Annotated in this window: 208 protein-coding genes, 5 pseudogenes and 1 riboswitch (2 of these 214 running past the window's edge); of the genes and pseudogenes, 94 read left to right on the forward strand and 119 right to left on the reverse strand. The window is 67.8% G+C overall.

Annotated features, from left to right (window positions below; all coding sequences use genetic code 11):
* The 4 genes from GO592_RS05390 to GO592_RS05405 form a co-directional block, all read left to right on the forward strand.
* Positions 1-952, forward strand: partial view of an MFS transporter gene (locus tag GO592_RS05390; protein WP_007300390.1) — the 3' portion only. Its footprint begins 383 nt before the window's first position; the window shows 952 of its 1,335 coding nt (coding positions 384-1,335); its start codon lies beyond the left edge, outside the window; the stop codon is at positions 950-952.
* Between the two features lie 64 nt (positions 953-1,016).
* Entirely contained in the window at positions 1,017-2,237 is a 1,221-nt protein-coding gene (locus GO592_RS05395) for a M24 family metallopeptidase (protein ID WP_007300391.1), read from the forward strand.
* Positions 2,238-2,311: 74 nt separating this feature from the next.
* Positions 2,312-3,139, forward strand: coding sequence for an IclR family transcriptional regulator (locus GO592_RS05400; RefSeq protein ID WP_007300392.1), 828 nt, complete (start codon positions 2,312-2,314; stop codon positions 3,137-3,139).
* Positions 3,140-3,214: 75 nt separating this feature from the next.
* Positions 3,215-6,643 carry a serine/threonine-protein kinase gene (locus GO592_RS05405; RefSeq protein ID WP_007300393.1) on the forward strand — a complete coding sequence of 1,143 codons (3,429 nt, stop codon included), beginning with the start codon at positions 3,215-3,217 and terminating at the stop codon, positions 6,641-6,643.
* Here the strand turns inward: GO592_RS05405 and GO592_RS05410 are convergent.
* From GO592_RS05410 to glyA, 10 genes are all read right to left on the reverse strand, one after another.
* On the reverse strand, positions 6,589-7,317 hold the full coding sequence (locus GO592_RS05410) for a hypothetical protein (protein WP_007300394.1): 729 nt from the start codon (positions 7,315-7,317) through the stop codon (positions 6,589-6,591). The two genes, GO592_RS05405 and GO592_RS05410, sit on opposite strands and share 55 nt — an antisense overlap.
* A 1-nt stretch (position 7,318) precedes the next feature.
* The gene (locus GO592_RS05415; protein WP_007300395.1) at positions 7,319-8,701 is read right to left on the reverse strand and encodes an L-serine ammonia-lyase; all 1,383 of its coding nucleotides are present in this window, start codon (positions 8,699-8,701) and stop codon (positions 7,319-7,321) included.
* A 4-nt stretch (positions 8,702-8,705) separates the two neighbouring features.
* Positions 8,706-9,119, reverse strand: coding sequence for a glycine cleavage system protein H (locus GO592_RS05420; protein WP_007300396.1), 414 nt, complete (start codon positions 9,117-9,119; stop codon positions 8,706-8,708).
* 153 nt (positions 9,120-9,272) lie between these two features.
* A complete protein-coding gene (locus tag GO592_RS05425) occupies positions 9,273-9,974 on the reverse strand; it encodes an aminotransferase class IV (protein WP_007300397.1) in 702 nt (233 codons plus the stop codon).
* Positions 9,971-10,870, reverse strand: coding sequence for a dihydropteroate synthase (gene folP / locus GO592_RS05430; RefSeq protein WP_007300398.1), 900 nt, complete (start codon positions 10,868-10,870; stop codon positions 9,971-9,973). Before folP ends, GO592_RS05425 begins: the two co-directional genes overlap by 4 nt.
* A gap of 77 nt (positions 10,871-10,947) precedes the next feature.
* On the reverse strand, positions 10,948-11,541 hold the full coding sequence (locus GO592_RS05435) for a sarcosine oxidase subunit gamma (protein WP_007300399.1): 594 nt from the start codon (positions 11,539-11,541) through the stop codon (positions 10,948-10,950).
* A complete protein-coding gene (locus GO592_RS45755; RefSeq protein WP_007300400.1) occupies positions 11,534-14,398 on the reverse strand; it encodes a 2Fe-2S iron-sulfur cluster-binding protein in 2,865 nt (954 codons plus the stop codon). Before GO592_RS45755 ends, GO592_RS05435 begins: the two co-directional genes overlap by 8 nt.
* Complete coding sequence (locus GO592_RS05445; protein ID WP_005253973.1) at positions 14,395-14,673, reverse strand: sarcosine oxidase subunit delta; 279 nt, start codon at positions 14,671-14,673, stop codon at positions 14,395-14,397. Before GO592_RS05445 ends, GO592_RS45755 begins: the two co-directional genes overlap by 4 nt.
* Before the next feature lie 33 nt (positions 14,674-14,706).
* Entirely contained in the window at positions 14,707-15,942 is a 1,236-nt protein-coding gene (locus tag GO592_RS05450) for a sarcosine oxidase subunit beta family protein (RefSeq protein WP_007300401.1), read from the reverse strand.
* Positions 15,942-17,267 (reverse strand): serine hydroxymethyltransferase, encoded by a 1,326-nt coding sequence (glyA, locus tag GO592_RS05455; RefSeq protein ID WP_007300402.1) that lies wholly within the window; start codon positions 17,265-17,267, stop codon positions 15,942-15,944. The genes GO592_RS05450 and glyA overlap by 1 nt, the downstream gene beginning before the upstream one ends.
* A 113-nt stretch (positions 17,268-17,380) precedes the next feature.
* On the opposite strand from glyA, the gene GO592_RS05460 reads away from it, so the two are divergent.
* Positions 17,381-18,052 (forward strand): GntR family transcriptional regulator, encoded by a 672-nt coding sequence (locus GO592_RS05460; protein WP_005253976.1) that lies wholly within the window; start codon positions 17,381-17,383, stop codon positions 18,050-18,052.
* Between the two features lie 64 nt (positions 18,053-18,116).
* Here GO592_RS05460 and purU read toward each other — a convergent pair whose 3' ends face one another.
* The 4 genes from purU to GO592_RS05480 form a co-directional block, all read right to left on the reverse strand.
* Positions 18,117-18,965 carry a formyltetrahydrofolate deformylase gene (purU, locus tag GO592_RS05465; RefSeq protein ID WP_005572856.1) on the reverse strand — a complete coding sequence of 283 codons (849 nt, stop codon included), beginning with the start codon at positions 18,963-18,965 and terminating at the stop codon, positions 18,117-18,119.
* Between the two features lie 128 nt (positions 18,966-19,093).
* Positions 19,094-19,987: a bifunctional 5,10-methylenetetrahydrofolate dehydrogenase/5,10-methenyltetrahydrofolate cyclohydrolase gene (locus tag GO592_RS05470; RefSeq protein ID WP_007300403.1), complete on the reverse strand. Its 894-nt coding sequence runs from the start codon at positions 19,985-19,987 to the stop codon at positions 19,094-19,096.
* A complete protein-coding gene (locus GO592_RS05475) occupies positions 19,984-20,610 on the reverse strand; it encodes a cyclodeaminase/cyclohydrolase family protein (RefSeq protein ID WP_007300404.1) in 627 nt (208 codons plus the stop codon). Before GO592_RS05475 ends, GO592_RS05470 begins: the two co-directional genes overlap by 4 nt.
* On the reverse strand, positions 20,607-23,069 hold the full coding sequence (locus GO592_RS05480; RefSeq protein ID WP_007300405.1) for a GcvT family protein: 2,463 nt from the start codon (positions 23,067-23,069) through the stop codon (positions 20,607-20,609). The genes GO592_RS05475 and GO592_RS05480 overlap by 4 nt, the downstream gene beginning before the upstream one ends.
* A 339-nt stretch (positions 23,070-23,408) precedes the next feature.
* Here GO592_RS05480 and GO592_RS05485 point away from each other — a divergent pair, with 339 nt between their 5' ends.
* Positions 23,409-24,209 (forward strand): IclR family transcriptional regulator, encoded by an 801-nt coding sequence (locus GO592_RS05485; RefSeq protein ID WP_037203089.1) that lies wholly within the window; start codon positions 23,409-23,411, stop codon positions 24,207-24,209.
* 8 nt (positions 24,210-24,217) lie between these two features.
* Here the strand turns inward: GO592_RS05485 and GO592_RS05490 are convergent, their stop codons facing one another.
* Together GO592_RS05490 and GO592_RS05495 are read right to left on the reverse strand one after the other, a co-directional pair.
* Positions 24,218-25,396, reverse strand: a complete 1,179-nt coding sequence (locus tag GO592_RS05490) for an NAD(P)/FAD-dependent oxidoreductase (RefSeq protein WP_007300407.1) — start codon at positions 25,394-25,396, stop codon at positions 24,218-24,220.
* The gene (locus GO592_RS05495; protein WP_007300408.1) at positions 25,393-25,737 is read right to left on the reverse strand and encodes a bifunctional 3-phenylpropionate/cinnamic acid dioxygenase ferredoxin subunit; all 345 of its coding nucleotides are present in this window, start codon (positions 25,735-25,737) and stop codon (positions 25,393-25,395) included. The genes GO592_RS05490 and GO592_RS05495 overlap by 4 nt, the downstream gene beginning before the upstream one ends.
* A 198-nt stretch (positions 25,738-25,935) precedes the next feature.
* On the opposite strand from GO592_RS05495, the gene GO592_RS05500 reads away from it, so the two are divergent.
* The 6 genes from GO592_RS05500 to GO592_RS05525 all read left to right on the forward strand — a co-directional run bounded on the left by GO592_RS05500 (position 25,936) and on the right by GO592_RS05525 (position 34,706).
* On the forward strand, positions 25,936-26,748 hold the full coding sequence (locus GO592_RS05500) for an IclR family transcriptional regulator (protein WP_007300409.1): 813 nt from the start codon (positions 25,936-25,938) through the stop codon (positions 26,746-26,748).
* 382 nt (positions 26,749-27,130) lie between these two features.
* A complete protein-coding gene (locus tag GO592_RS05505; protein ID WP_007300410.1) occupies positions 27,131-28,303 on the forward strand; it encodes an aromatic ring-hydroxylating oxygenase subunit alpha in 1,173 nt (390 codons plus the stop codon).
* Positions 28,300-29,946: a BCCT family transporter gene (locus GO592_RS05510; RefSeq protein ID WP_007300411.1), complete on the forward strand. Its 1,647-nt coding sequence runs from the start codon at positions 28,300-28,302 to the stop codon at positions 29,944-29,946. The genes GO592_RS05505 and GO592_RS05510 overlap by 4 nt, the downstream gene beginning before the upstream one ends.
* Complete coding sequence (locus tag GO592_RS05515; protein WP_007300412.1) at positions 29,943-31,463, forward strand: aldehyde dehydrogenase family protein; 1,521 nt, start codon at positions 29,943-29,945, stop codon at positions 31,461-31,463. Before GO592_RS05510 ends, GO592_RS05515 begins: the two co-directional genes overlap by 4 nt.
* Positions 31,464-31,518: 55 nt before the next feature.
* Positions 31,519-33,087, forward strand: a complete 1,569-nt coding sequence (locus GO592_RS05520; protein ID WP_007300413.1) for an APC family permease — start codon at positions 31,519-31,521, stop codon at positions 33,085-33,087.
* Entirely contained in the window at positions 33,084-34,706 is a 1,623-nt protein-coding gene (locus GO592_RS05525; protein ID WP_007300414.1) for a GMC family oxidoreductase, read from the forward strand. Before GO592_RS05520 ends, GO592_RS05525 begins: the two co-directional genes overlap by 4 nt.
* A 177-nt stretch (positions 34,707-34,883) precedes the next feature.
* Here the strand turns inward: GO592_RS05525 and GO592_RS05530 are convergent, their stop codons facing one another.
* Complete coding sequence (locus GO592_RS05530; RefSeq protein WP_007300415.1) at positions 34,884-35,789, reverse strand: alpha/beta fold hydrolase; 906 nt, start codon at positions 35,787-35,789, stop codon at positions 34,884-34,886.
* A 105-nt stretch (positions 35,790-35,894) separates the two neighbouring features.
* On the opposite strand from GO592_RS05530, the gene GO592_RS05535 reads away from it, so the two are divergent.
* The 3 genes from GO592_RS05535 to GO592_RS05545 are packed head-to-tail and all read left to right on the forward strand — an operon-like array spanning position 35,895 to position 38,828.
* Positions 35,895-36,749 (forward strand): tryptophan 2,3-dioxygenase, encoded by an 855-nt coding sequence (locus tag GO592_RS05535; protein WP_005252409.1) that lies wholly within the window; start codon positions 35,895-35,897, stop codon positions 36,747-36,749.
* Positions 36,746-37,981 carry a kynureninase gene (gene kynU, locus GO592_RS05540; protein WP_039952794.1) on the forward strand — a complete coding sequence of 412 codons (1,236 nt, stop codon included), beginning with the start codon at positions 36,746-36,748 and terminating at the stop codon, positions 37,979-37,981. Before GO592_RS05535 ends, kynU begins: the two co-directional genes overlap by 4 nt.
* Positions 37,965-38,828 carry a PaaX family transcriptional regulator gene (locus GO592_RS05545; RefSeq protein ID WP_007300417.1) on the forward strand — a complete coding sequence of 288 codons (864 nt, stop codon included), beginning with the start codon at positions 37,965-37,967 and terminating at the stop codon, positions 38,826-38,828. Before kynU ends, GO592_RS05545 begins: the two co-directional genes overlap by 17 nt.
* Before the next feature lie 4 nt (positions 38,829-38,832).
* Here the strand turns inward: GO592_RS05545 and GO592_RS05550 are convergent, their stop codons facing one another.
* The 10 genes and pseudogenes from GO592_RS05550 to GO592_RS05595 all read right to left on the reverse strand — a co-directional run bounded on the left by GO592_RS05550 (position 38,833) and on the right by GO592_RS05595 (position 54,533).
* Entirely contained in the window at positions 38,833-39,282 is a 450-nt protein-coding gene (locus GO592_RS05550; protein WP_005253993.1) for a flavodoxin domain-containing protein, read from the reverse strand.
* A 34-nt stretch (positions 39,283-39,316) separates the two neighbouring features.
* Positions 39,317-41,085: pseudogene (locus tag GO592_RS05555) on the reverse strand (sulfite reductase subunit alpha).
* The gene (locus GO592_RS05560) at positions 41,082-46,574 is read right to left on the reverse strand and encodes a glutamate synthase-related protein (protein ID WP_007300418.1); all 5,493 of its coding nucleotides are present in this window, start codon (positions 46,572-46,574) and stop codon (positions 41,082-41,084) included. Before GO592_RS05560 ends, GO592_RS05555 begins: the two are co-directional and overlap by 4 nt.
* A gap of 379 nt (positions 46,575-46,953) precedes the next feature.
* Entirely contained in the window at positions 46,954-47,349 is a 396-nt protein-coding gene (locus tag GO592_RS05565) for a nitroreductase/quinone reductase family protein (protein ID WP_007300419.1), read from the reverse strand.
* 44 nt (positions 47,350-47,393) lie between these two features.
* The gene (locus GO592_RS05570) at positions 47,394-48,773 is read right to left on the reverse strand and encodes a dicarboxylate/amino acid:cation symporter (RefSeq protein WP_007300420.1); all 1,380 of its coding nucleotides are present in this window, start codon (positions 48,771-48,773) and stop codon (positions 47,394-47,396) included.
* A 193-nt stretch (positions 48,774-48,966) separates the two neighbouring features.
* Positions 48,967-49,953 carry an isopenicillin N synthase family dioxygenase gene (locus GO592_RS05575; protein ID WP_007300421.1) on the reverse strand — a complete coding sequence of 329 codons (987 nt, stop codon included), beginning with the start codon at positions 49,951-49,953 and terminating at the stop codon, positions 48,967-48,969.
* A gap of 31 nt (positions 49,954-49,984) precedes the next feature.
* Positions 49,985-50,113 (reverse strand): hypothetical protein, encoded by a 129-nt coding sequence (locus tag GO592_RS45760; RefSeq protein ID WP_257225936.1) that lies wholly within the window; start codon positions 50,111-50,113, stop codon positions 49,985-49,987.
* Positions 50,114-50,509: 396 nt separating this feature from the next.
* Positions 50,510-52,006 carry an aldehyde dehydrogenase gene (locus GO592_RS05585; protein ID WP_172651347.1) on the reverse strand — a complete coding sequence of 499 codons (1,497 nt, stop codon included), beginning with the start codon at positions 52,004-52,006 and terminating at the stop codon, positions 50,510-50,512.
* 35 nt (positions 52,007-52,041) lie between these two features.
* Entirely contained in the window at positions 52,042-52,407 is a 366-nt protein-coding gene (locus tag GO592_RS05590; protein ID WP_007300424.1) for a cupin domain-containing protein, read from the reverse strand.
* An 8-nt stretch (positions 52,408-52,415) separates the two neighbouring features.
* Positions 52,416-54,533 carry an oxidoreductase gene (locus tag GO592_RS05595; protein ID WP_039952812.1) on the reverse strand — a complete coding sequence of 706 codons (2,118 nt, stop codon included), beginning with the start codon at positions 54,531-54,533 and terminating at the stop codon, positions 52,416-52,418.
* A gap of 387 nt (positions 54,534-54,920) precedes the next feature.
* Between GO592_RS05595 and GO592_RS05600 the strand changes: the two genes are divergently transcribed.
* Complete coding sequence (locus GO592_RS05600; RefSeq protein ID WP_007300426.1) at positions 54,921-56,462, forward strand: APC family permease; 1,542 nt, start codon at positions 54,921-54,923, stop codon at positions 56,460-56,462.
* An 86-nt stretch (positions 56,463-56,548) separates the two neighbouring features.
* Positions 56,549-57,475, forward strand: coding sequence for a LysR family transcriptional regulator (locus tag GO592_RS05605; RefSeq protein ID WP_007300427.1), 927 nt, complete (start codon positions 56,549-56,551; stop codon positions 57,473-57,475).
* Here GO592_RS05605 and GO592_RS05610 read toward each other — a convergent pair.
* The gene (locus GO592_RS05610) at positions 57,472-58,680 is read right to left on the reverse strand and encodes an enhanced intracellular survival protein Eis (protein ID WP_007300428.1); all 1,209 of its coding nucleotides are present in this window, start codon (positions 58,678-58,680) and stop codon (positions 57,472-57,474) included. The two genes, GO592_RS05605 and GO592_RS05610, sit on opposite strands and share 4 nt — an antisense overlap.
* A gap of 120 nt (positions 58,681-58,800) precedes the next feature.
* On the opposite strand from GO592_RS05610, the gene GO592_RS05615 reads away from it, so the two are divergent.
* Positions 58,801-59,478 (forward strand): hypothetical protein, encoded by a 678-nt coding sequence (locus GO592_RS05615; protein ID WP_039952795.1) that lies wholly within the window; start codon positions 58,801-58,803, stop codon positions 59,476-59,478.
* Here GO592_RS05615 and GO592_RS05620 read toward each other — a convergent pair.
* A complete protein-coding gene (locus GO592_RS05620) occupies positions 59,436-60,341 on the reverse strand; it encodes a dienelactone hydrolase family protein (protein WP_007300430.1) in 906 nt (301 codons plus the stop codon). The genes GO592_RS05615 and GO592_RS05620 overlap by 43 nt on opposite strands.
* Before the next feature lie 193 nt (positions 60,342-60,534).
* On the opposite strand from GO592_RS05620, the gene GO592_RS05625 reads away from it, so the two are divergent.
* From GO592_RS05625 to GO592_RS05645, 5 genes are read left to right on the forward strand one after another with little or no spacing between them, the layout of a single operon-like run.
* Positions 60,535-61,155 carry a flavin reductase family protein gene (locus GO592_RS05625; RefSeq protein WP_007300431.1) on the forward strand — a complete coding sequence of 207 codons (621 nt, stop codon included), beginning with the start codon at positions 60,535-60,537 and terminating at the stop codon, positions 61,153-61,155.
* Entirely contained in the window at positions 61,152-62,612 is a 1,461-nt protein-coding gene (locus GO592_RS05630; protein WP_007300432.1) for a 4-hydroxyphenylacetate 3-hydroxylase family protein, read from the forward strand. Before GO592_RS05625 ends, GO592_RS05630 begins: the two co-directional genes overlap by 4 nt.
* Entirely contained in the window at positions 62,609-63,022 is a 414-nt protein-coding gene (locus tag GO592_RS05635) for a RidA family protein (RefSeq protein WP_005254012.1), read from the forward strand. The genes GO592_RS05630 and GO592_RS05635 overlap by 4 nt, the downstream gene beginning before the upstream one ends.
* Positions 63,019-63,690, forward strand: coding sequence for a DUF1028 domain-containing protein (locus GO592_RS05640; protein ID WP_007300433.1), 672 nt, complete (start codon positions 63,019-63,021; stop codon positions 63,688-63,690). Before GO592_RS05635 ends, GO592_RS05640 begins: the two co-directional genes overlap by 4 nt.
* Positions 63,687-64,841 (forward strand): M20 family metallopeptidase, encoded by a 1,155-nt coding sequence (locus GO592_RS05645; protein ID WP_007300434.1) that lies wholly within the window; start codon positions 63,687-63,689, stop codon positions 64,839-64,841. Before GO592_RS05640 ends, GO592_RS05645 begins: the two co-directional genes overlap by 4 nt.
* On the opposite strand, the gene GO592_RS05650 is transcribed toward GO592_RS05645, so the two are convergent.
* Positions 64,838-65,245 (reverse strand): VOC family protein, encoded by a 408-nt coding sequence (locus GO592_RS05650; protein WP_039952813.1) that lies wholly within the window; start codon positions 65,243-65,245, stop codon positions 64,838-64,840. The two genes, GO592_RS05645 and GO592_RS05650, sit on opposite strands and share 4 nt — an antisense overlap.
* Positions 65,246-65,408: 163 nt before the next feature.
* On the reverse strand, positions 65,409-66,821 hold the full coding sequence (locus tag GO592_RS05655) for a purine-cytosine permease family protein (protein ID WP_007300436.1): 1,413 nt from the start codon (positions 66,819-66,821) through the stop codon (positions 65,409-65,411).
* A 144-nt stretch (positions 66,822-66,965) separates the two neighbouring features.
* Here GO592_RS05655 and GO592_RS05660 point away from each other — a divergent pair, with 144 nt between their 5' ends.
* Both GO592_RS05660 and GO592_RS05665 read left to right on the forward strand, forming a co-directional pair.
* Positions 66,966-67,709 carry a DUF429 domain-containing protein gene (locus GO592_RS05660; protein ID WP_007300437.1) on the forward strand — a complete coding sequence of 248 codons (744 nt, stop codon included), beginning with the start codon at positions 66,966-66,968 and terminating at the stop codon, positions 67,707-67,709.
* Positions 67,710-67,821: 112 nt separating this feature from the next.
* Positions 67,822-68,277 carry a tellurite resistance TerB family protein gene (locus tag GO592_RS05665; protein WP_005254018.1) on the forward strand — a complete coding sequence of 152 codons (456 nt, stop codon included), beginning with the start codon at positions 67,822-67,824 and terminating at the stop codon, positions 68,275-68,277.
* 43 nt (positions 68,278-68,320) lie between these two features.
* Here the strand turns inward: GO592_RS05665 and GO592_RS05670 are convergent, their stop codons facing one another.
* The 3 genes from GO592_RS05670 to GO592_RS05675 form a co-directional block, all read right to left on the reverse strand.
* Positions 68,321-71,593 (reverse strand): arabinosyltransferase domain-containing protein, encoded by a 3,273-nt coding sequence (locus GO592_RS05670; RefSeq protein WP_007300438.1) that lies wholly within the window; start codon positions 71,591-71,593, stop codon positions 68,321-68,323.
* A gap of 111 nt (positions 71,594-71,704) precedes the next feature.
* Entirely contained in the window at positions 71,705-71,827 is a 123-nt protein-coding gene (locus tag GO592_RS45765) for a hypothetical protein (protein WP_257014924.1), read from the reverse strand.
* A gap of 87 nt (positions 71,828-71,914) precedes the next feature.
* Complete coding sequence (locus tag GO592_RS05675; RefSeq protein WP_007300439.1) at positions 71,915-72,493, reverse strand: DUF4232 domain-containing protein; 579 nt, start codon at positions 72,491-72,493, stop codon at positions 71,915-71,917.
* A 38-nt stretch (positions 72,494-72,531) separates the two neighbouring features.
* Here GO592_RS05675 and GO592_RS05680 point away from each other — a divergent pair.
* Both GO592_RS05680 and GO592_RS05685 read left to right on the forward strand, forming a co-directional pair.
* Positions 72,532-73,919: pseudogene (locus GO592_RS05680) on the forward strand (aldehyde dehydrogenase family protein).
* Positions 73,920-73,995: 76 nt separating this feature from the next.
* The gene (locus GO592_RS05685) at positions 73,996-74,793 is read left to right on the forward strand and encodes an SDR family NAD(P)-dependent oxidoreductase (RefSeq protein ID WP_007300440.1); all 798 of its coding nucleotides are present in this window, start codon (positions 73,996-73,998) and stop codon (positions 74,791-74,793) included.
* Here GO592_RS05685 and GO592_RS05690 read toward each other — a convergent pair.
* The 4 genes from GO592_RS05690 to GO592_RS05705 form a co-directional block, all read right to left on the reverse strand.
* Positions 74,787-76,169: a flavin monoamine oxidase family protein gene (locus GO592_RS05690; protein ID WP_007300441.1), complete on the reverse strand. Its 1,383-nt coding sequence runs from the start codon at positions 76,167-76,169 to the stop codon at positions 74,787-74,789. The genes GO592_RS05685 and GO592_RS05690 overlap by 7 nt on opposite strands.
* Before the next feature lie 211 nt (positions 76,170-76,380).
* Positions 76,381-77,043, reverse strand: coding sequence for a methionine ABC transporter permease (locus GO592_RS05695; RefSeq protein WP_005252476.1), 663 nt, complete (start codon positions 77,041-77,043; stop codon positions 76,381-76,383).
* Positions 77,040-78,062, reverse strand: a complete 1,023-nt coding sequence (locus tag GO592_RS05700) for a methionine ABC transporter ATP-binding protein (protein WP_007300442.1) — start codon at positions 78,060-78,062, stop codon at positions 77,040-77,042. Before GO592_RS05700 ends, GO592_RS05695 begins: the two co-directional genes overlap by 4 nt.
* On the reverse strand, positions 78,063-78,935 hold the full coding sequence (locus GO592_RS05705) for a MetQ/NlpA family ABC transporter substrate-binding protein (RefSeq protein ID WP_007300443.1): 873 nt from the start codon (positions 78,933-78,935) through the stop codon (positions 78,063-78,065).
* Positions 78,936-79,134: 199 nt separating this feature from the next.
* Between GO592_RS05705 and GO592_RS05710 the strand changes: the two genes are divergently transcribed.
* Both GO592_RS05710 and GO592_RS05715 read left to right on the forward strand, forming a co-directional pair.
* Positions 79,135-79,644 carry an NADPH-dependent FMN reductase gene (locus GO592_RS05710; protein ID WP_039952796.1) on the forward strand — a complete coding sequence of 170 codons (510 nt, stop codon included), beginning with the start codon at positions 79,135-79,137 and terminating at the stop codon, positions 79,642-79,644.
* Entirely contained in the window at positions 79,641-80,141 is a 501-nt protein-coding gene (locus GO592_RS05715) for a flavin reductase family protein (protein ID WP_007300445.1), read from the forward strand. The genes GO592_RS05710 and GO592_RS05715 overlap by 4 nt, the downstream gene beginning before the upstream one ends.
* A 10-nt stretch (positions 80,142-80,151) precedes the next feature.
* Here GO592_RS05715 and GO592_RS05720 read toward each other — a convergent pair whose 3' ends face one another.
* Positions 80,152-80,712: an AAA family ATPase gene (locus GO592_RS05720; RefSeq protein WP_082325030.1), complete on the reverse strand. Its 561-nt coding sequence runs from the start codon at positions 80,710-80,712 to the stop codon at positions 80,152-80,154.
* Positions 80,713-80,872: 160 nt separating this feature from the next.
* Complete coding sequence (locus GO592_RS05725; RefSeq protein ID WP_172651332.1) at positions 80,873-81,700, reverse strand: alpha/beta fold hydrolase; 828 nt, start codon at positions 81,698-81,700, stop codon at positions 80,873-80,875.
* Positions 81,701-81,944: 244 nt separating this feature from the next.
* Here GO592_RS05725 and GO592_RS05730 point away from each other — a divergent pair, with 244 nt between their 5' ends.
* Positions 81,945-82,535 carry a C40 family peptidase gene (locus GO592_RS05730; protein ID WP_039952797.1) on the forward strand — a complete coding sequence of 197 codons (591 nt, stop codon included), beginning with the start codon at positions 81,945-81,947 and terminating at the stop codon, positions 82,533-82,535.
* 69 nt (positions 82,536-82,604) lie between these two features.
* On the opposite strand, the gene GO592_RS05735 is transcribed toward GO592_RS05730, so the two are convergent.
* Together GO592_RS05735 and GO592_RS05740 are read right to left on the reverse strand one after the other, a co-directional pair.
* A complete protein-coding gene (locus GO592_RS05735; RefSeq protein ID WP_007300449.1) occupies positions 82,605-84,194 on the reverse strand; it encodes a GMC family oxidoreductase in 1,590 nt (529 codons plus the stop codon).
* Between the two features lie 48 nt (positions 84,195-84,242).
* Complete coding sequence (locus GO592_RS05740) at positions 84,243-85,988, reverse strand: aldehyde dehydrogenase family protein (RefSeq protein ID WP_007300450.1); 1,746 nt, start codon at positions 85,986-85,988, stop codon at positions 84,243-84,245.
* Positions 85,989-86,185: 197 nt separating this feature from the next.
* Between GO592_RS05740 and GO592_RS05745 the strand changes: the two genes are divergently transcribed.
* The 3 genes from GO592_RS05745 (at position 86,186) to GO592_RS05755 (ending at position 90,727) form a co-directional block, all read left to right on the forward strand.
* Positions 86,186-87,367: a PucR family transcriptional regulator gene (locus GO592_RS05745; protein ID WP_007300451.1), complete on the forward strand. Its 1,182-nt coding sequence runs from the start codon at positions 86,186-86,188 to the stop codon at positions 87,365-87,367.
* 115 nt (positions 87,368-87,482) lie between these two features.
* Entirely contained in the window at positions 87,483-89,426 is a 1,944-nt protein-coding gene (locus GO592_RS05750) for an acyl-CoA thioesterase/bile acid-CoA:amino acid N-acyltransferase family protein (protein WP_007300452.1), read from the forward strand.
* The gene (locus GO592_RS05755) at positions 89,426-90,727 is read left to right on the forward strand and encodes a glutamine synthetase family protein (RefSeq protein ID WP_007300453.1); all 1,302 of its coding nucleotides are present in this window, start codon (positions 89,426-89,428) and stop codon (positions 90,725-90,727) included. Before GO592_RS05750 ends, GO592_RS05755 begins: the two co-directional genes overlap by 1 nt.
* On the opposite strand, the gene GO592_RS05760 is transcribed toward GO592_RS05755, so the two are convergent.
* Entirely contained in the window at positions 90,728-91,948 is a 1,221-nt protein-coding gene (locus tag GO592_RS05760) for a fatty acid desaturase family protein (RefSeq protein ID WP_007300454.1), read from the reverse strand.
* 173 nt (positions 91,949-92,121) lie between these two features.
* Between GO592_RS05760 and GO592_RS05765 the strand changes: the two genes are divergently transcribed.
* The 7 genes from GO592_RS05765 (at position 92,122) to GO592_RS05795 (ending at position 97,922) form a co-directional block, all read left to right on the forward strand.
* The gene (locus GO592_RS05765) at positions 92,122-92,547 is read left to right on the forward strand and encodes a hypothetical protein (protein ID WP_306670126.1); all 426 of its coding nucleotides are present in this window, start codon (positions 92,122-92,124) and stop codon (positions 92,545-92,547) included.
* The gene (locus GO592_RS05770; RefSeq protein WP_007300456.1) at positions 92,544-94,889 is read left to right on the forward strand and encodes a WXG100 family type VII secretion target; all 2,346 of its coding nucleotides are present in this window, start codon (positions 92,544-92,546) and stop codon (positions 94,887-94,889) included. The genes GO592_RS05765 and GO592_RS05770 overlap by 4 nt, the downstream gene beginning before the upstream one ends.
* 17 nt (positions 94,890-94,906) lie before the next feature.
* Positions 94,907-95,641, forward strand: a complete 735-nt coding sequence (locus tag GO592_RS05775) for a hypothetical protein (RefSeq protein WP_007300457.1) — start codon at positions 94,907-94,909, stop codon at positions 95,639-95,641.
* 284 nt (positions 95,642-95,925) lie between these two features.
* The gene (locus tag GO592_RS05780) at positions 95,926-96,477 is read left to right on the forward strand and encodes a hypothetical protein (RefSeq protein ID WP_237720605.1); all 552 of its coding nucleotides are present in this window, start codon (positions 95,926-95,928) and stop codon (positions 96,475-96,477) included.
* Between the two features lie 99 nt (positions 96,478-96,576).
* Complete coding sequence (locus GO592_RS05785) at positions 96,577-97,056, forward strand: MaoC/PaaZ C-terminal domain-containing protein (protein ID WP_007300458.1); 480 nt, start codon at positions 96,577-96,579, stop codon at positions 97,054-97,056.
* Between the two features lie 96 nt (positions 97,057-97,152).
* Entirely contained in the window at positions 97,153-97,476 is a 324-nt protein-coding gene (locus tag GO592_RS05790; RefSeq protein ID WP_037203105.1) for a hypothetical protein, read from the forward strand.
* A 167-nt stretch (positions 97,477-97,643) separates the two neighbouring features.
* The gene (locus GO592_RS05795; protein WP_007300459.1) at positions 97,644-97,922 is read left to right on the forward strand and encodes a hypothetical protein; all 279 of its coding nucleotides are present in this window, start codon (positions 97,644-97,646) and stop codon (positions 97,920-97,922) included.
* Positions 97,923-98,031: 109 nt separating this feature from the next.
* Here GO592_RS05795 and GO592_RS05800 read toward each other — a convergent pair whose 3' ends face one another.
* Entirely contained in the window at positions 98,032-98,394 is a 363-nt protein-coding gene (locus GO592_RS05800; RefSeq protein ID WP_007300460.1) for a VOC family protein, read from the reverse strand.
* Positions 98,395-98,620: 226 nt separating this feature from the next.
* Here GO592_RS05800 and GO592_RS05805 point away from each other — a divergent pair, with 226 nt between their 5' ends.
* The 4 genes from GO592_RS05805 to nhaA all read left to right on the forward strand — a co-directional run bounded on the left by GO592_RS05805 (position 98,621) and on the right by nhaA (position 103,071).
* Positions 98,621-99,589, forward strand: coding sequence for an arabinofuranosidase (locus GO592_RS05805; protein ID WP_237720613.1), 969 nt, complete (start codon positions 98,621-98,623; stop codon positions 99,587-99,589).
* Between the two features lie 427 nt (positions 99,590-100,016).
* Positions 100,017-100,718 carry an alpha/beta fold hydrolase gene (locus GO592_RS05810; protein WP_007300462.1) on the forward strand — a complete coding sequence of 234 codons (702 nt, stop codon included), beginning with the start codon at positions 100,017-100,019 and terminating at the stop codon, positions 100,716-100,718.
* A 33-nt stretch (positions 100,719-100,751) separates the two neighbouring features.
* On the forward strand, positions 100,752-101,192 hold the full coding sequence (locus GO592_RS05815; protein ID WP_005254055.1) for an SRPBCC family protein: 441 nt from the start codon (positions 100,752-100,754) through the stop codon (positions 101,190-101,192).
* A 10-nt stretch (positions 101,193-101,202) separates the two neighbouring features.
* Positions 101,203-103,071 carry a Na+/H+ antiporter NhaA gene (nhaA, locus tag GO592_RS05820; protein ID WP_007300463.1) on the forward strand — a complete coding sequence of 623 codons (1,869 nt, stop codon included), beginning with the start codon at positions 101,203-101,205 and terminating at the stop codon, positions 103,069-103,071.
* Here the strand turns inward: nhaA and GO592_RS05825 are convergent, their stop codons facing one another.
* Positions 103,072-103,419, reverse strand: a complete 348-nt coding sequence (locus tag GO592_RS05825; RefSeq protein ID WP_007300464.1) for a GNAT family N-acetyltransferase — start codon at positions 103,417-103,419, stop codon at positions 103,072-103,074.
* Positions 103,420-103,529: 110 nt separating this feature from the next.
* Here GO592_RS05825 and GO592_RS05830 point away from each other — a divergent pair, with 110 nt between their 5' ends.
* On the forward strand, positions 103,530-104,438 hold the full coding sequence (locus tag GO592_RS05830) for an LLM class flavin-dependent oxidoreductase (RefSeq protein ID WP_007300465.1): 909 nt from the start codon (positions 103,530-103,532) through the stop codon (positions 104,436-104,438).
* A gap of 16 nt (positions 104,439-104,454) precedes the next feature.
* Here the strand turns inward: GO592_RS05830 and GO592_RS05835 are convergent, their stop codons facing one another.
* The gene (locus GO592_RS05835; RefSeq protein WP_007300466.1) at positions 104,455-105,639 is read right to left on the reverse strand and encodes a serine/threonine-protein kinase; all 1,185 of its coding nucleotides are present in this window, start codon (positions 105,637-105,639) and stop codon (positions 104,455-104,457) included.
* Between the two features lie 61 nt (positions 105,640-105,700).
* Here GO592_RS05835 and GO592_RS05840 point away from each other — a divergent pair, with 61 nt between their 5' ends.
* Positions 105,701-107,098: a plasmid pRiA4b ORF-3 family protein gene (locus tag GO592_RS05840; protein WP_050998698.1), complete on the forward strand. Its 1,398-nt coding sequence runs from the start codon at positions 105,701-105,703 to the stop codon at positions 107,096-107,098.
* 37 nt (positions 107,099-107,135) lie between these two features.
* Here the strand turns inward: GO592_RS05840 and GO592_RS05845 are convergent, their stop codons facing one another.
* The 3 genes from GO592_RS05845 to GO592_RS05855 all read right to left on the reverse strand — a co-directional run bounded on the left by GO592_RS05845 (position 107,136) and on the right by GO592_RS05855 (position 109,581).
* Complete coding sequence (locus GO592_RS05845) at positions 107,136-108,245, reverse strand: DUF6884 domain-containing protein (RefSeq protein WP_237720606.1); 1,110 nt, start codon at positions 108,243-108,245, stop codon at positions 107,136-107,138.
* 88 nt (positions 108,246-108,333) lie between these two features.
* On the reverse strand, positions 108,334-108,657 hold the full coding sequence (locus GO592_RS05850; RefSeq protein WP_157234341.1) for a hypothetical protein: 324 nt from the start codon (positions 108,655-108,657) through the stop codon (positions 108,334-108,336).
* A 306-nt stretch (positions 108,658-108,963) separates the two neighbouring features.
* Entirely contained in the window at positions 108,964-109,581 is a 618-nt protein-coding gene (locus tag GO592_RS05855) for a DUF4352 domain-containing protein (protein WP_007300470.1), read from the reverse strand.
* 30 nt (positions 109,582-109,611) lie between these two features.
* On the opposite strand from GO592_RS05855, the gene GO592_RS05860 reads away from it, so the two are divergent.
* The 4 genes from GO592_RS05860 to GO592_RS05875 all read left to right on the forward strand — a co-directional run bounded on the left by GO592_RS05860 (position 109,612) and on the right by GO592_RS05875 (position 113,559).
* Complete coding sequence (locus GO592_RS05860) at positions 109,612-111,006, forward strand: sensor histidine kinase (protein ID WP_007300471.1); 1,395 nt, start codon at positions 109,612-109,614, stop codon at positions 111,004-111,006.
* Positions 111,007-111,065: 59 nt separating this feature from the next.
* On the forward strand, positions 111,066-111,722 hold the full coding sequence (locus GO592_RS05865; RefSeq protein ID WP_025433045.1) for a response regulator: 657 nt from the start codon (positions 111,066-111,068) through the stop codon (positions 111,720-111,722).
* A gap of 275 nt (positions 111,723-111,997) precedes the next feature.
* Positions 111,998-112,450 carry a hypothetical protein gene (locus GO592_RS05870; protein ID WP_039952816.1) on the forward strand — a complete coding sequence of 151 codons (453 nt, stop codon included), beginning with the start codon at positions 111,998-112,000 and terminating at the stop codon, positions 112,448-112,450.
* A 65-nt stretch (positions 112,451-112,515) separates the two neighbouring features.
* Complete coding sequence (locus GO592_RS05875; protein ID WP_039952798.1) at positions 112,516-113,559, forward strand: DNA polymerase IV; 1,044 nt, start codon at positions 112,516-112,518, stop codon at positions 113,557-113,559.
* Between the two features lie 39 nt (positions 113,560-113,598).
* Here GO592_RS05875 and GO592_RS05880 read toward each other — a convergent pair whose 3' ends face one another.
* On the reverse strand, positions 113,599-114,597 hold the full coding sequence (locus GO592_RS05880; protein ID WP_007300474.1) for an MBL fold metallo-hydrolase: 999 nt from the start codon (positions 114,595-114,597) through the stop codon (positions 113,599-113,601).
* A 231-nt stretch (positions 114,598-114,828) separates the two neighbouring features.
* On the opposite strand from GO592_RS05880, the gene GO592_RS05885 reads away from it, so the two are divergent.
* The gene (locus tag GO592_RS05885; protein WP_237720607.1) at positions 114,829-115,704 is read left to right on the forward strand and encodes a glycine-rich protein; all 876 of its coding nucleotides are present in this window, start codon (positions 114,829-114,831) and stop codon (positions 115,702-115,704) included.
* A 98-nt stretch (positions 115,705-115,802) separates the two neighbouring features.
* On the opposite strand, the gene GO592_RS05890 is transcribed toward GO592_RS05885, so the two are convergent.
* Positions 115,803-116,270, reverse strand: a complete 468-nt coding sequence (locus tag GO592_RS05890) for a CarD family transcriptional regulator (protein WP_237720608.1) — start codon at positions 116,268-116,270, stop codon at positions 115,803-115,805.
* Positions 116,271-116,427: 157 nt separating this feature from the next.
* On the opposite strand from GO592_RS05890, the gene GO592_RS05895 reads away from it, so the two are divergent.
* Positions 116,428-117,063, forward strand: a complete 636-nt coding sequence (locus tag GO592_RS05895) for a TetR family transcriptional regulator (RefSeq protein ID WP_007300477.1) — start codon at positions 116,428-116,430, stop codon at positions 117,061-117,063.
* Positions 117,064-117,088: 25 nt separating this feature from the next.
* Here the strand turns inward: GO592_RS05895 and GO592_RS05900 are convergent, their stop codons facing one another.
* From GO592_RS05900 to GO592_RS05910, 3 genes are all read right to left on the reverse strand, one after another.
* Positions 117,089-117,499, reverse strand: a complete 411-nt coding sequence (locus GO592_RS05900) for a secondary thiamine-phosphate synthase enzyme YjbQ (protein ID WP_007300478.1) — start codon at positions 117,497-117,499, stop codon at positions 117,089-117,091.
* A 391-nt stretch (positions 117,500-117,890) separates the two neighbouring features.
* Positions 117,891-118,580: a TerD family protein gene (locus GO592_RS05905; protein WP_007300479.1), complete on the reverse strand. Its 690-nt coding sequence runs from the start codon at positions 118,578-118,580 to the stop codon at positions 117,891-117,893.
* A 108-nt stretch (positions 118,581-118,688) separates the two neighbouring features.
* A complete protein-coding gene (locus GO592_RS05910) occupies positions 118,689-119,108 on the reverse strand; it encodes a CoA-binding protein (RefSeq protein ID WP_007300480.1) in 420 nt (139 codons plus the stop codon).
* 188 nt (positions 119,109-119,296) lie between these two features.
* Between GO592_RS05910 and GO592_RS44095 the strand changes: the two genes are divergently transcribed.
* Positions 119,297-119,503 carry a hypothetical protein gene (locus GO592_RS44095; RefSeq protein WP_237720609.1) on the forward strand — a complete coding sequence of 69 codons (207 nt, stop codon included), beginning with the start codon at positions 119,297-119,299 and terminating at the stop codon, positions 119,501-119,503.
* 445 nt (positions 119,504-119,948) lie between these two features.
* On the opposite strand, the gene GO592_RS05920 is transcribed toward GO592_RS44095, so the two are convergent.
* Both GO592_RS05920 and GO592_RS05925 read right to left on the reverse strand, forming a co-directional pair.
* Entirely contained in the window at positions 119,949-121,004 is a 1,056-nt protein-coding gene (locus tag GO592_RS05920) for an IS110 family transposase (RefSeq protein WP_007300481.1), read from the reverse strand.
* A gap of 289 nt (positions 121,005-121,293) precedes the next feature.
* Positions 121,294-122,310: a serine/threonine-protein kinase gene (locus GO592_RS05925; RefSeq protein ID WP_007300482.1), complete on the reverse strand. Its 1,017-nt coding sequence runs from the start codon at positions 122,308-122,310 to the stop codon at positions 121,294-121,296.
* Between the two features lie 250 nt (positions 122,311-122,560).
* On the opposite strand from GO592_RS05925, the gene GO592_RS05930 reads away from it, so the two are divergent.
* Positions 122,561-123,694 carry a BTAD domain-containing putative transcriptional regulator gene (locus GO592_RS05930; RefSeq protein ID WP_007300483.1) on the forward strand — a complete coding sequence of 378 codons (1,134 nt, stop codon included), beginning with the start codon at positions 122,561-122,563 and terminating at the stop codon, positions 123,692-123,694.
* Positions 123,695-123,835: 141 nt separating this feature from the next.
* On the opposite strand, the gene GO592_RS05935 is transcribed toward GO592_RS05930, so the two are convergent.
* The 3 genes from GO592_RS05935 to GO592_RS05945 all read right to left on the reverse strand — a co-directional run bounded on the left by GO592_RS05935 (position 123,836) and on the right by GO592_RS05945 (position 125,238).
* Complete coding sequence (locus GO592_RS05935; protein ID WP_007300484.1) at positions 123,836-124,189, reverse strand: DUF732 domain-containing protein; 354 nt, start codon at positions 124,187-124,189, stop codon at positions 123,836-123,838.
* 266 nt (positions 124,190-124,455) lie between these two features.
* A complete protein-coding gene (locus GO592_RS05940) occupies positions 124,456-124,908 on the reverse strand; it encodes a hypothetical protein (RefSeq protein WP_007300485.1) in 453 nt (150 codons plus the stop codon).
* A gap of 126 nt (positions 124,909-125,034) precedes the next feature.
* Positions 125,035-125,238 (reverse strand): hypothetical protein, encoded by a 204-nt coding sequence (locus tag GO592_RS05945; RefSeq protein WP_007300486.1) that lies wholly within the window; start codon positions 125,236-125,238, stop codon positions 125,035-125,037.
* A gap of 148 nt (positions 125,239-125,386) precedes the next feature.
* Between GO592_RS05945 and GO592_RS05950 the strand changes: the two genes are divergently transcribed.
* Positions 125,387-127,249: a serine/threonine-protein kinase PknD gene (locus GO592_RS05950; RefSeq protein ID WP_007300487.1), complete on the forward strand. Its 1,863-nt coding sequence runs from the start codon at positions 125,387-125,389 to the stop codon at positions 127,247-127,249.
* Between the two features lie 24 nt (positions 127,250-127,273).
* Here the strand turns inward: GO592_RS05950 and GO592_RS05955 are convergent, their stop codons facing one another.
* The 3 genes from GO592_RS05955 to GO592_RS05965 form a co-directional block, all read right to left on the reverse strand.
* Entirely contained in the window at positions 127,274-128,494 is a 1,221-nt protein-coding gene (locus GO592_RS05955; RefSeq protein ID WP_007300488.1) for an LCCL domain-containing protein, read from the reverse strand.
* A 552-nt stretch (positions 128,495-129,046) separates the two neighbouring features.
* Positions 129,047-129,724 carry a hypothetical protein gene (locus GO592_RS05960; protein ID WP_007300489.1) on the reverse strand — a complete coding sequence of 226 codons (678 nt, stop codon included), beginning with the start codon at positions 129,722-129,724 and terminating at the stop codon, positions 129,047-129,049.
* A 1,122-nt stretch (positions 129,725-130,846) separates the two neighbouring features.
* A complete protein-coding gene (locus GO592_RS05965; RefSeq protein WP_039952799.1) occupies positions 130,847-131,656 on the reverse strand; it encodes a HugZ family pyridoxamine 5'-phosphate oxidase in 810 nt (269 codons plus the stop codon).
* Positions 131,657-131,795: 139 nt separating this feature from the next.
* Between GO592_RS05965 and GO592_RS05970 the strand changes: the two genes are divergently transcribed.
* The 3 genes from GO592_RS05970 (at position 131,796) to GO592_RS05980 (ending at position 134,199) form a co-directional block, all read left to right on the forward strand.
* On the forward strand, positions 131,796-132,263 hold the full coding sequence (locus GO592_RS05970) for an NfeD family protein (protein ID WP_007300492.1): 468 nt from the start codon (positions 131,796-131,798) through the stop codon (positions 132,261-132,263).
* Positions 132,260-133,132, forward strand: a complete 873-nt coding sequence (locus GO592_RS05975; RefSeq protein WP_007300493.1) for a slipin family protein — start codon at positions 132,260-132,262, stop codon at positions 133,130-133,132. Before GO592_RS05970 ends, GO592_RS05975 begins: the two co-directional genes overlap by 4 nt.
* Before the next feature lie 137 nt (positions 133,133-133,269).
* Positions 133,270-134,199: a phosphodiesterase gene (locus GO592_RS05980; RefSeq protein ID WP_007300494.1), complete on the forward strand. Its 930-nt coding sequence runs from the start codon at positions 133,270-133,272 to the stop codon at positions 134,197-134,199.
* On the opposite strand, the gene GO592_RS05985 is transcribed toward GO592_RS05980, so the two are convergent.
* Positions 134,200-134,553, reverse strand: coding sequence for a helix-turn-helix domain-containing protein (locus GO592_RS05985; RefSeq protein ID WP_005254082.1), 354 nt, complete (start codon positions 134,551-134,553; stop codon positions 134,200-134,202).
* Between the two features lie 56 nt (positions 134,554-134,609).
* On the opposite strand from GO592_RS05985, the gene ppk2 reads away from it, so the two are divergent.
* Positions 134,610-135,554 carry a polyphosphate kinase 2 gene (ppk2, locus tag GO592_RS05990; protein ID WP_007300495.1) on the forward strand — a complete coding sequence of 315 codons (945 nt, stop codon included), beginning with the start codon at positions 134,610-134,612 and terminating at the stop codon, positions 135,552-135,554.
* Here ppk2 and GO592_RS05995 read toward each other — a convergent pair whose 3' ends face one another.
* Entirely contained in the window at positions 135,555-137,249 is a 1,695-nt protein-coding gene (locus GO592_RS05995; RefSeq protein WP_193385507.1) for a stealth family protein, read from the reverse strand.
* 39 nt (positions 137,250-137,288) lie between these two features.
* Between GO592_RS05995 and GO592_RS06000 the strand changes: the two genes are divergently transcribed.
* Both GO592_RS06000 and GO592_RS06005 read left to right on the forward strand, forming a co-directional pair.
* Positions 137,289-137,816 carry a flavin reductase family protein gene (locus GO592_RS06000; protein WP_007300497.1) on the forward strand — a complete coding sequence of 176 codons (528 nt, stop codon included), beginning with the start codon at positions 137,289-137,291 and terminating at the stop codon, positions 137,814-137,816.
* Positions 137,816-138,553 carry a pyrimidine reductase family protein gene (locus GO592_RS06005; RefSeq protein ID WP_007300498.1) on the forward strand — a complete coding sequence of 246 codons (738 nt, stop codon included), beginning with the start codon at positions 137,816-137,818 and terminating at the stop codon, positions 138,551-138,553. Before GO592_RS06000 ends, GO592_RS06005 begins: the two co-directional genes overlap by 1 nt.
* Before the next feature lie 10 nt (positions 138,554-138,563).
* On the opposite strand, the gene GO592_RS06010 is transcribed toward GO592_RS06005, so the two are convergent.
* The 8 genes from GO592_RS06010 to GO592_RS06045 all read right to left on the reverse strand — a co-directional run bounded on the left by GO592_RS06010 (position 138,564) and on the right by GO592_RS06045 (position 150,693).
* The gene (locus tag GO592_RS06010) at positions 138,564-138,995 is read right to left on the reverse strand and encodes a hypothetical protein (protein WP_081315412.1); all 432 of its coding nucleotides are present in this window, start codon (positions 138,993-138,995) and stop codon (positions 138,564-138,566) included.
* A gap of 44 nt (positions 138,996-139,039) precedes the next feature.
* Complete coding sequence (locus GO592_RS06015) at positions 139,040-139,456, reverse strand: hypothetical protein (RefSeq protein WP_007300500.1); 417 nt, start codon at positions 139,454-139,456, stop codon at positions 139,040-139,042.
* Between the two features lie 45 nt (positions 139,457-139,501).
* Positions 139,502-140,653 (reverse strand): DUF3322 domain-containing protein, encoded by a 1,152-nt coding sequence (locus GO592_RS06020; RefSeq protein ID WP_007300501.1) that lies wholly within the window; start codon positions 140,651-140,653, stop codon positions 139,502-139,504.
* On the reverse strand, positions 140,650-143,937 hold the full coding sequence (locus GO592_RS06025) for an ATP-binding protein (RefSeq protein ID WP_007300502.1): 3,288 nt from the start codon (positions 143,935-143,937) through the stop codon (positions 140,650-140,652). Before GO592_RS06025 ends, GO592_RS06020 begins: the two co-directional genes overlap by 4 nt.
* Entirely contained in the window at positions 143,934-144,539 is a 606-nt protein-coding gene (locus GO592_RS06030; protein WP_007300503.1) for a DUF4194 domain-containing protein, read from the reverse strand. Before GO592_RS06030 ends, GO592_RS06025 begins: the two co-directional genes overlap by 4 nt.
* Positions 144,536-146,032, reverse strand: coding sequence for a DUF3375 domain-containing protein (locus GO592_RS06035; protein WP_007300504.1), 1,497 nt, complete (start codon positions 146,030-146,032; stop codon positions 144,536-144,538). The genes GO592_RS06030 and GO592_RS06035 overlap by 4 nt, the downstream gene beginning before the upstream one ends.
* Positions 146,033-146,071: 39 nt before the next feature.
* A complete protein-coding gene (locus GO592_RS06040) occupies positions 146,072-147,418 on the reverse strand; it encodes a DUF2786 domain-containing protein (RefSeq protein ID WP_007300505.1) in 1,347 nt (448 codons plus the stop codon).
* A gap of 62 nt (positions 147,419-147,480) precedes the next feature.
* On the reverse strand, positions 147,481-150,693 hold the full coding sequence (locus GO592_RS06045) for a DEAD/DEAH box helicase (protein ID WP_039952819.1): 3,213 nt from the start codon (positions 150,691-150,693) through the stop codon (positions 147,481-147,483).
* A gap of 135 nt (positions 150,694-150,828) precedes the next feature.
* Here GO592_RS06045 and mddA point away from each other — a divergent pair, with 135 nt between their 5' ends.
* Positions 150,829-151,611, forward strand: a complete 783-nt coding sequence (gene mddA, locus GO592_RS06050) for a methanethiol S-methyltransferase (RefSeq protein ID WP_007300507.1) — start codon at positions 150,829-150,831, stop codon at positions 151,609-151,611.
* 2 nt (positions 151,612-151,613) lie between these two features.
* Here mddA and GO592_RS06055 read toward each other — a convergent pair whose 3' ends face one another.
* A complete protein-coding gene (locus tag GO592_RS06055; RefSeq protein ID WP_007300508.1) occupies positions 151,614-152,342 on the reverse strand; it encodes an SDR family NAD(P)-dependent oxidoreductase in 729 nt (242 codons plus the stop codon).
* 97 nt (positions 152,343-152,439) lie between these two features.
* Here GO592_RS06055 and GO592_RS06060 point away from each other — a divergent pair, with 97 nt between their 5' ends.
* Complete coding sequence (locus GO592_RS06060; protein ID WP_039952820.1) at positions 152,440-152,922, forward strand: VOC family protein; 483 nt, start codon at positions 152,440-152,442, stop codon at positions 152,920-152,922.
* A 6-nt stretch (positions 152,923-152,928) separates the two neighbouring features.
* Here the strand turns inward: GO592_RS06060 and GO592_RS06065 are convergent, their stop codons facing one another.
* Positions 152,929-153,405 (reverse strand): hypothetical protein, encoded by a 477-nt coding sequence (locus GO592_RS06065; RefSeq protein ID WP_007300510.1) that lies wholly within the window; start codon positions 153,403-153,405, stop codon positions 152,929-152,931.
* An 87-nt stretch (positions 153,406-153,492) separates the two neighbouring features.
* Positions 153,493-155,004, reverse strand: coding sequence for an ATP-dependent DNA ligase (locus tag GO592_RS06070; protein WP_007300511.1), 1,512 nt, complete (start codon positions 155,002-155,004; stop codon positions 153,493-153,495).
* A gap of 92 nt (positions 155,005-155,096) precedes the next feature.
* Between GO592_RS06070 and GO592_RS06075 the strand changes: the two are divergent.
* Positions 155,097-156,144, forward strand: a pseudogene (locus GO592_RS06075) (LLM class flavin-dependent oxidoreductase).
* A 2-nt stretch (positions 156,145-156,146) separates the two neighbouring features.
* Here GO592_RS06075 and GO592_RS06080 read toward each other — a convergent pair.
* Positions 156,147-156,929 carry a DUF427 domain-containing protein gene (locus GO592_RS06080; protein ID WP_039952800.1) on the reverse strand — a complete coding sequence of 261 codons (783 nt, stop codon included), beginning with the start codon at positions 156,927-156,929 and terminating at the stop codon, positions 156,147-156,149.
* A gap of 35 nt (positions 156,930-156,964) precedes the next feature.
* A complete protein-coding gene (locus tag GO592_RS06085; RefSeq protein WP_039952801.1) occupies positions 156,965-157,714 on the reverse strand; it encodes a DUF998 domain-containing protein in 750 nt (249 codons plus the stop codon).
* Positions 157,715-157,771: 57 nt separating this feature from the next.
* Between GO592_RS06085 and GO592_RS06090 the strand changes: the two genes are divergently transcribed.
* The 5 genes from GO592_RS06090 (at position 157,772) to GO592_RS06110 (ending at position 164,642) form a co-directional block, all read left to right on the forward strand.
* Positions 157,772-160,681: an FAD-binding and (Fe-S)-binding domain-containing protein gene (locus tag GO592_RS06090; RefSeq protein WP_007300514.1), complete on the forward strand. Its 2,910-nt coding sequence runs from the start codon at positions 157,772-157,774 to the stop codon at positions 160,679-160,681.
* A gap of 1 nt (position 160,682) precedes the next feature.
* Entirely contained in the window at positions 160,683-161,111 is a 429-nt protein-coding gene (locus GO592_RS06095; protein WP_005254105.1) for a pyridoxamine 5'-phosphate oxidase family protein, read from the forward strand.
* 141 nt (positions 161,112-161,252) lie between these two features.
* On the forward strand, positions 161,253-162,848 hold the full coding sequence (locus GO592_RS06100) for an FAD-dependent oxidoreductase (RefSeq protein ID WP_007300515.1): 1,596 nt from the start codon (positions 161,253-161,255) through the stop codon (positions 162,846-162,848).
* Positions 162,845-163,183: a 4Fe-4S dicluster domain-containing protein gene (locus GO592_RS06105; RefSeq protein ID WP_007300516.1), complete on the forward strand. Its 339-nt coding sequence runs from the start codon at positions 162,845-162,847 to the stop codon at positions 163,181-163,183. Before GO592_RS06100 ends, GO592_RS06105 begins: the two co-directional genes overlap by 4 nt.
* Before the next feature lie 97 nt (positions 163,184-163,280).
* The gene (locus GO592_RS06110; protein ID WP_007300517.1) at positions 163,281-164,642 is read left to right on the forward strand and encodes a bifunctional lysylphosphatidylglycerol flippase/synthetase MprF; all 1,362 of its coding nucleotides are present in this window, start codon (positions 163,281-163,283) and stop codon (positions 164,640-164,642) included.
* A gap of 9 nt (positions 164,643-164,651) precedes the next feature.
* Here GO592_RS06110 and GO592_RS06115 read toward each other — a convergent pair whose 3' ends face one another.
* From GO592_RS06115 to GO592_RS06125, 3 genes are all read right to left on the reverse strand, one after another.
* Positions 164,652-164,804, reverse strand: coding sequence for a hypothetical protein (locus tag GO592_RS06115; RefSeq protein WP_007300518.1), 153 nt, complete (start codon positions 164,802-164,804; stop codon positions 164,652-164,654).
* Positions 164,805-164,944: 140 nt separating this feature from the next.
* Positions 164,945-165,343, reverse strand: coding sequence for a YybH family protein (locus GO592_RS06120; RefSeq protein WP_007300519.1), 399 nt, complete (start codon positions 165,341-165,343; stop codon positions 164,945-164,947).
* Positions 165,336-166,787: a purine-cytosine permease family protein gene (locus GO592_RS06125; RefSeq protein WP_005254111.1), complete on the reverse strand. Its 1,452-nt coding sequence runs from the start codon at positions 166,785-166,787 to the stop codon at positions 165,336-165,338. The genes GO592_RS06120 and GO592_RS06125 overlap by 8 nt, the downstream gene beginning before the upstream one ends.
* A 121-nt stretch (positions 166,788-166,908) precedes the next feature.
* Here GO592_RS06125 and GO592_RS06130 point away from each other — a divergent pair, with 121 nt between their 5' ends.
* Positions 166,909-168,420: a PucR family transcriptional regulator gene (locus GO592_RS06130; protein WP_007300520.1), complete on the forward strand. Its 1,512-nt coding sequence runs from the start codon at positions 166,909-166,911 to the stop codon at positions 168,418-168,420.
* 3 nt (positions 168,421-168,423) lie between these two features.
* On the opposite strand, the gene GO592_RS06135 is transcribed toward GO592_RS06130, so the two are convergent.
* A complete protein-coding gene (locus GO592_RS06135) occupies positions 168,424-169,479 on the reverse strand; it encodes a 2,3-butanediol dehydrogenase (protein WP_007300521.1) in 1,056 nt (351 codons plus the stop codon).
* A gap of 191 nt (positions 169,480-169,670) precedes the next feature.
* Between GO592_RS06135 and GO592_RS06140 the strand changes: the two genes are divergently transcribed.
* Positions 169,671-170,312, forward strand: coding sequence for a restriction endonuclease (locus GO592_RS06140; protein WP_005252719.1), 642 nt, complete (start codon positions 169,671-169,673; stop codon positions 170,310-170,312).
* Positions 170,313-170,392: 80 nt separating this feature from the next.
* Positions 170,393-170,770: a PH domain-containing protein gene (locus GO592_RS06145; RefSeq protein WP_007300522.1), complete on the forward strand. Its 378-nt coding sequence runs from the start codon at positions 170,393-170,395 to the stop codon at positions 170,768-170,770.
* A gap of 83 nt (positions 170,771-170,853) precedes the next feature.
* Here GO592_RS06145 and GO592_RS06150 read toward each other — a convergent pair whose 3' ends face one another.
* Together GO592_RS06150 and GO592_RS06155 are read right to left on the reverse strand one after the other, a co-directional pair.
* A complete protein-coding gene (locus GO592_RS06150; RefSeq protein ID WP_005252720.1) occupies positions 170,854-171,315 on the reverse strand; it encodes a 6,7-dimethyl-8-ribityllumazine synthase in 462 nt (153 codons plus the stop codon).
* A gap of 23 nt (positions 171,316-171,338) precedes the next feature.
* On the reverse strand, positions 171,339-171,851 hold the full coding sequence (locus GO592_RS06155) for an Lrp/AsnC family transcriptional regulator (protein WP_005252722.1): 513 nt from the start codon (positions 171,849-171,851) through the stop codon (positions 171,339-171,341).
* Positions 171,852-171,989: 138 nt separating this feature from the next.
* On the opposite strand from GO592_RS06155, the gene GO592_RS06160 reads away from it, so the two are divergent.
* A complete protein-coding gene (locus GO592_RS06160; protein ID WP_337460064.1) occupies positions 171,990-175,502 on the forward strand; it encodes an indolepyruvate ferredoxin oxidoreductase family protein in 3,513 nt (1,170 codons plus the stop codon).
* 6 nt (positions 175,503-175,508) lie between these two features.
* A complete protein-coding gene (locus GO592_RS06165; RefSeq protein ID WP_007300524.1) occupies positions 175,509-176,603 on the forward strand; it encodes a Glu/Leu/Phe/Val family dehydrogenase in 1,095 nt (364 codons plus the stop codon).
* A gap of 66 nt (positions 176,604-176,669) precedes the next feature.
* On the opposite strand, the gene GO592_RS06175 is transcribed toward GO592_RS06165, so the two are convergent.
* From GO592_RS06175 to GO592_RS06200, 6 genes are all read right to left on the reverse strand, one after another.
* Positions 176,670-177,188 (reverse strand): winged helix-turn-helix transcriptional regulator, encoded by a 519-nt coding sequence (locus tag GO592_RS06175; RefSeq protein ID WP_007300525.1) that lies wholly within the window; start codon positions 177,186-177,188, stop codon positions 176,670-176,672.
* Between the two features lie 85 nt (positions 177,189-177,273).
* Positions 177,274-177,849, reverse strand: coding sequence for a TetR/AcrR family transcriptional regulator (locus tag GO592_RS06180; RefSeq protein ID WP_005252730.1), 576 nt, complete (start codon positions 177,847-177,849; stop codon positions 177,274-177,276).
* A 54-nt stretch (positions 177,850-177,903) separates the two neighbouring features.
* Complete coding sequence (locus GO592_RS06185; RefSeq protein ID WP_007300526.1) at positions 177,904-178,488, reverse strand: TetR/AcrR family transcriptional regulator; 585 nt, start codon at positions 178,486-178,488, stop codon at positions 177,904-177,906.
* 4 nt (positions 178,489-178,492) lie between these two features.
* Positions 178,493-179,686, reverse strand: a complete 1,194-nt coding sequence (locus tag GO592_RS06190; RefSeq protein ID WP_007300527.1) for an acetyl-CoA C-acetyltransferase — start codon at positions 179,684-179,686, stop codon at positions 178,493-178,495.
* A 72-nt stretch (positions 179,687-179,758) separates the two neighbouring features.
* Positions 179,759-180,946 (reverse strand): acyl-CoA dehydrogenase family protein, encoded by a 1,188-nt coding sequence (locus GO592_RS06195; protein ID WP_007300528.1) that lies wholly within the window; start codon positions 180,944-180,946, stop codon positions 179,759-179,761.
* Positions 180,947-180,989: 43 nt separating this feature from the next.
* Positions 180,990-181,733, reverse strand: a complete 744-nt coding sequence (locus GO592_RS06200; RefSeq protein WP_005570547.1) for an SDR family NAD(P)-dependent oxidoreductase — start codon at positions 181,731-181,733, stop codon at positions 180,990-180,992.
* A 300-nt stretch (positions 181,734-182,033) separates the two neighbouring features.
* Between GO592_RS06200 and GO592_RS06205 the strand changes: the two genes are divergently transcribed.
* The 6 genes from GO592_RS06205 to GO592_RS06230 all read left to right on the forward strand — a co-directional run bounded on the left by GO592_RS06205 (position 182,034) and on the right by GO592_RS06230 (position 189,722).
* Positions 182,034-183,323: an MFS transporter gene (locus tag GO592_RS06205; protein WP_007300529.1), complete on the forward strand. Its 1,290-nt coding sequence runs from the start codon at positions 182,034-182,036 to the stop codon at positions 183,321-183,323.
* Positions 183,323-184,990: an AMP-binding protein gene (locus tag GO592_RS06210; RefSeq protein ID WP_202715100.1), complete on the forward strand. Its 1,668-nt coding sequence runs from the start codon at positions 183,323-183,325 to the stop codon at positions 184,988-184,990. The genes GO592_RS06205 and GO592_RS06210 overlap by 1 nt, the downstream gene beginning before the upstream one ends.
* On the forward strand, positions 184,978-185,952 hold the full coding sequence (locus GO592_RS06215; RefSeq protein ID WP_007300534.1) for an NADPH:quinone oxidoreductase family protein: 975 nt from the start codon (positions 184,978-184,980) through the stop codon (positions 185,950-185,952). Before GO592_RS06210 ends, GO592_RS06215 begins: the two co-directional genes overlap by 13 nt.
* Before the next feature lie 83 nt (positions 185,953-186,035).
* Positions 186,036-187,169 carry a methyltransferase gene (locus GO592_RS06220; RefSeq protein ID WP_007300535.1) on the forward strand — a complete coding sequence of 378 codons (1,134 nt, stop codon included), beginning with the start codon at positions 186,036-186,038 and terminating at the stop codon, positions 187,167-187,169.
* Between the two features lie 79 nt (positions 187,170-187,248).
* Positions 187,249-188,835 (forward strand): glycosyltransferase family 39 protein, encoded by a 1,587-nt coding sequence (locus GO592_RS06225; protein ID WP_007300536.1) that lies wholly within the window; start codon positions 187,249-187,251, stop codon positions 188,833-188,835.
* 332 nt (positions 188,836-189,167) lie between these two features.
* Positions 189,168-189,722, forward strand: a complete 555-nt coding sequence (locus tag GO592_RS06230; RefSeq protein ID WP_007300537.1) for a TIGR03086 family metal-binding protein — start codon at positions 189,168-189,170, stop codon at positions 189,720-189,722.
* A 130-nt stretch (positions 189,723-189,852) separates the two neighbouring features.
* Here GO592_RS06230 and GO592_RS06235 read toward each other — a convergent pair.
* A pseudogene (locus GO592_RS06235) lies at positions 189,853-190,408 on the reverse strand (helix-turn-helix domain-containing protein); the annotation flags it as partial.
* Here GO592_RS06235 and GO592_RS06240 point away from each other — a divergent pair.
* Positions 190,398-190,883, forward strand: a pseudogene (locus tag GO592_RS06240) (citrate/2-methylcitrate synthase); the annotation flags it as partial. The pseudogenes GO592_RS06235 and GO592_RS06240 overlap by 11 nt on opposite strands.
* Before the next feature lie 51 nt (positions 190,884-190,934).
* Here the strand turns inward: GO592_RS06240 and GO592_RS45770 are convergent.
* The 5 genes from GO592_RS45770 to GO592_RS06260 all read right to left on the reverse strand — a co-directional run bounded on the left by GO592_RS45770 (position 190,935) and on the right by GO592_RS06260 (position 194,857).
* Positions 190,935-191,069 (reverse strand): hypothetical protein, encoded by a 135-nt coding sequence (locus GO592_RS45770; protein ID WP_005254130.1) that lies wholly within the window; start codon positions 191,067-191,069, stop codon positions 190,935-190,937.
* Between the two features lie 95 nt (positions 191,070-191,164).
* Entirely contained in the window at positions 191,165-192,517 is a 1,353-nt protein-coding gene (locus tag GO592_RS06245; protein WP_007300540.1) for a T3SS (YopN, CesT) and YbjN peptide-binding chaperone 1, read from the reverse strand.
* Positions 192,518-192,587: 70 nt separating this feature from the next.
* Positions 192,588-193,250 carry an ESX secretion-associated protein EspG gene (locus GO592_RS06250; protein ID WP_039952826.1) on the reverse strand — a complete coding sequence of 221 codons (663 nt, stop codon included), beginning with the start codon at positions 193,248-193,250 and terminating at the stop codon, positions 192,588-192,590.
* Positions 193,251-193,264: 14 nt separating this feature from the next.
* A complete protein-coding gene (locus GO592_RS06255; protein ID WP_007300542.1) occupies positions 193,265-194,182 on the reverse strand; it encodes a PPE domain-containing protein in 918 nt (305 codons plus the stop codon).
* Positions 194,183-194,308: 126 nt separating this feature from the next.
* Entirely contained in the window at positions 194,309-194,857 is a 549-nt protein-coding gene (locus tag GO592_RS06260) for a hypothetical protein (protein ID WP_202715101.1), read from the reverse strand.
* A gap of 289 nt (positions 194,858-195,146) precedes the next feature.
* On the opposite strand from GO592_RS06260, the gene GO592_RS06265 reads away from it, so the two are divergent.
* Both GO592_RS06265 and GO592_RS06270 read left to right on the forward strand, forming a co-directional pair.
* Positions 195,147-196,724, forward strand: coding sequence for an FAD-dependent oxidoreductase (locus GO592_RS06265; RefSeq protein WP_007300544.1), 1,578 nt, complete (start codon positions 195,147-195,149; stop codon positions 196,722-196,724).
* Positions 196,721-197,053 (forward strand): 4Fe-4S dicluster domain-containing protein, encoded by a 333-nt coding sequence (locus GO592_RS06270; RefSeq protein ID WP_039952827.1) that lies wholly within the window; start codon positions 196,721-196,723, stop codon positions 197,051-197,053. Before GO592_RS06265 ends, GO592_RS06270 begins: the two co-directional genes overlap by 4 nt.
* Before the next feature lie 25 nt (positions 197,054-197,078).
* Here GO592_RS06270 and GO592_RS06275 read toward each other — a convergent pair whose 3' ends face one another.
* Complete coding sequence (locus GO592_RS06275; protein WP_007300546.1) at positions 197,079-198,068, reverse strand: alpha/beta hydrolase; 990 nt, start codon at positions 198,066-198,068, stop codon at positions 197,079-197,081.
* Positions 198,069-198,246: 178 nt separating this feature from the next.
* Between GO592_RS06275 and GO592_RS06280 the strand changes: the two genes are divergently transcribed.
* The gene (locus GO592_RS06280; protein ID WP_039952828.1) at positions 198,247-199,602 is read left to right on the forward strand and encodes a WS/DGAT/MGAT family O-acyltransferase; all 1,356 of its coding nucleotides are present in this window, start codon (positions 198,247-198,249) and stop codon (positions 199,600-199,602) included.
* Positions 199,603-199,615: 13 nt separating this feature from the next.
* On the opposite strand, the gene GO592_RS06285 is transcribed toward GO592_RS06280, so the two are convergent.
* The 5 genes from GO592_RS06285 to GO592_RS06305 all read right to left on the reverse strand — a co-directional run bounded on the left by GO592_RS06285 (position 199,616) and on the right by GO592_RS06305 (position 203,791).
* Positions 199,616-200,428 (reverse strand): ABC transporter ATP-binding protein, encoded by an 813-nt coding sequence (locus tag GO592_RS06285; protein WP_007300548.1) that lies wholly within the window; start codon positions 200,426-200,428, stop codon positions 199,616-199,618.
* A complete protein-coding gene (locus GO592_RS06290) occupies positions 200,421-201,242 on the reverse strand; it encodes an ABC transporter permease (RefSeq protein WP_007300549.1) in 822 nt (273 codons plus the stop codon). Before GO592_RS06290 ends, GO592_RS06285 begins: the two co-directional genes overlap by 8 nt.
* On the reverse strand, positions 201,220-202,260 hold the full coding sequence (locus GO592_RS06295; protein ID WP_005254141.1) for an ABC transporter substrate-binding protein: 1,041 nt from the start codon (positions 202,258-202,260) through the stop codon (positions 201,220-201,222). Before GO592_RS06295 ends, GO592_RS06290 begins: the two co-directional genes overlap by 23 nt.
* The gene (locus tag GO592_RS06300) at positions 202,245-202,967 is read right to left on the reverse strand and encodes a TenA family protein (RefSeq protein ID WP_007300550.1); all 723 of its coding nucleotides are present in this window, start codon (positions 202,965-202,967) and stop codon (positions 202,245-202,247) included. The genes GO592_RS06295 and GO592_RS06300 overlap by 16 nt, the downstream gene beginning before the upstream one ends.
* Positions 202,961-203,056, reverse strand: a riboswitch (TPP riboswitch). It overlaps the preceding gene by 7 nt.
* A gap of 57 nt (positions 203,057-203,113) precedes the next feature.
* Positions 203,114-203,791, reverse strand: a complete 678-nt coding sequence (locus GO592_RS06305; RefSeq protein ID WP_007300551.1) for an NUDIX hydrolase — start codon at positions 203,789-203,791, stop codon at positions 203,114-203,116.
* Positions 203,792-203,903: 112 nt separating this feature from the next.
* On the opposite strand from GO592_RS06305, the gene GO592_RS06310 reads away from it, so the two are divergent.
* Positions 203,904-205,457 (forward strand): carboxylesterase/lipase family protein, encoded by a 1,554-nt coding sequence (locus GO592_RS06310; RefSeq protein WP_007300552.1) that lies wholly within the window; start codon positions 203,904-203,906, stop codon positions 205,455-205,457.
* On the opposite strand, the gene GO592_RS06315 is transcribed toward GO592_RS06310, so the two are convergent.
* The 6 genes from GO592_RS06315 to GO592_RS06340 form a co-directional block, all read right to left on the reverse strand.
* Positions 205,450-206,691 (reverse strand): MFS transporter, encoded by a 1,242-nt coding sequence (locus tag GO592_RS06315; RefSeq protein WP_005254145.1) that lies wholly within the window; start codon positions 206,689-206,691, stop codon positions 205,450-205,452. The two genes, GO592_RS06310 and GO592_RS06315, sit on opposite strands and share 8 nt — an antisense overlap.
* A gap of 83 nt (positions 206,692-206,774) precedes the next feature.
* Positions 206,775-207,302, reverse strand: a complete 528-nt coding sequence (locus GO592_RS06320) for a DUF3558 domain-containing protein (protein WP_005566685.1) — start codon at positions 207,300-207,302, stop codon at positions 206,775-206,777.
* Complete coding sequence (locus tag GO592_RS06325; protein WP_007300553.1) at positions 207,299-207,841, reverse strand: DUF3558 domain-containing protein; 543 nt, start codon at positions 207,839-207,841, stop codon at positions 207,299-207,301. The genes GO592_RS06320 and GO592_RS06325 overlap by 4 nt, the downstream gene beginning before the upstream one ends.
* Positions 207,825-208,100: a GNAT family N-acetyltransferase gene (locus GO592_RS06330; protein ID WP_005252788.1), complete on the reverse strand. Its 276-nt coding sequence runs from the start codon at positions 208,098-208,100 to the stop codon at positions 207,825-207,827. The genes GO592_RS06325 and GO592_RS06330 overlap by 17 nt, the downstream gene beginning before the upstream one ends.
* A gap of 65 nt (positions 208,101-208,165) precedes the next feature.
* Positions 208,166-209,281: a DUF4185 domain-containing protein gene (locus GO592_RS06335; RefSeq protein ID WP_007300554.1), complete on the reverse strand. Its 1,116-nt coding sequence runs from the start codon at positions 209,279-209,281 to the stop codon at positions 208,166-208,168.
* Between the two features lie 182 nt (positions 209,282-209,463).
* Positions 209,464-210,837, reverse strand: coding sequence for an FAD-binding oxidoreductase (locus tag GO592_RS06340; protein ID WP_007300555.1), 1,374 nt, complete (start codon positions 210,835-210,837; stop codon positions 209,464-209,466).
* A gap of 513 nt (positions 210,838-211,350) precedes the next feature.
* Here GO592_RS06340 and GO592_RS06345 point away from each other — a divergent pair.
* Positions 211,351-211,680, forward strand: coding sequence for a hypothetical protein (locus tag GO592_RS06345; RefSeq protein ID WP_005254150.1), 330 nt, complete (start codon positions 211,351-211,353; stop codon positions 211,678-211,680).
* A gap of 29 nt (positions 211,681-211,709) precedes the next feature.
* On the opposite strand, the gene GO592_RS06350 is transcribed toward GO592_RS06345, so the two are convergent.
* The gene (locus GO592_RS06350) at positions 211,710-212,393 is read right to left on the reverse strand and encodes a Type 1 glutamine amidotransferase-like domain-containing protein (RefSeq protein ID WP_007300556.1); all 684 of its coding nucleotides are present in this window, start codon (positions 212,391-212,393) and stop codon (positions 211,710-211,712) included.
* Positions 212,394-212,398: 5 nt separating this feature from the next.
* Entirely contained in the window at positions 212,399-213,217 is an 819-nt protein-coding gene (locus GO592_RS06355; RefSeq protein WP_007300557.1) for a maleylpyruvate isomerase family mycothiol-dependent enzyme, read from the reverse strand.
* 167 nt (positions 213,218-213,384) lie between these two features.
* Between GO592_RS06355 and GO592_RS06360 the strand changes: the two genes are divergently transcribed.
* Positions 213,385-214,926, forward strand: a complete 1,542-nt coding sequence (locus GO592_RS06360; RefSeq protein ID WP_007300558.1) for an AMP-binding protein — start codon at positions 213,385-213,387, stop codon at positions 214,924-214,926.
* A 27-nt stretch (positions 214,927-214,953) separates the two neighbouring features.
* Here the strand turns inward: GO592_RS06360 and GO592_RS06365 are convergent, their stop codons facing one another.
* The gene (locus GO592_RS06365) at positions 214,954-215,118 is read right to left on the reverse strand and encodes a hypothetical protein (protein WP_007300559.1); all 165 of its coding nucleotides are present in this window, start codon (positions 215,116-215,118) and stop codon (positions 214,954-214,956) included.
* A complete protein-coding gene (locus GO592_RS06370) occupies positions 215,115-215,516 on the reverse strand; it encodes a DUF488 domain-containing protein (RefSeq protein ID WP_005254155.1) in 402 nt (133 codons plus the stop codon). Before GO592_RS06370 ends, GO592_RS06365 begins: the two co-directional genes overlap by 4 nt.
* 269 nt (positions 215,517-215,785) lie before the next feature.
* Between GO592_RS06370 and GO592_RS06375 the strand changes: the two genes are divergently transcribed.
* From GO592_RS06375 to GO592_RS06385, 3 genes are read left to right on the forward strand one after another with little or no spacing between them, the layout of a single operon-like run.
* A complete protein-coding gene (locus GO592_RS06375; protein ID WP_007300560.1) occupies positions 215,786-216,898 on the forward strand; it encodes a Re/Si-specific NAD(P)(+) transhydrogenase subunit alpha in 1,113 nt (370 codons plus the stop codon).
* Entirely contained in the window at positions 216,899-217,225 is a 327-nt protein-coding gene (locus tag GO592_RS06380) for an NAD(P) transhydrogenase subunit alpha (protein WP_005262615.1), read from the forward strand. It abuts the gene before it with no gap.
* A complete protein-coding gene (locus GO592_RS06385) occupies positions 217,225-218,649 on the forward strand; it encodes an NAD(P)(+) transhydrogenase (Re/Si-specific) subunit beta (protein WP_007300561.1) in 1,425 nt (474 codons plus the stop codon). Before GO592_RS06380 ends, GO592_RS06385 begins: the two co-directional genes overlap by 1 nt.
* Positions 218,650-218,716: 67 nt before the next feature.
* Here GO592_RS06385 and GO592_RS06390 read toward each other — a convergent pair whose 3' ends face one another.
* The 6 genes from GO592_RS06390 to GO592_RS06415 form a co-directional block, all read right to left on the reverse strand.
* Positions 218,717-219,349 (reverse strand): hypothetical protein, encoded by a 633-nt coding sequence (locus GO592_RS06390; protein ID WP_007300562.1) that lies wholly within the window; start codon positions 219,347-219,349, stop codon positions 218,717-218,719.
* Positions 219,350-219,435: 86 nt separating this feature from the next.
* Entirely contained in the window at positions 219,436-220,584 is a 1,149-nt protein-coding gene (locus GO592_RS06395; protein WP_007300563.1) for an MFS transporter, read from the reverse strand.
* A 61-nt stretch (positions 220,585-220,645) separates the two neighbouring features.
* On the reverse strand, positions 220,646-221,890 hold the full coding sequence (locus GO592_RS06400) for a dihydrolipoamide acetyltransferase family protein (protein WP_007300564.1): 1,245 nt from the start codon (positions 221,888-221,890) through the stop codon (positions 220,646-220,648).
* A 30-nt stretch (positions 221,891-221,920) separates the two neighbouring features.
* On the reverse strand, positions 221,921-222,904 hold the full coding sequence (locus GO592_RS06405; protein WP_007300565.1) for an alpha-ketoacid dehydrogenase subunit beta: 984 nt from the start codon (positions 222,902-222,904) through the stop codon (positions 221,921-221,923).
* Positions 222,901-223,998 carry a pyruvate dehydrogenase (acetyl-transferring) E1 component subunit alpha gene (gene pdhA / locus GO592_RS06410; RefSeq protein ID WP_007300566.1) on the reverse strand — a complete coding sequence of 366 codons (1,098 nt, stop codon included), beginning with the start codon at positions 223,996-223,998 and terminating at the stop codon, positions 222,901-222,903. Before pdhA ends, GO592_RS06405 begins: the two co-directional genes overlap by 4 nt.
* A 242-nt stretch (positions 223,999-224,240) precedes the next feature.
* Positions 224,241-224,609, reverse strand: a complete 369-nt coding sequence (locus GO592_RS06415; RefSeq protein ID WP_007300567.1) for a DoxX family protein — start codon at positions 224,607-224,609, stop codon at positions 224,241-224,243.
* Between the two features lie 115 nt (positions 224,610-224,724).
* Between GO592_RS06415 and GO592_RS06420 the strand changes: the two genes are divergently transcribed.
* A complete protein-coding gene (locus tag GO592_RS06420; RefSeq protein WP_039952804.1) occupies positions 224,725-225,753 on the forward strand; it encodes a phosphotransferase family protein in 1,029 nt (342 codons plus the stop codon).
* 22 nt (positions 225,754-225,775) lie between these two features.
* Here the strand turns inward: GO592_RS06420 and GO592_RS06425 are convergent, their stop codons facing one another.
* The gene (locus GO592_RS06425; RefSeq protein WP_039952829.1) at positions 225,776-226,237 is read right to left on the reverse strand and encodes an acyl-CoA thioesterase; all 462 of its coding nucleotides are present in this window, start codon (positions 226,235-226,237) and stop codon (positions 225,776-225,778) included.
* A 58-nt stretch (positions 226,238-226,295) separates the two neighbouring features.
* Between GO592_RS06425 and GO592_RS06430 the strand changes: the two genes are divergently transcribed.
* The 3 genes from GO592_RS06430 to GO592_RS06440 are packed head-to-tail and all read left to right on the forward strand — an operon-like array spanning position 226,296 to position 229,277.
* Complete coding sequence (locus GO592_RS06430; protein ID WP_085990400.1) at positions 226,296-227,486, forward strand: benzoate/H(+) symporter BenE family transporter; 1,191 nt, start codon at positions 226,296-226,298, stop codon at positions 227,484-227,486.
* Positions 227,487-227,493: 7 nt separating this feature from the next.
* A complete protein-coding gene (locus GO592_RS06435; RefSeq protein WP_007300571.1) occupies positions 227,494-228,003 on the forward strand; it encodes an O-acetyl-ADP-ribose deacetylase in 510 nt (169 codons plus the stop codon).
* Positions 228,000-229,277 carry a cation:proton antiporter gene (locus GO592_RS06440; RefSeq protein WP_007300572.1) on the forward strand — a complete coding sequence of 426 codons (1,278 nt, stop codon included), beginning with the start codon at positions 228,000-228,002 and terminating at the stop codon, positions 229,275-229,277. Before GO592_RS06435 ends, GO592_RS06440 begins: the two co-directional genes overlap by 4 nt.
* A 45-nt stretch (positions 229,278-229,322) precedes the next feature.
* On the opposite strand, the gene GO592_RS06445 is transcribed toward GO592_RS06440, so the two are convergent.
* Positions 229,323-230,686, reverse strand: partial view of a nucleobase:cation symporter-2 family protein gene (locus GO592_RS06445; RefSeq protein ID WP_007300573.1) — the 3' portion only. Its footprint extends 70 nt past the window's final position; the window shows 1,364 of its 1,434 coding nt (coding positions 71-1,434); its start codon lies beyond the right edge, outside the window — the gene reads right to left on this strand; it ends in the stop codon at positions 229,323-229,325.

The raw sequence follows: 230,686 nt of genomic DNA on the forward strand, positions 1-230,686 counted from the left end.
CCTCGCACCGGTCCTGCTACTGCTCGTCCGCATGGTGCAGGGATTCTCCGCCGCCGGCGAGTACGCGGGCGCCTCGGCGTTCCTCGCCGAGTACGCCCCGGACCGCAAGCGCGGGCTGTTCACGAGCGTCGTGCCCGCGTCCACGGCCGCCGGGCTGCTGTTCGGATCGTTGATCGCGGCACTGCTGACCGCGGTGCTGTCGACGGAACAGCTCGAGGGCTGGGGCTGGCGGCTGCCGTTCCTGCTCGCGGCACCGATGGGCCTGATCGGTCGCTACATTCGGTTGAAGCTCGAGGACACCCCGAAGTTCCAGGAAATGGAACAGAAGGTGGAGTCCAACGCGCCGTTGTCGATCCTGTTCACCCACCATCGGCGCGCGATCGCCATCGCGTTCGGTGTCACCTGCCTCAATGCGGTCGGCTTCTACCTGATCCTCAGCTACATGCCGACGTATCTGTCGGAGGTGTTGGACGTCGGCCACACGGCCTCGTTCGTCGCCGCGTCGATCGCTCTCGCCTGCTACATCGTCTTCATCTTCGGGATGGGGGCGCTCTCGGACCGCTTCGGCCGCAAGCGAGTTCTCATTGCCGCGTCGGTCTGCTTCGCGGTGTTCACCGTCCCGCTGTTCAGTGCACTCGGCGCCGTCGGAATCGTCGGTATCGTCCTCATTCAGATCGTGCTGTGCGCGTTCCTCACCATGAACGACGGCACGCTTCCCACCTTCCTGGCCGAGATCTTCCCGACCCAGGTCCGCTACAGCGGTTTCGCGTTCAGCTTCAACACAGCCAATGCACTGTTCGGCGGCACCGCGCCGTTCGTCGCCACGTTGTTGATCGAGCTCACCGGCAGCACACTCGCGCCCGCCTGGTATCTCGTCGCCGCGGCCCTCGTCGCCATGGGGGCGATGCTCATGGCCCGCGAAACCTCCCAGCGCCCCCTGGCCGACACCTGACTACCCGTACATCCCACAGAAGTGCGGCATCACGCGATGCCGCCGGCAACTCGAAAGGAACATCATGAACTTGGAGCGCATCAAGAGCATCCCCAACGGCGAGAAGGTCGTTCCCACGTTCTCCCCGGTGGAAATGGACCGCAGGCTAGTCGCTCTGCGTAAGCACATGGCGGACAACGGGTTCGATGCCGTGCTCTTCACCAGCTACCACAACATCAACTATTATTCCGACTTCCTCTACACGGCGTTCGGACGGCCGTACGCCCTGGTCGTCACCCAGGACGGCTCGACCACCGTGTCCGCCAACATCGATGCCGGGATGCCGTGGCGGCGGTCGTTCGGCGAGAACGTCGTCTACACGGACTGGCGCCGCGACAACTTCGAGTACGCTGTGCAGCAGGTCGTGGCGAAGCAGGGCATCTCACGCGGCAGCCTCGGTGTCGAGGACGACCACCTGACCCCCGACGTGCGGGCCCGGATCGCGGCGGTTCTGCCCGGGATGACGTTCACCGACGTCGCAAAGGCCACGATGCGCCAGCGCATGATCAAGTCGCCCGAGGAGATCGAACTGATCAAGCACGGGGCGCGGATCGGTGACCTCGGCGGCGAGGCCATCCGTGCGGCGATCACCGAGGGTGTCCCCGAATTCGAGGTGGCGATCGCCGGCTCGAACGCGATGATCCGGGAGATCGCGGCCACCTTCCCGCACGCCGAATTGCGCGACACGTGGGTCTGGTTCCAATCGGGCATCAACACCGACGGCGCCCACAACTGGGCCACCAGCCGCCGCGTGGAACGCGGAGACATCCTGTCGCTGAACTGTTTCCCGATGATCGCCGGCTACTACACGGCGCTCGAACGCACCCTGTTCTACGGTGAGCCGTCGGCGGAGCACCTGCGGCTGTGGGAGATCAACGTCAAGGTGCATCGCCGCGGGCTCGACCTGATCAAGCCGGGCGCCGTCTGCAAGGACATCGCGGCCGAGCTGAACGAGATCTACGAGGCCGAGGGTCTGCTGCCGAACCGCACGTTCGGGTACGGGCACTCCTTCGGCGTGCTCTCGCACTACTACGGACGCGAGGCGGGCCTCGAACTGCGCGAAGACATCGACACGGTCCTCGAACCCGGGATGGTGGTGTCGATGGAGCCGATGATCATGGTTCCCGAGGGCATGCCGGGCGCCGGGGGCTACCGCGAACACGACATCCTGGTCGTCGGCGAGGACAGCGCGGAGAATATCACCCGGTTCCCGTTCGGACCCGAGCACAACATCCTCGGCGTCTGACCGGTACGCCGACTCTGCCGCGGGTGTGGCAGGGTCGGCGGTGGTGTTGGCAGAACCGAAGGAGCGCAACGATCATGAGTGTGGACGACGTCGATCGACTCGCGGACAACGGACCGGGCGAGCACGACGGTGACGCGAAGCCGTCCCCGTCGGTCCTCCTCAACGGACTGCGGGTGCTCGAATCCTTCTCGATCGCGGAGCCGGTCCTCGGCGTCACCGAGATCGCGCGCAAGGTCGATCTGCACAAGAGCAGCGTGTCCCGCATGCTCGCCACCCTCGAGAAAGCCGGCTACGTCGAGCGTGACGAGGGCACCGGACGCTACCGGCTCGGCCTCGGTCTCATCGCCCTCGCGGGGCCACTGCTGGCCAACCTCGACGTCCGCCGCGTGGCGCAGCCGGAACTGGAGGAACTCACCCGCCGCACCGGCGAGACCAGCGCGCTCATGGTGTGGAACGGGCACGAATCCGTCGTCGTCGAACAGATACCCAGTCCCAAGCAGGTCAAGCACACCGCCGCGGTGGGCACCCGCTACGACACCTATGCGAGTTCGTCCGTCCAGGTGTTCCTCTCCGAGATGCCGCGGGCGGAGACCGAGCGGCTGTTCGACCGGCGTCTGCTCGTCGGACCCGACGAGCAGGAGTCACGCGGCGAGTACTTCGACGAGCTGAGTGACACCCGCGACCGCGGATACGCCGTCAACGACGGCCGCACGTCGATCGAGGAGGTCGGCATCTCGGCGCCGGTCCGCGATCATCGCGGCGTACTGGTCGCGGCCGTCATGTTGTCCGCCCCACGGTTCCGGGTCCCCGAGTCCATGCTCGAGTCGCTCGGGCGGGCGGTCGCGGAATCCGGCAGGCGGGTGTCGGCACGACTCGGGGCACCCGTCGAGACCCGCGACTGACCGCATCGCCTCCGCTCGTCGGATGGACTCCGCGGACTATTCTGGGTGGAGCGTGTCAGAGGTGGTGCAGGGCCGATGACGAACGACGATCTGTGGGCAACCCAGCGCCAGCCGGAGATCACGACCGAGCTGGCCGCGGCAGGGTTCGACGATGCCGTGGAGATCGGCCGCGGCGGGTTCGGGGTCGTCTACCGCTGCCTGCAGGAGGACCTCGACCGCACGGTGGCCGTCAAAGTCCTGACGTCGAACCTCGACCCCGACAACGTGACGAGGTTCGTGCGCGAGCAACGGGCGATGGGCCGGACGTCCGGGCACCCGAACATCGTCGCCGTCTACCAGGTCGGTGTCACCCGGAGCAGGCGGCCGTTCCTCGTCATGCCGTACCACTCGTTCGGTTCCCTCGACGCGCAGATCCGTCGGTCGGGTCCCCTCGGGTGGCAGGAGGTGCTGCGGCTCGGGATCAAGATGTCCGGCGCCCTCGAGACCGCGCATCGCGGTGGGATGCTCCACCGCGACGTCAAACCCGCGAACATCCTGCTCACCGAATACGACGAACCGCAATTGACCGATTTCGGCATCGCCCGCGTCTCCGGCGGATTCGAGACGACGGCAGGCTCGATCACCGGGTCCCCGGCGTTCACCGCGCCGGAGGTGCTCGAAGGCCGGCCACCTACGGTGGAGTCGGACGTCTACAGTCTCGGGTCCACCCTGTTCTGCGCGTTGACCGGGCATGCGGCGTACGAGCGCCGGAGCGGTGAGCAGGTCGTCGGGCAGTTCCTGCGGATCTCCACGCAGGCGGTTCCCGACCTGCGGGACGCCGGAATCCCCGACGACGTGTGCAGCGCAGTCGAACATGCCATGGCCCGCGCGGTCGAGGACAGGCCGGGCGGTGCCGCCGACTTCGGCAACGAGCTCCGGGCGGTCGAGCGACGCAACGGTGTCGTCGTCGACGACATGTACATCCCGGTTCGGCGGGCACCCGAGCAGCTGCACGATCATGCCGGCGAATCCACCCGGTCCCGGGGCCCCGGGCTCCCGTACAACGTGCGGACGCCGCCGACCCCGCCCGCGCCGGTGACGAAGTTCCGCCCACCCACCACCACCCGGCAGCTCGTGCCGCGCCGGCGGCTCCTCGCCGTCCTCCGCGCAGGCCGGGACCGCAGGCTGACGCTCGTCCACGCGCCGGCCGGGTTCGGCAAGAGCAGTCTGGTCGCCCAGTGGCGCGACGACCTGGTCGACGCCGGGACGGCGGTCGCGTGGCTGACCGTGGACCGGGACGACAACAACGTGGTGTGGTTCCTCACCCACCTCGTCGAGGCGATCAGGCGGGTACGCCCGGAGGTCGTCACCGATCTGGGCCAGTCGCTGGAGGAGCACGGGGACGCGGTCGAACGGTTCGTCCTCACGTCCCTGATCAACCGGCTTCACGACAGCGGGGAGGCCCTCGTCGTCGTGATCGACGACTGGCACCGCATCACTGGCTCCGGGCCGATCGACTCGATGAAGTTCCTGCTCGACAACGGCTGCCACCACTTGAAGATCGTCGTGGCGAGCCGGAGCCGGTCGGGGCTGCCGCTGAGCCGGATGCGGGTGCTCGACGAACTCAACGAAATAGCGTCCGACGACCTGTGTTTCGATTTCGGCGAATCGCAGAACTTCCTGTCGGACCGGGTGCAGGTTCCCCTGAAGGACACCGAGATCGAACAACTCCGGGAATCGACCGACGGCTGGATCGCGGCACTGCAGTTGGCCTCGTTGTCGTTGCGCGAAGCCGGAACTCCGGAGAACCTGATCGAACAGCTCCGGACGGGGACCGACGCGATCGGCGAGTATCTCGCCGAGAACGTGCTCGACGCCCTCGAACCCGACCTGCTCGATTTCATGCTCGCCACGTCCGTCCCCGACAAGGTGTGCGGCGATCTGGCGTCGGCGCTGGGCGGCGTGCAGGACGGGCAAGCGAAGCTCGAGCAGGTCGTTGCCCGTGACCTGTTCCTCGGCAGGACGGGCGACGACCGCCAGTGGTATCGCTATCACCACCTGTTCGCGCAGATCCTCCATCAGCGTCTCGAACGGGACCACCCCGGGCGCATCACCGATCTGCACCGCCGGGCATACGACTGGTTCCGGAAACGGCACCTGCTGGGCGAGGCCGTCGACCACATCCTCGCGGCCGGTGAACCGCAGCGAGCGGTGGAACTGCTCGAGGAGGACGACCTCTACCTCCTCGATCGGTCACAGATGTCGACGCTGCTCTGCCTGATCGGGAAGCTGCCCGCCAACCTGGTGGACGCAAGCCCGCGGCTGCAGCTCACCATCGGATGGGCGAACTGCGAACTCCAGCGACTCGAACTCGCGCAAACCGCCCGAACCCGCGCGCTCGAGCAGATCGACAGCGGCGAGATGCCCGAGCGTCGAGCCGCCCAGCTCCGGGTGGAAGCGGATGTCCTGCAAGGCGACATCGAGGTGACCGCCGACCGCATCGAAGGGGTGCGAGAGCTCGTCACCGAATGCCTCGCCCATCCCACGGAGTACCACCCCTTCGTGGTGTCGATGGCCGCTCTCATCGAGACGTTTGTGGACACGTGTGAATTCCGGTTCGAGGACGCCTACCGCAGGCAGAGCTGGGCGGCCCCGTACCACCGGCAGAACACGGGACCGTACTCCGTCGCCTATGGGTACTGTTTCGCCGGACTCGCGAAGTTCGAGCAGCTCGACGTCGGCGGTGCGATGGAGCTGTACCGCAAGGCGTTCCAGCTTGTCCGGGAGGCGGAGAACACGCAGTCGCAACATGCGCGGCTCACCCGCGCACTACTCGCCGAGGTCCATTACGAGCAGGGCCGGGTCGATGAAGCGGACGAGCTGCTCAACGAGACGTTCGACGCGGCCGCGCTCGGTGGCGCACCGGATTTCATGATCCGGCACTACTGCCTCAGGGCGCGGATCATGGCGGTGCGCGGCGATCGCGACGCCGCGGCACGACAACTCGACGAGGGGGTGCGGACGGCCGAGACGTTCTCCCTGCCCCGGCTGCGGGCCGCCGTCGACAATGAGCGGGCGCGGATCGGGCTGCCCCCGGCACCCGGGTTCGCGCCCGTCACACGCGAGACCCGGCGCACCCCGGCGAACGGGCTCGACCTGGCGACGGCACAACTCGAGGAAGAGGCGGCCATCACGTTGCTCGCGGCGCGGGGCGATCCGGCGGACGCGGATCTCGCGTGCGAATGGGCGAACGACTGGGTTCGGCAACTCGACGGGACCGGGCGGCACCGGGCCCGCCTGCAGGCGGGCCGGTTGCTCGTGTCGTGCCTGTGGGCGGCCGGACGTCGCGACGAGGCGCAGGCGATGCTGCTGCCGGCGGCGGTGGAGTGCGCCCGGCACGGGCTTACCCGGTTCCTACCCGACGGCGGCCCGAACGTCGTCGCGGCGCTGTCGGCGCTGCGGGAGAACGGTCATCCCGACCTGCCGCGGACGTTCGTCGACACTGTGCTCGCGGCCGCGCAGTAGTCATCCCGCGGGAGCAGGTGCGCGGCTGCCGTCCGCCACGGGGCGAGCAGGGTGTCGAAGTGTGCGTTGGTGAAGTCGTGCCGCCCGACGAGATCCGATACGGCGTGCGCTGCCGCCGCGTCGCGCACCGCGGTCGCGATGTGCGCGCACAGTTGCTCGTCCTCGCGCACTGTCGCCTCGTCCATGAAGTGCCGTTCCCACGCGGCGTCCTGGGCGCGGTACCAGGATTTGATCCGGCCCGCTTCCCAGGCCGCATCGCGTGCGAAGGCCCAGGCGCCGAGCCGTCGTCGGCTGTCGGCGACGCTTGTCGTCCGCGTCAGTGCTCCGAAGTGCCCGTGCAGGAGGGCTGCCGCTTCCACCGCGTGTCGCACGACGTCCTGCCAGTTCGGGCCGAAACTCTGCTCGCATTCGTACTCGGTGACGGCGAACGTGTCGAGGGCGGACAGCGCGTCGTCCACGACGTCGACGTGGAGAAGGTACGAGCCGGGCAGCTCGCGCCGGTTGAGGAGCTGGAAGGCCACGAACGCGTCGCCGCGGACCGGTGCGCAGTGCACGAGGACGTCGAGCACTGACAGCCGGGTCTCGGGTGCGAAGTCGCCGCGCTTCGGAACCGGGTGCCGCCGGATGAATTGCGCGGCGCGGGCGGGGAGAAGGCGAAGTTCGTCGGTGATCATGTCAGCACTCGACATAGTTGACCGGGACGTTGACGGCCAGACCACCGGTCGACGTTTCCTTGTACTTCGACAGCATGTCTGCGCCGGTCGAGCGCATCGTCTCGATCACCTGGTCGAGGCTGACCCGGTGGGTGCCGTCGCCGCGCAGGGCCATGCGAGCGGCGTTGATGGCCTTGCCCGCCGAGATCGCGTTGCGTTCGATGCACGGAATCTGCACCAGCCCTTCGATGGGGTCGCAGGTGAGTCCGAGGCTGTGCTCCATCGCGATCTCCGCGGCATTCTCCACCTGTTCGATTGTGCCGCCGAGGATCTCCGCAAGCCCGGCAGCGGCCATGGACGCCGCGGAACCCACCTCGCCCTGGCAGCCGACCTCGGCTCCGGAGATCGACGCGCGTTCCTTGTACAGCGATCCGACGGCGCCGGCGGCGAGGAGGAAGCGGATCGCGGTGTCGTCGGGATCCGACTTCCCGGCCGGGGTGTAGTGAACGGCGTAGTGCAGCACCGCGGGGATGATGCCCGCGGCCCCGTTGGTCGGGGCGGTGACGATCCGGCCACCGGATGCGTTCTCCTCGTTGACGGCCAGCGCGACGAGGTTGACCCAGTCCTCGGCGAATGCGGGATCACGGTGCGGGTCTTCCTTATTGAGGCGCAGGTACCAGTCCCGGGCGCGCCGGCGCACGCGCAGAGCGCCGGGAAGAATTCCGTCGCGCGCGATCCCGCGCTTCTCGCATTCCACCATGACGTCGCGGATATGCAGGAGCCGCTCGTAGATCTCCACGGTCGACCGCGTTTCGCGTTCGAACTGGAGCATCACGTCACTGATGGCGTAGCCGTGGCGGGCCGCGACGTCGAGGAGTTCCTTGGCGGACCCGAACGACAGACCGCCGGTGGCGGTGGCCGGCGGCTCCGCGCTCTCCGCTTCGGTGACGACGAAGCCGCCGCCGATGGAGAAGTAGGTTTCGCTGTGGATCTCGATGCCGGTGGCGGTGGACGCGGTGATTCTCATCCCGTTCGGGTGCAGCGGCAGGATGGTCAGCGGATGGAGGACGATCTCGTCCTCGGCGAGCGCGACCTCATGGGATCCGCCGACCCTGATGTGCCGGGTACTGCGCATCTCCTCGAGACGTCGTTCCATCTCCTCGGTCTCGATCTTCTCGGGAAAGTACCCCTCGAGTCCGAGCAGCACCGCGGACATCGTTCCGTGGCCCGCTCCCGTGGCTGCGAGCGACCCGTACAGGTCGACGCGGATGTCCGCGACTGCGGGCAGGGCGTCGAGAGCGCGGAGGTCGGAGACGAACCGTGCGGCGGCGCGCATCGGTCCGACGGTGTGCGAACTCGAGGGGCCGATGCCAACGGAGAACAGGTCGAACACGCTGATGGTCATGGGATTACACCGCCTCACTGAGTTCGTGTGCGTATTGCGCGGGGGTGAGAAGTCCGTAGGCGGACGACGTCGGTGAGGGGAGGACGGCGAACAGCCAGCCGCGATGGAACGGGTCGTCGGCGACGAGTTGCGGGTTCGCGAGGGCGTCGTCATTCGTCATCGTGACGAGTCCGCTGATCGGCGCAAACACCGTGACCACGGTCCGCGCGGACGTCCAGACGAGCGCGCAGGGTGCGCCCGCGTCGATCGTGCTGCGCACTGCCGGAAGTTCCAGTCCGACCACCTCGATCTCGTCGAGTGCCGTGTCCGTGACCCCGGCCCGGAGCGGGTAGTCGGAGAAGCTCTGTCCCGGTGCGAGGGCCAACCAGCTGTGTGTCGCCGTGAACCGTCGATCCGAGGGAATCTTTCCAGCTCTCATGCCTTTTCCTTTGACAGTCGGGCGTTGTGGTCGCGGAGTCGCGCGTGTGATCCAATAGGTCTGATATTGATATATCAGTGTATTCGATAACAGTAGGTCAGGTGCGGAGGCGGGTCAAGAGGTGGTATGCACTACGTCCCGAAACGACGCAGGCTACGGCCGGAGGGTCGCGGGCAGCACGCCTTTGAGTGAGCTCGTCACGGCGAGCGCCTCGGCGGCCAGGAGATCGCCCGGCGTGAGAATGCGTTCGCGCATCAGCCCGCGGTCGAGCTGCCAGGACCGCTCGACACCCGGCAGGCACCCCGACGCCAACGGTGGCGTCCACCAGACGCCGTCGATCCGGGCGGCGAGATTCGCGATCGTGGTCTCGGTGACGTGCCCGAGTTCGTTGACAAGCACGACGTCGCCGGCCCCGGGGTGACGGTGTCGTCTGCGGTCGTATCGCTCGCGCAACGTCGTCTTGTGTCCGAGGAGGATGTCCCGGGAGTCGACGGGCTCGTCGTCGAGCACGAGAGACACCGACGTGGGTGCGACCGGCGGCCCGAAGATATCGACCTCCACACCGCCGTCGCGGTGCAGGCGCACGCGGACCCGGGCCGCGCCGACGCCGGACAGTCGCTGCGCGAGTCGGCGCCGGACGTCACGTTCCCGGAACTCGTACCCGAGCACGGCCGCGGAACGGGCCAGACGTCGCAGGTGACGCTCCGCGTGCCGCAGGCCGGTCCGCGGATCGTGATACATCGTTTCCATCAGCTGTGCACCGGCACCGATCAGCTGTGCCTCAGCACTACCGATCGGCTGGACCCCAGCGGTATCGATGGTCGCGAGACCGGCGGCGGACACGGAGCTGTTCACAGTGCGGAGGCTCGATTCGACGCGGGACTGGAGTTTGCGCGACCAGGATATACGAGCGCGCGGAGCACGGACATCGCGTCCACGGTGGCGGCCACGTCGTGCACCCGGAGTACAGCTGCCCCGTTCTGTGCGGCGATCAGCGCAGCGGCCACCGAGGCGGCCTGACGGTGGTGGACGCTGCGACCGGTGATCGTGCCCAGCATGCCTTTCCGGGACAGTCCGGCCATCACGGGAACACCGAGATCCGTCATCTGCCGAAGTTCGGACAACAGTGCAAGGTTGTGGGCGAGGGTCTTGCCGAAGCCGAAACCCGGGTCGACCATGAGGTGCTCGAGGGGAATTCCCACTCCCCGGCAGGCGCCGACACGGTCGACGAGGAACCGGCGCACCTCGGACACGACGTCGCCGTACTCCGGCGACGTCTGCATCGTTTCGGGCTCGCCGCGCATGTGCATCAGGCACACGGGCACGTCGAGATCGGCGGCAGCCCGCAGCGCACCCGGAAGTCGGAGGGCACGAACGTCGTTGATCATCGACGCGCCGGCGGCGACCGCCTCCCGCATCACCTCCGGTCTCGAGGTGTCGACCGAGATCGGGACCGACGTCGACATCGCGAGGGCCGCGACTACCGGCACCACGCGCGCGATCTCCTCCGCGACGGACGGCGGGCGGGACCCGGGACGGGTCGACTCGCCCCCGACGTCGAGGAGGTCGGCGCCCTCCGCGACCAGAGACAGGCCGTGCGCGACCGCGGCCTCGGTGTCGAGGTATCGGCCACCGTCGGAGAACGAATCCGGGGTCACGTTGACGATGCCGCAGACCAGGGGAACATCGCGTGCGAGAGCCTCGAGCAGTCGGCCGGGGCCGGTGGCGGTGAGCGTCGGGAACGGAACCATTCGGGCGCACCTCCTTCCAGAAGGGGGGATCGGTCCGGTGGACGACGCCGTGCCGTCCACCGAACCGGCGCTGTCGCTTACACGGGGTCGACGCCGAACTCCTCGGCGGCGTCGATCAGCCACTCCGCGAGATACCGGGCGAACGACGACCGCACGAGGATCCGGTAGTCGGTTCCCCGGTCGTCGAGCGCGATCAGGATCACGCCCGCGAGGCCGAGCATGGTCTGCGCCGCAGTGCTGCGGACGAACACCGTGGGATGCAGATCCAGTGAGCAACCCTTCTCGAGGACGTCGCGGGCGTGAGTGCCGCGCAGCCGCAGGGTGGTTCGCTGTCCGGAGACGTCGATCGCGGCGCCGCCGTGGGGGGCCACCGCCGCCCGCAGGTCCGATTCGAGCGCGGGCGCCGGCTGTGACCGCGTGGTGATCAGCCACTCCTCGGGACCGAGCCAGACCGCGGTGCCGGCGTCGGTGCCGGCGGACGTCGACGCCGCGGTGGGGAGGTCGAACCCGAGGACCGTTGCGGCGGCCGCGGCTCCCGGTCCCGCCGGGTCGACCCACAGGTCGACCATGGTGACGAACGGTTCCTCGGTGATGGTCACCGACTCGGGAAGTTCGGAGAATTTCTGGTCCCAGCCGTGCAGGGGGCTGAGGGGGACGAGGGTGTCAGCCATCGCGGCGTGCTCCTTCGGGATCGACGAGGACGGAACTGGTGACCTCGACGGCGACCAGGTTTCCGTCCACCGGGACGTGCAGGGTGTCGCCGAGCCGGGCCCGGCCGCCCTTGACGAGGGCGAGCCCGAACGGGCGGCCGAGTTCGGCGCTGAGGTAGCTCGACGTGACGTGTCCGAGCATCGGCACCGGTGCGGGCGGCAGGATGCCGTCCAACGCCTCTTCGATGATCTGTGCGCCCTCGGGCAGCACGGTCTGCTTGTCGAGGGGCAGCAGTCCGACGAACTGCTTGCGCAGCGGATTCTGGTTTTCGGCCCGGGTGAAGGAGCGCTTCCCGATGAAGTCGCGCTTCTTCTTCGACACGGCCCAGCTCATCCCGAGATCCTGCGGCGTGACCGTGCCGTCGGTGTCCTGACCGATGATCGGGTAGCCCTTTTCGGCGCGGAGGACGTGCATGGTCTCGGTGCCGTACGGGGTGATGTCGAACTTCTCGCCCGCGGCGATCAGGCGCGCCCAGACCGCGGGGGCGTGCCAGCCGTCGACGTTGACCTCGAACGCGAGTTCGCCGGAGAAGCTGATCCGCGCGACCCGTACGTGGACGCCGCCGAGGGAGGTCTCGCGCCACGCCATGAACGGGAACGCGTCGTTGCTGACGTCGAGGTCGGGGAAGACCTCACCGATCACGTCGCGGGAGCGCGGCCCGACGACGGGGAACGTGGCCCACTGTTCGGTGACCGAGGTGAGCCGCACCCTCAGGTGGGGCCATTCGGTCTGCAGCCATTCCTCCATCCAGTCGAGGATCTTCGCGGCGCCGCCGGTGGTCGTGAAGACCTGGAATCGGTCGTCGTCCAGGCGCATGACGGTGCCGTCGTCGATGACCATGCCGTCGACACCGCACATGACGCCGTAGCGGACCATGCCGACCTTCAGGGTGCTCATCATGTTCGTGTAGACCATGTCGAGCAGCACCCCGGCGTCGGGGCCCTGGACGTCGATCTTGCCGAGGGTGGAGCCGTCGAGGATGCCGATGCTGCGGCGCACGGCGGCGCATTCGCGCAGCACGGCGGCGTCCATGTCCTCCCCGGGGAGGGGGTAGAAGCGGGGACGCTTCCACTGGCCGACGTCCTCGAACACCGCGCCGCGGCCGACGTGCCAATCGTGCAGTGCCGTCACCCGTTCGGGGTCGAAGAGGGCGCCGCGGCTGCGGCCGGCGAGGGCGGCGAACGCGACCGGGGTGTAGGGCGGCCGGAACGTGGTGGTGCCCAGTGTCTCGATCGGCCTGCCCAGCAGTTCGGCGGTGATGCCGGAGGAGATCACCCCGGACGTCTTGCCCTGGTCGTGCGCGGTGCCGATGGTGGTGTAGCGCTTGATGTGCTCCATCGACGTCATCCCGGCGCCGACCGCGCGGGCGAGGTCGGCGACCGTCGCGTCGCGCTGCACGTCGACGAACTGGGTGTCCTCACCGGCGACGTCCCGCACCCGCCAGAGCACCAGCGGAGTGGACTGTTCGATCGCGGGTGCAGGTTCCGGGTCGATCGTGCGTTCGGGAACGGTGAAGCCGAGATCGCGCATGATCGACTGGCCGGCGGTCTGCCCGTCGCGCAGGCACCCGTCCAGGTCGAACACACCGTTCGCGGACCCGGCGACGGAGACTCCGTCGAGGGTCTCGCCGGGCACGAAGGCACCGAGGTTCTCGTCGTAGCGGAGCTTGCCGCGGGCCTGGGAGAACAGGTGCACGGCCGGGTTCCAGCCGCCGCTGACCAGCAGGACGTCGCAGGCCAGCGGCACGCCGACCCGGGCGTCGGATTCGCCGCGCTGCGAGACGACGGCGTGACTGATCCGGCCGTTGCCGCGGGTGCCGGACACCACCGACGCCGTACGGATGGTGATGCCCCGCTCGTCGCACTCACGCTGCCAGCGGGCGGGTGCCTCGTCGCGGGCCTCGACGATCGCGTTGATGCGGACCCCGGCGTCGTGCAGGTCGATCGCGGCTTCGTACGCGCTGTCGTTGGTGGTGAACACGACGGCCTGCTCGCCGACCTTGACACCGTAGCGGTGCAGGAAGGTGCGGGCGCCGTGCGCGAGCATGATGCCTGGGCGGTCGTTGTCGGTGAAGACGACGGGACGCTCGTGCGCGCCGGCGGCGACGAGAATGTGCCGGGCGCGGATCCGCCAGACCCGTTGGCGGCTCAGCGCCGCGGGAGCCTCGACACCGAGATGGTCGGTGCGACGCTGCAGCGCGAGGACGAAGCCGTCGTCGTAGTTGCCGAACGCGGTGGTGCGCTGCAGGTGCAGCACATCCGGGTAGGTCGCGAGTTCGGCGACCGCGGCCGCGACCCAGTCGAGGGCGGGGGCGCCGTCGATGAGGTCCGTGCTGCCGAGCAGGTCTCCGCCGGCTTCGCTCTGCTCGTCGACGAGCACCACCCGCGCACCTGCCCGGGCCGCGGTGAGAGCGGCGGCGAGACCGGCCGGTCCGGCGCCGGCGACGAGGAGGTCGGTGTGGACGTGCTTCGCGTCGTACTTCGCCGAATCAGCGATCTCGGCGAGCCGTCCCTGACCGGGGATGCCGCGGGCGACGAGACCGTCGAACAACTCGATCGTGGTGGCGAGCAGCATCGGCTCGGGGAACGGCTCCTCGATCTGCACGAGGCCGCCGGTGTCCTCCGCCCAGGCCGCGGTGATGCCGCGGGGCCGGCCGAGTTTGATGCTGGTGGTGATCTGGTGGACGCCGTTCGCGAGCAGGGCCGAACCGAGGGTGTCACCGGGGTGACCAGTCAGTTCCCGGCCGTCGAACGTGAAGGTGTAGGAGGTGTCGCGGTCGAGGCGACCGCCCTGGCGGGTGCGGAAGGGTGCGTTCACGATATCGTCGGCTTCTGCTCGTCCAAGCGGTAGACGCTGTGGAATCGGTAGGTGGCGGTGTCGCGTACGGCGTTGAACCAGCGCCGGCAGCCGGCGCTGTGGTTCCACCGTTCCGCGAAAAGACCTTTCGGGTTCGCGCGGAAGAACACGAAATGTGCCCATTGTTCGTCCGTCAGCGATTCGGGGTCTTCGGGATACAGGACGTGGGCTTCGCCGCCGTAGTGGAACTCGGTTTCCTCACGGGACCCGCACCATGGGCATTCGATGAGTTGCATTGTGGCTCCTGAATTTCAGTGCGCGACGGGGGATCAGTGGGCGACGGCCGCGGCGCCGTGCTCGTCGACGAGGGCACCGGTGACGAACCGGTCGAGGCTGAACGGTGCGATGAACTCGTGCGGTTCGTCGTTCGCGATGGTGTCCGCCAGACACCAGCCCAACCCCGGGGTGGCCTTGAAACCGCCGGTGCCCCAACCACAGTTGAGATACACGTTGTCGTACGGGGTGCGTCCGACGATCGGGGAGGCGTCGGGGCACACGTCGACGATGCCGCCCCAGGTGCGCAGCAGATGCGCGCGGGCGAACACCGGGAACAACTCCACCGCGGCCGCCATCTGACGTTCGATGATGTGGAACGCGCCGCGCTGGCCGTACCCGTTGTAGGAGTCGACACCGGCGCCCATCACCAATTCACCCTTGTGCGCCTGCGAGACGTAGACGTGGATGGCGTTGGACATCACGATGGTCGGGTGCACCGGCTCGAGCAGTTCGGAGACCAGCGCCTGCAGCGGGTGGGACTGCACGGGGGTGCGGATGCCGAGCATGTCGGTGAGCGTCGAGGTGTGCCCGGCCGCGCACAGCGCGACCTGACCGGTGGCGATGTCGCCGCGGGTGGTGCGCACCCCGGTCACCTTGTTGCCGTCCGTGACGAACCCGGTGACCTCACAGTTCTGGATGATGTCGATGCCCGCCTCGTCGGCGCGGCGCGCGAATCCCCAGGCCACGTAGTCATGCTTGGCGATCCCGGCCCGCGGCTGATACGTCGCGCCGAGGACGGGGTAGCGGATGTCGCTCGAGATGTTCACCAGCGGGCACAGCTTCTTGACCTCGTCGGGTCCGACCCACTCGGCGTCGATGCCGTTGAGCTTGTTCGCCTCCACCCGGCGGACGCTGTCGCGGACGTCCTGCAGGCTGTGCGCGAGATTGAGGACGCCGCGCTGGCTGAACAGGATCGGGTAGTCGAGGTCGTCCTCGAGGCCCTCCCACAGTTTGAGGGCGTGCTCGTAGATCTTGGCGCTCTCGTCCCACAGATAGTTCGAGCGGATCAGCGTGGTGTTGCGGGCCATGTTGCCGCCCGCGAGCCAGCCCTTCTCCAACACCGCGACGTTGGTGATGCCGTGATTCTTCGCGAGGTAGTGTGCGGTGGCGAGGCCGTGTCCGCCACCGCCGACGATGACGACGTCGTACGACTTCTTCGGTTCCGGGTTACGCCACAGGAAGTCGGGATGGTCGGGCAGGTGGGCGCCGGGGGGCTGGGTGGCACTCATCAGTTCGCCTCCGTCAGGTCGGGGTAGAGCGGGAAACGCAGCGCGAGAGCATCGACGCGGCCGCGGAGTTCGTCGAGCCCGGCCTCGTCGGTGGCCGGCCGCAGCGCGTAGCTGATGATGTCGGCGACCTCGGTGAACGCGTCCAGGTCGAAACCGCGGGTCGCGAGCGCGGGAGTACCGATACGCACCCCGGAGCTGACCATCGGCGGCCGCGGGTCGAACGGGACCGCGTTGCGGTTCACCGTGATTCCCACCCGGTGCAACCGGTCCTCGGCCTGCTTACCGTCGAGCTCGGACTCGCGCAGATCCACCAGCACCAGATGCACGTCGGTGCCGCCGGACACGACGTTGATGCCCGCCTCCCGCGAATCGTCCTGCAGCAGGCGGTCGGCGAGGATCTTCGCACCGGCGAGCGTGCGCTCCTGACGCTCCCGGAACTCGGGCTCGGCGGCGAGCTTGAACGAGACGGCCTTGCCGGCGATCACGTGCTCGAGCGGACCACCCTGCTGACCGGGAAACACCGAGGAGTTGAACTTCTTCGCCAATGCCTCCTCGTTGGTGAGAATGACACCGCCGCGGGGACCACCGAGCGTCTTGTGCGTCGTCGACGTGACCACGTGGGCGTGCGGGACGGGGGAGGGGTGCAGTCCGGCGGCGACGAGTCCGGCGAAGTGCGCCATGTCGACCATGAGGTACGCGCCGACCTCGTCGGCGATGCGACGGAACGCGGCGAAGTCGAGCTGGCGTGTGTAGGCGGACCAGCCGGCGAGGATCAACTTCGGGCGGTGCTCACGGGCCAGACGCTCCACCTCGTCCATGTCGACGAGATGGTCGTCCTCGCGGACGTGGTACGCGGCGACGTCGTAGAGCTTGCCGGAGAAGTTCAGCTTCATGCCGTGCGTGAGGTGACCGCCGTGCGCGAGGTCCAGGCCGAGGATGCCGTCGCCGGGCTTCAGCAGTGCCGACATCGCGGCGGCGTTGGCCTGCGCTCCGGAGTGCGGTTGCACGTTGGCGAATTTCGCACCGAACAGTGCGGTGAGGCGGTCGATGGCGAGCTGCTCGATGACGTCGACGTGCTCGCATCCGCCGTAGTAGCGGCGTCCGGGGTAGCCCTCGGCGTACTTGTTCGTCAGTACCGACCCTTGCGCCTGCATCACCGCGAGCGGGGCGAAGTTCTCGCTGGCAATCATTTCCAGGGTGCCCTGCTGTCGCTCGAGCTCGGCCGCGATCGCCTGGTGCACGGCGGGGTCGAGATCGGCGAGCGAATGAGTCAGCGTCGGGTTCGCTGCTGCCACCTCGGTGAGGTGTGCGGTGTCCACGGTCATGGTTCGCCTTTCTGGAAGGTCAGTTGACTTCGAACTGATATATCAACTGGAAAGTAGAGTAAGGTCAGCACCGGACAAAGGTCAATAGCTCTGGAAAATCAGGGAGACGGAACATGAGCCTGGCGCATTCATCGGTCGCGGACACGGCGTCGAACGGCGGCACCAACGCCGACCGCGCGTACGAGATCGTGCGCGAACGCCTGGTCATGCTGGACATCCGGCCCGGCGAACCGATCAACGACGACCGTCTCGCCGAGGAACTCGGATTCGGCCGGACACCGGTACGGGAAGCGCTCAAGCGCCTCGAGCGGGAACGTCTCGTCGTCGCCTACCCGCGTCGCGGCACGTTCGCCACCGCCGTCGACATGACCGACCTCGCCGACATCTCCGAGATCCGCAAGCAACTCGAACCCACCGCGGCGGCCCGGGCGGCCCGGACGGCGTCCCCGGACGCGCGAGCCCGGCTGACCGCGCTCGCCGACGAGATCGCCGAGATAGACGACAGCGAAGATCCGCGCGAAGTCCTGCGCAAGGACGTGCGCGTCCACCGCGAGATCTACCGGGCGTCCGGGAACCCTCACCTCGAGGACATCCTCGTCAGCCTCGACGCGCATGCCACCCGCATCTGGTGCCTCTTCCTCGACCGTCTGCCCGACGTCGCCAGCCACGTCCGCGAGCATGTATCCCTGCTCCGGGCCATCGTCGACGGCGACGAGAGCACTGCCTCGTCCCTCACCCTCGCCCACGTCGCTGGTTTCGAGAAGGCCATCCGCGACCTGCTGTAGGCCTCCGGCCCGTGCGCCTTTCTGGTAGCGGGAGCTACCAAGAAGGCGCACGGGCGCGAAGCGCCTAGCTGAAGACGACCGTCCGATGACCGTGCAGCAGGACGCGGTTCTCGCAGTGCCAGCGCACGGCCCGTGACAGCGCGAGGGCCTCGGCGTCCTGCCCGACCGTGGCGAGTCGCGCCGGGTCGAAGGAGTGGTCGATGCGGATGACTTCCTGCTCGATGATGGGACCCTCGTCCAGATCGGGTGTCACGTAGTGGGCGGTGGCCCCGACCTGCTTGACGCCGCGATCGAACGCCTGGTGGTAGGGCTTGGCGCCCTTGAAACCGGGCAGGAACGAGTGGTGGATGTTGATGGCCCGTCCGCGTAGCGCGCGGCACGCGTCGTCCGACAGCACCTGCATGTACCGGGCGAGGACCACGAGATCCGCGTCGAACTCCTCGACGAGTTCGAGCAGCCGGGCCTCGGCCTGCGGCTTGGTGGTCGGTGTGACCGGGACGTGGACGAACGGCAGCCCGGCGGCCTCGGCCATCGGTCGCAGCACCTCGTGATTGGAGACGACGGCGACGAGTTCGGCGCCGAGGTTGCCTGCTCGCCAGCGGAAGATGAGGTCGTTGAGGCAGTGACCCATCTTGGAGACCATCACGATCACCCGGGGCAGGTCGCTGCCGTTGAAGTTGAACGTCATGCCGAATTTCGCGGCAACGCTCCCGAATTCCGCCGTGAGGCGCTCGATGTCGACATCTTCCGCCGACACGAACGACGTGCGGAGGAAGAACGCGTCGCTCCGGGTGTCGTCGAACTGCTGATGCTCGGCGATATCGCAGTTCTGCTCGAAGAGAAAGGAGCTGACTGCGTGAACGATCCCGGGACGCTGAGCGCAGCTGAGCGTCAGGGTGAAGGTCTGGGTCATGTGGGTCTCCTCGATGCCGGACTGGTTATGGTGTCACTACTTGAGGTGTCAGTCCGAGCGAACTGATATATCAGAATGGGCCCATGCTATTTCAGGCTGGACGAGCGGGTCAAGGGGTGGAGACGGAGTCAGACGCTGCTACGGAACCCGGCGAGTAGGGAGTCCGATCGAGTCTGGGCGTACTGGGTCGCGGCGGCGTCGACCGTGTGATTGAGCAGCAACGCCGTGGTCACCGGTCCCACCCCGCCGGGGACCGGGGTCAGCGCGCCCGCCCGGCCGTCGACGGCCGCGGCGTCGACGTCACCGAGCAGTCGGCCGTCCGCGGTCGCCGTCGTCCCGACATCGATGACGACGGCGCCGTCGGCGACGTGGTCGGCCGTGATCAGCCCGGGAATGCCGACGGCGACAACGAGGATGTCGGCGTCACGGGTGCCGGCGGCGAGGTCGGTGGTGTGGCGGTGGCAGACGGTCACCGTCGCGTTGCGCTGCACGAGCAGATGCGCGACGGGACTTCCGACGACCGTCGATCTGCCGACCACCGCGGCCGTCCTGCCGTGCGGGGAGATTCCGTGGTGATCGAGGAGGGCGATCACGGCCTGTGCGGTGGCGGGCGCGAACGCGGGCAGACGCGCGACAAGGCGGCCGAGGCTGACCGGGTTCGCGCCGTCGACGTCCTTGGCGGGGTTGATCGCCTCCCGGAGGGCGTCGAGGTCGGTTCCGTCCGGCAGGGGTGTCTGCAGGATGATTCCGTGGACGTCCGGGTCGTGGCCGAGTTCGACGAGCGTGCTGCGGATCTGCTCGGTGGATGCCGCGGCACCGAGATCGACGATGTCGCAGAGGATTCCGATGCGTTTCGCGGCCGACGCGATGGAACGCACGTACCAGGCGGTCGATTCGTCGTCGGTGGCCTGCACGACCGCCAGCTTGGGCCGGACCCCGATTTCGGCGAGGGCTGCGGCGGCGACGGACGCGTCGTTGCGGATGGAGGTGGCGAGTTCGGCGCCACCGAGGCTTCTGGTCATGAACTCAGCTGCTTTCGTACTCGTGTCGTGACTGCGTCGGCACGCTCGACGATCGCGTCGACGCCGGACAGGCACTCGGTGAGGGCCCGGCGGGTGTCCGGATCGGCGATACCCGGCAGGTTCACCTCGATGTTGACCCGGGCGGTGGTGGCGGCTGCGCGGGCAGCCTCGGCGGCGGCCGCGACGTCGCTGACGACGGTGCGGTTCGCCACCGGCAGCAGGACGTCGGCGAGTGCGACGACGTCGCCTGCCGCGACCACCACCTCGGCGGGGACCGCGGCCGCGCCGGCGAGGGCGGTCGCGATCGCCGACGTGCGGGCACCCGTTTCGTCGTCCGTGTCCTGGGGGAGGCGGTAGGCGTCGATGACGGCCGTGAAAGCCGCCATGTCGTCCTCGGCGAACTGCAGTGCCTTCTCGCGGAACGCATCTGCTGAGGCGCAGATGCGTTCGACGAGCATCCCGTGGTCGGCGTACCTCTTGCCGGTGGTGTAGCGGGCGACCATCGAGACCAGCGCGGCTGCCTGGCCGAGGTGGAGCGCACCGGTCGCGCCGCCGCCGGGCGCGGGGGTCCGAGCGGCGAGCGAGTCCAGGAATCCGGCGATCGTGTCGTCTCGGAGGCTCATGACCGGATCTTCTTCATCTCGGGGTCGACGAGCGGCTCGGCCACGACGGTGGCGGGGATGCGGCGTCCGAAGTACTCGATCTCCACCGCGGTGTCGACGGTCGCGTTCGCGGGAAGCCAGGCGTAGGCGATCGGCGCCCCCACCGTGTGACCGAACGCGGCACTCGTGACGTACCCGGCGGGCTGTCCGTCGACGAACACCGGCTCGTGGCCGAGGACCACCGACGTGCGGTCGTCGATCATGAGGCACGCCAGGCGCCGCTTCACCGTCTCGTCGGAGACGCCGTCGAGCGCGTCACGCCCACGGAAGTCGCCCTTCTGCAGTCGGACCGCGAAACCGAGACCGGCCTCGTAGGGGTTGTGCTCGGTGGTCATGTCACTGCCCCACGAGCGGTAACCCTTCTCCATCCGCAGGCTGTTGAACGCGGCGCGGCCGGCGGCGATGACGTCGTACTTCTGCCCCTCCGCCCACAGCAGATCCCACAGTCGCAGACCGTTGTCGGCGGACGTGTACAGCTCCCAGCCGAGTTCGCCGACGTACGACAGACGCATCGCCGTGACGGGAACACCGCCGATGCGGACCTGCTTCGCGCGGAAGTACTTGAAGTTCTCGTTCGTGAAGTCGTCGGAGCTCAGCGCCTGCACCAGATCCCGGGCTCGCGGACCCCACAACCCGATCCCGCACGTGCCGCCGGTGATGTCCCGGATCTGCACACTGCCGTCGTCCGGAGATTGGCGGCGGAAGTAGTCGAGATCGAGGTTGCCGTTGGCGCCGACCTGGAAGACGGTGTCGGACAGTCGCGTGACGGTGAGGTCGCTGCGGACGCCACCGGTCTCGTCGAGCGCGAGCGTGTACGTGACGGACCCGACGGACTTGTCCATCTTGCCGGTCGTCAGCCGGTCGAGCAGGGCCAGCGCGCCGGGACCGCTGATCTCGAGCCGCTTCAGCGGTGTCATGTCGTACATCGCCACCGACGTGCGGGTGCGCCAGGCCTCGGCCGCGGCGATGGGGGAGTGGAACATCGCCGCCCACGGTTCCCGGGCCGGCGGCTGCCATTCGGCCGGAAGGTCCTGCACCAGATGGGCGTTGGACTCGAACCAGTGCGGGCGCTCCCAGCCGGAGCTTTCCAGGAACACGGCGCCGAGTTCCTTCTGGCGAGCGTGGAAGGGACTGACTCGCAGGTCGCGGGGAGACTCCTTGGGCTGCAGCGGGTGCAGCACGTCGTAGATCTCGACGAAGTTCTGCTGCGACGTCTCGCTGACGTAGTCGGGTGCGAGCTGGATCTCCTCGAAGCGGTGCACGTCGCAGCCGTGCAGTTCGACCTTGGAGCGGCCGTCGACGAGCAGTTGCGCGACCGCCCGGCCGACACCGGCGGAGTGTGTCACCCACACTGCCTCGGCGATCCAGAACCCGGCGACGTCCGGGGACTCGCCGATGAGCGGTCCGCCGTCCGGGGTGAACGAGAAGACCCCGTTGAAACCGGCCTCCAGTTTCGCGGATTCGAGGCACGGCAGCAGCAACTTGCTCTGCTCCCACGACGGCGCGAAGTCTTCTTCCGTGAACGGCAGCATCGACGGCATGTCGGACGCGGACACGTCGTCGCTCGCGTCCAGGTCGCGCAGGTTCACCGGCATCGGGCGGTGAGCGTACGTGCCGATACCGAGGCGGTCGACGTGCTCACGGAAGTACAGATCCTGGTCCTGGTGGCGCAGGATCGGGAAGCCCGCCTCGGCGAGTTCGGTGTTCCGGCCGACGAGTTCGGGAATCTGCTCGGTCTTCGCGTACTGGTGCGCCAGGGGAAGCAGCGGGACGTCCATCCCCACCATCGCGCCGATGTCGGGACCCCAGAAGCCCGCGCAGGACACCACGATGTCGGCGGGGATCACACCGTCGGCGGTGGCGACGCCGGTCACCTTGCCGCCGCTCTGTTCGATGCCGATCACCTTCGTCGAACCCTGGAACACGGCACCGCGGGCCTCGGCGCGCCGGGCCAGCGCGACGACGACACGGGACGCCTTCGCGAGGCCGTCCGTCTCCACGTACAGCCCGCCGAGAACCCGCTTCTCGTCCAGCAGCGGGTGCAGCTTCGCGCACTCGGCCGGGTCGAGGACGGCGCCCTCGATGCCCCAGGAGGTGGCCCAGCCCTGCTTGCGGTGCAGATCGGCGAGACGCTCGGGGGTGGTGGCCACCTCGAGCCCGCCGAGCTGGTTGAAGCACCATTCGCCGTCCACGTCGAGTCCGACGAACTTCTCCACCGTGTACCGGGCGAATTCGGTCATCGTCTTGGACGCGTTCGTCTGGAACACCAGGCCCGGTGCGTGTGACGTGGAGCCTCCGGTGAGCGGCAACGGTCCCTGGTCGAGAACCGTGATCCGATCCCAGCCGCGAGCGGTGAGCTCGTCGGCCAGGTTCGCGCCGACGATGCCGGCTCCGATGATCACTACGCGCGGTGACCCCATAATGGTCCTCCTGGTTGGGTGGGTGCCTGTGTGTGGCGAGGTAGCGGGAGATTCGGTGTTCGGTGTGGGCTCGAACGGCGCCGGGAAGAACTGTGAATTGCGAAACGGGCCGAACTGATCCAACCCGTTATCGACAACTGATATATCAACACATTAGGTCGGGAAGAGTAAGGGGGTCAACCCCGAATTACGGGTAATTCCACGATGATTGGTTGAGGAAATAGCAGCAATTCCGCGATCGACCGTGGAAATATGCACCGTTCGCGACGGTGATGACGCGGAACCGGGTGTGGATGGAGGTAACCGTCGCACGGTGATGTCGCCTATCCTGAAGTCGCGATGACTGAATTGGACGATAACTCGAATGGAGATCGGAGCCGGCCGTCCGGTGCTGTGCAGTCAGTGGACCGCGCGCTGGCGGTACTCGAAATCCTGGCCAGGCTCGGTACCGCCGGCGTCACGGAAATCGCCGACGAGCTGGGTGTCCACAAGTCGACCGCGTCGCGCCTCGTGGCCGTTCTGGATTCGCGAGGTTACGTCGCCCAATTGAAGAACCGGGGAAAATTCCAGCTCGGCAATTCCATCGTCCGTCTGGCCCGCACCGCGTCGCCGGACGGCGATCTGGTGCGGCAGAGTCAGGAATTGTGCGCCGAACTGGCGGAAACTGTCGGAGAGAGCGTCAATGTGTCGATACTCGACGGCAATCGATCGGTGAGCATCGTCAAAGCGGACGGTCCGTCCGGCGTCGGTACCAATACCTGGGTGGGTCAGAGCAGCCCGGCACATGCGACGGCGAGTGGAAAATTGTTGCTGACGGAATTGTCCGACAACGAACTCGCGGAGCGGGTGGGAGAAACTCCGATTGCTCTCACGGAGAAAACTCTCACCGATGTGCCTGTGCTCGTGGAATCGTTGAAAACCATTCGCGAGCGGGGGTGGGCGGAATCCGAGGAGGAACTCGAACTCGGGCTGAACGCGGTGTCCGTTCCGATCCGGGACTACACGTCGAAAATGATTGCTGCTCTGAGTGTGTCCGGCCCCGCCTACCGGCTGCTGCCGGAACGGTTCGAGGACGTCGCCCGCGCCGCACTCGACACGTCCCAGCAGATCAGCAGCCGATTGGGCTATGCCGTCACGTAGCGCCGGCATCAGGCCCGCGACCTGGCGAGTTGCTTCTTGTACCGGGTGAACAGCCGGGGACTGTTCATCGCGAAGACGCCGACGGTGTCGCCGTCCCGGTCGTAGGTGGCCACGAACGTACCGGTTCCGGGGTCGCCGTCGACGAACCGGACCTCGTCGGTGCTGTGTCTCGTCCCGGCGAACTGCAGCATCTTGCCGTACTGGTGGGACCAGAAGTACGGGATCGCGGCGGGCCCGGACGGTGTGGCCATGATCGTGTCGGCGACGGTGGCGGCCTGTGCGACCGCGTTGCTCCAGTGCTCGCTTCGGTGGTGCACCTGGTGGGCGTCGTCGAAAGTCCGTGCGCAGTCGCCGATCGCGTACACGCCGGGCACGTTCGTGCGGCACGACGAGTCGGTGAGGAAACCGTCTTCGATCATCAGTTCCGAATCGCTTGCCCATTCGACGTTGGGGACGGCCCCGATTCCGACCACCACGGCGTCCGCGGGGAGGATCGTTCCGTCACTCAGTTGGACGGCTTCGACCGCGTCGTCACCGAGCAGTGCGGAGACGACTGCCCCGGTGAGGAGCCGGACGCCGTGCGCGGCATGCTGTCCTGCGCAGATCGCCCCGAGTTCGATGCCGAGCGGGCCGGCGAGGGGCGTGGGCGAGGCCTCGACGACGGTGACGTTCAGGCTCATGCCGGCCGCGCTGGAGGCCACCTCCGCTCCGATGAAACCGGCTCCCACGATGACGAGGTTCTGCGCACGTGACAGCGAATCCCGCAGTGCGCGTGCGTCTTCGACCGACCTGAGCGTGTGCACGCCGGCGAGACGGGAGTGTCCGGGCAGGGTCCGGGCGCGCGCGCCCGTCGCTACGACGACGGCATCGGCGTCGAAGTGGGACCCGTCGTCGAACGTGACGCGGTGGATCCCGTCGGGGGAGCGAACCAGACCGGTGGCCGTTCGGTTCATGCGCCATTCGACGTCGAGTGTGTCGTCGTCGCTGTTCATCAACAGGAGGTCCTCGTCGGTCAGGTCGCCGGTGAGAAATTCCTTGGACAGGGGCGGCCGGTCGTAGGGCAGGGACTGCTCGCTCCCGGCCACGACGAGGCGGCCTGCGTATCCCTTCTCGCGCAGTGCGCGGACCGCCGACAATCCGGCGAGGGAAGCACCCAGTACCACAATGGAATTCGGGACAGTGTTCATCGGGCGTCGCCCTTCTCTTCGAGATGAAGCAGCACGGTGCCGTCGACGATCGACACATCGTGTGTGCGGACTGCGGTCTTGGCCGGCGGACCCGACGGCACTCCGGTGCGGAGGTCGAAGCACGCTTCGTGGAGCGGGCACTCGACGGTGCAGCCTTCGACCCAGCCGTCGGCGAGGGAGGCGTCCTGATGGGTGCAGGTGTCGTCGATGGCATACAGGCCGTCGGAGGTGTGGAAGACGGAGATGGCAGCCATGCCCGGCGGGGTCACCGTGACGACTTCGCCCACGGGCAGTGTCACGAGTTCGCACACGGGGAAGGCCGTGGCGCCGGGGTGGGTCACAACTGGGGAATCGTTATCGAGAATCACTCGATACCTCCGAAAGCGTCGGGGAGGAAGGACAAGTTGTGGAGCGGTTGTTGCGCTATGCGCGACGACTTGCAAGCTGTGCAACACAATGCTCTCCGGTGCTGCCCCACGGTGTCAAGCATTCGCGTGTAAAAACTGCGTTCCCGAAGTCGGTGGGCATAACCTCGGGGCATGAGTGAATCCGAGGCAACGGCGCCCGCGGCCCAGGGAACGGAAGGAAAGGCGAAGACCGTGCACGCGGTGGAACGCGCCATCGACGTACTCGAGATCGTCGCGGCAGAAGGCCGTGTCGGCGCCTCGGAGATCGCCGTGCGGCTCGGCGTGCACAAATCGACCGTGTCACGCCTGATCGCATCGCTCCAGCAACGAGGTTTCGTGGAGGAAGCGGGTGTCCGCGGCAAGTATCAGCTCGGATTCGCGGTGGTGCGATTGGCCGAGGCCACGGTCGCGCAGAGCGGGCTCGTCGAGGTTGCGCAGCCGGAGTGCGACCGCCTGGCCGACGCCTTCGGGGAGACGGTCAACCTCGCCGTGCTGGACGGTGCGGCGACCCTCAACGTGCTCGAGGCCCGCAGTGATCGCCACGTCGCGCTGCGCACGTGGGTGGGTCAGGTGACTCCTGCGCACGCGACCGCGACCGGCAAGGTCCTGGTCTCGGAATTGACGTCCGGCCAGCTCCGGAGTCGGCTGGGGCCGCACTTGAGCCCGCTCACTCCCAACACGATCACCGACTTCCGGGCGTTCGACGTCGAACTCGAGCACGTGCGGTCGCGCGGGTGGGCGTCCACGGCCGAGGAGCTCGAAGCGGGGCTCAATTCCATCGCCGTGCCGGTGCGGAGCAAGGTCACCAACCGGATCGTCGCGTCGATCTGTGTATCCGGGCCGGAGTACCGCCTCGCACCCGAGCGGTTCGAGGCCGTGGCGCTCGAACTCGCCGACGCGGTCGTCCGGATCGAAGCGCAGCAATCCGTCGGAACGGGTGACTGAACGCCCGGAAGTGCTTCTCCCTCAAGGCGGGACGAACGGATAGTCCCGTTTGCCCGGGTTTCGGCCGTCCGCGGTTAACGCGGTGTTTCGGTCGTGTCGCGTCCGCGAAAGAAGTGCCGAATGTGATGTTTGACACGTCCGCGGGCCACGGTCTAAGTTGTGTGAATCGCATAGCGTTGCTGATGACGCAACAATGCTGACGCCGCGATGACTCGGCGGGAACAGCTGCCCGCTGTTCGCACGGTCGCTGCGGATCGGGCACGCATGTCGTCACACTCGGCAACGACGCCCCTTGCGATCTGCGCCCCCTACGCACACAGACATCAGGTCACAGCTCGACCGACACGCATCTTTCCCGGCAACGAAAGAAACGGTGACATCTATGTCCGCTCCGGACGTCCAAGCCCCCGCTCCCGCCTCCGCGCCCGCACCGGCACTGATCCCCACCCTCGGTGGCCGGTACTACACCGACGCCGACATCTTCACGGACGAACAGGAGAATCTGTTCGAGGCGATGTGGTTCTGCGCCGTCCGCGCCGCCGATCTCGCCGACCCCGGAGCCTTCCGGAAGGTAACGGTGGGCCGGGAGAGCGTGCTCCTCGTCCGCGGCCGGGACGGGGAACTGCGCGCCTTCCTCAACATCTGCCGGCACCGCGGCGCCATGTTGTGTACCGAGGACGAAGGGCAGATCCGCAGAAACCTTCAGTGTCCCTACCACGCGTGGACGTACGGACTCGACGGCAAACTGGTGGCGGCCCCCAACATGGCCGCGCTGCGGGACGAGACCGGAGCCGACATCGACCGGGTGCGGTACGGACTGGTGCCGGTCGCGCTTCGCGAATGGCTCGGCTACGCGTGGGTGTGCCTGGCCGACGAACCGCCGTCGTTCGAGGACGAGGTCGTCGGCGCCGTCACCGAACGACTCGGTGATCCGGCGGCCATCGACCGGTACCAGATCGGAACCCTGGAACTCGGCCGCCGGATCGTCTACGACGTCGCGGCCAACTGGAAGCTGATCATCGAGAACTTCATGGAGTGCTACCACTGCGCGACCATCCACCCGGAGCTCACCGAGGTACTTCCGGAGTTCGCGGACGGCCTTGCCGCACAGTACTTCGTGGGGCACGGTGCCGCCTTCGGTGACGACGTCGAGGGATTCACCATCGACGGAAGCGGCGGATTCGACTCGTTGTCCGGCATCAGTCCCGACCAGGATCGCAAGTACTACGCCATCACGATCCGGCCGCAGGTCTTCGTCAACCTCGTGCCCGACCACGTCATCTTCCACCGCATGTACCCCGTGTCCGCGGATCGCACCATCGTCGAATGCGACTGGCTGTACTCCCCGGAGGTCACCGCCTCGGGTCGCGACGTCTCCCGTTCGGTGGAGCTGTTCCACCGGGTCAACCAGCAGGACTTCGACGCCTGTGAGCGGACCCAGCCCACGATGGCGTCGAAGGCGTACCGGAACGGGGGTGTGCTGGTGCCCGCGGAACACCACATCGGCGAATTCCACGACTGGCTACTCGAAAGGCTGAGCGGGGATCCCCGATGACCTACGCCGGCGAGCAACCGAGGGTGACCGACCCTCCCAGGGTGAACGATGTCGATCCGCAACCCCGGCACCAGGAGCAGGAGCCGGCGGCGCCGTCCGGCGGCGAGGGGCGGCGGAGCGTCGACAAGGTGGTGTTCGGCACGGCCGCAGCGCTCGGTGTCGGACTCATCCTGTGGGGACTGCTGGCACCGGAGAACCTCTCGGTCGTGTCGACCGCGGCGCTGGACTGGCTGGTGGCCGACCTCGGTTGGCTGTTCATCGCCGCGTCGTCGGCGTTCGTCGTCTTCTCACTGTTCCTCGCGTTCTCCCGGTACGGCCGGATTCCGCTCGGCCGCGACGGTGAGAAACCGGAGTTCCGAACGGTGAGCTGGATCGCGATGATGTTCAGCGCCGGCATGGGAATCGGATTGATGTTCTACGGCGTCGCCGAACCGCTCGCTCATCTGGTGAGCCCGCCGCCGGGAACAGACGGCTCCGTGGGATCGGCGATGGCCACGACGATGTTCCACTGGGGGCTGCATCCGTGGGCGATCTACGCGGTCGTCGGGTTGTCGATTGCGTACGGCTCCTACCGGCGTGGCCGCAAGCAACTCATCAGCGCCGCGTTCTTCCCTCTCCTCGGCCGCCGCTCGGAAGGCGCCGTGGGGAAGGTCATCGACATCCTCGCGATCATCGCGACGATGTTCGGCACCGCCGCGTCGCTCGGGCTCGGCGCACTGCAGATCGGTTCCGGCCTCGAGATCATCGGCTGGATGGACAACGTCGGCACGTTCGCGCTCGTTGCCCTCGTCGGGCTGCTGACGTTCGCGTTCGTCGGTTCGGCGGTGTCGGGAGTCGCGCGGGGCATCCACTGGCTGTCCAACATCAACATGGTGCTGGCGGTGATTCTCGCGCTGTTCGTGTTCGTGCTCGGTCCGACCGTCCTCATCCTCAATCTGCTCCCCACCGCGATCGCGGACTATGCGGCGCAGCTCGCCACGATGTCGGGACGGACGGCCGCGAGTGCCGGCGACGACACGGCGTCCTGGCTGTCGTCGTGGACGATCTTCTACTGGGCGTGGTGGGTGTCGTGGACTCCGTTCGTCGGAATGTTCCTCGCCCGGATCAGCCGCGGCCGCACCATCCGGCAGTTCGTGATCGGCGTGATCGTCATTCCCACCTCGGTCAGCCTGGTGTGGTTCGCGGTGTTCGGCGGTGCCGGCATCGGACAGCAGCAGGACGGAGTCGACCTGGCGGCGCGCTCGTCGACCGAAGGCCAGTTGTTCGGGATGCTCAACCATCTGCCGCTGACCGGGTTCGCCACCGTGCTGGTCATGGTGCTGGTCGCGATCTTCTTCGTGTCCGGTGCGGACGCCGCGTCGCTGGTGATGGGCACGCTGTCGCAGCGGGGTGCACGGGAACCGAGCACGTGGGTCGTCATCTTCTGGGGAACCCTCACCGGGGGCACCGCGGCACTCATCCTCTGGACCGGCGGCTCGGACGCCCTTCAGGGGCTGCAGACGATGACGATCATCGCGGCGGCGCCGTTCCTTCTGGTGATGATCGGATTGTGCTTCTCGCTGTATCGGGACGTCTCCCGTGATCCGCTCATCGTCGGTACATCGAAAAAGTCTGCACACGAGAGGGTTTCGGACACAGTATGAAGATGTCGGCACTATCCGCGGATCTCGACGTCCCGAGGTTGTTCGGGAAGGTGAATTTCATCGCGGGGGAGTGGGTCGCGGCGACGTCGGGGCGCACCCGCGACTGCATCGACCCGGCAAGCGGGAACGTGATCGCCACGGTCGACGAGGCGTCACCCGAAGACGCCCGGCGAGCCGTGCTGGCGGCCCGGGCAACCTTCGACGCCGGGGACTGGCCGGAGACGGCGGTCGCCGTGCGATCGTCGCTCCTGTCGCGCATTGCAGATCTCCTCGAGCGCGACAAGGAGGAATTGGCGCGGATCGAGACGCTGGACACCGGTAAGACTTTGGTGGAGAGCCGAATCGACATCGACGACGTCGTCTCGGTATTCCGGTACTACGCCCGGCTCGCCCTCGTCTCCAGCGACCGAGTGGTCGACGTGGGTGACCCCGCGGTCGTCTCCCGGATCGTTCGCGAACCGATCGGGGTGTGCGTCCTCATCGCACCCTGGAACTACCCGCTGCTCCAGATCTCCTGGAAGGTGGCACCCGCGCTGGCCGCCGGCTGCACGATGGTGCTCAAGCCCAGTGAGGTCACGCCGCTGAGCACGATCGCGTTCGCCCGGCTGATCGAGGAGGCGGGTGTGCCCGCCGGTGTCGTCAACCTCGTGCAGGGCAGCGGCGCCGACCTCGGCCCCGCGCTGACCGATACCGGTGACGTCGACTTCATCTCGTTCACCGGTGGACTCGCGACCGGCACCACCATCCTGGAGACGGCCGCGAAGCACGTCACGAAGGTCGCCGTGGAACTGGGCGGGAAGAACCCGCATATCGTGTTCGCGGACGCCGAATGGGAGTCCTCGGTCGACCAGGTGCTCACCGGCGTCTTCCTGCACTCGGGGCAGGTGTGCTCGGCCGGGACGCGGCTGATCGTGGAGGAGTCGATCGCCGACGACTTCGTCGCCGCCCTCGTCTCGCGCGCCGAGGCCATCCGCGTCGGCCCGGGGCTCGATCCCGGCAGTGAGACTGGACCTCTCGTGTCGGCGGCGCAGCGCGACAAGATCGAAGCCTATGTGGCACTGGGTATCTCCGAAGGTGCGACGCTCCGGACGGGTGGCTCCCGGCCCGCCGATCCCGCGCTCGACGGCGGTAGCTACTACCTGCCCACCATCTTCGACCACTGCGACCGCTCCATGCGCATCGTGCAGGAGGAAACGTTCGGGCCCATTCTCACGGTCGAGAGATTCACCACCGAGGAGGACGCGGTCCGGCTCGGCAACGACACCGAGTACGGTCTCGCCGCCGGAGTCCGGACGTCGGACGCCGCCCGGGGCGAACGGGTGGTGCGCCGCCTGCGCCACGGGACCGTGTGGCTCAACGACTTCGGCTACTACACGGCGGCGGCGGAATGGGGCGGATTCAAGAAGTCCGGCAACGGCCGCGAACTCGGACCCGCCGGGCTCTCCGAATACCAGGAAGTCAAACACATCTGGAACAACACGACCTCGCCTGCCGCGGGTTGGTTCACCGCGACCTGACGTGCCCCGGCAGGGCGCGCGAGCAGGCCCACTCAACTTCTCAGGAAGTGATCGAATGACCAGTACCGACAATACGACCGGCGATCACGACAGTGGACTCGAGGATTTCGGCTACAAGGAGTCCCTCGATCGCAGTATCGGCAAGTTCGCGAGCTTCGCCGCGGGCGTCAGCTACATTTCTATTCTGACCGGCACCTTCCAGTTGTTCTACTTCGGATTCGGCACCGCAGGCCCCGCCTACCTGTGGTCATGGCCGCTGGTGTTCGTCGGCCAGCTCGCCGTGGCACTGTGCTTCATGGAGCTGGCCGCCAAGTATCCGATCGCCGGCTCCGTGTACAACTGGGCGAAGACGCTCGGCAGCCGAATAGTGGGGTGGTCCGCGGGCTGGCTGATGCTCACCGCGTCGATCGTCACCCTGTCGGCGGTTGTGCTGGCGCTGCAGCTCAACCTGCCGCGGCTGTGGAGCGGCTTCCAGATCGTCGGTGACGGGACCGGAGAACACGACTTCGCCACCAACGCCGTCATTCTCGGGACCGTGATGATCGGCTTCACCACCGTCGTCAATGCGCTCGGTGTCCGTCTCATGGCGATGATCAACAGTGCCGGTGTGTTCATCGAGATCATCGCGGCGGTGCTGATCGCGATCATCCTCGCCGCCAACATGACCCGCGGCCCGCAGGTGTTCTTCTCCACCCACGGGTACGGCGCAGGCGAAAGCGGTGGATACCTCGGCGCGTTCCTGGTGGCGACGCTCGCGTCGGGCTACGTGATGTACGGCTTCGACACCGCGAGTTCGCTGGGCGAGGAGACGGTCGAACCCCGCCGCACCGCCCCCAAGGCGATCTTCCGCGCAATCCTCGCGTCGTTCGTGATCGGCGGCGCGATCCTCGTGTTCGCCGTGATGGCGGCACCCGACCTCGACGATCCGAAGATCGGCGCGTCGGACGGCAGCCTGCAGTACATCGTGGAGCAGGTGATGTGGGGGCCGCTGGGCACGATCTTCCTGGTGTGCATCGTGATCGCGGTGACCGTCTGCTCGCTGGCGGTGCATACGGCAGCCATCCGGCTGACCTTCGCCATGGCCCGCGACAACGCACTCCCGTTCGGCGAGCGGCTCGCCCGCGTGCACCCGAGAACGCGGACACCCGTCGTGCCTGCGGTGACGATCGGGGTGGTGGCCGCGCTGATCCTGGTGGTCAACATCGGCCAGCCGCACATCTTCACCGTGCTGACCTCCATCGCGATCATCATGATCTACCTGGCCTACCTGATGGTGACCGGACCGATGCTGAAGAAGAGGCTGCGAGGCGAGTGGCCGCCGCGGGACCTGAAGGAGGGCGGCTACTTCACGATGGGCAGATGGGGACTACCCGTCAACATCGTCGCGCTCGTGTGGGGAATCGGGATGGCCCTCAACCTCGCCTGGCCGCGGGAGGCCGTGTACGGCGAACCTTGGTACAACACCTGGGGTGCCTTCGCCTACATCGGCGTCATCCTCGGGTTCGGCCTGCTGTGGTACCTCACCACCGGCCGGCACCACATCGGAACGTTGACGTCACACTGCGCGGCGGTGGTAACGCCCGCGCCGGAATCCGAACCGAACGACAAGGAGCTCGCCCGATGACCGACGGCGAATCGAAGAGCACTGCAGGGGAATTCGACTACGTGATCGCGGGCGGCGGCAGCGCGGGATGCGCTCTCGCGGCGCGTCTCAGCGAAGACCCGTCGGTGACGGTGTGCCTGCTCGAGGCGGGCCCGTCCGACGTGGGGGACCGCGCGATCCTCGAGCTCTCCCAGTGGATGCATCTTCTCGACTCCGGGTACGACTGGGACTACCCCGTCGAGCCGCAGGAGAAGGGCAACAGCTTCATGCGGCACGCCCGGGCCAAGGTCCTCGGTGGCTGCTCGTCCCACAACTCGTGTATCGCATTCTGGCCGCCCGCCGAGGCACTGGACGACTGGGAGGCGATGGGGGCGTCGGGCTGGGGTGCGCGTGACATCCTCCCGTACGTCAGCCGGCTGGAAAGCAACGACGCCCCCGGCGACGGCCACGGCCGCAGCGGGCCGGTGCGGCTGCGGGACGTCCCGCCGAACGACCCGTGCGGCCGAGCGGTTCTCGACGCCGCCGCCGCCGTAGGACTGCCTACCGTCGCGTTCAACCGCGGCGGAACGGTGCTCAACGGCGCCGGGTGGTTCCAGATCAACGCGTCCGAGGACGGCACCCGGATGTCGTCGTCGCACGCCTACCTGCACCCGATCCTCGGAACGCGGCCCAATCTCGAGGTTCGGACAGGCTGCTGGGTGAGCGAGATCCTGTTCGACGAACAGCAGACGGCGACGGGCGTCCGGTACCAGCGTCCCGACCTCACCGGCTACGACACGGTGTCGGCACGACGGGAGGTGGTGGTGACGGCGGGGGCCATCGACACCCCGAAGTTGCTGATGCTGTCGGGTATCGGTCCGGCGGAGCATCTCGCGGAGTTCGGGATTCCTGTGCGCGTCGACTCGCCCGGTGTCGGCTCGAACCTCGACGATCACGTCGAGGGGCTGGTGTTCTGGGAGGCGTCCCAGCCGATGGTCACCGAATCGACGCAGTGGTGGGAGATCGGCCTGTTCGCGACCACCCGGGAGGGCCTGAACCATCCCGACCTGATGATGCACTACGGCAGCGTCCCGTTCGACATGAACACCCTGCGGTGGGGTTACCCGACCACCGACAACGGATTCTGCCTGACACCCAACGTCACTCAGGGCCGCTCCCGCGGAACGGTCCGGCTGCGGTCGCGGGACTTCCGCGATCGCGCGAAGGTCGATCCACGGTACTTCACCGACAGCGAGGGCCACGACGACCGGGTGATGCTGTCCGGGGTGAAGCTGGCCCGGAAGATCGCCGAGCAGAAGGCGCTAAGCGGGTGGATTGCCCGCGAACTGGCGCCGGGGCCCGATGCGGTGACCGACGCCGAGATCCTCGACTACATCCACAAGACCCACAACACGGTGTATCACCCCGCGGGCACGGCACGTATGGGCGGTGTCGACGATCCGATGGCGGTGCTCGACCCGGAACTGCGGGTCAAGGGGGTTCGAGGACTGCGAGTGGTCGATGCGTCGGCGATGCCGAAACTGCCGCACGTCAACCCGAACATCACGGTCATGACGATGGCCGAGAGGTGCGCGGATCTGCTCCGCGGCCGGGCCGGGGCCGGGCTGCGGGCGGCGGAGTCTGCGTTGTCCGAGGTCTGATCCGGGCGTCGATCGCCTCGGCGGTCCTTCGCCAGATCTCGCTCTCCGGATCGACGACGGTGAAGTGATCGCCGGGCCCCTCGATCCGGACGACGTCGTCGGGGGTCGCCGCGACGGCTTCGTGGTACTCCCTGCTCATCTCCAGCATGTCCGGCTCGTCGTCGACGGCGCACACCACTAGCTGAGGATGCCCAGCGGCAGTCGAGCGATCGGCGACGACCGTTCGTACGTCGCACGGTCGCCGGCCCAGTCGCTGCCGACGGCGTCCGCCACCGCGCCCTCACCGAGGTGGCGTTCGCCGGCGAATCGCAGATTCAGCACCCCGGCGAGGCTGACGGCCAGTGCCGGACGAACCGCTGCCTCCTCGGCAGCGGCGTCGGCGGCGGCGCGGAGCGCGAGCTGAGCACCGGCCGAGTGGCCGAGGATCACGAGACGCTCCGGGTCCGCCGACGGGACGGTCGCGACGGCCTGCGCGGCGTCGGCGACATCGGACGCCATTGCAGCCCAACGGGTCTCGCCGCCTCGCCGGTACTCGACGTTCCAGGTGACGTACCCGCGGGCCGTCAGGTCGACTGCCAGCGCGTCCATCAGGTCGGACTCCCAACGAGGACGCCAGAATCCGCCGTGGATCAGCACGACGACGGGGAAGGGGCCGTCGCCATCGGGGATCCGCAGTTCCACTCGCTGATCGGGGTGGTCGCCGTACCGGACGATCCGCCCGGGGTGGAAGCGGTGGTGGTACCAGCTGTCGACGGCGTAGCGGAGTCCGTCGAGTCCCCGCCCCCGGATGTGGACCCGGGCGCCCGCCGAGCGGTCGGCCTCGCACTCTCCGAAATCGACGCGGATCGCCCCGCCGGCCGGGGCGGTGAAGGATGCCCCGGCGCCGGGCACGACGACGAACTCGCCTCGCCGCGCCGCCGACCGCACGGCCCGCTCCAGCCCGGCGGTGTCCGCGGCGAACGTCAACTCACCGGTCAGGCCGCGTGCATCCAGCGCCCGGCCCACGAGTTCCTCCGCGGTTCCGCGGTGTGCCACCACGCCGGGGGCGAAGACGATGTCGACTCTGCGCGCTGGTTCGGTCACGAGCCCACCGTACTTTTCGCTGATGACATCTGTATAGCGGTCGCCACGATTATGTAATATGAAGGTCGGGAGCCCGGTACTCGAACACCAGCAGTGAGGACGGTCATGGGCGTGCAGGCCAACACCAGAGCCATCGAGAAAGACATCGTCACCGACTTCAGCGAGCGGATGAGCTACGGGTCGTACCTCGACCTCGACACCCTGCTCAGCGCGCAGAAACCGGTGAGCCGTCCGGAACATCACGACGAACTGCTGTTCATCATCCAGCACCAGACCACCGAACTCTGGCTGAAGCTCGTCCTGCACGAAACACTCGCCGCCCGAGCCGCTTTCGACGAGGACGAGATCGGCCGGGCGCTCAAGTGCGTGGCGCGCGTCAAGCACATCCAGAAGACGCTGACCGAACAGTGGTCGGTCCTGGCCACCCTGACCCCCACCGAGTACTCGGAGTTCCGCCAATTCCTCGGCAATTCGTCCGGGTTCCAGTCCTACCAGTACCGCGCCGTCGAGTTCGTGCTCGGCAACAAGAACGCCGGAATGCTGACGGTGTTCGACGCCGATCCCGCCGCCCACGATCTGCTCGAACGGCTCCTCACCGAGCCGAGCCTGTACGACGCGTTCTGGCAGTGCCTGTCGCGGCTCGGGTACGACGTGCCGGCCTCCGCGCTGGACCGTGACGTGACCACCGCCTACACGCTGAACGAGGACCTGCTGCCCCTGATCAAGTTCGTCTACGAGAACCACGACGAACACTGGGCCGTCTACGAGGCCTTCGAGGAGTTCGTCGACCTCGAAGAGAACTTTCAGCTGTGGCGCTTCCGACACATGCGCACGGTGCTGCGGACCATCGGGATGAAATCCGGAACGGGAGGATCCAGCGGAGTGGGTTTCCTGCAGAAGGCACTGGACCTGACGTTCTTCCCGGAACTGCTGGCCGTGCGCACCGAGATCGGACGATGATGACCACCTCGACCGATGTGCCGGCCGCCCGCGCCGCCGAACTCGACGCCGCGGACCCGTTGCGCCCGTATCGCGACCTGTTCATCGGCGCCGACGACCCCTCGGTGCCCGCCTACCTCGACGGCAACTCGCTCGGACGGCCCACCAAGGCGAGCGCCGAGCAGGTCACCGCCTTCGTCACCCAGTCGTGGGGCGGCCGGCTCATCCGCGGGTGGGACGAGGAGTGGTACGACCTGCCGATCACAATCGGGGACACCCTCGCGAGGGTGGCGCTCGGCGCGGCCGCCGGACAGACCACCATCGGCGACTCGACGACGGTCCTGCTGTACAAGCTGGCACGCGGTGCGCTCGCGTTGCGCCCGGACCGCACCGAGATCGTCGTGGACCGCGACAACTTTCCGACGGACCGCTACGTGCTCGAGTCCGTCGCCGGAGAACTCGGGCTCACGCTCCGGTGGATCGAGTCCGATACCCGGGGCGGCGTCACCGTCGACGACCTGAAGTCCGTGGTCTCCGAACACACCGCGCTCGTCGTGCTCAGCCACGTCGCCTACCGCTCGGGTTACCTGGTCGACGCCGCCGGCGCCGCTCGCGTGACACACGAGGCCGGTGCGCTCCTGCTGCTCGACCTGTGCCACTCCGTCGGCTCGGTTCCCCTCGAACTCGACACGTGGGGTGTCGATCTGGCGGTCGGGTGCACGTACAAGTATCTGAACGGCGGGCCGGGCTCACCGGCGTTCGCCTACGTTCGTGCAGACCATCAGCAGGACTTCGTGCAGCCGATCTGGGGCTGGATGGGCCGCGACAACCCGTTCGCGATGGAGCAGGGCTACCGACCGGCGCCCGGCATCCGGCGCGTGATCAGCGGAACGCCGTCGGTCCTCGGCATGATCGCGCTGCAGGACACCCTCGCACTCCTCGACGACGTCGGCATGGAGGCCGTGCGCGCCAAGTCGATCGCGCTCACCGAGTACGCACTCGACCTCGTGCGCGAGTTACTGGTTCCGCTGGGCGTGGAGATCGGATCGCCGGAGGATTCCGCCGAGCGGGGTGGTCACGTCATCATCGACCACCCGCGGTTCGAGGCGGTCGTCGAGCGACTGTGGACGAAGGGTGTCATCCCCGACTTCCGGGCCCCGCAGGGCCTGCGGCTCGGCCTGAGCCCGCTGAGCACGAGCTTCGGCGAGGTATGCACCGGGATACTCGCGATCCGTGATGAACTCATCGACTGAACCGGCGAGCGCGATCCTCGACGACTTCGATTCGCGGCCCGGCAGCGCGACGTCCCTGATCCGCACCGTCCTCGGCGCGTATGTGCGCGACCTCGGCGGGTGGGTGGCGATCGCCGACTTCGTGGAACTGATGCACGCCGTCGGTATCCCGTCCGAATCGACGCGCATCGCGGTGGCCCGCCTCAAGAAGAAGGGGGTGCTGCGGCCGCTGACCCGCGACGGGCGGAGCGGATACGAGGTGACCGAGCAGGCCGAGGCGATGTTCAGACGCGGCGATCCGCGGATCTTCGGCTTCCGTCAGATGGCGGACACCGATCCCTGGCGGCTGATCTCGTTCACCATCCCCGAATCCCAACGGGCGGTGCGGCACCAGTTGCGCAGACGGCTCGGCTGGATCGGTTGCGGAACCGTGTCGCCCGGCCTGTGGATCGCCCCCGAGTACCTCGCCCGCGAGGTCGACGACATCGTCGCCGCGCTGGGCCTGTCCGAGTTCGTGACCACGTTCGTGTCCACGTCGGTGTTCGTCCCCGATTCGATGGGGGACGCGGCGACGCGGTGGTGGGACCTGGACGGCATCGCCGCGCGGCACCGCGACTTCCTGGACCGCCACCGGGCCGCTCTGTCTGCCGCAGAGGAGGTGTCGCCGCGCGACGCATTCGTCCGCTTCGTCCCGTTGCTCGACGAATGGCGCATCATCCCGTACATCGACCCGGGCCTGCCTGCCGGGATGCTGCCCGGGGCCTGGCCCGGCGCCGACAGTGTCCGCCTGTTCGCGTCGGCGCGGGACCGCTACCTCGACGGGAGCCGCGACTGGGTGCGGAGCGTGCAGTCGCGGCTACCCGTGTGAGGTGCTATCCGAGAAATTCCTCGCCGATGTTCTTGGCCCACTCCTCGGCCTGATCCTTCGGGCGGATCGAGCTGGACCCGTCGTGCCTGCCGTGTTCGCCGACCTGGACCGCGCCGAGGGAGACGAGCTTCTCCGCGATGATCTCGCCGCCGCGGTTGTAGGTCTCCTCGTACACCTTGTCGCCGAGGCCGAACAGTGCGAACTGCATCCCGGTGAGGTCGGGTTCGTCCTCCTCCAGGCCCTCGAAGAAGGGTTCCGCGCCGGTGGGCAACTCGCCCTCACCGTAGGTGGAGCACACGATGACGTGGAAGTTCTCGGGGTCGAGGTCGCCCGCGTCGAATTCCATCATGTCGTACAGGGACGTGTCGCCGTAGTCGCCGAGCACGTCGGCGATGTTGTCGGCCACCAGTTCGGAGGTTCCGCCCTCGCTGCCGTACAGAATCACCACTGCCATTGTTCTTGCTCCTCGTGGGTTGCTGCCGACGTGGTCAGTACACGTCGCGCAGGTAGCGCTTTTCCTTCTTGAGCGTGGTCACGTAGTCGGCGGCCTGCTCGGGGGAAAGGGTGCCATGGGTGGCGATGACCTCGTGCAGGGCCCGGTCGACATCCTTCGCCATCCGCGTGGCGTCGCCGCAGACGTAGAAGTGGCCGCCGTCCTCGAGCCAGGCGAACAACTCCGCGCCGTTCTCGACCATCCGGTTCTGCACGTAGATCTTCTCCGCTTGGTCGCGGGAGAAGGCGAGGTCGAGGCGGGTGAGGAGACCGCTGTCGCTCATCGCGCCGATCTCGTCCTCGTAGATGTAGTCCGACGCGCGGTGCTGGTCGCCGAAGAACAGCCAGTTGCGTCCCGACGCGCCCCGCGCCTGCCGTTCCTGCAGGAACGCGCGGAACGGCGCGATGCCGGTGCCGGGGCCGACCATGATCATCGGTGCGTCGTCGTTCGCGGGGACGCGGAACGACTTGTTCTTCGACACGAAGATCCCGCCGCTGCCGCCGTCGGCGATCCGATCGGCGAGGAACGTGGAGCACACGCCGCCGCGGTCGCGTCCGGCCGAGCTGTGGCGGACGCTGGCGACGGTCAGGTGCACGCTGCCGGGGTTGGCGAGCGGGCTGGACGAGATGGAATACGCCCTGTGCTGCAACGGCTTCAGCAGCCCGACGAACTCGTCCGCGGTCAGGGTCACCGACGGTTCGAGGAGCAGCAGGTCGAGCACGTCCTTGCCCCACAACCAGGCGTCGAGGGCTTCCTTGTCGCCGTGCCGCAGCACGTGGCTCAGTTCTTCGTCGCCCGCCCGCTTCTCGATCTCGTCGATGATTCGTGGCTCGGCGTGGAGATCTCGTAGCCGTGCAGCAGGAGATCGCTGAACGGCCGCTCCTTGCCGGTGACAGCGGCATCCGCCGGGATGCCCAGCCGGGACACCAGAGCGTCGACGAGCGCGGGATCGTTGATCGGCATCACACCGAGCGCGTCACCGGCCTCGTACTCGAGACCGCTGTCGGCGAGCGCGAACTCGTAGTGCCGGATCTCCTTCGCGGACGTGTCGCTCGACAGTCGACGGTTCACGGAGAGCGTGGACGCGTAGGGGTTCTTGCGGTTCCACTGCGACCGCTTGCGGGCCGGCTTCGTCTCGGGCTCGGCGACATCGGCGACGGGGGACTCGCCGCGAATGCCCTCGACGGCCGCGAACAGGGGGAGGGTCTCGGCGACCCACGCGGCGGCCGTGTCCTCGTAGTCGACGTCGCAGTCGACGCGCGGAGTGACGCGACGGGCACCGAGCTGCTCGAGCCGGGTGTCGATCATCTTGCCGGCCTGGCAGTACCCGTCGTAGCCGGTGTCGCCGAGCGCGAGCACGGCGAAGTCGGTGTTCTCCAGTCGTGGCGCGGCCTCCGCGGACAGTGCCTGCCAGAACAGCTCGGCGTTGTCCGGCATCTCACCCTCACCGTAGGTGGAGGTGACGACGAGGACGCGGTGCATGGCGGCGAGGGCCTCCGTGTCGACGTCGTCGAGGGCGCTCACGACCGGCGCGAAGCCCTGTGAACGTGCCGCGGCCGCGGCGTCCTCCGCAACACCCTCGGCGTTCCCGGTCTGGCTGCCGTACAGCACGTGCATGGCGGGCAACTGCCCACCGTCCGCCGCGGCAGGCGCGTCGGAGCCGCCGACGACCAGACGCGAGCTCATGCCGGCGAGGAAGCCGGTGAGCCAGACGCGCTGGTCCTCGCTGAACGGGGCGTCCTGGGGGATGTAGGGCATCTTCATGAGGGGACCACGTCTCTCGTGGGGATCAGATCGGGGAGAGCGTGCTGCGCGAACAGCTCCTCGAAACCGGGCAGCCGGCCGATCTTGTCGACGTTCTTCGCATCCTGGTGCAGGATCCAGCCGTACGTGCCGGGGGCGTCGATGGACCGCACGTTGCGGCGGCGCAGCGCATCCTTGTAGTCGGCGAGACGCTTGGCCGCCACCATCACGGCCAGGTCCTCGTCGCTGTAGTCCTTCAACGCTTCCCGCGCGTACCGCTGCAACCGCTGCATGAGGAAGAAGTCCTCGGTGAGCAGCAGGTTGCGGACGGCCTTGTCGACCGCCGGATCGGACGGATCCGCGACACCCGGCAGCTTGGACAGCGCCATCTCCTGCGCCGCATTCAGCACGGTGTAGTTGTTCAGCAGCGCGAACATGGCCTCGGTGTCGGCCTCGCCATAGCCGGGCACGGCGCCGTCCAGCACCGCGTGACCGTCCCGGTAGTCCAGCTTGAACTTGCGCACCTGGTGCGCGACCAGCGCGGCGGCGAGTTCGTCGGCCAGGTCCTTGCGGGGCTTGGCGTTCAGGATCTCGTCGCTGTCCTGGTACTGCAGCAGCGCGCGCGGCATGCCGTACACGAAGTGGTGCTGTTCGGTCTCCCAGTTCTCGAGCAACCATGCCGCTTTGGCGGACCCGGTGGCCTCGAGGTGCCACCCGAGCAGCACGTGCACGGCCTGACGGTGCAGCGCCGCGTGCTCGTCGTCGCCGGTGATGGAGCCGAGCAGGATCGAGTCCGCGCTGGCCTTGCCGGGCAGCTTGCCCTCGGGGTCGTACTGGTAGACGAAGCCACCGCTCATGCCGTTGCCGACGCCCTTGCCGAAGCCGCCGAGGTTGAGGACGGCGCCGTTGGTCATGTACTCGCAGGCGAAGTCGCCGACGCCCTCGACCACCGCGGTGGCACCCGAATTGCGGACGGCGAAACGGTCACCCGCCTGGCCCTCGACGAACGTGCGCCCACCGGTGGCGCCGAACAGTGCGAAGTTGCCGATCAGCACGTTGCCGCCGTGCAGGTCGGAGCCGCCACCGGGCGAGCGCACGACGATGCTGCCGCCGTTGGCGCCCTTGCCGACGCCGTCGTTGGCGGTGCCGGTGTGGACGAGGGTCATGCCGTCGTTGCAGAACGCACCGTACGACAGGCCCGCGGACCCGGACGTGGCGATCCGGACGCTGCCCTCGCGCAGATAGCCGCGGCCGCGCTCGTCGCGGAGCACGGCGGGCAGCTCGACATCGGTGAGCTCGTGGTTCAGCATCCGCTCGATGTCGACCGCCAGCTGGGCGCCGACGCTCTTGTTGCGGTTGCTCAGGTGCACCCCGTCGCCGAGCTCGACCGTGGCCTCGCCCTGCTCGATCAGCGCGGCGCGCAGCTGCACGAGCCAGCCGTCGTCGAGGGTGTAGTCCTTCTCCAGGTACACCGGGTCACCGATGGTCACTTCCTCGACCACGGCGAGCATCGCGCGCAGGTCGAGCTGGCCGACGCTCGACGGGTGGTCGAGGAGCTGCAGCAGATCCGAGCGGCCCCGCGCCTCGCGCAACGAGGACATTCCCAGCTCGGCCAGCACCTCGCGGGTCTCGTGCGCGATGTTCAGCAGGTACTGCGCCATCGCCCGCGGATCACCGTCGAACAGCTCGGGATTGGTGGTCAGACCAGCCGGGCACTTGACGTTGCAGTTCTTGGCCATGACGCACTTGAGCATCATCAGCGCGGTGGTGCCGAACTCGAAGCTGTCGGCGCCGAGCAGCGCCGACTTCACCACGTCGCTCGCCGTCTGGTGCGCGCCGGAGCACCGCAGCAGCACCTTCTGCCGCAACCCGTTGGCGCACAACGCCTGATGGACCTCGGCGACACCGATCTCCGCCGAACGTCCGGCGTACTTGAGGCTGGTCACCGCGGCGGCACCGGTGCCGCCGGTGTTCCCCGCCACGTTGATGACGTCGGCGCCGGCCTTCGCGACACCCACCGCGATGGTGCCGATGCCCTCCGAGGACACGAGCTTGACGATGACGCGGACCCGGGCCGCCTTGCAGTCGTGGATCAGCTGCGCGAGGTCCTCGATGGAGTACGTGTCGTGATGCGGTGGGGGAGAGACGAGTTCGACACCGGGGGTGCCGCCACGCGCGGCCGCGATCTCGACGGTCACCTTGGGTGCGGGCAGCTGCCCGCCCTCGCCGGGCTTGGCCCCCTGCGCGATCTTGATCTCGAGTTCCTCGAGCATCGGGTCGGCCAGGTACCCGGCCCACACACCGAAGCGGCCGGACGCGAACTGCTTGATCTTGGAACCGCGGATGGTGCCGTAGCGGGAGATGTGCTCGCCGCCCTCACCGCTGTTCGACATGCCGCCGGCCATGTTGGTGCCGTGCGCGACGGCCTCGTGCGCGTTGGAGTTCAACGCGCCGTGGCTCATGGCGCCGGACGTGAGGAACGGGGTGATGTCGCTGGCCTTCTGCACCTTCTCGATCGGCAGGCTCGCCGGAGCGGTGCGCAGCAGCGACAGACATCGCAGCGCCTCACCCGACGTGCGCACGACAAGAGCGTCGCCGTCCACGCTGTGCTCGCGGAGGTCGTCGCCGAACCGCATCGCCAGCGATTCGCCGAGCGCCGCCAGCACACGGGCCTCACCCGCGTGGGGGCCGGTGAGCCGGAGCCGGAACCGGTCCTCGCCGACGGCCTCGGATTCGAGTCCGCGCACCGCGAAGCTGTTGTTGCCCTTGCGGGAGAAGCGGCCCATCTGCTTGCGGAACTCGGCTGCCGTGGTGAGGAACGTGACGTCGGCAGGCAGATCCAGCACGTCCCGCAACGCTGCGGGACGACGGGTGCGCTCCTCCGCCATCGTCCGCGCGAAGGCGCGGTAGCCGGGGGTGATCTCGAAGCGGTCGATCGCCTCGGGGGTCAGCTTCTGGAAGCCGGCGTTGCGGTAGGCGTCGTCGTCGAGACCGAACGCGTCCTCGAGCCGGTTCAGCGGCAGCAGTCGCAGCGATTCCGTGTGGTCCTGCGTGCCCGCCGTGTCGAACGAGATGGGCTCCTCGGTGAGGTCGACGAAGCCGCGCACGGCCGCCGTGCCGTACGAGTGACCCGCGCCCTCCGCGCGCTCCTTGAACAGGCCGAGCAGCGGGACGTCCTTCTCTCCGGTGACCGTCAGGGCGCGCTGGTGCCAGTCCGCGACGGCCTGCGCGATGACGGTGAACCCGACACCACCCACCGGCGTCTTCACGTTCGCGAAGTAGCGGCGCAGCACCCGGTCGTCGGTGTCGAGGTAGTTGGGTTCGAAGAACTCGCCGCCGATGTAGCTTTCGGCGGTGCACAGGCCGACCCGGCCCATCGTCTTCATCAGCGACTTCTCGGCGGCCTTCGCGAACCGCTTGAACGCCACATCCGCCTCGTCGGCGAACTTCTCCTCGGCCCGCAGGCGGACGGCGAGCGGGTAGATCGCGGCGGCGCCGAAACCGAGGGCAGCGGCCACGTGGTGCGACGACGAGATCTGACCGCTCTCGGCGACGACGGACACCCGCAGGCGCAGGCCCTCCTCGATCAGCCGCTGGTTGACAGCGGAGATCGCCACGATCATCGGCAGCGCGGCGCGGTCGGTGGCCACGTGACGGTCGGTGACGATCGCGATGCCGCCCTGCTCGCGGGCGAACGCCTCCACCTCGTCGCAGAGCCCGTCGACCGCGGCCTCGAGTGCGGCCGCGTTGGCGGCGGAGTCACCGTGGACGGGGGTGTACAGCATCGGGAATCGCTGCACCGGCGTCTCGGACTGCTTGCGGATCCGCAGCATGTCCATGTGGGTGAGGATCGGCGACGGCACCACGATCTGCGGCGCCGACTGCGCCCCGCTGTTCGGCTTGGCGCCCAGCGCGACGCGCAGCGTCATGCCGTCGGCCTCGCGGATGCTGTCGAGCGACGGGTTCGTGACCTGAGCGAAACGCTGCGAGAAATACTTGGCCACCCCGCCTTCCTGATCGGAGAGCGCGTTGATGGCGTTGCCGTAGCCCATCGCGGAGATCTTCTCCTGACCCGACGCGAGCATCGGGTCCATCATGAACTTGAAGCTTTCCTGGTTGTGCGAGTACGCGACGTAGCGCTGGGTGCGCTCGAGGTCGCCGTTGTAGCGCAACGGTCCCGGCTCGGCCTCGACCTCGGGCAGCGCCTCGATGGTCCGGCGAGCCTCGGCGACGAGCGTCGGGTAGTCGTTCCGGGAGGCGAGCAGCTCGAGTGCCTCGTCGGTCGAGTACGAGCGGCCCTCGCGGTGGTCGAAGTACAGCATGCCGCCGGCCTCGATGCGTCCGCGATGCAGGACGGTGTCGGGGTCGAAGTCGATCTGCCCGGCCTCGGACGTGACGCACAGGTACTCGTCCGTCTCCACCGAGCGCAGCGGACGCAGTCCGAGCCGGTCGAGGCGGGCGCCGACGACGGTGCCGTCACCGAAGATCAGCGCCGCCGGGCCGTCGTTCTTCTCCTCGTACAGCGAGAAGTACTCGAGCATCGCCCGCACCTCGGGCGACAGGGTGGAGTCGTTCTCCCACGCCGGCGGCATCATCGACACCACTGCGGTCACCAGGTCGAGTCCGTCCTCCACGACACGGCTCTGCAGCGTCTGGTCCAGGCGGCAACTGTCGGACTGGCCGTGCGGGCGGACGATCTCCCGGTTACGGGCACGAGCGAGCGCCGTCTCGGACAGGCGGTTCTTCTTGTCCGTGTTGAGCTCGCCGTTGTGCGCCATCAGACGGAACGGCTGCGCCATCGTCGGGTGCGGGTCGGTGTTCGTCGAGAACCGGGTGTGGAAGTACAGGGTGTGGATGGCATGCGCCGGGTCCACCAGGTCCTGGAAGTAGGGCATCACCTCGTTCGAGTTGAGGCGGCCCTTGAGCACCTGGGTGCGGGCGCTGAGCGACAGCGGGTACAGCCCGGCCAGATCCGGCTGGGTGTACGCGACGGCCTCGATCGCGAGCAGGGCGTCGTGGATGCGACGGTCGAACTGGGTCTCGTCGGCGCACGCGTCGGGCGCGGTGAACACCCACTGCCGGATCGGCAGCTGGTGCCGGATCGCGGCGGGCCGGAGCACGGTCGCGTCGACGGGCACGTCGCGCTCGAGCAGCACCCGGAAACCCTGATCGGCGAGAGCCCGCTCGATGACGGCCTCCGCGTCGCCGTGGAACGCCACGTCGGTGGGGAGGAAGAAGTTGCCGACACCGAACCGGCCGGCCTCGAGATCGTCCTGACCGGTCAGAGAGCGGAAGAACGGCACCGACAGGTCGACGCAGACACCGGCGCCGTCGCCGACACCCTCGGCCGACATGCCACCACGGTGAGGAACAGCACACAGGGCCTCATGGCCCCGGGTGAGGACGTCATGGGTCTGAATGCCGTCCTTGCGGGTGACGAAGCCCACGCCGCAGCTGCTCTTGTCGAGCGTCCTGTCGTACAGGCCGGACTCGGTGGCACTCGTGTTCAACCGACTGTCTCCTCGCGATACTCGCCGAATTATGGGGCCGTGCTGGGCGCACGGGTGGCGTCGGCGAGAGGATCACGGCAGAGAACCGGCCCCGAACCGATACGCCGGTGAGGCAGACGTCGTTGTCTGAGGTGCGGAACTTTCGCAGGTCCGCGCGAAATCGCAGATTAGCCGAGGCTAAGTCCCTACTGCAAGCTGCTCGATCCGCAGCCGCCGAGCGGTAGCAAATCCGCGCCGGGCGTGCAGCCGAACGCCGAGTTGCGAACATCACACCTGGCCAGGCCGCTGGGCCCCGCTCGTAGATGCACGGACATTGGTCAGATGCCGACGCTTTTGCGGGTGCGGATGACTATTCCGTGGGCGTGTGCGGGGCCTGACCTCAGTCGGTGAGATCGATGCGGACGGTCAGCAGGTCGGTGCCGACGGCCCGGACGGCGACGCTGTTCATCCGGGGAAGCTGCGCCAGCCGGGCGCGGGCGTCGTCGTCGGGCAGCAGCGTCGCGGTGCCCGTATGCCACGTGCCGTGGATCCGCAGGCGAACGGCATTGTTCGCGCGGATGTTGCGGATGTAATTCGACCGCTCACCGAACTCGGACACCAGCCAGAATTCGGTGCCCTGTCGCCGGCCACCGATGGGCGTGACGCGGGGCTGTCCGCTGACGCGGCCGGTGGTCTCGAGGAGTGTCTGGCTCGACAGTCGCGTGGAGAGCGGGTTGGCGACGTGCCGCTGGAATTGCATGACGATCCGTCGTTTGATCGCGTCGAGGTCGGCCATGACGAGAGCCTTCCACGTGGGGAAGGCTCTCGTCGAGCGTTTCGCTACTTCGCTGCGACCGGTTCGTCGTCCTGGAACGGGTCGCCGGTCCGTTCGGCGTTGTAGCGGGCTTCGTCGAGGATGCCTTCCCGCTTCGCGACGATCGTCGGGACGAGAGCCTGGCCGGTGACGTTGACCGCGGTGCGGCCCATGTCGACGATCGGTTCGACGGCGAGCAGCAGGCCCACCCCGGCGAGGGGCAGTCCCAGCGTCGACAGCGTGAGCGTGAGCATGACCGTCGCGCCGGTGGTGCCCGCGGTGGCCGCGGATCCGATCACGGAGACCACGATGATCAGCAGGTAGTCGGTGAACGACAAAGGCACACCGTAGAACTCGGCGACGAAGATCGCGGCGATCGCGGGATAGATGGCAGCGCAGCCGTCCATCTTGGTGGTCGACCCGAGCGGCACCGCGAACGACGCGTACTCGCGGGGGACACCGAGATTGCGTTCGGTGACACGCTCGGTGAGGGGCAGGGTGCCGATCGACGAACGGGACACGAAGCCGAGCTGCGTCGCGGGCCAGACGCCGGAGTAGAAGGCGCGCACCGACAGTCCGTGCGCGCGGATCAGGACGGGGTAGACGACGAGAAACACGACGGCCAGGCCGATGTAGACGGCGGCGGTGAACCAGCCGAGCGAGCCGATGGCGTCCCAGCCGTAGGTGGCGACGGCGTTCGCGATCAGCGCGGCGGTCCCGATCGGTGCGAGGCGGATGATCCACCACAGCACCTTCTGCACGATCGCGAGGAGTGACGCGTTGAACTGCAGGAACGGTTCGGCCTTGGCCCCGACCTTCAGTGCGGCGATGCCGATCGCGGCCGCGACGACGAGCAGCTGCAGCACGTTGAAACTCAGCGACGTGCTGGCGGCGCCCTCGGTGAGGGTGGTCTTGGCGTTCAGGCCGAGGAAGTTGCTGGGCACGAGGCCGGTGACGAACGCCCACCACGACCCGGTCGTGGCCGGTTCCTTGCCGGCGCCGGTGACGGTCGTGTGCGATCCGGGCTGGGTGACGAGTCCGATGACGATTCCGATGACGACGGCGATGAACGCGGTGATCGCGAACCACAGCAGCGTCTGCACGGCGAGGCGCGCGGCGTTGGCCACCTCACGCAGGTTGGCGATCGAACTGACGATGGCCGTGAACACCAACGGGATCACCGCGACGGTAAGCAGTTTCACGTAGCTGGAGCCGATGGTATGGACGGTTCCGACGAGCCAGTTCTCGTTGCCGTCGGCGGCGACGGGCATGGCGCGGGCGACGAGTCCGAGGATGACGCCGACGACGAGTCCGGTGATGATCTGGGGGCCGAACGAGGTGGCCCACTGGGGTAGCCGGCGTCGAGAGGTGGTCTCGGCGCGCGTGGACAGCGCGGGACTGGGCATGGGTGTGCCTTTCGCATGGGGGCCGTGGAACGTCGCCCGGTGGGGCGGATACGGCGAGAGAGAGAGTCCTGAGTGGAGAGGTGCGTCAGCGCGAGCGCGGACAGATTGCGCTCGCCTGCAGGCGGAGGTCGACGTAGCGCCGAGAGGTCAGGAACAACACTGCGGGAACAATACTCCCGGCGGCGGCGCGCGTTTACTCCGGTTCCGCCTCGCCGGGATACCAGCGGGCGTAGACGTCGGGGTGCGCGCGGGTGCGGCTCTTCCACGCGTTCTCGCCGTACGTGCGATAGAGCGGATTCGCCGGGTCGAGTTCGATGCCGCGGGCACGTTCGGCCAGGTGCGGCGGCAGCTCGATGGTCGGGACCGTGGCGTCGAGAGCGGGATTGAGGAAGTACGGCACCGACAGTCGCTCGGGTGCACCGGCCGGGGTGAGCACCCGGTGCCGGGTGGCCCTGAGGTACCCGCCGGTCGCGACCTCGAGCAGTTCGCCGATGTTGACCACGAACGAGCCGGCGCGGGCCGGTGCGTCGATCCAGTCGCCGTCCTCGGTCTCGACCTGGAGTCCCGACGAGCCGGGTTCGAGGAGCAGCAACGTCAGTACACCCGAATCCTTGTGGGCGCCGACGCCCTGCTCGCCGGTGTGGTCGGCGCTCGGCCGTTCCGGGTAGCGGACGACCTTGATCAGCGTGGCGGGGGCGTGCGCGAAGGCGTCGTCGAAGATCGCCGGATCGGCGTCGAGTGAAGCGGCCCAGTGCCGCAGGAGCCGCATCCCGACGTCGGTGAGCGCGGCGTCCAAGGCCTCGATCGTCTTCTCGAGGTCGGGGAGGTCCGCGGGCCATTGATTGGGACCCTGCAGTCTCAGGTAGCCGTCGGCGTCGGGGATCGGTTGCCGTTCGGGGCCGATGTCGATCTGTTCCCGCCAGTCGGTCTCGCCGTTGGTCAGTTCACCGCCCACCCGGTTGTAGCCACGGAAGTGGGGGCTGTTCAGCATCGCGATCGACTGCTTGGAGTCCTCGGGCAGGGCGAAGAACTCCCGGGCGACGGTGAATACCCGATCGAGCAGCTCCCGGTCGACGCCGTGCCCGTCGAGGTAGAAGAACCCCACGTGATGGGTGATCTCCCGCAGCCGTTCCCGCCCGGCCGGTGTGTCCAGTTCGGCGAAATCGATGACGGGGAGCATTCCTCCACGGTATCCCCGGGTGGTCGCAATGTCAGGTGTCCCGGCGGCGCTCGAGCAGCACGCTGTCGTGCCAGACACCGTCGATCTGCGCGAGGCGTTGCCGCACCCAGACCGTCCGGTAGCCGACCGCGTGGTGCAGTGCGATGGACCCGGTGTTCACGGCCAGCACCGACGCGCCGCGAGGACACGGGGGACAGGGCCGCCCACCCGGCGACCGTCCCGTCCACCTCGGCCACCCACCGGTGCCCGTCCAGCCAGCGCGCGTCCGTGGCGATGCCCTCCGAATAGATGCGAAGCACCGACCCCCAGTCCCTCGCATCGAGCCTGCGTACGGTGATCGGCGGCATCGTAGAAGTATCGCCATGAAGTGCTGTGACACAACGTAATCGAGGATCGAGTTCCGAAGGAACGAGGGAAAACATGGCGCCAGCCTAGCGGCTCGACGTGCCCACGTGGGGTGCCACGTTTCGGGGCGAATGTACCTTCGGGCGCCTCGGCAGCGCCGACGGGTACATTCGCCCGGCGAGGTCGGGAGCTCAACACGGTGTCGTGACGCTCACTGTCGTAGCCGGATCCACGTCGTCTTCAGTCCGGTGTACTTGTCCAACGCGTGTAGGGAGAGGTCACGGCCGAACCCGGACTGTTTGAACCCGCCGAACGGGGTCTGCGCGCTGATGGCGTCGACGGTGTTGACGGAGACGGTTCCCGCCCGCAGTGCCGCGGAGACGCGGTGCGCCCGGTTCAGGTTCTCGGTCCACACCGAGGCGGCCAGCCCGTAGATGCTGTCGTTGCCCATCCGGACGGCGTCGGCCTCGTCGGTGAACGTCTGGACGGTGAGGACGGGTCCGAACACCTCCTGGGTCACCACCTCGGCCGTGGGTGCGACGTTCGCGAAGATCGTCGGTTCGACGAAGGATCCGCGGCCGTCGACGGTGGTCCTGTTGCCGCCCAGCAACACCCGTCCGTCGGACCGGGCGCGGTCGATGAACCCCGCCACGGTGCGAGCGTGGTTCTCGTCGACGATCGCGCCCAGCGTGGAGGCGGGATCGAGCGGATTGCCGGGGCGGATCGACGACGCCCGGCGGACGAGGGCCTCGGTCACCTGTTCGGCCACCGACTCCTCGACCAGCAACCGGGAGTTGGCCGAGCACACCGCACCCTGGTTGTAGAACGCACCGAAGACGGCTTTCTCCACCGCTTCGTCGAGGTCGGCGTCCGCGAAGACCAGGTTGGGACTCTTGCCTCCGCATTCGAGCCAGACCTGCTTCAGATTCGAGTCCGCCGCATACCGGAGTAACCGTTTCCCGGTCTCGGTCGAGCCGGTGAAGGCGACGACGTCGACGTCGGGATGCAGGCCCAGCGCCGCCCCGGCGGTGGCGCCGAGCCCCGGGACGACACCCAGGACGCCATCGGGCAGCCCCGCCTCGGCGGCGAGCTCGGCCAGCCGCAGCACCGACAGCGGAGCCTGCTCGGCGGGTTTGAGGACGACACTGTTGCCGGCCGCGAGGGCCGGCGCCAGCTTCCACACCGCGAGGTCGAGGGGGAAGTTCCACGGGACCACCGCCCCGACGACCCCGAGGGGTTCACGGGAGACGAGCGCGAGAGTCCCGGGATCGGTGGGCGCGATCTCCCCGCCGATCTTGTCGAGGGCCTCGGCGTAGAACCTGAAAAGCTCGGCGGCCGAGGGGACGTCGACGGTCAGCGCCTCCACCACGAGCTTGCCCATGTCGAGGGAGTCGAGCAGGGCGAGCTCGTGCCGGTGTTCGAGGATCAGCTCGGCGAGCCGGAGCAGGACCCGCTTGCGTTGGGACGCCGGGCTCCGCGACCAGACGCCCGAGTCGAACGCCTCGCGCGCAGACCGCACCGCGGCGTCGACGTCCGGGGCGTCCGCGGCGGCCACCCGTGCCAGCAGTTCACCGGTGGCCGGGTTGATCGAGTCGAACGTCTCGTCCGACTTGGCGGGACGGAACGCGCCGTCGATGAAAAGCTCCCGGCGCGGCGTGATCGTCGCGGCGAGCCGGGTCCAGTCGGCGAGTGTGGTCGGATCAGGCATCGTCATCCCTCGGGCTCGAAAGTGGTGGTGTGCGATCAGGGAACATAGATGGCGAACTGTTTGAGCAGGGGCTCGTCGACGCGGTACTCGCCGCGCCACCCCTTGGTCAGGGTGAACGCGTCGCCGGGTCCGAAGGTGTGTGCGACGCCGTCGTCCGCTGTCAACGTCACCGAACCCTCCAGCACCCGGGTGTATTCGTCGCCCGGGTACGACTCGATGTACTCGCGATACGGCTCCGCACGCCACGAGCCGATGGTGAACTTCTCGTCCCCGCTGCTCAGGTGGACCATTTCGTGTTCCTTCGGATCGCCTGCCCGGAGCGTGTCCGCGGTGACGTAGGCGCTGGGTGTCATCGCCGCGATGTTCCGGGCGTCGGTCGGGATCGGGTGCACTGCGGTCATGGTGTTCCTCAGTTCTGTGCGGTGGAGAGCGGGGCGACGGAGAATTTCTCGACGGGTTCGATGGACAGTCCGGTGACTTCGCGTCGGAAGGCGACCGGACCCGGGGCGGGTGGTTCGTCCAGTTCCTCGGCGTATCGGTGCCCGGACCAGACCGCCGCCGCGATGGTGGACGGCGCCCAGGCGTCACCGATGCCGCGGACACTGCGCAGGTCGGCGTCGGCCCATTCGGATTCGCGGGACTGCAGTTCGTGGAACAACCCGTCGTACGGGAGTCGGGCGGTGACGAGGACGACGCTGTCCGCGTCGACGAACTGCTCGTCGCCGGTGAATGCGCACACGGTGCGGACGCCCTGGGGGGTGACCGCGGTGACGGCGCGGTTGACCTGAACGTGCACGCCGGCCTTGATGATTCGCTTGCGGATTCGGACCACTTCCATGGTGTTCGTCGTCCACTGCGACACGTGCGCGGCCGGGGTGATCAGGGTGACGTCGAATCCCTCCTTCGCGAGGAGTTCGGCGACGACCGCGCCGAGGTAGTAGTGGTCGTCGTCGAAGAGCACGACCTTGTTGCCCCGGGGGCGGAGCCCCGCCATCACGTCGTCGGGGGTCAGGACGTCGGCGTGCTCGTCGACGGGGACGGCGTGGGTGTGCCACCGGCCGACGCCGTCGCGGCGCCAGTGCGAGCCCGTGGCGACGACCACGTGATGGAAGTCGTTATCGATGACGTCGTCGGCGGTCATCTCGCTCTCCATGAACACGTCCACGTTGGGGAGCTTGCGGAGTTGCTGTTCGCGGTAGTCGACCACGCGGATCCACGCGGACAGTCCGGGAAGCTTGGACTCGCGGGTCACGCGGCCGCCGAGTTGCCTGCTCGCCTCGGCGAGGCTGACGTGGTAGCCGCGTTGCCCGAGCGCGCGCGCCGCCTCGAGTCCGGCGGGGCCGGCGCCGACCACGAGGACGTTCGAGTCGGTCGAGCGGACCTTGATCCGCTCCGGGTGCCAGCCGCGCCGGAACTCCTCGCCCATCGTCGGGTTCTGGGTGCAGCGGATCGGGGACATCGTGAAGTCACCGGACACGCAGATGTTGCAACCGATGCACTCCCGGATGTCCTCGAGGTTCCCCTCCTCGATCTTGCGGGGAAGGTACGGGTCGGCGATCGAAGGGCGGGCCGCCCCGATGAAGTCCAGGATGCCGCTCTTGACCTGGTGCAGCATCGTGTCGGGCGAGGTGAAGCGGCCGACGCCGACGACGGGTTTCGTGGTGAGTTGCTTCAGCCCGCGGACATACGGTTCCTGCTCCGCCTCGGGACCGAACCGCGAGGTGACGGAGTCGTCCTCCCAACTGCCCAGCACGAAGTCCCACAGATCGGGGGTCTCGCCGAGCAGGCCGATCACGTCCTCGATCTCGCTGCGGGTGATTCCTTCGTCGCCGAGGAGTTCGTCGACCGAGATGCGGCACGCCACGGCGGCCTTCCCGTCGGCGACCTCACGCGAATCCTCGAGGATCTCGCGGAGCAGGCGAACCCGGTTGGTCAGGCTGCCGCCGTACTCGTCCGACCGGTTGTTGTAGCGGCGGGACAGGAAGTGGTGCAAGCCGCCGATCGCGTGCCCGGCGTAGACGTAGACGATGTCGTATTCGGCCTTCAGCGACCGGCGGACCGCCTCCTTGTGCCAGTGCCGGAGGTCGGCGATGTCCGACTTGGTCATCGCCCTGGCCTGGACGGGGTCGTAGTTCCAGGAGACGACGGGCAGATTCTGCGGGCCGAGCGGGGTCTCGCGACTGATCAGGTTGGGACTGTTCAGGCCGTTGTGGGCGAGCTCGATGCCTGCGAGGGAGCCGCCCTCGTGAATCTTCTCGGAGATCCGGGTCAGGGCAGGCAGGTCCTGGTCGTCCCACAGGCGCAGCTCGATGAACGGGCCGATGTCCGAGGTGGGGTGGATCTCGACCTGCTCGGTGCAGACGACGGCCCAGCCGCCCTCGGCCTTGACGCGCCGCATGTGCGCCTCCCCGGAGGGGTCGCGGTAGCCCATGCCGTTGCAGTGCGGGACTTGGAAGAATCTGTTGCGGGCGGTGACCGGTCCGATCTTGACCGGTTCGAAAAGGATGTCGTATCGCGGATCACGCACGGTGGGTTCCTCACGCTGTTCGGTTCGTGCAGTGCCAGAATCGTCGGTCCGCGCGACCACAACAGTCAACAGGATCTTTCCGTGCCACTGCATCAGTTTTTCAGATGCCCTCGTGGTGGCGTCGGCATCTGGAGAACTGATGCAGTACCCCGGATCTTTGTGCTGTACAGATTTACTGGGTGCGGACGAGAGTAGTGACCGGCATCACTGCAACGAGAGAGACGCCATGACCACAGATTCGACCGCAGCCGCTGAGACAGGGTGCATCTTCGGCGCCGCCGACATGGTCGAGGGGCGGACCGTCTACCGCGCCGACTGAAAACCGGCCGACTGAAAACCGGCAGCGCGCAAGCACATTCCCATCGGCTCCAGCAACGAGGTATATCGATGAGCGACAACACCCCCACCGCCCTGGCGGACGAACAGACGCAACATCTCCAGAAGTCACTCGGCCGTTTCGACATCGTCTTCCTCATCGTCGCGGCGGTGGTGTCGGTCGAGGTTCTCGGTCAGGTCTCCACCTTCGGCGCGGAGACATTCACCTGGGCACTGGTTCTCGCGGTGTTCTTCCTGCTGCCGTACGGCCTCATCTTCGCCGAGATCGGCAGCACGTTCACCGGCGAGGGCGGTGTGTACGTGTGGGTCCGGAGAGCGTTCGGCCGGCCCCTCGCCGCCCTCGCATCGCTGCTGACGTGGGTGACCCAGCCCGTGTGGGTCGGCGGGTCCATGGCGTTCATCGCCGCGGAGACCTGGAACCACTACGTCACCGCGTTCGAGGAAGGATCGGTGACGGACTACCTGTTCAAACTCGTCTTCATCTGGCTGACGGTGCTCGCGGCCGTCGTGAGTCTGGCTCGCGGCAAATGGATTCCGACGGTCGGCGCGTTCCTCAAGATCGTCTTCCTGCTCTTCTTCCTCGTCACCACCGGCATCTACGCCGCGAAGAACGGATTCGCCGGCATCTCGGCGGGTGACTTCAGCCCCACCCTGACCGGGCTCCTCGGCGTGACGCCGCTGCTGCTGTTCTCCTACCTCGGGTTCGAATCCGGAAACAGCGCCGCCGGGGAGATGAAGAATCCCGCCCGCGACGTCCCGATCTCGATCGCCCGCGCCTGCGCCATCGCCGCCGCGTCCTACCTGCTGCCGATCTTCGCCATCCTGCTCGTCGTCCCCGCCGACGACATCACCGGTGTCGGCGGACTTCTCGAGGCGGTCGCGACCGTGTACAGCGTCTACGGTCCCGCCGCACCCGCCATGCTCACCGTGACCGCGGTGATCTTCGCGGTCATCCTGATGACCCAGGGCGCGGCGTGGATGATCATCAGCGACCGCATGCAGGCCATGGCCGCGGCCGACGGCGCGTTCTTCGGCGGGTTCTTCGGCCGCTTCCACCCGCGTCTCGGAACGCCGGTGCGCGTCAACTTCCTGTCCGGACTCGTCGCCACCGTCTTCATGATCGCGGCCATGCAGATCACCGGCTCCGGCGGTTCCATCTTCGCGGTCGTGCTCACCATCTCGATCTCGACGTTCCTGCTCAGCTACCTGATCGTCATCCCCTCGGCGGTCCGCCTGCGCACACGATTCCCGGACGTCGTGCGGCCCTTCCGGGTTCCCACCGCAAACGCGGGCTTCCGCGTGCTCGGCATCCTCTGCTTCGCATGGGTGCTGCTCGGCTCCTGGGTGGCCGTCTTCCCCGGAACCCTGGAATCGGTGTTCGGCCTGGACTACGACTTCGAGGAGATCTGGGGAGTGAGCCAGGGGACGTTCGAACTGTTCACCCTCGGGACGCTGGCCGTGCTCGCGCTCCTCGGCGCCGTCGGATACGTGCGCGGCACATCCGTGCGGTCCGCGAGTGGCCCGCGCCCCACCCGGGAAGACGGCCCCGGATCGCAGCCGGATCCCGACCTCGTGAACGCCGACGTCCGCTGACGGTGTCGCGTCCGCCGCGTGTGTCGTGGGTGGCTCCCCGGTCGGAGACCTGCAATCCTGGTGGCCTCAGATCCCGAGGAGAGCGCATGCAACGACGACCCGACGTGACGTTCACCCAACTGAGGTATTTCGTCGAGGCCGCGAACTTCTCCAGCATGACGAAGGCCGCCGACGAACTGATGGTCGCGCAGTCGGCGGTCTCCTCGGCGGTCTCCCAACTCGAGCATCAGATCGGTACCCAGCTCTTCATCCGGCAACGGTCCCGCGGACTGGTCCTCACCGCTGCGGGGGAGGAGATGCTCCGCGACACCCGCAGCGTCCTCGCCCACCTCGGTGAGGTTCTCGACGCGGCGCGCGGCCACGAGGACAACGTGCGGGGAACGGTGCGCCTGGCCTGCTTCGTCACCCTCACCCCGTTCATCCTCCCGACACTGATCTCGGACCTGCGCGATCAGCACCCCGACCTGGAGGTCGAGGTCGTCGAGACGCAGGCGGAGGCGGTGCGGGCGGCGCTGCGCAACGGCACCGCGGAACTGGCCCTGACGTACGACCTCGCGCTGGGCGACGACATGGAGACGGAGACGCTCGGCGTGGCCAGGCCGCACGTCATCCTTCCGCCGGACCACCGGATGGCCGGCCACGACGCGATCACCCTCGCCGACCTCGAGGGCGAACCCATGGTGTTGCTGGACCTGCCGAGCAGCCGCGACTACTTCCTGGCGATGCTGTCGGCGGCGGGGGTCACGCCGGTGGTCCGGTACCGGTCCGCAAGCTACGAAACCGTGCGCGGACTCGTCGCCCGCGGGCACGGCTTCTCGATCCTCAACCAGCGGCCCGCCGAGGGCCGGACCTACGACGGCGGACGCGTCGCGACGCTGCCCATCGCCGACGACGTTCCCGGCCTCCCCGTGGTGCTCGCCCGGCTGAAGGGTGTGCGGAGCACGGCGCGGGCCCGGGCCGTCGCCGAACGGGCGCGCGCCGTGTTCGCGAAACAGGCGGGTTCGGCCCGCTAGAACGGCCACCCCATCTGGGCGTCGCGGTCGGCGCCGAAGGCGTGATCGAAGCGTTCGAGGACGTCAGGGTCCGCGGCCTGCAGCCGGTTCGCGGCCGCGAAGGTGCGTGCCCGGTGGGCGCCGAGATACAGGCTGCCCAGCACGTCCAGGTCGAGCACCACCTGCGGGGCGGAGTCGGTCGGGGTGCACATCGCGGTGCCGTCTCGCACGGTCAGCGCGAACCGCCCGCCGGCGTCCAAGAATCCGTCGTCGACCTGGATCACGATGTCGAAGTCTGTTCGGTACCTGCGGGCCTCGAGTGCGGCGGGCACGTTCATGATCCGGACCCACAGCTCGTCGTGGCGCGAGGTGGTGCGCACCAGCCGGCCGTCGGTCAGCAGATACGGCAGCGGGTCCTCGGGGGTGAGGTGCGCTTCGATGCGGCGCACGAGGTCCAGGCCGAGCAAGGCCCGCCACAGCGCGGCGTGCGCGTCCCGCGTGACCGTGCGGATCTCCTCCACCCGGGCGACGGTTCCGTTGTCGGCGGACACGCGACGGTAGAGCACGTAACCGTCGTCGTGCACGAGCCCGAACAGGCTTGTGCCGCCGCCGCGCTCGCTCTCGCGGTCGGCGAAGATCCGATTCCACACGATCTCGGGCCGCACCTGCGCCCCCGGGGTCACCCGTTGCCAGCGGTCGTAGACGTCGGTGAACGCGGCCCGGGCCTCCGCGGGATGGACCATCCGCACACCACCCGGGTCCGGTGCCTTCGGATGCGGCACGGCGAATCGGCGGTCGATGCTCGACGTGGTCTCGATGGTCGCGGGTCCGTACCCGAAGCGTCCGTAGATCCCGCCCTCACTGGCAGTGAGGAGTGACAGCGGGACCCCCGACGTCCGGATGCGGTCGTGATGTTCGGTGTAGAGCGCGCGCAGGAGGCCGCGGCGTCGATGGGTGGGCGCGACCGTCACCGCGGTGACACCCGCCGCGGGAACGCCTTCGCCACCCGGAACGGTGACTGTCATGGGGATGTCCATGGTGGCGCCGACCACCGAGTCCTCGACGAGCGCGATGATCGGCGGCGCGCCGCTGACGAGTTGCTTCCAGTGGGCGGTGAACTCCTCGGTCTGCGGCGTCACGAAGCAGATCTCGTTGAGCAGGGTGATCTTCGGCCAGTCCTGTTCGGTCGCCGTTCTGATCGTGATGCCGGCGGTGGTCGTCGTCATGTCCCGACATTGGCACACCCCACGTGGACTCGCAGCCGAATTTCGGCTCCGACCTTGACCCGGTGCGTGTCTTCGGAGAGTCTGAGACCTTGCCGACCGGTCAGGGGGGGTGACGTCACGGTGTCGAGTGACCACACCTCGTCCGCACCTCGCCGAACGCTCCGGTTGCGCCGGGAGTCCTGGGGATTCGTCATCGGCTCCTTCCTGTTCGGGCTGGCGGCCACGCGGGTGTACGGGCACGCGGTCGGCCCCGAGATCGACAACATCACCTACTTCGTCGGGTCGCTGTTCTTCACCACCGCCGGATTCATCCAGTTGCGGCTCAGCGGGAGGCCGGTGCCCGGGGAGGAATCCGCGACGGTCGAACGCTACGACTGGTGGGCGGCGCTGATCCAGTTCGTCGGCACCCTGCTGTTCAACGTGAGTACCGGGGTCGTGCTGATCCAGAGCCTCACCGTCGAACAGGACCGGGTGTGGGGGTGGAGTCCCGACCTCTTCGGGTCGACGGCGTTCCTCGTCGCCAGCGGTCTGGCGGTGGTGGCCACCACCGAAACCGACAAGCTGTGGGATCCGCATGCCCGCAACTGGCGCAGCACCTGGCTGAACATGGTCGGGTCGGTGGCGTTCGGGGTGTCCGCGGTCGGCGCGTACATCGTGCCCGGCACCGACGCGCTGAAGAACGCGACGATCGCCGATCTGGGCACGTTCGTGGGCGCCGTCTGCTTCCTCGTGGCCGCACTGCTGATGCGCCCGCCTCACCCCAGGTATTCGCCGAACCAGGCGAGGACACGTTCGTAGGCCTCGGCTGCCGCGGTCGCGTTGTAGCGGGGCCCGGTGTCGTTGAAGAACGCGTGATCGGCACCCGGAACCGTGACGATCTCGTGCGGTAGCCCCGCCTTCGCGAGTGCGGCGGCCGCGGCGTCGCGGGACGCGTTCACCCGGGCGTCCAATTCCGCGTAAATGGCGAGGACCGCGGCATTCGACCCGGAGAAGTCGGCGCCCTCGGGCAGGGGACCGTAGAAGGGGACCGCCGCCGCCAGCCGCGGTTCGCCGGACGCGAGAAGTCGCCACACCATCCCGCCGCCGAAGCAGAACCCCACCGCCGCGATCTTCTCGTCCGGCACCCGACGCCCGAGTTCGTCGATCCCGGCCTTCATGTCGGCGACGAAGCGTGCCGGCGGCACGGTGGCCAGCGCGGCGGTGGCCTGCGCCTGATCGGTGAACGTCGCGGTCCCGCCCTCTTCCGAAAGCAGGTCGAGGGCGAGGGCGGAGTAGCCGGCACCCGCGAATCGGCCTGCCACCGAACGAACGTGGTCGGTCAGGCCCTTGTTCTCGTGTATGACGAGGACCGTTCCGCGGGGCGAGGCCGCGTCGGCCCACGCGCCCTGCAGGACCCGGCCGTCCGGGCCGGGGAACGTGACCGCTTCGGTCCCGACGGCCTCGGCCGCTCCCGGTGGCGGCGGCGTCGCTCCGCCGGGTGTCACCGGCGCCGAGGTCGGCGACTCGTCGCTGTCGGTGGCGCACGCGGCGAGCAGCGAGGACGCCGCCGCCACGCCGAGGCCGATGAGTCCGAGTCTTCGCAACGCCTCCCGGCGGGACAGCAGCCCGTCGGCATGGTCGATCGCGATCTCTTCGGCGATATAGCGCTGCAGTGGCGTCATGATCGTCCCCGTCCACATCGGCTGATGTAGGGAATTATCCCTGGTCGAAGCCGTGATCGGCATCGGTTCCCACTTCATCACTTTTCCTTATGCAGTGCGCCACTTATCTGTGTTGTACAGATTTCGCCGGGCACCTCAAGATTGGTGCAACGGCACGAACTCCTCGCTCACCGCACACAGAAAGGAGCCCGTCATGCCGATCGCTGACCGTCACGCAGCCGTCGAAACGACGGCCCGAACATCGGTGGCCGCACCGATGCCGGACAGCTCGACCGTCAACTTCGTCGCGGCCATGGGCGCCGTCGCCACCGGAGTCACAGTCGTCGCGACCGACGGCCCCGGCGGGCGCGCCGCGCAGACCGTGAGCGCGATGTGCTCCGTCTCGGCAGACCCGGCGCTGGTACTGGTCTGCCTGCACGGACGAAGCCCGGTCAACGACGCGATCTCCGAGAACGGCGTCTTCTGCGTCAATGTGCTTGCCACCCAGCACGATCACGTCGCCGACACCTTCGCCGGCCGCCCCTGGCCCGGCAAGCAGCGGTGGGACTTCACCTGCGGGCACTGGACCGTGGCCGAATCCGGCTCACCCCGCGTCCACGACGCGATCGCGTCGTTCGACTGCTCCGTCCACGACGTCATCGAGGCCGGCACCCACCGCGTCTACATCGGGCGCGTCGCCGCCGTGGAGGCACACCCCGGCCAACCGCTCGTGTACGCCTCCCACACCTACAGCAAGCCCGCAGCATTCGAACCTTCCACCTTCCCCGACTACCCGGACGCACACCCCGCGCCGAGGACCAGGAGCACGAAATGATCCGCACCGGAGACGAATACAGGGAGTCCATCAAGGACGGCCGCGAGGTCTGGGTCGACGGGGAGCGCGTCAAGGACGTGGCCAACCATCCCATGTTCAAGCCGATCGTCGACGTGCGGGCACGCATCTACGACCTCGCACACGACGAGGCCACGCAGGACGCGATGACCTACGTCGATCCCGAATCCGGCGAACGCAACGCCATCGCCAACAAGCTTCCCCGCACGCAGCAGGACTGGCTCGACAAGCGCGCCGCCGTCGACCTGGTACTCGAGGACACCCGGGGCGTGGTCACCCGCGTCGGTGACGAGACCATCGGTGAGATGTGGTCGCTGTTCGACGGCCAGGACGTCCTCAACGAGGTGGACCCGCGATTCTCGGAGAACATCCGCCGCCACCTGGACCGGTCGGTCCGGGAGGACCCGTTCCACGTGTCGGCGAACACCGACCCCAAGGGCGACCGGTCCAAGGCGCCGCAGGATCAGGACCCCGACATGCTCCTGCACGTCGTGAAGGAGACCGACAACGGCATCGTCGTGCGCGGCGCGAAGTACGAGACCGCCGCCGCCTACTCCAACCAGGCGTTCACCAAACCCACCATCGCCAACTGGGGCAACAGCGAACTGTCCGACTACGCCGTCGGATTCGTGCTCGACATGGGTGCGCCGGGGCTGAAGTACATCTCCCGCAACGGGTTCGCCGGCCGTGCGCCGTCCGCCGACTACCCGCTCGCCAACCGCGTCGACGAGATCGAGTCCCTCGTCGTGTTCGACAACGTCGAGATCCCCTGGGAAGACGTGCTGTTCTACCGGCACACCCGGGCGGCCACGTTCATCCGCTCCACCCTGCACCGCTACAGCGCATTCCCGTTCGTGCAACGCACCCTGCACCTCGCCGATCTGATGATCGGATCCGCACTCTGGAACGTCAAGCAGAGCGGGCTCGAGAAGCAGCAGGCGGTGCAGGAGAAGCTCGCTCAGCTCGCCTGCTACCGGGAGACGATCAACGCCCACCTCACCGCGGCCATCTCCCTCGCCGAGCCCAGCCCCGGCGGCCTGCTCATGCCCAACCAGTCCCTGCTCTACACCGGCCGGGTGACGGCGCTCAGCCAGCTGCCCGCGATGATGCACATCGCGCGCGAGCTGTGCGGCGGCCAGATCTGCATCACCCCGGACGCCGCCACGTTCGCCGACCCCGACGTCGCGCCGTGGCTGGAGAAGTTCTACTCCATCAACGACAACTGGGTGGCCGACGACCGTCGCAAGCTCCTCGCGTTCGCCCGCGACCTGCTCAACAGCGATTACGCGGGACATCGCCTGACGTTCCAGCTCTTCGCCCAGTCGCCGCCTTTCGCGCAGCTCGCCGCCGTCTACCGCAACTTCGACTTCGACGGTCCGCTCGGGCTGGTCAAGGCCGCAGCGGGACTGTCGGACAACGTCGACGGAGGTGCGGCATGACCACCCACACCCGCATCCGCCCGTTCAACACCCGCGACACGTACCCGGAACAGAACCTCGACAACGACCTCGCCCAGGCCGTCGTCGCCGGCGGAGTCGTGTATCTCCGCGGGCAGATCGGACAGGACCTCGACACCCGGGAGTCGGTGGGAATCGGCGACGTCGAGGCCCAGGCCGAGAAGGCGATGGCGAACATCGCGATGCTGCTGAAGGAATCGGGCAGCCGGCTGGAGGACGTCGTCAAGGTCACCATCTACCTGGTGGACGTCCGGTACCGCGAGACCGTCTACCGAGTGGTCGGACGCTGGCTGAAGGGCGTGCACCCGGTGTCCACCGGCATCGTCGTCGACGCCCTCGCCCGGCCCGAATGGCTCGTCGAGATCGACGCGACGGCCGTGATCAGCTCATGACGTTCTCACTCGTCGCCCGTGATCCCGGGGGCGCGTTCGGGATGGTCGTCTGCTCCTCGAGCCCCGCCGTGGCCGCACGCTGCCTGCACGTGCGGTCCGGGGTCGGCGTCGTCGCCTCCCAGAACGTGACCAACCCGCAGCTGGGGCCGATCGGTCTCGACGCACTCGCCTCTAGTGCGAACGCGGAGACCGCACTGAAAACCGCACTCGCGCAGGAGAAATTCCCGGACTACCGCCAGGTCGTCATCGTCGATGCGGACGGCGGCACCGCGGTGCACTCGGGCGCGCAGACGCTGGGCATCCACAGCAGCGCGCAGGGCAACGGCGCCGCCGTCGCCGGCAACATGCTCCGCGACGAAGGCGTCATCCGGTCGCTGCTGTTCGGCTACGTGTCGAGTACCGCCCCGACGTTCGAGGGCAGACTGCTCGACGGACTCACCGCGGCCGTCACCGCGGGCGGGGAGGCGGGGCCCGTGCACTCGGCGGGAGTCCAGGTGGTCGAGGACGTGCCCTGGCCCGTCACCGATCTGCGCGTCGACTGGCACGACGACCCGGTCGGCGAACTGCGCCGGCTGTGGACGGTGTGGGAACCGCAGAAGCGGGACTACTGGGTGCGCGGTGTCGACCCGACGGCCGCCCCGTCCTACGGCGTGCCGGGGGACCTGTGAGCGCCGACGCCGCGGTTCGTGACGGAGCCAGGAGGGCGGAAGACCGGATCCTGGCTCTGTCGCACGACCTCCACGCCCACCCCGAGGTCGCGTGGGAGGAGGAACGCTCGTGCGTCCGGGTGGCCGGGGTGCTGTCGGACGCCGGTTTCACGGTCGAGCAGCAGTACGTCGGACTGCCCACCGCGTTCCGCGCACACGTCGGCTCCGGACCGCTGCACCTCGCGGTCTGCGCGGAATACGACGCGCTCCCCGGGCTCGGACACGCGTGCGGGCACAACGTCATCTCCGCCATCTCGGTGGGGACGGCGTTGGCCCTCGCCCCGCTGGTCGACGACCTCGGCATCACCCTGTCGGTGCTCGGCACCCCCGCAGAGGAAGGCGGGGGCGGCAAGATCGACATGCTGAAACGCGGTGCGTTCGAGGGCGTCCACGCCGCCGTCATGGCCCACCCCGGCCCGGTCGACGTCGCCCGGGCCGAACCGTACGCGGTGTCCCACAGCCACATCCGGTACGACGGCAAGGCGGCACACGCCGCGGCGTACCCGGAACGCGGCGTCAACGCGGCCGACGCGTTCACGGTGGCACAGGTCGCCATCGGCCTGCTCCGCCAACAGCTTCCGTCGAGCACGCGAGTGCACGGAATGATGACCCGCGGGGGAGAGGCGCCCAACGCCATTCCCCAGCGCACCGAAGGTCGCTGGTACGTGCGCGCGGAGACGCTGGAGGAACTGGCCCGCATCGAGCCCCGGGTGGCCCGCTGCTTCGAGGCCGGCGCCGTCGCAACCGGCTGTGAACTGACCATCGCCCCGGAAAGCGAACCGTACTCGGAGTTCCGCACCGACGAGGCGCTGCTCGCGTCGTACGTCCGGCACGCGGAGGGACTGGGCCGCGTGTTCCGCACCGGCGCGGACTCGCTGATGAACCGGGCCTCCACCGACATGGGCAACGTCTCGCAGGTGATTCCCGCGATCCACCCCTATATCGGAATCGACTCGGCGCCCGCGGTCAACCATCAGGCCGAGTTCGCCGCGGCCAGCGCCGCGCCCGCTGCAGACCGGGCGGCCGTCGACGGCGCGCTGGCCCTCGCCCTGACACTGCTCGACGCCTGCGGCTCCGCCGCCCGTGAGTACTTGTTAACCGCCCAACGTTAAGAAGTACTCACGGGTGGGGCAAAGAATTCGAGCGCGATGTTGTCGGGGTCACGGAACGAGATGCCCGAACCGTAGTGCGCTGTCTTGATGCCCCCGTGCTCGATGCCGAGGGCATCGAGCCGCTCCACCCACCGGGGCAGTGCGTCGGGGGAACACTGGAACGCGATGTGGTCGAGTCCGACCTGCCGTTCGTCGAATCGTGTGGGAGCGACGCCGTCGGGGTGCGTGTGCAGGCCGAAGAGCATGCCGCCGTCGAGCGCGAACACCGTGTGGTGGAAGGTCCCCGATTCCTCGTCCTCGTCGAGGACGGGGGCCGATCCGAACAGTGCGGTGTACCAGGCGGTGCTGGCCGGTAGGTCGGACACGGTGATCGCGACGTGGGTGAGGCCCGGGAAATTGGACATCTGCGACAACTCTCTCTCCGGCGGAACGGTCTCTTTTTTCGACCCTAACGAGCAGGCGCCGCCGGGTGGTGGACAACGGCGAATCCTGCCCGAGCGGACAGGGGCGGTCACCACGCAGACCGCCCGAGCCTGTAACAGGCTCGGGCGGTGCGGTGTTCGGGGACTACTGCCGGGCGGGCACAGGTGTGGCGCCGGAGGTGGTCTTCGCTCCGGTCGAGCCGCGCCGCGCGAGGAGCAGGTAGATGGGCCCGGTCACCACCAGCCCGGCGACCCAGGACAGGTCGGCGCCGCCGAGGAACGCGGACACGGGCCCCGTGTAGAGGGACGTGGCCATGAACGGAATCTGGACGACGATGCCGAGCAGGTAGGCGGTGACGGCCGTCCAGTTGAAGCGGCCGTAGATGCCGCCGTCGAAGCGGAAGATCGACTCGACGTCGTAGACGCCCTTGTGGATGAGGTAGAAGTCGATGAGGTTGATCGCCGTCCACGGCACCAGCACGACGAGAAGCACGACCACCAGATCGACGAAGTGCGACACGAAGTCGGCCGACAGCGCGATGGCGACGACGGAGGCCGCGACGAGGATGATCGTCGAGAGGATCACCCGGGCGCGGGCGGTCGGAATCCAGCGGGCGCGGAATGTCTGGACGGACGTGATGATGGCGAGGACGGCGCCGTACAGGTTCAGCGCGTTGTGGCTGATGACGCTGAGCAGGAACAGCACCAGCATGATGCTGCCGAGGCTTCCCGTCGTCGCCTTGACGCCGTCCATGGTGCCCATGCCGATCGGTGCGGCGAGCGTGACGACCGCACCGAACGCGAAGGCGAGGAACGAGCCGAGGGTGCAGCCGAGGTATGTCGCCCAGAACGTCGACGGCACGCCGACGTCCTTGGGGAGGTACCGCGAGTAGTCGGACACGTAGGGCGCGAACGCGATCTGCCAGAGCGCGCCGAGTGACACGGTGGCCAGCCAACCGGCGAAGTTGAAGTCGCCCCGCGTGAGGAAGTCCGACGGCAGGTCGCCGGTGAGGATGGCGAAGAAGCCCACCAGGATTCCGATTCCGAGGACCCAGGTTCCGATGCGGTTGAGGATGTGGATCAACCGGTAGCCGATGACGCAGATGACGGCGGAGCCGAGAGCGCCGGCCACGATCCCCACGTCCACGGGTATGCCGTTCACGATCCCGTGCATCGACTGGCCGGCCAGGACGATGTTCGACGAGAAGAAGCCGAGATACATCACGGCGGCGATCACCACGATGATGAGCGCCCCGAACGTGCCGAACTGTCCGCGGCTCTGGATCATCTGGGGGATCCCCATCTGGGGTCCCTGCGCCGAATGCAACGCCATCAGGGCGCCCCCGGCGAGATGTCCGACGACGAATGCGACGAGGCTCCACCACAGCGAGAGCCCGAACAGGCTGGGGCCGAGGGCACCGGTCACGATCGGTAGCGGGGCGAGGTTGCCGCCGAACCACAGCGTGAACAGATCACGAACCTTGCCGTGGCGATCGGATTCCGGGACGAACCCGATGGTGTGCTTCTCCAGCATCGGGGCGACGTGGGTGTCGGGCATCAATCCTCCGAACGGCGCGAGTGCGCCACTTCTAGGTCGAGTAGTGGAGACCACAATGGCCGGAGTCAGTGAATCTGTACAGAACAACTAACTGATGCGTTGCATCACTTCTTCTGATTCAGCAGGTCGGACTAGCCTGGGTCGATGCACACCGTGGGAGTCGACCTGGCGGCCGAGCCGAAGAAGACCGCCCTGTCGATCATCGACTGGTCCGGCGGTGTGGCCCGCGTCGAGTCCGTCCGGCTGGGAGCCGGGAACGACGCCGTGATCGAGGCCGTGCTGGCGTGCGACAGGACCGGTATCGATGCACCGTTCGGCTGGCCCGACGCGTTCGTCCGGATGGTGTCCGAGCACCACGCCGGCCGACTGTCCGCGACCAACGGTCTCGCCAACCGCGACGGGCGTCGACCGCTGACCAAGCGGCGCACCGACCTCGTGGTGCAGGCCGCGACGGGGATATCCCCGCTCAGTGTGTCGGCCGATCTCATCGCGCACGTCGCGTTGCGCTGCGCCGGAATCCTCGCGGAACTCGGTGACCTCGGCGTCGATGTCGGACGCGTCGACGGCCGCGTGGTCGAGGCGTATCCGGCGGCCGCGCTGCGCACCTGGGGGCTGGTGTCGCGCGGATACAAGAGCGCGCAGAACCGGGTGACGCTGGGGGAGTTGGTCGACACGCTCCTGGCGGCCGCGGACTGGATGGATCTCGGCGCATTCCAGACGATCTGCCGCGAATCGGACGACGCTCTCGACGCCGTGCTGGCCGCCGTCATCGCGCGGGCAGCGGCCGTCGGCTGCACAGCGCTACCCGAGGGCGACGACCGCGCCATTGCCGAACGGGAGGGATGGATCCACGTGCCGGCGGGAGGCCTGCAGGCGTTGCGGCCCTAGCGGCGCATTCCTGTGACTGCGCTGGTAGACCGACCGCGGCGACGCCCTCGGGTGAAACCTGGCAAATTGGACACCACACGCACCGTGCGTGGGCACACGAAGAAGGAGTCCAATGGCTTTCTGGGATCAGCTGAAGGCAAAGGCGTTCGAGATGAACGGCCAGCTCAAGACCAAGACGGCACAGTTCCAGAACAAGGAGTTCGCCAACGCCAGCATGGCCATGTGCGCCCTCATCGCCGCGGCGGACGGAACCATCGACCCGTCCGAGCGTCAGAAGACCGCGGCGCTGATCACCAGCAACGAGGCGCTGAGTGTGTTCCCGTCGGACGAGCTGAGCCAGAAGTTCGACTGGTACTGCAGCAAGCTGCAGTCCGATTTCGAGTTCGGCAAGATCGAGGCCACCGCCACCATCGCGAAGCTGAAGTCCAAGCAGGATCAGGCACGTGCCGTCATCCAGATCGGCATCGTCATCGGTGGCGCCGACGGCAACTTCGACCAGCACGAGCGAAACGTGGTGCGCGACGCCTGTTTCGCCGTCGGCATCGCCCCGGCCGAATTCGAACTCTGAGGTGATCGGTGACGCGCCCGGCTCAGGGGCGCGTCACCGACGCTCAGTAGGCCGTGATGATCGGCGCCGGGTTCCACATGCCCGAACGCTGAATCCGGGTGGTGTCGATCTCCGCGGTCTTCGCGTCGGGGTCGACCGGGGAGTACTGCTCCACTCCGCCCCAGTCACGGTCCCAGTCGTCCCTCAGATACGACGGTATGGTGCGGCTCGCCCGGGTCATCTCGATCCAGCCCAGGGGGCCTCCGCCGTACCGGTCCTGCCACAGGCTGGTCATGATCGCGCCGGGACGGTCGGGGAGGATCCGGTATTCGGGCGCCTCCGCGACACCCGTGCGGTGGTCGAACGGTCGCTGGCACGGAAATGCAAGTCCCACAGCCCAGTCGATCATCACGGGCGAGTCGGATCCGATCACGTCGTTCAGTGTCTGCGTCCGGGGAACACGCGGCGGCGTGACCGCCAGCCACTGCTGCGGATCACTGTCCGAATCCGACGCCACGAGTCGGACGACATCCGTATCGTCCGGCAGGGAATCGAGCGGGACGCGCAGATTCCGCCAGGACGGTGCCGGGCCGATATCGATCGGCGTCACGCGTCCCGACACCGCGACCGCGCCGTCCGGTTGCGTGGTGCCGTATTCCACCTCGAGGTTCTGGCCGTAGGTGACGACGCCGTCCGCGTCGACGGAGCGGATGCGGCCCGCTGCGGCGATGGAGACGATGTCACCCGCCCCCGCGTCCGATTCGGGGTTCGGCAACCGGTACCAGCCCGTGGTCAGTGACGCGTCGCCGTCGCTGCCGTCGCTGCCGAGGACGGGCGTGCGGTCGGGGTCGAGGCCGAACGGCAGAGCCACGGCGCTGCCGTTGACACCCACCGCGCCGGCGCCGCCGCCGGTGCCCGCGGCGTTGCTCGACGCCGTCTGCTCGGTGTTGTCGGTCTTGACGGAGTTGGCGACGCCCGCATCCGACGATTCCTCGTCGGCACTGAGGTCGCCGGCGACGCCGTTCGGTGTGAAGCCGACGGTGCCCGTACCCGCGAGGGCGGTCGCGGCGTCACCGGACAGTGGTTGCAGCAGCGACGCGTTCGGATCGGTTTCGAGCAGGACGTCGTTGGCGAGACCGCACGGTGCGCCGGTGACGGCGTCGACGTTGGAACGGGCGAGGGAGAACGCCGGGTACTGCGCGACCGCGCCCTTCGCCATCGACAGCACCTCGAACAGCACCATCGCGGCGGCCGCCACCGTCAACGGCGGAATCGCCCACAACCGGCGTCGCCGTACGGATTCGGTCCGGGTGTAGGGCTCGCGGAAGTAGCACCACGCCGCGATCAGCAGCATCACCAGCGTGGCGCCGAGCAGGATGGTGCCGGCACCGAGGCCGGCGATCGACACCGGCTTGTCCCACCACGGGACGCTGTAGCTGGACACGTACCACCACCCGTTGGTGCTGGTGAAGCACATCGCCAGCAGGAACAGCACAGCGGCCGCGAACAGGGCGCGGTTGCGCGGCGAGCGCACCACGGCGGTGCTCACCGCCACGGACGCCAGGACGGCGAGCGACCCCGCGAGGCCGGCGTAGATGCCGAAGTGATGCGTCCACTTGGTGGGCGTGAACATCATCAACCCCATCGCGGCGAGCGTGATGCCGATGAGCCGCCGCGACGGTCCGGCCGCCGTCCCGGGAATCCGGCCGCCCTTGCGGAGCATCACGAAAACCGTCACGGCCAGGCTCAGCACCATCACGAACACGCCGAACCGGCGCGACAGCGAACCGTCGACGGAGATGTTCAGCAGGTACTGGTAGCGGAGGTATTCGTCGAACCAGGGGACGTTGGGGCCGATCGCGTGAACGTGCTGCATCTCCATGACGGCGGCGAGGGTCTGGTCGGCGAACACCGCCACCAGGATCACGGTCCCCGACGCGACGAGCGGAGCCAGCAATGCTATGTATCCGACCGTCTTGGCCCGCGCGATCACGATCTGCAGGATCGGCCGGGCGCCCGCGACCAGGGCGCCGAAACAGATCAACCCGGACGGGCCCGCGGTCAGCGTGGCCGCACCGACCAGAATCGCCACCGCGGCGGGCAGCAGTCGCCGGGTCGCGACGGCACGTTCCACCGAGCACCACGTGAGCAGCACGCCCACAGCGACGATCGGCTCGGGCCGCAGACCGTTGTTGTACGGAAGCCAGAACGCGAGGAACACCAGTCCGCCGGTCCAGAGCGCGAGCCGGTTGCCCCGGACCGCGGCGCCGAGTCGCGGTGCGACCTCACGGCTGATCACCAGCCACGCGACGATGCCGGCGAGCAGCGCGGGCAGACGCACGAACGGACTCGCCGGGGTGATGTTCGCCAGCACCGCGAGGACGTCGTAATACGGAGACCCGAACGGCGCCTCCGGGACCCCGTACCAGCGGAAGTAATTGGCCATGTAACCCGCCGCCGCGGACGTGCGGGCCATGTTGAACTGATAGCCGTCGTCGGAGGTGGAAGCGCCGATGAAATGCCACAGCACCAGCGTGCCGATGACGACGGCGTCGACGACCCCGAACGACCACCAGCGGGTGGGCAGGAATCGTCGTGCCCGGCGCCCGTCCACGTTGTCGAGACGGTGCAGCGCCACCAGCGCCAGAATGGTCGCGAGCGCGCCCACCACCATGGCGACGAACTTGAGGGTCGACGGGTTCGACGAAAAGCGGCTGTCGATCTGGGCCGTCACCTGCAGTCCGTCGGGCGCCGCACCGTCGAGGTCGCTGAAGATGCCCACCATCTGCGGGCGGAGGTCGCCGTCGACGACGGTCGGTGCGTCCTGGCCTGCCGCGACGAAACCGGCGGTGGTCCGTGTGGAATCCGACGACACCACGAGCGCGCAGTCTGCGGGTAGCTGGTCCAGCGGCGACGACAGGAGCACCTTGTTCCGCAACAGCACCTCGACGCCGGCGGGACCGTCCGGGGTCGCGGGCTTCACCCTGGCGACCAGGCCGTACCTCCCGGCGTCGGCGGCGCCCGCGGGGGCGGTGGAGGTCAGGATCCCGCCGCGGTCGGCGAGTTCACCGACCGCCGAACAGGGGATCTGCACGTCGAGGCTCAGCGGCGCGTAGGTGACGAGCGGTGCCTCGACGCTTCCGGTGCTGCCGTTCTGCGGCCAGGTGAGGGTCGCGCTGTCCTGCTCGACCGGAAGGAACGGGAGCGACAACGTGAGCAGCACTCCGACGACGGAGCCGATGATCGCGAGAAGGCGGGCGGAGCGGACCGACTGACCGAGGCGAGACGACTGGGGCGGGGTCCCGATCGGCGACTCGTCCGAGTCGTCTCTGGACACTTTCGCCGATTCCAGCCTGCTGTCAGTCACGACGTCGGATAGTACCCATCCGCGCCAATCGTTAGCGAAGGCAAGAACAGGCCCGGTCGGAGGACCGGCCGCCCCGGCGAATCACATGTGGAAGTGCTTCAGGATCCGCGACCGGCGCTCCGCTCGGGTGAGGAGATGGTGGTGATGCCGCGGACCACGGCGGTGCCGAACCTCGGAATGCACTTCGCGAATGATCTCGAACATGCCTCCGCCTTCCTTCGACGCGAGTCGGTAGCCCGACGATAGGTCGAGGGCAGGGTGAGCCGATTCACCTGGGGCGGGTGAACCGGGTCACCCGGTCACGGGCTGTACCGACAGCTGTTTCACACCGGTCTGCGAACAGCCGGTGGTGGGGTAGGGGAGGAATACCGACCCGGTGTCGTCGGGTGGGTACACCCGGAACCCCGCGACCGGAGTGGGGCCACACGTCTCGGCCGGATAGTTCTGCACCACCGTGGCACGCACCGCTGCGGTGGCCCGTGCGCCCGGAGCGACCGTCACCTGAGTCACGGTGCCACCGTCCCGATCGGCCGCGACACCCACCTGCGGACCGTCCGGGGCCGCGACGTACGAGACCCCCGGGTATCCGTGGAGGACGCAGCCGCGGGTGCCGGTGTTGGTGAAGACGAGCGGGATCTCCTGAGATCCGGCGGCCCCACTCGCCTGCCCGAGCGTCACCTGCAGTTCGCCGATCAGGCAGCGGTCGGGGTGCGGAGCGGTCGTCACGGTGGGCGCGGCTCTCGTGAAGGTGATGTCACCCGAGGGTTCGGCGGTCTCCGTCTCGTCCGTCGAGCCGCACGCCGAGGCGGTGAGCACGGCGGCGATTCCGAGTACTCCGAGAAGGGTGCGTGCCGGTGACTGCGTGCGCATCTGATCGCTCCTCTTCGCCGATGTGCTGCCGTACGTCGATGGTCCGCGATCGGTGCCGTCCCGGTGTGTGGTTCGGGGAGACCGCATTCGCCCCTTGCCGGAGGAATCCGGTCGTAGGCTGCGGGGCGCAGGTAGTCGCCGAGGGCACCGCCGACGACGTCGATCGCGCCGCGAAGCCGCGCGAGCAGCCTTCCCCGCATCGTCCGCGCTCAGCGGCAAGGAACGTGGCGAGTACCTCCAGAAAGCGGCTGCCCTGATCCAGGAGCGCCTCGACGACTTCACCGCCCTGATGTCCCGCGACATGGGCATGCCGCTGGGATTCGCGAAGCCCATCCAGATCGGCATGCCGCTCGCGAACCTCGCTGCGTTCGCCGAACTGGCCGCCACCTCCGACCTCGACGTCCACGAGGTGGGCAACTCCCTGATCGTGCGCGAGCCGGTCGGTCTCGTCGGGGCGATCACCCCGTGAATTTCCCGCTCCACCAGGTGGTGCTCAAGGTCGGCGGTGCCCTGGGCGCGGGATGCACCGTCGTGCTCGAGCCGACCGAGGTGGCACCGCTCGCCATGTACGCGCTCACCGACATCTTCGACGAAATCGGTCTGCCGGCAGGCGTGTTCAACCTTGTCAGCGGATTCGGGCCCGTCGTGGGCGAGGCGATCGCCGGACATCCCGAGGTGGACATGGTCTCGTTCACCGGCTCCACCCGCGCGGGCAAGAGGGTCGCGGTGGTCGCGGCCGAGACGGTGAAGAAGGTGGCACTCGAGCTCGGCGGCAAGTCGGCCAACCTCATCCTCGACGACGCCGACCTGACGAAGGCTGTCACCGACGGAGTAGCCAAATGTTCCTCAACTCCGGCCAGACCTGCTCGGCGCTGACCCGGATGCTGGTCCCCGCGGACAAGGTGGACGAGGCCGCCGCCATCGCGGCGCAGGTCGCGCAGAACTACTCCGTCGGCGATCCGACGGCCGCCACGTCGGTGCTCGGGCCGCTGGCGAACTCGAACCAGCTGAAGCGGGTCGCGGCTATATCGAACAGGGCATCGCGGAAGGCGCACAGGCCGTACTCGACGGCCGGGAGACCGGCCAGGAATCCGGCTACTTCGTCGGACCCACCGTGTTCTCCGGCGTCACCGAGGACATGACCATCGCCAAGGAGGAGATCTTCGGCCCCGTCCTGTCCATCATCGGGTACCGGGACGAGGACGACGCGGTGCGGATCGCCAACGCAACGGAGTACGGACTCGCCGCCGGCGTCTGGTCCGGCGACCAGCACCGCGCCGACCGCGTCGCGCGACAGCTGCGCGCCGGCCAGGTCGAGGTGAACGGCGGGAGGTTCGACACCAACGCCCCGTTCGGCGGGTACACGCAGTCGGGCATCGGCCGCGAGGCCACGCACGGGCGCGGAGCGCAATTGGCCTCACGCTGAACCGAATCGGTGACTCCCGACCGTCGCGGTCCTACCCTCGAACCGAGGGGCGGACAGCGGAGATGAGGAGAACGACATGGATCTCGGTCTGGGCGGCAAGCGGGCCGTCGTCACCGGCGGCAGCCGCGGTATCGGTTTCGCGATCGCGCGCAGCCTCGCGTCGGAGGGTGTGGACGTGGTGCTCGCGGCCAGGGGCGTCGAGGCGCTGGAACTGGCGGCGAAGACGCTGTCGCAGGAGACCGGGCGGCGGGTGATCGGGGTACCCACCGACACCGGCGACGACAATTCGGTGCGCGCCCTCGTGCAGCGGACGGTGGACGAACTCGGCGGCGTCGACATTCTCGTGAACGCCGCGGCCACACCGTGGAGTGCGGGCAAGCCGAGCGACTTCGCGTCCACCACCGACGACGTGGTGCGCGCCGAACTCGAGATCAAGGTGCTCGGCTACCTGCGGACCGCCCGCGCGGTGGCACCGCACCTCGTGGAGCAGGGGTGGGGACGGATCATCAATATCAGCGGGCTCGGTGCACGCCAGGCCAATTCCATCGCGCAGACCGTGCGGAACGTCGGTGTGTCGGCGCTGACGAAGAACCTCGCCGACGAACTGGGACCGCACGGAATCAACGTGACGGTGGTGCATCCGGGGCTGACGCGGACGGAACGGCTCGTCGACCGGCTGGCGGCGCAGTCCGAGGCGGAAGGTGTGCCGGTCGCCGAGTTGGAGTCGCGGCTGGCTACCAACTCGATCCACCGGTTGATCGACGCGAGCGAGGTCGCGGACGTCGTCACGTTCCTGGCGTCACCGCGCAGCGTCGGGATCTCCGGCGACGCGGTTGCCGTCGGCGGGGGTGCTCCGGGCGCCGTCTATTACTGAGCGCGGGCGGGTGACAGCGCGCCGTCGTGTTCGGTGACTTCCCGGGCGGCGCGCTCCCCGGACCGGATGGCCCCGTCGACCCAGCCGCACATCACGGACGAACTCTCCGTGCCTGCCCAGTGGATGCGACCGCACGGCTTGCGGAGGGCGTGGCCGAACTGGGTGAGCACTCCCGTCGGCGCATGGCTGAGCATGCCGCCGCCGGAGTACCGCTCGACGCTCCAGTTCTGCTCGATGTAGTCGACTGGGGAGGCAGCTTTGGCTCCGAACCTCGCGGTCAACTCGCCGAGCACCGCCTTCTTCCGTTCCGCTTCCGACAGCGTTCCCAGCGTGCGGGCGATCGGTCCCTCGACGATCACGCACAGAACACCGGGACGTCCCGTGTCGGTGCTCGCGTCGATGGTGATCGTCGCGGGGGAGTCGGGTGCCGCGGACTGCCCGGACAATCCGTCCGCGCGCCAGAAGGGTTCGTCGTAGAGGACGGCGATCTTCATGACCGCGCCGCTCGGCATCCGCTGGTGCAGGAAGGACCGATCCATCGGCAGCAGCGGCTCGTAGAGGATCTGGCTCGCGATCGCGATGGGGACCGCGACGATCGCCCTCCGGGCCCGCACCGCCATATCCGCAGATCGGACGGTCACGCCGTCGCCGTCCTGCGCGATGTCCCGGACGGGTTGTGACAGATGGAGTGCGTCGCCGATCGCGGCCGCCATCGGACGGTAGACGGCACCCATTCCGCCGACCGGCCGCGCGTCCTCGGCCGCGTCCTTCACACCGAGAACGAAACTCGGACCGCCGCCGGACGCCATCTGGTACAGGACGAACAGCATCGACACCTCGGACGCCGCGGACGTGTAGCAGCCGGCGATGGCGGTCTCGAGAAGGTCGTGGGCCGGCTTGGACAGCGTGTTGTCGCCCAGCCATTTGGCGAGGCTGATCGCGTCCCACTTCGCTGCCTTCTTCGCCTCCCACGGCGCCTCGAGCGGAATCGTCTTGCACATCTCACCGAGTTCGACGAACACGGCGCCGAGATTCGCGGCCGCCCAGGGACTCATCGTCAGGGGAATCGTCCCCTTGTACCGGTACTGCTTGCCGTCGACGACCATCATCGCCTCGCCGTCGGTGTACTGCTTGTAACTCTTGACGCCGAATTCGTCCATCAGGGCGTAGATCCGGTCCTGTCCCGGCCCGATCCAAGCACCGCCCCGATCGATCCACGAACCGTCCTCACGGACCACGGTGAAGGTGCGCCCGCCGATCCGGTCACGCGCCTCCACGAGCGCGACCGATTGTCCGGCCTGTTTCAAGCGCAGTGCCGCCGTCAGTCCGGCGAATCCGGCGCCTACGACGCAATAGTCGACCTCGATGTCTGGCATGGCAAATCCCCTCGCGCTCCGCGCGCGGCCCTAGTGCGGCCGTATGTAACGGGTGCGCCGCCATTGGTCCTGGGGGTGTGAATTCCTCTCTCCGGGAATGAAATCGCCGCGCACAGAACATATTCATCCTTACTCGCGGCGAGTATCCCGGTCAAGGGCGTCCCGCCCGTGAGTACTTGTTAACCGCGGGCGGTTGACAAGTACTCACGGGTCAGCGGCGCAGCGCCTTTCGCGCCAGCCAGTTGCCGAAGAACTGGGAGGCCTGGACGAGCAGGATGATGACGAGGGTGGCGACGAGGGTCACCTGCCAGTTGAATCGCTGATAGCCGTAGACGATGGCGAAGTCGCCGAGCCCGCCGCCGCCGATCGTCCCCGCCATCGCGGACATGTCGACGATGCCGATGAGAACGAACGTATAGCCGAGGATCAACGGGCCCAGGGCTTCCGGGATCAGCAGGGTGACGATGATCCGCAGGGGTCCCGCGCCCATCGCGCGGGCAGCCTCGATCACGCCGGGGTCGACGGTCACCAGATTCTGTTCCACGATGCGTGCGATGGCGAACGACGACGCGATGATCATCACGAAGATCGCGGCCTCGGTTCCGATGGTCCGGCCCACCACGGCGAGGGTCACGGGCCCCAGTGCGGCGAGCAGGATGATGAACGGAATCGGCCGGACGATGTTCACCAGGATGTTCAGCACCGTGTAGGCGGCCGTGTTCTGGAGAATCCCGCCCTTCCGCGTGGCGTACAGCAGCGTGCCCACCACGAGCCCGATCAGCCCGCCGACCACCAGGGTGATCACCACCATGTAGATGGTGGTGCCGATGGATTCGAACAGTACGGGGCGCAGCTTGTCCCAGTTCGTGGTCATGCCTGTACTTCCTCGACGTCGGTGACGGTCCGCAACCTGCGGATCACGTCGTCGACGCCGTCGTCCGGACCGACGAGTTCGAGCGTGAGACTGCCGAACGAGCGGTCCTGCAGGGTGGTGATGCCGCCGTAGACGACCTCGAATCGCACGCCGTGCCCGCCCACGTCGGAGAGAACGTCGCCGATCCGGCTGCCGTCCCGCACGTCGGCGGTGACGATCCGGCCACCGAAACGCGACCGCAGGCGTTCCAGGTCGGCGGGCTCCGGGCGGTTGCGCAGGATCGTGCTCACAAAGCTCTTCGACGCCGGCGCCTGGGGTTCGGAGAAGACGTCGAAAACCGTGCCGAGTTCCACGACGCGACCCTCCGCCAGCACGGCGACACGATCCGCGACGGCCCGGACGACGTCCATCTCGTGCGTGATCACCACGATGGTGACCCCGAGTTCCCGGTTCACCTTGCGGAGCAGGCGGAGTACGTCCTGCGTGGTCTCCGGGTCCAGGGCACTGGTGGACTCGTCGGCGAGCAGCAGGTCCGGCGACGTCGCGAGCGCGCGGGCGATCCCGACACGCTGCTTCTGCCCGCCGGACAGCTGGTCGGGGTAGGCCCGCGCCTTGTCGGAGAGGCCCACGAACTCGAGGAGTTCGGCGACGCGCTCGCAGCGCTTCTGTCGCGGCCACCCCGCCACGACGAGGGGGTACGCGACGTTCCCGGCGACGGTCCGCGAGCGGAACAGGTTGAACTGCTGGAAGATCATCCCGATCTTCGCGCGCACGTGCCGGAGTTTCGATTCCGACAGCGCGGTGATGTCGACGTCGTCGACGACGACACGCCCGCTCGTCGGGCGTTCCAGGCCGTTGATCAGCCGAACCAGCGTGCTCTTCCCGGCCCCCGAGTAGCCGATGACCCCGAAGATCTCACCCCTCTCGATGGTGAGATCCACGGCGTCGACAGCGGTGAGCGTCTTCTTTCCCGAAGAGAAGGTTTTCGTGACGGATTCGAATCGGACGATCGATGTCATCTACTTGGCCGAACGAATTCCCTCTTCGACCCGCGACAGGATCTGCTGCAGTTGGGCACCGTCGCGTTCCACCTCGACGGACGTTCCCTTCGACTCCTCGCGCACGGCGGCCTGGATCTCGGGGTCGTGCCAGATCTTCACGAGTTCGAGGTACGTCGCGTTGTCCTTGTCCTCGGCGCGGGTGACGAACGTGTTGATGTACGGCTCGGCGGCCGGGCTGGACGGGTCGTCCTTGTAGAGAGCCGATTGGGGGTCGATGCCCGAACGCTCGAGAAACGTGTTGTTGACGATCGCGCCGTCGACGGATGCGAGCGACAGCGCCGTCTGGGCGGCGTCGACCGGGGTCACCTTCACCTTGGACGCAGCCGTGTCGATGTCGGCGGGTGTGGGGGACGGGTTGTCGCCGGTCAGCGTGAGCAGGCCGGCGCCCTTCAGCACGAACAGCGCACGAGCCTGGTTGCTGGGGTCGTTGGGGATCGCGATCTCGCCGCCCTGCGGAATGTCGGTGAGGCTCTGGTGCTTCAGCGAGTACAGGCCGAGCGGCACGATCTGGGTGGCGCCGATCGGGGTGAGGTCGTCGTCCGCGCCGGTGTTGTACTCGCCGAGGAACTGCAGGTGCTGGAAGAGATTGGCATCGATCTGCCCCTGCGACAGGGCGATGTTCGGCTGCGAGTAGTCGGAGAAGTTCACGACGTCGAGCGTGATACCCGCGTCCTTCGCCTTGTCCTCGAAGATCTCCCACGAGCGGTCACTGGCCTCGGTGGTTCCGATCCGGACCGTGTCGCCGTCGGCGCTCCCGGATCCACCGGAGCACGCTGTCAGTGCTGCCAGGAGTGGAACGGCGGCAAGGGCGAGAGAACGGCTGAACTTCACGGAAAATCCCCACGATCGATCGGATGACCACGGAGTGTGGCCACTGGCAAGGTAGCGCCTCCGGAAGTTGCGCGGAATGGTTTGGATCGCCGTGATTCGAAGGGTCGTGTGGCGACTTCCGTTCCTGCCCTGCAGTATTCGACCGGAACCGCAGAGTGCTCTAGGGTGGCGGGGTAGACGCGCGAGAGGTGATGAAGCAATGAAGGTAACGGTAGTGGCGGGCAATCCCAAGCCCGGTTCACGGACGCTGGACGCAGCCGGTCTGGTCGCGACCGCGGTCACGGGTGCCGCCGCGGATTCCATGGTCGACGTGATCGAACTCGGTGCGGGTCTGCTCGGATGGGGTGACGACAAGGCCGCGGCGGCCGTGGACACGGTGGCGTCGTCGGACCTCGTCGTGTTCGCCAGCCCGACGTTCAAAGCGTCGTACACCGGCGTGCTGAAGCTGTTCCTCGACCAGTTCGCGACCGGAGACGGCCTGAAGGACGTCGTGGTGGTGCCGCTGATGCTCGGGGCCGGGCCTGCGCACGCCATGGCGCCGGACCTGCTGCTCAAGCCGGTGCTCGTCGAACTCGGCGCAACGGCCCCCGCTCCCGGTTTGTACCTCATCGACACCACCTACACGACCGACACGCGCATCGCCGACTACGCCGAGCGGTGGGGTTCGATCCTCACCGCGGCGGCCCGGACCCGGACGGAACTCTCATGACGCAGGCAGACGGCACACTGGACAAGACTTCGCTCCGGGAGGCGTTCGGACATTTCCCGAGCGGCGTCGTCGCCGTCTGCGCCGAAGTCGACGGTGAGCGCGTCGGGATGGCGGCGAGCACGTTCGTGCCCGTGTCGCTGGAGCCGCCGCTGGTCGCGTTCTGCGTGCAGAACACGTCCACCACGTGGCCGAAACTCGCGGACCTCGCCCACGTCGGGATCAGCGTGCTCGGTGAGGCGCACGACGCGGCCGCCCGCGTGCTGGCCGCGAAGACCGGCGACCGGTTCGCGGGCCTCGACACCGAAACCACCGACGGCGGTGCGCTGTTCATCGACGGAGCGTCGGTGTGGCTGGACACCACCGTCACCCAACAGGTGCCTGCCGGGGATCACGCGATCGTGGTCCTGCGGATCAACGAACTGAGGGTGCAGTCCGAGATCGAGCCGATCGTGTTCCACCGCAGCCGGTTCCGCTGGTTGCGCACCGTCGCGTCCTGACCCGGTCCCGCTACTGCGGGCGCCCCCCGGCGCTGACCACGGCCAAGGCTTCGTCGATGCACGCGGTCGCGTCCCGGCCTGCCGTGTCCAGGACGTGCACGGAAGAATCGACGGGCTGGTATTCGCGTCGGACGACGTCCGACCAAGTGGGAACCCGCAGACCTGCCACATCGACGACGCGGGTCTCGACGCGACGCCGGTGTTCCTGCTCGTCCGAGCAGACGACCTCGATCTCGGCGAGTGACGCATCGAGGTCGCGCGCGACTGTCCGCCACGCATCTCTGGTCACGTCGATCGGATTGACCGAGTCGGCGACAACGGAGACGTTGCCGCGCAGGATGTCGCGGGCCACGGCGTATCCCACCCGGTAACCGGCCTCTGCGACCGACGGTGCTGCAAGAGACGAGTCGAGAATGGCCTGTTCGATGCTGTCGATGCGCACGTGTGCTGCACCGAGTGATTGCGCCAGCCCCCGTGCGATCGTCGACTTTCCCGATCCCGGCAGTCCGGCAAGGACGACGAGAACTGGACTTCGCCGCGCAGAACTGCGGCGGGGTTCGCGCGGGGTCATGGAGCGAGGTTACGGCCAACGCGGAGGCTTGTGGCACCACGCGTCGAAATCTGCGTACTCGCAGTTCCCATGGCGGCCGAGCGCTTCATCGACCCGGCTGGTCCGACCGGCGGCTGCGCCACCCGTGCGTGGTGTGCGAGTCTCTGGACTCGTCAACCACTCACGGGCTGCGGAGTGCCCGGCGGACGGTGTCGGCGAACGAGGTGGGATCGTGGATCAGCCAGCCGTGACCCCCCGTCACGGTGAGGACGGTCGGATTGCGGAGTGCCTTCCGCATCGACTCGAAGCTGGCGAGCGGAATCGTCCGGTCCCCGCGACCCCAGACGAGGGAGACCGGTAGGCCCCGGTCGGCGAGGACGCCGAGTTCGTGGCGCAGGTCCGCCCGTCTGGCCAGGTGCGCGGTGCGCCAGACCGCACGCGGATCCCGCAGCGTGTTGGGCAGGAACCCGTTGACGAGCGACGCCGTGGTGTGCGCGATGGTCCGGATCGACAGCGCCTCACCCAGCGCCGAAGCGCCCCAGTCCCACAGCGGCCTTTCGCCGATGGGCCGGATTCCCCAGCCGTCGGACGACCAGGCGCCACCGCCGACGGAGTTGACGAGCACCAGGCGCGCGACCCGCTCCGGAAGGTCGTGGGCAGCCTGAATGGCGACGCCCCCGCCGAAGGAGTGGCCGACCAGTGTCACCGGTTCGCTGATTCCCGCCTCGTCGAGGAACCGTCCCAGCCAGGCCGCGTAACCCGCGAAGGTGCGGGCCTCGGGCGGATGGTCGGGAGTTCCGCCGAAGCCGGGGAGCGTCGGAGTGACGACGCGATGTCCCTGCTGGGCGAGCATCGACAGGCTGCGGCCGTACACCCGCGGGGTGAGCCCCCATCCGTGCAGGAAGACGACGGGTGAGCCTCGCCCCACGACAGTGAGGGTCGCGGCGTCCGCATCTGCGGGTTCCCCGAAGATCTCGGGTTCTGAATTCTGGATCAGTGACACGCCCAACAGCGTGGACGACGCGCATGCCTTCGGTAACGGGCCGAATTGCCTGAAGGCATACCTGTTTCTGAAGTTTCGTGACTGACCGGTCGGTTCGAGATCTGATCGTTATATACCTGGATTGCGAAAACAGGTATGTGTATGGGCCATTCGGCCGTTGTCCGCTGAGTCCGTGACCGGGATGTTATCTAACGTCTCGTCCGAGCGGCACTGATGTCGCCGGAACCTCATGAATGAAGGACTCAGCTCAATGGCCAAGCATAGATTGCGTCGGGGCAATCGTCTGCAGTTTTCGACCGGCGGTCTCCTGATCGCCGCCGGTGTGGGAGTGGGAGCGTTTCTGCTTCCCGTTGCTCCCGCTGCAGCGGAGCCGATCACGATCCCAGGGATTGGGACGTTCGAGGTACCAGGCGTGCCGCCGGTGCCGCCGGCTCCGGCTCCGGCTCCGAACCCTGGGCCTCTCCCGGGACCGTTGCCTGCCCCACCGGCGTTGCCGTCCACCCACGGCGCGCAGGCTCTCGCGGCCGCCGAATCGAAGATCGGATCGCCGTACGTCTGGGGCGCAACCGGGCCGAACGCCTTCGATTGCTCGGGTCTGGTGCAGTGGGCGTACAAGCAGGCGGGCATCTCCGTGCCTCGCACCACCTACGACCAGGTGAACGGTGGCTCGCCCGTCGACAAGGGCAGCCTGCAGCCGGGTGATCTCGTCCTGTTCGACGGGGCGAACCACGTCGGGCTCTACGCCGGGAACGGCACGGTCGTCCACGCGCCCACGTCCGGGCAGCCGGTGAAGCAGGCGCCCCTCGATTCGATGCCGTTCTACGCGGCGCGCCGGTACTAAGGCGGCTCCGCCGCCCGTGCGCCTTTCTGGTTGCCAGCGCTACCAAAAAGGCGCACGGGGCGCGAAGCGCTACGAGTTCCGGATCAGGTCCGACGCCCGCTCACCGATGAGAACGGACGGTGCGTGGGTGTGCCCGCGGAGGATGGCGGGCATGATCGACGCGTCGGCGACGCGCAGTTTGTCGACCCCTCGCACCCGCAGGTCGGGCGTGACGACGCTCGCGTCGTCGTTGCCCATGCGACACGTCCCAACCGGGTGGTAGAGCGTGTGGGCATTCTCCTGCAGTGCCCGGGCGAGTATCTCGTCGAGCGGCGTGCTCGGCGTGACGGCCGGGCGAATCATGTTGCCGAGCCGCGACTTCAGCGCCGGAGCCGATGCGAGGGCGTCGCACAGGCGCAGTCCTTCGAGCATCGCCCGCCGGTCGACTCCGCCGCTGTCGCTGAGGTAGCGGGGATCGATGATCGGCTTGGCGAGGGGATCGGCCGACCGCAGCGAGATCTCGCCTCGACTCTCGGGTTTCACGAGGATGGTGCCGATCACCGCGGCGTGACCGGTCGCCGGGATGAGGCCCTCGTCGAAGAACGGCGCCGGCCCGAAGATCATCTCGAGATCGGGCAGTGCCAGATCGTCCCGACTGCGCGTGAAGCCGTACGCCTCGGCCACATTCGACGTGAGCATGCCGCGGCGACGGGTCAGGTAGTTGAGCAGCTCGGGGATCTTCTCGGCGGCGAACAGCGAGTCCGAGTCGACGCTGTAGCCGAGGAACGACACCAGATGGTCAAGCAGATTCTTCCCGACCTCCGGCAGGTGCTGCTGCACCGCGATACCGTGCTCGCGCAACTGTGCCTCGTCGCCGATGCCCGACAGCATGAGGAGTTGCGGGGAGTTGATCGCCCCGCCGGCGAGGATCACTTCCTTTGCGGCGCGGATGGTGCGTCGCACCCCGTCCTTCTCGTACTCGACTCCGACGGCCGCGGAGCCCTCGAACAGAACCCGGGTGGCCTGGGCGCCGGTGAGGACGGTCAGATTCTTCCGTTTCAGCGCCGGTCGGAGGTAGGCGTCGGCGGTACTCCACCGAGCACCCCGCTTCTGCGTCACCATGGTTTGTGAGAAACCCTCGGGTCGAATGGCGTTCGCCCGCTCGACGGGATAGCCGGTCTCCTCGGCCGCCGCCAGGAACGACGCGGTGAGGGCCCGGGGGCTCCGCTGATGCGAGACGACGATCGGTCCGCCGGTTCCGCTGTCGGCGTCCGACGCGTCCTGGACGTTCTCGATGCGGCGGAAATACTTGACCACTTCCTTGAACGACCAGGAGTCGTCGGTGAGTTCGGCCCACTCGTCGTAGTCGGCGGCGAATCCGCGCACCCACATCATCGCGTTCATCGACGACGAGCCGCCGAGCATCTTGCCGCGCGGCCAGTAGATCGTCCGCCCACCGAGCCCGGGTTGCGGCTCGGTCAGGTAGTCCCAATCCATCTCGCTGCGAAACAGTTTCGAGAAGGCGGCGGGGATGTGCGCGAACTTGTCCTTGTCCTCACCGCCGGCCTCGAGGACCGCGACCTCGCTGCCGGAGTCGGCGCTGAGCCGGTCGGCCAGCACGGCACCTGCCGAACCCGACCCCACGATCACGTAGTCGGCCACAGACAGTTCCTGATTCATCGTTCATCTCCACTTCGACGGGGGTGGGGGATCGAGGACACGCAGCCCTCATCCACGCAGCGCGGACGCGAAGATCGCCGGCAGCCGGGTCCATGAGGGTGCACCGGCAAATCCTGTCAGCAATCGACCTGTCGTGGCGGCGGTTCGGTTGGTGACGAACCACGGGGGTTTGGGCGAGATGGACATCTCACGGTTCAGGATCGACCGCGGCGACGGACGGAACGGGCCGCGGACGACGGTGCGCTCCGGCCGGTCGATGAGCAGGGCGTTGTGCACCACGCCGATGCCGCTCTGGACGTCGTTGAGGGTGTGGCCGGGGAAGGCTCCCCAGGTCGCGGTAGCGGTGAGGTACCCGACGCCGGTCCACGCGTTCACGGCGATGGTTCCATAGCGGAGGCTTTCGAGCAGTGAGTCGAACTCCGCGCCCAGCTCGCGGATGGTCTGCGGCGCGGCGACGATGTTGACGCCGAGGGTGCCGATGAAGTCCTCGTTCACGAGGTCCGCGGCGTGTGCCGCGAACTCGGCGCCGCCGTGGGGAAGGTCGATCACGCCGAGCACCGGGGCGAAGTACTCGGTCTGCAGGAGCGGGGCGTAGGCGCCGGGCTCGAGATCGGTGACCAGGACGCGTCCGCCGTTCTCGCCCAGGCGTGCGGCGGTGGGGAACGACGCGGTGGCGTCGGCGACCCGGGAGTCGCTGCCGGGGTAGTACGCGGCGCGGTCCGGTGCCGTGTCGAGGGCCTCCTTCAGGGCTGCGACGAACTCGTCGCGCTGCTTCCACTCGGACGACACGACCACCGCCTGCGCCGCGACGCAGTTGTAGCCGCCGTTGTGGAGTCGTTGCGTCGCAATGTGTTCGGCCTGGAACTTGATGTCGGCGCGGCTCCATTCACCGGGCAGCACGATGGTGGGGGACACACCGCCGAGTTCACTGGAGATAGCCTTGCCGAGGATCGGCTCGTTCGCAGCCTTGCGCCGCGCGCCCTCCTCGCCGGTCCCGAACACGATCGCGTCGTGGGTGAGCGCGCTGCCCGTCATGTGCACGTGGTCGACGAGGTCGTGGTGCACCAGATACGTCCCGACCTCCGCGCCGCCGGTCAGCAACCGGACCGCGCCGATCGAAATGAGCGGTTCCAGGACACGTGTCAGCACGGGCAGCAGGCGGTCGGTGATGGGGTTGAGCTTGAGCGCGACGACGCGATTGTGCGCGATCAGTTCGTACAGGGTGTCGAGCGGGGCGATCGAGGTGATGTTGCCTGCGCCCAGGACCACGCCGATGCCCTGCGTCAGCGACGGGTCACGCTGGGCGAGGCCCGCGTCGCGCTGTGCCGTCGCACGATCGATTCCCGGCTGCAACCACACGTCCGCGCTGAATCCGCTGAGCAGCAGCTTGTCGAAGATGTTCAGGGGCAGCGCCTTGACCGTGGTGCGGCCGCCGGGTGCCGTGCCGAATGTGGCGCCGTCCAGCGGGCTCGATCCGGCCTCGAGTTTCGCCAGGCTCGCGGATAGTGCCGCGGTGCCGGTGGCCAGCGGGTACGGTCCGGACATCCATTCCTCGCCGACCAGCGGCGACTTCGGGTCCAGGCCCTTGATCGCGACCGCGGCGTCCACCCAGTCGGCGGCGTGCTGCACGGTGAGGTCGTGCACCTTGTCGAGAAGTTTCCTGCGATCGGCGAGGGAGAGGTCGGCCCAGGTCTTCTCGCCCTCGGCGAGGTCGGCGAGGGCCGCGTCGACGTCCGGATGTGGGGAGGTCGCGCCGGGGGTGTTGGAGGTGGCCTCGGGTTCTGAAGTGCTCACTGTGGACAGCTCCGCTCGGGTCGAGTGCATGAAGGACCGCGCCGCAGAAGGACAAACTACTGTGGCGTAGATTACTGATTCTCGTCTCAGTTCCGGGCACCGCGCCATAGGCAGCGGCTGTCAATGTGAACATCCGGGCTATGCCGTCGCACAAAAAGGGTATGGCGCGGACCACGCACGGTGGATAGTCTTGCCGGATGACTGTCAGCTCGGATGTCGCGCCATCGCCCACCGATCTTCTGGGATCGATGCTGGAGTCCGTGGACCAGTTGTCCGAGGAACTCGTCTCGCGCATCCTGTCGGCCGAGCACGGCTACGTGGAGGCGACCCTCCTCACCCCCGAGCAGTTGTACGCGGCGTGCGTCGATAATCTGACTGCGATGCTGGGCAACCTGGCGGGCGGTGCGCCGATCCGGCTCGAGGCGGCGCGTGCGGCCGGACAGTTGAAGGCCGAACAGGGTGTGCCGCTCGCGGCGTTGCTCCACGCATTTCGGCTCGGCGGCCGCCTGATCTGGGACGAACTGATGGACCGCTCGGAGGGTCGCGCCACCAACGCCCTGCTCGACATGGCCGCTCAGGTGTGGGCGCTCGTGGACGACTATTCGGACAGCGCAGCGGAGGCATACCGGGAGACCGCCGACCTGCGCGCCCGCGAGGACGCCGAGTCGCGAGGCCGGCTGATCAGAACCCTGTTCGGTGACCACGCGGCCAACCCGGCCGGCGCCGCCGACGCGCTCCGCACGTTCCGGATTCCGGAGAACAGCACGTTCCTCGTCGTGTCCGTCGAAGCGGCGGCCTCTCCGTCCGCCGCGGACGTCGTGCAGTCGGACCTCCGCGGTGTGGGTGTCGACTCGGTGTGGGACACGGAGGTCGACGGCCGGATCGGACTGCTGTGGGCCGCCACCGCCGAGGTGCTCGATTCCGCGTTGGACCTCCTCGGCCGCACCGGGCACGGACGGATCGGGGTCAGCTCGGTGTTCGGACGTCCCGGCGGGACGAGCCGGGCCGTCGAGCAGGCACGGATCGCGCGTCGCTGCGCCGGACACGGCGGATGCACCCCCACCCGTTACGAGTCGGTGCCGGTGTCGCTGCTGCTGGTCAGCGTTCCCGACGCCGGCAAGCTGGCGTCGAACCAGATCCTCGGACCGGTGCTGGCGCTGCCCGCCGAGGAACAGGAGAGCCTGCTCGCCACTCTCGACGCGTGGTTCTCCTGTCGCGGATCCACCACCGCGGCGGCCACCCAACTGCACTACCATCGCAACACCGTCCTGTACCGGCTGCGCAGAATCCACACCCTCACGGGACGCGACTTCTCCGACCCCATCGACGCCGCCGAACTGTACGTCGGTCTGCGGGCGCACCAGCTGCTCGGTGCGTGACCTGGGCGGCACCCGCTCGGCTCGGTGAATCCGGCCCCCGCGCCCGCCCGAGGGCCGACAATATGTGTGGGTCGGCCGTCGTCCGCTCGGGTGTGCCGAGCAGTGGGGCAGTGCAATGGGATTCATCATCGGATTCGCACCGTGGATCGTCTACTGGATCCTGGTGGGCAGCACGGGATTCGTCGCTGCCGTCGCGATCGCGTTCGGTATCGCGGCGATTGGCCAGGTGCTGCAACGGTTACGGGGCCAGCCGTGGCGGACCCTCGAGGTCGGCACCGTCGCCGTTTTCGCGCTGCTGCTGATCGCGGCACTCACCCTGGACGACGCCGCCCTCGAACGCTGGCTTCAGCCGCTCAGCAACTTCGGGTTGTTCGCGATCGCGGCGGTGGGCGTCCTGATCGGGCGGCCCTTCGTGCGCGAGTACGCGACGGCATCCGTGGACGCCCGGACGGCGGCGAGCGGCGGCTTCCGGTACATCACCACGGCCATGACGTGGATGTGGGTGGCCGCGTTCGGACTGATGACCGTGTTCTCGCTGATCCCGCCGATCGTCGACGGCGACGCCACCATGCGCGACGCCGGCGACACCCTGTCCGTCGTCTGCTACTGGGTGCTGCCGTTCACCCTCATGGGCATCGCGGGGCTGGTGTCCGCGGTATTTCCCGGATGGTTCGAGAAGCGGTCGCAGCTGCTGGAGACGCAATCTTCGGCGGAGCCGGCGGTCGCCGAGCAACCCGCGCCGGCCGCGGACGTGTCGGCGGGGTCCCTCGAACTCGACGTTCCGGCGTCGTCGCGTCACGACGAGGCGTTCTCGCTGATCGTCCGCGGCGCCCGGCCCGGATCGTCGGTGACCGTCCGCACCACCGGGACCGACCTGTTCGGTGGGCAATGGCGGTCCGAGGCCACGTTCACCGTCCAGGCCGACGGAATCGTCGACGTCGCCGGACAGGTTCCGGACCACGGTGATTGGGACGTGGCGGACGCCGACGCCCCGCTGTGGGCCATGCGTTTCGTGTCCGAAGACCGGGTACCCGACCTCTTCGTACCGCCGCCCGACGCCTGGCTGGTCACCGTCGAGGCGAGCACTCCGGACGGAACGTCGCGGCGGACGGTGACGCGTCACGTGAGCGCCCCCGGAGTGTCCGTCCGCTCCCTCGAAGTCGGCGGCCGGCCCGCCCTGCTCGCACTGCCCGCCGGCGACGCGCCGAGCGGCGGGTGGCCGGGCGTCGCCTGCTTCGGCGGCTCGGAGGGCGGCGTCGACTCCCAACGTTCCACCATCGGGATGCTCGCCGCCAACGGGTATGCCGCACTGGCCTATTCGTGGGTGGACGAATCGAACACCGACGCGACGCTGGTGAACATACCGCTCGAGCGGTTCGCGTCTGCGGTCGAGGTTCTCGGTGCGCAGCCGTCGGTGGACGCGAACCGGCTGACCGCGATGGCCATTTCGCGCGGCGCGGAGGGTCTGTTGGCCTCCGCCTGCGTCGGCGACCTCCCCGTCGCCGGGCTGATCCTGGTCAGTCCGAGTTCGGTGTCGTGGCAGGCGATCGGCCCCGACGGCGAGATCGCCGCCACCCCGTCGTGGACGTGGAACGGCGGGCTCGTGCCGTGGGCGCCGTTGCCGGGTGGGGCGCTGATGCCGCAGCTGATCCGCAACGCGTGGCGGGCGCACCACGATGTCACCGCGCACCGGCCGAGCCTGCTGCGCCTGGGTGCCGCCTACCGGGCCGGGCTCGCGGCCGCACCGGCCGAGGCGACGCTGCGGGCCGAACAGGCGACCGCGTCGGTGCTGTGTCTGACCGGCGCCGACGACCAGTTGTGGCCGTCGGACGAGATGGCCACGGCACTTCTCGGGCGTCGATCCGACACCCGCGGCGAGCACCGGACGTTCGACGGCGCCGGCCACCTCCTCCGCCTCGGAATGTTCCCCGCCGACGCGCAGTGGACCGGCGGCATCGCGTTCGGGGGCGGGGGCGCAGGTCAGGGCCGGGCGCAGCGCGAAGCGGTGCACAGCGTGCTCGGCTTCCTCGCGCGAACCACCGCGGTGGCGAGGGCCTGATGCGCGGCGCAGAGGGCGGCTTCGGCCACACGGACCGCATCGTCGGCTCGATCGTCGACATGGCCGGGGTGTCCCGGGCGAAAGTATTTCCGATCTCGAGACTGGATTCCTTCGTCGACTCCGGTGCTGGAGCATCGCCGAGCTGGAATGTGTTCTGCGTCGACGACCATCTCGCGTTCACACCGTCCTTCTCCGTCGTGGGCGACCTCCGTCTGCGTATCGACGGCGACGACGTGCGAGATCTGGGCAACGGCACGTATTGGGCGCCGGCGTGCCTGACCGAGCAGGACGGGACGCCGTCGCTCGCCTGCACCCGGGGTGCGCTGCGGCAGGTGTCGACGCGGTTGGCGGAATCCGGACTGACCGCGCGGATCGGTCACGAGATCGAGTTCACCCTCTTCGACGCGGCGACCGCCGAAGAATGGTCCGCCTACGGCCTCAATGCCGTTCTCGCGCAGGATGAATTCTTCGAGCATCTGCTCGCTGCGGCGTCGACGGCCGCGCTACCGATCGAACAGGTCCACGCCGAGGCGGGGCTGAACCAGTTCGAGGTGTCGCTCGCCCCCGCGGATCCTGTCACGGCGGCCGACAACGCGGTGCTTGCCCGCGCTCTGATCGGCCGGGTCGCGCGTGCCCAGGGGCTGCGGGCGTCGTTCTCACCCATGCCCGTCGCGGGAGGGGCGGGAAACGGCGCCCACCAGCACGTGTCGATCGCCGAGGGTGACCTGCCGATCCTGTCGGGAGGCCCGGGCCAGTACGGGCTGACTCCCGCCGGTGGTGCGGCCATCGCCGGGATTCTGCGGGCGCTACCCGAGTTCACGGCCGTTCTCGCCGGGTCGGCACTGTCGCACCTGCGGTTGCGCCCGGGCATGTGGTCGGGGGTGTTCCGCTGCTGGGGCCTGGAAAACCGGGAGGCCGCCGTCCGCCTCTGCGCGGACACCGCCGGGAACCCGCACGGCGCGAACCTCGAGATCAAACCCATCGACCCGTCCGCGAACCCGTATCTGAGCAGCGCCGCCATTCTCGGCGCCGCCCACGACGGCATCGCCACTGGACTTCCCCTCCCGGACGCGGTGTCGGTCGACCCGGCGGAACTGACCGGCGCCCACGCCGTCGATCTCCTCCCGACCCAGCCGTCCGACGTGCTCGGAATGTTCGAGTCGTCGGCGCTCGCGCGGGATCTGTTCGGGCCGCTGATCATGGAGGCGCTCGCGGCGGTCAAGGGGTACGAGCTCGCCGAATACCGGGACAAACCGGTCGACGAGGTCGCACAGCGCTTCCGGTACGCGTGGACGTCGTAGTCAGTTGCGGATCATCGCCAGCGCGGTGCGCAGTCCGCGCCGCTTCCCGGTCGCAGGATCGACCCCGAACACTTCCTTCATCCCACCCCGGATGCGGAATCGGAGTTCCGACGCCGTCTCCGGTGCGTCGTCCGCGGACGCCGACAGGAAGCGGTTGGGCAGGGCGAGCTTGAAGATGGTGCGGAGGGTGAGCCCGTACTGGTGCGGGAGCGAACCCGTCGTGTAGGGGAGGTCGTACTTGTCGCACAGTTCCCGCATCTTCACACCGATCTCGGCATAGCGGTTGCTGGGCAGGTCGGGGAACGCGTGGTGCTCGATCTGGTAGCAGAGGTTGCCGCTCATGAACGCCAGCACCGGGCCGGCGTTGAAGTTGGCGGAGCCCAGCATCTGCCGCAGGTACCACTCGGCCTTGGTCTCCTTCTCGAACTCCTCCTTGGTGAACTTCTCGGCACCGTCCGGGAAGTGACCGCAGAAGATCACGCCGTAGGCCCACAGGTTGCGGATCACGTTGGCGGTGATGTTCGCCGTCAGCGTGCTCTTCCATGCCGGGCCGGTGAGCGCCGGGAACACCACATAGTCCTTGCCTACCTGCCGCGCGATCTTGCGTCCCACCTCCTTCGCGTTGCGGAGGGTTTCGGCGCGGTCGTAGTCGCCGCGACGGATGCTCGCCACGTCCAGGTGGTGCAACGCGACACCCCACTCGAACAGCAACGCCAGCAGGACGTTGTAGAACGGCTGCGCCAGGTACACCGGCGACCACTTCTGGTCCCGGGTCATACGCAGGATCCCGTAACCGACGTCGCTGTCGAGACCCACGATGTTGGTGAACTTGTGATGGACGTAGTTGTGCGAGTGCTTCCACCCCGACGACGGGCACGTGTTGTCCCACTCCCAGTTCGACGAGTGGATCTCGGGATCGTTCATCCAATCCCATTGACCGTGAATGACATTGTGGCCGAGTTCCATGTTCTCGATGATCTTCGCCGCACCCATCAAGGCGGTACCCAGGATCCACGCAGGTCTCTTCCGGCTACCGAACAGGACGACCCTGCCCGCGATCGCCAGCGACCGCTGCAGTTTGATCGTCCGGTCGATGTACCGCGCGTCGCGGGCGCCGCGGGACTCTTCGATGTCTGCTCGGATCGCATCGAGTTCCGCGCCCAGCGCCTCCACATCCGCATCGGTGAGGTGGCTGTACTCCTTGATATCGGTGATGGCCATCTGGTCTCGGTACCCGGTTCACCCGATTCTCAATCAGCGAATCCGCCGAACCGTTGCGCAACCGTGTTGTGGTCACACGTCCGTGTGACGGCGTCCGCTATTGTCTCCACGGTCGCCGAGCGTGTCGGTGACCCGGATCCGGGGGTGGATCTCGATGCGGCTATCAGGGGGAGATGTCGATGTCAGAGGGCGATATGACATGGCCGGAGAGTGTCATTGCGTCGCTGGACGGGACCGGTGCGACGCAGCCTCCGCTGGCCGCCGTCCCCGGGCTGCCGCCGGTGCTCGGTGGACCGGACGTCGCGGTCGTCAAGGTCGATCCCGACACGCTGCGGGCGATGTCCACCGCGCTCGGCGCCATTGCGTGTGAGGTCGAGGCGTTGGGCGGCCGGCGGAGCTTCGAGCACGCGGTCCGGGCCGTCGAGGGGTCCGACACCGCGGCGGCATGCAAGGACGCCGGCGACATCCTCGCGTCCGCGCTCGGAGTCGCGGCCAGTCGCATCGACGAGATGGCGTTCATTGCGGGCGACGGGGCCGAGAACTACGAGGTCGCCGACACCTCGTTCGCGTCGCAGCTGTCGGCGATGGGGGAGCTGTGATTCCTCGTAGGTCGCAACTGCACGTCTGGAACCCGCGGGATCTGACACTGGCGGGCGAGGAGATCGGACGGACCGCCGAGGACACACGGGGCCGGGCGGACGACGTCCAGCGTGCTGTCGCGGATCTGGGCCGACACGACGACTGGCGCGGTCCGGCGCAGGCGGCCGCCGAGCAGAGGGCGAACAGTGAGCGCACGGAAATCCGCCGGCTCGCAGACGATCTGGAGGATCTGTCGAACGCGCTCGTCGGTGGGGCCGATCGCCTCGGCCATGCGCGGGACTACGTCGCCACCGTGATCGACAAGGCGGCAACCGACGGATTCACCGTCTCCGACGACTGGCAGATCGTCAGCCCGCCGACGACGATGAGCGAGGCCGCCGAGCATGCCGAGCTGATGGAGTACTGGCGCAGCCAACTCGGTGGAGCACTGACGGAACTCGACAATGCCGATCGGGACATGGCGACGGCGATCCGGGACGCGCTGCGCGCCGTGGCGGCGAGTGCCCCGGCGTCCGCAGGCCTGTCGGGGCACGAGGGCACCGCGCTGGGTGAGCAGGTCGCGCGGGGCGGTTCCGACATTCCGCAGGACGTCCGTGACCGTGTTGCCCGGGAGATCGCGGCCGCAGGACTTACTCCCGCACAAGTGCAGACGCTGGCCGACGGCGGCAAGGTCACCGATCTGCCACAGGGAACGATCGATTTCCTGCAACAGTTCTATACGGCGGCCGGCAAGGACGGCTTCCTCGTATTGTCCGAGCAGTACAGCGCGAACGGGCGCACCGAGGCCGCGAGCGCGCTGTCCAACGGCCTCGCCGTGGTGTCGAACTACAACGTCGGTAGTGCCAGCGGCGACGTCGGAGGTCAGAGCCACATTCCGGAAAGCCTTCGAGGACTGTTCGAGGGACCGGTGACGGCGGCCGGCAACCTGATGAAGGGCGCGCACGACGCCCCGCAACCGTCGGTGGTCGTCAACAATGGCGACGACCTGGCACGCTTCACCAAAGCCTTCGGTCTGGCGGACCCGGCCGTGCAGCAGGGCAGTGAGCTGAGCGAGAGCCTCCTCTCCCGTGCCGGGGAGATCGCCTCGGCCACCAACGACAAGAGCCTCCTGATCGGGGACTCCTTCGACCACAATGCTCTGGGCCGTGACGGCGTCGACACCCTCCTGCAGGACATGGTCGGCGTCGGTGGCCGCGACCACGTCGCCGTCCACAACATCCTGTCCGGCGACGGCATGCCGGCCGACTACAACCGCGACGACGTCATCATGCCCCTGCTCCAACGCGATTGGGCCGACGGCGGCGAACAGAACGTCGCCGCGATGTTCGACTGGATCGCCGACGACGCCCGGCCCGCCGATCCGTCCGATCCCGGAGAAATATTCCGGTCGCGACAAGCCGGCGAATCGGCATTCGGGCTCGCGCAGATCCTCGCCGCGAAAGACGCCGAGCTACTCGACATCCCGGGGATGAAGGGGCAGGCAATCGGTGAGGTGAACCCCGACATCACGCAGGCGTTGGGCAAGGTAGTTGCTCCCTATGTGGCTGAAATGGTGGGTGCTCCACAGGCCTTCACCGGAAATAATGGGTTCGCAGGGCCGCCCGGCAACGAAGGATTCGGCATCGACAATGCCTCTCGCTTGTTCTCGGTGATCGATTCGAATGCTGATGCCGCGGCGTATCTCAATGCGCAGGCCTTCGGGATGTCCGCTCAACTCGAGCAGGCGTGGGCGGTCGGTGGGCATGATCCGGAGAACTGGGCCCAGGAATACGGCACGTGGGCGGGACGCATTCAGGGGGTCGTCGACAAGGGCCTCGATCTCGAGTTCAACGACAGACTGGGCGATGCCACTTCCGAAAATTCGGCAGGATTCGAGAACAAAGGCGTCGCGTACGACACCATCCGTACTGCGATTGGAAAGGGTGTCGAGTTCATCCCGGGGGCCGGCCCCTTGATCTCCACCGGTATGGATCTGGCCGATCCAACCTTCAAGAGTGCTGTACTGGGCGCGGTCCCCGAAGCTGTTGTGAAGTCAAACGGCGAGGTCACATACGAAACGAGTCTTGCTCAGCACTACTACCAAATCGCACTCGGTCTTCAGCAGCAGAACGGGGGAGTTCTCGATCCGTTCCCGCGACTCGATTCCTTCACTGAAATCCCGGGCGGTCCGCTGAAGAGTTTCGACGAGATCGCGTCGGTTGAGCCGGAACGTTCGCTGCCGGTTCTGCAAGCCGTACTGAACGGATACATAGTGAACGCCGGCTTGGCGGATATCGACTCGTTCACCCTCGCCGTGAATGGCGGACGTGACGAAGTTCTGGCTCCGGAGCCGGGTCGATGAGGGCGCGCCTTGTAGCGATGACGATGGTCGTAATGGCCTTGACTGGCTGCGGGTCCGGGGGAGATACCGATGATCGGCCAGGAGAACCAGCGCTGTCGGCGGGGTACGTGGTGCCGGACAACGTCGGCTTCAATTTTCGATGGACAGCGGAGTCGGGTATCGACCTTTCCAGCCGTGAATCGACGGTCGTGAGGGCATATTTGGAGTCGTACTACATCGCGCTTGGTGCGCACAGTTCGGAGAAGGGCTACCCGGGTTTCACCGATGCGACCGCTATGCAGGTGGGACGCTGGAACTATGGCGGCAGGAGCAACCAGGCTCTCACCCAGTACACAGGTACCCAGTTCGAACACCTCCTGTGGCTGTCCCCAACCCCGAGTGGGTGGTTTGCGACTGTGTGTACTGGTGACTATGCGGTGATGAGACTCGGCGACGACGGCAAGTATTACAACGTCGGATCCACGTCTGTCGGCACCGAGGAGATCGAGATCGTTGCGCCACGCACACCCGTCGTGGAAAGTGGTGCTCCAGATTCGTCCGGACCCGAGCGGGCACCTACGCGGGACATGTTCGCTGGATGGACGATCCGACATCATCAACCTGCGACGGCCAACACCGAAGCTGATCGGCAGTGTGACGCTCGCATGCCTGACGCTCGCGAGGCCCGGCCGCAGCAAGTGAATCAGCCCCACGACGTCCCGTACCCGTCGCTTGCGCCGATTCCTGGCTGGCCAAGGAGCGACCAGGAATGATATCGGCGTCGGTGATGGTGGTTGGCCGCCCGGTATGAAGCTCGAATTGCTTGGGAGAAAAAGGTGTTCGCGTGAATTTTGGGAGGAGTCGGCTTCCGCTCCTAGCTGCCATCGTCTTGACTGTTGCAGGTTGCGGATCACACGGCGATTCTGAGCCGCGCCAGACTGCTCCGAGTGCGGGACGTTGGTATGCCATTCCCGAGAATGTCGACTACAACGTTCGGTGGTCGGCGGAACCAGGTATCGATCTGCTCAGCAGGCCGGCGGTAGCGGTCCGGGCGTATATGGAGTCGTACTACCTCGCGATTCATGGTCACGCGTTGTCGGCGGGCTATCCAGGTTTCGCTGATGCGACGTCACAGCAGCGCGACCGGGTCGACTTCGACCATTCGAACGATCAGGAACTGGAACAACTCGTCGGAACCCAGTTCGAACATCTCCTGGCGATGACGCCGGCAGAGGACGGGTGGGTCGCCACGGTGTGTTCGGGTAACTACACCGTAATGGCGGAGAAGGACGGTCGATACTCCAATCTGACAGGTCCGTCTCCTCAGGCGGAAACGGTAAGAATGGTGGCGCCCGAGCAAGCGCAGTCTGCCGCTTCTGAACGGATTGTTGCGGAGGGTGCGGAGCGTGCGCCATCAGCGGATGTATTCGCTGGATGGACGATCAGTGAGCATGAGCCGGCTGCGCGCGATCAGAACGCTTACGCGGAGTGTGACTCGCGCATGCCCGATGCCAGGGATGTGCGACCGCAGAAGGCGAACCTCCCGCACGACAGCCCCTACCCGACGCTTGCTCCGTATCCGGGCTGGCCGCGTTACGACGAGAACTGACGACCACTTCCCACCGCCGGGGGAAGGGCACTGTCACCGCCGCCGTCGTCCGGTCATATCCTCGACGTCAGCCTCCGTGTTCGGTGGAGGCGTGGGCGAATGATCGGACGGTTGGTAGTGGACAGCAAATGTGACGTCGTGTACGCAGACGACCTCCGGGTGGGCGAGAAGTTCGAGCTGGGCTCGTACACGGTGACGGAGGAAGAACTGGTCGAGTTCGCGGGGCAGTGGGATCCGCAGTCCTTCCACATCGACCGCGAGTCTGCAGATGGCGGCTATTTCGGTGGGCTCATCGCGAGTGGTGTGCATACGATCGCGGTGTGCCAGCGACTGTCTGCGACCACTCTTTATGCAGGCTGGAGCGTTATTGCGGGAGTGCGGATGCGCGACGTCAACTTTCTCCGTCCGGTGAAGCCGGGTGATGTGCTCACCGGAAAGCTGGTCGTGGAGGATGTGGTGCCCGACGATCGCGGACGGGCCTTGGTGACGGTCGCGGCGGAGATTCTCAACGGGTCAGGCAAGCAGGTCTTGACCTCGGTGACCGAGATGTACATGCGCTGCCGACCGGAAACCGACTGATCGCCAAATTTTCTGGACGAAACACTCTCTTCGAGGATTGTTTTTCGCGTTTCTGGGTACCGCCCCGAAAGGCCAGGTAACCAACGGAGGGCAATCATGAGAATGGGCAGGAGAGTGGCCGCGGTGGCGGTATTCGCGGCTTCGATCGGATTGGGAGCATCCGGTGTCGCCTGGGGCGGCAGTCTCGACTCGGCGGTGCCGGTGCGCCGGCCGGATGTCATTCAGCCGATGCCACCCGGATTCCCGCAGAACGGTCCGATCGGATGCGACGACTGGGCGGAACCCTACGAGAACAATGTGCCGCAGTGGGGCACCGATCCGTACAACCAGTTCGACAACTGGTGCGACGGCCCCGAAGACGGCCTTTCCGCGCAGCAGCCGCCGGTCAATGACGAGCAGGGCCGGATCGTCAATCCCTGATTCGACGGTGATTGTTCGCACGACGCACTGGGCCGTCGTGTAGCCCAGTCGTGAACTGAAACCGACCGTCCGTCAAATTTCATTCACGAAATTCGCTCTTCGAGGATTGTTTACGTTGTCTTTGGGTACAGCCCTTAGGCAGCGTTATTCACCTATGGGAGGCAACGATGAAGGTCGGCTCGAGATTGGCTGCGGTCGCCGTGTTCGCGGCCTCGATCGGTTTGGGAACATCCGGTGTCGCCTGGGGTGACGCGCTCGAGTCGGCAGTCGTACCGGTGCGCGCACCGGACACGGTTGCACCACTGCCTCCCGGTGTTCCGCCGACCGGCCCGGCCGGTTGCGACGACTGGGCGGAACCGTACGAGAACAACGTCCCGGCGTGGGGCACCGACCCGTACAACCAGTACGACAACTGGTGCGACGGACCCGAGGACGGTCAGCCGTAACCGGCCACCTACAGCGGTGACGAGGGCGGAGGCGACTCGCCGAACGAGCCGTAAACCGACCGATCCGAATCAGCGCGCCCCGGGAGTCTCCGTTTCGGGGCGCACTGATTCAGTTGCCGGAGGGCGGTTCGTGCAGTCCGAAGGAGGAACCCTGGTCGTCGTGGCACAGCTTGAACCGCCCGAACTTCGCCACCGACTCGGGGTCTTCGCCCAGCTCGACGGCGTCGACGGTGCCGCCCAGCGCCAGTACCTGCTCGACCGCGGCGTCGAGGTCGGGCACCCGGAAGAAGACATACGGGCCGGCGCCCTCGTCGCCCCCGTGGATCCCGCCTGGGACGTTCGGTGTGTTGATGGAGTAGCCCGATCCGCCGGGCCCGGATTCGAATTCCCAGCCGAACAACGCCGAGTAGAACTTTCGGCCCTGCTCGGTGTTGGCCACACCCAATTCGAAGAATGACAGTTCGCCCGACATGAGCACTCCTCCGTCGACAGTGTCCCCGTGACGCTACGCGCCGAGATGCCGTCACGCATAAGGCTCGCGCGTAGACCGACCGCGCCACAGGAGTACTGATCGCCGCTGATGTGGGTGGCGCCCTCGGGTTCGCATACGGCGTCACTGCACGGCCGTCGGTAACGATCCGCTGCCTGCGGCCAAAGTTACGCATGGTGCGCCCGCTGTGATAGATACTGCACCGGTGATGCTGCCCAAACGAACCTGCTTTTCCGTCATATCGATGGTGATGCTCGCTGTCGCAGGCTTGCTGGTCGCCGCCCCGGGGAGCAGCGGCGCCGCACCGCTCGCCTGGCGAACCACGATGGTGGCGTTCAGCAACGTCAGCGACCGCGACCTGGATGTATACGAGTCTGAGGACGGCACGGGGTTCCAACCCCTCCGACTGTCTGCGTATCGGCCTCCGTCAGGGGTGGTGCGTGACCCGAGCATCTTCCGGCACACGGACGGGTTCTACTACCTCACCTACACGACGATCGACGGGGCGAACATCGGCTTCGCACGCAGCAGTGACCGCATGGACTGGAAGTTCCTTGGGGCCTGGCCGGTCCCGTTCTGCTGCGCCTTCCTGCCGGGCACGGGAGATGGAACGGGCTCAGCGAGCCCGCCGGGTTCCTCAGGGTCGGCCGGGTTCAGCGACGGACCGTCGCTGTCGCCGTTCACCACCAAGGCCTGGGCACCCGAATGGTTCGTGGACGGCGACCGGGTCAACGTCATCCTGTCGATGTCGACCGGTGGTGGATTCGTGCCGTATCTGATGACGGCGCTGGAACCATCGCTCAGGTTGTGGAGCCCGCCTGTTCCGCTCGCCGGGATCGGCGCGGACCATATCGACACCACCGTGGTCAAGGTGGGATCGACCTATCATGCGTTTACCAAGAACGAGACGAAGAAGGTCGTCGAGCATGCGGTCGCGTCGTCGGTGACGGGACCCTATTCATTCGTCCCGCCTGGAAATTGGGGCTCACTGGTGGAGGGCCCAGCCCTGGTTCAGTTGCCGAGCGGCGCCTGGCGGATATATCTCGACGCCTATACCGAAGGGAAGTATCTCTATTCCGACAGCACGGATGGGCTGCGCACCTGGTCGCCTGTGCAAGAGCTTCCAGGCCTTTCCGGGACGGTGCGCCACGTCGGCGTGATGAGAGAGCCGGCCTGACGGCGAACTTCCGTGAGGGCGGCAACCGGGAGGGTCAACGACACCGGTAGCCTGCGAAGGGCTGAGCGTGAACGTCATTCGTAGGTGAGTGGCGCAGCGTGCCGGGGTGCACATCGCCACTCGCGTGCGAAGGAGCTAACTCAGGCCGCCAGCTCGTCAGCGACTTCGATGTCGATTTCCTGTTCGGTCATTCCGCCGAAGAGGTGGTTGGTGAACATGTCAGCTCAGTTCTCGTAACGTGTGGTGGATCCCGGCACGGTCGGAGCTTCCTGTCCGACCTACTGGGTGTATCGCCCTCGGCGGCGCTTCTGTTTCAGGTCACCGCAGGTGAGTGGCAAGGTGTGTTCGGGCGCGCATTCCCGCGCACGTAGCGCTTAGGCTCGACTCGACCGTTCGTTCGTGTCCCGGAAACAGGAGATGAGTCGAGATGCCCGCAACCTTCGTTCTGCTGCCCGGCGCCGGCTCGGACTCGTGGTACTGGCACCGCGTCGCACCGATCCTGGAGGCGGGCGGGCACTCGGTGATCGCCGTCGACCTTCCGTACGGCGACGACGACGCGGGCCAGTACGAGTTCGCCGACGTCGTCGTCGATGCGGTCGAGGACGTCGAGGGTTCGATCGTGCTGGTCGCGCAGTCCATGTCCGCGTTCACCGCCGCGATCGTCTGTCAGCGCGGCGAGGTCGACGTCGACCTGCTGGTTCTCCTGGCACCGATGCTGCCCGCGCCGGGGGAGGCACCCGGGCAGTGGTGGGAGACCACCGGTCAGCCGGAGGCGAAACGGGCGTTCGACGTGCTGGAGGGTCGCGACCCGGACGCGCCCGACGACCTGCGGGCACTGTTCTTCCACGACGTGCCCGACGACGTCACCGAGGAGGCATTCAGCCAGGAGGAGCCCGTCATGTCGAACACCCCGTTCGAGACGGTGTGGCAGGCGGACGCGTGGCCGCACGTGAAGACGCGGGTCGTCGCCGGGAGGCGCGATCGGCTCTTCCCGCTCGACTTCATGCAGCGGATCGTCCGGGAGCGACTGGGCATTGCACCGGAGGTCATCGACACCGGCCATCTGGCGGCACTCGCGCGCCCCGGCGAACTTGCTGCCATGCTGGAGCGCTACGCGTCCGAACTGTAGGGCATGTACATCCGACGAGAAGGAGAGCAATCGATGGCGTTGTCGGTATCGGGAGAGTTCGAGATCGAGGCGCCCCAGGAGCAGGTGATGGCTGCGCTGGCGGACGTCGAACGCATCCCCGAGTGGTCGGTGGTGCACAAGAAGGTGGTCGTCGAGTCCCGATTCGACGACGGACGCCCCCGCACCGTGCGGATGACGCTCGCCGTCCTCGGGGTCGCGGACACGCAGCTGGCCGAGCACAAGTGGCTCGGGGACGAGCAGATGTCGTGGACGCTCCTCGAGAGCGAGAAGCAGAAGTGCCAGGAGGGGGAGTATCGGCTGACCCCGACCGCGCGCGGGACGTCGGTTCACCTCACGATGTCGGTCGAGCCGAAGGTGTGGGTGCCGAAGTCCGTGCTGCGTCAGGGGCAGAAGCAGGCCGTGCGACTGATCCGCAAGGGATTCACCAAGTTCGTTCTCGAGAACTACGTCTGACGAGGACCAGATGACGGTCGAGCAGAGCAGCCCCACCACACTTCGGCGACTGTCGGCGCGGTTGGCCCTGATCCGCGACGACACCGACGACGACAAGCTGTCGGCCGGATTTCTGCTCGTCGCCACGATCCTGGCGTTGGTGTGGGCCAACATCGGTGATTCGTACGAGTCGTTCTGGCACACCCGGGTGACCATCCAGATCAGCGACTACGGCATCAGCCTCGACCTGAAGCACTGGGTCAACGACGGGTTGATGACGCTGTTCTTCTTCGTCGTGGGGCTCGAGGTGAAACGTGAGCTGACGATCGGCGAACTCACCGATCGCGCCCGTGCCGCCGTCCCACTTCTCGCCGCGATCGCGGGTCTGGCGCTGCCCGCCGTCCTGTTCCTGATCCTCAACCCCAGCGGCGCCGAGGCCAGTGCGTGGGGCGTCGTCGTCTCCACCGACACGGCGTTCGTGCTGGGCGCACTGGCACTCGTCGGACCCCGATGCCCCGCCCGGCTGCGGGTGTTCCTCCTGACCCTGGCCGTCGCCGACGACATCGGTGCCCTGGCCATCATCGCCTTCTTCTACACCGACAACCTCCGGCTCGGACCGCTGCTCCTCGGGTGCGTCGGACTGCTGCTGATCATCCAGTTGCGCAAGCTCGAGGTGTGGCGTGGTGTCGCCTACTTCATCGTCGCGGCGGGCACGTGGGTCGCGTTCTACGAGTCCGGCGTCCACCCCACCCTCGTCGGTGTGCTGATCGCGCTGATCCTGCCCGTGTATCCGCCGCGGCGCAGCGAGGTGGAGCGGGCGGGTGAACTCACGCGCGCGTTCCGGCAGTCACCCAACTCCGACTACGCCCGCGCCGCCCAGCTCGGTGTGCTGCGCGCGGTGTCCGTCAACGAGCGGTTGCTGCGCTTCTACCAGCCCTACACGGCGTTCCTCGTCGTCCCGATCTTCGCGCTCGCCAATGCCGGTGTGGTCATCACCGGGCAGACACTCGCGGACGCGGCCCGGTCTCCGCTGGCGTGGGGCATCGTGCTCGGCCTGGTGGTCGGCAAGCTCGTCGGCATCACCGCGGCCACGGCCCTGTTCTCGAAGCTGCGGCCCGGCAGCCTGCCGCGCGGGCTGACGCTGTCACAGATCGCCGGTGGCAGCGCGCTGGCCGGCATCGGCTTCACGATCTCGCTGTTCATCGTCGACCTGGCCATCGACTCACCCGAGCTCGCCAACGACGCTCGGGTGGGTGTCCTGACGGCGGCCGTCATCGCCACCGTCCTCGGTTGGGCACTGTTCCGGCTGTCGGACTGGGTGCACCCGCCGACGGAGGCCGTCGGGCGCACCCTGCTCCGGCCCGTCGACACCGGCCGCGATCATCTGCGCGGGCCGGTGGATGCGCCGCTCACCCTCGTCGAGTACGGCGACTTCGAGTGCCCGTTCTGCAGCAAGGCCACCGGCAGCATCCGGGACGTGCGGGCGCATTTCGGGGACGAGCTCCGCTACGTCTTCCGGCATCTCCCCCTCGACGCCGTGCATCCGCACGCGCGTTTCGCCGCCCAGGCGAGCGAAGCGGCGGCCGCGCAGGGACGGTTCTGGGAGATGCACGACCACCTGTTCGCCAACAGCGACGCCCTCGCCGAGGACGAGATCTTCGGTTACGCCGCCGAGTTGGGGCTCGACATGGACCGGTTCGAGGAAGACATCCGCAGGGGCACCTACGTTCACCGCATCGACGACGACGAACTCGACGCCGAGTCGAGCGATTTCCGGGGGACCCCCACGTTCTACCTCGGCGCGACGGGCACCGACCTCGCCCGGCACAGCGGCCCCTACGACGCCGCCACCCTCATCCGGCAGCTCGAAGAGGCGCGCGGCGCCGACGGCGCACCCTGATCAGCCGCGCGAATCCTTCACAGCCTGGATCGCGGCCGGGGTGACCGGGTCGACGTCGTCGGCGAAGTCGTCGTGCTTCTTCAGGTAGCCGGCGACGAACGGGCAGATCGGCACGATCCGTTTGCCGTCCCCGACGGTCTCGGTGAGCGCGCTGCGGATCAGGGTGCTGGCGAGGCCGCGCCCCGCGAACTGGTCACCGATCTCGGTGTGGAAGAAGATCCGTTGGTTCTCGTCGTCGAGGTACTCCGTGAACCCGGCGAGTTCACCATCGACGCGGACCTCGAATCGGTGTAGTTCGGGGGCGTTCCGGACGTCGGGTGCGGGGCCGTCTTTCGTGTCGTCTGTCATGAACCCACTATGCCGCCCGGCGGGGTTCCGACTGCGCGGCGGGTGTTCCCGGACGTCGCGGAGGTGGATGATCGAAGGAGTTCAGCGATCCGAGAGGGGACGCGACCGCCATGACCGATTACGGCAGGGCCGTGCAGTTCGGGGCGTTCGTGACCCCGTCGGTGGAGTTGCTGGCCAACACGTTCGAACTCGCCGCCCTCGCCGACGAGACCGGACTCGACCTGATCGGCGTGCAAGATCACCCGTACCAGGCGAAGTTCCTCGACTGCTGGTCGCTGATGGGCACGCTGCTGGCCCGGACCGAGCGGGTGCGCGTGTTTCCCGACGTCGCGTGCCTGCCGCTTCGCCCGCCGGCGACGATGGCGAAAGCCGCGGCCAGCCTCGACGTGATGTCGGGAGGCCGATTCGAACTGGCGTTGGGTGCGGGCGCGTTCTGGGAGGCGATCGGGGCGATGGGCGGTGACGTGCGCACGCCCGGGCAGGCCGCGACGGCGTTGGAGGAAGCGGTCGAGGTGATCCGCCTGATGTGGTCCGGTGAGCGTGCCGTGTATTCCTCGGGTGAGCACTATCGCCTCGCGGGCGTGCATCCCGGACCGGTCCCGGCGCACAGGATCGGGATCTGGCTGGGCGTCGGCGGCCCCCGGCTGCTGCGGGCGCTGGGACGCTCGGCGGACGGGTGGGTCCCGTCGAGTTCGTACTTTCCGCCCGAGGTCCTGCCCGGCATGCACGCGCGGATCGACGCGGGCGCGGCGGATGCGGGCCGGGACCCGAGTTCGATCGTCCGCGCCTACAACGTGTTCGGCCGGGTGAGCGATACACCGTCGGACACGTTGTTCCACGGAACCGCCGAGCAGTGGGTGAGCCAACTGACGGAACTCGCGGTGGAGGCGGGCATGGACACGTTCGTCTTCGGCACCGACGGCGACGACCTCGCCCAGGTCCGCACGTTCGCGACCGACGTCGCGCCCGCCGTTCGGGCCGCCGTGGATGAGCGCCGTGGAACGGGTGCCCGCGCTTGACCCGACCGCGACTCGCTCAGTTGCCGTCCTTCTCCTTGTCCTTGTCCTTGTCCTTGGGCTTGTTGTTCCCGTTGCCGTTGTTATTTCCCGGGCCGGTCTTCGGTGCCGGAGCGCCGGTCGGTGGGGGAGGCGCAACCGGGTTGACCTCGACCGCACTGCTCGGGACGGAGACGGGCGCCGGACCGGGGACGACGGCGGTGGTGCTCGGCCCGGGACCGACCGTGCCGTCCCGATTCTGAGACGCGATGGCCAGCGCCGCCACGACCACGGCCACCAGCACTGCGGCGATGGCGGCGACGATCAGGCCGGTCCGCCGTGGTCGCCGGGGCTCGGGCGGCAGCTGAGGGACGGAGGTGGTGGGTGTGAATGCTCTCGTCGGCGGCGGATGCGGGCCGGACGCTCCGAGGACGGCTTCCCGCATGGTCTGGGCGTCGGCGTACCGCTGCTGAGGGTCGCGGGCCATCGCCCGCTCGATCGTGTCGGCGAGGTTCGGATCGGCGTCCGGACGGGCTTCGCGCAGCGGTCGGGTCGCGCCGTCGATGATCGCCCGGGCGAGGGACAGGATGTTGTCGCCGGCGAACGGCCGGTGCCCGGCGAGGGCTTCGTAGCCGACGACGCCGACGGCATAGAGGTCGTCGGAGGTCGTGGCGGGTGTGCCCATGATGCGGTCCGGGCTGAGGTAGGCCACGGTGCCCAGCACCTGTCCCGTCGCGGTGTGGTCGGACGCGGCGCTCTTCGCGATGCCGAAGTCGGCGACCTTCACCGTGCCCGCGGCGGTGAACAGCACGTTTCCCGGTTTGATGTCGCGGTGCAGGATTCCCGCTCCGTGGGCGGCGCCGAGGGCGGCGAGCACGTCGGCGAGGATCGACCGCACCCGCGCGTCCGGGACGGGACCGGCGGCGATCTCGTCGGCGAGGGTCCGCCCGGGCAGGCGCTCCATCACGATGTACGCCATTCCGGCGTCCTCGCCGCAGTCGTGCACCGCGACGACGTTGGGGTGATTCAAGGTGGCGGCGAGCCGGGCCTCGGCCTCGAACCGCCGACGCGTGTCGGGGACGGAGGCGAGCTCCGGGCGCAGCACTTTGATCGCCACGGGTCGCTGCAGGCGCAGGTCCCATCCGTCGTGGACATCGGCCATTCCGCCGCGCCCCAGCACTCCCCGCAACTCGTACCGACCTGCGAGAACTGCGGACACCGACATGTGCTCACGCTATCGTCAGCACTTGTGCCGGACACCGCTGCCTCCCACCTACCATGACGCCATGACCGCTTCAGGTAAACGCCGACACCTGTCCGTCGTTCCTGACGTGCCGGTGATCGTCCGGCCGTCCGAGCGACCGGGTCGCCGAGACGTGGCGAGTTTCCACCTGCGGATCGAGCTCGACGACGTGTCGCCGGCCATCTGGCGGCAGTTCGTCGTGCCCTCGAACCTGCGGCTGAACGAGCTGCATCCGATCGTGCAGACGGTCATGGGCTGGCAGGACAGCCACCTGCATTCGTGGGTTGGCGGCGAGCCGCCCGCCTCCGAGCGGTACGAGATGCGCGAGAGCATCGAAGAGGGCTTCGCCGACGAGGACGACGAGCTGTGCGAGGACGCGGTCCGGCTCGATCAGGTGCTGGCCGAACCCGGCGAGCTCCTGTCCTATCAATACGACTTCGGCGACGGCTGGGACCATACGATCGTCCTCGAACGGATCGAGGCCGACGGGCCCGCGCCGACGGTGACCTGCCTCGCCGGCGCCCGCGCCTGCCCGCCCGAGGATTGCGGCGGACCGGGGGGATACGCCGACCTGCTGACGGTCCTGGCCACCCCGTCGCACCCCGGTCATCACGACGCCGGGGCGTGGGTCGGGCCGGGCTTCGCGCCCGAATCGTTCGGCGTCGACGCCGTGAACCGTAATCTGCGGATCGAAGTCGTGATTCGTGACCACGGTCCGGTGACCGATTCCAAGTTCGCGGAACTGCTGCGCCGGATCCCCCATCAAGCTGCCCCGCACGTCTTTTCGCTGCTCGAGCACGCCCAGCTCACGACGCGGAAGGGTGACTTTCCTGCGGCCCAGGAAGCGGCGACGTTTCATCTGCGGTGGTTGCTGCAGCGCATCGGATCCGACGGCATCACGCTGACTCAGGCGGGCTACCTGCCCCCGGCCGTGGTGGCGGAGATGCGGCAGGCGCTTCCGGGCTTCGACGACTGGCCCGCCACCAGCAATCGCGAGACGGACCAACGGCCCGTCCACCTGCTCCGCGAGTACGCCAAGACACTCGGACTGGTGCGCAAGTACAAGGGAAAACTTGTTCGAACCAATCTCGGAACGGCGATGGCGGACAACGCGACACAGATGTGGCGTCATCTGCTCGACCGCCTGCCGCTGGGCACCGAACAGATCGAGCGGGAGGCCGGATACCTCGTGCTTCTCACCCTCGCCGCAGGCACGTCGTCGGACGAACGCAGGGACGTGATCGCCGAGGGACTCGCCGCCCTCGGCTGGCAGACCAGCGACGGAACGATCGTCGGCCGGGAAGAAGTGTTCTGGATGGGACGTCCCACGATCTCGTTCCTCGAACTGATCGGCGCAATGGTCGAGGGCTGGGTCCAACGCGACCAGCCCATGGACCCCGAATGGGGTCGGCTCCTCGCGCAGATGGTGCTGTCGATGTGAAACGCCCCGCTTGTCTCCCGCGGTTTCGGAAACGAACTCAACGGTGGTTACGTCGGAGTTCTTTCAGTCTCTTCCGAATCGGCGACGCGGCCATTCCCTGGAGGTTCAGCGGCGGGTCGATCCTTGTCAGCACGTCGTCCTCGAGCTTCCCGAGTGTGTCGGCATCTTCATAGGGGACGGCAAGGACTTTGAGATGTTGCTTCATCCAGACCGTGAGAGCGTCTTCGTCGATGCTCGGACTCCGGTCGGCACTGGCGAGGATCGATCCGAGAGTCCGCCTGAAGGTGGAGAATTCGTGACGTCCGCCGAGGTGCATGCCGACGATGCGCGACCAGAGAGTGTTGGTCGAACGCTTCCCGCTCGGCCAGCGTGTTGCTCCAGCGAGGCCGGCGTAGATCAGTCCACATGAGATGTGGATGTCGAGCCCGTCGGCCAGGTCCGACGCACCGGAATCGTCGACCCACCAACTGTAGAGACCGGGACGCTTTAGACCTTCGCCCCCGTGTTCGAGGAAGTCGGCTGGTGCGATTGCTCGAGATTCGTCTAGCAGTAGTGTGATGAATGCGGCGGCGGCCTCGTGAGTTTGCTCGCCCTGCCGAACCCGTACAGGGTCAGTGTCGCCTGTTCCGCTAGCGGTGTACCACTGGAGTCGCGCACCCATGGTGAGTCCCTCGAGCCGGTTAACCACCGTTGCCCCTTTGGCAATCAGGTGGTCGGCGATCACATTGATGTATGGGGCTCCGGCGTGGATCTCGATGATCTTGCCGTGCAGGGGACCTTCCAGCAGTTCGAGACGTTCGGCAGCCCACGCGCCCCAAGCAGCGCGATAGGACGGCGGTGTATCTGGGAGGTAGCGCTCGTACGGAGCGAGCCACTCGTCCGGTGCAACCAGTCCGTGCTCAGCAGACAGGATGAACCACGGAATGCTGCGGCTCTCGGCGTAGGCACGCTGCTTCTTGAATAGCGAGGAGATGTACAGGTCCTTGGCAGCTGCTGGGACGTTGAGCTTCGTCTTGACGCATGTGACAAGCAGGAGATCTGCCCGTTCGGGGATGAAATCGGAGTGCGTTGCGAGAGGTGAGGCAATCTCGGGCCGCACGACGTGGCTTGGTCGAGGCTGACCATTCGGGTGGTGCGGATTCGACATCGGGAAGGTCCTTCACGAGAGATGATGCTCGAGGTTGCCTGGAGGGGATGCCCAACCAGTTCGCGTGAGGGTGGGCATCCCGTGCTGATCAGGAACCGAAGATCGACGGTGCCGGTGCCGGTGCCGCGGGTGCCGGCCGGGCCTGGGGCTGGGCGGCCGGAGCGGGCGTCCACGTTCCGCAGTCCGTGGACGAGAAGACCATGTCGGTCGGCTTGATGGTGACGATCACCTTGGGCGAGTGGGTGTAGTCCATGGCGATGACGTCCTCGTACTCACCGCTGGTGCCCGACAGGCGTTCCCAGTAGCAGCCCATGATCTCGTCGACGGTGCCGCTGCCGACGTACGTGCCCGGGGCGATGTCCAGCCCCAACGATGTAGTCGCCGTCGCCGAACGAGGTTGCGGGCGCGGCATTCGCGATCCCGGATCCGACGCCAAGGATCGCGAGAGTGAGTGCAGCGGTGAGTGATACCTTGCGGAACATGTAGATGATCAGCCTTTGCTCAGTATTTGCGAACCTGCGGTCAGTTCGTTGAAACGGAAAGTATCAGGCCCGTCCGACACGTGGGTTCGGGAGGGGGCTTCGGCGGCCATTTCCGGTTGGTCGATGTCATTCGGATGATGTATTGATCTGTCGGAGAATGAGATCTGGCGACATGCGGGCGGGACACGGGGTGCCGTGTCTGCCTGCCCCGTGTCCCGTCACCGCCCCAGTGCCCTTTACAGGGTGTTGATCCAGGCCAGACGGTCGGTGGACAGTGAAAAGGTGTCCTCGAAGAGCACCACGTAGGTTCCGGGGCCGGAGCCCTGACGGGCGTCGAAGCACACGCTGCCGGTGGCCTGACCGCTGGGCGCGATCTTCCCCGAGTTCAGCAGTTCGCGGTCCGGGGCGAACGTCGCGTCACGGATCGCTCCGCTGGCGTCCTGAAGGCTCCAATCGACGTACCCGTTGAAGTCGTTCTGCTTGTCACCGACGTTCTTGATGGTCACGTTGCTGCACAGGTATTCGCCGATCACGCTGCTCACCGGTTCGAGCGTGGACACGGTGTAGGCGAGCCCGTCCCGGGTGATCGTGTCGCCGCCGGCCGCGGAGGTGTCCTCGTCGAGCTTTCCGGGGAACGCGGGGCCGCTGTCGGCGGCTGCGTCGTCGCCGCTGGAACCCGCTGTGACGGTGGTGTCCTCGTCGCTTCCCGTGCTCGACGCGATGGCAATCGAGCACGCGCCGAAGAGCAGAATCGGGACGCCGACGACGATCCACGGCCAGATGCGACGCTTCTTCTTCGGCGGCTGCGGGGTGGGGTAGGGCTGGTTCTGGTAGGGCTGTCCGGGGTTCGTCATGTCGGTTCCTCCTGCGGATCGCTCGAGTGGGTGACGTGTCGGGACCGCTTCGAGGCTGCTGTCCCGCTCGGGGAAGAGTTCACCCGACTCGGCACCGGTCGCGGATCGTCCGAAGAGTCGGTTCGATTCCTCCTTTCGGTCGGAAGTCCGCTCGGGCCCCTACTTTCGGCCGATCGTGAACTTGTCGGACCGGTGCGTAGCCTCATTGCCGTGACTGCAACATCCGCTGAAATCATCCGTCGTCGCGTCTGGACCACCGGCGCGGTGACCCTCAGCGTGTTCTGCTCGCTGATGACGGTCGGGCTGTCCGGCGATTCCGGAACTGTTGCGGTGTGGAACATCGCGATCGGGCTGGTGCTGAATCTGGGTGCCGCGGTCGCGCTGGTGTGGCGGCATGAGCGTCCGTGGCTGGTGCTGGGCCTGGCCGTCGTGGGTCCGTTGTTCTTCTCGACCGATGCCACTGCCGCATTGATCGCGCTGTATGCGCTCGCGCAGACCGAGCGGGGGCAGCGGCTGGCCGCGGCAGCGACAGCGGTGTTCCTGGCGTGCGGAGTCTCGCTCACCTATGACGCGTTCCGCACGCGGGACAATTCGGTTCTGACGATGGGTTCGACGCGGCCGGAGGTCGGCGGGCCGAAGCCGGACTGGGATATCGCACTCTGGATCCCCTGGCTCGTTGCGGCGACGCTCGTGGCGATCGTGGTCTCGGTCGCGGTGTTGAAGCACACCCGTTCCGAACTCGCTCAGGCCGAGCGCAGCCGTGACCGCGCCACCGAGCAGACACATGCGATGCGGGACGAGATGATTCGCACCGAGGAACGCACTCGCATCGCGCGAGACATGCATGACACTCTCGCCGCCAGCCTGAGCCGGATCTCCCTGTTCGCCGGGGCCCTGCAGGTCAGCGGTGCCGGCAACCCGGAGAAGGTCGCCAACACCGCGTCGATGATCCGCAGCACCGCGCACGAGGCGCTCGACGAACTCAAGAACATCGTGGGCGTGCTGCGAGGGTCGGGTGGGGCGAGTCGCGCGGGCGGCCACCAGGGCATCGACGGCGTCGCCGACCTGGTCCAGTCCGCCCGTGCCGCCGGCCTTCACGCCACTTACTTCACGGATCTGCGGCCCGGAGACGTCGGCACCGTGTCGGGCCACGTCACCTATCGGGTTGTGCAGGAATCGCTCACCAACGCCCAGAAGTACGCGAGCGATCAGACCATCCGCGTCGCAATCAGCGGGGCCAGCGAGAGCGGGATCCGCATCGACGTCCGCAACCGGCTCAGCATTCAACCCCCGAGTGTCCCGCCCGGGTCGCGTGCCGGACTTCCCGGGCTCGCCGAGCAGGCCCGCGACATCGGCGGAACCCTCAAGGCGGGCAGGCTCGGTGACGAGTTCGTCGTCGATTGCTGGCTGCCCTGGTTCGCCTGACCGCTGTCGCCGATACCGTTGGCGGACGTGTCGGTCCGGGGTAATACCCTGTGGTCACCATGACCGGAGCCAGCGCAATCACCGTCTTGATCGCCGACGACGACCCCTTCGTCCGGCGAGGTGTTTCCGACATATTCGCCGCCACCACGGACATCACCGTCGTCGCCGATGTCGACGACGGCGACCGGGTGCCCGCCGCGGTCCACGCGTATCGACCGCACGTTGTCTTGATGGATCTGAAGATGCGCCGCGTCGGCGGGCTCGACGCCACCCGTCAACTGATGACCCTGCAACACCCACCCCGGGTGATTGCGATGACCGCGATGGACGTCGACGACCTCGTGATCCAGGCCGTCTCCGCCGGCGCCCACAGCTTCCTGAGCAAGGATGAACCGCCGGAGACGTTTCACCAGTCTGTCCGTGCCGTCTCCGCCGGCAACACCCTGTTCAGTCAGGAGTCGCTGCGCCGGATCGTCGCTGCCAGCCGGACCGCCGCTGCGGTTCCTGATCCTGCTGGTCTGGCCGTACTCAGTGCGCGAGAACGCGACGTCCTGCGGTCACTCGCGTCGGGCGCCTCGAACGCCGACATCGCCGCGCAACTATTCCTCAGCGAAACGACCGTCAAGACTCACATTTCGGCGGTGTTCAGCAAGTTGGGCACCCGGAACCGCGTCGAAGCGGCGTTGACCGCGTTTCGGGCCGGCCTGGTCACCTGAGTGCTCTTCGAAGCGAGGACCCCCACTCCATCCGAGGACGAAGTGGGGGTGCGAGCAATCTTCCCCTACCAAAGGTCTCACGCTCGTCGGCCACTCTACACATTCGTGTAGGACTTCGAATGCCAAGCACACACGTGTCATTCGCATGGACGACACCTTTCGGTCCATGACGATTTCGGGCCACATGTGTCGGAACCTTCTGCTTTGATACGACTCACGGGGATGCGTTCGAAGACCCCGGCGTGGTCGCTCGCGAGCAAGGGAAGGTGATGATGATGGCCGATTCCACCGAGGTGCCCGAGGTTTCGTGGGCGGGGATGGTCGAGTGGTTGACGGGTTCGCTGGTCGATCAACCGGTCGCGCTCATCGTCGAGATCGGCCCGAACAGTTACGTCAGTGAGGACGAAGACGAGGAAGTCGTCTGCGCGCAGATTCAGGTACTGGCCGACGGTGTGTTGATGCTTCGTCGATCACGCGTCGAACTCGGGCACCTGCTGCTCGCCGACTATTCGGCCGAGCACCTGACCCTCGACAGGTGGCATTTCGACGGCCACTTCGAAGACTGCACGGACGGCTATCTCTTCAGTCGCGACGTGAACCTGATCGCAAACACCTGCGTGGCGTGGTTCCGGGACAATTGGGGCACGCGGTCCACCAGTGAACTCGGATGTTCGTATCGGTTCCCCGACGAGTTGATTCCGTCTGTCGACGCCGACGACGTGTTCTGACCGCCACTACGGTCGAACTCGAGGATTCGAGGGTCCCGGTTCGACGGTTCCGGCACACTGGTTCCATGAGCACTCCGCCGCGTCGTCGGTGGGTGTTGCATGTCGATCTCGACCAGTTCATCGCCGCCGTCGAGGTGCTGCGGAATCCTGAGCTGCGGGGACGTCCCGTCGTAGTGGGCGGTCGCGGGGATCCCACCGAGCGCGCGGTGGTGTCGACGGCGTCGTATGAGGCGCGGGAGTTCGGTGTCGGTTCCGGGATGCCGATGCGGATCGCGGCACGGAAGATCCCCGACGCGGTATTCCTACCTGTCGACGCCGAGGCCTACACCGAGGTATCGGGCGTCGTGATGGACACCTTGCGCAAACTGGACGTCGTCGTCGAGGTGATGGGCTGGGACGAGGCGTTTCTGGGTGTCGAGACCGACGACCCGGAGGCCTTCGCGCGAACCGTGCACGACGCCGTCCTCGACGCGACCGGTCTGCACTGCTCAGTCGGTATCGGCGACAACAAGTTACGAGCCAAGATCGCGACAGACTTCGGCAAACCACAGGGCATCTACCGGCTCACCGAGGAGAACTGGTTCGCCGTCATGGGGCAGCGCCCTACCGACGCGCTGTGGGGGATCGGCAGGAAGACAGCGAAGAAGCTTGCCGCGCTGGGCATCAGCACCGTGCAGAAACTCGCCGACGCCTCGGATCTGGAATTGGCCGCGACCCTCGGTCCGAACATGGGACCGTGGTACGCCAGGATCGGTCGCGGGATCGACCTCTCCCCGGTCTCGGCGGAACCCTGGGTGGCCCGGTCGCACAGCCGGGAGACGACCTTCCAGCAGAACCTCGCCGGCCGGGAGGCCGTCACCGAGGAGATCCGTCGTCTCGCCGCCCGGGTCCGGGAGGACATCCTCGCGGAGAACCGCCGGGCGGTGCGAGTGGCGTTGAAGGTGCGCTACGCCCCGTTCGACACCCACACGACGAGCAAGCCGCTGCCGGAGCCGACGTTCGATCCGGACGTGATCGCCGATGCGGCAACAGCATTGGTCGACAGGCTCGACCACGAGCGGGAAGTGCGACTCCTCGGTGTGCGGCTGGAAATGACCCCGCCCACGTGAGTGGCAAGGCGTGCTCGGGCACGCTTTGCCACTCACGTGTCAGCGGCGGGCGAAGACTGCGGGCTCGCTGTCGGGAACCTGGGCGACGAGGTCGCGGGCGACGAGGTGCCGAAGATGGGCCGCAGCCTCGGACAGCGCCATGCCCTTGCCCATGGGGGAGATGTCGGCCCACGGCTTGTACCACTTCATGCGCTCGGCCACCTGCCACACGGTGATCTGGTCGTCGCCGAAAGCCTTGTACAGGTGGTCGAGTCGCTCTTCGTGGTGCTCGATGAGTTCGCCGGCGCGGCCTGCGACGTCGTCGATCGGGATGCCGTGGGCGCCGAGGCCCCGGGTGATGTTCATGGTCTGGACGCGGCGCAGCGAGTCCATGAACTCTGCCAGGCCGTCGCGCTCCTCGAGCGGGTATACGAAATTGCCGACGTGTGGCGTCGTCTTCTGCAGGACGTGGTCGCCGGTGAACATCACGTCGGCGTCTTCCAGGTAGAAGCAGACGTGGCCGGGAGTGTGGCCGGGGGTGTAGACGGCGCGCAGGTTACGGCCGGCGAGGGCAATGAGTTCGTCGTCGACGAGAACACGATCGGGCGCCGACTCGGGACCCGCCGGCGGCTTCCCACTCGTTGCCTTCTCGAATGCCTCGAGATCTGCCGGGGCGGCACCGGCGCGCGTCATGTTGGCCTTCTGGAAATCCAACCACTCGGGTCCGTGACCGGTCGACATGTGCTCGAACATTTCGTGATCGGATTCGTGCATCGCGATCCACGCACCGGACGCCTCCCGCACTCGCCCGCACAGACCGGTGTGGTCGGGGTGGAAGTGCGTGAGTACGACGCCTTCCACATCCTTGACCGAGTGCCCAATGGCCTCGAGACCGGAGGTGAGGCCGTTCCAGGCGTTGTCGTCGTCCCAGCCGGCGTCGACGAGGATCAGGCCGCCGGGGGATTCCATCGCGTACACCAAGGTGTGACCGAGGGGATTGTCGGTGATCGGGACCGGAATCTGGAAGATCCCGTCACCGATGGGCGCTGCGTCGCTCATGTGCATACCTCGTTGCCTAGATGAACAAATTAGTTCTACTCACCTTCATACTGACCTTTCGCCGCGGTTTGCGATACCGCGGGTCCCGATTAGCGGAACGGCATGGCCCGTGACCAGGTGCTTTCGCGCAAAAGCCGACCGGGAGACCGGAAGGCCCACTGGATGCCGGACGCTATGGAATGCTCCACTCGGACCAGCTTTCACGTGCTCGCATTGCGACAGGAGACTGCTTTGACCACAACCCTCGTTCGATCGCGCCGCCGGTGGTACACGACCGGAATGTGTGGCCTCGCCGTAGTGGGTGCCTCGGGACTGCTCGCCCCCAGCGTGGCGGTTGCCGCGCCGGCGGCGTTGCCTGCCGGCTGTGTGCAGGGCGTCGGCACCCAGGTGACCTGCACGTTCACATTCACTGGCAGTGCGCAGTCGTTCACGGTTCCCGAGGGCATTACCAGCTTGGCGGTGACGGCAACGGGCGGTCGTGGTGGAAACAGTGAAGACATCCTCGGCGGCGCCGCGGCGGTCGCGACCGGACAGCTGACGGTCGCCGCAGGTGACGCGCTGTACATTCAGGTCGGCGGCAACGGTGGCGACGGTAACGGCCAGGCCGGATACAACGGCGGTGGGGCCGGCGGCACCGGCGCAAGTGGCGGAGGCGGTGCCTCCGACGTTCGCACCGGGACGGGTGAGCTGGCGGATCGTCAGATCGTCGCCGCGGGCGGCGGCGGCGCGGGTGACACCTATATCGGTGGCGCGGGCAACCTGATGGGACCTGCCGGCGGACCCGGCGGCGGGGGCGGCGGTGGCGGAGGCGGCACGGACGTCGCAGGTGGTGTCGGAGGCAACGGTGGCACCGACCCGCATGGTTCGCCAGGTGAGGCCGGCGTCGGTGGTGCCGCTGCGGGCACGGGCGGTGGTGGCGGCGGCGGCTGGTTCGGCGGCGGAGGTGGCGCCGAGAACTACGGCGGTGGCGGAGGCGGTGGCGGGTCGTCCTACGCGCCCGGCGGAACCTTCACCGCAGCTGGGGCGGATGCTGTTTCGTCGGTGGTCATCACGTACGGGGCCGGATCGGGAACAGGGTCACTCGGAAACCTCTTCGGCAGCAGCTGATCTCGACTCCCACGCTGGAGTCGCGACAGGCCGCGAACTGACACACGAAATCGGCAGCAGCCCCGAACTTTCGTTCGGGGCTGCTGCCGATGGTGTTCTCAGACTGCGATAGCCGCCGCCGTAGAGGCGGACGCGGGTTCGTAGATCGCTTCGATGCGGCGCCGGGTCTCGTCGGGGTCGGACTTCATCGCGAGGACGAGTTCGGAAATGACGAGCTGCATTGCGTGCTCGAGCTGCCGCTTCTCGCCGGCCGACAGCGGCTTGACCTGCGAACGCGTCATCAGATCGCGGATGACTTCACTCACCGTGAAGATTCCGCCGACGGTCAGCTTTTCCTGGTTGGCCTTGAACCGCCTGGACCAGTTCGACGGGTCGTCGACCGTCGGACCGCGCAAGATGTCGAAGACTCGACCGACTTCGTCGTTGTTGATCGCGTTTCGCACGCCGATGGATTCGGCCTTCGCTATCGGGATCTCGATGGACAGCCCGTTCTGAGCGACCTCGAACTGTACGTATTCGGTGGGCAAATCGTTGAACATCCGGGTCGTGAGCTTTGTGACTGTCACGGACCCGTGGTGCGGGTACAGAAAGATATCACCGATATTGAGATTCATAGATTACCTACCCTTCCCCAACATTATGGCACACGCTGCCATCTTGACAACTGCTGACCAGATATGAACGATCTCTGGTGGGTGCTCCTACCGATTGCGAAGGCCGTTGATGACCAGACTCGAAGCGTTCTCCGTATCGCCTGACCTGCCCGCCGGCCCGTTGGGGCTGCGGGAGCGGCGACGCGAGCAGACGAATGTCGAGATCAGCGAGACCGCACTCACGCTGTTCGAACACAAGGGTGTCGAGGGCACGACCGTCGGCGAGATCGCGCAGACTGCGGGAGTGTCGCAGCGAACCTTCTTCCGATATTTCGCTACCAAGGAAGAGGCCGCGCTCCGCGATCACTGGGCCTTCGAGGCGGTCTTGGCCGGAGGGCTCGACCAGCTCGACTCGGAAGGTTCACCGAGGCTCGCGCTGGAAACGGCCTTCGCTGCTGCTCTGACGATGTACTCGGACAGTTTGTCGATCGCCTGCCGACGATTGCTGCGGGTGAACCGACTCATCAAGAAGGAGCCGGCGCTGCGGGCGGAGCTGGCGCGCGAGAGTGTGCGGCGAACCGCGGCGCTTGTCGATGTGGTGTCGAAGAGGTTCGACTGCGCCGACTTGCAGGTTCGACTGGCAGTCGATGTGTCGATTGCCGTGCTCCGTGCGGCGTTGGAAACGTGGGTGGACCAATCGTCCACCGATGAGACGGCGAGCCTGCCCGAAATCTATTCCTTGGCAAGGGGACTCGCGCAGGCGTGATCGGAGACGGTCCGCAGGCGCCGGCTCAGCCGGCTAGGAAGCTGAACCGGACGTGCCGCACCGGGTTGTCGACATTGGTGTCGACGAGGCACACGGATTGCCAGGTGCCCGTCGCGAGTGCGCCGTCGAAGACGGGCACGGACGCGTAGGGCGGCAGGAACGCGGGCAGCACGTGGTCGCGGCCGTGCCCGTGGCTGCCGTGGCGATGGATCCACCGGTCGTCGCGCGGAAGCACCTCGTCGATCGCCCGCAGCAGGTCGTCGTCGCTTCCCGCGCCGGTCTCGATGACGACGAGTCCCGCAGTGGCGTGCGGTACCCACACATGCAACAGGCCGTCGCCGGCGCCTGCTGAGGCGAGGAACTTCTCGATCTCACGGGTCAGGTCGTGCACCACGGGCTCAGCGCCGGTGCGCACCTCGATCTCGGTACTGAACATAGTTCCGACGGTAGCGCCATGCCCCGTGACAGCGCACGCGCTATGTGACCAAGCCCTGCCGCGATCGGAATCGTCAACACCGCATCGAGCGGCGTCGACAACTAGGGATGCAATCTCGATGACGAGCCCAACTAGTTAAGCGACCATGCTCAGGTACTCGAATCAATTGCAGGAGTACCGGGCGGCTCGAGCGGCGGACCCGACCCCGCAGCGGTTGCGCCCTCGGGATGGAAATCATGCGTGGAGCAAGAGGTTATTCTGTGTGCGCATTGAGGTTCCTTTCGGTGTAAAGCCCGGTCCCAGTATTCCCTTGGCGGAGGGGGCCGGGTATACCGGAAACCGCGCCGCCGCCGTCACTGTCGCGGATGTGGTTTCGCGACCGCCGTCTCTACTACTTGCGGCCGGCTGCCCACTTCATGCCCCAGCTGTAGGTCTTGTCGAGATCGGCCTGGCTGCCTTCGATGTACTTCACCTCGCGGGTGACGGTGATGCCCTGTCCGGTATTCTGCAGCATCGCGATGGCGCAGATGCGAGCGGAGCTGTTCGAGGAGTCCAATCGAACCTCCACCTCGGGACCGCTGGTGGGGTAAAGGGTGACGACACCGTCCACGGCCGCCCAGTTGGGTGCGCCGTCGTAGATCATCGCGAAGATGAGGATCCGCTTGAACATCTCCGGTCGGTCGAGATTGATATGCATGTTCTCGCCCCCGGTCACAGTGCCGGTGCGGTCGTCGGCGTCGAGCTTGACGAACGGCGGGGCCTGCAGCGATCCGAAACTGTTGCCGAGTGCCTGGACCACACCCTTCGACCCGTCGGCTAGTTCGTACAAGCAGCCGAGGTCCAGGTCGATGCCGTTGTTACCGCCCGCGGCGGCCGCGAGCTTCGCGAAGAAGCCGGTCTTCTTCGGTTGCGGTGTTACGCCCGTCGACCAGTTGAGGTTGACCCGCATCGCACCCTGCCGCTCACCCGACTTCGTCAGGCTGACCGATGGCGCGGCCTTCGACAAGGTCACCTTGCTCAGATTGACTCCGCCCTGCGGTGCGACAGGGGCGGAGGGGCGTCGGGTGTAGTCGATGGCCACAGGTGGGAACCTTCCGATTGACTGAGCGCGTCAGACCGTTGTCCGATTTGCACGATTTCGGTCCAGGGTAGCGGCAGTCGCGCGCGGCGGACTACAGCCCGACCATGGTCACGCTGAATCCCGTGCACTCCACTCGATCGCTGGGCAGGTGTCCATCACCATCGCGACGCCCGTTGCGATCGTTCGCTGGAAGGCGGCCTCGTCGATGACGCCCAATTGGAACCAGACACCCTTCGCACCGATCTCGACGGCCTGGTCCGCGAACTCGCCGGCGGCCTCGGATTTGCGGAAGACATCGACGACGTCAAGGGCGAACGGGACGTCCGCGAGAGTGGCGTAACCCTGCTCGCCGAGCACCGTCGGGGCGTCAGGATGGATCGGGACGATGCGTTTCCCGCGGCGCTGCAACAGCTCCGCGATCCGGTACGCCGTCCGGTCGGGATTGCCGGAGAGCCCGACAACTGCCCACGTGTCCCAGTCGTCGAGCATCGACGACACGGCCTTGGAGTCCTGCCACTTGGTATCCACATCGCCAAACTACTACTGACCGAACTAGGCGGAATTGCATTCGATGACGCACTCGACGCGCTGCGAAGTAGGACGCAGTCGCAGCGTACTTGCTCGGGTTCTAGGCGAGGAACCCAATGGCGTTGTGGCCGTTCGACCTTGCATTTCGGGTGTTGCCTTACACGCCGCAATGATAGATCCTATGCATCGTGGCCGACACGGCGGACCGCCCCGGTGTCGCCCACCGCGTCCTCGCAGACGGCGTCGCGCATCTGGATCCGGAGACGGCGGCGTTCGATGCGATGTTGGACGGGTGGGCGGTGCAACAACGCGCCCGGTTCCTCCAGCCCGCGATGATCGAGTCGCGGCAGACGTTGCTGCGGTGGCTTGCCGAATTCACCAACGACTATCCGTAGAACTGGCAGTGTGCGGACATCGAGGACATTCATCACCAGCCGCCGCCAGGGTGCGAAATCGATCGTGGTGTCGACGGCGTGGATTTACGAGATCTCGCTGCGACAGTTCCTCGCATTTGTCACCGATCCCCGCTACGGATGGCCGCCGGAATGCCGGGAGCGCTTCGGTGTGACACCGACACAACTGCTGCACGAGTCGAACTCGATCGTGCACGTCACCGAACACGAGGGCAATCCGCGCCGGCGGCCGCTGACCTATGACGAGATCCACGCCCTGTTCGACGCCGCCGACGCTCGCGTCGAACAGATCCGCGCGCACCACCGCAAGGGTGCGACGGCCGCGATGCGGGATGCCGCCCTGCTCAAGACGATCTACGCGTTCGGGATTCGTCGTCGCGAAGCCTGGGGTCTGGACCTCGCCCAGGATGCTTCTATATCCGTCAAGTCATGCTGGGGCCGGGTATGCAGCCGTCAGTGTTCGGAACAGTTGCCGGGGGATATACCTCTTCAGGCAGCGCATGATCTCCTTGGTCGTGCGACCCTCGCGGCGGCGCCGGGCAACATACGCGCGGGTGTCGGGGTGGGTGCGCATCCGGACGAGGACGATGGTGGTCAGCGCCCGGTTCAGTCGTCGATCTCCGCCACGATTGAGTCTGTGACGCATCGTGTTCCCCGACGACGCCGGTATCGGGCAGGTCCCGGCGAGGGCTGCGAACGCGGCTTCGGAACGGACACGGCCCGGATGGGACCAGGCGATGAGCACGGAGGCCGCGACCACCGATCCGACGCCGGGTAACTCCGGCAGTTCCGGTGCGACCGAGCCCACGGCAGAGTCGAGTGCTTTCCTGTTGTCGATCAACTCGGCATCCAGGGCGCGGATTCGCTTCGCCAGTCGGACCGCCTCCTGCCGGCACGTGTGCATGGTGACGTCCTCCGATCGGGAACGCCAGGTAGATATCGCATCAATCTGTTTGCGCGTCAGAGCTTTGCGCGCATCGATACCGAGGTCGGTGATCCGGAGCAGGGCGGTGAGCGCATTGACTGCTCGGGTCCGCTCGGCGGCCATTTGTTCTCTGGCCACGACCAGGACCCGAAGCGCGGCGCGGGGACCCTCGGCGCGCGGCCAGCGGAGCCGGGAGATGTCGACCGCGAGCACCGACCGGGCGATCCGGACGGCGTCGAGTGAGTCGGTCTTGCCGATTCCGCGTCGGTGCGCGGCTGGCATCGCGGCGGGTTCGACGACGGCCAATCCGGAACCGAGGACCCGCTCGGCGAGACCGGCTCCGTAGGAACCGACGCCTTCGATGACCACCAGAGTCGCGTGCTCGCCCACGCGACGACTGATCCATGTCACCGCTCGCTCGAGCCCGGATGGGTTCGTAGGAAACATTGATTGGTCGACGACTGCACCGGTCGCGGCGGTGACAACCGACAGCGAGTGGGTAGCGGCGTGGGTATCGACCCCGATGACGAACTCGTACTGATCTGCAACGATAGGCATTGCGACGGATCTCCTTCCCAAAGGGTGACGTCGTGTCGGCGTCGGCCCGGGAAGAACACTTCGAGGCAGGCCTGTAACGGGCCACGACCCGCGCACACGGGTCGGGCAGGCTTCTGATCAAGCCACCGAAGCGAGACCGGGTCGGCGTCGCCGTCTCGACCGAGTGGACAGATCCTGGAAAGTGCACCCCGAAAGGGCCATGCGGTTCAGGGGTCACACCCAGTCGCGACGACGACACCGATCCTGCCAGCCAGCCCCGGGCCAGCCACTACAAACACTTACAGGCGGTTCAGACTTGCGCGGGCGGGTGCCAGAGCCGCTCGAGGGTGGAGTCGGCGGCCCCGGCCAGTTCGGGTGGTGCGGCATGGGTGCGCGCTGGGTTTCTTCCTCCTGCCATGGCGCGGGCGGGGCGGCGGGCCGGGGGACGGTTCGGGCTTGACCGGTGCGGGTGCCGGGCGGTCCGTCTCCGGTTCCTCCCGCACCGTCGGGATGGCGGCCTCCACCGCGTCGGGATGTCGGCCTCCGCCGGCCCGAGTGCGTGCTGCGCGGCCGCCGCCAGGGCCCCGCAGCTGGGGTAGCGTTCCTCCCGGTCCTTGGCCAACGCCCGCGCAATGACCTCGTCGAACCCGGCTGGCAGGCCCGCCCGAAGGGCGGCGGGTCGGGGGGTCGGCGAGTTCAGGTGGCCGGCCATCAGCGGGGCCAGGGGCGATCCGGGATACGGCTGCTGCCCGGTCAGCAACCGGAACAGGGTGCAGCCCAGCGAGTACACATCGGCCCGGGCATCCAACGGAAGGTTCGCGAACTGTTCCGGCGCCGCGTACTGCAGGCTCGCCACCAACATCCCGGTTTTGGTCAAGTGCTGGGTCTGCTCGAGCGCCTTGGCGATCCCGAAATCGGCGAGCAGCACCCGCCCGGGATCACCCCGGTGACCGGGCCGGGGGTGTTCGACGAGGATGTTCGCCGGTTTGACGTCCCGGTGCAACACCCCCGCCTCGTGGGAATAGTCCAGCGCCCGGGCGGTCTCGGTGACGATCCGCACGGCCCGTGCCGAATCGAGGGGACCACCCTCGCCGGCGGTCGCGGCGTCGGTGCCCTCGACGTATTGCATCGCGATGCACAACCGGTCGCCCTCCCGGCCGCGGTCGTACACCGCGACGATGTTCGGGTGCTCGAGCCGGGCCGCGTGGTCGGCCTCCCGCTCGAACCGGGCGCGGGCGTCGTCGTCCTCGGCCAGCGCCGGGTGCAGCACCTTCAGGGCGATCCGCCGCGGCAACCGCGGATGCGCCGCCGCGTACACGGTGCCCATCCCCCGACCCCCAGCACGCGGTCGATGGTGTACCCGGCGAACACCTCCCCCGGCCTCAAGATGCCGTGCTCGCCCATGCCGTCACCGCCTCACTCGGATGCCTCGCCGACCTCAGTCAACACCGACCACGTCAGGGCATCAGCCAACCGTTGTCCGCGGGTCAGGGCGGACAGGCTTTGTGTCAGCGCCGCGACGGTCCCCGACGACGGGACGGCACCGGAGGGGCCACCGGGGTAGGGTCATCGGTGTAGTGGACGGCACACAGCCCGGGACGGGACTGCACTTCGACGTGCTCGGACCGGTGCAGATGACGATCGACGGGATCGCCCCACCGCTGGGTGGCCCCAAGCAGCGTGCCGTCCTCGCGGCCCTGATCATCAACCGCAACCACCCGGTGTCCGCCGACGCGCTCGCCGACCGGGTGTGGAATCATCGGCCGCCACCCGAGGCCCGGGCGAGCCTGCAGGTGTTCATCTCGAATCTGCGTCGAATTCTGCGCCATGCCGGGATCGATGCCCGGGCGGTGCTGGCCAGCGCGCCGCCGGGGTACCGGCTCATCGTGCCGGACCAGGGTTGTGATCTGGGACGATTCCTCGCCGAGAAGAGGGCCGGGATCCAGGCCGCCGCCGCGCGGCGATTCGAGGAGGCGAGCGGGCACCTGGCCGCCGCGCTCGCCGAGTGGAAGGGCCCGGCACTCGACGATCTCCGGGATCTGGAGTTCGCCGAGACGTTTGCCGCCGCGATCGAGGAGGAGAAGGTGTCGGCCCTCGCCGCCCGCGCGGAAGCCGAGATCGCGTGCGGACGAGCCGAGGCGGTGATTCCCGAGTTGGTGTCCCTCGCGTCCGTCTACCCGCATCGCGAGCCGTTGTGGGGTCAGCTGATCACCGCGCTGTATGTGTGTGGCCGGCAGTCCGACGCCCTCGAGGCGTGCCGCCGGCTGCGCTCGAACCTGGCCGAGGAACTCGGCATCGATCCGGGCCGTGACCTGCTGGAACTGGAGGGCCGCATCCTGCGGCAGGAATCATTGGCGGTGGCCGAGACCGCGCTGGCGACCGCCGCCCATACGGTCACCGTCCTCGAGACGCTCGAACGCGCCCTGGCCGCGCAGCTGCGGGATCGTCAGGGCCGTGTCTTTCGGATGGGATCGGCGGGGGTCAGGATCGGCCGGATGCCCGACAACGACATCGTGCTCGCTCAGGGCAAGGTCAGTCGCCACCACGCGATCATCGTGGATACCGGGATGAACTTCGTGTTGCGGGACCTGCGTTCCTCGAACGGTGTATACGTGGGCGGCAACCGCGTCGTCGACAGCGTCTGGCTCGTCGATGGTGACATCATTCGGATCGGCGACACCGAGCTCGAATTCCAGATCGTGGTCGAATAGCGCAGCGCCTCCCCACCCCCGACACGTGCGTCGTCGTGCTACCCGACCGATGTTCCGCCTCGTCGGCATCACCACCGGGCCCAGACGCTCCGGTTCGTCTCGGGTGCGGCAACCGACTCGGTGGGGCGTGTGGCGGGTGAATCAGGCCGGGAGCGCGTAGGTGTATTGCGGGCAGTACACCGTCACGGCGTCGGCGATGATGAGGCCCGCCTCGTACGGCGAGTAGGAGGACTCGCTCAGGAAATCCAGTCCGATGTCGTAGAAGTCGTAGCCGCTCTCGAAGTCCCCGCAGACCGCGTAGCCCAGCGCCACCGCGTAGTAGGCCGAGTCGTAGGGGATGCCTTCTTCGTCGAGGGCGGTGAGGTAGACCTCCTCCGGCGCATAGCTGGTGGCGTTGGCGACCCCGACCCCACCCACGGCGGCGACGCCGAGCACGGCGGTGACGGCGGCGACGCGAGCGGCGGACTTGACGGACTTGACGGTCTTGGGGAACATGGCGGGTCCTTCTCTTTGAGTTGCCATTGGCTGGTATGAAAAGGATCTGGGATGTCGCTTGTCGGATTCTGAACGAAATCTTGTGATGGTCTCCGCGAGCTCGACGCGGCCTGGCGCCGGTCACAGCGGGAGGACCGCTGCATCGACGGGTTCGGGTGTGATGCCGCCTCGGCTCCGCGGACTCGACGGTCTCGGAGGATCCCGAGCCGATCCGACCCGGGTCGGATGTCCCGCTCGGCCGGGTCGGTCTAAGTGAAACTGGCGGCCTAAGTGAAACTGGCGGCGCGCGTCCACTTCATGGTGCGCAATGCCGACGACAACGCCGGGACGATCGGACCGATTCGTTTCGAGAAGGACACGATTTGGTCGTCGTAGTCACCTTTAGGTTGGAAGTGTTTGCAGCGGTAAGTGATTCGCACTGCCACGGCGGCGTACACGGCGTCCGTGTCGGTGACCGCGCATCCCTGACCGCGCGGATGGGAGGCGCGAAGGCTGGACTCGGCCCGCTCGCGGAGTTCGGCCAGCAGTTCACGCTGCTGTTTGCGGGGGAGGGACTTGGCATCGTCCGGCAGCATCGACAGGGCGCCCTGCGCGACGCGTGTGATGGCGTCGTGGTCGGGCTCGTCGGCTTTGGCCGCGCGCAATGTGTCCTCGACCGCCGCCCGCAGCCGTGCCGTCAACTCCAGGTCGGACGCCCGGTAACTCGTATAGGGGACCATGCCGAGGGCCCGGCGCCGTTTCGTGGTCGCCCACGAGTTGGTCCCGGGCCAGCCTCTCGGTGGGCCGCGGGTCGGTGCCGATCCAGTGTTCCCAGGTGCGCGGGCATGAGGCGGAGATCTGCGTGATCAGATGTTGCTCCAGCGCGCCCGGAAGCACCGGGGTGGACTCGATGACCGCGCGGCCTTGCGATCCGCTACCGCGCCGGTCAGGTAGAGCTCGGCAAGAACCCCCGCACGGACGAGTGCACCGAGTTCGTCGTACTCGGCGATCAGGCCGTCGGGGCGTGTGCAGAGCAAATACAGGCGCTTCCACAGCGGGAGGGGAGGCACATAATCGATGCAGCCCGTTGCGGCCGAAGGTGGATGGCGTGGACGACCGACTCTGCAGCCCCATGAGTGTGCCCCGTGAGTCTGCGGAGTCATACACTCCGATTGGCTCACAGACGGCGTAGCGGTCCGACCGAAGGCGGTGTTGCCGATGGGTCGTGCGGAACTCGAGCCGGGTGACGTGTTCGCCGGCTACACCATCCAACGTGTGTTGGGCGTCGGCGGGATGGGCGCTGTGTACCTCGCTCGCGATCCTCACCTGCCCCGGAACACCGCCCTCAAATTGCTGGACCGCAGCCTGACCACCGACGACTGCTTCCGCTCCCGCTTCGAGCTCGAGGCCGACCACGCGGCGCGCCTGGAACACCCGAACATCGTGTCCGTCTTCGACCGAGGCCGGGAAGCACATCAACACTGGATTGCGATGCAATACGTTGCCGGAACCGATGCCGCGGTGGCGCTGCGTGAGGGTCCGATGGACCCATCGCGCGCCGTGCACATCATCGCCGAAACGGCGAAGGCCCTGGACTATGCACACGAGAACGGCGTGCTGCACCGCGACGTCAAACCGGCGAACATTCTGTTGGGCACGTCGGGCGCCGAGCAACCCGAGCGGGTACTGCTCACCGATTTCGGTATCGCCAAGGCACTCGACGAGACACAGCACCTGACCAGAACCGGGTCGCTGGTGGCCACCCTGCAGTACTCGGCGCCCGAGGCTTTCCAAGGCATCCCACTCGACCCCCGCGCAGACGTGTACTCGTTGGGCTGCACCCTATTTTGCCTGCTCACCGGCCGCCCACCGTTCACCGGAAGCACCCAGGAGGTCATGCGTGGTCATCTCAGTGCACCCGTACCGCGGATCAGTGCTGTGCGCGGTGATCTTCCGCCGACCTTCGACGACATCGTCTCCGCCGCTTTGGCGAAGCGGCGTGAAGACCGGCTGCCGACCTGCCGCGCACTCGCGGCCGGCGTTCAGCTTGCCCTGTCGAACGCGCAGTCCTCGCACACGGTCCAGTCCACCAGTTGGCGGACGCAGACGACGAACCTGCACGGCACACCCCATGCCCAGACGACTCGGCACCCCACCTCACCACCGCATGGGCGGCCGCCACCCCGGCCGGTACCGCAACCGCCCCCACCACAGACGGTCAGCGTTCCACAGCGGCGAAATCGGGCGCGTGTTCTGCTTTCGCTAGTCCTCCTCACCCTCTTGGCCGTCGGTGCCGCAGTGGCGTTCGTGTACTGGGGCAACCGGTCACCGACCCGGACCACGCTGCCGTTCAGCGGCCTCAACTCCCCCGTCGGCGTGGCCGTCAACACCGCCGGAGATCTCTTCGTCGCCGACACCAACAACAATCGAATCCTCAAGCTGGCCGCGAACTCCGACGCCCAGGACGTCCTCCCGTTCACCGATCTCGACCACCCCGCGGGGGTAGCGACCAATGTCGCCGGCGACGTCTTCGTCGCCGACACAAAGCACAATCGAGTGCTGAAACTCGATGCCGGAGCCAAAACCCAGACGGTGCTCCCGTTCACCGACCTGGCCGGGCCCGCCGGAGTAGCGGTCAGCGACGCCGGACACCTTTTCGTCGCCGATAACAACAACAACAGGATTGTCGCGCTACCCGCCGGCGCCGCGAGCCAACAAGTGCTGCCGTTCACCGACCTGCACGGACCGGTCGGCGTGGCGGTCAACTCCAGTGAAGACGTATTCGTCACCGATACCGACAACAACCGCGTGCTCTTCCTTTCCGCCGGCGCCACCGACCAGACCGTGCTGCCGTTCACAGCGCTGGCGTCCCCCACCGGTGTGGCGGTTGATTCCACGGGCGATGTGTACGTCGCCGACTACCGAAATGGTCGCGTTGTCGAACTTCGAGCAGGCGCCGACACCCCGACCGTGGTGCCGTTCACCGGTCTCGATCGCCCGATCTGGGTAACGGTCAGGGCCACCGGAGACCTCTACGTCACCGAGGGCAACACGGTCCTACGCCTGCCGGGCGACCCTTGATGTCGTCCTCCCGACCGGTCACGGTCAGCCGCCACCGACGACTTGGAACGAGCCATACCAGCTTCCATAGCCCACGGACGTGACGCCGTTTGATGTCGAACCTTCATACGAGCTGAGGCCCGGGGAGATCACGATGACCACCACGCCGCCGCCCTGCTGGGAAATCACTCCCGCATGCACACCAGCCGTGCACACGCTGGAGTCATCCGTGTAGGTGCCCGAGCCCCACACGGTGCCGAACGCTCCACCCGGCGGGCATTCGAACGACGCTTGTCCTCCGTCCTGACCCCGGAAAGCCTCGGCGGTCGTACTCCAGTCGGCGGGCGGCAGCGCCTGCGTTGTCGGCGGCTGCGTTCGCGGGGGTGGCGCCACCGTGGTCCGCGGCGGCGGTGGCGCGACCGTGGTCCGGAGCGGTGGGCGTGGCGCGACCGTCGTCCGGAGCGGTGGCGGTGGCGGTGGCGCGACCGTCGTCCGCGGCGGTGGGGGTGGCACCGTCGTGGTCGGCGTCCTCGTCCGCGTCGTCGTCGGTTGCTGCGGTGTCCCGCTACCGACGTTGATCACCACAGGAGCCCCGGTGACAACGTTGATGACCGTGAACTGGGTAACCGACGCGGGTGCGGGCTGCACGACGATGATCTTGTCCGGCTCGAAACCCGGCCACCGCTGCCCGCTGTACGTCGGGGCTGCTTTGGTGGGCTGCGGCGGCAACAGCGGGTTCCCGCACTGGCACCGAACCCGCGGCACACCGCGGTCGTCGACGAGGACTGCCGTCCCGGCCTGCAGCACGGACTGCAGCGCGGTCGGTCGGCCATTCTCGTACCCGTGATTCGTCACCCGGGTATCGGAACCGAGAATCACCGACGTGAGCGACTCGACATAGGCGCGGACGTCGGAAACACCCAACACCTTGCCGAACGCGGCCCGCTGCCCCGGATTCTGTTCGAGGAATCCGATCAGTTTCGGCTTGTCGCAGACCGACAACTCGAGGGAGCCACCGTAGATTCCGGTTCGGTCGCCCGGCACGGCGATCAATCCGGGCCGGCCCGGATCCGGCGCACCGGCAGCCACCGTCGGCATCGACTCCGGCAGCGTGGTCGGCGCATCGGGGGGCACGACCAGCGGCGTCCACGGAAACGGCCCCTCGGAGGTCGCCGCCTCGAGCAACACCTCACCCTCATCCGCGTCGCCCCTCACGAACAAGAGATAGCCGCCGACGAGCACTCCGATCAGCACGGCGGCGAGCAACCCGAACAGCAGAGGCCAACGGCCACCGCCCCGCGAACGCGGAGGTGGAGGACCCGGCGGCCCCGGGGGCGGCCCATCGGCGGGCGGCCATTGTTGGGCGTGCGGTTGCCACTGTTGGCCCTGAGGTTGCCACTCGGGGCCGCGGGGTTGCCAGTGCGGACTGCCTGGCGTACCCGGATCGTCGCTCATGGTGCACCGCCGTCGACCATGTCGCCGGATTTTCGTCAACGATACCCCCGAAAACCGGGCCTCACGAGACCCGGTGGCTGTCCGGCTTGCGCAGAAGGAAAACGACAACCCGGTCAACGGGGGTCCCCACGGACCCGTTGACCGCGCCTTATCCCTGATTTCCCTGATTCCTGCTTCAACGACGCCGGCGGGGTGACGCGTTCACCGGACTTTGCGGCGAGGTACTCGACGTACTGGACGAACGCCTCCCGGCAACCCGTCGCTGCGGGCGGACAGTCAGGCAAGGACATCGTGTTCGGCGACGAAGGCGTCGGCGGGGATATGGGTGACCGACTGCACACCAGAATCTGGTGATGCCACCTGTCAGGTGACCGTGATCGATTGGGCGACGGCTCCACTGCTGTCGCACACCACAGTCACGGTCTGGTCGCCGGGAGGAGTACCGAAATACAGAGTGAGAGAGCCGGTGCCATCCACCACTCCGTCGAGGAAGAGTGCCTCGTTCGCATCGGTGGTGGCTATGCATGTCTCCCCGGGCGCGGCGCCCGTAATGAATATGTCGGCACCGCCGGGGCCGCCATAGATGTTGGCGTAGTAGCCCTGGGCGGGTCCGGGTCCGGGGGCGGGTGCTGGGGCTGGTCCCGGACCGGGGCCGGTGGGTGCGACCGTGACCCATTGGCCGTAGCCTCCGCTGCTGTCGCACGCCAGAGTCACCTGGTGGTCGCCGGGCTCAGCTGGAATAAAGATAGCCAGAAACCCCGCATCATCCACCACGTCACCAAAGGTGTAGCCGTTGTCGGTGACCAGGCAGTTCTCCCCGGGCGTACCGTCGGTTACATACACTTCGACCTCGTCGGCGCCCCCATAGACCTCAATAGTTGCGGCCGAGGCTATCCCGTGACCGAGCAGTACCAGGGGAACCGTAGCGCCGACACACATCGCGGCGCGAAGGCCGGTGTGTTTCATGATCGAACCGGTGATTCGGGGCGCCGGTGTGGCGGTGGCAACGCGAGCGGCGGATGTGACGGTCTTGGGGAACATGGCGGGTCCTTTTCTGTGAGAGCTTTTGCGGGTACGAAAAGGATCTGGGATGTCGCTTGTCGGATTCTGAATGAAATCTTGCGATGGTCTCCGCGAGCTCGACGCGGGCCCGGTGCCCGGCCCAAGCGGGGGCGACGGGCTTGGGGGTCGATGCCGCCTCGCATCGGCGCCGTGGGCTGGAAGGTCTCGGCGAAGATCCTTGACGTCAAGGATCTTCTCTGTCCGGACCACGTATGAGACGTCAATGCCACCAATGCGACTTCGCCAGCTGCACAAACCCGCGGACATGCGGTCGGGGACCAACGCCGTCAACCGCACCGAATACCACCTGCGCCGCCGCAACCTCGCCTGTATCCTCGCCGATGTCCGCGGCCTGCCGGCCGACCCGCGCCATCGCCACGGGCGATCCGCACCGGCCTCGCCCGTGGCGAAGCCATCGAGGAGATCGAGGAACGGATCCGCTGCGTGGAAGCGGCCGGGTTACCCCTCACCCTCTGGTGACTGGTCGCCGAATCGAGTACCCGCGTGAATCCACACCTCAGAGCGGAAGCTGACCACCGCGGCGTAGCGTGCGAAAGGTGTCGCGCACGGGGGCTTCTCCGCGTGCATGCGTTCATCGACGAATCGAAGCGGGGCGAGTACGCCCTGTGTGCGGTGATGGTCGCGTCCGGCGACCTCGCGGCTCTGCGGAAGCAGATGAAGGTGCTCCGCCCGCCGGGCACTCCCGCATTCAATGACCGGCGTCGGGAAGAAGCTGGCACCGAAGATAGTCGCCGAGGTCGCGCGATTGGAGGCGACCAGCCGGATCTATGTGATGAGCTCGCGGAAGGTCAACGAACGCCAGGCCCGCGACGTCACCCTGGCAGCCGCGCTGCGCGACTTGGCGCAGATGCCGGTGACGAAACTTGCACTGGTCACCGGGCTCGGCGCCGTCGGAACCGACACGTATCGGCTGCTGCAGTCAGCAGTGGCCGGTCACCCGGATTTCGCCGGACGCCCCCTTGGCGCCCGGCTCGCACCCGCGGTGTTGCGCAGGCTGGTCCCGAGAGCGGCGAGCACGAAGCTCGCCGCTCTCATCCGTGCTGGTCGGTCGGGGAGGGAGTCGCCCCAGGCGTCACGTGCTCACCGCCCGGTGAGCGCCCGGGCCTGTTCTGTCAAAGCGACTGTCGCCGCACGCAACTCGTCGATCGATTGGAGAGGCTCTGCGTAGCCGACGCGGGTCACGGCCACGCCGCGGGGGGTGGTGACCCGCAGGTCCAGTCCGTAGCGGTCGGCTCCTTCGCAGGTGACCGTCTTCGCGTCGGGGAAGCCGCCGAGCGCCTGGGCCATCGCGCGGAGGGCGTCCGCGTGGTCGGCGTTGAGGTGCTCGATCGCCGGGCCGGCATGCGGGGTGACGGGGTCTGCTGTCGCGGCGGCGTAGGCCTCTTCGCTCGCCGAGTCCATTCGCCCGTAGCCGCCGACCCACCGCACACGCTGCACCCGCAGCACCCAGAGCGAGAAGTCGCTGAAGTCGATGTAGACGTGCGCAGCCGGGACTGCCGCCAGGTGCGCCTCCCGCGCGGCGGCGAGCTCGTCGCCTTCCGGGCGGTAGACGTACCCGGCGAGGGTGATGCGGGTGCTGGCCAGCGGATCGGCGGGCGGGTTCGGCGCGACGATCGCGATGCTGGCGCGGGGATCGTGTGCGAGGTTGCGTCCGTGCTCCGCCATCTGCGACACACACAGCACGGGGGAGCCGTCGAGCAGACCGTAGGTGACGAATGACGCCCACGGGTCGCCGTCCCTGGTCAGGCTGGCGAGGGTGCCTACGTTCGTCGTGGCCGCGACCGTCCGGGCCTCCTCGGCAGCGGATGGGCGGGCCGGGTTGGCGACCTCCTCCAGCGGCGGCGGCACGGTTGGGGCGTCACCGGGATCTCCGTGATCAAGGTTCGTCATTCGTTGAACGGTACCCCGCCGGAAATTGGCGGTGGCATTGCCGTCGACCTGCGCTTACCGTTGAACTGAGGGCTCGATCGCCGAGTGGCTATGCGAGTGCGACCGGGTCCTCGTGAAGCGTGATCGTGGGTGATGCGAGATGACCGCGTTGGGCGTGCTGGCGCTGGTGCTGGGTGTGCTGTTGATCGTCGTGGAGGCACACGCACCGACCGCGGGTGTGCTCGGCGGGCTCGGCGCACTGTTCGTCGGGGCCGGGGTGTGGCTGCTGTTCACGTCCAGTGACACCGCGCAGATGATCGCCATCCCAGCGGCCGCTGGAGTTGCGGTAGTCGGTGTGGGTCTCGCTGTGGTGGGTGGCCGGAAGGCGCTCGCCGCCGGGCACGCGCCCGTGCGCACCGGAATGCAATCCCTCATCGGATCCGACGCCACCGTCCGCAACTGGAAGGGACGGCAAGGCCAGGTCGAGGCAGCCGGCAGCCTGTGGAAGGCGCAAACCCTGTTCGGGGACGACGAGACACCGACCGCGGGCGACTCCGTGATCGTCGAGCAGATCCGCGGACTCACCCTCACCGTGCGCCGCCGCGAACCATGGGAGCTGGAGATATGACCACCATCATCGTCATCCTGTGCGTCGTCATCACCCTCCTCGCCGTCCTCGCGAGCAGCTCGATCCGGGTACTGCGCGAGTACGAGCGGGCCGTCGTGTTCCGGCTGGGCCGGCTGGTCGACCTGAAGGGCCCGGGACTGGTGCTGCTGATCCCGGCGATCGACCGGATGGAACGGGTCAGCTTGCGGACCGTGACCCTCAAGATCCCCGTCCAGGAAGTGATCACCCACGACAACGTGCCTGCCAAGGTCACCGCCGTCGCCTACTTCCGTGTGGTCGACGCCGACCGGGCGATCGTCGAGGTCGAGGACTTCCTGGCCGCCACCCTGCAGATCGCCCAGACCACTCTGCGCTCGATTCTCGGCAAGGCCGACCTCGACGCCCTGCTGGGCGAGCGGGAACGCCTCAACGAGGACCTGCAGAAGGTGATCGACCAGCAGACCGAGCCGTGGGGTGTGAAGGTCACCACCGTCGAGATCAAGGACGTCGAGATCCCCGCCAACATGCAGCGGGCCATCGCCCGGCAGGCCGAGGCGGAACGCGAGCGTCGCGCCAAGATCATCAACGCCGAAGCCGAGTTCCAGGCCTCCGCGAAACTCGTCGAGGCCGCCGACGTCATCAGCCGCAACCCCACCACCCTGCAGCTGCGCTACCTGCAGACCCTCAGCGCCATGGGCGGCGAGAACAACTCGACCGTCGTCTTCCCGATGCCCCTTGACCTGGTCCGCCCGTTCCTCACCGCGGCCAAGGACGCGGCAGCGACGGACGACGGCGACGAGTGCGCCCGGTTCGAGGCCCAGGCCAACCTCGCCGCGATGATCCCGCCCGCCGGTCCGGAGGCGCGCGCACCGCACCACGCACGAAACTGACGTCGTGCCCCACCGTTCACCGTCCGGCCACCGCGCGTGCCCCGGGAGGTGACCGGAGTGCGCTTGGCTAGGGTGGACAAACAGTGGCGTCCACCCGGGCACCTGCCCCCGTCGGGGCGAGCGGAAGCGAGAGACCGATGAGCGGCACCGAGGCAGCCGACATACGGACGGCCGAGTATCCGCGACCGTCACATTTCGTGCTGCACCTCAGCGACACCCATCTCGTCGACGACGACCTGTTGTACGGGGCCGTCGACAGCGAGGCCACCCTGCGGCAGATCTTCACCGAGATCGAGTCGTCGCACGCCCGCCCGGACGCCCTGGTGTTCACCGGCGACCTCACCGACCGCGGTCAGCCGGGCGCCTACGAGAAGCTGCGGGCGATCGTCGAACCGGTGGCCGCGTCGCTCGGTGCGCAGGTGATCTGGGCGATGGGCAACCACGACGATCGCGGCCACTTCCGGACGGAACTGCTCGGGCAGGAACCGTCGTACGAGCCGATCGACCACGTCTACGACGTCGACGGACTGCGCATCGTCACCCTCGACACGACCGTGCCCGGACATCACCACGGGGAGATCTCCGAGAGCCAATTGATTTGGCTGGCACAGCAGCTCGCGGTTCCGGCGCCGCACGGAACCATCCTGGCGCTGCATCATCCGCCGGTGCCGTGCGTCCTCGACCTGGCGGTGCTGGTGGAACTGCGTGACCAGCCGCGTCTCGCCGACGTGCTCCGCGGCAGCGACGTCCGGTCGATCCTCGCGGGACATCTGCACTATTCGACGACGGCGACGTTCGCGGGCATCCCTGTCTCCGTCGCGTCGGCGACCTGCTACACCCAGGACCTCAACGTCCCGGCCGGGGCGCTGCGGGGACGGGACGGTGCTCAGGGCTACAACCTTGTGCACGTGTACCCGGAGACGATCGTGCATTCGGTGGTCCCGATGGGCAGCTACGACACCGTCGGCGAATACGTCACCGCCGAGGAAACCGGGCAGCGGCTCGCGGCCGAGGGCGTGCGGATCCCGGACGCCGGGGAGCAGGCCGTCATGCGGGTGCGGGTGTAGTCAGCCCCTGCGCGGGAACTTCTCCCGGTACGCCATGACGTCGGAGAGCCGGAACCGGCGGTGGGTGCCGCGCATCTCGATGGGCAGGGCGCCGGAGTCGGCGAGCCGGCGCACGTAGGTGTCGGAGACGCCGAGGATCTCCGCGGCCTGCGACGTGGTGAGCAGGTCCGCGACCGCCCCGAGCGCCACACTCTGCCCGTCGGCGAGCAGGGTGAGCAGTTCGAGCACCGCGTCGCGTGCGGGGTCGGGCAGCACCGTTCCGTCGAGGGTGACGATCGGCGACCCGTCGAGGGCGGTTCGGAGCTCGGCCGCGACCGTCGAGTCGAGCGCGGAAACGATGTGGTCGATGCTCATGGGTCCACGATCTCATGAGCCCGGACGGCGAGGCCTCGCGGCGGTAGTCTTGCTGTGTGGACGAATTGCACGATCCCGACGCCTTCGAACTCGCGCGTGCCGGCCAGATCGACGTGACAGCCGAGATAGACGAGATCGGGGAGTTGCTGCGTAAGTCCGGCCGCAAACACGCCATCGACGAGACCGACGAGCCGTGGCGGCACGGCTACCCGTACGACGAGAAGATGACCCGGCGGCAGTACGAGAACCGCAAGCGGAAACTGCAGATCGAGCTGCTCAAGTTCCAGGCGTGGGTGAAGGAGAACGGCGAGAAGGTCGTCGTCATCTTCGAGGGCCGGGACGCGGCCGGCAAGGGTGGCGCGATCAAGCGGTTCACCGAACACCTCAACCCTCGTGGCGCGCGGGTGGTGGCGCTGGAGAAGCCCACCGAACGCGAACGCACCCAGTGGTACTTCCAGCGGTACGTCCAGCACCTGCCCGCGGGCGGGGAGATCGTGATGATGGACCGCTCCTGGTACAACCGGGCCGGCGTCGAACGCGTCATGGGCTACTGCACCCCCAACGAGTACCTGGAGTTCACCCGGTCTGCGCCGGAGTTCGAGCGGATGCTCGTGCAGTCGGGCATCCACATCATCAAGTTCTGGTTCTCGGTCGGCCGCGAGGAGCAGCACGCCCGGTTCGTCGCCCGCAGCACCGACCCGGTCAAGCAGTGGAAGCTGTCGCCCACCGACCTCGCGAGCCTCGACAAGTGGGACGCCTACACCGAGGCCAAAGACGCGATGCTCTTCTACACCGACACCCCGCACGCGCCGTGGACGGTCGTGAAATCAAACGACAAGAAGCGCGCCCGGATCGAGGCGATCCGCTGGGTGCTCCACAAATTCGACTACACCGGCAGAGACCCGCGGGTGGTCGGCACCCCCGATCCGCTCCTCATCGGTTCTCCCGCAACGGTCTACGACGAGGGCGAGCGTCCGACCGACGCGTTTCCCGCCGTCTGATCAGACCCCGGTCTCCCACGGTGCCGGGATCGGGAAGTAGTTCTCCAGGAACTGCGTCACCTTCCTGGTCCGCAACTCCAGGTCGATCTCGGGTGCGCTGCCGTCGTTGAGGCAGAAGAAGTCCATCGACCGCTTCGCGAGCAACGAGTCCATGTCGCGGAGCCCCGACTTCATCGTCGTGTCGACGTACTTCACCCGCGCCGCCGTCTGCACCACCGCGCGGCCACTCATCAACGCGTAGTAGTGATACAGCGAGTTCGTCACCGAAATGTTGGAGCTGGCGCGGAAAGTGCTTGCGGCCGTGGCGGCGAACTCGTCGGGGAACTCCTTCTCCATCTCCTCCATGACGCTCTTGCGGAGCGGGGTGGCGGCGTGTTCGAGGTGCCGGGTAGTCATCAGACCGAAGCGGTCCTGCAGCAGCCGGCGATTCACGCGGGCCGCGTTCTCGAAGCCGCTGCGCTCGTCGTCGTTGTGGCCCAACCCGATTCGGGTGGTCGCCTCGATGAACATCGTGATGCCGCCGGGGGAGAAGAACATCTGCGGACCCACCGAGCGGCCGAAGAACATGTCGTCGTTGGAATACAGGAAATGCTCGGCGAGACCGGGGATGTGGTGCAGCTGGCTCTCGACGGCCTGCGAATTGTGCGTGGGCAGCACTGACGGGTCGGCGAAGAACTCCTCGCTCGGCATGAACGTCACCCGCGGGTCGTCGGCGAGCCACGCGGGACGGTCGGAGTCGGTGGCGACGAAGATGCGACGGATCCACGGCGCGTACATATGCACCGAGCGCAGCGCGTACTTCAGCTCGTCGATCTGCCGGAACCGGGCGGCAGAATCGTCACCCTCACCGACCACGTAGCTCTGCATCCGCTTGGCCCGCTGCGCCTGGAACTCCGCCGACGACCCGTCCACCCAGGAGAACACCAGGTCGACGTCGAAATTGATGTCCGACGCATGGTCGGCGAACATGTTCTCGATGGTGGGCCACACCCGCCCGAACCGCTCGACGGTGCCGCGGACCGCCTCCTCCGAGCGCACCACCCGCCGGGTCAGGGAGTTCTCCATCGGCAGCACGATCTCGTCGTCGCTGATCGACCACAACTCGATCTGCACGCCCGTCGACGCCCCGTAACTCAGGCCGCTGGCCAGGTGCACACGCGGACGGAACAGCCGGAAGATGCGGGCCTTCGACGTCGCGGACAGGCTGCCGTCGGACACCAGGACCGCGGGACCCTTGGCGTCGACGGTCTTGGAGTAGAACGGACGGTCCTCGCACGCGGCGACCAATGCCGCCCGCAACGCCTTGCGCTGCGCCCAGTTGACCGCGATGACCGGGCGTTCGTCGTTGCCCCGCACCAGCAGGTACTCGATCCCGGCGCCGTCGAGGACGTCGCGGACGAACAGCAGATCCTCGACCATCGCCTCGTGCGGCGTGGTGTGCGTGATCGGCAGCGCGAAGCGGCCCTTGAACCGGACCACGTCGGCGCGGTCGCGCAACCTCGACGCCGCGGCGGCGGAGGCATGGGCAACGGCGTCCGCGGTCTCCTGCTCCGGGGGTACGAAGTAGACGTCATGCGGGGCGGAGGATTGAGTAATGTCGGGCCTTTCGGTGGCTGTCGCGAGTGCGATCCTGCCCAGTCTAGGCGCTGCGGTGCGGCTACCGCCTTCGAGTAAGCGTCGGACGCGAAGTACCATGTCGGACGCTTCCCGGCCGGAATCTGCTAGGAAGGACCCATGGCCGATCGCACCGGGGACATCAACGCAACTGATCGGGATGCCTGTCAGGCTTTCGAGGACGTCGTCGCGCTCCTGAACTATCCGATGTTCGTGGTGACCACACGGTCGGAAGACGAGATGTCGGGGTGCCTCGTCGGGTTCGCGTCGCAGGTCAGCATCAACCCCCCGCGCTTCCTGGTCGGACTGTCCAACAAGAATCACACCTTCTCGGTGGCCTCGCACGCGGAGCGTCTGGCGGTTCACCTCCTGACCCGTGACCACGTCGCGCTCGCGACGCTCTTCGGCGCGCAGACCGGGGACGAGATCGACAAGTTCGCCCGATGCGACTGGCATCCCGGCCCGCACGGGCTGCCGATCCTGGACGATTCACCGGCATGGTTCAGCGGCCGAATCCTCGAACGACTCGAACTGGGTGACCACGTCGCGTTCCTCCTCGCCCCGGAGACCGGATCCGCCCCGGACGACCTCGGTCAGCTGGTCACCTTCTCCGACGTGCGCGACCTCGAACCCGGGCACGAGGCGTGATGCCGCAGATGCGCACGCTGAGCAGCGGTGCCGACGAGGTGTCGGCGGAAGAGTTCTACCGCGACCCACCGGACGGGGTTCGGGTGAACATGGTCGCCAGCCTGGACGGTGCGGCGGCCTTTGGCGGACGCGTTCGGCCCCTGTCCGACCAGGTGGATCACCAACTCCTGCGTGCGATGCGTGCGTATGCCGACGTGGTTCTGGTCGGGGCCGGCACCGTCCGCGCCGAAACGTACGGACCGGTGCAGCTGACGGAGGAACAGGCTCGCTATCGACTCGAACGGTGGGGACTCGACACACCACCGCCGATCGCCGTCGTCACACGAACGGGCAACCTTCCGCCGGATTCGCCATTGTTCGCCGGTCGTGTCAGGCCGATCGTCGTCACCACCCGACGAGTCGCAGAAGCCCGGGGGGCAACACTCGGGGAATCAGCGGACATCGTGATTGCCGGTGACGACCGCGTCGAGATGCCCACCCTCATCGCCGCTCTGCGAGACCGCGGGTTCGGCCGCATCCTGTGCGAGGGCGGCCCCACCCTCCTCCACGATCTCGTCACACACGATCTGGTCGACGAGATGTGCCTGACCCTCGCCCCACGACTGGCCGGTCCGCAAACGCTGTCCGCATCGTCTGGCCCGACAGTGCAAGCGCCGCGGACACTTTCACTCGAGCGTGCTCTGATCAACGACGACTTTCTCTACCTGCGCTACGGCCGGAAAACGCAGCGCGACTGACGCACTGCCGTCAGTCCAGGACGGTGAAGAACGAGTCGCCGTCCTCCGCGGACCCGTCGATCTGCCCCCGGTCGGTGCGCGAGTCCTGCACGATGACGCCTTCGACCACGTCGGCGTGTTTGTTTCCGAACACCGGAATGTCGATCTCCTCGTCGTCGATGACACGGTCGACGTCCTCGGTCAGCTGGTCGTCGGGGAGATCCGCCAACGACACCTCGCTCTGCTCCTCGAGCATCACGTCGGGCTCTTCCTCGGACAACTTCTCGTCGAGGGACTCACCCTCCCGCTCCTCGCGCGCCGTGGTGCCGAACTTGTCGGCCTCACTCCACCCGTCGGGCGGATCGACGACGTCGTCGCCGTCGTTGTTGCGCACGTCGTCGGAGTCCAGGCTCTCGCTGGGGCTCAGCGTGTCACCGGGCCCGTCTTCGATACTCATACGCATCAAATGCCCAGATCACGCGTTGTTGAAACTTCGATCGATCGAGATCAGGCGACGACCGGAGCACTCCGCAACGTCTCGAGCGCCGCGATCTGCGCCGGCGACCACGGCGCCGAGTTCAGGCGACTCGAATCGAGGTGCACGAGTACGACGGTCAGCTCCGCAGCTTGCACGCCGTCCTGGTGGAGGGTGATCAGGAGGGTCAGCGAGGTGGTACCGATCCGGTTCAGGGTGACGACCACGTCCGCGTCCCCGGTGAACAGTTCGCGTCCGAAGTTGCTGACGACGTTCACCACGGCGGTCTGCGTGACCGGGTCGAGCAGGTCGCCGCACGCCTCGTCGAGCGCCCGATTCCACGCCGCGCCCGCCGCCTCGTGCGCGCAGTAGAACGGCACATGGCGGCTCACGGACGCCGACGCGTCCGGCCCGGAGTTGTTCCGCAGCGCAATCGTGTAACGAGGCATGGATCGGACATTACCCAGGGGCAACGGTCACCACGCGCCCGGGGACTACTGACCCGGACCGACTGCAGCGAGGAGTCTCTCCAGGGCGTACGGCCAGGGTATGCGTTCCTGCTCCAGGCGGAGATCGTCCTCGCGCAGGGACTGCAGGGCGGCGGCTTCGGATTCGGTGAGATGGGATACCTCGTTGAAGGTGGGCTTGTGCTCGCGGACCGCGAGGGTCCGCCACCGATCCAGGGTGTCCATGTCCATCAACAGACTCCGCACGTGCGGAAGATGTCGGCGCAGACGGTCGAGGATGGCGAAACCGTGACTGTCGAGGTCTCCCCAGTACCAGACCTCCGAGTTGACGACCCACGGGATTCCGGCCAACTCGTGAACCGCGTAGCCGCCACCGTGCAATGCCACCGTTCCCGCCAGCCGAGGTAGCGCATACAGACCCTCTTTGTTCTCGAGAATCAGAGTCCGAGCCGGGGTCAGCGGCAAGGCGGTGAGTTCCTCGAGCGAGGTGGCGAAGCGCCTCGGAGTTCCGATCAGTAGATCGGGATCGCACAGTGCGACGTCGCGCAGGCCGGGCAGGCGCCGGATACCGAGATCCCGGTTGCCGCGAACGCCCTCGACCAGAGTCTCCACCATTCCGTGGTGACGTGAGAGCCATTTCGTGTCCACACCCGGAACGGGAAGCTGACGAATGAAATACCCGGAGTTCGGATGGTCGCTCAACCACCGCGCAATGGTTGTCAGCCTGACGAAGTCGTCGTCGTCCAGGTCGAGCCAATTCGCCGCGGTCGCGGCGACCGCTGCCGACAACGTTTCGGTGCCGGGACCAAGGCGGTCGACAAGTACGTCACGACGAATCATCAGGGCGCGCCATTCGGTTTCGCGGCCACCCGCAGACGCAATCTGGCCGGCCCCGGCCAGTGTCAGCCGCACCGGCACCTCCTGTGTGCCGAAGCTCGGCCACCGGCGCATCGCCCACTCCACGTGGCCCGCGCCGGTGTAGACGCGCCAGGAGCGTACCCAGGCGACAACCGTGTCAGGATCCTCGGCGATCTGTTGCTCGGACGGCGGATGCAGGGCAACCGTCAGTGAATCCTGTTCGGCAAGTGACGGGTCGGCCAGCCAGCGACTTCGGCGGCTGCGGTAGGTGGTCAGCGCTTTCGCCGCGGATGCGGGCGGCAGAACACACCGCACACTCATGTAGCGCCCACGTCGTCGAATTCGATGAGGCTGAGTTCGGTGTGCATCCGGTCACGGATACTCACGGTCACAGCGCCACCGATGTACTCCTCGAGGGTGCCGAGCAACTTGAGTGGGGTCGCGAGCACCATGTGAAAACCGAACTGGGCGAACACGTCCAGGGCTCGGCGTGTGTACGCGGAATCGGCACGGTCGAACGCCTCATCCAGGATGACGGTGCCGTATCGGGGAAGGTCTGCGCCGTCGGGAGCGAGCTGATACCGCAACGCCGCTGCCAGGCAGAAGAACACGAGCTTCTGTGCCTGACCGCCAGACAATCCCGAGCTCGAATCGTGGTAGTTGCGAGCCTCTCCGGCACCGTCGACCTCCACGCCGATGAACCCGACATGCACGCGAGTGTCCAGGACCTGGCGCTGCCAGCGCTGATCCGCGGGTTCCTTCGATGCCAGACGCTCCAGCACAACCGCCATCCGCTCGAATCTCTCCTCGGCCGCGGGACGCTGCTCGACGTTCCATCCACCACTCGTGATCCGGGTCAGGTCGTCGAGGAAATCGGCCGCCGCCGGCGAACGTCGCTCGCGGACGTCGATGCGCAACCACCGATCGGTGTCGAACGCCGAGCGGTGCAGTGAGTCGTTCACCGGGTCGATGCGGGAACGGATCTCCGCGGGCGCCTTACGGATCGTGCGAGCGAGTTCGCCGATGTTGCGGTGGGACTGGTCGTGCAGCAACTGGAAGAACCGATCTTCGAACCGGGGAAGACCGTCGGAGCGCAGGCGTTGGAGGATTTTCAATGCGTCGTCGACATATTCGGCATCAATCCTCAACTCACCGCCGCGGGACTCCCATCGCGCCAGATACTGGGAGAGGATCCTGACGATCGACGCGTCGGCGGCGGACACCGCGTTCTGCGCGTCAGCCCTGTCCTTGCCGATGCCCTGGCCGACCTCGAACAGGGCCTTGTCGATGTTGTCCGACGTGACCCGCCGCGCGAACTTCTGGAATCGCGCCTTGATCCGTGCGGCGACTGCCGCGGGAGCCGCATCTTTCCCGTCGAGTTCGGCCTGCGCGATCCGCGTCTCGAGTTCTGTTACCGCAGTTCGGTGCACCGTCAACGCAGTATCCGCCTGACGCCGGGCTGCGTCGGCCTCGTTCTCCGCCTTCTTGGCGAGCTCGAGGGCGACCGACACCGCAGAATGCTCCGGGTTGTCCTGCTGCCATGATTCGAGACGGCTGTCGACAGCGTCGACGGCAGCCTGCGCACCGCTCACGTCGACGTCCACCCACTGAGCATCGAGGACTGTCTGTGCTGCGCGGTTCTGGACGGCGATCTGCTGGTCCTCACGGTCCAGCGCGTCGAGTCGGCTCGTCGCACCTGCGATCGTGACATCGAGATCTGCGATTCGCCGGCGAATGTCCTCGAGTTTGGCTTCGTTGTCGAATCCGAGAACCCACCGCCGGCGATCGTCGATGCGGCTGCGGTCATCCTTCTCGTGTCGCTCCGCGGAGTGCTTGACCTGCCCGGCGCGTGTCACGGCGCGCGAGTGATCCGTGAATTCGGCAGCGGTGTCGACGCATGCATAGTCGTAGCGGTCGGCGAGATGGTGATGGATCCACGCGGCGAGCGGACCGTCGGCGACCTCCACGCGACGCACCAGCGATAACGCCCCGGTCTTCGGCACCGCCGACGGTGTGACGCCCACCCGCACTCGGCGATACACCAGGCGCGCGCCGAGGTGGGTGGCATCGACGGCCGCGGCAACCGTCGGATACACGTCGTCCGGGACGAGCAGGGTACGGCCGAGGCCGCCGAGGACTCGCTCTATGGGGCCGGTCCACTCGGAATGCTCGTCCCGCACCGCGATCAACTCGCCGGCGAACGGCACAGCGTCGTCCGAAATGCCCGCGGCGGAACAAATCGACTCGCGGGCACGCAGCAGACCCGGGTCGATATTGGAGCGTCTGCGGGCGACGATCTCACGATCGGTGATCAGCTCGGCGCGCTCCTTCTGTGCGGTGCCGCGCTGTTCGGCGAGCGTGTAGCGGTCACCGAGCCGATCCTCGTGTGCGGTGGTGGCCTGCCGCAACTGGTCCTCGAGTTGCCCGCGCAGTCGCGTGAACTCCTCCGCGGTCTCCGGAACGGTTCCTTCCCAGGCCGACACCGCCTCGGCGATCTGCTGGCGCCTGATTCGGACGCGCGCCAGTGTCTTCAGTTCCGCGTCTCGCTGCGCGTGGAGGGTGGCCAGTCTGCCGCCCCCGATGCCCTCGAGTTTCATGGTCAGATCGAGGGTCTCCTGCCGTGCACGCTCGGCAGCGGCGGTGGCTTCGCTCGCACCCGCCACCAGCAGAGACGTCAGGGCATGGCGTTCAGTGCATTCACCGCGCAGGAGGGACAAGGTCATCTCCGCGTGAACCGCTCCGAGATGCGCGTTCTCCTCGTCCGTGTCGCGCAGGGATTGAAGCCCGCGTTGCCGGGTGTCGGCAAGATCGACGAGCGGTGCGAGCATCTCCACCTGACGCCGCGCGTCGACCACGACGCGGTGCGCCTCCTGCAGGTCGTGGAACTGGTTGACCGCACGTTCGGCCATCGCGAAGGTGTTCGGAGTGTCGAGCATGTAGTCGCGGAACAACTGGTCGAGGCTGCCGAGGCTCTTCGCGGACAAGGTGCGGTGCAGCAGGCGCTGAGCGCCCTCCGACGAGATGCCGAGGCGGGAGCGGAAACTACGGGCGAACGGCCCGTAGGCCGGGCTGACCGTCGACTCCGGCCACCGCTTCCTGATCGCCCTCGTGTCGATGCCGCGCGTCGTGAACGACGTGAAGTCGGTCAGGTCGAGTTCGTGTTCGAGAATCAGATGGAGGTGGGTGACGTCCGCTGCGGCGTTCTGGCCGCGACCCAGATGCATGAGTTTGACGAGGGTGATCGGCGGATCGTCGGTGCCGGCGCGGTAGGTGAGGGCGATCCCGCTCCACGTCGCGCCGGTGCGCAGGTACGAGGCGACCAGACCGTCGGTGTCGGCGCCCGCCTCCCGCCGCCACGCGCCACGGATGTACGTGACGAAGTTGCGTCCCGAGTTCGTGGCCTCCTGCGCGGCCGCGTTGAACCGCAGTTGATTGCCCGGGACGAGCACAGCCGAGATGGCATCGATGAGCGTGGACTTGCCGGAGCCGGAATTGCCGGTGATCAGGAAACCCTTACGGGCCAAGGAAAGATCGTGGTGGCCGTGCAACGTCCCCCAGTTGACGACCTGAACGCGCGCAAGACGGCGTTGACCGGGATGGATCACGGTGTGTCCTCCTCCAGAATGCGCCGAAACTCCACTTCGACCAGAGCGACCTGTTCGGCATCGAACAGCTGCCGCAACACCGGGGAGATTTCCATTCGGTCGTCGGTCGACGTCTTCGTGAGCAGCGAATACTTGTCGAGCTTCTTCCACGACGCGTTGATGCGCTTCGCGTAGCCGGCCGGGTCGGTGTCGCCGGCCGTGCGATACAGCTCGAGCTGTTCGCGCAGTTCGTCGAGGTCGACCATCACCCGTTCGCCGGCTTGCGCGCGCAGCAGTCGTTGGCGCAATGCGAGCAGCATGACGGTGTCCATGAAGGTCAGACGCTCGGTGCGCAGCACCGTGGGGGTATTGGCATTGCCGGTCTCGGCGGGGCGGGTGAACGCCAGCTCGTTCTCGTCGTCGATGACGAGATCGAGGAAGACGTCGGCGAGTCGGGACCGGAGGAGGCGCTCGTCCCGGATCACCGCACGCCACACCTCGGGATGTTTGGCCGCGGTGACGAGAGGGCCCTTGAGTAGCTGCACGAACGCGCGCCGCGTCTCGAGGTCCAGTTCGCCGGCGTCGCCGGGGTATTGGCCGCCGGCCATCGGCTCGTGGGTCATGTCGAGCTCCCCGTGGGTGCGAACGCCGGACGAGCGGTGAACTCGTCGGCGGCAGGATCGAACAGGTGACGACGAATTGTCGCCCGACGCGATACTCCGGCTCCCGAGATCCAGTGGATGTCTTCGGTGCCGTCGATCGCGTGCCCGTGGTGGGTGGCAAGGACCATCAATCCGACTGCGCTCGCGAGTCCTTGGGTGGCAGGGTACTCGCGCAGGACGTCACCGATCGTAGCGCGACCGTGAGCGCGGAGCGTCGCCGCGACGTTGTCGGACAGTTCGTCCATATCGATCTCGGATTCTCGGACGAGCTTTCGAAGTTCATCGAGATCGACGGTACCGGGGTCGTGGGTACGCACCGGCTCGGTGACGAGGTTGTCGGCAGGGTTGTGCAGGCGCAGAGCTGCGACCGATTCGATGCTCATACCGACGCGCACCAGGTCGAGGTCGAGCAGGTCGTAGGGTCGACGACGTGTGGCCACGGCGACAGCACTCTGCTGCGCGCTGCGCAGCAACCGCTGCAGCCGGCGGTGTTCCTCGTAGTGACGCGACTGGACGAAATGACGCAACGACCGGGACAGGGATGTCATCGTCGAATGCACTTCGGAGCCAGCCGTTTCCATCTCGGTCAGTAATGCGCGGAACCGTCGTTTCTGATCGTTGGTCAATTGGGAGGCGAACGGCCGCTGCAGCACTGCATCGATCCACTCGTCGATCTGAGACGACCGGGCCGGATCGAGAATCATGTCGTAGAAGGCAGAGAAGCTGCGGCCGGCATCGGAATCTCCGATCAGGTCGACCCCGCGGAACACATCTCCCAGAGTGTCGCCGCGATCACCGTCGTCATCGAGGATGCGGGCTCGCAGATCACGGTTGAGTTCCTCGAGTTCGGCGCGGACGCGGGCGAAATCGGCGGGGACCTCCGAGGCCAGCGCGAGAATCTCGGCAGAACGCTCGACAGCGCGTTCGCCGTCGAGGACTGGGAAGACTCCCGACTCCACCGCTGCGATCTGCTGATCGATCGACGACCGTTCGGCCAGCAGCGCGGCGAGACGGGTCTCCGCGCGGGGATCGGAATCCCGCGCGAGGGCCTGCAACTGGGTGGAGAGCGTGGTCAGGCGGGATTCGGTCGCCGAACTCGCCTGACTGGTGAAATTCGCGACGAAGGCCATCGCGGCGAACGCGCCCTCCGTCGGTTCCAGAGTCTCCTCACGGGTACCGGCCGCTGCTCGTCGGAGCAGGTATCCGGACCGCACCCACTCGGTGCAATAGGCCTGACCGGTTCGCGGGAAGTCGAGGCCCTCGTCGCGCATGGTCTGAAGATCGGAGTCCAAGCGGGCGAAGAGTTCCGGAGCAGGGAGGCGGCGGGTCCCATGGTCGAAGTGCCGGCCCAACAGCGCCAGAATTGCCGGCGCGGTATCGGCCCGCAGCAACGTCCACGCGGCGTGGTCCTGCCGCAGGCGAAGAAGCCGATGCACGTCGGCGGTGATGGACATCGAGCTCCTCTCGTAGTGGCGATCAGATGGTGCCCAGACTCATTCGGCGATTCGTTCCCGGCCACCGGTCAGGTCTGCCAACTCAGCGGCCACGCGCCCCGCCTGCCAACCGTGTGCGTTGGTCACCGAATGCGACGTCGTGACAACAGACGGGAACTGTTTCTCGAACACCGAACCCACCGCCTCGGTGCGTTCGGTCATGATCGGCACCAACTCCATGCCGTACTGACTGGAAGCGTCGCGACCGGCTTGTTCCCGGGCGATCGCCAGCCGTTCCCCGATCCGGGAGGCGAACGCGAGCAGAAACGAGCGACGGAAGCTGGGTGAGCGCTTCACCCGGTCGCCGCCTGCCTCACTCAATGCGTGAGAAGCCTGAACGAGCAGCGAAGTGAACAGCATTTCACACAGGTCCAGGTCGATCGGCATCCCGACCATGCTGACAAGGCCGAATCGTTGATGCCAGAGGACGCGGACGCTATTGGAGTCCGCGACACAGTTCAGCAACTGTACTTTCGCTTCGGGGTACGGGTTGTCGACGAGCAACCGGCGCGTGACGACACGATCGCTCAATGAGGTGTGCGCCTCGGCGTCGACCACGGCGCTGTCGATGGCATACCGGGTCATGAGATCCTGTGCCTTCGCCGAGAGGGTTTCTGCTTCCTCCGCGAACGTGGTCGCTTCGGCCTTGGCCAGCAGGCCGCGGATGCGGGACAGCACCTTGGGTTCGGGCCCAGGCTTGGCCGGCCGTGACGCCGCCGCGCCGGTGACCCAGTTCGGTGGGGTGGCCATCAGTGGCGTCATGGGGGTCAGATAGCTGCAGAAGCCGAGGAGCGACAGGATCGCCGTCCAGGTGTCCGTCGGCTCGGCGTTCTCCGCCGCACGCCAGGCGGACAGCCGGCCACAGGCGGGTGCGTCGTCGGCGCCGATGTTCAGCTCGTCGAGTTGCTCGCGCCACGGCTCCGGGGCGCTCTTGTGTGCCGAGGTGCGGCTCGCATGGGAGCCGATCGCGGCAACCGTCAGCCGGGCGGTGCGCGCACCGAATTCCCGGCGCACCGCATGCACCAGCTCGACCGGCTGCCACCCCGAGGCGAATGCGTGGTCCATCGACGTGTCGAGCATCCGCGAGACCCGGTCCAGTACAGCGCCGGCAACGGGGGAACTTTCGAGCTCCGCCAGGTTGTCGACCGTCCGGCGCAGCGACTCCGCATTCGCCGACGGCCCGAAAGCGAACTCGATTCCTGCGAACACCAACGATTCGGCGTCGAAATCGGGACGGAACTCGCGATGTTGACGGGTGCCGCTACGCTGCTGCTTCTTGCGTTTGCGTGCGGCACGGTTCTGCTGGCTGTTGCGGCTCACGGCGCCCTCCTTGCTCAGTGTGAACATTCACGTTCCTACCAGGGCTCTCCGACATCGACGGAGCCCCGGAACCCGTGTCGCCCGCGAGGTCACTCGAACAACCCGCGAAGGTCGTCGGCGTCCAGACTGGAGCTGAGCAGGGAGTCGGCGTCCATCACGCTCGCGAACAGCGCCGACTTCTTCGCCTTCAGCGCCATCACCTTGTCTTCGATCGTGTCCTTCGCGATCAGCCGATAGACCATCACGTTCCGCGTCTGCCCGATGCGATGCGCCCGGTCCACGGCCTGCGCCTCCGTTGCCGGGTTCCACCACGGGTCGAGGATGAAGCAGTAATCGGCCTCCGTGAGGTTCAACCCGAAGCCGCCGGCCTTGAGGCTGATCAGGAACACCGGGGCGGCGCCCTCCTTGAACTCGCGGAGCACGTCCCCGCGACGACGGGTGCTGCCGTCGAGGTAGCTGTGCGCGATCCCGGCGTCCGCGAGCCGGTCGCGGATCTTGCCAAGGAACCCGGTGAACTGGCTGAACACCAGCGCCCGGTGACCGCCCGCGACGACGTCCGAGAGCTGCTCGAGCAGGGCGTCCACCTTCGCGGACGGGACGTCGTGATATTCGGCGTCCACCAGTCCGGCGTCGAGGCTCAGCTGCCGCAGCAGGGTCAGCGACTGCAGGATCGTGAAGCGGTTCTTGTCGACGTCGGCGAGCAGGCCGAGGATCTTCTGCCGCTCACGCTGCAGGTGGGTGTCGTAGACCTTGCGGTGCCGCGGGTGCAGTTCGACGTCGAGCACCTGCTCCTGCTTGGGCGGAAGATCCTTCACCACTTGCTCTTTGGTGCGGCGCAGCATCAGCGGCTTTATGCGGCGGCGCAGCTGCGCCAGAAGTTCGGTGTCGCCCTGCTTCTCGATCGGCTTGCGGTAGTAGTCGGTGAACCGGGCCGGATTCGGGAACAGTCCCGGGGCGGTGATCGACAGCAGCGACCACAGCTCCATCAGGTTGTTCTCCATTGGTGTGCCGGTGATCGCCAGCTTGAACGGAGTCTCCAGTCGGCGGACGCACTGGTAGATCTTGGACTGATGGTTCTTGGTGAACTGCGCCTCGTCGAGGATCAACCCCGACCACGCGGACTCCGCATAGGCCTCGAACTCCAAGCGGAACAGGGTGTACGACGTGACGACGATGTCGGCGCCCTCGATCAGTTCGTCGAAGGGAACGCGCCTGCGGGATCGGGTGTCGGAGATCGCGACGACACTCGCGTCCGGGGCGAAGCGGGCCGATTCGGACTCCCAGTTCGACACGACACTGGTCGGGGCGATGATGAGGAACGGCGGCGCGGCCGGATTCGACTGCCGCGCATGGCAGATCAACGCCAGCGCCTGCAGCGTCTTGCCGAGCCCCATGTCGTCGGCGAGGATGCCCCCCAGTTCGTGCTCCCACAGGAAGGCCAGCCAGCGGAACCCCTCCAGCTGATACGGGCGCAGCTGGGCGTCGAGCGTGCTCGGGGCTTCTGCGGGCCCGATGGTGGTCGGCGACATCAGGCCGTCCACCTGCTGCCGCCACTGCGTCGCCTGACGTTCGACGGTGCCGAGCGCGGCGAACTCGTCCCACAGGCTCGCCTGGAAACGGCTCAGCCGCAACGTCCCGTCCGCGCGGTCGCGGAGGGCGCGCGCCTCGTCGATCAGCTTCCGCAGCGTGTGGAGTTCGGGCTTGTCGAGGGAGAAGTAGGCGCCGTCGGGCAGCAGCAACTCGGTCTTCCCCGCGGCCAGCGCCGAGAAGACCTGGTCGAACGGTACGTCCCGGCCCTCCACCGTGAGGGTGACGCCGAGGTCGAACCAGTCGGTGCCGCCCTCGGATGCGGTGACGGACACCCCGATGGCCAGGGAGTCGCCGGCCTCCCAGTAGTCGGCAGGTTCGCCCGAAACGTCGATCGACACATCGGACTTGCCGTGGAGCAGGGGCAGGACCTCGGTGGTGAACCGCATCGTGTCGAGTCCGCGCAACGCCGTCGCTTCGGGACCGGTCGACCCCAACCCGTATCTGTCCCAGGCGATGTCGAGTTCGTCGAGCAGTGCGCGTTCGCGGGTGTCGTCCCGGTACTCGTCGCCGGGGGTCCTGGCCGACAGCGGCGCACGGTGCTCGTCGCCCCCGACGGTGTACAGCCATTCCCAGTCGACGGCGACCTCGTGGTCGGGGTGATACGACGCCCGCATCACCAGAGTGGGCTCGGAGATCGCGGGTGGGACGAACGAGCCGTCGGAGGAGATCACGGTGGCCAGGTTGCGCAGCTTCGGCAGGAAGTCCGCCAGGAAACGGGGCTCTTCGGCGGCGGGCACCTCGATGGGCGTGCGGCGGCGCACCAGATCCTGCAAGGGGCCGGGTACGACGGAGTCGAGGCGCGCGAGGTGTATGCGGTCGTCCGCGTCGACGTAGAACAGGCCGTGGGCCCGGACTCCGATGAAGCCGACGGTCACTGCGTCGACGGGTTCGCCGTCGACGCGGACCACCGGCCGTACGACGAGAGCGCCGGTGGCGTCGTCGCGGGTGGCGTCGAGGCAGACCTCGGCCGAGCGGTAGGGGGCGAGTGCGCCCAAACGCTTGGAGGAGTGGATGAGCTCCACGCCGACCCGGGTCGCCTCGTCGAGCAGCGACCACAGCTGGCGGCTGGGGAAGACGCCGAGGTCGAGATCGGTGTGATTCTGGCGGCGGTACGTCAGACCCCCGACGGACAGCAGATGGATCTCGTGCAGCACCCGGATCTGCTCGGCCGGATGCTGGAACTGGCTGCCCAGCTTGTTCCACGCCAACCCGCCGACGATCCAGCCCTTGCTGCCCGGCTGGACGGGCCGCACCAGCAACTGGGGTGCCGCGTCGGCGGCCGACGCCTGGACCCGGAACTGGATGGCAAGCGGCGAACGCCCGCCGGAGTCGCCGAAGGGATCGGCGGTGAGCAGGGAACCGAGCGAGCGTTCCCAGGTGGGCGCGACCGCCGCCTGCGCCTGGGACCTCGCCTGTTTCATCGCGGTGATCAGCAGGGCGGCGACGTGCTTGCAGTTCATCCCGACCGGACACGTGCAGATCCCGTACCGGTACACGGTGCGGCCAATGCTGGAGACGATGAACGCCGACGTGGAGTACGGCTCCCTCGCCGTGCCCGCGACCTCGCCCCACAGCTCCTTGGCCGCCGGATCCCACGACATCTGGATCACCGCGTTGTCGCGGGCGTACTGCTCGCCGCGGGTGTACGTGGTGGTGCCGAGGACCGCCTTGATCGACGCCACGTCGATGTCGCGCAATTCCCCGGGAAGCATGGCCACAGAGTAGTCAACCGATCCGACACGGTCGCCGGGGTGCGGTGACTCCCACCCCAGGGTTCCTTGTTCCGCACCGCGCCCGATCGGAGACTTCGGAGCGTCGGGGGAATCCCAGCGATCGGAGAGAACAGCATGGCCGAGATGGTCGAATCACCCCAGGCGCACCGCACAGGTGGTGTCGCCCGAACACTGATCACCGTGTACGGAATGGTCGTCTACGCGACGTTCCTGATCGTGTTCCTGTACGCGATCGGATGGGTCGAGGGGCTGGTGGTGCCCCACACGATCAACGATGGTCCCGACGCCCCCGTAGCTTTCGCCGTGGTCATCGACGTGGCGCTGCTGACGGTTTTCGCCATGCAGCATTCGGTGATGGCCAGGCCCTGGTTCAAGAAACACTGGACCAGGATCGTCCCGCAACCGATGGAGCGCTCGACCTACGTCCTGTTCGCCACGGCCGCGCTGGCGCTGCTGATGTGGCAATGGCGTCCGCTACCCGAGCAGATCTGGGACGTGGAAACCGACTGGGTCCGCGTCGTGATCTACGTCGTGTCGCTCGGCGGGTGGGCCCTCGTGCTGGCGGCGACGTTCGCCATCGACCACTTCGACCTGTTCGGGCTGCGCCAGGTGCTGCGGAACCAGAGTGGAAAGTCGGCTCTGCCCAGTCACTTTCGGACACCTGTGCTGTACCGGGTGATTCGGCACCCGCTGTATGCCGGTTTCATCATCGCGTTCTGGGTGGCACCGACGATGACCTGGGGCCGGCTGCTGTTCGCCGTCGGGACCACCGGCTTCATCCTGGTGGCGGTGCGCTTCGAGGAGCACGACCTGGTCGACACGTTCGGCGACGACTACCGCACCTACCGCTCGCGGGTGCCGATGCTCGTCCCGAGGGTCGGCTCGCGAGGGCGGTAGCGTCACAGACCCCCGGCGACGTCGATGGTCGTGGCGGTGACGTAGGACGCCTGGTGCGACAGCGCCCACAACACCGCTTCGGCGATCTCCTCGGGCTCCGCGACCCGGCCGAGTGGCACCTTCCCGGCCACTCGCCCGGGTCGTTCCGGATCGCCGGCAGCGGCGTGGATGTCGGTGTCCGTCGTACCGGGAGCGACGCCGACGACGCGGATGTTCGCGCTCGCCAGTTCCCGCCCGAGTCCCACCGTGAAACTGTCCACGGCAGCCTTGGAGGCCGCGTAACCGACATATTCGCCCGGCGCGCCGGTGCGGGCCGCGATCGAACTGAGATTGACGATGACGCCGGGGCGTCCCTGCCGGATCCAGTGCTCGGCCGCCGCGCGGGCGGAGGCCATCGCCCCGAAGACGTTGACGTCGAACACCTCCCGCATCACCTCGTCCGGGGTGGTGAGGAACGTGCCGAGTGGGCCGGTGGTCCCCGCGTTGTTGACCAACGCGACCAGCTGACCGCGTTGGTCGGCCGCATCGACGACGGCGACGGCCTCATCCGCGTCGCGGACGTCCGCCCGCACGGCGGTGGCGCGGACACCGCAGTGGTGGACGAGTTGCGCGGCGGCCTCGTCGTCGTTCTGGAACGTGAACGTCACCTGATAGCCGCGGTGGACGGCGAGGCGCACCACCGCTGCGCCGATGCCGCGGGATCCACCGGTGACGAGGATGTGTTCGGACACGCTACGAGCGTATCCGGGCGATCAAATGCGGACCAAAGCTGACCGCTATCGGTTCTACGGTGTGAGAGAAACCGATTCGCCGACGCAGGAGGACCGCATGACCGTCGATCCGATTCCCGAGGGCTACACCACCGTCACGCCGTGGATCATCTCCCGCGACACCGCTGCACTCATCGACTACGTGAAGGCGGCGTTCGACGGCGAGGAACTCGGACGGATGGTGAGCGAAGACGGCACCATCGGGCACGCCGAGGTGAGGATCGGGAACGCCGTCGTGATGATGTTCGACGCGCGACCCGACTGGCCGCCGACGCCCGGGTTCCTCCGCCTGTACGTCGAGGACGCGGAGGCGGTGCTCGCGCGGGCCGTCGCCGCCGGCGGCACGCTGGTGACGAAGGCGACACACCTGTTCTGGGGCGACCTCGTGGGCCGCGTCCGCGACCCGTTCGGCAATCTCTGGTGGGTCCAGACCCACATCGAGGACGTCGACGAAGCCGAGATGACCAGGCGCATGAGCGACCCGACGTTCACCGCCGCAATGGACTACGTGCAGAGCGCGGACTTCTTTCCCGGGCGGTAACCCGGATCAGCGATTCGGCCTGCCGAACGTGATGCTCGGCGCCGTCACGGTGACGGACGCGATCCGGACCGCCACGCCGGACGGCTTCGGCGGCTCGGCGTCGATGATCGTGGGGTGATAGTCGATCTGCTCGGGCGACGGACGGGCCGGCGCGAACACGCTCCGGACGACCCCGATCGGGGTGCGGGCGATCGCGTCGGCCGACTGCTGGATCTGTTCGAGCGTCCGGAACACCGTGTCGAAATTGTCGGACTGCTGGGTGGTGCTCACCGCCTCGACCACCGGCCGCATCGTCCGCAGCAGGAACACGACCTCCTCGAGCAGTTCCTCGGTGAGCCGGAGGATGTGGAACGAGGTCTTCGCGACCTCGATCGGCACGGTCACGGCGCACACGGCGACGCGGACCGGTCCCTCGGCTGCAGTGGCCACTTTCCGGACAGTGCGCTCGACGGGGGACGGCACGAAACGGAAAACGAAGTTCACCAGTCGACCCCCTCACAGCACGGCGTCCTTATCTGTGCCGGGGAGGTTACCGCGCACACGCTCGCCACGCAGGTCGAGCGAGCGCCGTCAGCCGGGCAGCAGGGCCCGCACGGCGTCGATGGTGTCGGCGTCGGCGGCGGTCTTGTCGGGGCGGTAGCGCAGGACCCGCGCGAATCGCAGCGCGAGCCCGCCGGGATAGCGCGTGCTGACCTGGACGCCGTCGAGTTCGATCTCCACGACGAGGTCGGGCTGCAGATACACGGTGTGGTCGTCGCGGCTGCGTTCGTGGCGCGGGAATTCGTCCGTCTGCCACTGCAGTAGCGCGTCGGTGAGGCCCTTGAACGTCTTGCCCACCATGATCGGTTCGCCGCCGTCCGGGTCGCGCGCACCGAGGTGCAGGTTGGACAGGTAGCCGGTGCGCCGCCCGTAACCCCATTCGGCGCCGAGCACCACCAAATCGAGTGTGTGCTCCGGTTTCACCTTCTGCCAGGCGCGGCCGCGTCGTCCCGCCGCATACGGCGCGGCGAGCGATTTGACCATCACACCTTCGTGGCCGGCGGCAAGGGCGTCGTCGAAATGGGTGGCGGCGCCGTCGCTGTCGGGGCGGATCAGCCCGGGGATGCGGTGTTGTGGGGCAACGCGTTCCAGCGCGTCCAGCCGCTCCTCCAACGGCGCGTCGAGAAGATCGACGCCGTCGAGGTGCAGGCAGTCGAAGAAGTAGGGGTGCAGCAGCAGGTCGCGGGCGGACTCGGCGCCGAAGCGGCTCATCGTCTCCTGGAACGGTCGGGGCCGGCCGCTGTCGGTGAGTGCCAGCGTCTCCCCGTCGAACACCGCCGACGTGCACGGCAGGCCGGCGACGAGTTCGACGAGTTCCGGCACGCTGCCGGTGATCTCGCGCAGGGTGCGGGTGAAGATGCGCACCTCGTCGCCGTTGCGGTGCACCTGGATCCGTGCACCGTCGAGTTTGTATTCGACGCTGACGTCGCCGCCGAGTTCGGTCCACGCGGAGGTGAGTGATTCCGCGGGGGACGCGAGCATGGGCCGGACCGGTCGGCCCACCTCCAGCCGGAACGCGGTGAGGGCGTCCACGCCGCCGTCGAACGCCGCGACCGCGGTCGCCGGCAGCCGTCCCGACAGCATGAACGCCCGGCGCACCGGTTCGACGGGAAGGTCGGCGGCCGCCGCGATCGCGTCGGTCATCACCCCCTCCAGCGCGCCCTGACGCAGGTCGCCGGTGAGCAGCCGCAGCAGGAAGTCCCGCTCGTCGGCGGTGGTGCGGGCGAAGAGGTCCGCGAGCAGTTCGCGTCGACGAGCGGCGGATCCGGAGCCGGAGATCCCGGCGACGGCGGCGACAGTCCCGTCGAGTTCCGACACCGTCACGGACGGCACGTCGGCCGGGGTGGCGGGGATGTCGGCGATCGTCCGCCAGCCGATCCCGATCCGGCCCTGCCGAAGCTCCCCGGACAGCCACGCCACCACCGGTTCCACCTCGGCCGGCTCCAGTTGGGTGAGGACCTCACGCAGCGCCCCGACCTTCACCTTGCGCGACCGGGTGGCCCCCACGTCCCGGGACGTCGCGACGATCTGCGAGAACAGCACACCCCGACGGTAACCGGAACGTCCCGTGGGCGGTCAGAATCCGCCTGATCGAAACACTGGGCCGACCCGGCCGTCGTTCCTAGGCTTCGACGATGAGCACCCCACGTCGCCGGCCGCTGAAAACGGTCACGGGAGTCAGCGGCGCCGTGAGCACCTATGCCGCCGCCATCGATCCGCAGCAGTCGACCGTCGCGTCGTCGATCGAGCCGCGAAGATCGCCGAGGCCAACAAGTTCGACGCGCTGTTCGCCGCCGACCTCCTCAGTTTCGGGGCGCAGGGCGCGATCGGCGCGCAGGAACGCGCTGTTCGACAGCTGGCAACCCGGGGCACTGACGTCCGACGGTGCCGGGGGAACCACGCTCGACGCCGATCGAGTGCGGCCGATCGACCACGCGGGCACGTACTTCACGGTGAAGGGCCCGTTGAACATCCCGCCGCTGCCGCAGCGTCGTCCCGTGCAGTTCCAGTCGGGCCAATCCGCCGCCGGCGTGGAACTCGGGGCCCGATTCGCGGAGGTCGTGTTCACGTCGCTGCCCACCCTCGAGGACGCCATCACCTACACCAAGAGCATCCGGGCGCGGGCCACCGAACTGGGCCGCGCCGACGGGCTGCCGCTGATCATGAGCTCCTTCCACCCACCTACGGCGCGTCCGAGGCGGAAGTGCGCAGGTTGGTCCGGGAACAGGAGGAGGCAACGGACCTCGACGCCGGCCGGATCCGGCTGGAAGAATGCTCGGTGGCGACGTCGACCTGTCCGGGCTGCCGCTCGACAAGCCGATCCCGGTCGACGTCCTGCCCGACGTCCGGTCGGTGAACCGCCGCCGCGGACGGGTCGAAATCTTCAGCCGGCTCGCCGCGTCCGGGCGGACCCTGCGCGAGCTGATCATCGCGTCCAAGGACACTGGCCACTGGGCGGTCGCGGGAACACCCGAACAACTCGCCGACGCCGTCCAGGAACGCTACGACGCCGGTGTCCTCGACGTCATCTCCCTCGGCGGGCTCGCCGAGGAACGAACCCGGGACTTCGTCGTCAACGGTCTGCTGCCCGAACTGCGGCGTCGCGGAATCGTCGGCAACGACTACGTGGGCGACACGTTCCGGGACAATCTGGAACTACCCCCGCTGCCTCCTCGGGACTGACATCAGTTCTCCACCTCGGTGCCGTCCACGACGATCCGCACGCGGTCGGGGTAGAACGACACGTGGTCGTCAATGCCCGACGCCTCCGCGGTGGTGAACGGGTAGAACCATGCGGCGTCCTCGACGGGGTCGGAGCCGTCCGCCCCGGTGAACGACAGATACGACGCCGTCCCCTTGTACGGGCAGGACGTCCTGGTGTCGGAGGCGGTGAAGAACTCGGGCCGCACGTCGATGCGGGGAATGTAGTAGCGCACCGGCAGCGACGTCTCGAACAGCAGTCGCGGGCGGACGGTGTCGGCCACGAGCGTGTCACCGACGAACACCTCGACGTGCCGGGACGACGGCAGCACGTCGACGCGGACATACGGATCGCGTGCGTGGACGAACACCTGCTGATCCTCCTCATACCAGGCGTCCATCCTGTGCCAGTAGAACGCGACGTACGGGCTGAGGTCGAGGGAGTCCTCGAGTTTGGCGTCGTATCCCCACACGGATTGCTCGGCGCGACGGTCGCCGACGACGAGATCCCAGTACCGGGCCTTGCCCTTCCACGGGCAGGTCGTGGTGGCGTCGACGGGCTCGAGGAGGTCGAAGTTCACGTCGTCGCGGGGAATGTAGTAGACGGGCAGGTGCCCCTTCTCGAACAGGTACACCGAACGGGCGGTGTCGGCGACCACCTGGCCGCCGAAGAACACCCGGATGCGCTTGTGATTGGGTTCGATCGAGATGCGGCCGTTCTCCGCGAACTGCTGGGTAGCGGCGGCATGCGTGAGAGCTGTGGACATCACTCCATGGTGCGCCTTCGGCGCCCCGTGCGGGGTTAAGGAGGCTCTGGACTCGTTAACCACGCACGGGTGCGGAGCGCCGCGACACCGGCGGTCACGACCCACACCGTGAACGGATAGAGGGCCAGGCGTTCGGTGATGCCGAACGGCGCGCCGGGGAGGAGGATCGCCGCCATCCCGACGACCCCGACGATGCAGCACAGACCGGTCCAGAGCGCGAAGATGCGCCATCGCCGGTGGAGTGCGATCGCGATGACGATCATCGCGGCGTTGCGCGCGACGAACGTCGGGGTCGCGACCAGTTGGTGCAGGTGAGCGTCCACATCGATCGGAACGACTCCCGTCAGGGCCGCACTGACGGAGGCCAGTGCGAGCAACGTCAACGCTGCCCGGCGCAGGCGTCCCGGTGGCAGGAACTCGCGAAGGCCCACCGCTCCCGCGAGAATGAGCACCCCGGTCAGCACGAAAGCGCTGTTGATCACTGTGTGCAGCGGTGAGCAGAGCCGGGCGGCCGCGGCCTGGGCCGCGGAGCCGTCGCAGCCCGTGACACCCAGATTGCTGACCGAGTTGGTTCGCACCTCGTACGACCGCGGCCAGGCGCGCGCGGTCACGACCTCTGCGAGGAAATACACGGCGATGAGTACCCAGGCCGTGGCTCCGACCCGCACAGCCAACAGTCGCTGGGCGGGTGACGGCGTTCGCACGACGCTCACCCCTCCGAACCGTACCCGGCTCACCGAGTGGATTGTTGACAATCTTCGGGAGCGGCTCGACCATGTAGCCATGGCCGCGCTGACGAGAATTCCGGTAGCTGACTCCGAAGAGACGGGACAGATCGACGCGTGGCTGAGCTGACACGTCCCGCGGCCGACCTGCATGCCGAGCTCGCCGAGCTGGGCATCGACCTCGACATCGGATCGCGGCGGCGCGCCGAATACTCCTTCGACGCCTCCAATTACCGGGTGCCGCCGCTGGCGGTGGCGTTTCCGCGTAGCGCCGACGACGTGGTGGCGATCGTCCGGGCCTGCACCGACCGCGGCATCCCCATCACCAGCCGCGGCGGCGGCACGTCACTCGCAGGCAACGCGATCGGCAGGGGAGTGGTACTCGACTTCTCCCGGCACATGAATCAGGTGCGGGCCGTCGACGCGTCCGCCCGAACGGCCGTCGTCGAACCCGGCATCGTCCTCACGGACCTGCAGAAAGACGTGCAACTGGCGACGGACGGCGCGTTCACCTTCGCGCCCGACCCGTCCAGCAAGTCCCGCGCGACCGTCGGCGGTGCGATCGGCAACGACGCCTGCGGCAACCACTCGGTGCGGTACGGACGCACGTCCGATCACGTCGTCGCACTCGATCTCGTGACGGCGGACGGGCACCGGCTGACCGCAACCCGCGACGGGCTGCGGGCCACCGACCCGGACGACGCGGCCGCGGCGAGCGAGGCCGGGCGGATCGCCGCCGGACTCGACGCGCTGACGCAGCAGCATCTCGGCGACTTCCGGCTCGAGCTGGGCCGCATCCCACGGCAGGTGTCGGGATTCCACCTGGCGAACCTGTTGCCCGAGAACGGCTTCGACGTGGCCCGAGCCCTGGTGGGAAGCGAGGGGACGTGCGCGGTGATCGTGGCCGCGACCGTCGCGCTGGTGCCGGTGCCGCCCGCGGCGATGCTGCTGTGCCTCGGATACCGCGACCTGGTGGACGCCGCCCGCGACAACGCGCTGATCCTCGAATACTCACCCGCCGCGATCGAGGGCATCGACTCGGCGATCGTCGACACCATGCGGCACCTGCGCGGCGCCGACTCCGTGGTCGGGCTGCCCGACGGCGAGGCCTGGCTGTACGTCGACCTCGACGGCGAGGATCTCGCCGAGGTGAAAGTGCGCGGGGCCGAACTGGTCTCGAAGCTGCGGGCGGCCGGGCGGCTCGTCGACTCGCGGGTGGTCGGGGACCCGGCGGAACGCGCGTCGCTGTGGCGGGTGCGCGAGGACGGCGCCGGACTGTCGGCCCGGCTCGTCGAGGGCGGCGAATCCTGGACGGGCTGGGAGGATTCCGCCGTCGCACCCGACCAGCTCGCCGACTACCTCGTCGACATCAAGGCCCTGCTCGCCGAATTCGGTCTCACCGGCGTGATGTACGGGCACTTCGGCGCCGGCTGCATGCACATCCGCATCAACTTCGACCAGCGCACCGAGGAGGGCCGGGACGTGATGTCGCGGTTCATCCACCGCGCCGCCGAACTGTGCGTGCGGTTCGGCGGATCGATGTCGGGCGAGCACGGCGACGGTCGCGCGCGGTCGGCGCTGCTGCCGATCATGTACACCCCCACCATGATGGCGGCGTTCGCGACGTTCAAACGGCTCTGGGATCCGACCGCCGTCCTGAACCCGGGCAGCATCGTCGACCCCGAACCGCTGCTGGGCAGCCTCTCCCTCGACGGTGTGAACCCGCGGGCGTGGCAGACCACATTCGACCTCACCCCCACCAGCGACGTCCCCGTCGCACCGTTCGTCCACGCCGTCCAGGGCTGCATCGGAGTGGGCCGCTGCCGCGCGTCGACCGGCGGGGTGATGTGCCCCAGCTTCCGCGCGACCGGCGACGAGAAGGACTCCACCCGCGGCCGCGCCCGCGCCCTGCAGGAAATGGTCCGCAACTCGCCGACCGTCGCCGACGGATGGCGCTCCGAGGACGTCAAGGAATCCCTCGACCTCTGCCTGTCCTGCAAGGCCTGTTCCACCGACTGCCCGGTGGGCGTCGACATGGCCACGTACAAGTCCGAATTCCTCGACCACCACTACCGCGGCCGGGTGCGTCCGCTGTCGCACTACTCCCTCGGCTGGCTGCCGGTGTGGCTGAAGATCGCCGAACGCTCCGCCCCCGTGGTGAATCGGCTCACCGCGGGCCGGCTGGCGAAGGTCGCGGCCAAGCTGGGTGGTCTCACCCCGCACCGGTCGATGCCGGAGTTCGCGTCCCGCAAGCAGATTCGACGCGAGGTCGGGGAGACGTCGCAGAACGGCACCGCGGACGTCGTGGTGCTCGCCGACACGTTCACCCGCGGATTCCGCCCCGAGGTGGTCGGCGCCGCGTCGCGGGTACTCGCCGAGGCGGGCCTCAGCTCGCAGTGCCGCAGCGACGTGTGCTGCGGGCTCACCTGGATCTCCACCGGACAGCTGAAGCAAGCGAAAAAGACGCTCGCCAAGGCGGCCGAACTCCTCGACGACGGCACCGACCGTCCGATCGTCGTTCTCGAACCGAGTTGCGCCGCCGCGTTCCGCAAGGACTTGCCCGAACTCGTCCACTCCGACGCCGCCCGCCGCGTCGCCGCCCGCGTGCAGAGCTTCGCCGGCGCGGTCCTCGAGCGCGCACAGGCGGGCTGGACCCCGAGCGCGGCGCTGCCCGAGGACGTCACCGTGCAGACCCACTGCCACGAATACGCCGTGTTCGGTGCGGCCGGTCAGCGGAAGGCGCTGCAAGCGATCGGGGTGGAGCGTGTGCGCGAGGCCACCGGATGCTGCGGCGTCGCAGGAAACTTCGGGTTCGAGGCCGACCACTACGACCTCAGCATGCAGGTGGCGGAACAGGCACTCGCCCCCGCACTGCGCGACAGTCCCGAAGACGCAGTCGTGCTGACCGACGGATTCAGCTGCCACATGCAGGTGCGGCAACTCGACCCGACCCGATCGTCGCAACACCTCGCCCAGCTGCTCGACCCCGCACCACCGTCGAAAACCGAACACCAGAGCGGAGACTGACATGTCGCAGTTGTCGATGACCAGTGAACAGCGCGAGAAGTTCCTCGCCGACGTGCACGTGGGGGTGATCGCCGTCGACCGCGACGGACGGGCACCGCTCGCCGTGCCCATCTGGTACGGCTACGAACCCGGCGGCCACGTGTACGTCTGGACCGGACGCGGGTCGCTGAAGGAGCGGCTGATCCGCGCTGCCGGCCGCTTCAGCCTCGTCGCCCAGGACGAGAAGCCGCCCTACCGGTACGTCAGCGTCGAAGGTCCGGTGGAGTTCGACGAATCACCCACCGCCGACGTAGTCCGCGAACTCGCCACCCGCTACCTCCCCGCCGAGGAGGTCGACAGTTTCGTCGAGCAGGCGTACGACGACAGCGCCATCGTCATCCGCATGCGACCGGAGCACTGGCTGAGCGTCGACTACGGCAAGGGCGCGTAGCGCCCGTGCGCCTTTGTGGTAGCTGGGACAACCAGAAAGGCGCACGGGCGTTCAGCTCACGCTGATTCTGACGATGGCGGCGAGGGCCGATGTGCGGAAGCGTTGAAGGGCAGTTGTTCCGCCTCGACAGGAGCGCCCTTCATGACCGAACTTCTCGACCTGAGCACCGACGTCCTCGTCATCGGCGGCGGCCCCGCCGGAACGTGGGCGGCGCTGCGCGCACGGCAATCCGGCGCGGACGTCGTCCTCGTCGACAAGGGGTATTGCGGAACCAGCGGCGCCACCGCGCCTTCGGGCACCGGCGTCTGGTACGTCGACCCCGACCCGTCCGCACGGGCGAAGGCCAAGGCCAGCCGTGAAGCGCTCGGCGGCCATCTCGCCGACCACCACTGGATGGACCGCGTCCTCGACCAGACGTACGCGAACATGAATCTCCTCGCCGAAGAAGGCCGGTACCCGTTCCCCGTCGACCCCGACACCGGCAGGCAGATCCGCACCGGACTCCAAGGGCCCGAATACATGCGGCGGATGCGGGCGTGGGTGAAGAAGGCGGGCGTCCGGATTCTCGACCACTCGCCGGCCCTCGAACTGCTCGTCGACGCCGACGGTCAGGTGCGCGGCGCGGCGGGTTACCAGCGCCACGACGACCGCGACTACCGGATCACCGCGGGCGCCGTCGTGATCGCGAGCGGCGGCTGCGCGTTCCTGTCCCGCGCCCTGGGCACGAATGTCGACACCGGCGACGGCGCGCTGATGGCCGCCGAGGTGGGTGCGACGTTCTCCGGCATGGAGTTCTCCAACGCGTACGCGATCGTCCCCGCCAACTCCACCATCACCAAGACCGCCTACTACGGCTACGCCACGTTCTTCCACGCCGACGGGCGCGTCCTCGAGGGCGCCGGCTCCACCAAGGGGCGTTCGGTGATCGCGAAAACGCTGCTGTCCGAGCCGGTGTTCGCCCAACTCGACCGCGCCGACGACGACGTGCAACGCAAGATGCGGCTCGGCCAGCCCAACTTCTTCCTGCAATTCGACCGTCGCGGCATCAACCCGTTCACCGACCGCTTCGAGGTCAGCATGCTCGCCGAGGGGACGGTGCGCGGAACCGGCGGCATCGACGTGGTCGACGACACCTGCGCGACGTCCGTCCCCGGCCTGTTCGCGGCGGGCGACGCCGCGACCCGCGAACGCATCTGCGGCGGCTTCACCGGCGGCGGCAGCCACAACTCGGCGTGGGCGATGTCGTCCGGCAGCTGGGCGGGCACGGGGGCCGCGAGGTTCGCGCGAACCGAACGTCGGGTCCGGGCCGGCGGACTGCGTCCCGCCGGGCGGGCCGGTCTGCGGCCCACGCAGCGGTTGGGGCTGGAGGCATCCGCCGTCGTCGCGGCCGCGCAGGCGGAACTCATCCCGTACGAGAAGAACTACCTGCGGGACGGTGTGCGGGTGCAGGGTGCGCTCGACGAGCTGGAGTCGTTGTGGACGGCGTTGTCGCTGGGGCTCGGCGGCGACTCCGGCGACGACCGTGTCCGGGCCCGTCAGGCCGCGGCGATCACCGCGGTGGGGCGGTGGATGTACCACTCGACGCTCGCGCGGACGGAAACCCGTGGAATGAGCAAGCGCGCGGACTACCCGGACCTCGACCCCGCGCAGCACCACCACGTACTCACTGGTGGGCTGGACGACGTCTGGACCGCGACCGGTGCGGCACGCAGCGGGCTGTTGCGGGTGGCCTCGTGATCGAGGTACTGCTGGCCGAGGCGTGCATCGGCTGCGACAAGTGCGTCGACGCGTGCCCCACCAACGTGTTCGACCGCACCGACACCGGGATCCCCGTGATCGCGCGGCAATCGGACTGCCAGACGTGCTTCATGTGCGAGGCGTACTGCCCGGTCGACGCGCTCTACGTGGATCCGCAGTCCACGCCTCTCGTCGACGGGCAGAACATCCCGGAGGACCACATCGGCCGGTACCGCGAGAAGCTCGGCTGGGGGAAGGGGCGCGCCGCAGGCTCACTCACGGCCGTCGGGCCGTCCCTGCCGCACGGGGCACCGCCGCCAAGGCTTCGCCCGTGAGTGCGTAGCGAGTCCAGAGACTCGTCGACCACTCACAGGCGGCGGAGCCGCTAGATTGGAGGCACCGGAACAGTCGTCACCTGGGGCAGGGGTGCGGATGCAGAATTCGAAATCGACACCGATGACCGTGCCCGGGCTGCGGGTGTACCGGCCCGAATCGCCCGCGGCGCGGATGGCGCTCGTCGGCGCAACCGTCGTGGTCGGCCTCGTGCTCCTGTGGATGGCCGGGCGGTCGGGGCCCGTTCGCACGTGGATGGTGGCGGCCGGAATCGCCGTCCTGCTGGTGGCCCGGGGTCTGCACCTGCGGCGGCCCGTCACCATGACACATTCGGCGGCCGCGGTGCTGTTCGTAGCGGCAGCGGATGTGGCGTACACCAGCGCACATTCGACTCCCGGGTTCCTCCTCCTCGTGGCCACCGGACCCGTCCTGATGCTGCCGGTGCGCAGTGTGCCGCAGCCCGAGGACCGTGCCCGTGTGTTCTCGCTGATCCAGCAGACCACGGACGACCCGTTGTCGCCGTTCGCCCTCAATTCGGCGAAGTCGTACTACTTCAACGCGTCGGGCACCGCGGCGATCGCCTACCGGGCGCGGTCCGGAATAGCGGTCGTCTCCGGCGATCCCATCGGCAACGCGTTCGAATTCGGTGCCCTCCTCGACGAGTTCTCCGAGTTCACCGCCGAACGTGGTTGGCGCGTCGCGGTGCTCGGCGCGGGGGAGCGCGTCGCCCGGCTGTGGGAGATCGGCGGCGACACCCGGAAGCCGTTGACGGCGGTCCCGATCGGCCGCGACGTGGTGATCGACGTCGGACACTTCACCCTGCACGGCAGAAAGTTCCGCAACCTCCGGCAGGCCGTGCAGCGCACCCACAACGCCGGGCTGACCACCGAGATCGTTCCCGAAGCCGCGCTTGACGAACCGACGCGGCGGGAGTTGACGGACATCGTCGAGGACGCACGCGCCGGACATCAGCGCCGCGGGTTCTCGATGATCCTCGACCACCTGCTGGACGGCACGCTCCCCGGTGTTCTTCTCGTCGTCGCCCGCGACTGCACCGGGCGCGCCGTCGCGTTCCAGCGTTACGGCACCGCCGATTCCGCCCGCGAACTGAGCCTCGACGTTCCGTGGCGCGGCGAGGGCGCGCCGAACGGCACCGACGAACGCATGACCGTCGACGTCATCCGGTACGCCGAGCGGACCGGTGCGCGATACGTCTCGCTGTCGTTCGCGGCGTTCCCCGAACTCCTCGACCCCGACGCATCCGGCGCCGGTGCCCGGCTCTTCCGTCGTGTCCTGCACCTCGGCGACGTGCTGATCTCGCTCGAGTCGCTGTATCGCTACCTCGGCAAATTCCATTCCGTGGGGAACCGGCGATACGTCCTCCTGCGGTTCCGTTACCTGCTGCCCGTGGCGTTCGCGTGCATGACGTTCGAGTTCGTGCCGCATCGGGAGCGGGCCTGAGGCGCGAGGTCAGAAGTCGAAATTCTTCTCGTTCGTCGCGGTGAGCGCATCGACGACGGCCGCGAGATCGGTTTTTGAGACGTCCGGGGTCGCCTCCTTCGGCTTCGGTCGCGTCGTCTTGTCCGGTGGGGTCTGATTCTTGCCGGGCCGTTCGTCCGTCATCTGTGCACCTTCGCGATAGGCCGAGCCGGGCAGGTTTACTGACCAGTACACCGTCGGGCGTCTGCCTCCGCAACTCGACGGGGTACTGATGTGACGCGGTCCACGTCGCGACAGCTATCTGTCAGCTATCAGGCTGTGATTCACGACTGGGGAGACAAGTGTTCGTGGACGGCGATCCAGCCCGAACCTTCGCCACGCCGGAACAGGATCGTCTCCCGTTCGTCGAGCTCGACCGTTCCCGTCGAATCCCGCACGGTGGTGCCGACCCGATGCGTCAGCACCGCGACATCCGGGGCCGGGAACGTGACGTTCTGCTCGCTGGAGCGGCACGCCAGGACGCGGAACCCGTCCGATTCCCACTCGGCCCACAGGTCGCGGTAGGCCTCGCGACTAGGCAGCGGCACCGGGTGGGTGTAGAAGACGAACGTCGCGTCCGGGCTGAACGAGGCGAAGTAGGCCGTCGTGTCGTGCTCGCCGAATGCCCGGATCAGCGCGTCGATCGCGTGCTGGACGTCTGCTCGCGTCGCCGTGTCAGCCATGAGCCGGGGTCTCCTCGACTGCCAGTGTGGCTTCGCTGTCTTCGATGAACCGTTCCTCGGTGTCGAGGTCCAGCGACCGGGACAAGACCCAGTACACGATCCCGGACACGGCGAGTCCGACCGCGAACGCGACGTCGACGTCACCGAGGGCCGCGGCGATCGGTCCGACGTAGAACGGCAGCACCATGAACGGCACGGACGCGACGATGCCGGCGAAGAAGGCGGTCATGCCCCGCCACGACCACATTCCGTACAGGCCGTCCGGCGTGAACAGGTCGGTGATGGCGTAGTGCCCGCGGCGCACGAAGAAGAAGTCGGTGAGATTGACGGCGGTCCACGGCACGAGGAGGTACAGCATGATCAGCAGCGTCGTGTTGAGGACGGTCGTCGAATCGGTGAACAGCAGGCTCAGCACCAGCCAGACCGCCGCCAGTGCAAGGACGGTCACCACCCGGATCCGGCGGGACGGGGTGACCTTCCGGAAGGAGTCGATGCCGGTGATCACGGTCAGCATGCCGCTGTACGCGTTCAGGCCCATGGTCGCCACCAGCACAAGCGTCGCGACGAGGGCGAGCACGCTGCCGAGGAACGGAACCACCGAGTTGCCGGCGTCGTGGATGCCTGCAAGCGCATCCGTGGCTCCGAGTCGGGTGGCCATCCACGCGCCCACCGGGATCAGCCAGACCGGCGACGCCGAGGCGCCGAGGAACACGGCCGACACGATGGCCGACGTGCGCGTGTTGCGCGGCAGGTACCGCGAGTAGTCCGACACGTACGGCGCGTAGGTGATGTTGTAGGAGGCCGCGACACTGAACTGGGCGATGAACGCCAGCAAGGTGAACCCGCCCGTCGCGGCGCCCGCGTCGCCGCCGGCGTGCCCGAACACGACGCCCCACGTGAGGATGGCCCACAGCGGCAGCGACAGCCAGAACAGCACACGGAACGACAGGTGCAGGAGATCGTGACCGAAGATCGCGAGCAGCGTCGCGACCGCGGTGATCACCACGGCGATGACGGCCGCGTTCCACCCGAAGATGCTGTGCAGACCCGCCTTGATGATGACGACGTCCACGACGTTGAACCCGACGTACGTGAACAACGTCCCGATGAGTGCGAGGACGACACCGCGATAGCCGAACTGCGCGCGGGACTGCACCATCTGCGGGAGCCCGAGCACCGGTCCCTGCGACGCGTGGAACGCCATGAACAACGTTCCGAAGAAGATGCCGAGAATGCCCGCGACGACCGTCCAGCCCAACGACAGGCCGAGGGCGGGGCCGACGAAGCCGATGGCCACCGTGAACGGCTGGAAGTTTCCGACGAACCAGAAGGGGCCCTGGTCGCGGACCTTCCCGTGACGTTCGTCCTCGGGGACGTAGTCGATCGAGCGGGTCTCGATGGTGCCACCGAGGGTCGCGGCGGTGTCGCCGGAGTGATCTGACACTGAAACTCCTAGGAGGTGCTGTGGCTCTGATCACCACTCTGCGCACTGCGCCGCCCCGGCACCAGAGGCGAGATGTACAGTTCGTCTATTACGGTTGGGCAATGAGTACAAGAGTTCGCCGGTGATCACCGTCCAGGACGTCCTGTCCGCTCCCACGCTGCGGCTCACGTCGATGAGCGGGACGGCGGGAGTCGGCAACCCCATCACCGCAGCGCACGTGTCCGAACTGACGCGTCCGCGGGACTGGCTCCAGGGCGGCGAGTTGCTGATGACCGTCGGCCTGATGCTTCCCACCACCGAATCCGGGTGCCGCGACTACGTGCGGGATTGCGTCGCGGGCGGGGTCGCCGCACTGTGCCTCGGTCTGGGGCACGGGCTGCCCTATCAGGCGCCACCGGCGCCACTCGTCGCGGCGGCGCGGGAATTCGGCGTCCCACTGCTCATCGCCCCCGACTCGGTGCCGTTCATCGCCATCACCAAGTGGATCTTCTCCCGGATAGCCGAGGAGGAGAAACGTGCGCTCGAGGACGCCATCGAACTGAGCTATCAGCTCACCGCGGTCGCGGCCGGACCGTCGCCGCTGAGCGGACTGCTCGACAATTGGCGTTCCGTCAGCGGCTCCCTCTGCGCGGTGCTGGACGCGTCGGGCGGGGTCGTCCAACTCTCCGACGGCGTCGACGCGGCGTTCCTGCAGGACGCCCAGGACCAGGTGGGTCGCTACACCACCCGCGCGAAGGGCTGGACGGCGTTCGGCGGTGCCGGTCGGCGGGAGCTCGAACTGCACCCCGTTCGCATCGAGAACCCGCTCGCGTTCGTCGTGCTCGAGCGGTCGGCGGACAACGCGCTGCGGCACGCGTCCAATGTTCTCGTCTCGCTGCTGTCGCTCGAACTCGAACGCCGTCACGTGGCCGGCGAACCCGAGCGGCAGCGGCGGGCGGCGGCGCTGGCGCAGCTGCTCAGACCCGGCCTCCGGAGGGAGCGCGCGCACCAGATCGCGGCCGGCATCGGGCTGTCCCGCGACCCCCTGCAGATCGCCGTCGTGCGCTCCACTCCCGAGGCGGTGGCCGACCTGACCGTCCGGATCGGTTCGGCCCTCCCGGATTCCGTCCTGAGACAGCGCAACTCGGACATCGAGATCGCGCTCCCCGAGGTCGCCGGGCTGGCGGACCTACTGTCGGGCGTGGCGGAGGGATGCGCGATCGGGATCGGTGCGCTGGTTCCCGTGGACGCGCTGGCCGTGTCGGCGATGCAGGCGCGATCCCTCGTCGCCGTCAGCGCCCGACTGGGCCGCGCTGTCGACGCCAAGGAAGGGGAGACCGTCCAGTTGCTGCTCCGACTCGGCTCGGCCGACGTGCTCAGCGGCTTCTCCACCGCCGTCCTCGCACCCCTCGATCAGCTCGAGCCGCGCGAACGCGTCGAACTCCAGCGAACGCTCGAGGAATGGCTGCGAGCCAACGGGGCATGGGACCCCGCCGCGGCAGCCCTCTCCGTGCACCGCAACACCGTCCGGAACCGGATCGACAAGATCGCGGCACTGACCGGGCGGAACCTCGACCAGGCCGACGACCGCATGGAGCTGTGGCTGGCGCTCAAGGCCAGAGCGGTGACACCGTCTTCGGACGAACCCGACTGACGGTCACGCCCGGACCAGGATCTTCACCGCCGTGTCGTTGTGCTCGATCAACGTCGTGAGGCCCTCCGAGACCAGGTTGTCGAGCTCGATCCGCCCGGTGATGAACGGGGCGAGGTCGATCACGCCGCTGCGCACCATCTCGATCACCGCCTCGTGATCGCGGACGTACGCGATGGTGCCGCGCAGGTCGATCTCCTTGAGGACGAGCTTCTGCATGTCGACCGTCGCGGGCTTGCCCCAGATCGACACGTTCACCACCACGGCTGCGGGCCGAACGGCGTCGAGGATGGTGTCGAGGACGACGTCGACCCCGGCACACTCGAACCCGAGATCGGCGCCGACACCGTCGGTCAGCTCGAGCACCCGGGTCTTCACGTCCTCCGACGACGGGTCGATCACGTGATGCGCGACGCCGCTGGACAGCGCTTTCTGCTTCCGGGCGTCGCTGAGTTCCGTGACGATCGTGGTGACACCCAGACCCTTCAGCACCGCGGCCACGAGGAGTCCGATCGGCCCCGCACCGCCGACCAGCGCGACGTCGCCGGCCTTGGCCCCGCTGCGGACGACCGCATGGTGCGCGACGCTGAGCGGTTCGATCAGGGCCGCCTCGTCGAGCGGGATGTCGCCGATCTTGTGCACCCACCGGCGGTCGACCACCACCTTCTCGCTGAGTCCTCCTCCGCCACCGGCCAATCCGATGAAACCCATCTTCGTACACAGGTGGTAGTTGCCTGCCTTGCAGGACGCGCACTCGTTGCACACGAAGTACGGCTCCACCACCACGTTGTCGCCCACGGCGACATCGGTGACGCCCTCACCGACCTCCTCCACCGTGCCGGAGAACTCGTGGCCCATCGTCACCGGCGCGTTCTCGTGCGAGAGCGGATGCGGATGTCCCGGCGGGGAGATGAAGATCGGGCCTTCCAGGTACTCGTGCAGATCGGTGCCGCAGATGCCGCACCACGCGACTCGGAGTTTCACCGCGCCCGGCCGCAATTCCGGCTCCGGGATGTCGTCGATCCGGATGTCGCGTCGGCCGTGGAAGCGTGCTGCCCTCATGAATCCGCCCTCACTACGTTGTGAACGTGCTGATTCGGGGAACGGTACTGTCGCGCGGCCGGGAGCGGGAAGAGTTGCAGTGTGTTGCAATTCGATGGCGCCGGTGTGACGTTCACCGGCGGATAGCTGGTTTCGCCCGATCTGCGGGTACCTTCGAGGGGAAAGACTGGTTCGATCTGGGGGAGTGAGGCATGGCACGCATACGCACGGCGGCTGAAGCTGAAATCAACGCCGCCGAGCAGATGCAGAAGCTCGGTTACGGCGACGCCACAGCGCTACTCGGAGGCGCGGACGGCGGCATCGACGTCTACTCGTCACGCGCTTACGCGCAGGTGAAGTGGCGTGGCGGCAGTGCGGGCAAGTCGGACCTCGCGAACCTCTACGACACCCGCGGAACCAGCCACGCCCGGAAACTCCTGTACTTCTCGGGCCCCGGATATACCGACGAGGCCGTCGACTACGCGGACGCGGTGGGTATCGCCCTGTTCCGGTGCGAGCCCGACGGCGAAACCCCGCCGGTCGGCGCCCACGCCCCGAAACTGGTGGCCGCCGCGCGTAACTCGACGGTTGCGGTGGCCCCGTCCCCGCCGCCCCCACCCGAGCCCGAATCGCCGGCGCGCATCGTCGCCCGCAACGCATGGGCGATGGTCGCAGGCTTCTTCGGCGCGCACTGGCGACTTCTCGGCGCCGTCGTCTGCACGATTGTCCTCATGATCGCCCCCTTCGGCGAAGGGAACGTCGGGCTCCGCGTGTTCGCGACCATCCTCGCCGTCGTCGGCGCGCCCGTGTTCTGGCTCCTCTACGTCCAGCACCGGCACGCGAAAGACCGATAGTTCGGCCCCGTAACGATCTCGCTCGTCCCGACGACAGCCAGCGTGACTGTCGACATTCGAGTGGAATCGCGGAGATGAAAATGGGCTTGATGAACGGCCTCATGGGTAGTGCGGGAAAGATCGACCCGGCGGCTGCGCACGCGGAGTACTCGCGACTCCTCGGGAACGGTGAGCAGATCCACGCTGCGTATCTGCTGGTTCGCGACGCTTTCCTGTTCACCAACCGACGACTCATCCTCGTCGACAAGCAGGGCTTCACCGGCAAGAAGATCGAATACCACAGCGTGCTCTACAAATCGATCACCCATTTCGCGGTGGAGACCGCCGGAAACTTCGATCTCGACGCCGAACTGAAGATCTGGATCTCCGGCAATCCGGTGCCGCTGCAGAAGCAATTCTCGAAGTCCGTGGACATTTACGAGGTGCAGGCGATCTTGTCGCATTTCGTCGCCGTGTAGCGGCAGCAAGCCCTCGATACGAGAAACCACCGTCAGCATGTACTGACGGTGGTTCCTCGTATCGGGTTCGGAGTGGGCGAATCTCAGTTCGCGGTCGGCAGCGACTTCAGCGACGTGACGGTGGCGACGCAGGCGCGAGCAGCCTCGGCGCCCTTCTTCACGAAGTGGTCGTGGAAGTAGTTGAGGTGCTCGTCGTGCTCGTGGAAGTGGTGCGGCGTCAGCACAACCGAGAACACCGGCACATCCGTGTCGAGTTGCACGCGCATGAGGCCGTCGATCACCGCGGTCGCGACGAACTCGTGGCGGTAGATGCCACCGTCCACGACGAGCGCGGCGGCGACGACGGCGTCGTAACGCCCGGTGAGGGCGAGGCGGCGTGCGTGCAGCGGGATCTCGAACGCGCCCGGCACCTCGAAGAAGTCCAGTTCGTCCTTCGAATACCCCAGCGTGTTCACCTCGTCGGTGAAGCCCTCGCGTGCGCGATCGACGATGTTGCGGTGCCACGTGGCCTGGATGAACGCGATTCGTCCCTGACTCTCACTCATGGTCTGAAACTACTGCACCGGAGCTAGCGCTGTGAACGGGGCAGTGCCGTGGACCGGCCCCACCCGGAGTCGTCGGTGAGGTGCTCGAGCAGCGGCTGAATCCGGTACGGCAGCGGGCTGGTCAGCGCGATCGTGGTGGTCGAGTGCGTGATGCCGGGCAGGTTCGCGATCTTCTCCAGCAACTTCTGCAGCTCCGCGTGCGTGGACGTGGCCACCCGCACCAGCAGGTCTTCGCGGCCGGTGGTCGCGTGTATCTCGATGACCTCCGGCAGGTCGACGAGGCGGTTGCCGACGGCGGTGAGCTTGCCCTGTTCGAGTTCGAGCCCGACGAACGCCTGGATGGGAATCCCGACCTCGGCGAGGTCGAGGTTGGGGCGGAAGCCGGTGAGCAGTCCGCTGGTCTCCATGCGCTTCATCCGGGACTGCACGGTGTTGCGGGCGACGCCCAGCGAGTTGGCGAGTTCGGCCACGCTCATGCGTGAGTCCTTGCCGAGCAGTCCGAGCAACTGCACGTCGAGCTTGTCGATGCTGAGCACTTTGGGTACCTCCGGGAAGTGACGACCGTCACCTGTTGCATGAACTGATCAGTTGATCCGATTTGCGTTGACCAAATCTTAGACCAGATACAGGATCAAGCTCACGAAATGCTCAACGCGACGGATCGGGAATCGCAGATGACTCAGCTAGACGACGCTCGCACCAGTGCAGCATCCTTTGATCTCGCCGACCGATACCGGGCCGACTCGGGCCCGGTGTTGATGACCGGTGTCCAGGCCATCGCCCGCCAGCTGGTGGAGCAGCACGAACGCGACCGCCGCGCGGGACTGAACGTCGCGACGTTCGTCTCCGGCTACCAGGGCAGCCCCCTCGCCGGCCTCGACCGCACCATCGCCGCCATCCCCACGTTGAGCACCGACCACGACGTGAAGTTCGTGCCCGGCATGAACGAGGAACTCGCCGCGACGTCCGTCTGGGGCAGCCAGGTCGACCTCCCGCAGGGCGAGCGCACCCACGACGGTGTCGTCGGCGTCTGGTACGGCAAGGGTCCCGGCCTCGACCGCGCCAGCGACTCCATCCGGCACGCCGCCATGTACGGCGCCAACGCCCGCGGCGGCGTCCTCGTCCTCGTGGGCGACGACCCCAACGCCAAGTCCTCCACCATCCCCTGTGCCAGCGAGCGGTCCATGGCCGCGATGGGCATGCCCGTGTTCTTCCCGCGCAACGCCGAGGAGGTCATCACGTTCGGCCTCTACGGTGTGGCGCTGTCGCGGATCTCCGGCTGCTGGTCGGGCATGAAGATCGTCGCCGACGTGGCCGACGGACTGTGGACCCTCGACCGGAACTTCGCCGACCTCGACATCGTGCTCCCCGAGATCGAGTGGAACGGCACGCCGTGGTCGTACCGGCAGCGCGTGCTCGCGTCCCCGCCCGACAGTGTCTACGCCGAGGCCGACCTGTACGGGCCGCGCTGGGCGATGGTCGAGGCGTTCAACGCCGCCAACGAGATCGACAAGATCGAGGTCAACCCGCGCGCCGCGTGGCTGGGCATCGCCGCCGTCGGTACCGCCTACGACTCGCTGCGCCAGGCCCTGCTCGACCTCGGGCTCGGCGACTCCCAGCTCGAGGACGCCGGCATCCGCATCCTCCGCATCGGCATGCCCTACCCCCTGGGCGCCGACAAGGTTCGCGAACTCGCCGACGGCGTCGAGCAGGTCCTCGTCGTCGAGGAGAAGATGCCGTTCGTCGAGTCGCAGCTCAAGGACATCCTCTACGGCGGCGCCAGCGCACCGGCAGTGCTGGGGAAGAAGAACGCGCAGGGCAAGAACCTGATCCCCGTCGACGGTGAACTGACCGCCGCCCGTCTCACCGGACCGTTGCGCCGCGTCCTGAAGGACCGGGTCGCGCTGACGCCGGCCCCACCGCCGCGCCTCGAGCTGACCGTCCTCCCGACGTCGCGCACCCCGTACTTCTGCTCCGGCTGCCCGCACAACCGCTCCACCGCGGTGCCCGAGGGATCGATCGCGGGCGGCGGCATCGGCTGCCACACGCTGGTCACGATGTCCGGTCGCACCGACAGCGCCGTCACGATGCTCACCCAGATGGGCGGCGAGGGCGCGCAGTGGATCGGGCAGGCCCCGTTCAGCGACGTCAAGCACATGTTCCAGAACGTCGGCGACGGCACCTACTTCCACTCCGGTCAGCTCGCCGTGCAGGCGTGCGTCGCCGCCGGCGTCAACATCACGTACAAGGTGCTCTACAACTCCGCTGTCGCGATGACCGGGGCGCAGGACGCCGAGGCCGGGCTGACCGTGCCGCAGCTGACCCACAAGCTGGCGTCCGAGGGCGTCAAGCAGATCATCGTGTGCGCCGAGGACCCCAAGCGGCACAAGGGTGCCCACTTCGCCGCCAACACACTGCTGTGGGACCGGACCCGGCTCGACGAGGCGCAGCGCGTCCTGCGCGACATCGAGGGCGTCACCGTGCTGATCTTCGACCAGCAGTGCGCCGCCGAGGCCCGCCGCAAGCGCAAGCGCGGCAAGCTGCCCGCCCGCCGCACCCGCGTCGTCATCAACGAGGCCGTCTGCGAGGGCTGCGGCGACTGCGGCGTCAAGTCCAACTGCCTGTCCGTGCAGCCCGTCGACACCGAATTCGGCCGCAAGACCAAGATCGACCAGACCAGCTGCAACACCGACTACTCCTGCCTCGAGGGCGACTGCCCGTCGTTCGTGACGGTCGAGCTGCCCGAGGAAGGCGCGCCGAAGACGTTGCGCGAGATCCCGGTTCCGCCGGAGGTCGGCGACCCCGATCCCGCCGTGTGGACCGGAACGCACAACCTGTTCATGGCCGGTGTCGGCGGTACCGGCATCGTCACCGTCAACCAGGTGCTGGGCATGGCCGCGCTGCGCGCCGGGCTGCACGTCGAGGGACTCGACCAGACCGGTCTCAGCCAGAAGGCCGGACCCGTCACGTCGCACCTGCGGCTCAGTGACCAGAAGACGCGGTCGGGAAGCTCGGCGCCGTCCAACCGGATCAGCCCCGCGACCGCCGACTGCGTCCTCGCATTCGACCTGCTGACCGCGGCCGACGCCAAGTACGCCGGCTTCGGCAGCTCCGACCGCACCATCACCGTCGCGTCGACCAGCCAGACCCCGACCGGCGACATGGTCTACGACCCCGCCGTCCGCTACCCGGACGAGGACAAGCTGCTCGAGCGGCTCGACGTCTCGGCCCGCGAACTGACCGCCATCGACGGGCTCGCCGCCGCCACCGCACTGTTCGGCAGCACCGCCGCCGCCAACTTCCTGCTGGTCGGCGCGGCCTACCAGGCCGGCGGACTGCCCGTCCCCGCACGGTTCATCGAGGAGGCCCTCGAGATCAACGGGGTGGCCGTCGAGTCCAACAAGGCAGCGTTCCACTGGGGACGCGTCGCCGTCGCCGACCGGGAAGCCTTCCTCGCCGCCACCAGCTCGGCCGCCGTGCCGCAGCGCAGCGACACCGTCGTCCCGACGCACCTGTTCGCCGGATCAACCCTCGACGGCACGACGCTCGAACTCACCGAACGCCGCGCCGCGAACCTCGTTGCCTTCCAGGGCGACCGCGTCGCCGCCCGCTACATCGCCCTGGTGCAGCAGGCATGGGACGCCGAGCGCGAGCTGGGCAGCCGGACCGAGTTCAGCGAGGCCGTCGCCGCCGGACTGCACAAGCTCACCGCCTACAAGGACGAATACGAAGTGGCCCGGATGCTCACCGACCAGGCGTTCCTCGACGCCGCCGCCGACGAGGTCCCCGGCGCGGGCAAGCTCACCTACAAGCTGCACCCGCCCGTCCTCAAGGCCATGGGCCGCAAGACCAAGATCGGTTTCGGCCCCCGCTCGCACGTCGCGCTCAAGACCCTCGCCAAGGCGAAGTTCCTGCGCGGCACCGCGTTCGACCCGTTCGGCTACGCCAAGGTCCGTCGTCTCGAGCGTCAGCTGCTCGCACACTACGAGACCACGGTGGCCGGCCTCGTCGCCGACCTCTCCGCCGACACCTACGACACCGCAACGCTGATCGCCGCGACCCCCGACCTCGTCCGGGGCTACGAGGACGTGAAGCTGCGCAACGTCACCGTCTACCTCCAGCGTCTCGCCGAACTCGGCGTCGACACCTCCACCATCACGATTGCCACCACTCCGGAAAGGTCCTGAGAAGACATGACTCTCACCGCGGAACGACACGACACCGCACTGCCCGAAAACGCTGGAGTGTTCGAGCGCACCGATTTCCCCACCGACACCGCCCACGAGCAGGTGACGTTCTTCCAGGACCCCGCCACCGGACTCAAGGCGATCGTCGCGATCCACGACACCACCCTCGGACCGGCCCTCGGCGGAACCCGCTTCTACCCGTACGCCGACGAGGCCGCCGCCCTCAAGGACGTGCTGCGCCTGTCGCGGGGCATGACCTACAAGTCGGCGATCGCCGGAGTCGACCTCGGCGGCGGCAAGGCCGTCATCATCGGCGACCCCGCCACCGGAAAGTCGGAGGCACTGCTCGAGGCGTACGCCCGCTTCGTCCAGACGCTCGGCGGCCGGTACATCACCGCCGGCGACGTGGGCACCAACTCCGACGACCTCGACGTGATGGGCCGCGCCACCGACTACGTCGTCGGCCGAAACACGTCCGCCGGCGGGTCCGGCGACAGCGCCCCGATGACCGCCCTCGGCGTGTTCCAGGGCATGCGCGCCGCTGCCCAGGCCAAGTGGGGCACCCCGAGCCTCGCCGGACGCACCGTCGGCGTCGAGGGCACCGGCAAGGTCGGCTACCAGCTGATCAAGCTGCTGCTCGCCGACGGCGCATCGGTGGTCGCCACCGACGTCGACGCCGCGGCACTCGACCGCGTCGCCCGCGACTTCCCCGAGGTCAAGATCGCGTCCACCGTCATCGACCAGGAACTCGACGTCTACGCACCCTGCGCGATGGGCGCCACGCTCACCGACGAGTCCGTCGCCGCGATCACCGCCCAGGTGATCTGCGGGGCCGCGAACAACCAGCTCGCCCACCCCGCGGTGGAGCACGACCTCGGCGTACGCGGCATCACCTGGGTCCCCGACTACGTCGCCAACGGCGGCGGACTCATCCAGGTCGCCGGCGAGCGGCTCGGCACGTCCGCCGACGACGTCCGCGCGCAGGTCGAGAAGATCTTCGCCACCGTCGTGCAGATCCTCGACGTCGCGAAGCGGGACGGCATCCTCGCCGGCGCCGCGGCCGACGCCGTCGCCGAGGCCCGCATCGCGGCAGCCAGGTAGGCCCTCCGGGCCCGTGCGCCTTTTTGGTAGTTGCAGCTACCAGAAAGGCGCACGGGCGCGAAGCGCCTAGGCCGTCAGCCGCCGGTGCAGCTCCCAGGCATTGCGCTCGACGCGGTTGGATTCGAGCATCCCGTCGGCCCGGACGTTCCACACCGTGGTACCCGTCAGATGGATCGGTTGCCCGTCCGGTTCGGTGCCCATGAATCCGCGATTGCGGCCGGTCATTTCCCACAGCGAGTACTCGGGGGAGGTGCTACCCGGCCGCGGCAGATGGTCGCGCCCGAACTGGCCCAGCGCCCCGATCACGACATGCAACTGCTTGCCCTTCTCGGTCAGCACGTACTCCTGACGTTCCCGCGACCCCTCCTGACGATAGGCGCGGCGTTCGAGGATTCCTTCGTCGACGAGCATCGCCAACCGTGCGGTGAGCACGTCGGACGCCACACCGAGACTGCGGGTGAACTCCGAGAACCGGCTGTGGCCCCAGAAGGCTTCGCGGACGATGAGCAGAGTCCGCTTGTCGCCCAGGAGCTCGAGGGTGCGCGCGATGGAGCAACGGGCAGGGGTGGCCGACGACGGACTCATGTGACGAGGATACTCAGCGGCTCCGCCGCCCGTGCGCGGCGAACGAGTGAAGAGACTCGCTCACCGCGCACGGGTGCGAAGCGCCTCACGCCCGCATCCCCGTGACGACGGCGTCGAGGAACTCGTCCGCGATCTCTTCGGGTGTCTCGGCGCCCGCGGGGGTGATCCACAGGTAGCTGTAGTTGAACATGCCCAGCAGGCCCTTGACCATCAGCCGCGGGAGAGCCCGGAACTGTCCGTCGCGAATGCCCTGCTCCAGCGCGTTCCGCCAATGCGATTCGTAGCGTTCACGTTCGGCGATGATGCGATCACGACGCTCGTCCGTCAGTGCGTGGTACTCGCGGAAGAACACCGTCCACTCCGCGCGGTGCTCGGCGATGTTCCGCATGAGGGCTCGTGCAAGACCGCGCAGCCGTTTCTCCGGATCGGCCTCGGACAGCGCGAGTTCGTCGGCCACCGTGTTCATCTGCGCGAGTTGCCGGCTGCTGATCTCGTAGAGGATTGCCTCCTTGCTGCCGATGTAGTGGTACAGCGCGCCCCGGCCCAGCCCGGTGGCCTCACCGATCTCGGCGACCCCGGTGCCGTGGTAACCCGACTTCGCGAACAATTCGGCGGCCACCTGCAGGACTCGGTCCCGGTTGGCGTCGTACTTGTCGCTCATCGAAGGGCCCCTTTGTCTCCCGGCGGTCGAAGATGTGAGTCTAGACGGCCCAGATCACGGGTTCGGCGCGGCCAGCCCGGTGATCAGGGCGTCGAGAAACCCGTCGGCGATCTCTTCGGGGGTGCGGGCCCCGTCCGCGGTGAGCCAGAGGTAGCTGTAGTTGAACATGCCGAGCACACCCTTGATCATCAACGGCGGCAACAGGGTGAACACCCCGTCCCGGACGCCTTGGTCGAACGCGTGCCGCCAATGCGATTCGTACCGTTCGCGGGCCGCGACGACTCGCACACGCCGATCACCGGTCAGGGCGTGGTACTCGCGGAAGAACACCGTCCACTCCGCGCGGTGTTCGGCGATGTTGCGGAGCAGGGCCCGCGCGAGACCGCGGAGGCGGCGCTCCGGATCCGGTTCGGTCAGGGCGAGTTCGTCGGCGACCGTGTTCATCTGCGCGAGTTGCCGGCTGCTGATCGCGAACAGGACCTCCTCCTTGCTGCCGATGTAGTGGTAGAGCGCGCCGCGGCCGAGCCCCACCGCCGTGCCCAGGTCGGCGATCCCGGTGCCGTGGTAGCCCGACCTCGCGAACAACTCGGCGGACACGCGCAGAATTTCGGCGCGGTTGAGGTCGTACTTGGTGCCCATCGAATCACCGTTCGACGTGCACGATCAGGGCCTGCCCCTGGCCGCCGCCCCCGCACAGCGCGGCTGCGCCGACGCCACCTCCGCGGCGTCGCAGTTCGAGCGCGAGGTGCAGGACGATCCGTGCCCCCGAGACGCCGATCGGGTGGCCGAGCGCGATCGCGCCGCCGTTGACGTTCACCCGGTCCGCGTCGAGACCGAGGCGTTCGGACGAGACGAGTGTGACGGCGGCGAACGCTTCGTTGATCTCGACGAGATCGAGGTCGCGAGGCGCGATCCCCTCGCGTCGGCACGCGGCCTGGATGGCGTTCGACGGCTGCTCGTGCAGACCCGAATCGGGTCCGGCGACCACAGCGCGTGATCCGATCTCGGCCAGCCACGACAGTCCGAGCCGGACGGCCGTCGACTTCCGTGTGACCACGACGGCGCAGGCACCGTCGGAGATCGGTGACGAGTTGCCCGCCGTCAGCGAGCCGCCTGCGGCGAAAGCCGGAGGCAGACCGGCGAGGTCGGCCGCCGAGGTGTCGGCCCGGATGCCCTCGTCGTGGCTCACGTCGGTCGACTCACCCCGCCCGGATCTGATCGGAACGGGAACGATCTCGGCCGCGAAGACGCCGTCCTTGCGCGCGCGTGCGGCCGCACGGTGCGAGCGTGCGGCCCACTCGTCCTGGGCCTCCCGGGTGATCCCGTACTCGGGATTCCTCGACTCGGTCAGCGCCCCCATCGACGACCCGGTGAAGGCGTCCTGGAGCCCGTCGAACGCGAGGTGGTCGATCAGAACCGTGTCGCCGTACCTGTGTCCGCGACGACTGTTCGTCAGCAGGTGCGGCGCAGTGCTCATCGATTCCTGACCGCCGGCGACGACGATGTCCGCGTCGCCGGCGTAGATCATCTGGTGCGCCAGCGTTATCGCGTCGATTCCCGAGAGGCACATCCGGTTGATGGTCAGTGCCGGTGTCGTCATGGGGATTCCGGCGGCTGCCGCCGCGACGCGCGCCGGCAGTTGGCCACTGCCCGCGGTGAGCACCTGGCCCATGACGACGTGGTCGACGGCGAGTGCGTCGACGCCGGCCGATTCCAGCGCACCACCGATCGCGTGGCTACCCAGTTCCTGGGCGCTCAGGCTCGACAGGGATCCCATGAAGCGTCCGAACGGGGTTCGCGCCCCCGCGACGAGGACGGTGGGGTCGTGATCCGTCATTGTTCTTCTCCTTCGAGAGCGTGGTGCCGCCCTGCGGCCGTTCCCGGCCGCAGGGCGGCTGTCGTGCGGATGTCAGGGCTGACGCGACGTCTCGAAGGCGTCCGAGAACGCGTACCCGTCGAGCAGGCGTCCCGCCGTGACCAGGTACTGGATCGTCGGGGTCCCCTCCTCGAGCCAGTTGAGGCGGGCGTCCCGGTAGAGGCGCTCGATCGGATGCGCGCGCGTGTATCCGATTCCGCCGTGGATGAGCAGAGCCCGGTCGGTCACCCGGCCGACGGCTTCGAGGCCGAACAGCTTGCACATGCTGGCCTCGGCGGGAATCCGTTCGCCGGCATCCCACTTCTGCGCTGCGTCGGCCAGGATCCCGCGCAGGGCGTAGACATCGGTGGCCATCTCCGCCAGGTAGCGCTGGATGGCCTGCCGTGTGCCGATCGGCTTTCCGAACGTGACACGGCTCTTCGCGTGGGCGATCGACAGTTCGAGGGCGCGCTCGGACGTGCCGAGGGAGCTTGCCGCGATGAACACCCGGCTGATCTCCAGTGCGCGTTCGAGGTGCTCGTTTCCCTGCCCCTCCACGCCGACGAGGGCGGTGGCGGGCACCCGGACGCAGTCGAGGGTGACGCGTCCGTGCTCGGTGCCCTTGCATCCCATCGTCTCGGGAAGTGCTGCGATCGAGAGACCGTCGGTCGCGCGGGGAACGAGGAACGCGGAGACGTCGGTGTCGGATGTCTTCGCGAAGACGATGAAGTGAGACGCGATGTCCGAGTTGGTGATCAACCACTTCTCGCCGTTCAGGATGTAATCGTCGCCCTCGCGCACCGCGGTCGACCCGAGGTCGGCGCCCGTCCCGAAACCCGGCTCCGTCAGCGCGAACGCGACCGAGTTCCGGCCCGTGGCCGTGCCCGGCAGCACGTCCGCCTTCTGCTGGTCGCTGCCGATCTCGGAGAGTGCGTGGGCGAAGGAGTTGTGCACGTGGACGATGACCCGGAGCCCGCCCTGCACCTTGGCGAACTCGGCGATGATCGGCAGGTACTGGGCGATCGAGAGGCCGCTGCCGCCGTACTCGCGGGGGACGAGCAGGCCGAGCGCGCCGATCCGCTCGAGGATGGGCATGACGATGTCGTGCGGAACCTGCTCGTCGTCCTCGATTCGCTGTTCGAGTGGATCGAGTTCGGACCAGATCGCTTCGACAATGCGGTCCCGGAGCGCCAGGTACTCCGACTCCGGAATGCCGACCGATTGCGTGAGTGTCGCGGTCATGGTGTTGTGTCCCTTCGTTGTTGGTCGTTGCGGTCGTGGTGTGTCACAGCGCCCAGCCGCCGTCGGCGGTGAGGACGGAGCCAGTGCAGAATGTGGCGTCTTCGCTGAGGAAGACTGCGGCCTTGGCGATTTCGTCGACGGTGCCGAATCGGCCGAGGACGGTTTCTCGTTCGATGCGCCTGCGTGCGGAGTCGGGCACCGCGTCGGTCATGTCGGTGGTGACGAAGCCGGGGGCCAGCACGTTGACCCGGATGCCGTCACGTGCGACCTCCTTGGCGAGTGAGCGACCGAAGCCGATCATCGCGGACTTCGCACTCGCGTACGCGGTGTCGCCGGCGTGACCGATCAGGCCGACGACCGACGACACCAGAACGATGCTCGGTGACCTGCCATGCGCGAGGTGGGGTAGCGCGGCCCGGGCGAGGGCGACGGTGCCGCGGAGGTTCGTCTCTATCACGCTCCACCAGGCGTCCGGGTCCGTCTCGACGAGCCGCCCGCCCGACCACTGGCCCGCGTTCAGGACGAGCGAATCGAGGTGTCCCCAGTGCGAGACGACGCGCTCCACCGCCGTGGGCGCCGTGGTGTCGTCGTGCAGGTCGAAACGGATTGGGAGTACCTGTTCGGGGGCGTCCGCGGCGAGCTTCTCGGCGTCGTCACGTCTGGTCCGGTACGTGCAGCCCACCCGGCAGCCGCGCTGTGTCAGGGCTGTGGTGACGGCGGCTCCGATGCCGCGGGACCCGCCGGAGACCAACGCGACGCGGGGGGCGTCGTGATCGTTCTCGTTCATTCCCAGGAATGTACTGATCGATCCAAAAATAGTCCAGGGTGTTCGTGAAACTCGCGTTAATCGCTGTTTAAGCTTGATATTTAGGCGAATTCCCAAGTGGATCGATCGGTACAAGAATGCTTGCTATCGACGTCAGGGATGTGCTAGACCTGTGACCGTGGCCACACGGGGTGACGGTGCTGATGCGATGTCCGATCGGCGAACCCCGGGCGAGGCCCGACGGCCCGATCACAACTGCGGTGGCACCGGATCGACACGGCAGCCGCACCGCCCCACATCAGCAGCGATGGGAGATTCGATATGAGAGTCATCGACGACCTGGAGGTCACTCGGGTCAAACCGCGGACGGTTGCCTTCGCGTCCTTCGTCGGAACGGCAATCGAGTGGTACGACTTCTTCATCTTCGGGACCGCGGCCGCCCTGGTATTCGGGAAGGCGTTCTTCCCGTCGTTGAGTCCGCTGTCGGGAACGCTGGCCGCATTCGCGACGTTCGGTGTCGCGTTCGTGTCGCGTCCCGCAGGCGCGATCGTCTTCGGGCACTTCGGAGACCGGATCGGCCGCAAGAAAATGCTGGTGTTCTCCCTGGTGCTGATGGGGTCGTCGACGGTCGCGATCGGACTCATTCCCACCTACGGAGCGATCGGTCTCGCGGCGCCCGTGCTGCTCGTCCTCGCGCGCCTGGCACAGGGCTTCGCGGTCGGCGGAGAATGGGGCGGCGCGGTGCTGATGGCAGTCGAACACGCACCGCGCGAGAAGCGGGCGTTCTACGGCAGCTGGCCGCAGGCCGGCGTGCCTGCCGGACTCGTGCTCGCGACGCTCGCGTTCCTTCTGGTCGAGCAGCTTCCCGAGGACCAGGTGCAGGCGTGGGGATGGAGGCTTCCGTTCCTCGCCAGTGCCGGATTGGTCGCGGTCGGCATGTACGTGCGACTGAAGGTCGTCGAATCGCCGGAGTTCGAGAACGTCAAGCGCAACAAGAAGATTGCCGACTTCCCGATCCTCGCGGTCCTGCGGGGGGAGAAGCGCGCGCTGGGCGTCGGGATTCTCACCCAGGCAGCCTCCCTCGTGCCGTTCTACCTCGTCACCGTCTTCGTCCTGTCGTACGGTCCGAAGGAACTCGGCATCTCGCGGCAGACGATTCTGTTGAGCATCCTCGTCGCGTGTGTTCTCGACATCCTGTCGGTGCCCTACGCGTCGATGATCGCGGACCGGATCGGAGCACGGAAGATGTTGATCTACGGGTCCCTCTACATGGCCGCGATCGCATACCCGTTCTTCTGGTTGCTGTCGACCGGCGTGGGTGTCGCCGTCCTGTTGGCGATGATTCTGATCATCACCATCGGTCACGCCGTCACCTATTCCGCGGTGGCCGGATACGTCACCGGTCTGTTCCCGGCCGAAGTCCGGTACACCGGCGCGTCCGTCGCCTATCAGTTCGGTGGTGTCGTCTTCAGTGCTCCCGCACCGTTCATCGCGGTGGCGATCGCTGCCGAGACCGACGGATCGTGGGCACTGGCCGCGTACATCGCCGCGGCGTGTGCCATCACGGTCCTGGTCCTGACCCTGACGAAAACTGCAAAGGTGAATCACTGATGTCTCTCGACAGACTCGCATCGTCCGCACTCTCCGGTGCCTGGCAGGACATCGAATCCCTGCTGGACCGCGACCCGTTCGGTGGCGACTTCAACACCGCCCACGAGATCTGCACCCGCTACGCGGCCGATCCGAACCGGGTGGCGCTGACCGTCCGGCACGAGGACGGCTCGGCCGACCGCTGGACGTACCGCGAACTCGACAGGCTCGCGGCCAAGGCGGCACGGGTGTTCGCACGCGCGGGGCTGACGCGGGGAGATCGCGTCGGCGGACTGCTCTCGCGACAGGTCGAGAGTTGGATCACCGCACTGGCGGCGTGGCGCTCCGGGCTGGTGTACGTGCCGCTGTTCGGCGGGTTCGCCCCGGACGCGATCGGCCTGCGTCTCGACGCGGCGGGAGTCCGCGCGGTCGTGGTCGATCAGCGGTACCGGCCGGCCCTCGCGGAAGCGCAGGCGACCCACGGACTCGATCCCGCGGTGTTCGTCGTCGGCGACGTCGCGGCCGACGCGGACGACCGGTCCTTCTGGACCGAGGTCGACCGGGCCGACGCCGACGGCCCGCTCGCGACCACGGCACTCGGGGACACCGCCACCCTGCTGTTCACCAGCGGAACATCCGGAACACCGAAGGCGTGCACCATGACCCACGCCACCTTCGTCTCGGTCATGCCCTACGCGAAGGCCGTTCTCGGGGCGACCCGCGACAGCGTCGTCTTCTCGACGTCGGACCCGGCGTGGGCGTTCGGGCTGTACAGCACGGGTGCCGCCGTCATGGCGCTGGGCGTGCCGCGGGTGATGTACTCCGGGAAGTTCGTCCCCGAAGCCTGGCATCGCGTCATCCGGGAAGAGAAGGCCACGATCCTCACCACCGCGCCGGCCGCCCTGCGGCGACTGACGGCGACGTTCGCGCAGGAGGGAGTGCCGCCGACGCTCCGCACCGTCGCCGCTGCCGGCGAACCGCTCACCGCGGCGGTCGCCGCGGACTGGGCCGGCACCGGTGCCCCCGCCGTGCGCAACGGGTACGGACTGTCCGAGGTCGGCATGCTCCTGGGCGACACCCAGGGCACCGAAACCCGGTCCGGTCCGGGCTGGATGTCCGCCACAATTCCGGGTTTCGACACCTTCCTCGCCGACCGGGACGGGCAACCGGTAGCCGACGGCCAACCGGGATTGATCGCGGTACGGAAGCCCCGGCACCAGATGTCCAGCGGCTACGACAACACCCCCGACCTGTGGGCCGACCGCTGGCGCGGCGACGTATTCCTCACCGAGGACCGAGCCGTCACAGACCCCCAGGGACGGTGGCAGATTCTCGGCCGGGACGACGACATGATCATCGCGTCAGGGCACAACATCAGCCCGGTCGAGGTCGAGAACGCGCTGTTGCAACACCCGGCGGTCGCCGACGCCGCGGCAGTCGCGTACGACGATCCGATCCGCGGCGGAGTGGTCCGGGCCGTCGTCGTCCGCACGGACACCCGGGCCGACGACGGCGACCTCGTCGCGCAACTCACACATCTCGTCGCGCAACGCGTCGGACCCTACGCGGCACCCAAAGTCGTCGACTTCCGGCCCGACCTCCCGCGCACCGAAGTCGGCAAGCTGCGCCGGGCGGCCGTCCGCGAACTCCCGATCACATCAGCGGGGGCAACCGCATGCGCGCACTGATGGTCACCGCGCTCGACGGCCCCCAGGCGCTCGCCCCGGTCGAGGTCGACGAACCCGTCGCGGACGAATCCGCCATCCTGGTCGAGGTTCATGCGGTCGGGGTGTCGTTCCCGGATCTTCTCCTCACCCAGGGCCGGTACCAGTACAAGCCGGAACTTCCCTTCGTCCCGGGCGGCGAGGTCGCCGGGATCGTGCGGTCAGCGTCTGACGGCAGCGGATATTCTCCGGGGGACCGGGTCGTCGGATTGACCGGGGTGGGCGGCGCGATGGCGGAAGTGGTCGCGCTGCCGCCGGAGACGACTTTCTCCCTCCCCGACACGATCTCGATGTCCGCGGGCGCCGCCCTGCTGTTCAACTACCTCACCGTGCATTTCGCGCTGGTTCGTCGCGGGCGCCTCGAGAAGGGGGAGTCGGTGCTCGTCCAGGGCGCGGCCGGAGGCATCGGCACCGCCGCGATGACCCTGGCGCCCCACCTCGGCGCGTCGCGGACCATCGCGGTCGTCAGCAGTGAGGAGAAGGCGGAGTACGTGCGGAGCCTCGGCGCCTCCGACGTCGTGACCACCGGGAATTGGCGGGACGAGGTCCTCGCGATCACCGACGGCCGCGGGGTGGACGTCGTGGTCGACCCCGTCGGGGGCGATCGCTTCACCGACAGCGTCCGATCCCTGGCGACGGGCGGGAGGATTCTCGTGATGGGCTTCACCGGCCGGGACATCCCCTCGGTGAAAGTGAACCGGCTGCTCCTGAAGAACGCGTCCGCAGTCGGAGTCGCGTGGGGCTCGTGGTGGGCCGAGGACCCCCGACGACTGTCCGCGCAGTGGAGCGAATTATGTCCCTTGCTCGCGTCGGGCGCGTTGAAAATACCGGAGCCGACGCGTTACCCGTTCGAGACGGCGGCCGAGGCCCTGCTCGATCTCGAACACCGCCGAACCGTCGGGAAGAGTGTCCTTACCCTCCGGTGAGGCGGCTCCGCCGCCCGTGCGCCTTTTTGGTAGTTGCGGCTACCAGAAAGGCGCACGGGCGCGAAGCGCCTAGGCTCTCCCTCATGGAAACCGAGTTCGTCCGCTGGACCGAGGACGGCACCGAGCATTCGGCGGTGTGGCGGTCCACCAGCGGGGCGACGCCCCCGAAGAAGATTCGCGTGGCCGACGACTCGATGACCGCCGACGAGGCGTACCGCCTGGCGTGCGAGGGGACGGCGCTGCTGTGGCGCGGCGACTTCCACAACGCCCGCCAGCTCGGCACGGCTGTCGCCGCCCGTACCGACCGTAAGACCCGTAAGACGTCCACCGACCCCGCCACCGCGTTCCACCTGCACCGGCAGACGCAGTCGCGGAGGGCGGGGATCCTCGGGATGCTGCTGGTGCCGTTCGACGCCGACCAGACCGTCCCGCTGCGACGCGCCCCCGACGTACGGCAGGCGGTGCTCGAGGCGTACGGACCCACGCACCAGCCCACCGTCACCACCCTGCGCGACCTGCTCGGGGCGATCGGCGCCCACGAGTGGCAGAAGAAGGGCGTCGAGATCCCCGCCCTCGGCGCGCGCATCCACCCCGGCTACGGCGTGTTCTCGCCGATTCGCGGCGAATACGTCGACCTCGTCGCCGACACCCCGCTGCCGTCGCACACGCAGGCGTTCGACATCGGCACCGGCACCGGTGTGCTGGCCGCCGTCCTCGCGCACCGCGGCGTCGAGAAGGTGATCGCGACCGAACTCGACGCGAATGCGCTCGCCTGCGCCCGGACGAATCTGGACCGGCTCGGCTACGCCGGTCAGGTCCAGGTGGTGGAAACGGATCTGTTCCCCGACGGCCGGGCACCGCTGGTCGTGTGCAACCCGCCGTGGATTCCCGCCCGACCCACCTCGCCGATCGAGTACGCGATCTACGACCCGGACAGCCGGATGCTCCGCGGATTCCTGGCCGGGTTGGCCGAGCACCTCGAGCCCGGGGGAGAGGGCTGGCTCATCCTGTCCGACATCGCCGAGCATCTCGGACTGCGGACCCGCGAGGAATTACTGACCTGGATCGAAGACGCCGGACTGACCGTCCTCGGACGCCGGGACGTGGCGCCCCGGCACGGCAAGGTCGCCGACCGATCGGATGCGCTGCACGCCGCGCGCAAGCGGGAAGTGACGTCGCTGTGGCGGCTCGGTGCGCAGGACCCGCCCGCCGGGTAGCAGCCGGACGTAACGGCGACGCCGTCCGGAACGGTCTCCATGTAGGTCACTGATTTCACCCACCTCGAGGAACCGCGGAATGACGTCGCCCCTGCCCGTGCTGGCTTCCGAGCCGCGGCGCAGCGGTGCGGAGCGGGGAACCCTCGGGTGGACGAGATGGTGCGACCCGCTCCTGCTCGGACTCGTGGCGGTCGCGATCTCGGGATTCCGGTCGTGGTCGCCGTCGTTCTGGCACGACGAGGCCGCCACCGTCTCGGTCGCCGGGCGCGACATCCCTGACATGGTGCGGTTGCTGTTCGACGTCGACGCCGTCCACGGCGCGTACTACCTGGGCATGCATGGCTGGCTGCGCGTGGTCCCCCTCACCGAGTTCTGGCTGCGATTGCCCAGTGTGCTGGCCGTGGGGATCGGCGCCGCCGGCCTCGTCGTGCTCGGGAAGCTGGTGTCCACGCGACGGGTGGCGTTGGTCGCGGCGCTCGTGTTCGCGATCCTGCCGCGGGTGACGTCCGCTGGAATCGAAGCGCGCTCGTACGCGCTGTCCGCGGCGCTGGCGGTGTGGGTGACCGTCGTGTTCGTCGTGGCCGTGCGCAGGCGGACGGGCACCGCCTGGGTGCTGTATGCGCTGCTCGTCGCGGTCTCGACCACGGTGTTCCTCTACAGCATCCTGATCGTTGCCGCGCACGTCGTGACGCTGGCGGTGACGAAGACCGGACGTCGCTGCGTCGGGTCGTTCGTCCTGGCTGCCGGCGCGGGCATCGCGATCGCGGCGCCGGTGATCGTGCTGGTGCAATCGCAGGCGGATCAGGTCTCGTGGATCGCCGGCCGGAATTTCGACCTCGTGTGGATCGTGCTCGTCGAGCAGTACTTCGACAACGCCCTACCCGTCGCCGTCGTGTCAGGACTGCTCGTCGTCGCCGGAGTGACGGTCGGCATCGTCCGGGAGCGTGACCGCCGGGACGGCGACCAGGCCGGGCTTCTCGCGACCGCGATGCCCTGGCTCGTGGTGCCCACCGCGCTGGTGCTGCTGTATTGGCTGACGTCGCAGAACGTGTATCTGGGTCGCTACTTCACGTTCACCGCCCCCGCGTGCGCACTGCTCCTCGGACAGTCGATGGTGTGGATCGCCGGCCTCGCCGGACGACGATCGCTGCCGCTTCTCGCGGTGATCCTCGCACTGTTCGGTGCCATCGCCCTGCCGCACTACCTCGTCCAGCGAGGACCGTACGCCAAGCCGAGCGGCATGGATTACAGCCGCGTCGCCGACCTCGTCGAATCCGAGGCCGCACCCGGCGACTGCGTGCTCTACGACCTGAAGAACGTCTGGAATCCCGGCCCGATGCGCACCGTCGAGACCGTCGATCCGCCCGCCTTCGCCGCTCTCCGCGACATCTCGCGGGGATCGACGGCCGCGGAACTGGGCGAGTTGTGGGACGAGACGCTGGCGCCCGACCGCATCGCGGACCAGATCAGGAGTTGTCCGGCGATCTGGCTGCTCACCGACCGATCCGCGGGGGTCGACAGCCACACCGGGGCGGCCGTCGATTCCCGTGATCCGGTGGCGCTCGGCGCCAACTTCCGCGTCGTGCGGTCCTACGGTTTCGACGTGGACGAGCGGTGGCAACTCAATGTCAGCCAGGTCGTACACTTCGTCCGGCGCGGCACGTAGCGCGCTTTTCCGTTCCGGTGGCGGATCCTCGACCACCACCTCATACCTGGGCTTTCGCAGGGTGGGCGACGCACACTGGCGGCGTCAGATCGCGGCGAGCACCCTGATTGCCGCCGCCGCGGCAGGGCCCCGGTCAGATAAACCCACCGGTCCGGTCGCCTCGTTGATCGACGGAGCACACTCTCGACGGCACCGCGGGCCGGACTCGGGCGCTTGCCGCCGCCGCTAGTTGACGAGCCCAGCAAGCAACCCGGCCGTACGCCCTTCCCGAGAAGGACATCCGCGACGACGCACCTTTCCGGAGCAAGTCCACGACCGCTACCGTGCGAGAGGTGGAACTCATTCTCGCTGCCTCGGCCGAATTCGAGCGCGTGGTGCGCCACCTGCCGGTGGACTCATGGGACCTGCCCACACCGTCACAGATGTCGGTGCGTGACCTGGTCGAGCACGTCGTGGTGGGAAACCGCTTCACTGCGCTCCTGCTTGCCGGCGTCGGTCGTGAACAAGCCCGGAACATGCTCACAAACGACCAGCTCGGAGACGACCCGGTTGCCGCGGTGGCCGAATCGTCACGACATCAGGCCGAGGCCTTCGCCGCCGCACCACCGGAACAGCCAGTTCCAGGCCCGAGCGGCGACGTCCCTGCCGAAGCGTTCCTGCGCTTCCGGCTCGTCGACCTTGTGGTTCACGCGTGGGACCTCCTCCGCGCGGCGGGCCTCGATGAAACTCTCGACCCGCCTGTGGTCGCCGGGCTATCTCGTGTGGTCGAACCACATCTGGACGACATGCTCGCGTTCGGTGCGTACGGCGAGGGCCCGAGTGGCACATTGCCTCCCGACGCTTCGCAGCAGACCCGGCTCCTCGACTGGTTCGGGCGACGGCCCTAGCCGCACTGCTCGCAATCCACGCCGATGCCACCGACAGGGCGGAGGCGATGGCTGAGGTTCAGGTGCGAGCAGCGTTACGCCCGTGAGTGGTTGACGAGTTCCTGGACCCGTCAACCACTCACGGGCGCGGAGCGCCTACCGGCCCAGCTGCGGGAACGCGCGTCGCGCGCACGCGTGAGTAGACCAGCCGATCGGCGTACCCGATGTCGCAGCCGAGGCCGATCGCGAAATTGCGTTCCGGGGCGAGATATCCGAGACCGCCGCTGTGGGTGGTGCGCGCGATCCACAGGTAGGCGCGCCCGTCCGGCATCTTCGACACCTGCGTGAGGATCCGGCCGGGATTCGCGCCTCGTGGACCACCCACAGCGGGCAGCTGCCGCCGACTCGGGAGAAGTGGAATGCGCTGGCAGACTGGCGCTTCGAAATGTTCCCGGCGCGATCGGTGCGGACGAAGAAGAACGACACGCCGCGCTGGCCCGGCCGTTGCAGCGTCGACAGCAGGCGACAGATCGTCTCGAACCCCACCTCGAACTTCAGGCCCAGCAGGTCGATGTCGTAGTGGAGTGATTCGGCGGCACCCAGGAACAGCGTGTACGGCAGGATGAGCGCCCCGGCGAAGTAGGAGCCAACCCGATTCGCGCGAGCGCGGCGGACTCGGCGGTCAGCGACTCGTCCTCCGCGGCGATCGGGGAGTTGAAGGGCCCGCTGCACGGCGGCGCCAACGAGGCCGTCATGCACGACATGCTCGAGATCTTCGATCCGGACCGCGCCGAGGAGTGGCTGCTGGGCAAACTCGCCGCCAAGGAGAAGGTGATGGGTTTCGGCCACCGGGTCTACAAGAACGGCGACTCGCGGGTGCCGACGATGAAGGCGGCACTGCTCGACATCGCCGCCGCCACCGGCGGTGAGAAGTGGGTGCGAATGTACGACGTCCTGGAGAAGACGATGGCCGGCGCCACCGGGATCGCGCCGAATCTCGACTTCCCGACCGGTCCGGCGTACTACCTGATGGGATTCGACGTGGAAATGTTCACGCCGGTGTTCGTGATGAGCCGGATCACCGGGTGGACCGCCCACATCATCGAGCAGAGCGCGTCGAACAGTGTGATTCGCCCGCTCAGCGAGTACTCGGGCGTCCCCCAGCGCTCCGTCGTCGCCTGACGGCTTGTGCGCCTTTGTGGTTGCTGCCGCTACCAGAAAGGCGCACGGGCGCTAGCGCTTCTTGACGTGCGAGACGATTTCCGGATCGCTTTGTCCGTTGGTCTTCATCTTCTTGTCGGCGCGCTTCTCCTTCAGCGACTTACCGGATTTCTTCGACATGGAATTGCGGGGCGATTTGTCAGCCATGGACCATCCCTGAATGCGGAACCTGGACGGCTCCGATAGTGCTGACAGTACGCCACATCCCGGGAAACCCGGACCGATCGTCGAAAGGGCGGCTTCTAGGACGACGGATCGTCGAACAGGGTCTGCTCCTCGGGGTTGGTGAACAGCCCCATCTGCTCGGGCCGCGGCTTGGTGTCGGGAGCGCTCGCCGTCGGTGGCAGCACGACGGTGCGGAGGGCGTGGCGCAGGGCGCCGACGATGCGCTCCCACTGGTCCGCCGACGCATCGTCGGTTTCACGCAACCGGGTCACCCAGGCGATGCCGGTGTCCAGGAGCACGAGGATCCGGTCGCGGTCGTGACCGCAGACGTCGGTGACGACAGCCGGATCGGTGTCGCCTCCGGGCCCGGCATGGAGATGGAACAGCGTCTGGAGTTCCTTCGGCAGGTCGGTGGACGACATCCGGTTCTCGGTGCGAGGTGCCGCGTCCGCCTCCGCGTCCGGGCCGGAGTCGCGGTGGAAGAACAGTTCGCCACCGAACCGCGATGCGAACTCGTTGTCGACGGTGCTCAGGAAATCGGAGAACACCTTGCAGCTGTCCGTGAGGTGCTGGGGGACGAACGGGTTGCCCGACACTTCCAGGAACGCCGACAACCGGTCGTCGACCAGCACGAACTTGATCCGTGACCACGTGCGGTTGAGGTCGGCGGTGACCTCGGCCGCCCGGGTGCGGTCGCTGATGTCGTGCACGAGCGGCGCGAACAGTTGCACGTCGACGGTGTCGGCGAGCGGGCCGACGAACAGGATGGTGTTGCCCATCCGGATCGGGACGTCGCCGTCCGGGTCGCGTTCGGGCAGCAGCCCGAGCATCGGCACCAACGCGAGCGTGATCAGTTCGTGGAGATGCTCGACGTCGCGGGGGACCACGGCGGCCGCGGGGTCGAGTTGCGCGACGAGCGGCGGCCGCACCGCAACCGGGTCGAACGTGGCCTCGGGATCCGTACTCGACGTCTCGGTGCTCAGGAACGCGGGATGCGTGATTCCCCAGACGTCGCGGAACGCGGCCACGGCCATCGCGGCCAGCTGATCCGACCACGACAGCTTCTTGTCGACGTAGAACGCGGGGGAGCCGTCGTCGGGTTCGTCGTCCGGGCCGCGCGTCGGCCGGTTCCAGCCCAGCTCGGTGAGGTACGTCTGCTCGGCCTCGGTCAGTGCGCGGTCGGGGTGCAGGTAATGGTTCGACGGCACCTCGCAGCGCACCGTGTCACCGTCCCACACGACGAACTGAATGCACGGCATCAGTCCCTGGGATTCGTCGAGCTCCTCGAATCCCGATTCGAGGACCAGAAGGTCCTCGTCCTGCATCGCTGCCAGATAGTCCGCGAGGCGCCGCTGGAACTCCGCCCAGTCGCGGTTCACGCTCGAATCCAGATCGAAGTCCTGCATGTCTGCTCCGTCCGGGTCGGCCACGAGTCACCTACTTCCGCTCTATACGGTAGCGGCGCTCGTCGAGACCGCAGTGCAGGAGGGGGCGGTGGGCTCAGACGGGGTGACCGGCCGCGATTCGTCCGGTCAGCCGGGTGACGGCGTCGAGGAGGTCCCACGACGTGCCCGGTTCCACCGCCACGGCGGTATCGCCCCACACGACGTACCGGCCGTCGCCCTCGATGTCCCGCCACGCCAGACCGCCGACGGGGCGTGGTGAGTGCCGCGCGCCGCGGATCACGGTGACGACCCCCTGGCTCGTCGACGGCCGGTCGAGGATCCGGGCCGCCCGTGCGCTCCCGGCCGGTGTCGGCGGGACCACGACGCCCGCCGCCGCGCCGGCGTCGGTGTCGGGGAGCTGAGCGATCAGCTGCCGGCCGACGTCGTACGGTTCGCAGCTCCGGATCACCACTTCGCCCGGATGCTGCACCGCCGCGATCCCGTGCCCGCGTGCAATGGCTCCCGTCATGCGGACCGGGGTACCGCCGTCCGCACCTGCCGAACCGGAGATCTCGATCCGGAGGTCGGGTTCGGCGAGCACCAGCAGCGCCGACTCGAGCGCGTCGTGTTCGGGTCCGGAGAAGGCGGCGCCGATCCGGCGCTGCTCCGCCGCGTACTCGTCGGCGGTGGCCAGCGTGCTCGTGACCCTGAACGGATACGGAATGCGGTCCTGGCCGGTCCGGGCCCACAACGCCGAGAACTGCGGGCCGGTCAACACCCAGTGCCCCACGACTATCGGCCGATCACCGCGGGTGTCACGAGAGGCAATCTTCCGACGAGTTCGCTTCCCTCGTCGATGCTTTCGAGGTACGTCGAGGGTTCCTCCTCGTCTTCCCGCGCGGCTGGCAGGGCGGGAGCGCCCGGCCGTTCGGGGGTGGTCGTCTGGTGAGAGGACACGATGCTGCGCGCGTACTGCGCCACCCCGCCGCCGACGGCCCCGGCCAGCGCCGCACCCGCGATCGAACCCGGCGCAGCCTGTGCGGGCGCCGACGAGTCCTCGAGCAGCACCTCGCCGCTCTTGCGGTGCTCAGTGCGCGGGACGGATTCGGATCCGGGCTCGGCCACCTGCTCATCGCTGGGTATGCCGTGCACCCCGTTCGGTCCGATGTCGAAGCCCACCGGCTGACCGTTTGCCGTTGCCGCGGCATCGGTCGCGGCGAGGCCCGCAACGGGGAGTTGTTCGTCCGCGACCCGATACGCCGAGGTGTAGAAGGTGTCCATGGCGGCCTTCGCGTTCTGTTCTGCGGCGTCGGCGTCGGCTTCCGCGGTCCAGTTGACGGGCAGCACCCGGGTCCAGTCGGTCGGGTGTTCGCCGGGCCGGCCCACCGCGCTGCGGACCGCTTCGGCTCCGGTGGTCGCGTGCCGCAACGCATCCGCCACATCGGTGAATCGGCCCCCGACCTGCCCGGCTTGGGCGGCGTAGTCGTCGAGCGCCGACGCCACCGCGTCCGCGGTCGGCCCACGCCAACCGGTGTCGACGGCGGCACGGGTCGCGTCGTGGAACTCGGTGACCGACTCCTGGAATCGGCGTCCGAGGTCGTCCCAGGCCGCGGCCACCGCACCGGACTCGGCGGGCCTCAGCGCGTCGACCGCACACCTGATGGCTCGGTGATCCCACTCGCCCGACCGAAAATTCTCCCCGCCACTCATCCCCGACCTCCGATGCTGGACACTCACGGTCCCGGAGTGGACCCCCCAATCCGGCGGGAAGCCACCTTACCGACTCCTGCACCGGGCTTGTCACCGCTCCCGATCTCGGAAAGGCTCGGGTGGGCCTCAGCCCCGCGGTCTGGTGGTGACGGGCGGGATGGTGATCACCGGACGCGTCGTCGTGGTGGTGGTGACCGGCGGCAGTGTCGGCTTCGCGGGTGCCGCCGTCGGCGGGGCCGCGATCCGGGGCACGGTCTGCTCGGTCGTCGTGATGACGGGAGGCCGGGTCACGGGTGTGGTGACCGGGGCCAGGCTGATCGTCGGGGGAGGCGGCGCGACCGTGGTCCGGACGGGCGGTGGCGGGGCGGGGGTCGTCGAGGGCGCGGGCGGCGGCGCGGTGGTCACCGGCGCCGGTTCGGTGGTGAGCGTGGCGGCCCGTGGAGTGGTGAGGTCGGCCATCTGCCAGGTGGGGGTCGGCGGGACGAACACCTGGAAGGTGGCCGGTGCGGCGCTGTAGGGCCCGGCGGCCTGCAGGCCCTCCGACGTCAGCGGTGGCGGCACGACGTCCGGCCCGCGGTTGCCGAACGCGCCGCCCGCGGCACCGATCATCAGGCCGGAGACCGCCGACACGGTGGCAATCGCGAGTGCCCCGATCGCTACAGTCCTGTCGTCCATGCGCTACCCGTCCTCGGCGTGCAAATGCGTCCACCATAGAGGGCGGTGCCGCCTGCTGCCTCATGTGTCCGGAAGACGAGTCGTCCGGGCGGGTTCGCTGGATGGTTGCCGGGGTTCGGCGCACGCTGACGAGAACTCTTGTTCGGGCGAGCCGGTCAGCCGACGATCGAGCGGTGTCCATACCGCTCCGACCGGGGGTAACGATGTCTCTGCTCGACTGGTTGTTACGCCGTCCGCTGTCCGAACGAACCGGGGCGGCCGTCGCCGCGTCGGCGATGCTGTTCGCTTCGTGAGCCGGCTCGAGATCGACGCCGACGTCCTCGTCCTCGGCGGCGGACCCGCCGGAACGTGGGCGGCACTGGCGGCGGCCCGGGCGGGCGCGCGGGTCGTCCTCGCCGACAAGGGCTACTGCGGCACCAGCGGCCCCACCGCGTCGGGCGGCAACAACCTGTGGAACGTCCCGCCCGGGCCTGCACGCGAACGGTCGGTGCAGGCCCGCTTCGAGGACGGCGGCAGACTGTCCGAGCCGGCCTGGATGTACCGGGTGCTCGAGGAAACCCACCACCGGGTGGATGAACTGGCAGGCGCCGGCTACCGGTTTCCGTCCGGCGACGACGGCCGGGAGGTGCGTACCAGCCTGCAGGGGCCGGAGTACATGCGCCGGATGCGCAGGCGCGTGCACCGCGCCGGGGTCACCATCCTCGACCACAGCCCCGCCCTGGAACTGCTCACCACCGGCGACGGCATCGTGTCCGGTGCCGCGGGTCTGCAACGGCAGAACGGATACTCCCCGTGGTCGGTGCGTGCCGGGGCAGTGGTCGTGGCGACCGGCGGCTGCGCATTCCTGTCGGGAAGCTTCGGAACGAACGTCGACACCGGCGACGGACTCCTGATGGCGGCCGAGGTCGGGGCGTCGTTCTCGGGCATGGAATTCTCGACGGCATACGCGCTGGCACCGGCGTGGAGTGGGCACACCAAGGGTTTGATGATGCAGTTCGCCACGTACTACGACGCGGACGGCCGGACTCTCGGGGACGGCGGTTTCTCCGCACGCGGCGCCGCGATGGCGCACCTCGCCGCCGGCCGCCCCGTGTACGCGCGACTGGACCGAGCCAGGCCCGACATCCGCGCGGCCATGCGCACGTCGCAACCGAATTACTTTCTGCCGCTGGACAAGGCCGGTATCGACCCGTTCACGCAGAAGTATCCCGTGCGGGCAGTCCTGGAGGGAACGGTGCGCGGAACCGGAGGCATCCGGGTCGTCGGCACCGACTGCGCCAGTGACGTTCCCGGCCTGTTCGTGGCGGGCGACGCGGCCACCCGTGAACTCGTCACCGGCGGTCGCAGCGGCGGCGGCAGCCACAACGGGGCGTGGGCGATCTCCTCGGGGACGTGGGCCGGCGCGGGTGCAGCCCGGTTCGCTCGGAAGCGTCCCGTCCCCGACGGGGTGCGCGGCGCGGGCGCGGCGGGACTGCGCGGACCGTCGGCCCGCCGGCAGGCGTCGCGCTCCATCGTCGGACTCGTGCAGGAGCACACCCTGCCGCTGCGACGCAGCTACCGGCGCAGCGCGACGAGTCTGCAGGACAGCGTGACAGCCCTCGACGAGGCGTGGTCGGGTGCCGCCGATCTGCTCGGCGGCACCGAACGGGAGCTGCTGCAGGCACGGTCGGCCGCCGCGATGCTCGCCGTCGCGCGGTGGGCGACGCACTCCGCGCTGGCGCGGACCGAGACCAGGGGGATGCACGTGCGCACCGACCTGCCGGACACCGATCCGGCGCAGACCCGCCGACTGCTGTCGGGCGGACTGGGCAAGGTGTGGGTGCGGCCGGAACGCGGCACCACCGAGGCCCGGACGGTCGCGTCGTGATCGAGGTCGTCGTCGCCGACCGCTGCGTGCGGTGCGACATCTGCATCAAGGTCTGCCCGACGGACGTCTTCCGTCGCGGCGCGGACGGGGTACCCGTCGTCGTGCACCAGGAGGACTGTCAGACGTGCTTCATGTGTGAGGCGAACTGTCCCACCGATGCGCTGTACGTCGCGCCGTTCGACACCCCGGTTCCCGAGGACTCGACGCACACCGACGCCGAGGGTTTGGCGGAGTCGGGGGCGCTCGGCGCCTACCGCGCCGTGATCGGGTGGGGTGGCCGTCGCACGCCGGGTTCCACACTCGACCGGAACCACCTCTTCACCCCGTGAGTACTTGTTAACATCCGGCCGGCGGTTAAGAAGTACTCACGGGTGTGGCCTTGCGGATGAACCGGCCGATCTCGCGGATGGCGCGGGTGCCCTCGGGAAGCAGACCGGCGGCGGCCTGGAAGACGTGCACCTGCCGTTCCCACACCTGCAGTTCGCACGGCACACCCGCCTGGGACAGCCGCTCGGACATCAGTTCCGCGTCGACGTACACCATTTCCCGCGAGCCGGTCTGGATCAGCGCCGGCGGCATGGAGGCGAGGGAGCCGTCCACGGGTGACGTGGACGGCTCGTGCCCGCCCCTCGTGTCCAGTCTTTCGATCAGCCTGGACAGGGCACCGACCGCGCGTTTGGGGAAGACAGCGCAGAGGTCGGCGTTGGGATGGGCCAGCTTGTTCACCGGGTCGAGGTCGGTCAGCGGCGAAAGCGCGACGTCGGCGGCGGGACGCGGCAACCCCTGGCGCAGGGCTTCGAGCGTCACCATGAACGTCAGGAATCCGCCTGCCGAGTCGCCGGCGATGACGATGCGGTCGGCGGTGTACCCGTGCGAGAGCAGCCACCGGTACCCGTCGACGCCGTCCTCGACGGCCGCCCGGATGGGGTTCCGCGGGATCATCCGGTACGCGACGTTCAGCGTCGACGCCTTCGACTCCGCCGAGATCCGGGACACCATCTGGCGGTGGGAGTTGATCCCGCAGCACAGGAACGCCCCGCCGTGGAGGTAGAGGATCGCCCGGTCGGCGAGCTCACCCGGGGGCCGGATCCACTCGGCGCGGCAGTTCGGCAGCCGGATGGGCCTGCGCACGGTTCCGCGGATGGGACCGAGCGAGTATCCGAACAGGTCGACGACTCCCGTGGGCCACGGCAGTTCGGGGTAGCGCGCCCACCCGTCCAGGAACGGCCGGACCGTGCGGCGGAGTGTATGCGCGAGGGCCGTCGACTGCAGGCTGGTCCCGGCGAACTCCCGCCGCGTCACCGGGAGGGGTGACGGGCAGAAGTCGAAAGTCGCAGTGCTCATAGCCTGCCTCCGATCCGGCCTCGGTGCCCATCGACTTGCTGCGTTTAGGTTTTCCACCTCTTTGCGCCGTACGGTCTACATCGAAGTTGGTCGCACGGACGCTACGCCCGACGTAGCATCCAGGCAAAAGTCGTAATGGGATAGTGACCGAGCGGGGGTGAACGTCCAGGTGGGGATCATGCCGGTTACCGATTCGATATTCCTTCTCGGAGAATCGCGAGAGCATCCGATGCACGTGGGATCGCTCGAATTGTTCACACCGCCGGAGGATGCCGGCCCCGACTACGTGAAGTCGATGCACGAAACTCTGCTGAAGCACACGGACGTCGACCCTACTTTCCGGAAGAAGCCCGCGGGCCCCGTCGGCAGTCTCGGGAACCTGTGGTGGGCCGACGAGTCGGACGTCGACCTCGAATACCACGTGCGTCATTCGGCCCTCCCGGCCCCGTACCGCGTCCGGGAACTGCTGACGCTCACGTCCCGGTTGCACGGCACGCTCCTGGACCGTCATCGCCCGCTGTGGGAGATGTATCTGATCGAGGGTCTCGGCGACGGCCGGTTCGCCATCTACACCAAGCTGCACCACTCGCTGATGGACGGGGTCTCCGGGCTGCGGCTGCTGATGCGGACGCTGTCGACCGACCCGGATGTGCGCGACGCACCGCCGCCGTGGAACCTGCCGCGAAGAGCGTCGGCCAACGGAGCCGCCCCCGACCTCTGGTCGGTGGTGAACGGGGTCCGTCGCACGGTCGGTGAGGTGGCCGGTCTCGCACCGGCGTCGCTGCGCATCGCCCGCACCGCGATGGGGCAGCACGACATGAGATTTCCGTACGAGGCGCCCCGCACCATGCTGAACGTCCCGATCGGTGGCGCGCGCCGGTTCGCCGCGCAGTCGTGGCCGCTCGAACGCGTCCACGCCGTGCGGAAGGCGGCGGGGGTCAGTGTCAACGACGTGGTGATGGCCATGTGCGCCGGGGCGTTGCGGGGGTACCTCGAGGAACAGAATGCGCTACCGGACGAGCCGCTGATCGCGATGGTTCCGGTGTCGCTGCGCGACGAGCAGAAGGCCGACGCCGGCGGCAACGCGGTCGGGGTCACGTTGTGCAACCTGGCGACGGACGTCGACGACCCGGCCGAGCGTCTGACGGCGATCTCCGCCTCCATGTCCCAGGGGAAGGAACTGTTCGGCAGCCTCACCTCGATGCAGGCGCTGGCGTGGTCCGCGTTCAACATGTCGCCGATCGCCCTGACGCCGGTGCCGGGGTTCGTCCGCTTCACGCCGCCGCCGTTCAACGTGATCATCTCCAACGTCCCGGGACCGCGGAAGACGATGTACTGGAACGGGTCCCGGCTCGACGGCATCTACCCCACGTCGGTGGTGCTGGACGGGCAGGCACTCAACATCACACTCACCACCAACGGCGGCAACCTCGATTTCGGTGTCATCGGGTGCCGCCGATCGGTGCCGAGCCTGCAACGCATCCTCTTCTATCTCGAGACGGCTCTCGGCGAACTCGAGGCGGCACTGCTCTGAGAGGCCGCGTATTTCAGCGCCGGGCCGACTCCTGCTCGACGAGTGCCCGCCGCGATTCCTCGTGGAGCACCCCGAGCAGTTCGTGTTCGACGTCCGCGAACTCGGGCGACGTCATCATCGACAATTCGCGGGGACGCGGCAGGACCACCGTCACCTCGCGCCGCACGGTGGCGGGCCGCGCGGACAGCACGACCACCCGGTCCGACAGGTAGACGGCCTCCCGGATGTCGTGGGTGATCATCAGCACGGTCCACCGGTAGCGCTGCCACACGTCCTGCAACCAGGTCTGCATCTCGGTGCGGGTCAACGAATCCAGGGCGCCGAACGGCTCGTCGAGGAGCAGCACCGGACGGTCCTGGACGACGGTCCGCAGCATCGCGGCCCGCTGTCGCATCCCACCGGACAGTTGGCTGGGGCGGGCGTCCTCGAACCCGCCGAGACCGAACACGGAGAACAGTTCCCGGGCCTTGTCCCGCGCCTGCTTCCGGGGCACGCCCTGCACCTCGAGTCCGAGGGTGGTGTTGTCGAGGACGGTGCGCCACGGGAACAGCAGGTCCTTCTGCGGCATGTACGCGCACTTCGCGGGGCCACTCCCCGCGGGACGCACCGGTTCGCCGCCGATCGTGACGGTGCCGGCGTCGGGTTGGTCGAGACCGGCGAGCATGGAGAACGCGGTGCTCTTCCCGCACCCGCTCGGGCCGATCACCGACACGAACTCACCCGGTTCGACGGTGAACGAGACGTCGTCGAGGACGGGCCGGATGCCGCCGCGGACCGGGAACCCCTTGCTCAGACCGGACAGTGTGACGCGCGCGGTCTCACTCATGCCGGGCCCTTTCGTTCTTGATCCACGGGGCGACGACGCGCTCGACCGCGAAGGTGAGCAGGTAGAGGCTGACGCTGATCACGGCAGTCACGAGCACCGCCGCCAGCACGAGGTCGGTGCGGAAGGAGTTCTTCTGCGTCGCCATGTAGATGCCGAGACCGGACGTGGCCCCGACGTATTCGGCGAACACGGCGCCCACCACGGCGTACGTGATGCCGATGCGCAGGGCGGTGAAGAACCGGGGGATCGCCGACGGAAGCCGCACGTAGCGGAATTCCTGCCACCGTGAGGCACCCATGCTGCGCAACAACGCGCCCGCCTCCCGGTCGGCCGCGGCGAAACCCTCGATCAGACCGATCGTCATCGGGAAGAACGTGGCGAGGGCGATCACGAGAATCTTCGGCAGCAGACCGAATCCGAACCAGATGATCATCAGCGGCGCGATCGCGATGATCGGCAGCGTCTGCGACACGACGAACAGTGGAACGAACGCGCGTCGCAGCCACGGCGAGAAGTCCACGAGCACGGCGAGCGCCCACGCGAAGAGTAGGGAGACGGCGAACCCGATCAGCGTCACCTGGAGTGTCGCGGAGGCGTGACCGGAGATGGCGTCCCGCGCCCGCCAGCCCTGTTGGACCACCCGCAGCGGCGACGGCAGCACCTGCGGCCGGATACCACTGACCGTCACGTACACCTGCCATGCGACGACCAGCAGCGCCACGACCACGACCGCGGGCAGCACCCGCCGCAGCAGCGGGGACGCGCCCGGGACCGTGGTGCGGAGACTGGGGTCAGGGCTGAGCGAGGTACTCATTGGTGAAATACGTCGACCAGTCGGGTTCCGTGGTCAGCGGTGCCCCGTCGGGGCCGGTGAGCAGGCCGTGCTTGAACAGGAAACCGGAGTAACCCGCCCACTGCTCGGCCGTCTGTGTCCCGACCTTTCCGGAACTGTCCTTCATGTATTCGGAGGACAGCATCTGCTGGCTCTCTCGCACGAGGGACTCGTCCGTGAAGGCGCCGGGGTTGGCGTCGATCAGTATCTGTGCGGCCTCGTCCGGCCGGTCGGCGGCGAACTGGTATCCGCGCTGCAGGGCCTGGACGAACTTGCGGGCCTGCTCGGGATGGTCGGCCATCCATTGCTCGTTGCCCTCGATGACGAGCGCGTACGCATCCGGGAAGCCGTAGTCGGTGTAGTGGAAGTAGCGCATCGGGGTGCCCTGGTGCTCGGCCTCGATGCCCTCCCAGCCGAAGAACGAGACGGTGAAGTCGGCGGTGCCGGAGTACACGGCCTCGTACGCCGAGGTGCCGAGCGTGACGGTGGTGAATTCGCCCTTGCCGCCGTCGTTCCGAATGATCTGCTTCAGCGTCTCCTCGCCGTCCGGGTCCGCGAACCCGGCGTAGATCTTGCCGTCCAGATCCCGGGGGCGGGTGATGTCGGCGCGATCCGCCTTCACCGCGATGCCCGTCGCCCAGTGCTGCAGCGGAGCCATCACCGACGTGGTCTGTGCGCCCGCGGCCTTCGAGAACGTCGCAGAACTCTGGAAGCTCACCCCGAACTCCGCGTTGCCGGCGTCGACCAGGGTGTCGGGCGAGGTGTCGTTGTAGGGCAGCACCTGCACGTCGAGTCCGGCGTCCGCGAACCAGCCTTCCTGCTGGGCGACGAACAGACCGGTGTGGTTGGTGTTCGGTGTCCAGTCGAGTGCGAACCGGATGGTGTCGCCGGACTGCGAGTCACCGGCGCAACCGGTGAGCAGCGACAGGGCGGAGACCAGGACGACGGCTGCGGTGGCAGCGCGCTTGGTACGAGAGAAGAGTGTCACGACGCCGGCCATTCCTGCTTGTTGAGAGCGGTGTCCCAGAACATGTGCTCGTAGCGGCTGGCGATCACGAACGCCTCCGCCATCGCCTCACGCTGGGCATCGGTCGCGGCCTCGGCCGCGGCGTCCACGAGTTCGCGGGCCGTCGCGACGGCGGCGTGGAACTCCTCCGCGTCGTAGGTGGTCACCCACTGTGCGTAGGGGTGCGACGGGTCGGCGGAGAGCACCTCACGGGCGCTCGCCGCGAGCCGGTGCCCGACGTCGGCGTAGATCCAGAAGCACGGCAGCACCGCGGCCGCAGCCACCGCGTACGGCTCGGTGGCGGCGACGGCCGTCAGGTACGAGATGTACCCGAGGCAGGCCGGCGAATGCTGCGGCTCCACGTCCGACTCGGGGAGTCGTCCGCTGGTCAGCAGATTCTGGTGCAGCGTCGCCTCGACCGTGGCGGCCTCGGCGGCCGAGCCCGCCCAGAACCCGGCCTCGACCGGGCCCGGCGCATGCGCGGCGACCAGCGAGAGAGCCTTCGCGTACCCGGTCAGGTACAGGAAATCCTGCTCGATGTACGTGCGGAACACGTCCAGCGGCAGCGTTCCGTCGCCGAGGCGGCGCAGGAACTCGAGTTCGTCGATCGCCTCGCGCAGCACCTTGGTCCGGTCCCACAAGTGGTCCGTGAATCGGGCGTGCTGGCCGGCGCCGGCAGCATCGTGGACAGAGCTATTCACAACGTTGACATCCCTTCGTCAGCATTACCTGAGCAGGTTCCCGGGTGTGTTCTCAGCCCCGCCCGTGCGGAGCACCCCGTGTCAGAACAAGCCGACCCTAGCACCGGCCGTGCCGCGGGCGGAAAGGCCCGGGTCGGTCGACGGGCTCAGCCGGCGAGGAACGCGGCCGCGGTCGGCGGGAGAGACGCGGGGCCGCGCCGGTAGATCTCCGCGGGCCGGCCGGTCCCGACGACGGCCATGTCGCCGGTGTTCTCGAGGGCCGGCATCATGTGGCGCCGGAACGAGTCCTTCGGCAGGGAGCGTCCGAACACCACCTCGTACACCCGGCGGAGTTCGAGCACCGTGAACGTGTCGCCGGCCAGGCCGGACGGGTCGACGGCCCGCGCGTACCGCTCGCGCAGGTCGGCGACGGCGAGGGTGACGACGTCCGCGTGGTCGAAGGCCATCTCCTGCGTCACCCGGGCGTCGTCGACGGTGATCAACATCGTGTCGCGGGGGAGCGCCGTGCGGGGCAGTGCGGCGCCGTGCGTCATCGACAGCACCCACCCGCGATCGTCGCGGCCGGGGTCGTCGAGCATCGCCAGCTGATGGAATTCGGTGCCCGTCAGCCCGGCCGTGATGCGCAGGCACCGCTCGGCGGCGTCCCGCAGTCGTTCACCCTCGTGGAGGAAGGTGCCGGGAAGGGTGAATTGGCCTGAACGGCGTGGAACCACAAGCACTTTCAGTTCCGCTCCGTCGACGGTGAGGACGGCGACGTCGACCGCCACGGAGGGGCGCGGATAGTCGAGGAGGCTCTTGCCGTCGGAATCGGTCCATGCGGCCACGCAGGAATGTTAGCGCACGGTTGATCTATCTCGCGTTCGATCGGTCCTGCCTGCTCATCGTTGGTAGTTTGGCGAGAGATTCCCGGTACGTGCTGCGTGAGGAGATTCGTCCGTGGAGGTCGACAAGTCCGGCGACACGCTCGTCGTCCGTGCCCGCGACGGCGAGGTGCGTGGCTATCCCGAGGGCGACGTCTACGCGTGGAAGGGCATTCCGTTCGCCGCGGCGCCCGTCGGCGACCTGCGGTTTCGCGCGCCGGTCCCGCCCGCACCGTGGGAAGGTGTGCGCGACTGCGTCGACTTCGGCCCGATGGCGCCGCAGGGGCACGGAACCGCCGTCCCCATCGATGCGGGACTCGAGATGGACGAGGACTGCCTGTCCGTCAACGTCTGGGCCCCGAGACCCGACGGCACTCCGCGGCCGGTGATGGTGTGGATCCACGGCGGTGCCTACTGCCTGGGAACCGCAGCCCAGGGCATCTACAACGGGCGCATCCTGTCCACCCTCGGCGACGTCGTGCTGGTCTCGTTCAACTACCGGGTGGGAGCGCTCGGCTTCCTCGACCTGTCGTCGTTCTCGACGGCCGAGCGGGTGTTCGAGACCAACTGCGGGCTGCGTGACCAGGTCGCGGCACTCGCATGGGTGCGCGACAACATCGCATCGTTCGGCGGTGACCCGGACGAGGTGACGGTGTTCGGCGAGTCGTCCGGAGCCGGGTCGATCACCACGCTGATGACGTGTCCGAGCGCGGAGGGGCTGTTCCACCGCGCGATCGCCCAGAGTCCGCCCGCCACGTCGGTCTACGGGAGCGAGCGGGCGGCCACCGTCGCGAAACAGTTCCTCGACATCCTCGAGGTGGAACCCGGGCAGATCGACACACTGCTGCACCTTCCGTACCGCACGGTGATCGAGGCCAGCGACACACTCGTCAACGAGGTGCCGACGAGGATCCCGGGCACGCTCGCCATGGCACCCGTGGTGGACCGCGACTTCCTGCCCCGCTACCCGGTGGCCGCGTTCCAGAAGGGCTACTCGCACCACATCCCCCTCATCATCGGTTCCAACAAGGACGAGTCGTCGATCTTCAAGTTCATGAAATCGCCTCTGCTGCCGGTCACTTCGGATTCGGTACAGGAGATGCTGAGGGCGATCGCGACCGATCACCCCGAACTGCCCGCCGCCCGCCTCGCCGACATCCTGTCGGCGTACCCGGACCGCGGAAAAGCGAAGGGCGCGCTCGCGATGTCGCGGGACGCCGCGTTCCGGATGCCCGCCCTGTGGGTGGCCGACGCCCACAGCCGGCACTCGCCGACATGGATGTACCGGTTCGATCAGGCCACGCCGATGCTCAAGGCCGCACGGATCGGAGCCGGCCATGCCACCGAACTCCCGTACGTCTTCGGCAATTTCGACACCCTCAACATCGACCCGACGTTCTGGCTCGGTGGCCGGAAGACGGCGCTCGAGGTGTCGGGCCGGATCCAGCGCCGGTGGCTCGCGTTCGCGCGGCACGGTGTCCCCGCCGCGCTGGACGGGTCCAAGCACTGGGCCCCCTACGACGAGGAGAACCGCTCCACGTTGCTGATCGACGGCGCGGACACCCTCGTGAAGGACCCGGACCACGAGATGCGGATCGCCTGGGGCAACGACGTCATGGGGTTCAACTGACGGGCACCTTGTCGTCGAGTTCCTTCAGTACGGGCAGCGCGAAGCAGGCCAGCCCGATGATCAGGACCGGGATCGCGAGCACGAAGAACGTCGGCTGGATTCCCCACTTGTCGAGGAGGGGACCGGCCAGCAGGTAGCCCAGCGGGCCCGCGGCGTACGCGGTGGACGTCATGACGCCGGTGACCCGACCGCGCATGTGCTCCGGGCTGCGAGTCTGCATGGCGTAGTTGGCGATCGGGCCGACCGGACCGAACACGAGACCCTGGAGGAGGGCCAGCGCCAGAATCGCCCACAGCGGCGGCAGGAACGCCATCGCGACCATGGCCGCGCCCAGCACCGTCACCGCCACCACCATCAGCGTCCTGCGCGACACGAACGGCGCGAGCGGTCCGTACGCGAGGGCGCCCACCACGCCGCCGATACTGAGCGCCATCAGCACCGAACCCAGCTGGGCGGGCTTGTCGAGTTCGGTGAAGTACACCGGGAACACCACCGATTCGACGGGCATGTACAGCGCGACCACCGCCATGTCCACGAGCGCGATCGTCCGCAGGAGCCGGTTGTGCCACACGAACTTCAGCCCCTCGAGCGTGCCGTGCCAGATGGACGTCGGGCGCGTGGACGTGTCGGGTCTGCCGGCGTTCTCCAGTCGCAGGAACGCGATGGTCACCACGGACAGCACGAAGCCGACGGCGGTGACCCACAACGTGTTCACCGCACCCACCGTCGCGATGAGGACACCGCCGATGCCCGGACCGACGAGATACGCCACGTTGTAGTTCGCCTCGTAGAGGCTGTTCATCCGGTCGAGGGACCACCCCGCCGACTTCGTGGCGGCGGGCAGCATCGACTCCCGCGCCGCGATCCCGGCCGGATCGAACGCGGCGCCGATCGCGGCGAGGACGGCGATCACCGTCACGGTGAGGCCCGTCGTGTTCGCGATCACCGGGATGGCCGCCACGGACAGGGCAGAAAGGCAGTCGGAGATCATCGACGTGCGGCGACGTCCGAACAGGTCGACGAACGTGCCCGCGAACAGGCTCGACAACAGCAGCGGAAGGGTGGCCGCGCCCGCGACGATCGCGGCGTCGGACGCGCGACCGGTCCTCTCGAGCACGAGCCAGGGCAGCACGACGATCGCGATACCGTTGCCCGTAGACGAGAACAGCGTCGCGAGGTTCAGGAGGATCAGGGGCCCGAACCGGCGAGTCACAGCCGTCTCGGTGGCGGTCACGGCAAGGGTCCTCTGGTCGGCTCGATCGGTGGTCCTTCGACGCTAACAGCGAGGTCGTGGCCACCGCGAGCGAATTCCGGCCGCTACTGGTTGCGTTGCAGGGTCAGTTCGGCGAGGGTGCGCGCTCCGTCGCACGGATCGCCGGTGCCCGACCGCTGCTGCACCCACCACGTGATGACACCGGAGTAGGCGGCGGTGATCCCGCACGTCGCCGAATCACCCGGACGCCGGGCGCTGAACGCCGACGTGCCTGCGATCGACGTGGTTTCCACCTGATAGCCCAGTTGGTCCGCCACACTCCGCTCCCGTTGCAGCGAGTTGTTCTCGAACCAGCCGAACGTGACGTCGATCGATCCGGCGGCGGAGGACACCGTCCACATGCACACCGCGCCGAAGAAGTACTGGTCGATGCCGGCGCCGTGGAGCGTCTCCGCGATCTTGTCGTTGGGGACGGCGTCGCACTCGCGGAGGAGTTTGTCGAACTGCGGTGAGCCGCCGTCTTCGGAGGCGGCCGCGCCCTCGGGCAGGGGACTGCCGGTGACGGAGGTGCCGCAGCCGGCGAGCACCACCGCGGACGCCACCGCCGCGGCGAGCCGGCGGGCGGCGCTCACTTGACCTTCTCCAACGTCAGCCGGCCGAGCGCGGTCGGGGCCGCGCACGGATCGGAGGGTGCGGTGCCCGTGCCGTAGCGGACCAGCCAGTGCACGAAGTCGGAACCGGTGCCCAGCGCGACCTCGCAGAACCCGACGTTCTGCGAGGAGAACCCGCGGTGCCCGGCGATCTCGAGGTCGTGGACCTCGTGACCGATGCCCTTGGCCACCGACCGTTCCCGGTCGATGGGGCTACCGCGGTACCACGTGAACATCACGTACCGTTCGCCGCCGTCCGCTTCCCACCGGCACTTGATGCCGTTGCGCGACACCGGGGTGAGCCCGGTGATCCCGGCTCGCTCGTACACCTCGGCGTCGGTCAGCGAGCCGCATTCCCCCACGAACGCGCCGGGCTGCGCGGACACCGACGTCGTCGGCGCGGACGCCGCCGGAGCGGTCTCGGAACCGTCGCCGGAACCGCAGCCGGCCAGCACGACCGCCACGGCGACCACACATGTCGCGCGGACGGTCAGGCGGACCGGATCAGACGAGCTCCGCATAGCTCGGATTCTCGGCGATGTACTTCTCGACGTACGAGCACGACGGAATCACGGTGAGCCCGCTGGCCTTCGTGTCGTCGAGGGCGGCCTTCACCACTTCCGCGGCCAGACCCTGACCACGGAACTGGGGGTACGTCACGGTGTGGTGGAAGTCGCGGGCACCGTTCCGCTCGAAATAGTCGGCGTATCCGGCCAGCTGACCGTCGAGGTAGATCTCGAACCGGGATTCCGACACGTCGTGCTCCACCGTGGCCGCCACAGACCGCTCCTCTGCTCGTGTGGCGTGCGCGCTGTCCCGCGCACGCTGTCACCCGCAGATTACCGTCAGTCCGCGAGGTTGGTGCGCAGCAGCATGACGTTGTAGTCCGACCAGGTGGTGGCCAGGAAATACAGATCGGATCCCTGCGACCACGGATGCATGTACGCGCCGTACAACTCGGGCACGTCCCGGCTGCTCACGAGCACCTCGGGTTCGCTCCAGCCGGATTCGAGATGGTCGGACCGGCGCATGACCACCGAATTGCCGGCGTCGGTGTACATCGCCACGAACTGACCGAGGTACTGGTTGAACTGCACCGACAACTCGCTGACGGGTCCGGGGATGACCGGTGCGGCGACGGTGGCGTTGGCCTTCACCCACGCCTTGCCGTCCCAGTACTCGTACAGCGTGAGGTTCCGGATGTCCGCTTCCTTCACCCGCGACAGCCGGGCGTCGCCGGAGCGACCCGACGGCGTGCCGAACGCGTAGACGAATCCGTCGTGCTTGACGTACGAGCCCATCTGGAAGTTCTCGGCGCCCGTGCCGGGCACGTTGGGCCGCAGCGTCAGCGGGTCGGTGACCCAGTTCTCGCCGTTGTCCACCGAGTATGCGATGCCGGACGCGTTGGTGTCCCACTCGCCGGGGGCGCCCCAGCTCCGCACGGACATGTAGTTGATGTACTGCGTCGCGCCGGGACCCTCGCCGACCGAGATGCCGGTGGTGGGGATGACGGTCTGCTCCACACCCGGGATCTTCTTGCTCTGGATGATCTCCTTGGAATGGTTCGGGGTATCGACCGGGGAATTGTCGATGCCCATCCCGTCGGTGAGGTCCTTGTCGGAGCTGCGCAACAGGATGTTGCTGCGCCAGTCGCCGACCAGACCGCACAGCGGATTGTCGCTCAGTCCGACGGTGTCACCGAACGCCGTGAGGATCTCACCTCCGCCGTTGTCCCACATGATGCCGAGGTCGGTGCCGAGCACCCGGAACCTGCCGATCGTGTCGTTGGAGCTGCGCGGCCCGGTGATGTGCGCGATAGCCTGAGTTTTGCCACGTAGCTCGGGAAGGCGACCGTCGCTTCCGTTGAGCCAGGGAATGGGGTTGATGCCCTGATTCGAGCCGCTCGAGCCGAGGCTGCCGGTTCCGAGGCACGGGGCAGCCGTCGCAACAGGGGGCGTCATCGTGAAAAACGTGCAGGTAGAAGCGAGTAAGGCGGGCATCGCCAGGGAGGCGACACGGCGGAGTCTGGTCACGAGCGCACCTCTCTGCGAGGAATCGAGTCGGGTCCGGTCACGCTAGCAATACCTCACCTGTCACACCAGCCCCTAGGGTAACCATTGGGTATCGCACCCGGCCCGAGTAGCTACAGGATCGCTCCGGGGTTGAGGATCCCCAGCGGGTCCAGTGCGTTCTTGATCCGCTGCGTCAATTCCATGACGTCCTCGCCCAACTGGTCGGGCAGCCAGGCCTTCTTCAGCCGGCCGACGCCGTGCTCGCCGGTGATCGTGCCGCCGAGAGAGAGTGCGAGGTCCATGATCTCGCCGAAGGCGAGGTGAGCACGCTCGGCCATTGCGGCGTCCTCGGGGTCGAACACGATGAGCGGGTGCGTGTTTCCGTCGCCGGCGTGCGCGATCACCGCGACCATCACGTGACGCGCGCGGGAGATCGCCGCGATTCCCTCCACCAGCGCAGGCAGTTTCGGGAGCGGGACCCCGACGTCCTCGAGGAGCAGGCTGCCGAGCCTCTCGACCGCGGGAATGGCGAATCGTCTTGCCGCGGCGAAGGCTTCGCCCTCGTCTGGGTCGTCGGTGGTGAAGACCTCGGACGCGCCGTTCGCCGTGCAGGCGTCCGCCATCACGGAAATCTCTTCGGCCGCAATCGCGCCGGGCGCGTCCGAGCGGGCGATGAGCATCGCCTCCGCCGTCCGGTCCAGGCCCATCTTCAGCGCGTCCTCGACGGCGCCGATCGAGGTGCGGTCCATGAATTCGAGCATCGACGGCCGCAGCGTGCGGGTGATGGCCAGGACGGTGTCGGCGGCGGCCTGGACGGAGGCGAACGACGCGACGAGGGTGCTCGACGGCGGCTGGGCCGGGATCAGCCTCAGCGTCGCCTCCGTGACGATGCCGAGAGTTCCCTCGCTCCCGACGAACAGCTTGGTCAGCGACAGGCCGGCCACGTCCTTCAGTCGCGGCCCGCCCAGGCGCACGTCCGTCCCGTCCGCGAGAACGACGCGCAGTGCGAGGACGTAGTCGGTGGTGACGCCGTACTTGACGCAGCACAGGCCGCCGGCGTTGGTCGCGACGTTGCCGCCGATCGAGCACATCTCGAACGACGACGGATCCGGTGGATACCAGAGCCCGTGCTCGGCGGCCGCGGCCTTGACCTCCGCGTTGAGCAGTCCCGGTTCGACGACGGCGATCCGCGTGACAGGGTCCACCTCGATCCGGCGCATGCGTTCGGTGCTGACCACCACGCAGCCCGCCACGGCGGTGGCGCCGCCGCTGAGCCCCGATCCCGCTCCGCGCGGGATCACCGGTACCCGGTGCTCGGTCGCCCAGCGCATCACCACCTGGACTTCCTCGGTGGTCGTCGGACGGGCGACGGCGAGGGGGAGGACGGCGTCGGGATCGCGCGCCCAGTCCTGGCGGTAGGAGACCAGGATGTCCGGATCGGTGACGAGGCATCCCTGGGGGAGCGCGTCGGCGAGCGTCGCGAGTGCGTCGTCGGTGACCGTCATCGTGACTCCTGAAATGCGGGTGTCGGAGGCCCCGACGGTAACCCAGCGGGCCACCGGTGTCCTCGAATTGGTCAGGCGTCCAACTGAACCGATTCCGACCCAATTGTTCGGATACCGCTCCAACCTGGACGTTCGGCCTGGAAGCGAGACCCCAATAGTCCATCTGTTAGTTACTTACGCGTAGGAGTCTCACGATGTGGGATCAGGGGGGTGAATTTTTTCCGGGGTCCCGGCGGTGGGGTATGCAACCGGGTCCGGAGGAGAAAATGCAGGTGGGGGCGTCCCGCGAACCGCGAGGAACCGGACGAATCGGGTGTAACACAGGTCACATTCGTCACTCTGTTACCGGATCGTATCGACCAGGCAATGCAAAAACTCACTTCTACGGGTTAGCGTCTTGCATCGTCAAACACCGGCGAGGCGTTACACCCAAACGGAGATTCTCACGAAATGTGAGCTAGAACACGGTTGGGGCCGGGTTTTGCCGCACCGACCCTGGAAGGACCCGCACCGATGAATGCACTCCACCGAGATCCCAGCAGCTACATCTCCGCGATGTTCTCGTACGAGTTCCTCGACGGTGGCATCGACTACGATTCCATCGAACAGATCCACCGTGGCGAGTTCGACGAATGGATCTTCGCACTGGCCGGTTCGGGGTTGTTCACCAACGAGGAGGTTCGGTCCATGGTGCAGGAATGGCGCCTGAACCCGAAGACCCTCCTGAACACGCTCCTCGCCGACGCGGACGAAGTCACCGCCAAGCGCTGCGAGGTCACCTGGGCCGCACTCGACCGCGTCGCCCCGTTCGCTCCGTCCGTGCCGGTCGCCGTCTTCGGCTGAAGGCCTTCCCGCCGCAGGGCTCGCCGTCGTCACACGAGTTCGGTTCGATCTCCGTTCACGACGATCGCCTGATCGTCCGTCAAGGTGCGGTACTCGATGCCGGCGAGCCTCAAAGCGTTGACAGTGCGCCGAACGGCGGCCGCGTCCTCCAAGGGCACGGCGTCTTCGGCCCCTGGAAGCTCCGCAGGCGCGTGATGGGGCACGATCGCGAAGCTCACCACGCCCAGGCCGTCCCAGAGCGGCTCCATGCCGCAGGTTGCGACCACCTCCGCCGGGTCATCGGAGGAGTCGAGGCCGTGCAGCGTCGGTGTCATCACACACGCCCCCGCGCTGTAGCCGGCGTACACCAGCGAATCGCTCAGCAGTAGTTCCGGGATCACCCGGTCCGCCCCACTCCGGGCCATCTGCGCGCGCAACACGAACGTGTTCCCGCCGCGCACCCACAGCATGCCGAACCCCTCCAGCCGCTCCTTCAGCGCGGTGGACCGCGCGTGCCCGTCGCTGCCGATGTAGTCGCGCAGATCCACCTCCTCCGGGGTGAAGCCCAGCCGCGTCAGCGGCATCACGTCACTCACGACCGCGGACGTCCGCGCCGTCCGTGGCCACGCGTCCGCGGCCGCGGCGATCACCCCCACGCGCCCCGGACGGCCGACCAGCGACAGCAGAGGCGCGGGATCCGCACCGAACCGATACGAGGACAGGAACAGGCGCACCGCGGTCAGATCGTGAACGCGAGGTTGTCGACGATCCTCTTGCCCACGGCGGTGTCGCCGCTCAATGCGATCTCGTCGCGGTGATCCGCCGCGGTCGTCCGGCCGCCCGCCAACCGGGTGAAGAGCCGGGAGTCGACGGTCACGGTCGTGGTGGCCTCGGACGGTAGTTCGTCGACCACCGCGGCTCTGCCGTCGACGGCGACGTGAATGTTGCGCGCGAGCGGTCCCGTCAGCTCCAGGGTGATCCTCGACCCGTCCGGGGCCTTGCCGCGCTTGCCGACGAGGAACGCGACAGCGCCCGCGATCTCCTCGAACGCGGTCTCCGCGCGCAGGCCGCCCTCGTTGCCGGGCAGCGCGAGGGCGTCGCGCAGGTCGAGCTCGTGCATCCAGCAGTCGAACACGCGGATGCGCATGAACCGGAGGTAGGGCGCCGGACCGACCGGTGTGGTGGTCTCGGCCTCGAACTCCTCGTCGGTCATCTCGCTCAGCTCCGACCGCCTGCGGGCCACGATCGCCCGGAAACGCTCGAGCATCTCGGGCCCGGAGCACCTCCGGAGTCCCTCGACCCACTCTTCGTTGAACGCACCGATCTCGTTGCGCACGTGCGCGAGGCCGCGGACGTCGATGCTGGTGTGCGGTGCGGAGATTCCGGCAAGCAGTGACTCGGTGCCGATGAGATGCGCGGTCACGTCGTGGACGGTCCACCCGGGCAGCGCGGTGGGCGTGAACCACGCGTCGCCGGACAACGAGGACAGCACCTCGTCGAGTACATCCCACTCCTCGAACAATGCGTCGAGGATCGGTTCCTTCTGCAGGGCATTCACGGGTGGTACGCCTCCTTTTGCCTCAACTCTAGGACCTCCCGCCGGAGCGTCCGAGCATTTTCGCCGCGGGCGGACGAATGCGCCGGTGACGGCGTCGAAGGTCTCCCCGTCCCGGGTTCGTTGTGGTAGACCGATGGTGAGAATCTCCATTAACAAAAGGAGTGCGGATGTTCCCTGGAAACTTCGTGGCGACCACCCCGGACAAGCCCGCTGTCATTCGTCCCTCGACGGGGGAGCGGCTGACCTACCGGGAGTTGGACGAGCGGTCCACCCGCCTCGCACGGCACCTGCGCTCGCTCGGCCTGAAAGTCGGCGACCACCTGGCGCTCGTGTCGAGCAACGATCTCCGGGTCCTCGAGGTGTACTGGGCGGCGCTGCGATCCGGGCTGTACATCACAGTGGTGAACTGGCACCTCACCCCGGAGGAAGCCGGTTACGTCGTGGACGACTGCGGAGCCGAGGTGCTCATCGTGTCCGCCGACGCCGGCGGCGCCGTGCCGCGCGACCCGAATCAGCTTCCCCGCGTCCGGCACCGTCTCGTGTACGGCGGCGTGCTCGACGGATTCGACAGCTACGACGACGCCGTGGAGGCGCAGTCGGCCGAACCGCTCGATTCGCAACCCCGCGGGCAGGACATGCTGTACTCGTCGGGCACCACCGGCAGGCCCAAGGGGATCAAACCCGCTCTACCCGAAGGCGAAGTGGACACCACGATGGATCCGTACACCGCGGTGTTCGCTCCGATGTACGGATTCGATTCCGACACCGTCTATCTGTGTCCCGCACCCCTGTATCACGCAGCGCCGCTGCGCTTCTGCGGCACCATCACCTCCGTCGGCGGCACGATCGTCCTGATGGACCGCTTCGACGCCGAGGAATCGCTGCGGCTCATCGAGGAATACCGGGTGACCCACAGCCAGTGGGTGCCGACGATGTTCGTCCGGATGCTCAAGCTGCCGAAAGATGTTCGCGACAAATTCGACGTGTCGAGTCTGAAGGTGGCCATTCACGCGGCGGCACCGTGCCCGCCCGACGTGAAACTCTCGATGATCGAGTGGTGGGGCCCGGTGATCCACGAGTACTACGCGTCCACGGAGGGTGCCGGTGCCACGTTCATCGACAGCGCCCAGGCCCTTGCCAAGCCGGGATCGGTGGGCCACGACGGGGTCATGGGCATCGTGCACATCTGCGACGACAACGGTGCGGACGTACCCGTCGGTGACATCGGAACCGTCTACTGGGAGAGGGATGAACGGCCGTTCGTATATCACAACGACCCGGCCAAGACCGAATCCGCGACACACCCCGACCATCCGACCTGGACCACGAGCGGCGACATCGGGTACATCGACTCCGACCGCTTCCTCTACCTCACCGACCGCGCCGCGTTCATGATCATCTCGGGTGGGGTGAACATCTACCCGCAGGAGTCGGAGAACGTCCTCACCATGCATCCCAAGGTGTTCGATGTCGCGGTCATCGGCGTGCCCGACGAGGAGATGGGCGAACAGGTCAAAGCCGTCGTGCAACTCGTCGAAGGAGTGGAACCGTCCGATGCCGTCGCCCGCGAGTTACTCGACTACGTCCGCGACCGCGTGAGTCACTTCAAGGCGCCGCGCAGCATCGACTTCTCCGACGACCTGCCGCGCACCCCCACGGGCAAACTCGTCAAGCACAAACTTCGTGCCCGGTACCTGAACGCCGGCTGAATTCCCGCACGTCACCTGTCCCGCACGTCACCTCTCCCGCGCCGAACCGCAGCGCGGGCAGGTGCTCGCGGTGTGATCGGTGAGGAACAACCCGCAGTCGGGGCACACACGGTCGAGCCAGCAGACGGGATCGCCGCCGAGGTCGTCGTCCGGGTCGGTGATGGGCGGGGCCTCGTCGCGCTGGGTGGTCACAACCGTTCCAGCATGTATTCGGCGAGCACCTCGGCGTGACTGTGACTGACGTCCTTCGTCGCGGTCAGGAGAACGATCGGCCGCCCCTGCGCGAGTTCCTGCACCCGCGCGACAGCCTTCCGTCCGCTCGGCGAGTCGAGCTCGTGGACGTACCGCTCGCGGAACTCGCTGAATGCGGCGACGTCGTGCGAGTACCAGTGACGCAGCTCCGTCGACGGCGCGAGGTCCTTGGCCCAGTCGTCGAAATGGAACGCGTCCTTGCGGAGCCCCCGCGGCCAGAGCCGGTCCACGAACAGTCGGAGTCCGTCGCCCTCGGTCGGATGGTCGTAGACCCGCTCGACGACGACCGGTGGATCCGCGGTGACGTCCTCCGCGCTCCGTTCCTTCGATGTGCTCATGGCCGAACCTCCGCTTCCTTGCGGCTGTCTACCGTCAGACTACGACCAAACACCCTGTGACCGGGTTCACAAACGAGCAGAAAGATCTGTGAGAACGACTGTTCGGACTCGATTCAGACGCCTACCCACGGACTTCTCTGTTCCCTACGTCACGCTTTCTCTGGCTACTATCAGCTAACTCAGTCGAGTCGGGGGAAATATTTCCGCTCATCATCGGTTGATCGCCGCTCGTCGCGGCACACACACCATCTACCGCAGGAAGTCGATACATGGATACATCGCAGAGCGCGTCCACTGCGCGCCCGACGGTCGGCGTCGTTCGGGAATCGAACGACGGTGAGCGTCGGGTGGCGTTGGTGCCGAAGATCGTGGCGTCGTTGATCGCCAAGGGCGTCGACGTGGTGGTCGAGTCGGGTGCCGGTTTGGGCGCGCTGATCCCGGACGAGTTGTACACCGAGGTGGGGGCGAAGATCGCCGACCCGTGGTCGGCGGACGTGGTCGTGAAGGTCGCGCCGCCGTCGGACGAGGAAGTGGGCCGGTTGCATGCCGGGCAGACCCTGATCGGGTTCCTCGCCCCCCGCAACCAGGACAATCAGGTCGCCGCGCTGAAGTCTGCCGGAGTGCAGGCGTTCGCGGTCGAGGCGATCCCGCGGATTTCCCGCGCCCAGGTGATGGACGCGCTGTCGTCGCAGGCGAACGTGTCCGGGTACAAGTCGGTGCTGCTCGCGGCGTCGGAGTCGACCCGGTTCTTCCCGATGCTCACCACCGCCGCCGGCACCGTCAAGCCGGCGACGGTGCTGGTGCTCGGTGTCGGGGTCGCCGGTCTGCAGGCGTTGGCGACGGCGAAGCGTCTCGGTGGCCGGGCCACCGGCTACGACGTGCGCCCGGAGGTCGCCGACCAGGTCCGCTCGGTCGGTGCGCAGTGGCTGGATCTGGGGATCGACGCCGCCGGTGAGGGCGGGTACGCCCGCGAGCTGACCGAGGCGGAGCGGGCGCAGCAGCAGCAGGCGCTCGAGGACGCGATCAAGGGCTTCGACGTGGTCATCACCACCGCGCTGGTGCCGGGCCGTCCGGCCCCCCGGTTGGTGACCGCGGCCGCGGTGGAGGGCATGAAGCCCGGCTCCGTGGTGGTCGACCTGGCCGGGGAGACCGGTGGTAACTGTGAGCTCACCGAGCCCGGTCAGACCGTGGTCAAGCACGGGGTGACGATCTGCTCGCCGCTGAACCTGCCCGCCACCATGCCCGAGCACGCCTCGGAGCTGTACTCGAAGAACATCTCCGCTTTGCTCGAGTTGATGCTCGTCGACGGGGCGCTCGCCCCGGATTTCTCGGACGAGGTCCTCGCCGCGTCCTGCGTCACCCGTGAGGAGGGTGTGTCCTAGATGTATACCGAATTGTTGGCGAACATCGCGATCCTGGTGTTGTCCGGGTTCGTGGGGTTCGCGGTGATCTCGAAGGTCCCGAACACGTTGCATACCCCGTTGATGTCGGGCACGAACGCCATTCACGGCATCGTCGTCCTCGGCGCGCTGGTGGTGTTGGGCAAGGTCGACAACCCGCCGTGGGGTCTGCAGGTGATCCTGTTCGTCGCCCTGGTGTTCGGAACGATCAACGTGGTCGGTGGTTTCGTGGTCACCGACCGGATGCTGGCGATGTTCAAGTCCAAGCCCACCGCCCCTGCTGCTGCTGAGAAGGGTGGGGACCGGTAATGGAATACCTCGTCAACGTTCTGTACATCGTGGCGTTCGCGATGTTCATCTACGGTCTGATGGGCCTGACCGGCCCGAAGACCGCGGTCCGCGGTAACCAGATCGCCGCGGTCGGCATGGGCGTCGCGGTGGTCGCGACGTTGATCGCGATCCGGGACACCTCCAACTGGGTACTGATCGTCGCCGGTCTGGTGATCGGTGTGATCCTAGGTGTGCCGCCGGCGTTGCGGACGAAGATGACCGCGATGCCGCAGCTGGTGGCCCTGTTCAACGGTGTCGGTGGCGGCACGGTCGCGCTGATCGCGTACGCCGAGTTCCTGGACTCGGACGGGTTCACCGCCTTCCAGCACGGTGAGTCGCCGACGGTGCACATCGTCATCGCGTCGCTGTTCGCGGCGATCATCGGGTCGATCTCCTTCTGGGGGTCGGTGATCGCGTTCCTCAAGCTGCAGGAAACCCTGCCGGGCCGGCCGATCGGCATCGGCAAGCTGCAGCAGCCGCTCAATGCGGTGCTGCTGATCGGGGCCGTCGCATTGGCGGTGATCATCGGGATCAAGGCGATCGAGCCGACCGGACCCACGTCGCAGTGGTGGATCGTGGGTGTGCTGGTGCTGGCGGCGGTGCTCGGGTTGATGGTGGTGCTGCCGATCGGCGGCGCCGACATGCCCGTCGTCATCTCGCTGCTGAACGCGTTGACCGGGTTGTCCGCCGCGGCCGCCGGTCTGGCTTTGAACAATCAGGCGATGATCGTGGCCGGCATGATCGTCGGTGCGTCGGGTTCGATCCTGACGAACCTGATGGCGAAGGCGATGAACCGGTCCATCCCGGCGATCGTGGCCGGCGGGTTCGGTGGCGGCGGTGTCGCGGCGGCGGTCGGGGACGGGACCGTGAAGACGGCGAAGTCCACCTCGGCGGCGGATGCGGCGATCCAGATGGCGTACGCCAACCAGGTGATCGTGGTCCCCGGCTACGGGTTGGCCGTCGCGCAGGCCCAGCACGCGGTCAAGGACATGGCCAAGCTGCTCGAGTCGAAGGGCGTCGAGGTCAAGTACGCCATCCACCCGGTGGCGGGCCGGATGCCCGGGCACATGAACGTGCTGCTCGCCGAGGCCGACGTCGAGTACGACGCGATGAAGGAAATGGACGACATCAACGACGAGTTCGCCCGCACCGATGTCACCCTGGTGATCGGTGCGAACGATGTCACCAACCCCGCCGCCCGCAACGATCCGTCGTCGCCGATCCACGGGATGCCGATCCTGAATGTGGATCAGTCGAGGTCGGTGATCGTGCTGAAGCGGTCGATGAACTCCGGGTTCGCCGGCATCGACAACCCGCTGTTCTTCGCCGACACCACCTCCATGCTGTTCGGGGACGCGAAGAAGTCGGTCGCCGAGGTCACCGAGGAACTCAAGGCCCTGTAGGCCCTCCGGGCCCGTGCGCCTTTGTGGTAGCGCCAACTACCAGAAAGGCGCACGGGCGCGAAGTGCCTCAGAGGCGCAGACTGCCGCGGTGCCGGGAGAAGGCGATAGCCGCCGTGTCGGGCCGTCGCTCTTCACGCTCGGCGGCCACGGGGGAGTAGAGCATCAGGGTGGACGCCAGTGTCCACCAGATCGCCAAGATGATCAGGCCGGCCGCGAGGCCGAAGATGCCGACGGGTTCGACCAGCGCGGCGGCCCCCGCGACACCGAGGACGACGGCGAAACCCAGGCCCGCGATGACGGGCCGGAACCGCGGTGCCGACACCAGCAGCGCCGAACCGTACAGCGCGGTGACGGCGACGACGTGCCCGCTCGGAAGGAGCACCGACGGCGCATCCGATTCCCACGCCCGGACTGCGGCACTGGTGAGGTTCGCGCCGATACACAGCAGCAGTACCGCACCCATGCCGTACGAAAGTTTTCGCATCGCCGCGACGATGGCGAGGACCACGGTCGCTGCGAGCACCGTGGTGACGTCGATCGCCTGGATCACAGGTTCGGCGACGGGTCGGAGTGCCTCCGGGAGGACGAGACCCGACGATTCGGGGCGGATGAGGTAGAGCGCGCACAGTGCCACCACACCCGCCGCGGCGAAGGCGAGGCGACGAACACTGCGACGCAGCCTGCTAGTCGATTCGGTCACGCCACACAGTGTGCCAACCGACGCTGAACGATCGATGAGAGGCCGCTGTGAGGTCGGTGAACGGTCCTGTCCGTGCGGCGAACGTGTCAGGTGCGCCGGACCGCCCCCGCGAACGTGGCAGCCACCAGCACGCAGGTCAGCGGCACCACCATCGCGACGGTCAGCGGAACCACCTGGGTGATCCAGCCGATGGTGGCCGGGCCGGCGAGGAATCCGACGTACCCCAGCCCGACCACACGGGACATGTTGGTGCCCGCGGAACCCGCGCCGAGGTTGCCCGCGGCGGTGAAGATCTGCGGCACGCAGCCCGACAATCCCAGGCCGAACAGCGCCCAGCCCAGGACGGTGAGCGGGAGCAGTCCCGAGACGACGACGAGCAGCATTCCGACGGCCGCGATCAGGGTGCCGTAGCGGACGACGGCGACGGGACCGAGCGCGCCGCTCACGCGATCCGCGGTGAACCGGCCCACCGTCATCATCACCGAGAACGCTCCGAACGCGAGGGCGGCGACGGAATCGGACGTTCCGAGGTGCTCCTTGACCTGCAGGGTGCTCCAGTCGTTCGCGACCCCTTCCGACAGCATGAGGACGAAGGCGATGCCACCGAGTGCGAGGACCCGCGTGGACAGCCGGCCCTGTGCCTTCTCGGCGGGAGCGGTGTCGTGCCGAGAGCGGGGACGGTCGGCCATCAGCCACCGCGAGCCCGCGGCGACGGTGACGACCCCGACACCGCCGGCGACCAGCAGCGCCGTCACGGGTGCCCATCCGGCGGCGAGCGTCGCGGCCCCGAGCAGCGATCCTGCCACCCCGCCCACGGAGAACAGGGCGTGGAACGCCGACATGATCGGACGCCCGTACCGCTGCTCGACTTCGACGGCCTGCGAGTTCATCGACACGTCCAGTGCGCCGTTCGCGAAGCCGAACACGAGCAGGGCGAGCCCGAGTTGCCAGGCCGCGGAGGCCAGCCCGGGACCCACGGTGGCGGCCGACAGTACGAGTCCGGCGATGATCACCATCCGCCTGCTGCCGAATCGGTCGGCCAGCGGACCGCTGACCTGCATGCCGCCGATCGCACCGACCGCCAGCAGGAGCAGCAGCGAACCCAGCGTGGAGTGGCTGATACCGGTCCGATCCTCGATCGCCGGAATGTGCACGACCCACATGCCGAGCAGGAACCCGTTGATCCCGAAGATTCCGAACGTTCCCGCACGAGCCCGGCGGAGCGGCTCGTCCACTGGTGCGCGGGTGTCGACCGCGGACGCTCGGGAGGTACTCACCGACCAAACGTACCGAGGATCAGAGGTGCGCGAGCAGTGAGGCGGGATCGTGCAGCATCGCCGCGACGGACGACAGGAACCTCGACCCCTGCTCGCCGTCGACCACTCGGTGATCGAACGACACGCTCAGGGTGGTGACCCACCGCACCGCGAGATCGTCCTCGTGCACCCACGGTCGCCTGGTGACGCTGCCCAGGCACAGGATGGCCGATTCGCCGGGGTTGAGGATCGGCGTGCCCGCGTCGACACCGAACACTCCGACGTTGGTGATCGACACCGTCCCGCCGGTGAGCTGCGCGGGTTCGGCTCTGCCGCTGCGCGCGGTCGCGGTCAGTTCGGTGATCGCGCGGCACAGTTCGAGCAGACTCAGCGACTGCGCCTCCTTGATGTTCGGGATGACCAGACCGCGGGGTGTGGCCGCGGCGATGCCGAGATTGACGTAGTGCTTGGTGACGATCTCCTGGTTCTCCTCGTCCCACGACGCGTTGAGGCTGGGGTTCTCCCGCAACGCGACGATCATCGCCTTCGCCACCAGACTCAGCGGTGTCACCGACAATCCGTCGAATGCGGGGAGGTCCCGCAGGCGCTCGAGCAGTTCCACCGACCGGGTCACGTCGACGGTCACGAATTCGGTGACGTGCGGGGCGGTGAACGCGCTGCGGACCATTGCCGCCGCGGTCTGCTTCCGGATGCTGCGGATCGGGGTGCGGGTCTCGCGCTCCGACGGCTCCGGCGAGTCCGGTGTCGACGGCACCGCCTGCCCGACCGAACCCGCATGGGATTCCACGTCAGTCCGGGTGACGGCACCGGACGGCCCCGTCCCCGCGACGACGGCGAGGTCGACTCCGAGTTCACGTGCGGCGACCCGGGCTGCCGGCGAGGCGTCGGGGCGCCGACGGTCCGGGCCGGACGTGCCGGTTTCCGGAGCGGTCACCAGCTTCCGCCGGGCCCGTTTGCTCTCGGCAGCGGCCTCGGGCCCGTATCCCACCAGAACGGGCGTGCGCGTGGGAGGTTCCTCGGTGGCCGCATCCGTCGCGATCCGGATGATCGGCGTCCCGACCGGCACGGTCGCACCGGCCGAAACCAGCAATTCCTCCACGACACCCGCGTACGGCGAAGGCAACTCGACGAGCGCCTTCGCCGTCTCGACTTCTCCGATCACCTGATTGAGTTCGATCGTCTGGCCCACCTCGACGGCCCAGGAGACCAGTTCGGCCTCCGTCAGGCCCTCACCGAGATCGGGTAGGCGGAATTCTTGCGCCAACGGACGGCTCCTCTCCTCCGATGGGTGCGATCAGGCCGCGAGGCTGCGATCGACCGCGTCGAGCAGGCGGTCGGCGTCCGGCAGATGGTGCAGTTCCAGCTTCGCCGGGGGATACGGAACGTCGAATCCGCCGACCCTCAGGACGGGCGCGTCCAGCTGGTAGAAGCACCGCTCGGAAATGCGGGCGGCGATCTCCGCGCCCAGGCCGAGGAACGTCGGCGCCTCGTGCGCGACGACGAGTCTTCCGGTCTTGCGTACCGACTCCTCGATGGTGTCGAAGTCGATCGGCGACAGGGAGCGCAGGTCGATCACCTCGAGGGAGTGCCCCTCGTCGGCGGCGATGGACGCGGCCGACAGGGCCGTCGGCACGACGGAGCCGTACGCGACGATGGTGGCGTCCGTGCCCTCCCGGGTCACCCGGGCCCGATGCAGCGGCAGGTCCGGTTCGGCGTCCACGTCGAATTCGGCCTTGTCCCAGTACCGCCGCTTCGGTTCGAAGAACACCACCGGGTCGTCCGCCGCGACGGACTGCTGGATCATGTGGAAGGCGTCCGCCGGGTTGCTGGGTGTGACGACGCGCAGTCCGGCGGTGTGGGCGAAGTATGCCTCCGGCGACTCCGAATGGTGCTCGACCGCACCGATGCCGCCGCCGTACGGGATCCGGATCGTGAGGGGCGCGGTGACCCGGCCCTGTGTGCGGTAGTGAATCTTGGCCACCTGGGACACGATCTGGTCGAACGCGGGGTAGACGAAGCCGTCGAACTGGATCTCGCAGACGGGCCGGTAACCGCGCAGGGCCATGCCGAACGCGGCGCCGATGATGCCGGACTCGGCGAGTGGGGTGTCGATGACCCGGTTGTCGCCGAAATCCTTCTGCAGGGTGTCGGTGACGCGGAAGACACCGCCGAGGCGTCCGACGTCCTCACCCATGATCACGACCTTGCGGTCGTGTTCGAGGGCGCGTCGGAGGCCCGCGTTGAGTGCGGCGCCGAGCGAGAGCGTGGTGGTGGTCATGACAGTGCCTCCTCGATGCCGGCGAAGCCCGCGAGGTACGCGGCGTACTGCTCGCGTTCCTCCTCGATGAGTGGGTGGTCGGTGGAATACACGTGCTCGAACAGATCGAGCGGCTGGGGATCGGGCGCATCGATGGTCCCGGACCGCAGTCGCGCCGCGACGTCGTCGGCGGTGGCCTGCGCCCCGGCGAGGAACGTGTCGTCGAGCAGGCCTTCCCGGTCGAGGAGGCGCCTCATCCGGTCGATCGGGTCGCGGGCCTTCCAGACCTCGGTCTCGGCCGCCGCCCGATACCGGGTGGGATCGTCCGACGTGGTGTGGGGGCCCATCCGGTACGTGACGGCCTCGATGAACGTCGGCCCACTGCCTTCGCGCGCCCGCTGAGTGGCTTGGCGGGTGACCGCGAGGACCGCGAGGACGTCGTTGCCGTCCACCCGGAGGGCGGGCATGCCGTAACCGGCGGCGCGCTGCGCGATGGGGACGGGACTCTGCAGGTGGACCGGTTCGCTGATCGCGAACTGGTTGTTCTGGCAGAAGAATACGACCGGCGCGTTGAAGCTCATCGAGAAGCCGAGGGCCTCGGCGAGGTCGCCCTGACTGGTGGCGCCGTCGCCGAAGTAGGCGATCGTCGCGATCTCCGCGCCGTCCAGGTGGGCGCCCATGGCGTACCCGGTGGCGTGCAGCCCCTGGGAGCCGACGACGATCGCGGGATTCGTCACGTTCACGGAACTCGGATCCCACGCGGAATGGGCGCATCCCCGCCACATGCGGGTCATCACCCCCGGGTCCACACCCCGGCAGTAGGCGACGGCGTGTTCGCGGTAGCTGATGAACGCGTAGTCGTCGGGGCGGAGGGCGCGGGCGGAGCCGACCTGTGCGGCTTCCTGCCCGAGCAGGGGAGCCCAGAGTCCCAGTTCGCCCTGGCGTTGCAGCGCGACCGCTTCGACATCCATCCGACGCACGACCACGAGGTCTTCGTAGAGGCCGCGCAGTTGATCGGGTCCGATGTCGCGGACCAGGCTCGTGTAGTCGGGTCTGAAGACCCGTCGGCCGTCCGGCTGGATGAGCTGGACCGGATAGGCAATCTTGTCGACCATCGGGGTCACCTCGTGTTGTCGAGTCCGTGAACCTTGTGGGTCCGTAGGAGACGGGTACTGCGGTAGGGCAAGTGTGTGTCCTACTTCACAGCATCCACGAGAACGCGAAGTGCGCAAGTGGCACCGCTGACGTCGAGCAGAATGCCCAGTTTTCGGGGTGGCAAGGGTGTCATGCTGCGTCTAATGACCAATCGGACATCACCGACGCCAGGTTGTTGCTGCAAGGGTCCGAGAACCCCGGATCACCCCGCGAACACGAACCCGATCGAGGCGAGGACGGCCAGCATCGCGAGGTAGACCGCGGGCATTGCGACGGCCCGGGTGTCGGGGTTGCCGTAGTCACCGTGTCGGACGTGAAAGGCGATTGCGCACAGGAGGAGAATCAGCAGCGCCACCGTCGAGATCACTCCCAGTAGTGTCCAGTAGAGGCCGGCGAGAACACCGACACCGCCGGCGAGTTCCGCCACGCCGATCAGCCGGACCTGTTGCCTGCTCAGGCCCCGGGATTGCAACCCCGTCCACGCGGTTCCCTTCAGTCTCAGCTTGGGAATGCTCACGGCGACGGCACTCACGGCGAGGAGCACGCCGCACACGATGAGGAAAACTTCCACGTCGGTCCCTCCAGTTCCGGCCGAATCGGCCTCACTGTTGCCACCCTAGGGCCGCGACCTGCGGCGCGGACCGGTTCCCTCCGCATCGGGCTTCCGAGCGGTTAGCATCGAGCGCGTGAATGCTGTGGGGCTGAACGAAGATGCCGTTTCTGCGTGGATTGCCGGACTCGGTGTGGGAGCGATCGCGCCGCTGAGCTTCGAGAGGATCGGGAACGGTCAGTCGAATCTCACGTACGCGGTCAGTGACGCGGGTGGTGGTCGGTGGGTGTTGCGGCGGCCACCGCTCGGACATCTGCTCGCGTCGGCGCACGACGTGGTCCGCGAACACCGGATTCTGTCCTCTCTCCAGGGATCCGACGTTCCGGTGCCGAAGATCCTCGGGCTCACCGACGATCCGGAGGTCACGGACGCGCCGCTCGTGCTGATGAGCTATGTCGCAGGGGTGGTGATCGACAATGTCGGTGTGGCGAAGAAGCTGACACCCGAGCAGAGGAATGCCGTCGGGCTGGCGATGCCGAAGGCTCTCGCAAAGATCCATGCGGTTGATCTCAAAGATGCCGGGCTGGAGGATCTGGCCAGCCACAAGCCTTACGCGGCACGGCAGTTGAAGCGCTGGAGGGATCAGTGGGAGAAGTCCCGTACCCGTGACGTCCCGGCGATCGAGGACCTGGCGGGCATACTCGAGCGCAACATGCCGGAGCAGACCGAACTGTCGTTGGTGCACGGTGATTTTCACCTGAGCAACGTCATCACCTCGCCCGAGGAGGGTGAGGTGGTCGCGGTGGTCGACTGGGAACTGTGCACGCTGGGCGACCCCCTCGCCGACGTCGGCGCGTTGCTGGCCTACTGGCCCGAGGCGGGCGACGCGGACGCCGGACCGTTCCCCGCCTCCACTCTGGAGGGTTTCCCCACCCGGGCCGAACTCGTGGAGGCCTACGTCCACAACACGAAACGCGATGTCACTCAGGTGGGGTACTGGCACGTTCTGGCGTTGTGGAAGCTGGCGATCATCGCCGAAGGCGTCCTGCGCCGGGTGATCGACGACCCCCGGAACAAGGCCGAGACCGGTGCGCCCACGGTCGCGCTGATCGACGGCATCATCGCCCGGGCGGTGGCCACGGCGGAGGCCGAGGGACTGCGCTGATCCCCCTGGTGGTGCCGGACGTTCAGACGGCGTCCGGTGTCACCAGAAGGGTTGCAGCGCTCCGGATTTCGGCAGGAATCGGCACCGGCCTGCGGATCTTCGCGTCCACGTACACGTGCACGAAGCGGCCGAGAGCTGCGAGTTCGAGCGCGTCGTCGTTCTCGCGGAAGATCGCGAGCGCATACACGATGCTCCGGGTGCCCAGCTTCTCGATGGACAACCCCACCTGCAGACGGTCCGGGAAGGTGAGTTCGCTGACGTACTTGCAGGACGTCTCGGCGACCACACCGATGGCGGGCAGATCGCGGATGTCGGTGCCCGTCGTCGCGATCAGCCAGCCGTTGACGGCCGTGTCGAAGTACGAGTAGTACGTGACGTTGTTGACGTGCCCGTAGTGGTCGTTGTCCTCCCAGCGGGTCGGCACCGGCCACAGGGCGGGGAAGTCGGCGGCGGTCGGCAGGGCGGGGGCGTCGTCGTGTTTCACCGTGCCGACCCTAATGCCACGGATCGCCGGGACCACCCGTCGGGCAGAATCGCGTCCTATGTCTGTGCCCGACAGCGATGTGCGTTCACCCGATTCCGCGGCCCAGCCGATCAGCGCCGGAATCGTCACCGCCCTGGTGGGCTTCACCAGTTCGTTCGCGGTCGTACTCACCGGACTGACGGCGGTGGGCGCGAATTCCACCGAGGCCGCGTCGGGACTGCTGGCGCTGTGTGTGACGCAGGCGCTCGGCATGTTGTGGATGTCGCGGCACTACCGCATGCCGATCACGCTGGCGTGGTCGACGCCGGGCGCCGCTCTCCTCGCCGGCGCGGGGACGGTGAGCGGCGGCTGGCCCGCCGCGGTCGGGGCGTTCGTCGTCGTGGGGGCGGCGGTGATTCTCACTGGGCTGTGGCCGCGGCTGGGACGGCTCATCGCGGCCATCCCTCCGGCGTTGGCGCAGGCGATGCTCGCGGGGGTGCTGCTGCCGCTGTGCCTGGCGCCGGTACTGGCGCTGCGTGACGCACCGCTGGCCGTCGCGCCCGTGGTTCTCGTGTGGCTGGTTCTGCAGCGGCACTCGCCGCGGTGGGCGGTGCCGGCGGCGTTCGCGGCTGCCGCAGTGGTGATCGCGATCGGTCTCGCCTCCGGCAGCGACGGACTGGACACCAGCGCGCTCCTGCCGAGACTCGACGTCACGGCACCGGCGTGGACGTGGCAGGCGACGATCGGGATCGCGATCCCGCTGTACATCGTGACGATGGCGTCCCAGAACATCCCCGGGACCGCCGTCATGAATTCCTTCGGCTACCGGGTGCCGTGGCGGCCGGCCATGCTGGTGACCGGTGTCGGGACCCTGGTGGGCGCGCCCGCGGGCGGTCACGCCATCAACCTCGCCGCCATCAGCGCCGCCCTCGCCGCCGCGCCGTCCGCACATCCCGATCCCAGGAAGCGCTGGGTCGCGGCCTTCACGGCAGGCTGGGCCTACCTGGTGCTCGCCGCGTGTTCCGCAGCGGTGGCCACGCTCATCGCCGCGGCCCCCGAGGGCGTCGTGGAGGCGGTCGCCGGCCTCGCCCTCCTCGGCACCCTCGGCGGGGCACTGGCCTCCGCCCTCGACGACGTCCGCGAACGGGAAGGCGCCGTCGTCACCTTCCTGATCGCCGCGTCGGGGGTGAGCATCCTCGGCATCGGGTCCGCGTTCTGGGCGCTGGTCGCCGGATTGATCGTGCGGGTCGCGGTGAGTTCGCGGCGATAATGGGGTGATGACCACCATCGAGGTAGTGCACGGTGACATCACGACGGTCGAGGTCGACGCGATCGTCAACGCCGCCAACTCCGGACTGCTCGGGGGTGGTGGAGTGGACGGCGCCATCCACCGGGCCGGCGGACCCGAGATCCTCGCCGAATGCAGGCACCTGCGGGCCACCACGTTCCAGGATGGACTCCCGGCGGGACAGGCGGTCGCGACGACGGCGGGCCGGTTGCCGGCCCGATGGGTGATTCACACCGTCGGCCCCGTGTATTCCGCTACGGACGATCGGTCGGCCACCCTGCGCAGCGCCTACATCACCAGCCTGGCGGTGGCATCCGACCTCGGTGCCCTGTCCGTTGCGTTCCCGCTGATCTCGTCCGGGGTGTACGGCTGGCCCGCGGACGACGCCGTCCGGCAGGCGGTCGGTGCCGTCCGTGAGTCGGACGCCGGAATTCCCCGGGTGCTGTTCGTGGCGTTCGACGCACGGATGGCGTCGCTGCTGCGCGGCGAGGTGGGGTGACGGCGCTGAACACCGATCTCGCGTATCTGACGGCAGGACTGGCTCTTCTGCTGGCCGCCACCGTTCCGCGCCTGTTCCAGGACCGTGCCGTCTCGGCGCCGCTGATCGTCCTGGCGGTCGGAGCGGGGGGCGGCCTGCTTCTCGGCGAGTCGGGAACGGACACCCTGTCGCCGGCACTGCATCCCGCCGTGACGGAACACTTGAGCGAAACCTGCGTCATCGTCGCCTTGATGGGCGTGGGACTGGCGATCGACAGACCACTGGGCTGGCGCACGTGGAATTCGACGTGGCGTCTGCTGCTGATCGCGATGCCTCTCGGTATCGCAGCTGTCGCGCTGCTCGGCTGGTGGGTGGCGGCATTGACCCCCGCCGTCGCGATCCTGCTCGGGGCAGTCCTCGCGCCCACCGACCCGGTTCTGGCGTCCGACGTGCAGGTCGAAGGTCCCACGTCGGGCGGCGAGTCCCATCAGGAGGACGACGAGGTCCGGTTCGCGCTCACCTCGGAGGCCGGGCTCAACGACGCTCTCGCCTTCCCGTTCGTGTATCTGGCGCTGTTCATGATCGGCAAAGGGCCGATCGAGCAATGGATCGTGCAGTGGGCGGCCTGGGAACTGATCGGAAAGGTCGTCATCGGCGCAGCCCTGGGGTGGATTGCCGGTGATTTGTTCGGCCGCGCGGTCTTCCGCTTCCCGATCACACACATGCGCCTGGCCGAACGCAGCGAACCCATCTTCGCGCTCGCCGCCACGTTCGCCGTCTACGGACTCACCGAACTGGCCGGGGGATACGGCTTTCTCGCCGTCTTCGCCTGCGCCGTCGCCATTCGTCGGACGGAGCGGGCCCACGACTACCACGCCGAGATGCACAGCCTGATCGAACAACTGGAACACGTGCTCACCCTCGCCGTCCTGCTCCTGCTGGGGGTGGCACTCAGTTCCGGTCTGCTGACCGGACTGACGTGGGGCGGGGTTCTCGTCGCGGCAGCCCTCGTGTTCGTCATCCGGCCGGTGGTGGGATGGCTTTCGCTGCTGGGCTGCGAGGAGATGTCCGGCCCCGAGCGCCGGGTCACCGCATTCTTCGGGGTTCGCGGAATCGGGTCGATCTACTATCTCGCCTACGCCGCTGCGGAAGCCGGCGTGGACGACGAGAAGTGGTTGTGGTCGACGGTGGCCTTCACCGTCGTCCTCTCCGTCCTCGTCCACGGGGTGAGTGCGACGCGGGTGATGCGCCTGCTCGATCTTCGCAGGGAAGGCGGTGCAGTCGCGGACCGATAGCGTCGCGACTGCACCGCTCGACCAGGGGTGGCCTGTTCCGGCTGTTTACTCATTGCGCACGGCGGAGGTGCGCGCCGTGTCTGCCGGGTGCTCCGAGTCCTCGGCTGGGTGGACGAGGACGGGCGGCGCCGCCGAGACCACCGAGGGAGTGGGCCGGTTGCCGGCCTTGATCTCGTTGAACAGGATGTTGAGCAGCACCGCGACGATGCTGGCCGCGCTGATTCCCGAGTCGAAGACGATGTGCACCCATTCCGGGAAGACCGAGTAGAACTCGGGCACCGCGATCGGTATCACACCGAATCCGAGGGCCACCGCGACGATCACCAGGTTGAGGTTGCCGTCGTACGACACCTTGGACAGGGTCCGGATTCCGCTCGCGGCCACCGAACCGAAGAGGACGATCCCCGCACCGCCGAGGACGGGCAGCGGCACGGAGGCCACCAGCCGGCCCAGGACGGGGAACAGTCCGAGAGCGAACAGAACCGAACCGCCGACCGCGACAACGTATCGGCTCTTGATCCCGGTGATCGCGACGAGCCCGACGTTCTGAGCAAACGCGCTGGCCGGGAACGTGCCGAACACCGGTGCCACGGTGGTGGCGAGCATGTCGGCGCGGAGACCGTCGCCGACCCGGCGAGCATCGACCTTCGTTTCCACGATCTCGCCGACCGCGAGGATGTCGGCCGTCGTCTCGGTCATGATCACGAGGATCACCACGGTCATCGAGATGATCGCGCCGATCTGGAACAGGGGAGTGCCGAACGAGAACACCTGCGGCAGTTCGAAGATCGCGCCCTTCCCGACGGCGCCGAAGTCGGCCTTGCCGATCAGTGCGGCGAACAGGGTTCCCACGACGATGCCGATCAGGATGGACAGCCGCGACAGGGTTCCCTGGACCAGCCGGCTCACCAGCAACACGACGAACAGGCTGAATCCGGCGAGCCCGATGTTGGACATCGACCCCCAGTCCGGGGCCTTGGCGTTGCCGCCCATCGCCCAGCGCACCGCGACCGGCAGGAGGGAGATGCCGATGACCGTGATGATCGACCCGGTGACGACGGGCGGGAAGTAGCGCACGATCCTGCAAAAGAACGGGCTGATCAACAGGCCGATCACGCCGGCGACCATGATGGCTCCGAACACTGATCGCAGTCCGCCCGGACCGCTGGCCACCGCCACCATGGTGGACACCGAGGCGAAGGAAATGCCCTGCACCAGGGGAAGTTTTGCCCCGAGATAGGGGACGCCGAGGGTCTGCAGCAGTGTGGCCGCGCCGCTGACGAACAATGCCGCCGACACGAGCAGCCCGATCTCGACGCCGGTCAGACCGGCGGCGCCGCCGACGATCAGGGGGGGCGCGATCACGCCGCCGTACATCGTCAGGATGTGCTGCAACCCGTAGACGTACG

This window comes from Rhodococcus sp. 21391 (assembly GCF_016772255.1).
GTDB classification, from domain to species: domain Bacteria; phylum Actinomycetota; class Actinomycetes; order Mycobacteriales; family Mycobacteriaceae; genus Rhodococcus_F; species Rhodococcus_F opacus.

Coding starts and splice junctions, on each gene's coding strand:
- GO592_RS05505 (WP_007300410.1), top strand. CDS start 27,131: ATGTCCGCTCCGGACGTCCAAGCCCCCGCTCCCGCCTCCGCGCCCGCA.
- GO592_RS05790 (WP_037203105.1), top strand. CDS start 97,153: ATGAGAATGGGCAGGAGAGTGGCCGCGGTGGCGGTATTCGCGGCTTCG.
- GO592_RS05640 (WP_007300433.1), top strand. CDS start 63,019: ATGACGTTCTCACTCGTCGCCCGTGATCCCGGGGGCGCGTTCGGGATG.
- GO592_RS05650 (WP_039952813.1), bottom strand. CDS start 65,245: ATGTCCAATTTCCCGGGCCTCACCCACGTCGCGATCACCGTGTCCGAC.
- GO592_RS05690 (WP_007300441.1), bottom strand. CDS start 76,169: ATGCCAGACATCGAGGTCGACTATTGCGTCGTAGGCGCCGGATTCGCC.
- GO592_RS06340 (WP_007300555.1), bottom strand. CDS start 210,837: ATGACGGTCACCGACGACGCACTCGCGACGCTCGCCGACGCGCTCCCC.
- GO592_RS05985 (WP_005254082.1), bottom strand. CDS start 134,553: ATGAGCATCGACCACATCGTTTCCGCGCTCGACTCGACGGTCGCGGCC.
- GO592_RS05920 (WP_007300481.1), bottom strand. CDS start 121,004: ATGCCTATCGTTGCAGATCAGTACGAGTTCGTCATCGGGGTCGATACC.
- GO592_RS06100 (WP_007300515.1), top strand. CDS start 161,253: ATGACCGAACTTCTCGACCTGAGCACCGACGTCCTCGTCATCGGCGGC.
- GO592_RS06370 (WP_005254155.1), bottom strand. CDS start 215,516: ATGAGCACATCGAAGGAACGGAGCGCGGAGGACGTCACCGCGGATCCA.
- GO592_RS05510 (WP_007300411.1), top strand. CDS start 28,300: ATGACCTACGCCGGCGAGCAACCGAGGGTGACCGACCCTCCCAGGGTG.
- GO592_RS05925 (WP_007300482.1), bottom strand. CDS start 122,310: ATGGGCACCGTGTACGCGGCGGCGCATCCGCGGTTGCCGCGGCGGATC.
- GO592_RS05800 (WP_007300460.1), bottom strand. CDS start 98,394: ATGTCGGGCGAACTGTCATTCTTCGAATTGGGTGTGGCCAACACCGAG.
- GO592_RS05525 (WP_007300414.1), top strand. CDS start 33,084: ATGACCGACGGCGAATCGAAGAGCACTGCAGGGGAATTCGACTACGTG.
- kynU (WP_039952794.1), top strand. CDS start 36,746: ATGATGACCACCTCGACCGATGTGCCGGCCGCCCGCGCCGCCGAACTC.
- GO592_RS05805 (WP_237720613.1), top strand. CDS start 98,621: ATGCTGCCCAAACGAACCTGCTTTTCCGTCATATCGATGGTGATGCTC.
- GO592_RS05485 (WP_037203089.1), top strand. CDS start 23,409: ATGACTGAATTGGACGATAACTCGAATGGAGATCGGAGCCGGCCGTCC.
- GO592_RS05600 (WP_007300426.1), top strand. CDS start 54,921: ATGAGCGACAACACCCCCACCGCCCTGGCGGACGAACAGACGCAACAT.
- GO592_RS05755 (WP_007300453.1), top strand. CDS start 89,426: ATGCGCGGCGCAGAGGGCGGCTTCGGCCACACGGACCGCATCGTCGGC.
- GO592_RS05675 (WP_007300439.1), bottom strand. CDS start 72,493: ATGCGCACGCAGTCACCGGCACGCACCCTTCTCGGAGTACTCGGAATC.
- GO592_RS05760 (WP_007300454.1), bottom strand. CDS start 91,948: ATGGCCATCACCGATATCAAGGAGTACAGCCACCTCACCGATGCGGAT.
- GO592_RS05655 (WP_007300436.1), bottom strand. CDS start 66,821: ATGCCCGACACCCACGTCGCCCCGATGCTGGAGAAGCACACCATCGGG.
- GO592_RS05665 (WP_005254018.1), top strand. CDS start 67,822: ATGGCTTTCTGGGATCAGCTGAAGGCAAAGGCGTTCGAGATGAACGGC.
- GO592_RS05720 (WP_082325030.1), bottom strand. CDS start 80,712: ATGACCCCGCGCGAACCCCGCCGCAGTTCTGCGCGGCGAAGTCCAGTT.
- GO592_RS06040 (WP_007300505.1), bottom strand. CDS start 147,418: ATGTTCACACTGAGCAAGGAGGGCGCCGTGAGCCGCAACAGCCAGCAG.
- GO592_RS06095 (WP_005254105.1), top strand. CDS start 160,683: ATGTCGCAGTTGTCGATGACCAGTGAACAGCGCGAGAAGTTCCTCGCC.
- GO592_RS05850 (WP_157234341.1), bottom strand. CDS start 108,657: ATGCCGCGCCCGCAACCTCGTTCGGCGACGGCGACTACATCGTTGGGG.
- GO592_RS05575 (WP_007300421.1), bottom strand. CDS start 49,953: ATGCTCCCCGTCATCGATTTCGCCGAACTGGACACACCGGCCGGGCGG.
- GO592_RS05875 (WP_039952798.1), top strand. CDS start 112,516: ATGAGCACTCCGCCGCGTCGTCGGTGGGTGTTGCATGTCGATCTCGAC.
- pdhA (WP_007300566.1), bottom strand. CDS start 223,998: ATGGTCGACAAGATTGCCTATCCGGTCCAGCTCATCCAGCCGGACGGC.
- GO592_RS05900 (WP_007300478.1), bottom strand. CDS start 117,499: ATGTTCAGTACCGAGATCGAGGTGCGCACCGGCGCTGAGCCCGTGGTG.
- GO592_RS06010 (WP_081315412.1), bottom strand. CDS start 138,995: ATGCGTATGAGTATCGAAGACGGGCCCGGTGACACGCTGAGCCCCAGC.
- GO592_RS06045 (WP_039952819.1), bottom strand. CDS start 150,693: ATGCTTCCCGGGGAATTGCGCGACATCGACGTGGCGTCGATCAAGGCG.
- GO592_RS05765 (WP_306670126.1), top strand. CDS start 92,122: ATGTCGATGTCAGAGGGCGATATGACATGGCCGGAGAGTGTCATTGCG.
- GO592_RS06195 (WP_007300528.1), bottom strand. CDS start 180,946: ATGACCGCGACACTCACGCAATCGGTCGGCATTCCGGAGTCGGAGTAC.
- GO592_RS05585 (WP_172651347.1), bottom strand. CDS start 52,006: ATGCCTGATCCGACCACACTCGCCGACTGGACCCGGCTCGCCGCGACG.
- GO592_RS06140 (WP_005252719.1), top strand. CDS start 169,671: ATGGCACGCATACGCACGGCGGCTGAAGCTGAAATCAACGCCGCCGAG.
- GO592_RS05950 (WP_007300487.1), top strand. CDS start 125,387: ATGGGTCGTGCGGAACTCGAGCCGGGTGACGTGTTCGCCGGCTACACC.
- GO592_RS05940 (WP_007300485.1), bottom strand. CDS start 124,908: ATGGTCCCCTATACGAGTTACCGGGCGTCCGACCTGGAGTTGACGGCA.
- GO592_RS06145 (WP_007300522.1), top strand. CDS start 170,393: ATGGGCTTGATGAACGGCCTCATGGGTAGTGCGGGAAAGATCGACCCG.
- GO592_RS05625 (WP_007300431.1), top strand. CDS start 60,535: ATGCCGATCGCTGACCGTCACGCAGCCGTCGAAACGACGGCCCGAACA.
- GO592_RS05470 (WP_007300403.1), bottom strand. CDS start 19,987: ATGACCAGAAGCCTCGGTGGCGCCGAACTCGCCACCTCCATCCGCAAC.
- GO592_RS05795 (WP_007300459.1), top strand. CDS start 97,644: ATGAAGGTCGGCTCGAGATTGGCTGCGGTCGCCGTGTTCGCGGCCTCG.
- GO592_RS06385 (WP_007300561.1), top strand. CDS start 217,225: ATGGAATACCTCGTCAACGTTCTGTACATCGTGGCGTTCGCGATGTTC.
- GO592_RS06020 (WP_007300501.1), bottom strand. CDS start 140,653: ATGAGTGTGCGGTGTGTTCTGCCGCCCGCATCCGCGGCGAAAGCGCTG.
- GO592_RS05415 (WP_007300395.1), bottom strand. CDS start 8,701: ATGACCATCAGCGTGTTCGACCTGTTCTCCGTTGGCATCGGCCCCTCG.
- GO592_RS05475 (WP_007300404.1), bottom strand. CDS start 20,610: ATGAGCCTCCGAGACGACACGATCGCCGGATTCCTGGACTCGCTCGCC.
- GO592_RS05700 (WP_007300442.1), bottom strand. CDS start 78,062: ATGACATCGATCGTCCGATTCGAATCCGTCACGAAAACCTTCTCTTCG.
- GO592_RS05605 (WP_007300427.1), top strand. CDS start 56,549: ATGCAACGACGACCCGACGTGACGTTCACCCAACTGAGGTATTTCGTC.
- GO592_RS05840 (WP_050998698.1), top strand. CDS start 105,701: ATGACCGCTTCAGGTAAACGCCGACACCTGTCCGTCGTTCCTGACGTG.
- GO592_RS05420 (WP_007300396.1), bottom strand. CDS start 9,119: ATGAGAGCTGGAAAGATTCCCTCGGATCGACGGTTCACGGCGACACAC.
- GO592_RS06430 (WP_085990400.1), top strand. CDS start 226,296: ATGTCTGTGCCCGACAGCGATGTGCGTTCACCCGATTCCGCGGCCCAG.
- GO592_RS06260 (WP_202715101.1), bottom strand. CDS start 194,857: ATGGACGACAGGACTGTAGCGATCGGGGCACTCGCGATTGCCACCGTG.
- GO592_RS06295 (WP_005254141.1), bottom strand. CDS start 202,260: ATGGCCGGCGTCGTGACACTCTTCTCTCGTACCAAGCGCGCTGCCACC.
- GO592_RS05830 (WP_007300465.1), top strand. CDS start 103,530: ATGACCGATTACGGCAGGGCCGTGCAGTTCGGGGCGTTCGTGACCCCG.
- GO592_RS05845 (WP_237720606.1), bottom strand. CDS start 108,245: ATGTCGAATCCGCACCACCCGAATGGTCAGCCTCGACCAAGCCACGTC.
- GO592_RS06190 (WP_007300527.1), bottom strand. CDS start 179,686: ATGACGGATCACGACCCCACCGTCCTCGTCGCGGGGGCGCGAACCCCG.
- GO592_RS06030 (WP_007300503.1), bottom strand. CDS start 144,539: ATGACCCACGAGCCGATGGCCGGCGGCCAATACCCCGGCGACGCCGGC.
- GO592_RS05685 (WP_007300440.1), top strand. CDS start 73,996: ATGGATCTCGGTCTGGGCGGCAAGCGGGCCGTCGTCACCGGCGGCAGC.
- GO592_RS06205 (WP_007300529.1), top strand. CDS start 182,034: ATGAGAGTCATCGACGACCTGGAGGTCACTCGGGTCAAACCGCGGACG.
- GO592_RS05445 (WP_005253973.1), bottom strand. CDS start 14,673: ATGCAACTCATCGAATGCCCATGGTGCGGGTCCCGTGAGGAAACCGAG.
- GO592_RS06360 (WP_007300558.1), top strand. CDS start 213,385: ATGTTCCCTGGAAACTTCGTGGCGACCACCCCGGACAAGCCCGCTGTC.
- GO592_RS05895 (WP_007300477.1), top strand. CDS start 116,428: ATGACCAGACTCGAAGCGTTCTCCGTATCGCCTGACCTGCCCGCCGGC.
- GO592_RS05835 (WP_007300466.1), bottom strand. CDS start 105,639: ATGTCGGTGTCCGCAGTTCTCGCAGGTCGGTACGAGTTGCGGGGAGTG.
- GO592_RS05435 (WP_007300399.1), bottom strand. CDS start 11,541: ATGGCTGACACCCTCGTCCCCCTCAGCCCCCTGCACGGCTGGGACCAG.
- GO592_RS05975 (WP_007300493.1), top strand. CDS start 132,260: ATGACCACCATCATCGTCATCCTGTGCGTCGTCATCACCCTCCTCGCC.
- GO592_RS05610 (WP_007300428.1), bottom strand. CDS start 58,680: ATGACGACGACCACCGCCGGCATCACGATCAGAACGGCGACCGAACAG.
- GO592_RS06080 (WP_039952800.1), bottom strand. CDS start 156,929: ATGTCCACAGCTCTCACGCATGCCGCCGCTACCCAGCAGTTCGCGGAG.
- GO592_RS05865 (WP_025433045.1), top strand. CDS start 111,066: ATGACCGGAGCCAGCGCAATCACCGTCTTGATCGCCGACGACGACCCC.
- GO592_RS05745 (WP_007300451.1), top strand. CDS start 86,186: ATGACTGTCAGCTCGGATGTCGCGCCATCGCCCACCGATCTTCTGGGA.
- GO592_RS05660 (WP_007300437.1), top strand. CDS start 66,966: ATGCACACCGTGGGAGTCGACCTGGCGGCCGAGCCGAAGAAGACCGCC.
- GO592_RS05710 (WP_039952796.1), top strand. CDS start 79,135: ATGAAGGTAACGGTAGTGGCGGGCAATCCCAAGCCCGGTTCACGGACG.
- purU (WP_005572856.1), bottom strand. CDS start 18,965: ATGACCCAGACCTTCACCCTGACGCTCAGCTGCGCTCAGCGTCCCGGG.
- GO592_RS06135 (WP_007300521.1), bottom strand. CDS start 169,479: ATGAGGGCAGCACGCTTCCACGGCCGACGCGACATCCGGATCGACGAC.
- GO592_RS05880 (WP_007300474.1), bottom strand. CDS start 114,597: ATGAGCGACGCAGCGCCCATCGGTGACGGGATCTTCCAGATTCCGGTC.
- GO592_RS06115 (WP_007300518.1), bottom strand. CDS start 164,804: ATGACGGACGAACGGCCCGGCAAGAATCAGACCCCACCGGACAAGACG.
- GO592_RS05775 (WP_007300457.1), top strand. CDS start 94,907: ATGACGATGGTCGTAATGGCCTTGACTGGCTGCGGGTCCGGGGGAGAT.
- GO592_RS06210 (WP_202715100.1), top strand. CDS start 183,323: ATGTCTCTCGACAGACTCGCATCGTCCGCACTCTCCGGTGCCTGGCAG.
- folP (WP_007300398.1), bottom strand. CDS start 10,870: ATGGTTCCGTTCCCGACGCTCACCGCCACCGGCCCCGGCCGACTGCTC.
- GO592_RS06185 (WP_007300526.1), bottom strand. CDS start 178,488: ATGGGCACCAAGTACGACCTCAACCGCGCCGAAATTCTGCGCGTGTCC.
- GO592_RS05855 (WP_007300470.1), bottom strand. CDS start 109,581: ATGACGAACCCCGGACAGCCCTACCAGAACCAGCCCTACCCCACCCCG.
- GO592_RS06085 (WP_039952801.1), bottom strand. CDS start 157,714: ATGGCTACATGGTCGAGCCGCTCCCGAAGATTGTCAACAATCCACTCG.
- GO592_RS06325 (WP_007300553.1), bottom strand. CDS start 207,841: ATGCGGAGCTCGTCTGATCCGGTCCGCCTGACCGTCCGCGCGACATGT.
- GO592_RS05750 (WP_007300452.1), top strand. CDS start 87,483: ATGGGATTCATCATCGGATTCGCACCGTGGATCGTCTACTGGATCCTG.
- GO592_RS05965 (WP_039952799.1), bottom strand. CDS start 131,656: ATGACGAACCTTGATCACGGAGATCCCGGTGACGCCCCAACCGTGCCG.
- GO592_RS06435 (WP_007300571.1), top strand. CDS start 227,494: ATGACCACCATCGAGGTAGTGCACGGTGACATCACGACGGTCGAGGTC.
- GO592_RS06225 (WP_007300536.1), top strand. CDS start 187,249: ATGACGTCGCCCCTGCCCGTGCTGGCTTCCGAGCCGCGGCGCAGCGGT.
- nhaA (WP_007300463.1), top strand. CDS start 101,203: ATGACGGTCGAGCAGAGCAGCCCCACCACACTTCGGCGACTGTCGGCG.
- GO592_RS06220 (WP_007300535.1), top strand. CDS start 186,036: ATGGAAACCGAGTTCGTCCGCTGGACCGAGGACGGCACCGAGCATTCG.
- GO592_RS06035 (WP_007300504.1), bottom strand. CDS start 146,032: ATGTCCATCACCGCCGACGTGCATCGGCTTCTTCGCCTGCGGCAGGAC.
- GO592_RS06345 (WP_005254150.1), top strand. CDS start 211,351: ATGAATGCACTCCACCGAGATCCCAGCAGCTACATCTCCGCGATGTTC.
- GO592_RS06215 (WP_007300534.1), top strand. CDS start 184,978: ATGCGCGCACTGATGGTCACCGCGCTCGACGGCCCCCAGGCGCTCGCC.
- GO592_RS05400 (WP_007300392.1), top strand. CDS start 2,312: ATGAGTGTGGACGACGTCGATCGACTCGCGGACAACGGACCGGGCGAG.
- GO592_RS05565 (WP_007300419.1), bottom strand. CDS start 47,349: ATGGCCGACCTCGACGCGATCAAACGACGGATCGTCATGCAATTCCAG.
- GO592_RS05960 (WP_007300489.1), bottom strand. CDS start 129,724: ATGTTCCCCAAGACCGTCACATCCGCCGCTCGCGTTGCCACCGCCACA.
- GO592_RS05550 (WP_005253993.1), bottom strand. CDS start 39,282: ATGGCAGTGGTGATTCTGTACGGCAGCGAGGGCGGAACCTCCGAACTG.
- GO592_RS06110 (WP_007300517.1), top strand. CDS start 163,281: ATGCAGAATTCGAAATCGACACCGATGACCGTGCCCGGGCTGCGGGTG.
- GO592_RS05780 (WP_237720605.1), top strand. CDS start 95,926: ATGGAGTCGTACTACCTCGCGATTCATGGTCACGCGTTGTCGGCGGGC.
- GO592_RS05730 (WP_039952797.1), top strand. CDS start 81,945: ATGGCCAAGCATAGATTGCGTCGGGGCAATCGTCTGCAGTTTTCGACC.
- GO592_RS06120 (WP_007300519.1), bottom strand. CDS start 165,343: ATGGCTGACACGGCGACGCGAGCAGACGTCCAGCACGCGATCGACGCG.
- GO592_RS06280 (WP_039952828.1), top strand. CDS start 198,247: ATGCCGGTTACCGATTCGATATTCCTTCTCGGAGAATCGCGAGAGCAT.
- GO592_RS05870 (WP_039952816.1), top strand. CDS start 111,998: ATGGCCGATTCCACCGAGGTGCCCGAGGTTTCGTGGGCGGGGATGGTC.
- mddA (WP_007300507.1), top strand. CDS start 150,829: ATGGCCGAGATGGTCGAATCACCCCAGGCGCACCGCACAGGTGGTGTC.
- GO592_RS06285 (WP_007300548.1), bottom strand. CDS start 200,428: ATGAGTGAGACCGCGCGCGTCACACTGTCCGGTCTGAGCAAGGGGTTC.
- GO592_RS06255 (WP_007300542.1), bottom strand. CDS start 194,182: ATGAGTGGCGGGGAGAATTTTCGGTCGGGCGAGTGGGATCACCGAGCC.
- GO592_RS05515 (WP_007300412.1), top strand. CDS start 29,943: ATGAAGATGTCGGCACTATCCGCGGATCTCGACGTCCCGAGGTTGTTC.
- GO592_RS06175 (WP_007300525.1), bottom strand. CDS start 177,188: ATGAGTCCGTCGTCGGCCACCCCTGCCCGTTGCTCCATCGCGCGCACC.
- GO592_RS05460 (WP_005253976.1), top strand. CDS start 17,381: ATGAGCCTGGCGCATTCATCGGTCGCGGACACGGCGTCGAACGGCGGC.
- GO592_RS05970 (WP_007300492.1), top strand. CDS start 131,796: ATGACCGCGTTGGGCGTGCTGGCGCTGGTGCTGGGTGTGCTGTTGATC.
- GO592_RS06275 (WP_007300546.1), bottom strand. CDS start 198,068: ATGAGCACTGCGACTTTCGACTTCTGCCCGTCACCCCTCCCGGTGACG.
- GO592_RS06180 (WP_005252730.1), bottom strand. CDS start 177,849: ATGAGCGACAAGTACGACGCCAACCGGGACCGAGTCCTGCAGGTGGCC.
- GO592_RS05785 (WP_007300458.1), top strand. CDS start 96,577: ATGATCGGACGGTTGGTAGTGGACAGCAAATGTGACGTCGTGTACGCA.
- GO592_RS05520 (WP_007300413.1), top strand. CDS start 31,519: ATGACCAGTACCGACAATACGACCGGCGATCACGACAGTGGACTCGAG.
- GO592_RS06335 (WP_007300554.1), bottom strand. CDS start 209,281: ATGACGCCCCCTGTTGCGACGGCTGCCCCGTGCCTCGGAACCGGCAGC.
- GO592_RS05810 (WP_007300462.1), top strand. CDS start 100,017: ATGCCCGCAACCTTCGTTCTGCTGCCCGGCGCCGGCTCGGACTCGTGG.
- GO592_RS06015 (WP_007300500.1), bottom strand. CDS start 139,456: ATGCCTCGTTACACGATTGCGCTGCGGAACAACTCCGGGCCGGACGCG.
- GO592_RS06165 (WP_007300524.1), top strand. CDS start 175,509: ATGACTCTCACCGCGGAACGACACGACACCGCACTGCCCGAAAACGCT.
- GO592_RS05395 (WP_007300391.1), top strand. CDS start 1,017: ATGAACTTGGAGCGCATCAAGAGCATCCCCAACGGCGAGAAGGTCGTT.
- GO592_RS06375 (WP_007300560.1), top strand. CDS start 215,786: ATGGATACATCGCAGAGCGCGTCCACTGCGCGCCCGACGGTCGGCGTC.
- GO592_RS05590 (WP_007300424.1), bottom strand. CDS start 52,407: ATGACCGCAGTGCACCCGATCCCGACCGACGCCCGGAACATCGCGGCG.
- GO592_RS05500 (WP_007300409.1), top strand. CDS start 25,936: ATGAGTGAATCCGAGGCAACGGCGCCCGCGGCCCAGGGAACGGAAGGA.
- GO592_RS05480 (WP_007300405.1), bottom strand. CDS start 23,069: ATGGGGTCACCGCGCGTAGTGATCATCGGAGCCGGCATCGTCGGCGCG.
- GO592_RS06290 (WP_007300549.1), bottom strand. CDS start 201,242: ATGAGTACCTCGCTCAGCCCTGACCCCAGTCTCCGCACCACGGTCCCG.
- GO592_RS05620 (WP_007300430.1), bottom strand. CDS start 60,341: ATGACGCCACTGCAGCGCTATATCGCCGAAGAGATCGCGATCGACCAT.
- glyA (WP_007300402.1), bottom strand. CDS start 17,267: ATGACCGTGGACACCGCACACCTCACCGAGGTGGCAGCAGCGAACCCG.
- GO592_RS05695 (WP_005252476.1), bottom strand. CDS start 77,043: ATGACCACGAACTGGGACAAGCTGCGCCCCGTACTGTTCGAATCCATC.
- GO592_RS06405 (WP_007300565.1), bottom strand. CDS start 222,904: ATGACCACCACCACGCTCTCGCTCGGCGCCGCACTCAACGCGGGCCTC.
- GO592_RS45770 (WP_005254130.1), bottom strand. CDS start 191,069: ATGGCTGACAAATCGCCCCGCAATTCCATGTCGAAGAAATCCGGTAAG.
- GO592_RS45765 (WP_257014924.1), bottom strand. CDS start 71,827: ATGTTCGAGATCATTCGCGAAGTGCATTCCGAGGTTCGGCACCGCCGT.
- GO592_RS06200 (WP_005570547.1), bottom strand. CDS start 181,733: ATGAACGAGAACGATCACGACGCCCCCCGCGTCGCGTTGGTCTCCGGC.
- GO592_RS05735 (WP_007300449.1), bottom strand. CDS start 84,194: ATGAATCAGGAACTGTCTGTGGCCGACTACGTGATCGTGGGGTCGGGT.
- GO592_RS05570 (WP_007300420.1), bottom strand. CDS start 48,773: ATGCCCAGTCCCGCGCTGTCCACGCGCGCCGAGACCACCTCTCGACGC.
- GO592_RS05630 (WP_007300432.1), top strand. CDS start 61,152: ATGATCCGCACCGGAGACGAATACAGGGAGTCCATCAAGGACGGCCGC.
- GO592_RS05825 (WP_007300464.1), bottom strand. CDS start 103,419: ATGACAGACGACACGAAAGACGGCCCCGCACCCGACGTCCGGAACGCC.
- GO592_RS05405 (WP_007300393.1), top strand. CDS start 3,215: ATGACGAACGACGATCTGTGGGCAACCCAGCGCCAGCCGGAGATCACG.
- GO592_RS05490 (WP_007300407.1), bottom strand. CDS start 25,396: ATGAACACTGTCCCGAATTCCATTGTGGTACTGGGTGCTTCCCTCGCC.
- GO592_RS06000 (WP_007300497.1), top strand. CDS start 137,289: ATGGCCGATCGCACCGGGGACATCAACGCAACTGATCGGGATGCCTGT.
- GO592_RS05715 (WP_007300445.1), top strand. CDS start 79,641: ATGACGCAGGCAGACGGCACACTGGACAAGACTTCGCTCCGGGAGGCG.
- GO592_RS06060 (WP_039952820.1), top strand. CDS start 152,440: ATGACCGTCGATCCGATTCCCGAGGGCTACACCACCGTCACGCCGTGG.
- GO592_RS05410 (WP_007300394.1), bottom strand. CDS start 7,317: ATGATCACCGACGAACTTCGCCTTCTCCCCGCCCGCGCCGCGCAATTC.
- GO592_RS05995 (WP_193385507.1), bottom strand. CDS start 137,249: ATGGTACTTCGCGTCCGACGCTTACTCGAAGGCGGTAGCCGCACCGCA.
- GO592_RS05980 (WP_007300494.1), top strand. CDS start 133,270: ATGAGCGGCACCGAGGCAGCCGACATACGGACGGCCGAGTATCCGCGA.
- GO592_RS05535 (WP_005252409.1), top strand. CDS start 35,895: ATGGGCGTGCAGGCCAACACCAGAGCCATCGAGAAAGACATCGTCACC.
- GO592_RS05935 (WP_007300484.1), bottom strand. CDS start 124,189: ATGTTCCCCAAGACCGTCAAGTCCGTCAAGTCCGCCGCTCGCGTCGCC.
- GO592_RS06160 (WP_337460064.1), top strand. CDS start 171,990: ATGACTCAGCTAGACGACGCTCGCACCAGTGCAGCATCCTTTGATCTC.
- GO592_RS05450 (WP_007300401.1), bottom strand. CDS start 15,942: ATGAGTGCCACCCAGCCCCCCGGCGCCCACCTGCCCGACCATCCCGAC.
- GO592_RS05815 (WP_005254055.1), top strand. CDS start 100,752: ATGGCGTTGTCGGTATCGGGAGAGTTCGAGATCGAGGCGCCCCAGGAG.
- GO592_RS06380 (WP_005262615.1), top strand. CDS start 216,899: ATGTATACCGAATTGTTGGCGAACATCGCGATCCTGGTGTTGTCCGGG.
- GO592_RS06005 (WP_007300498.1), top strand. CDS start 137,816: ATGCCGCAGATGCGCACGCTGAGCAGCGGTGCCGACGAGGTGTCGGCG.
- GO592_RS05635 (WP_005254012.1), top strand. CDS start 62,609: ATGACCACCCACACCCGCATCCGCCCGTTCAACACCCGCGACACGTAC.
- GO592_RS06150 (WP_005252720.1), bottom strand. CDS start 171,315: ATGAGTGAGAGTCAGGGACGAATCGCGTTCATCCAGGCCACGTGGCAC.
- GO592_RS05545 (WP_007300417.1), top strand. CDS start 37,965: ATGAACTCATCGACTGAACCGGCGAGCGCGATCCTCGACGACTTCGAT.